The sequence below is a fragment of the Dickeya sp. NCPPB 3274 genome (genome assembly GCF_000406205.1).
In the GTDB taxonomy this organism is placed as follows: Bacteria; Pseudomonadota; Gammaproteobacteria; order Enterobacterales; family Enterobacteriaceae; genus Dickeya; species Dickeya fangzhongdai.
Window position 1 is genome coordinate 1265758 of record NZ_CM001979.1, and the last position, 217655, is coordinate 1483412.

Annotated in this window: 195 protein-coding genes, 8 tRNA genes, 3 pseudogenes and 1 riboswitch; of the genes and pseudogenes, 110 read left to right on the forward strand and 96 right to left on the reverse strand. The window is 56.4% G+C overall.

Annotated features, from left to right (window positions below; all coding sequences use genetic code 11):
- Nucleotides 1-161 precede the first annotated feature (161 nt).
- A complete protein-coding gene (locus DXX3274_RS06400; RefSeq protein ID WP_042859118.1) occupies nt 162-1355 on the forward strand; it encodes a nicotinamide mononucleotide deamidase-related protein YfaY in 1194 nt (397 codons plus the stop codon).
- A gap of 159 nt (nt 1356-1514) precedes the next feature.
- Here the strand turns inward: DXX3274_RS06400 and DXX3274_RS06405 are convergent, their stop codons facing one another.
- The 6 genes and pseudogenes from DXX3274_RS06405 to tesA all read right to left on the reverse strand — a co-directional run bounded on the left by DXX3274_RS06405 (nt 1515) and on the right by tesA (nt 5444).
- Complete coding sequence (locus tag DXX3274_RS06405) at nt 1515-2051, reverse strand: GNAT family N-acetyltransferase (protein WP_024105035.1); 537 nt, start codon at nt 2049-2051, stop codon at nt 1515-1517.
- Complete coding sequence (locus DXX3274_RS06410) at nt 2032-2343, reverse strand: DUF1778 domain-containing protein (protein ID WP_050569822.1); 312 nt, start codon at nt 2341-2343, stop codon at nt 2032-2034. The genes DXX3274_RS06405 and DXX3274_RS06410 overlap by 20 nt, the downstream gene beginning before the upstream one ends.
- Nucleotides 2344-2641: 298 nt before the next feature.
- Nucleotides 2642-2937, reverse strand: a pseudogene (locus tag DXX3274_RS22700) (IS4 family transposase); the annotation flags it as partial.
- Between the two features lie 102 nt (nt 2938-3039).
- A complete protein-coding gene (locus DXX3274_RS06415) occupies nt 3040-3900 on the reverse strand; it encodes a co-chaperone YbbN (protein WP_042859119.1) in 861 nt (286 codons plus the stop codon).
- Between the two features lie 62 nt (nt 3901-3962).
- Nucleotides 3963-4739 (reverse strand): SDR family oxidoreductase, encoded by a 777-nt coding sequence (locus DXX3274_RS06420; RefSeq protein WP_042859120.1) that lies wholly within the window; start codon nt 4737-4739, stop codon nt 3963-3965.
- A gap of 63 nt (nt 4740-4802) precedes the next feature.
- Nucleotides 4803-5444, reverse strand: coding sequence for a multifunctional acyl-CoA thioesterase I/protease I/lysophospholipase L1 (tesA, locus tag DXX3274_RS06425; RefSeq protein ID WP_084478863.1), 642 nt, complete (start codon nt 5442-5444; stop codon nt 4803-4805).
- Here tesA and ybbA point away from each other — a divergent pair.
- Nucleotides 5412-6098 (forward strand): putative ABC transporter ATP-binding protein YbbA, encoded by a 687-nt coding sequence (ybbA, locus tag DXX3274_RS06430; RefSeq protein WP_033570141.1) that lies wholly within the window; start codon nt 5412-5414, stop codon nt 6096-6098. The two genes, tesA and ybbA, sit on opposite strands and share 33 nt — an antisense overlap.
- On the forward strand, nt 6095-8527 hold the full coding sequence (ybbP, locus tag DXX3274_RS06435; RefSeq protein ID WP_042859121.1) for a putative ABC transporter permease subunit YbbP: 2433 nt from the start codon (nt 6095-6097) through the stop codon (nt 8525-8527). The genes ybbA and ybbP overlap by 4 nt, the downstream gene beginning before the upstream one ends.
- Nucleotides 8528-8776: 249 nt before the next feature.
- On the opposite strand, the gene DXX3274_RS06440 is transcribed toward ybbP, so the two are convergent.
- The 10 genes from DXX3274_RS06440 to purM all read right to left on the reverse strand — a co-directional run bounded on the left by DXX3274_RS06440 (nt 8777) and on the right by purM (nt 21234).
- The gene (locus DXX3274_RS06440; RefSeq protein ID WP_042859122.1) at nt 8777-10930 is read right to left on the reverse strand and encodes a TonB-dependent siderophore receptor; all 2154 of its coding nucleotides are present in this window, start codon (nt 10928-10930) and stop codon (nt 8777-8779) included.
- Nucleotides 10923-12032 carry an ABC transporter substrate-binding protein gene (locus DXX3274_RS06445; RefSeq protein WP_042859123.1) on the reverse strand — a complete coding sequence of 370 codons (1110 nt, stop codon included), beginning with the start codon at nt 12030-12032 and terminating at the stop codon, nt 10923-10925. Before DXX3274_RS06445 ends, DXX3274_RS06440 begins: the two co-directional genes overlap by 8 nt.
- A 178-nt stretch (nt 12033-12210) precedes the next feature.
- Nucleotides 12211-13056 (reverse strand): amino acid ABC transporter permease, encoded by an 846-nt coding sequence (locus tag DXX3274_RS06450; protein ID WP_084478715.1) that lies wholly within the window; start codon nt 13054-13056, stop codon nt 12211-12213.
- Entirely contained in the window at nt 13056-13877 is an 822-nt protein-coding gene (locus tag DXX3274_RS06455) for an ABC transporter substrate-binding protein (RefSeq protein ID WP_042859124.1), read from the reverse strand. Before DXX3274_RS06455 ends, DXX3274_RS06450 begins: the two co-directional genes overlap by 1 nt.
- A 322-nt stretch (nt 13878-14199) precedes the next feature.
- Nucleotides 14200-15210 carry a galactose/methyl galactoside ABC transporter permease MglC gene (mglC, locus tag DXX3274_RS06460; RefSeq protein WP_038661053.1) on the reverse strand — a complete coding sequence of 337 codons (1011 nt, stop codon included), beginning with the start codon at nt 15208-15210 and terminating at the stop codon, nt 14200-14202.
- 19 nt (nt 15211-15229) lie between these two features.
- Complete coding sequence (mglA, locus tag DXX3274_RS06465) at nt 15230-16750, reverse strand: galactose/methyl galactoside ABC transporter ATP-binding protein MglA (protein ID WP_038661050.1); 1521 nt, start codon at nt 16748-16750, stop codon at nt 15230-15232.
- Nucleotides 16751-16870: 120 nt separating this feature from the next.
- The gene (mglB, locus tag DXX3274_RS06470) at nt 16871-17866 is read right to left on the reverse strand and encodes a galactose/glucose ABC transporter substrate-binding protein MglB (protein ID WP_039694839.1); all 996 of its coding nucleotides are present in this window, start codon (nt 17864-17866) and stop codon (nt 16871-16873) included.
- A gap of 432 nt (nt 17867-18298) precedes the next feature.
- A complete protein-coding gene (gene galS / locus DXX3274_RS06475) occupies nt 18299-19297 on the reverse strand; it encodes an HTH-type transcriptional regulator GalS (protein WP_042859125.1) in 999 nt (332 codons plus the stop codon).
- Between the two features lie 261 nt (nt 19298-19558).
- Entirely contained in the window at nt 19559-20197 is a 639-nt protein-coding gene (gene purN / locus DXX3274_RS06480) for a phosphoribosylglycinamide formyltransferase (RefSeq protein WP_042859126.1), read from the reverse strand.
- Nucleotides 20197-21234 (reverse strand): phosphoribosylformylglycinamidine cyclo-ligase, encoded by a 1038-nt coding sequence (gene purM, locus DXX3274_RS06485; protein ID WP_042859127.1) that lies wholly within the window; start codon nt 21232-21234, stop codon nt 20197-20199. Before purM ends, purN begins: the two co-directional genes overlap by 1 nt.
- Before the next feature lie 271 nt (nt 21235-21505).
- On the opposite strand from purM, the gene upp reads away from it, so the two are divergent.
- The 3 genes from upp (at nt 21506) to hda (ending at nt 24424) form a co-directional block, all read left to right on the forward strand.
- The gene (gene upp / locus DXX3274_RS06490) at nt 21506-22132 is read left to right on the forward strand and encodes a uracil phosphoribosyltransferase (RefSeq protein WP_013316936.1); all 627 of its coding nucleotides are present in this window, start codon (nt 21506-21508) and stop codon (nt 22130-22132) included.
- Nucleotides 22133-22311: 179 nt separating this feature from the next.
- Entirely contained in the window at nt 22312-23601 is a 1290-nt protein-coding gene (gene uraA, locus DXX3274_RS06495; protein WP_042859128.1) for a uracil permease, read from the forward strand.
- 115 nt (nt 23602-23716) lie between these two features.
- A complete protein-coding gene (gene hda / locus DXX3274_RS06500) occupies nt 23717-24424 on the forward strand; it encodes a DnaA inactivator Hda (protein ID WP_042859129.1) in 708 nt (235 codons plus the stop codon).
- Between the two features lie 9 nt (nt 24425-24433).
- On the opposite strand, the gene arsC is transcribed toward hda, so the two are convergent.
- The 4 genes from arsC to DXX3274_RS06520 all read right to left on the reverse strand — a co-directional run bounded on the left by arsC (nt 24434) and on the right by DXX3274_RS06520 (nt 27501).
- A complete protein-coding gene (gene arsC / locus DXX3274_RS06505; protein WP_042859130.1) occupies nt 24434-24790 on the reverse strand; it encodes an arsenate reductase (glutaredoxin) in 357 nt (118 codons plus the stop codon).
- Between the two features lie 14 nt (nt 24791-24804).
- On the reverse strand, nt 24805-26268 hold the full coding sequence (locus DXX3274_RS06510) for a M48 family metallopeptidase (protein ID WP_042859131.1): 1464 nt from the start codon (nt 26266-26268) through the stop codon (nt 24805-24807).
- Between the two features lie 175 nt (nt 26269-26443).
- Nucleotides 26444-26911, reverse strand: coding sequence for a thioredoxin-dependent thiol peroxidase (gene bcp, locus DXX3274_RS06515; RefSeq protein ID WP_042859132.1), 468 nt, complete (start codon nt 26909-26911; stop codon nt 26444-26446).
- A 2-nt stretch (nt 26912-26913) separates the two neighbouring features.
- Entirely contained in the window at nt 26914-27501 is a 588-nt protein-coding gene (locus tag DXX3274_RS06520) for a glycine cleavage system transcriptional repressor (protein ID WP_042859133.1), read from the reverse strand.
- 147 nt (nt 27502-27648) lie between these two features.
- Between DXX3274_RS06520 and dapA the strand changes: the two genes are divergently transcribed.
- From dapA to ypfH, 6 genes are all read left to right on the forward strand, one after another.
- The gene (gene dapA / locus DXX3274_RS06525) at nt 27649-28527 is read left to right on the forward strand and encodes a 4-hydroxy-tetrahydrodipicolinate synthase (RefSeq protein ID WP_038661016.1); all 879 of its coding nucleotides are present in this window, start codon (nt 27649-27651) and stop codon (nt 28525-28527) included.
- Nucleotides 28528-28543: 16 nt separating this feature from the next.
- Nucleotides 28544-29584 (forward strand): outer membrane protein assembly factor BamC, encoded by a 1041-nt coding sequence (gene bamC, locus DXX3274_RS06530; protein WP_042859134.1) that lies wholly within the window; start codon nt 28544-28546, stop codon nt 29582-29584.
- A gap of 248 nt (nt 29585-29832) precedes the next feature.
- Nucleotides 29833-30546 (forward strand): phosphoribosylaminoimidazolesuccinocarboxamide synthase, encoded by a 714-nt coding sequence (gene purC, locus DXX3274_RS06535; RefSeq protein WP_042859135.1) that lies wholly within the window; start codon nt 29833-29835, stop codon nt 30544-30546.
- 208 nt (nt 30547-30754) lie between these two features.
- Nucleotides 30755-31207 carry a DUF441 domain-containing protein gene (locus tag DXX3274_RS06540; RefSeq protein WP_038918258.1) on the forward strand — a complete coding sequence of 151 codons (453 nt, stop codon included), beginning with the start codon at nt 30755-30757 and terminating at the stop codon, nt 31205-31207.
- Between the two features lie 19 nt (nt 31208-31226).
- Nucleotides 31227-33245 carry a tRNA(Met) cytidine acetyltransferase TmcA gene (locus DXX3274_RS06545; protein ID WP_042859136.1) on the forward strand — a complete coding sequence of 673 codons (2019 nt, stop codon included), beginning with the start codon at nt 31227-31229 and terminating at the stop codon, nt 33243-33245.
- A 364-nt stretch (nt 33246-33609) separates the two neighbouring features.
- Nucleotides 33610-34296: an esterase gene (gene ypfH / locus DXX3274_RS06550; protein WP_042859137.1), complete on the forward strand. Its 687-nt coding sequence runs from the start codon at nt 33610-33612 to the stop codon at nt 34294-34296.
- A gap of 142 nt (nt 34297-34438) precedes the next feature.
- Here ypfH and DXX3274_RS06555 read toward each other — a convergent pair whose 3' ends face one another.
- The 4 genes from DXX3274_RS06555 to DXX3274_RS06570 are packed head-to-tail and all read right to left on the reverse strand — an operon-like array spanning nt 34439 to nt 36828.
- Nucleotides 34439-34627: a YpfN family protein gene (locus tag DXX3274_RS06555; RefSeq protein ID WP_022632647.1), complete on the reverse strand. Its 189-nt coding sequence runs from the start codon at nt 34625-34627 to the stop codon at nt 34439-34441.
- Nucleotides 34628-34656: 29 nt separating this feature from the next.
- Nucleotides 34657-35340 (reverse strand): M15 family metallopeptidase, encoded by a 684-nt coding sequence (locus tag DXX3274_RS06560; RefSeq protein ID WP_042859138.1) that lies wholly within the window; start codon nt 35338-35340, stop codon nt 34657-34659.
- Nucleotides 35337-36464: a succinyl-diaminopimelate desuccinylase gene (gene dapE, locus DXX3274_RS06565; protein WP_042859139.1), complete on the reverse strand. Its 1128-nt coding sequence runs from the start codon at nt 36462-36464 to the stop codon at nt 35337-35339. Before dapE ends, DXX3274_RS06560 begins: the two co-directional genes overlap by 4 nt.
- Nucleotides 36445-36828, reverse strand: coding sequence for an ArsC family reductase (locus DXX3274_RS06570; RefSeq protein WP_042859140.1), 384 nt, complete (start codon nt 36826-36828; stop codon nt 36445-36447). Before DXX3274_RS06570 ends, dapE begins: the two co-directional genes overlap by 20 nt.
- A gap of 231 nt (nt 36829-37059) precedes the next feature.
- On the opposite strand from DXX3274_RS06570, the gene ypfM reads away from it, so the two are divergent.
- Nucleotides 37060-37119, forward strand: a complete 60-nt coding sequence (gene ypfM / locus DXX3274_RS24525; RefSeq protein ID WP_139348332.1) for a protein YpfM — start codon at nt 37060-37062, stop codon at nt 37117-37119.
- A gap of 345 nt (nt 37120-37464) precedes the next feature.
- Here the strand turns inward: ypfM and DXX3274_RS06575 are convergent, their stop codons facing one another.
- A complete protein-coding gene (locus tag DXX3274_RS06575; protein WP_042859141.1) occupies nt 37465-38163 on the reverse strand; it encodes an aspartate/glutamate racemase family protein in 699 nt (232 codons plus the stop codon).
- Between the two features lie 216 nt (nt 38164-38379).
- Here DXX3274_RS06575 and cspE point away from each other — a divergent pair, with 216 nt between their 5' ends.
- Nucleotides 38380-38589, forward strand: a complete 210-nt coding sequence (gene cspE, locus DXX3274_RS06580) for a transcription antiterminator/RNA stability regulator CspE (protein ID WP_009113827.1) — start codon at nt 38380-38382, stop codon at nt 38587-38589.
- A 67-nt stretch (nt 38590-38656) separates the two neighbouring features.
- Here cspE and crcB read toward each other — a convergent pair whose 3' ends face one another.
- Nucleotides 38657-39040, reverse strand: a complete 384-nt coding sequence (crcB, locus tag DXX3274_RS06585) for a fluoride efflux transporter CrcB (protein ID WP_042859142.1) — start codon at nt 39038-39040, stop codon at nt 38657-38659.
- A gap of 59 nt (nt 39041-39099) precedes the next feature.
- Nucleotides 39100-39161: riboswitch (Fluoride riboswitch) on the reverse strand.
- 88 nt (nt 39162-39249) lie between these two features.
- Between crcB and DXX3274_RS06590 the strand changes: the two genes are divergently transcribed.
- Entirely contained in the window at nt 39250-40038 is a 789-nt protein-coding gene (locus DXX3274_RS06590; protein WP_042859143.1) for a deaminated glutathione amidase, read from the forward strand.
- 154 nt (nt 40039-40192) lie between these two features.
- Nucleotides 40193-40402, forward strand: a complete 210-nt coding sequence (gene tatE, locus DXX3274_RS06595) for a twin-arginine translocase subunit TatE (protein ID WP_013316960.1) — start codon at nt 40193-40195, stop codon at nt 40400-40402.
- Nucleotides 40403-40507: 105 nt separating this feature from the next.
- Here tatE and lipA read toward each other — a convergent pair whose 3' ends face one another.
- The 13 genes from lipA to leuS all read right to left on the reverse strand — a co-directional run bounded on the left by lipA (nt 40508) and on the right by leuS (nt 54321).
- Nucleotides 40508-41473, reverse strand: coding sequence for a lipoyl synthase (gene lipA / locus DXX3274_RS06600; protein WP_042859145.1), 966 nt, complete (start codon nt 41471-41473; stop codon nt 40508-40510).
- 181 nt (nt 41474-41654) lie between these two features.
- Nucleotides 41655-42347, reverse strand: coding sequence for a lipoyl(octanoyl) transferase LipB (gene lipB / locus DXX3274_RS06605; RefSeq protein ID WP_042861928.1), 693 nt, complete (start codon nt 42345-42347; stop codon nt 41655-41657).
- 173 nt (nt 42348-42520) lie between these two features.
- A complete protein-coding gene (gene ybeD, locus DXX3274_RS06610) occupies nt 42521-42784 on the reverse strand; it encodes a DUF493 family protein YbeD (protein ID WP_013316963.1) in 264 nt (87 codons plus the stop codon).
- A gap of 133 nt (nt 42785-42917) precedes the next feature.
- Nucleotides 42918-44129 (reverse strand): D-alanyl-D-alanine carboxypeptidase DacA, encoded by a 1212-nt coding sequence (gene dacA / locus DXX3274_RS06615; protein WP_042859146.1) that lies wholly within the window; start codon nt 44127-44129, stop codon nt 42918-42920.
- Between the two features lie 179 nt (nt 44130-44308).
- Complete coding sequence (gene rlpA / locus DXX3274_RS06620; protein WP_042859147.1) at nt 44309-45460, reverse strand: endolytic peptidoglycan transglycosylase RlpA; 1152 nt, start codon at nt 45458-45460, stop codon at nt 44309-44311.
- 9 nt (nt 45461-45469) lie between these two features.
- On the reverse strand, nt 45470-46582 hold the full coding sequence (gene mrdB, locus DXX3274_RS06625; RefSeq protein WP_042859148.1) for a peptidoglycan glycosyltransferase MrdB: 1113 nt from the start codon (nt 46580-46582) through the stop codon (nt 45470-45472).
- Between the two features lie 7 nt (nt 46583-46589).
- Complete coding sequence (gene mrdA / locus DXX3274_RS06630; RefSeq protein ID WP_042859149.1) at nt 46590-48494, reverse strand: peptidoglycan DD-transpeptidase MrdA; 1905 nt, start codon at nt 48492-48494, stop codon at nt 46590-46592.
- Nucleotides 48495-48530: 36 nt separating this feature from the next.
- On the reverse strand, nt 48531-49001 hold the full coding sequence (gene rlmH, locus DXX3274_RS06635) for a 23S rRNA (pseudouridine(1915)-N(3))-methyltransferase RlmH (protein WP_012883860.1): 471 nt from the start codon (nt 48999-49001) through the stop codon (nt 48531-48533).
- A gap of 1 nt (nt 49002) precedes the next feature.
- Nucleotides 49003-49320 (reverse strand): ribosome silencing factor, encoded by a 318-nt coding sequence (rsfS, locus tag DXX3274_RS06640; RefSeq protein WP_013316968.1) that lies wholly within the window; start codon nt 49318-49320, stop codon nt 49003-49005.
- 157 nt (nt 49321-49477) lie between these two features.
- Nucleotides 49478-50152, reverse strand: coding sequence for a nicotinate-nucleotide adenylyltransferase (gene nadD, locus DXX3274_RS06645; protein ID WP_042859150.1), 675 nt, complete (start codon nt 50150-50152; stop codon nt 49478-49480).
- Nucleotides 50142-51173, reverse strand: a complete 1032-nt coding sequence (gene holA, locus DXX3274_RS06650) for a DNA polymerase III subunit delta (protein WP_042859151.1) — start codon at nt 51171-51173, stop codon at nt 50142-50144. The genes nadD and holA overlap by 11 nt, the downstream gene beginning before the upstream one ends.
- Entirely contained in the window at nt 51170-51724 is a 555-nt protein-coding gene (lptE, locus tag DXX3274_RS06655; protein WP_042859152.1) for an LPS assembly lipoprotein LptE, read from the reverse strand. The genes holA and lptE overlap by 4 nt, the downstream gene beginning before the upstream one ends.
- 14 nt (nt 51725-51738) lie before the next feature.
- The gene (gene leuS / locus DXX3274_RS06660) at nt 51739-54321 is read right to left on the reverse strand and encodes a leucine--tRNA ligase (RefSeq protein ID WP_042859153.1); all 2583 of its coding nucleotides are present in this window, start codon (nt 54319-54321) and stop codon (nt 51739-51741) included.
- 259 nt (nt 54322-54580) lie between these two features.
- Between leuS and DXX3274_RS06665 the strand changes: the two genes are divergently transcribed.
- Nucleotides 54581-55063 carry a zinc ribbon-containing protein gene (locus DXX3274_RS06665; RefSeq protein WP_013316973.1) on the forward strand — a complete coding sequence of 161 codons (483 nt, stop codon included), beginning with the start codon at nt 54581-54583 and terminating at the stop codon, nt 55061-55063.
- 65 nt (nt 55064-55128) lie between these two features.
- Here DXX3274_RS06665 and DXX3274_RS06670 read toward each other — a convergent pair whose 3' ends face one another.
- The 9 genes from DXX3274_RS06670 to miaB all read right to left on the reverse strand — a co-directional run bounded on the left by DXX3274_RS06670 (nt 55129) and on the right by miaB (nt 64404).
- Nucleotides 55129-55854: an amino acid ABC transporter ATP-binding protein gene (locus tag DXX3274_RS06670; protein ID WP_038660930.1), complete on the reverse strand. Its 726-nt coding sequence runs from the start codon at nt 55852-55854 to the stop codon at nt 55129-55131.
- Nucleotides 55854-56528 carry a glutamate/aspartate ABC transporter permease GltK gene (gene gltK / locus DXX3274_RS06675; protein WP_042859154.1) on the reverse strand — a complete coding sequence of 225 codons (675 nt, stop codon included), beginning with the start codon at nt 56526-56528 and terminating at the stop codon, nt 55854-55856. Before gltK ends, DXX3274_RS06670 begins: the two co-directional genes overlap by 1 nt.
- 4 nt (nt 56529-56532) lie before the next feature.
- A complete protein-coding gene (locus DXX3274_RS06680; RefSeq protein WP_042859155.1) occupies nt 56533-57273 on the reverse strand; it encodes an amino acid ABC transporter permease in 741 nt (246 codons plus the stop codon).
- Nucleotides 57274-57436: 163 nt separating this feature from the next.
- Nucleotides 57437-58360, reverse strand: coding sequence for an amino acid ABC transporter substrate-binding protein (locus tag DXX3274_RS06685; RefSeq protein ID WP_038660921.1), 924 nt, complete (start codon nt 58358-58360; stop codon nt 57437-57439).
- 355 nt (nt 58361-58715) lie between these two features.
- A complete protein-coding gene (gene lnt, locus DXX3274_RS06690; RefSeq protein ID WP_042859156.1) occupies nt 58716-60245 on the reverse strand; it encodes an apolipoprotein N-acyltransferase in 1530 nt (509 codons plus the stop codon).
- Nucleotides 60246-60252: 7 nt separating this feature from the next.
- A complete protein-coding gene (gene corC / locus DXX3274_RS06695; RefSeq protein WP_042859157.1) occupies nt 60253-61122 on the reverse strand; it encodes a CNNM family magnesium/cobalt transport protein CorC in 870 nt (289 codons plus the stop codon).
- Between the two features lie 98 nt (nt 61123-61220).
- A complete protein-coding gene (ybeY, locus tag DXX3274_RS06700; RefSeq protein WP_042859158.1) occupies nt 61221-61706 on the reverse strand; it encodes an rRNA maturation RNase YbeY in 486 nt (161 codons plus the stop codon).
- Nucleotides 61703-62755 (reverse strand): PhoH family protein, encoded by a 1053-nt coding sequence (locus DXX3274_RS06705; protein ID WP_042859159.1) that lies wholly within the window; start codon nt 62753-62755, stop codon nt 61703-61705. The genes ybeY and DXX3274_RS06705 overlap by 4 nt, the downstream gene beginning before the upstream one ends.
- Nucleotides 62756-62979: 224 nt before the next feature.
- Nucleotides 62980-64404, reverse strand: coding sequence for a tRNA (N6-isopentenyl adenosine(37)-C2)-methylthiotransferase MiaB (gene miaB / locus DXX3274_RS06710; protein ID WP_038668771.1), 1425 nt, complete (start codon nt 64402-64404; stop codon nt 62980-62982).
- A gap of 222 nt (nt 64405-64626) precedes the next feature.
- Here miaB and ubiF point away from each other — a divergent pair, with 222 nt between their 5' ends.
- On the forward strand, nt 64627-65793 hold the full coding sequence (ubiF, locus tag DXX3274_RS06715) for a 3-demethoxyubiquinol 3-hydroxylase (protein WP_042859160.1): 1167 nt from the start codon (nt 64627-64629) through the stop codon (nt 65791-65793).
- 162 nt (nt 65794-65955) lie between these two features.
- Nucleotides 65956-66285: a multidrug efflux SMR transporter gene (locus tag DXX3274_RS06720; RefSeq protein WP_038668768.1), complete on the forward strand. Its 330-nt coding sequence runs from the start codon at nt 65956-65958 to the stop codon at nt 66283-66285.
- Between the two features lie 130 nt (nt 66286-66415).
- Here the strand turns inward: DXX3274_RS06720 and DXX3274_RS06725 are convergent.
- From DXX3274_RS06725 to nagB, 10 genes are all read right to left on the reverse strand, one after another.
- A tRNA-Gln gene (locus DXX3274_RS06725) sits at nt 66416-66490 on the reverse strand.
- A gap of 9 nt (nt 66491-66499) precedes the next feature.
- A tRNA-Met gene (locus tag DXX3274_RS06730) sits at nt 66500-66576 on the reverse strand.
- A gap of 43 nt (nt 66577-66619) precedes the next feature.
- A tRNA-Gln gene (locus DXX3274_RS06735) sits at nt 66620-66694 on the reverse strand.
- 38 nt (nt 66695-66732) lie between these two features.
- Nucleotides 66733-66807: transfer RNA gene (locus tag DXX3274_RS06740), tRNA-Gln, on the reverse strand.
- Between the two features lie 56 nt (nt 66808-66863).
- A tRNA-Leu gene (locus DXX3274_RS06745) sits at nt 66864-66948 on the reverse strand.
- Between the two features lie 9 nt (nt 66949-66957).
- Nucleotides 66958-67034: transfer RNA gene (locus DXX3274_RS06750), tRNA-Met, on the reverse strand.
- 218 nt (nt 67035-67252) lie between these two features.
- Nucleotides 67253-68917, reverse strand: a complete 1665-nt coding sequence (gene asnB, locus DXX3274_RS06755) for an asparagine synthase B (RefSeq protein WP_042859161.1) — start codon at nt 68915-68917, stop codon at nt 67253-67255.
- 293 nt (nt 68918-69210) lie between these two features.
- Nucleotides 69211-70434, reverse strand: coding sequence for an ROK family protein (locus tag DXX3274_RS06760; protein ID WP_042859162.1), 1224 nt, complete (start codon nt 70432-70434; stop codon nt 69211-69213).
- A 29-nt stretch (nt 70435-70463) separates the two neighbouring features.
- A complete protein-coding gene (gene nagA, locus DXX3274_RS06765; RefSeq protein WP_042859163.1) occupies nt 70464-71615 on the reverse strand; it encodes an N-acetylglucosamine-6-phosphate deacetylase in 1152 nt (383 codons plus the stop codon).
- A gap of 22 nt (nt 71616-71637) precedes the next feature.
- Complete coding sequence (gene nagB / locus DXX3274_RS06770; protein ID WP_042859164.1) at nt 71638-72438, reverse strand: glucosamine-6-phosphate deaminase; 801 nt, start codon at nt 72436-72438, stop codon at nt 71638-71640.
- Nucleotides 72439-72775: 337 nt separating this feature from the next.
- On the opposite strand from nagB, the gene nagE reads away from it, so the two are divergent.
- Entirely contained in the window at nt 72776-74248 is a 1473-nt protein-coding gene (gene nagE / locus DXX3274_RS06775) for an N-acetylglucosamine-specific PTS transporter subunit IIBC (protein ID WP_042859165.1), read from the forward strand.
- Nucleotides 74249-74413: 165 nt separating this feature from the next.
- Nucleotides 74414-76072, forward strand: coding sequence for a glutamine--tRNA ligase (gene glnS, locus DXX3274_RS06780; protein WP_042859166.1), 1659 nt, complete (start codon nt 74414-74416; stop codon nt 76070-76072).
- A gap of 75 nt (nt 76073-76147) precedes the next feature.
- On the opposite strand, the gene fur is transcribed toward glnS, so the two are convergent.
- Both fur and fldA read right to left on the reverse strand, forming a co-directional pair.
- Nucleotides 76148-76594 (reverse strand): ferric iron uptake transcriptional regulator, encoded by a 447-nt coding sequence (gene fur / locus DXX3274_RS06785; protein WP_013316991.1) that lies wholly within the window; start codon nt 76592-76594, stop codon nt 76148-76150.
- Between the two features lie 344 nt (nt 76595-76938).
- A complete protein-coding gene (gene fldA / locus DXX3274_RS06790) occupies nt 76939-77466 on the reverse strand; it encodes a flavodoxin FldA (protein WP_042859167.1) in 528 nt (175 codons plus the stop codon).
- 418 nt (nt 77467-77884) lie between these two features.
- Here fldA and DXX3274_RS06795 point away from each other — a divergent pair, with 418 nt between their 5' ends.
- Complete coding sequence (locus tag DXX3274_RS06795) at nt 77885-79576, forward strand: methyl-accepting chemotaxis protein (RefSeq protein WP_042859168.1); 1692 nt, start codon at nt 77885-77887, stop codon at nt 79574-79576.
- 62 nt (nt 79577-79638) lie between these two features.
- On the opposite strand, the gene ybfE is transcribed toward DXX3274_RS06795, so the two are convergent.
- Both ybfE and ybfF read right to left on the reverse strand, forming a co-directional pair.
- Nucleotides 79639-79920, reverse strand: a complete 282-nt coding sequence (ybfE, locus tag DXX3274_RS06800) for a LexA regulated protein (protein ID WP_033111703.1) — start codon at nt 79918-79920, stop codon at nt 79639-79641.
- 288 nt (nt 79921-80208) lie between these two features.
- Nucleotides 80209-80979 carry an esterase gene (gene ybfF, locus DXX3274_RS06805; RefSeq protein WP_042859169.1) on the reverse strand — a complete coding sequence of 257 codons (771 nt, stop codon included), beginning with the start codon at nt 80977-80979 and terminating at the stop codon, nt 80209-80211.
- A 272-nt stretch (nt 80980-81251) separates the two neighbouring features.
- On the opposite strand from ybfF, the gene seqA reads away from it, so the two are divergent.
- Together seqA and pgm are read left to right on the forward strand one after the other, a co-directional pair.
- On the forward strand, nt 81252-81788 hold the full coding sequence (gene seqA / locus DXX3274_RS06810) for a replication initiation negative regulator SeqA (RefSeq protein ID WP_042859170.1): 537 nt from the start codon (nt 81252-81254) through the stop codon (nt 81786-81788).
- Nucleotides 81789-81813: 25 nt separating this feature from the next.
- A complete protein-coding gene (pgm, locus tag DXX3274_RS06815) occupies nt 81814-83457 on the forward strand; it encodes a phosphoglucomutase (alpha-D-glucose-1,6-bisphosphate-dependent) (RefSeq protein WP_042859171.1) in 1644 nt (547 codons plus the stop codon).
- A gap of 68 nt (nt 83458-83525) precedes the next feature.
- Here the strand turns inward: pgm and DXX3274_RS06820 are convergent, their stop codons facing one another.
- From DXX3274_RS06820 to kdpF, 7 genes are all read right to left on the reverse strand, one after another.
- A complete protein-coding gene (locus DXX3274_RS06820; RefSeq protein ID WP_042859172.1) occupies nt 83526-83954 on the reverse strand; it encodes an EamA family transporter in 429 nt (142 codons plus the stop codon).
- An 85-nt stretch (nt 83955-84039) separates the two neighbouring features.
- A complete protein-coding gene (kdpE, locus tag DXX3274_RS06825; protein ID WP_042859173.1) occupies nt 84040-84729 on the reverse strand; it encodes a two-component system response regulator KdpE in 690 nt (229 codons plus the stop codon).
- The gene (gene kdpD, locus DXX3274_RS06830; protein ID WP_042859174.1) at nt 84726-87455 is read right to left on the reverse strand and encodes a two-component system sensor histidine kinase KdpD; all 2730 of its coding nucleotides are present in this window, start codon (nt 87453-87455) and stop codon (nt 84726-84728) included. The genes kdpE and kdpD overlap by 4 nt, the downstream gene beginning before the upstream one ends.
- Nucleotides 87456-87483: 28 nt before the next feature.
- The gene (kdpC, locus tag DXX3274_RS06835) at nt 87484-88059 is read right to left on the reverse strand and encodes a potassium-transporting ATPase subunit KdpC (protein WP_042859175.1); all 576 of its coding nucleotides are present in this window, start codon (nt 88057-88059) and stop codon (nt 87484-87486) included.
- Nucleotides 88060-88074: 15 nt separating this feature from the next.
- On the reverse strand, nt 88075-90141 hold the full coding sequence (gene kdpB / locus DXX3274_RS06840; protein ID WP_042859176.1) for a potassium-transporting ATPase subunit KdpB: 2067 nt from the start codon (nt 90139-90141) through the stop codon (nt 88075-88077).
- A 14-nt stretch (nt 90142-90155) separates the two neighbouring features.
- Nucleotides 90156-91841, reverse strand: a complete 1686-nt coding sequence (gene kdpA, locus DXX3274_RS06845; RefSeq protein ID WP_042859177.1) for a potassium-transporting ATPase subunit KdpA — start codon at nt 91839-91841, stop codon at nt 90156-90158.
- Nucleotides 91841-91915: a K(+)-transporting ATPase subunit F gene (gene kdpF / locus DXX3274_RS06850; RefSeq protein WP_202428405.1), complete on the reverse strand. Its 75-nt coding sequence runs from the start codon at nt 91913-91915 to the stop codon at nt 91841-91843. Before kdpF ends, kdpA begins: the two co-directional genes overlap by 1 nt.
- Nucleotides 91916-92323: 408 nt before the next feature.
- On the opposite strand from kdpF, the gene DXX3274_RS06855 reads away from it, so the two are divergent.
- From DXX3274_RS06855 to nei, 8 genes are all read left to right on the forward strand, one after another.
- Nucleotides 92324-92530: a YbfA family protein gene (locus DXX3274_RS06855; RefSeq protein ID WP_038660849.1), complete on the forward strand. Its 207-nt coding sequence runs from the start codon at nt 92324-92326 to the stop codon at nt 92528-92530.
- Nucleotides 92531-92797: 267 nt separating this feature from the next.
- A complete protein-coding gene (locus DXX3274_RS06860) occupies nt 92798-93757 on the forward strand; it encodes a 2-thiouracil desulfurase family protein (RefSeq protein ID WP_042859178.1) in 960 nt (319 codons plus the stop codon).
- Between the two features lie 28 nt (nt 93758-93785).
- Entirely contained in the window at nt 93786-95216 is a 1431-nt protein-coding gene (gene phrB, locus DXX3274_RS06865) for a deoxyribodipyrimidine photo-lyase (protein WP_042859179.1), read from the forward strand.
- A gap of 31 nt (nt 95217-95247) precedes the next feature.
- The gene (locus tag DXX3274_RS06870) at nt 95248-95991 is read left to right on the forward strand and encodes a type 2 GTP cyclohydrolase I (RefSeq protein WP_042859180.1); all 744 of its coding nucleotides are present in this window, start codon (nt 95248-95250) and stop codon (nt 95989-95991) included.
- A 69-nt stretch (nt 95992-96060) separates the two neighbouring features.
- A complete protein-coding gene (pxpB, locus tag DXX3274_RS06875; protein ID WP_042859181.1) occupies nt 96061-96720 on the forward strand; it encodes a 5-oxoprolinase subunit PxpB in 660 nt (219 codons plus the stop codon).
- Nucleotides 96714-97643 carry a 5-oxoprolinase subunit PxpC gene (pxpC, locus tag DXX3274_RS06880; protein WP_042859182.1) on the forward strand — a complete coding sequence of 310 codons (930 nt, stop codon included), beginning with the start codon at nt 96714-96716 and terminating at the stop codon, nt 97641-97643. Before pxpB ends, pxpC begins: the two co-directional genes overlap by 7 nt.
- Nucleotides 97633-98370, forward strand: coding sequence for a 5-oxoprolinase subunit PxpA (gene pxpA, locus DXX3274_RS06885; protein ID WP_042859183.1), 738 nt, complete (start codon nt 97633-97635; stop codon nt 98368-98370). Before pxpC ends, pxpA begins: the two co-directional genes overlap by 11 nt.
- An 11-nt stretch (nt 98371-98381) precedes the next feature.
- Nucleotides 98382-99170, forward strand: a complete 789-nt coding sequence (gene nei, locus DXX3274_RS06890) for an endonuclease VIII (RefSeq protein WP_042859185.1) — start codon at nt 98382-98384, stop codon at nt 99168-99170.
- A gap of 108 nt (nt 99171-99278) precedes the next feature.
- Here the strand turns inward: nei and DXX3274_RS06895 are convergent, their stop codons facing one another.
- Nucleotides 99279-100565 (reverse strand): citrate synthase, encoded by a 1287-nt coding sequence (locus DXX3274_RS06895; RefSeq protein WP_042859186.1) that lies wholly within the window; start codon nt 100563-100565, stop codon nt 99279-99281.
- Nucleotides 100566-101211: 646 nt separating this feature from the next.
- Here DXX3274_RS06895 and sdhC point away from each other — a divergent pair.
- From sdhC to pnuC, 24 genes are all read left to right on the forward strand, one after another.
- Nucleotides 101212-101601, forward strand: coding sequence for a succinate dehydrogenase cytochrome b556 subunit (gene sdhC, locus DXX3274_RS06900; protein WP_042859188.1), 390 nt, complete (start codon nt 101212-101214; stop codon nt 101599-101601).
- Complete coding sequence (sdhD, locus tag DXX3274_RS06905; RefSeq protein WP_033570062.1) at nt 101595-101942, forward strand: succinate dehydrogenase membrane anchor subunit; 348 nt, start codon at nt 101595-101597, stop codon at nt 101940-101942. Before sdhC ends, sdhD begins: the two co-directional genes overlap by 7 nt.
- The gene (gene sdhA, locus DXX3274_RS06910; RefSeq protein ID WP_038660815.1) at nt 101942-103708 is read left to right on the forward strand and encodes a succinate dehydrogenase flavoprotein subunit; all 1767 of its coding nucleotides are present in this window, start codon (nt 101942-101944) and stop codon (nt 103706-103708) included. Before sdhD ends, sdhA begins: the two co-directional genes overlap by 1 nt.
- 18 nt (nt 103709-103726) lie before the next feature.
- Nucleotides 103727-104443: a succinate dehydrogenase iron-sulfur subunit gene (locus tag DXX3274_RS06915; protein WP_042859189.1), complete on the forward strand. Its 717-nt coding sequence runs from the start codon at nt 103727-103729 to the stop codon at nt 104441-104443.
- Nucleotides 104444-104686: 243 nt separating this feature from the next.
- Complete coding sequence (gene sucA, locus DXX3274_RS06920) at nt 104687-107494, forward strand: 2-oxoglutarate dehydrogenase E1 component (protein ID WP_042859190.1); 2808 nt, start codon at nt 104687-104689, stop codon at nt 107492-107494.
- Nucleotides 107495-107511: 17 nt separating this feature from the next.
- Nucleotides 107512-108738 carry a 2-oxoglutarate dehydrogenase complex dihydrolipoyllysine-residue succinyltransferase gene (gene odhB, locus DXX3274_RS06925; RefSeq protein ID WP_042859191.1) on the forward strand — a complete coding sequence of 409 codons (1227 nt, stop codon included), beginning with the start codon at nt 107512-107514 and terminating at the stop codon, nt 108736-108738.
- Nucleotides 108739-108876: 138 nt separating this feature from the next.
- A complete protein-coding gene (sucC, locus tag DXX3274_RS06930; protein WP_038918321.1) occupies nt 108877-110043 on the forward strand; it encodes an ADP-forming succinate--CoA ligase subunit beta in 1167 nt (388 codons plus the stop codon).
- A complete protein-coding gene (sucD, locus tag DXX3274_RS06935) occupies nt 110043-110915 on the forward strand; it encodes a succinate--CoA ligase subunit alpha (RefSeq protein WP_042859192.1) in 873 nt (290 codons plus the stop codon). The genes sucC and sucD overlap by 1 nt, the downstream gene beginning before the upstream one ends.
- A 702-nt stretch (nt 110916-111617) precedes the next feature.
- Nucleotides 111618-113183 (forward strand): cytochrome ubiquinol oxidase subunit I, encoded by a 1566-nt coding sequence (gene cydA / locus DXX3274_RS06940; RefSeq protein ID WP_042859193.1) that lies wholly within the window; start codon nt 111618-111620, stop codon nt 113181-113183.
- 12 nt (nt 113184-113195) lie between these two features.
- Nucleotides 113196-114335, forward strand: coding sequence for a cytochrome d ubiquinol oxidase subunit II (gene cydB, locus DXX3274_RS06945; RefSeq protein WP_042859194.1), 1140 nt, complete (start codon nt 113196-113198; stop codon nt 114333-114335).
- 16 nt (nt 114336-114351) lie between these two features.
- A complete protein-coding gene (gene cydX / locus DXX3274_RS22710; protein WP_012770583.1) occupies nt 114352-114468 on the forward strand; it encodes a cytochrome bd-I oxidase subunit CydX in 117 nt (38 codons plus the stop codon).
- The gene (gene ybgE / locus DXX3274_RS06950; RefSeq protein ID WP_042859195.1) at nt 114465-114758 is read left to right on the forward strand and encodes a cyd operon protein YbgE; all 294 of its coding nucleotides are present in this window, start codon (nt 114465-114467) and stop codon (nt 114756-114758) included. Before cydX ends, ybgE begins: the two co-directional genes overlap by 4 nt.
- A gap of 134 nt (nt 114759-114892) precedes the next feature.
- Nucleotides 114893-115297, forward strand: a complete 405-nt coding sequence (ybgC, locus tag DXX3274_RS06955; RefSeq protein WP_038660789.1) for a tol-pal system-associated acyl-CoA thioesterase — start codon at nt 114893-114895, stop codon at nt 115295-115297.
- Nucleotides 115294-115980, forward strand: coding sequence for a Tol-Pal system protein TolQ (tolQ, locus tag DXX3274_RS06960; protein WP_033570051.1), 687 nt, complete (start codon nt 115294-115296; stop codon nt 115978-115980). The genes ybgC and tolQ overlap by 4 nt, the downstream gene beginning before the upstream one ends.
- Nucleotides 115981-115992: 12 nt before the next feature.
- Nucleotides 115993-116418, forward strand: coding sequence for a colicin uptake protein TolR (tolR, locus tag DXX3274_RS06965; RefSeq protein ID WP_012770579.1), 426 nt, complete (start codon nt 115993-115995; stop codon nt 116416-116418).
- A gap of 110 nt (nt 116419-116528) precedes the next feature.
- Nucleotides 116529-117713 (forward strand): cell envelope integrity protein TolA, encoded by a 1185-nt coding sequence (gene tolA / locus DXX3274_RS06970; protein ID WP_042859196.1) that lies wholly within the window; start codon nt 116529-116531, stop codon nt 117711-117713.
- Between the two features lie 132 nt (nt 117714-117845).
- On the forward strand, nt 117846-119132 hold the full coding sequence (gene tolB, locus DXX3274_RS06975; protein ID WP_042859197.1) for a Tol-Pal system beta propeller repeat protein TolB: 1287 nt from the start codon (nt 117846-117848) through the stop codon (nt 119130-119132).
- Nucleotides 119133-119170: 38 nt separating this feature from the next.
- Entirely contained in the window at nt 119171-119677 is a 507-nt protein-coding gene (gene pal, locus DXX3274_RS06980) for a peptidoglycan-associated lipoprotein Pal (RefSeq protein ID WP_013317030.1), read from the forward strand.
- Nucleotides 119678-119686: 9 nt separating this feature from the next.
- Nucleotides 119687-120511 (forward strand): cell division protein CpoB, encoded by an 825-nt coding sequence (cpoB, locus tag DXX3274_RS06985; RefSeq protein WP_042859198.1) that lies wholly within the window; start codon nt 119687-119689, stop codon nt 120509-120511.
- Between the two features lie 173 nt (nt 120512-120684).
- Nucleotides 120685-120760 (forward strand) — tRNA-Lys (locus tag DXX3274_RS06990).
- Between the two features lie 35 nt (nt 120761-120795).
- Nucleotides 120796-120871 (forward strand) — tRNA-Lys (locus tag DXX3274_RS06995).
- A 272-nt stretch (nt 120872-121143) separates the two neighbouring features.
- Complete coding sequence (locus DXX3274_RS07000; protein ID WP_033569369.1) at nt 121144-121860, forward strand: DUF554 domain-containing protein; 717 nt, start codon at nt 121144-121146, stop codon at nt 121858-121860.
- A 204-nt stretch (nt 121861-122064) separates the two neighbouring features.
- The gene (gene nadA / locus DXX3274_RS07005; RefSeq protein ID WP_042859199.1) at nt 122065-123111 is read left to right on the forward strand and encodes a quinolinate synthase NadA; all 1047 of its coding nucleotides are present in this window, start codon (nt 122065-122067) and stop codon (nt 123109-123111) included.
- Between the two features lie 22 nt (nt 123112-123133).
- On the forward strand, nt 123134-123859 hold the full coding sequence (gene pnuC, locus DXX3274_RS07010) for a nicotinamide riboside transporter PnuC (RefSeq protein WP_042859200.1): 726 nt from the start codon (nt 123134-123136) through the stop codon (nt 123857-123859).
- Between the two features lie 51 nt (nt 123860-123910).
- Here pnuC and zitB read toward each other — a convergent pair whose 3' ends face one another.
- Nucleotides 123911-124846, reverse strand: a complete 936-nt coding sequence (zitB, locus tag DXX3274_RS07015) for a CDF family zinc transporter ZitB (protein ID WP_042859201.1) — start codon at nt 124844-124846, stop codon at nt 123911-123913.
- Nucleotides 124847-125118: 272 nt separating this feature from the next.
- On the opposite strand from zitB, the gene aroG reads away from it, so the two are divergent.
- A complete protein-coding gene (aroG, locus tag DXX3274_RS07020) occupies nt 125119-126171 on the forward strand; it encodes a 3-deoxy-7-phosphoheptulonate synthase AroG (protein WP_042859202.1) in 1053 nt (350 codons plus the stop codon).
- A gap of 76 nt (nt 126172-126247) precedes the next feature.
- Here the strand turns inward: aroG and gpmA are convergent, their stop codons facing one another.
- From gpmA to modE, 12 genes are all read right to left on the reverse strand, one after another.
- Nucleotides 126248-127000, reverse strand: coding sequence for a 2,3-diphosphoglycerate-dependent phosphoglycerate mutase (gene gpmA, locus DXX3274_RS07025; RefSeq protein ID WP_039694363.1), 753 nt, complete (start codon nt 126998-127000; stop codon nt 126248-126250).
- Between the two features lie 142 nt (nt 127001-127142).
- Entirely contained in the window at nt 127143-130280 is a 3138-nt protein-coding gene (locus DXX3274_RS07030; RefSeq protein WP_042859203.1) for an efflux RND transporter permease subunit, read from the reverse strand.
- Nucleotides 130277-131803 (reverse strand): efflux RND transporter periplasmic adaptor subunit, encoded by a 1527-nt coding sequence (locus tag DXX3274_RS07035; protein WP_042859204.1) that lies wholly within the window; start codon nt 131801-131803, stop codon nt 130277-130279. Before DXX3274_RS07035 ends, DXX3274_RS07030 begins: the two co-directional genes overlap by 4 nt.
- Nucleotides 131800-133059: a TolC family protein gene (locus DXX3274_RS07040; RefSeq protein ID WP_042859205.1), complete on the reverse strand. Its 1260-nt coding sequence runs from the start codon at nt 133057-133059 to the stop codon at nt 131800-131802. Before DXX3274_RS07040 ends, DXX3274_RS07035 begins: the two co-directional genes overlap by 4 nt.
- A gap of 12 nt (nt 133060-133071) precedes the next feature.
- Nucleotides 133072-133458 (reverse strand): copper-binding protein, encoded by a 387-nt coding sequence (locus DXX3274_RS07045; RefSeq protein ID WP_042859206.1) that lies wholly within the window; start codon nt 133456-133458, stop codon nt 133072-133074.
- A gap of 73 nt (nt 133459-133531) precedes the next feature.
- Nucleotides 133532-133975 (reverse strand): hypothetical protein, encoded by a 444-nt coding sequence (locus tag DXX3274_RS07050; protein WP_042859207.1) that lies wholly within the window; start codon nt 133973-133975, stop codon nt 133532-133534.
- A 112-nt stretch (nt 133976-134087) separates the two neighbouring features.
- On the reverse strand, nt 134088-135170 hold the full coding sequence (gene galM, locus DXX3274_RS07055) for a galactose-1-epimerase (protein WP_042859208.1): 1083 nt from the start codon (nt 135168-135170) through the stop codon (nt 134088-134090).
- Nucleotides 135160-136311: a galactokinase gene (gene galK / locus DXX3274_RS07060; protein WP_042859209.1), complete on the reverse strand. Its 1152-nt coding sequence runs from the start codon at nt 136309-136311 to the stop codon at nt 135160-135162. Before galK ends, galM begins: the two co-directional genes overlap by 11 nt.
- The gene (gene galT, locus DXX3274_RS07065; RefSeq protein WP_042859210.1) at nt 136308-137408 is read right to left on the reverse strand and encodes a galactose-1-phosphate uridylyltransferase; all 1101 of its coding nucleotides are present in this window, start codon (nt 137406-137408) and stop codon (nt 136308-136310) included. Before galT ends, galK begins: the two co-directional genes overlap by 4 nt.
- Nucleotides 137409-137489: 81 nt before the next feature.
- The gene (gene galE, locus DXX3274_RS07070) at nt 137490-138506 is read right to left on the reverse strand and encodes a UDP-glucose 4-epimerase GalE (protein ID WP_042859211.1); all 1017 of its coding nucleotides are present in this window, start codon (nt 138504-138506) and stop codon (nt 137490-137492) included.
- A gap of 257 nt (nt 138507-138763) precedes the next feature.
- Nucleotides 138764-140233, reverse strand: a complete 1470-nt coding sequence (modF, locus tag DXX3274_RS07075) for a molybdate ABC transporter ATP-binding protein ModF (RefSeq protein WP_042859212.1) — start codon at nt 140231-140233, stop codon at nt 138764-138766.
- Between the two features lie 84 nt (nt 140234-140317).
- The gene (gene modE, locus DXX3274_RS07080) at nt 140318-141109 is read right to left on the reverse strand and encodes a molybdenum-dependent transcriptional regulator (protein WP_042859213.1); all 792 of its coding nucleotides are present in this window, start codon (nt 141107-141109) and stop codon (nt 140318-140320) included.
- Between the two features lie 197 nt (nt 141110-141306).
- On the opposite strand from modE, the gene DXX3274_RS22715 reads away from it, so the two are divergent.
- The 4 genes and pseudogenes from DXX3274_RS22715 to modC all read left to right on the forward strand — a co-directional run bounded on the left by DXX3274_RS22715 (nt 141307) and on the right by modC (nt 144116).
- The gene (locus DXX3274_RS22715) at nt 141307-141456 is read left to right on the forward strand and encodes an AcrZ family multidrug efflux pump-associated protein (RefSeq protein ID WP_038668761.1); all 150 of its coding nucleotides are present in this window, start codon (nt 141307-141309) and stop codon (nt 141454-141456) included.
- Nucleotides 141457-141592: 136 nt separating this feature from the next.
- Nucleotides 141593-142378, forward strand: a complete 786-nt coding sequence (gene modA / locus DXX3274_RS07090) for a molybdate ABC transporter substrate-binding protein (RefSeq protein WP_042859214.1) — start codon at nt 141593-141595, stop codon at nt 142376-142378.
- Nucleotides 142365-143054, forward strand: coding sequence for a molybdate ABC transporter permease subunit (gene modB / locus DXX3274_RS07095; RefSeq protein ID WP_042859215.1), 690 nt, complete (start codon nt 142365-142367; stop codon nt 143052-143054). Before modA ends, modB begins: the two co-directional genes overlap by 14 nt.
- Nucleotides 143054-144116 (forward strand): annotated as a pseudogene (gene modC, locus DXX3274_RS07100) (molybdenum ABC transporter ATP-binding protein ModC). The gene modB and the pseudogene modC overlap by 1 nt, the downstream one beginning before the upstream one ends.
- 265 nt (nt 144117-144381) lie before the next feature.
- On the opposite strand, the gene DXX3274_RS07105 reads toward modC, so the two are convergent.
- Nucleotides 144382-145203 carry a pyridoxal phosphatase gene (locus DXX3274_RS07105; protein WP_042859216.1) on the reverse strand — a complete coding sequence of 274 codons (822 nt, stop codon included), beginning with the start codon at nt 145201-145203 and terminating at the stop codon, nt 144382-144384.
- 198 nt (nt 145204-145401) lie between these two features.
- On the opposite strand from DXX3274_RS07105, the gene pgl reads away from it, so the two are divergent.
- Nucleotides 145402-146397, forward strand: a complete 996-nt coding sequence (gene pgl, locus DXX3274_RS07110) for a 6-phosphogluconolactonase (protein ID WP_042859217.1) — start codon at nt 145402-145404, stop codon at nt 146395-146397.
- 63 nt (nt 146398-146460) lie between these two features.
- Here the strand turns inward: pgl and DXX3274_RS07115 are convergent, their stop codons facing one another.
- The 4 genes from DXX3274_RS07115 to metG form a co-directional block, all read right to left on the reverse strand.
- Nucleotides 146461-147711: an LVIVD repeat-containing protein gene (locus DXX3274_RS07115; RefSeq protein ID WP_042859218.1), complete on the reverse strand. Its 1251-nt coding sequence runs from the start codon at nt 147709-147711 to the stop codon at nt 146461-146463.
- A 24-nt stretch (nt 147712-147735) separates the two neighbouring features.
- Nucleotides 147736-148812, reverse strand: a complete 1077-nt coding sequence (locus DXX3274_RS07120; protein WP_042859219.1) for a sugar ABC transporter substrate-binding protein — start codon at nt 148810-148812, stop codon at nt 147736-147738.
- A gap of 240 nt (nt 148813-149052) precedes the next feature.
- Nucleotides 149053-149484: a VirK family protein gene (locus DXX3274_RS07125; protein ID WP_042859220.1), complete on the reverse strand. Its 432-nt coding sequence runs from the start codon at nt 149482-149484 to the stop codon at nt 149053-149055.
- A gap of 377 nt (nt 149485-149861) precedes the next feature.
- Nucleotides 149862-151895, reverse strand: coding sequence for a methionine--tRNA ligase (gene metG, locus DXX3274_RS07130; RefSeq protein WP_042859221.1), 2034 nt, complete (start codon nt 151893-151895; stop codon nt 149862-149864).
- A gap of 277 nt (nt 151896-152172) precedes the next feature.
- Between metG and apbC the strand changes: the two genes are divergently transcribed.
- The 4 genes from apbC to asmA all read left to right on the forward strand — a co-directional run bounded on the left by apbC (nt 152173) and on the right by asmA (nt 156742).
- Nucleotides 152173-153282 carry an iron-sulfur cluster carrier protein ApbC gene (apbC, locus tag DXX3274_RS07135; protein ID WP_042859222.1) on the forward strand — a complete coding sequence of 370 codons (1110 nt, stop codon included), beginning with the start codon at nt 152173-152175 and terminating at the stop codon, nt 153280-153282.
- A 287-nt stretch (nt 153283-153569) separates the two neighbouring features.
- The gene (gene udk / locus DXX3274_RS07140) at nt 153570-154211 is read left to right on the forward strand and encodes a uridine kinase (RefSeq protein ID WP_038668757.1); all 642 of its coding nucleotides are present in this window, start codon (nt 153570-153572) and stop codon (nt 154209-154211) included.
- 102 nt (nt 154212-154313) lie between these two features.
- On the forward strand, nt 154314-154895 hold the full coding sequence (gene dcd, locus DXX3274_RS07145) for a dCTP deaminase (RefSeq protein ID WP_038660695.1): 582 nt from the start codon (nt 154314-154316) through the stop codon (nt 154893-154895).
- A gap of 32 nt (nt 154896-154927) precedes the next feature.
- Entirely contained in the window at nt 154928-156742 is a 1815-nt protein-coding gene (gene asmA, locus DXX3274_RS07150; protein WP_042859223.1) for an outer membrane assembly protein AsmA, read from the forward strand.
- A 120-nt stretch (nt 156743-156862) separates the two neighbouring features.
- Here asmA and DXX3274_RS07155 read toward each other — a convergent pair whose 3' ends face one another.
- Nucleotides 156863-158452, reverse strand: a complete 1590-nt coding sequence (locus DXX3274_RS07155) for a TerC family protein (protein ID WP_042859224.1) — start codon at nt 158450-158452, stop codon at nt 156863-156865.
- Between the two features lie 1422 nt (nt 158453-159874).
- Here DXX3274_RS07155 and DXX3274_RS07165 point away from each other — a divergent pair.
- The 25 genes from DXX3274_RS07165 to DXX3274_RS07295 all read left to right on the forward strand — a co-directional run bounded on the left by DXX3274_RS07165 (nt 159875) and on the right by DXX3274_RS07295 (nt 190466).
- Nucleotides 159875-161011, forward strand: coding sequence for a polysaccharide export protein (locus DXX3274_RS07165; protein ID WP_042859226.1), 1137 nt, complete (start codon nt 159875-159877; stop codon nt 161009-161011).
- 18 nt (nt 161012-161029) lie between these two features.
- Nucleotides 161030-161464: a protein-tyrosine-phosphatase gene (locus tag DXX3274_RS07170; RefSeq protein ID WP_042859227.1), complete on the forward strand. Its 435-nt coding sequence runs from the start codon at nt 161030-161032 to the stop codon at nt 161462-161464.
- Between the two features lie 16 nt (nt 161465-161480).
- Nucleotides 161481-163661 (forward strand): tyrosine-protein kinase Wzc, encoded by a 2181-nt coding sequence (wzc, locus tag DXX3274_RS07175; RefSeq protein ID WP_042859228.1) that lies wholly within the window; start codon nt 161481-161483, stop codon nt 163659-163661.
- A gap of 691 nt (nt 163662-164352) precedes the next feature.
- Entirely contained in the window at nt 164353-165768 is a 1416-nt protein-coding gene (gene wbaP / locus DXX3274_RS07180; RefSeq protein ID WP_042859229.1) for an undecaprenyl-phosphate galactose phosphotransferase WbaP, read from the forward strand.
- 222 nt (nt 165769-165990) lie between these two features.
- The gene (locus DXX3274_RS07185; protein ID WP_042859230.1) at nt 165991-166902 is read left to right on the forward strand and encodes a glycosyltransferase family 2 protein; all 912 of its coding nucleotides are present in this window, start codon (nt 165991-165993) and stop codon (nt 166900-166902) included.
- A gap of 93 nt (nt 166903-166995) precedes the next feature.
- Nucleotides 166996-168060 (forward strand): dTDP-glucose 4,6-dehydratase, encoded by a 1065-nt coding sequence (gene rffG, locus DXX3274_RS07190; RefSeq protein WP_038660659.1) that lies wholly within the window; start codon nt 166996-166998, stop codon nt 168058-168060.
- A gap of 25 nt (nt 168061-168085) precedes the next feature.
- Nucleotides 168086-168955, forward strand: a complete 870-nt coding sequence (gene rfbA, locus DXX3274_RS07195) for a glucose-1-phosphate thymidylyltransferase RfbA (protein ID WP_042859231.1) — start codon at nt 168086-168088, stop codon at nt 168953-168955.
- A 1-nt stretch (nt 168956) separates the two neighbouring features.
- A complete protein-coding gene (gene rfbC / locus DXX3274_RS07200) occupies nt 168957-169493 on the forward strand; it encodes a dTDP-4-dehydrorhamnose 3,5-epimerase (RefSeq protein ID WP_042859232.1) in 537 nt (178 codons plus the stop codon).
- On the forward strand, nt 169490-170347 hold the full coding sequence (gene rfbD / locus DXX3274_RS07205) for a dTDP-4-dehydrorhamnose reductase (protein ID WP_042859233.1): 858 nt from the start codon (nt 169490-169492) through the stop codon (nt 170345-170347). The genes rfbC and rfbD overlap by 4 nt, the downstream gene beginning before the upstream one ends.
- 173 nt (nt 170348-170520) lie before the next feature.
- Nucleotides 170521-171441: a glycosyltransferase family 2 protein gene (locus DXX3274_RS07210; RefSeq protein WP_042859234.1), complete on the forward strand. Its 921-nt coding sequence runs from the start codon at nt 170521-170523 to the stop codon at nt 171439-171441.
- A complete protein-coding gene (locus DXX3274_RS07215) occupies nt 171438-172709 on the forward strand; it encodes an oligosaccharide flippase family protein (RefSeq protein ID WP_042859235.1) in 1272 nt (423 codons plus the stop codon). Before DXX3274_RS07210 ends, DXX3274_RS07215 begins: the two co-directional genes overlap by 4 nt.
- A 130-nt stretch (nt 172710-172839) precedes the next feature.
- On the forward strand, nt 172840-173676 hold the full coding sequence (locus DXX3274_RS07220) for a glycosyltransferase family 2 protein (RefSeq protein ID WP_042859236.1): 837 nt from the start codon (nt 172840-172842) through the stop codon (nt 173674-173676).
- Between the two features lie 80 nt (nt 173677-173756).
- Nucleotides 173757-174623 (forward strand): hypothetical protein, encoded by an 867-nt coding sequence (locus DXX3274_RS07225; protein WP_042859237.1) that lies wholly within the window; start codon nt 173757-173759, stop codon nt 174621-174623.
- 77 nt (nt 174624-174700) lie between these two features.
- A complete protein-coding gene (locus DXX3274_RS07230; protein WP_050569823.1) occupies nt 174701-175558 on the forward strand; it encodes a glycosyltransferase in 858 nt (285 codons plus the stop codon).
- A gap of 78 nt (nt 175559-175636) precedes the next feature.
- Nucleotides 175637-176542, forward strand: coding sequence for a glycosyltransferase family 2 protein (locus DXX3274_RS07235; RefSeq protein WP_042859238.1), 906 nt, complete (start codon nt 175637-175639; stop codon nt 176540-176542).
- A 90-nt stretch (nt 176543-176632) separates the two neighbouring features.
- Nucleotides 176633-178180: a hypothetical protein gene (locus DXX3274_RS23645; RefSeq protein WP_152495234.1), complete on the forward strand. Its 1548-nt coding sequence runs from the start codon at nt 176633-176635 to the stop codon at nt 178178-178180.
- Nucleotides 178181-178321: 141 nt separating this feature from the next.
- Nucleotides 178322-179545, forward strand: a complete 1224-nt coding sequence (locus DXX3274_RS07250) for an O-antigen ligase (protein WP_042859241.1) — start codon at nt 178322-178324, stop codon at nt 179543-179545.
- Between the two features lie 317 nt (nt 179546-179862).
- Complete coding sequence (locus DXX3274_RS07255) at nt 179863-180870, forward strand: NAD-dependent epimerase (RefSeq protein ID WP_038918369.1); 1008 nt, start codon at nt 179863-179865, stop codon at nt 180868-180870.
- Between the two features lie 236 nt (nt 180871-181106).
- On the forward strand, nt 181107-182273 hold the full coding sequence (locus DXX3274_RS07260) for a nucleotide sugar dehydrogenase (RefSeq protein WP_038668753.1): 1167 nt from the start codon (nt 181107-181109) through the stop codon (nt 182271-182273).
- 83 nt (nt 182274-182356) lie between these two features.
- Complete coding sequence (locus DXX3274_RS07265) at nt 182357-183256, forward strand: sugar phosphate nucleotidyltransferase (RefSeq protein WP_042859242.1); 900 nt, start codon at nt 182357-182359, stop codon at nt 183254-183256.
- 254 nt (nt 183257-183510) lie between these two features.
- Nucleotides 183511-184431 carry a glycosyltransferase gene (locus tag DXX3274_RS07270; protein ID WP_193747060.1) on the forward strand — a complete coding sequence of 307 codons (921 nt, stop codon included), beginning with the start codon at nt 183511-183513 and terminating at the stop codon, nt 184429-184431.
- A 185-nt stretch (nt 184432-184616) separates the two neighbouring features.
- Nucleotides 184617-186023 (forward strand): NADP-dependent phosphogluconate dehydrogenase, encoded by a 1407-nt coding sequence (gndA, locus tag DXX3274_RS07275; protein WP_039691418.1) that lies wholly within the window; start codon nt 184617-184619, stop codon nt 186021-186023.
- An 856-nt stretch (nt 186024-186879) separates the two neighbouring features.
- Nucleotides 186880-187500, forward strand: coding sequence for a YjbF family lipoprotein (locus DXX3274_RS07285; protein WP_338084212.1), 621 nt, complete (start codon nt 186880-186882; stop codon nt 187498-187500).
- Between the two features lie 9 nt (nt 187501-187509).
- Nucleotides 187510-188289, forward strand: coding sequence for a capsule biosynthesis GfcC D2 domain-containing protein (locus DXX3274_RS07290; RefSeq protein ID WP_042859245.1), 780 nt, complete (start codon nt 187510-187512; stop codon nt 188287-188289).
- Nucleotides 188289-190466, forward strand: coding sequence for a YjbH domain-containing protein (locus DXX3274_RS07295; protein ID WP_042859246.1), 2178 nt, complete (start codon nt 188289-188291; stop codon nt 190464-190466). Before DXX3274_RS07290 ends, DXX3274_RS07295 begins: the two co-directional genes overlap by 1 nt.
- Before the next feature lie 111 nt (nt 190467-190577).
- Here the strand turns inward: DXX3274_RS07295 and DXX3274_RS07300 are convergent, their stop codons facing one another.
- Nucleotides 190578-191696: a hypothetical protein gene (locus tag DXX3274_RS07300; RefSeq protein WP_238556091.1), complete on the reverse strand. Its 1119-nt coding sequence runs from the start codon at nt 191694-191696 to the stop codon at nt 190578-190580.
- 351 nt (nt 191697-192047) lie between these two features.
- Between DXX3274_RS07300 and DXX3274_RS07305 the strand changes: the two genes are divergently transcribed.
- The 3 genes from DXX3274_RS07305 (at nt 192048) to DXX3274_RS07310 (ending at nt 195445) form a co-directional block, all read left to right on the forward strand.
- Nucleotides 192048-193448, forward strand: a complete 1401-nt coding sequence (locus DXX3274_RS07305; RefSeq protein WP_042859247.1) for a hypothetical protein — start codon at nt 192048-192050, stop codon at nt 193446-193448.
- A gap of 151 nt (nt 193449-193599) precedes the next feature.
- Nucleotides 193600-193767 carry a hypothetical protein gene (locus DXX3274_RS23950; protein ID WP_162942913.1) on the forward strand — a complete coding sequence of 56 codons (168 nt, stop codon included), beginning with the start codon at nt 193600-193602 and terminating at the stop codon, nt 193765-193767.
- 613 nt (nt 193768-194380) lie between these two features.
- On the forward strand, nt 194381-195445 hold the full coding sequence (locus tag DXX3274_RS07310; protein ID WP_042859248.1) for a diguanylate cyclase: 1065 nt from the start codon (nt 194381-194383) through the stop codon (nt 195443-195445).
- A gap of 12 nt (nt 195446-195457) precedes the next feature.
- Here DXX3274_RS07310 and DXX3274_RS07315 read toward each other — a convergent pair whose 3' ends face one another.
- Nucleotides 195458-196354, reverse strand: coding sequence for a GntR family transcriptional regulator (locus DXX3274_RS07315; protein ID WP_038660606.1), 897 nt, complete (start codon nt 196352-196354; stop codon nt 195458-195460).
- Between the two features lie 230 nt (nt 196355-196584).
- Between DXX3274_RS07315 and DXX3274_RS07320 the strand changes: the two genes are divergently transcribed.
- Together DXX3274_RS07320 and DXX3274_RS07325 are read left to right on the forward strand one after the other, a co-directional pair.
- On the forward strand, nt 196585-197046 hold the full coding sequence (locus DXX3274_RS07320) for a hypothetical protein (protein ID WP_042859249.1): 462 nt from the start codon (nt 196585-196587) through the stop codon (nt 197044-197046).
- 213 nt (nt 197047-197259) lie between these two features.
- Nucleotides 197260-198024, forward strand: a complete 765-nt coding sequence (locus DXX3274_RS07325; protein WP_042859250.1) for an SDR family oxidoreductase — start codon at nt 197260-197262, stop codon at nt 198022-198024.
- Between the two features lie 48 nt (nt 198025-198072).
- On the opposite strand, the gene DXX3274_RS07330 is transcribed toward DXX3274_RS07325, so the two are convergent.
- Both DXX3274_RS07330 and DXX3274_RS07335 read right to left on the reverse strand, forming a co-directional pair.
- Nucleotides 198073-199023 carry a VirK/YbjX family protein gene (locus DXX3274_RS07330; RefSeq protein ID WP_042859251.1) on the reverse strand — a complete coding sequence of 317 codons (951 nt, stop codon included), beginning with the start codon at nt 199021-199023 and terminating at the stop codon, nt 198073-198075.
- A gap of 452 nt (nt 199024-199475) precedes the next feature.
- Nucleotides 199476-199736 (reverse strand): YdgH/BhsA/McbA-like domain containing protein, encoded by a 261-nt coding sequence (locus tag DXX3274_RS07335; protein WP_042859252.1) that lies wholly within the window; start codon nt 199734-199736, stop codon nt 199476-199478.
- A 704-nt stretch (nt 199737-200440) separates the two neighbouring features.
- Here DXX3274_RS07335 and DXX3274_RS07340 point away from each other — a divergent pair.
- From DXX3274_RS07340 to DXX3274_RS23655, 7 genes and pseudogenes are all read left to right on the forward strand, one after another.
- Nucleotides 200441-201472, forward strand: coding sequence for a hemin-degrading factor (locus tag DXX3274_RS07340; protein ID WP_042859253.1), 1032 nt, complete (start codon nt 200441-200443; stop codon nt 201470-201472).
- Nucleotides 201469-202284, forward strand: coding sequence for a hemin ABC transporter substrate-binding protein (locus tag DXX3274_RS07345; RefSeq protein WP_042859254.1), 816 nt, complete (start codon nt 201469-201471; stop codon nt 202282-202284). Before DXX3274_RS07340 ends, DXX3274_RS07345 begins: the two co-directional genes overlap by 4 nt.
- A 29-nt stretch (nt 202285-202313) precedes the next feature.
- Nucleotides 202314-203270, forward strand: coding sequence for an iron ABC transporter permease (locus DXX3274_RS07350; protein ID WP_050569940.1), 957 nt, complete (start codon nt 202314-202316; stop codon nt 203268-203270).
- A complete protein-coding gene (locus tag DXX3274_RS07355) occupies nt 203263-204057 on the forward strand; it encodes a heme ABC transporter ATP-binding protein (protein WP_042859256.1) in 795 nt (264 codons plus the stop codon). The genes DXX3274_RS07350 and DXX3274_RS07355 overlap by 8 nt, the downstream gene beginning before the upstream one ends.
- A gap of 197 nt (nt 204058-204254) precedes the next feature.
- Complete coding sequence (locus tag DXX3274_RS07360; protein WP_050569824.1) at nt 204255-206702, forward strand: TonB-dependent receptor domain-containing protein; 2448 nt, start codon at nt 204255-204257, stop codon at nt 206700-206702.
- 882 nt (nt 206703-207584) lie between these two features.
- Nucleotides 207585-208007: a hypothetical protein gene (locus DXX3274_RS22720; RefSeq protein ID WP_071603923.1), complete on the forward strand. Its 423-nt coding sequence runs from the start codon at nt 207585-207587 to the stop codon at nt 208005-208007.
- A gap of 195 nt (nt 208008-208202) precedes the next feature.
- Nucleotides 208203-208322: pseudogene (locus tag DXX3274_RS23655) on the forward strand (lactonase family protein); the annotation flags it as partial.
- A 93-nt stretch (nt 208323-208415) separates the two neighbouring features.
- Here the strand turns inward: DXX3274_RS23655 and DXX3274_RS07365 are convergent.
- Both DXX3274_RS07365 and DXX3274_RS07370 read right to left on the reverse strand, forming a co-directional pair.
- Nucleotides 208416-208901 (reverse strand): Dps family protein, encoded by a 486-nt coding sequence (locus DXX3274_RS07365; protein WP_038918391.1) that lies wholly within the window; start codon nt 208899-208901, stop codon nt 208416-208418.
- Nucleotides 208902-209135: 234 nt separating this feature from the next.
- Nucleotides 209136-210029 (reverse strand): proline iminopeptidase-family hydrolase, encoded by an 894-nt coding sequence (locus DXX3274_RS07370; protein WP_042859257.1) that lies wholly within the window; start codon nt 210027-210029, stop codon nt 209136-209138.
- Nucleotides 210030-210607: 578 nt separating this feature from the next.
- On the opposite strand from DXX3274_RS07370, the gene DXX3274_RS07375 reads away from it, so the two are divergent.
- On the forward strand, nt 210608-210943 hold the full coding sequence (locus DXX3274_RS07375; protein WP_042859258.1) for a hypothetical protein: 336 nt from the start codon (nt 210608-210610) through the stop codon (nt 210941-210943).
- A 21-nt stretch (nt 210944-210964) separates the two neighbouring features.
- On the opposite strand, the gene DXX3274_RS07380 is transcribed toward DXX3274_RS07375, so the two are convergent.
- Nucleotides 210965-211705, reverse strand: coding sequence for a LuxR family transcriptional regulator (locus tag DXX3274_RS07380; protein WP_042861932.1), 741 nt, complete (start codon nt 211703-211705; stop codon nt 210965-210967).
- Between the two features lie 22 nt (nt 211706-211727).
- Between DXX3274_RS07380 and DXX3274_RS23955 the strand changes: the two genes are divergently transcribed.
- The 6 genes from DXX3274_RS23955 to DXX3274_RS07405 all read left to right on the forward strand — a co-directional run bounded on the left by DXX3274_RS23955 (nt 211728) and on the right by DXX3274_RS07405 (nt 217563).
- Complete coding sequence (locus DXX3274_RS23955) at nt 211728-211970, forward strand: hypothetical protein (protein WP_193747096.1); 243 nt, start codon at nt 211728-211730, stop codon at nt 211968-211970.
- Nucleotides 211971-212216: 246 nt separating this feature from the next.
- Nucleotides 212217-213155, forward strand: a complete 939-nt coding sequence (locus DXX3274_RS07385; RefSeq protein ID WP_042859259.1) for an ABC transporter permease — start codon at nt 212217-212219, stop codon at nt 213153-213155.
- A complete protein-coding gene (locus tag DXX3274_RS07390) occupies nt 213152-214009 on the forward strand; it encodes an ABC transporter permease (protein ID WP_042859260.1) in 858 nt (285 codons plus the stop codon). The genes DXX3274_RS07385 and DXX3274_RS07390 overlap by 4 nt, the downstream gene beginning before the upstream one ends.
- Nucleotides 214006-214977 carry an ABC transporter ATP-binding protein gene (locus tag DXX3274_RS07395; RefSeq protein WP_042859261.1) on the forward strand — a complete coding sequence of 324 codons (972 nt, stop codon included), beginning with the start codon at nt 214006-214008 and terminating at the stop codon, nt 214975-214977. Before DXX3274_RS07390 ends, DXX3274_RS07395 begins: the two co-directional genes overlap by 4 nt.
- Nucleotides 214974-216062 (forward strand): ABC transporter ATP-binding protein, encoded by a 1089-nt coding sequence (locus tag DXX3274_RS07400; protein WP_084478727.1) that lies wholly within the window; start codon nt 214974-214976, stop codon nt 216060-216062. The genes DXX3274_RS07395 and DXX3274_RS07400 overlap by 4 nt, the downstream gene beginning before the upstream one ends.
- A complete protein-coding gene (locus tag DXX3274_RS07405) occupies nt 216049-217563 on the forward strand; it encodes an ABC transporter substrate-binding protein (RefSeq protein ID WP_042859262.1) in 1515 nt (504 codons plus the stop codon). Before DXX3274_RS07400 ends, DXX3274_RS07405 begins: the two co-directional genes overlap by 14 nt.
- The last annotated feature ends 92 nt before the right edge of the window (nt 217564-217655 follow it).

A 217655-nucleotide genomic window follows, 5' to 3' on the forward strand; every position in this document is an offset into this window, starting at 1 on the left:
ATCCTGTACTTAAGGACTTTGTCAGCAATCTGAAACAAAAGGCGTGTTTATCACGCCTTTTGTTTTTTTATAGATCGTTTTTTGTGCGGACGGAGCGCGTCATTGTGTTTATGGCGTCGAGTTTCTAAAGTGGTGTGAAACCATCATAAGGAGTAACGCGGATGCTTAGGGTTGAGATGTTATGTACCGGCGATGAAGTGCTGCACGGTCAAATTGTGGATACCAACGCCGCCTGGCTGGCGGATTATCTGTTTTCACAGGGCGTGCCGATGACCAGCCGCATGACGGTGGGCGATAAGCTGGAAGAACTGGTGGCCGCCTTGACCGAGCGCAGTCAGATCGCCGATGTACTGATCGTCAATGGCGGGTTGGGGCCGACCAGCGATGATCTCAGCTCGCTGGCGGCGGCCACGGCCGCCGGAGAAACGCTGGTCGAGCACGCTGAATGGATCGCCCGTATGGAAGCCTTCTTCGTTGAGCGTGGCCGGGTCATGGCCGACAGTAACCGCAAACAGGCGCAATTGCCCGCCAGCGCTGAATTGGTGGATAACCCGGTCGGCACCGCCTGTGGTTTTGCGATGCAACTGAACAAGTGCCTGATGTTTTTCACCCCCGGCGTGCCCTCTGAATTCAAAGTGATGGTGGCGCAGCAGATTCTGCCGCGCCTGCGTCAGCGTTTTGCCGTTGCCGAACCGCCGCTGTGCCTGCGGTTGACCACGTTCGGCCGCTCTGAAAGCGATCTCGCCAGCCAGCTCGACAGCCTGCCGCTGCCGCCGGACGTGGTGTTGGGGTATCGCTCCTCCATGCCGATTATCGAACTGAAGCTGACCGGCCCGGCCACACGACGTGCGGAGATGGAAGCCGTATGGGAAACGGTGCGCGACGTTGCCGGTGAAAATGCGATTTTCGAAGGTACCGACGGGCTACCGGCGCAATTGGCGCGCCGTCTTGCCGAACGCGAGTTGCGTCTGACGGTGGGTGAGGACTTCACCGCCGGTCTGCTCAACTGGCAACTGCGTGAGGCGGATGTACCGTTATCCGGCGGCGACTTGCGGGTGGAAAGCGAGGCGTTGACGCTGGCGGCCGTCGCCGACGCGACCCGAACGCTGGCGCAGCGTCAGCAAACGGAACTGGCGCTGTACGTCGGCCGTTCTGATGACGGTGTGTTGATGCTGGCGCTGTACACCCCCGCAGGAACATTCGCCCAGACGATTCAGGTGAATGTGCGGCGCTACAGCCGTAAAACCCATCAGGATGTGGTGGCGATGCTGGCGATGAACATGCTGCGCCGCTGGCTCAATGGCTGGCCGGTGTATGGCGGTCATGGCTGGATCAGCGTGCTGGAGACATTGTAAGCCGCAGCTAGAGGCGGAGAACACGGGGGCAGCGGCCCCCACCATGACATAAGACTGTTGGTCTGATGTTTTAGATATAACCTTTTATTTTCAACGTTATAGCCCAACAGCCACAATACGGTTGTTGGGGATACCTAGCGCCTAAGCAGGTTTTCTATGCTACGCAGCAAGGATATGTTGAATGGCCAAAAACATGGGCACCGCACCAAAAGCATTCGGTGGTTCATTAAGTTGAACGAAACCTAACCGGATATAGAAGTCAATTGCTGCCGGATCCGCATCCAAATACACGCCTTTAACAGGTAGCGATTCGTGGATGGTTTTAACCTGTTTAAAGAATTCTAAAAGCAGTTCTTGTCCATAGCCTTTATTCTGTTCTTTCGTGGCTACCCCCAGCATAATTAGCCGAACAACCCCTAATTCATGAGGCAATGAACCTGAAACCACCCCCGCCAACTTACTTTTTTCAAGAGAGTAAGCAGCAAAAGTACAGAAACCCAACAGCTCTTTTGTTTCATCTTTAACCAATACTTTAGCTGCACAATTCCCATCTCTGACGCTTTTCTTGAGGGAGCTACGCACAAAAGAGTTGATTACGGTATTTCCGCAATCGAAACTCTTACTCCCAGGGTATGTGGTATCTGCCTGATACGCGTATACCACTACACCATTACTTTCACTTTGAGTATCTACCATCTTGTTTCTTCCTCCGCATTAACGCCTGTAAAGCCAGCGTCGGTGCAGCAGGTTCAGACAAGAGTTGGTTTAATTGTTGCCAGCTTGCTGCTGAAAGCTGTCGGCGCCGCTGGTTATCCAGAACGCTTTCTGCTCGCTCCAGGGCGGCATTAAGAATAAACGCACTCAAATCCAAACCTGCAGCCGTAGCTGCTTCACGAAGCACATCTTTAAGGTCAGGGCTAGTTTTTAACTCCACCCGCGCGTTCTTCGTGACGCGAGTATCATTGGGAAACACTGATACATTAGACATATTTACCTCTCAAAAATTTGTATGTTGACCTCCTTAATTAACGTTATAAAAAGCATCTAAATCTATTTAAATTCAGTGCATTATCAAAGTTTCTCATGGTTGGAACTCCAGTTTTTTAGCGTGTTTCTTACGCTATTCTTTTACCGTCCTATGGACGGCACATTTTTGGTACACCTTTTATCATACGGTTATTAGCCGTATGATTAGAATATATGCAATTACTCAATTCGAGTCAAGACATACGGCTATTACCCGTACAAAAAATCATACAATTGCGGTTCTTTGCTCATCTGTTCCGTGGATAGGCACTCCAGTCAACGGCGATGACACCCCACGACAGATGTTTCGTCATCATAGAAATCATATGATTAGATATCATTATGAAGCGCTGTGTTGTTGAGAAGATGATCAACCCGTTTTATTTTATCCTTGACGCAAGCGGTGCCCGGCAGGTGACGTCACAATGCTGGTGAGGGAAAGTATCACACCGTGCATGAGTGCAACGGTGGAATCGATAATGGCGTTTTGACGATATTGGTGTGTTGAGGCTAAAGCGTGACGGAAAAAAGCTTGGCATACTTTACGGGCAGGCATAGAGGTGATCTCATTGAATTTTTTGTCGAAAATCAGTAGATCACAACACTCTATGCCTGTCTCATTTTCTGGGGATTCGTCAGCCCGTCGTGATTGCAGGCATCAGTACAGCAGCGAATACAACTGGCGGCGATAGCGGGCAGCCAGCGCATCGCCGGTGCCGAGTGCGGCCATGATATCCATCAGCGTTTTACGGGCGTTGCCGCCGGCCGCGGTCAGATCTTTCTTCAGCATTCCCATCAACAGCTCCAGCGCCTCTTCATTGCGCCCGACCTGATGCAGTTGCAGGCTGAGTTGCACCGCCAGCTCCTGATTATCCGGCGAGGCCGCCAGTTGCTGCTGCAATTGCTGAATTTCCGGCGTATCCGCCGCCTGTTTCATCAGTTCGATTTGCGCCACCAGCCCGTGGTAACGGGTGTCCTGATCCTGCAGTGGAATGCTGTCCAGTACCGTTTGCGCGTCATCGGTGCGGTTGAGCTGGATCTGCACTTCCGCCAGCAACAGCGCGATATCGCTGCGTTTGGCGTCCAGTTGCCAGGCGTCTTTCAGCAGTACGGCGGCTTCTTTTAACTGGTTTTCCTGAATCAGTTGCTGAGCCTGCGCCAGTTTCAGGTCTTCGGCTTTCGGCAGCACACGCTGCAGCAGGTCGCGGATCACCTCTTCCGGCTGCGGCCCCTGAAAACCGTCCACCGGCTGACCGTCCTTGAACAAATAGACGGTCGGGATGGCGCGCAGGCCGAACTGGGCCGCCACACGCTGCTCGGTGTCGCAATCCACTTTGGCCAGAATAAACTGGCCGGCGTATTCCGCCGCCAGTTTGTCCAGCACCGGCTCCAGTTGCTGGCAATGGGTGCTGCGTTCGGACCAGAAATAGAACAGCACCGGGGCGCTCATGGACTGTTCCAGCACCTGATGCAGGTTGGTCTCGTTGATATCAATCACGTTGGCGTGTTGTTCTAACATGTCATTCTCTCTTAGCCGTTTCAGCCATAAATGGGGGCGATGTCCGCCACTTCAACCCCGAATCAGGATTTTGTCCGCAACAGATGATCAAGCGCACGGCCCGGCAACAGGCGGCGCAGTACGGTGATGCCGTGGGCGAGCAGCGTCACCGGGTAGCGCAGTTTCGGGCGCGGGCTTTCCAGCGCGTGAATCAGTTTAGGCAGCACTGCTTCCGGCGGCAGGGTAAAGCGGCTGGCAATGCCGGGATTGGTGACCGGTCGATCCTGCTGCGCCTGATCCACATTGTGGGTGAAATTGGTGCTGATCGGGCCGGGCTCGATCAGCGATACGTACAAACCGCTACCGTGCAGTTCCATACGCAACGCGTCGGACCAGGCTTCCAGCGCGTATTTGCTGGCGGCGTAAGCGCCGCGCCCCGGAGTGGAAATCAGCCCCATCACCGAACTGGTCTGGATAATTCGCCCTTCGCCGTGAGGCAACATGGCGGGCAGCAACAGCTGAGTCAACTGGTGCGTGCCGAACAGGTTGCTGGAGAACTGTTGTTCCAGTTGCTGACGGGAAATGGTGTTGAGCGGCCCGTATAGCCCGTAACCGGCGTTGTTGAACAGGCCGTAGAGCCGGTTGCCGGTCAGGGTAATGACTACGTCGGCGGCCTGCCTGACGCTGGCGCTGCTGTCGAGATCCAGATCGATCCCCTCAAAGCCCAGCGAGTTCATGCGTGCCACATCCTGATGACGGCGGCAGGCCGCCAGTACGCGATAGCCGCGTTGTTGCAAACATTGAGCGGCAATCAGGCCAATACCGCTGGAGCAACCAGTAATCAAAACCGCTTTTTGCATAACTTTACCTAACGAAAACGCTTAAATATCAAGAGTCGTGGTTAACTGTTAGTCTTTATCGACTCAGTGCTGATTAATAACAGGGTCGAGCTGTTTTGCCATCCATCCGGCGATAAACGGCTGGGCATCGCGGTTGGGATGGATGCCATCATCCTGCATCCATTCCGGTTTGAGATAAACCTGCTCCATGAAAAACGGCAGTAGCGGAATATCAAATGTTTTGGCGAGGCGTGGATAAACGGCGCTGAACGATTCGGTATAGCGCCGCCCGTAGTTGGCTGGCAAGCGGATTTGCATCAGCAACGGTTGGGCGTTAGCCGTCTTGACCTGGGTAATGATGCTGGCGAGATCCCGCTCTACGTTCTGCGGGGGAAAACCACGCAGGCCGTCATTGCCGCCCAGCTCGATCAACACCCAGCGCGGCTGGTGCTGTTGCAGCAATGTGGACAGACGCGCCAGCCCCTGCGTTGCCGTGTCGCCGCTGATACTGGCGTTCACCACCCGGACCTTGGGCGTGGGGGAGCGAGACTGCCAGGTCGCGTCCAGCAGCGAGGGCCAGGCCTGATTCGCCGCCATACGATAGCCGGCGCTCAGGCTGTCGCCCAGCACCAGCAACGTATCCGCCGCGAAGGCGCGTAGACTGAACAGGCCCCAGAATAGAAGGACAACGATATGCCAGCGGAAAACATTCTTGAAGTTCATCATCTTAGTAAGCACGTTGGTCAGGGGGAACACCAGCTCTCCATCCTCACCGGAGTTGAGCTGGTTGTCAAACCTGCTCAGACCATTGCGCTGGTGGGCGAATCCGGTTCGGGAAAATCCACCTTGCTGGGGATTCTGGCCGGTCTGGATGACGGCAGCAGCGGACAGGTGTCGCTGCTTGGGCAGCGGCTGGATCGGCTGGATGAGGAAGGGCGGGCGGCGCTGCGGGCGCAGGACGTGGGATTCGTGTTCCAGTCCTTTATGTTGGTGCCGACGTTGACCGCGCTGGAGAACGTACAGTTACCGGCGTTGCTGCGGGGTGAAAGCGATCGCCACAGCCGCCAGCAGGCGGAGCAACTGTTGCAGCAGCTCGGTCTGGGCGCGCGATTGCAGCATCTGCCCGCGCAGCTTTCCGGCGGCGAGCAGCAGCGTGTGGCGCTGGCGCGCGCATTTAGCGGCAGGCCGCGGGTACTGTTCGCCGATGAGCCGACCGGCAATCTGGATCGGCAGACCGGTGAGCGCATCGCCAACCTGCTGTTTTCCCTCAACCGTGACTTTGCCACTACTCTGATTCTGGTGACGCATGACGAGCAACTGGCGGCGCGCTGCGAACGTTGCCTGCGGCTGCGCGACGGCAAACTGTGGGAGGATGCATGATCTGGCGTTGGTTTTGGCGGGAGTGGCGATCGCCGTCGTTGCTGATTGTATGGCTGGCGTTGACGCTGTCGGTGGCCTGCGTGCTGGCGCTCGGTTCCATCAGCGATCGCATGGAGAAAGGGCTGAGCCAGCAGAGCCGTGATTTCCTGGCCGGCGACCGCGTGCTGCGGGCCTCCCGACCGGTGGATGAAAGCTGGCTGCAACAGGCGCAGCAGCAGGGGCTGACGCAGAGCCGGCAGGTGTCGTTCATGACCATGACCTACGCGGGCGACAATGCGCAACTGGCGCAGGTTAAAGCCACTGACGAGCGTTATCCGCTGTATGGCGAGCTGAAAACCCAGCCGGCTGGGCTACGGGTAACGCCGGGTACGGTGCTGGCCGCGCCGCGTCTGCTGGCCTTGCTGGGGTTGAAGGTGGGCGACCGGCTGGATGTCGGGGATACCACCTTGGCCATCGCCGGGGAACTGGTGCAGGAGCCGGATGCCGGCTTTAACCCGTTCGAGACGGCGCCGCGGGTGCTGATGAATCTGGCGGACGTGGAAAAAACCGGCGCTATTCAGCCGGGCGGGCGTATTACCTGGCGCTATATGTTTGCCGGCACGCCGTCGCAAATCGCCCGTTTCAGCGACGTTATCAAACCGCAGTTGAAGCCGGATCAGCGCTGGTACGGCATGGAAGATTCGCAGAGCGCGCTGGGCAAATCCCTGCAACGCTCCCAGCAGTTCCTGTTGTTGTCGGCGTTGTTGACCCTGCTGCTGTCGGTAGCGGCGGTGGCGGTGTCGATGGGGCATTACTGCCGTAGCCGTTACGATCTGGTGGCGGTGCTTAAAACGCTGGGTGCCGGGCGGCAGGCGTTGCGCCGGTTGATCGTCGGGCAGTGGGTATCGGTGCTGGCGTTGTCGGCATTGTGCGGCAGTTTGCTGGGAATCGGGTTTGAGGCGCTGCTGATACGCGCCCTTTCACCGGTGCTACCCGGCGAATTGCCGGCCGCCGGGCTGTGGCCGTGGGGCTGGGCGCTGGGTACGCTGGTGCTGATTTCGCTGTTGGTGGGGATTCGTCCTTACCGGCAACTGCTGGCGACCCAACCGCTGCGGGTTTTGCGCCAGGATGTGGTGGCGAACGTCTGGCCGCTGCGCTATTACCTGCCGGTGGTGGCGGCGGTGGTGATCGGCTTGCTGGTGGTGCTGTCCGGCGGCGGCGCGTTGTTGTGGTCGTTGCTGGGCGGTATGCTGGCGCTGTCGCTGCTGTTGGGCGGCATTGGCTGGGGCGGCCTGCTGTTGCTGCGCCGGCTGACGTTGAAAACGCTGTCGCTGCGTCTTGCCATTAATCGCCTGCTGCGTCAGCCGTGGGTGACGCTGGGCCAGCTGGCTGCGTTTTCGCTGTCTTTCATGCTGCTGGCGCTGTTGCTGCTGTTGCGCGGCGATTTGCTGGATCGCTGGCAGCAGCAGTTGCCGCCCGGCAGCCCCAATTATTTCGTGCTGAATATCAGCGCCGATCAGGTGCCGCCGGTAACGGATTTTCTGGCGCAACATCAGGTGAAACCGGAAACGTTCTACCCGATCATTCGCGCCCGTCTGACGGAAATCAACGGACTGCGGGCCACCGATCTGGTGCATGAGGATGATCCCGGCGGGGAAACCGTCAACCGGGAACTGAACCTAACCTGGCTGAGCCAATTGCCGGACCATAATCCGCTGGTGGCGGGGCAGTGGCCGCCGAAAGCGGGCGAGGTGTCGATCGAACAAGGGGTAGCACAACGTCTTGGGGTGAAGATAGGCGATACGCTGACCTTCACCGGCGATACCCAGCCGTTTCAGGCCACGATCAGCAGCCTGAGGCAGGTGGACTGGGAAAGTCTGCGGCCGAACTTCTTCTTCATTTTTCCGCCCGGCTCGCTGGATAGTCAGCCGCAATCATGGCTGACCAGTTTCCGTTACGAAGGCGGCGATACGCTGATCACCCAACTGAATCGCCAGTTCCCGACGCTGACGGTGCTGGATGTCGGCGCCATTCTGAAGCAGATCGGCACCGTGTTGCAGCAGGTAGGCTTGGCGCTGGAGGTGATGGTGGTGCTGGTGCTGTTCTGCGGCGCGCTGTTGTTGCTGGCGCAAATTCAGGTCGGCATGCGTCAGCGGCGTCAGGAACTGATCGTGTACCGCACGCTGGGTGCCGGCCAGCGTTTGTTGCGCGCCACGCTGTGGTGGGAGTTTGCGGTCTTGGGGCTGTCCGCTGGCGTGGCGGCGGCGCTGGGCGCGGAAGCGGCGTTATGGCTGTTGCAGCGCAAAGTGTTCGATTTTCCGTGGCAGCCGAATATGTGGCTGTGGGGCGGGTTGCCGGTATTGGCGGCGCTGCTGTTGTCGCTGTACGGCGGCTGGCTGGGACTGCGGTTGCTGCGCGGCAATGCGTTGTTTAGGCGTTATCACGCCTGAGGTTAACCTCGGGCGTTTTTTACCGTCGCGCTGTCCCGCAGGCGCACGACTTCATCGATGTTTGATTCATGGATGTTTGGTTCATGGATGCCTGGCATAAGGTATCCGGATTGTGGGCTATGGCGTGACGTTAACCAGCTTGCCGGGGCGGGTTAATCGGTTGGTGGCGAAAGTACGGAAAGAGCGGAAGTGGGGAAAGACGCGCAGCCCTGATGCAGGCTGCGCGGTTCGGATGAGCGGTTTCGATGATTAGAAATCGACGCTGGCGCGCAACACCACTTCGCGCGGGTCGCCAATCGCCACGCGCAGGTTGTTGCCGCTCGACGGGTAGTAGGTTTTATCGAACAGGTTCTTGACGTTGAGCTGCCACTTCACCTTGTAACCGTTGATCGGCACGCTGTAAGTCACAAAGGCGTCAGCCACGGTGTAGTCGTCAAGGAAGAAGCTGTTGGCGGCATCGCCGGGGCGACGGCCGACATAACGGGCGCCGATGCCGGCGCGCAGATCGTCGCCGGCGTGCAGGCCCAGATTGCCGAAATCGTTGGTCAGGAACAGCGAGGCGGTATGGCGCGCCACGTTGGTCATTTCGTTACCCTGATTGTCCGGGTCGGCGGTGACGCGGGCATCGGTAAAGGCGTAGGAACCGATCAGACTCAGGCTGTCGGTCAGTTTGCCTGCCACATCCACTTCCACCCCTTGTGAACGAACCTTGCCGGCGGTGCGGGTGACGGTTTCTCCGTTTACCAGCTCACTCACCATTACGTTACGCTTCTGGATATCAAACAGCGCCAGATTGGCGGTAACACGGTTGGGCAAGTCCAGCTTGGCGCCCACCTCATAAGACTTGCCGGTTTCCGGCGCCATTGAGCCAATCTGGGTAGCGATCGAGGTATTGGGTTTGAACGATTCACTGTAACTGGCGTACAGCGATGACCAGGCGTTCAGGTTGTAGACCACCCCGGCGCGCGGTACCAGTCGACTGTCGGAACCGTCGGTATTGGTAACGAACGGACGTCCTTTGCCAGACATCACATCAAAATGGTCGTAACGCACGCCCCCCAACAGCATCCAGTGTTCGTTGAAACGAATGGCATCCTGCATGAAGACGCCGGTGCTATCGACATTTTCGCGCTGGTCGCTGTCCGCTGCGCTGACGGTGGTGGATGCCGGCTGCAAACCGTAGGTCGGGTTATAGACGTTGAAGCTATAGCGTCTGGTGCTGCGCAGCATATCGCCACGATAAGTGCGGTCGGCTTCGTGGTCCACGCCAAACAGCAACTGGTGGTTGATGCTGCCCCAGTCGATATCGCCATTCAGCGTCAACTGAACATTTTGCGACTGGCTACGGGCGTCGGCGGTGGCATCAGCCTGACGAGTCAGGATGCCGGTAGTGGCGTTATAGCTGGTGGCGCGCGCCTGATTATCGTTGTAGGTATTACGGCTGTAGGCGTAATTCAGCTTGGTTTTCCAGCGATCGTTGATGGCGCTTTCCATCTGGAGGGTCAGCGTGTCCTGATCGCCGCGGGTGGCGTTGTAGGCTTCGTCAAACCGGCGTTCGCGCGGGGTATTGACCGGTTTGCCGGTGCGGCTGTCGATCACGGTGCCGCGATCGAACGGCGTCAGGTATTCCATGTGCTCGTAGGACACTCGCACGGTGGTGTTTTCGCCGTACCACATCAGCGACGGTGCAATGGTGGTCTGGCGGTTGCGGCCGAAGTTGCGCCAGTAGTCGGTTTCATCGTGATCGACGATCATGCGATAAGCCAGACCGGAGGTGCCGAGCGGGCCGGTGACATCCACCTGGCCGCCGCCGCCGTTGAAACTGCTGTTCCAGCCTTCGATATGAGTTTTCTGCACCAGCTCCGGTTTTTTACTGATGATGTTGATCATGCCGCCGGGCTCGCCCCAGCCGTACAACATTGATGCCGGCCCTTTCAGCACTTCCACCCGCTCGGTGGTCGGGGTGACGTTGCGCGCCTGAATTGAACGCATGCCGTCGCGCAGGATGGAACCGTCGCGGTTATCGCCGAAACCGCGCTTCATGACCGCGTCCTGCGTCCCGCCGAGGGTGTTGGCCTGGGTGATGCCGCTGACGTTGTATAACGCTTCATCAAGATTTCTGGCCGCCTGATCCTCCAGCACCTGGTGCGGCACCACATTGACGGCTTGCGGTATGTCCAGCAGGCGGCTCTCGGTACGGGTGCCGGTGACGGCGTTGTGCGGTTGGTAGCCGGTTTCCCGTGCGCCGCTTGCAGGCGTGCTGGCGGTCACCACCATCGTGTCTTCCTGCTTTTTCGTGTTTTTTGCGGCGGTGTCGCTACCGGCCTGTGTGGTGGCGGCCTGAAGACTGAAGGGCAGCAGGGCCAGCAGCGGCCAGCCTTTTTGCCAGTGAAGGTTATTCATGTGTTAACTGACTCCAATAGGTCCCTGAAAAATCAATCGGTAAAAACTGCTGATAGAGTTGTTGTAAGGTGCGCTGCGGGTCGATATCGCCAAACAGCGTCGGATAGAGGGCTTTGGCGAACATTTCCACCATCACCACGTGATACGGGCTGAGATAAAAGTTGTGCCACATGCTCCAGGCGCGGCCGGTGCCGACGGCGCTCAGGTGCGAAAGCAGCGGCTCCTGCATCAGCAGGGTGCGGAAACTGTCGGCGGCCTGCCGGGGCGTGACGTCCGGGCCGAGCATCAGGTCGGAAAGGCGTTTGCCGTCCGGCCCGGCCATGCCGGTGGCGATGTAGACATCCGGTCTGGCGGCCAGCGCCTGTTCCGGGCTGAGTTCGCCGTATACGCCTTTCACTTTGCCGGCCGCGATGTTATCGCCGCCGGCGAAGGCCAGCAGTTCGCCGAGATTACCGTTGACCGCCGTGGTGCAGCAGGTGTCGCGGCGTCCAAGATGCAGATGCAGCATCACCGTGGTTTTGCGGCCCTGATACTGCGCCAGTCGCGCTTTTACGGTGTCCATGTGCTGCTGGTAGAAAGCGATAAACGCTTCGGCGCGCGACGACTGGTTGAGCACGTCGCCGAGCAGGCGCAGGCTGGGCACGGTGTTTTTCAGCAGATCGATGCGTAGGTCGACATAGATATACGGGATGCCTGCCTGAGTCAGCGCCTGCTGGATGCTCTGTTCGTTGTCGGTGCCTTTAGCCAGCCGCGGCAGGATCACCAGATCCGGTTTCAGCGGCAGCAGGGCTTCCGCGTTGACGCTGTTGAGATTGCCGTTACCCAACTGCGGGATGCGGGCCATGTCGGGAAATTTCGCGGTATAGCGGCCCCAGCTTTGGGCGTCATAACGCGCCATGTCGCCTGGCCAGCCCACCACGCGCTGCGCCGGGTTGCCCGGTTCCAGCAAGGCCAGCGTATACAGCATGCGACTTTCGCCCAGCACAATGCGCTGCGGGTTATCCGGCACTACCACCTGACGACCGGTAATGTCGGTGACGGTTTTGGCCTGCGTCAGCGGGCTGAACCAGAGTACGGTGAGGAAGAGAAAAACGATGCGCATGTTCTTTTCTCGTAAAAATGAGGCAGAAAAAAATAATAATAATTATTTTTATTTGCAATAAAAACGAGAGGGAACCAAGGTTAAAAAAGAAAAAGCCCTGATATTTCACAGGGCTGGCAGAGGTTATGTAAATAATTAAAGTCGCCGCGACAGGGCGGCGAGTGGGGCGAAGCGGGTATCAGGACGACTTTTTACCGTCTTGGTGCTCGTAGCCGCGGCCAAAGCGACGTTCCAGCCGGCCTTGCAGCAATTCCAGCCCAATGGACAGCACCCAGTAAATGACGGCGGCGGTTGTGAGCATTTCCATGTAGTGGTAGGTGCTGCGGCCGTAAGACTGAGCCAGAAAGTTCAGCTCCCACAGGCCCATCAGCGACACCAGCGAGGAGTCTTTGATCATCGAAATGAACTGGGAACCGGCGGGCGGAATGATGATGCGCAGCGCCTGCGGCGCCACTACGTGGGTGGTGATCACCCAGCGCGACAGCCCCAGTGCCATAGCGGCCTCCTTCTGACCGCGAGGAACCGCGAGTACGCCGCTGCGGATGGTTTCCGCCAGATAGGCGCCATAGTTTAGCGACAGCGCGATGATGCCGGAGGTAAAGGCACTCATTACGATGCCGACCTGCGGCAGCGCGAGGTAGATGATCAACACCTGCACCAGCAGCGGCGTACCGCGAAACAGCGAGACGTAAAACGTGGCGCAGCCGAAAGCGATCGCGCTGGAAGAGAGCCGGCCAGCAGCGGTGAGCACCGCCAACAGGATACAGAACAGCATTGAAATGATGGTTATGACGACGCTCAGCACCGCTCCCTGGATGAAGCCGTCCGGCGACAGATGCATCCCCAACATGGAGGGCAGTTTCTGCTTGATCAGGCCGGTATCAAGATCCATAAACGAAAACAGCCACAGCAACAGGCTGAGCAGCACCAGCCAGGTCAGGCCGGCGCGCAGACGAAAACCAAATCCGGCGCGTTCAGGCGCCGGCGGCATGTGAGACGGGGTTTCAGCGGACGAACGCGACATTACGGGTTGACCCCGGTGATGTCTTCACCAAACCACTTCATGGAGATGGTTTTCAGCGTGCCGTCGGCGCGCAGCGCGGCGATGGCATCGGCCAGCGTTTTACTCCATTCCGGGTCGCCTTTGTCGACGGCAATCCAGTTTGGCTCGGCATACAGTTCCTGCAGGATCCGCAGTTGCGGCAGCTTTTCGATGCGCGGTTTGGCGGTGATACGGTCGGAAATCACCGCATCCAGCCGTTTACCCGGGCCCAGCGCCAGATTGCGGAACGCCATTTCTTCATCGGTGGGCACCGCCTGCACATGACCAAACGGGAAGGCGATCGGTTTGCCGCCTGGGATCACCAGACTTTTGTTCAGGTAGTTCTCGTAGCTGGAGCCCAGCCCCAGCCCGACTTTCTTGTTGCTCAGGTCGGCGGCGGATTGGATGTTTTTCTCATCCTTATGGACGATCAGTACGGCGAAGGTACTGTAGTAAGGGGTGGCGAAGTCCAGCATTTTGGCGCGTTCGGCATTCGGGGTCATGGAGCAGATGCACATGTCCCAGCGGCCTTGCCACTTGCCGCCGACGATGGTTTCCCAGCCCGGCGTCGCCAGTTCCAGTTTGGCGCCCAGTTTCTGCGCCACTGCGTTGGCGACGTCGACATCGAAGCCAACCAGTTGATTCTTATCGTCGAGATAGCTAAATGGCGGATAGTCGTTGAACAGCACGTTGCGGACTACGCCGGTCTGTTTCACCCGATCCAGCGTGCTGCCGGCCTGTGCGGCGCTGAGCATGAAGCAGGCGCTCAGTCCGAGCGCCATCAGTGCGAGAAGTTTTTTCATCCATTTTCCCTACAAACTAGCGTCACAACGGGCAACGCGGGGCTGCTTGCCGCGTCCCGTCGGTGGAAATCACAAAGGCCCTATCTTATAGCAGCCGCGGGCGTGTGCAAAATAAGGTCTTCGTTAGGCGGCCGAGGGGCGGGGAATAAGCATCGGTGGCGGCGGTGTCATATACAAACGGCGGCGCCACATAAAAGGCGCCACATAAAAGGCACCACATAAAAGGCGCCACATAAAAGGCGCCACATAAAAGGCACTACATAAAAAAAGAAACCTGCCACCGGGGTGGCAGGTATGACGGTGTGATTATCCGGCGCGCGCGTTATTTTTTGCGGGCGTATTTCAGGGAGTCCAACGCCACGGCGAAGATGATGATGCCGCCTTTGATGATGTACTGCCAGTAAGGGCTGACGCCGATGTAGGTCAGGCCGTAGTTGATGAGGGTGAAGATGATAACCCCGGTCACCACGCCGGCGACCGTACCCACACCACCGGCAAAGGACACGCCGCCGACCACGCACGCCGCGATGGCGTCGAGTTCGTACATGAAGCCTAAGTTGTTGGTGGCGCTGCCGATACGGCCGGCTTCCAGCATACCGCCGAAGGCGTAGAAGATACCGGACAGCATGTACACCAGAATCAGGTTCAGCGAGACGTTCACGCCGGAGACTTTAGCCGCTTCCGGGTTGCCACCGATGGCGAAGATATTTTTGCCGAAGCGGGTCTTGTTCCACAGGATCCACACGAACACCGCCGCAATCACCGCATAGAAGGTGATATAGGACAGCTTAAAGTCGCCGAAGCGGATAAACCCCTGTGCAAAGGTGGAGAAACGATCGTCAAAGCCGGCGATTGGGGACGCGCCGACGATGTCGTAGTACAGCGAGTTGATACCGTAGACGATGATCATCGTGCCTAATGTCGTGATGAACGGCGTCACTTTCAGGTAGGCGATGATAAGACCATTGACCAGACCGATCACCGCGCCAATGGCGCAGACGATCAGGATAACCAGCGGGATCGGCATGGTTTCCAGATGCGGGAACACCTTGTTGCTGTTGTCCATCGCCTGTAACAGCGTGGCCGCAACGACTGCCGCAAGGCCGACCTGACGACCGGCAGACAGGTCGGTGCCCTGGGTAACGATAAGCCCGGCCACGCCGAGCGCGATGATCACGCGCACCGAGGACTGGGTAAGAATGTTACTCAGGTTGGTGAGACTGAGGAAGGTGGGGTCCTGGATAATAATAATCACCAGCAATACCAGCAGCACGGCATAAATGCCGCTGTCTTTCAGCCAGGTGAGCGCACTTTTTTTAGTAGTAGCTTTCATGGTAACAGCCCTTGCATCATTAAAGGTGTAACGACGCTAAACGGAGGATTTCGTTCTGCGTGGTGTTCTTGGTTTCGACAATGCCTGCGACGAGGCCATTACTCATCACCAGAATGCGGTCGGTGACGCCCAACAATTCCGGCATTTCTGATGAAATGATGATGATTCCCTTGCCCTTTTTCGCCAGCTCGGAAATAAGCTGATAAATCTCGAATTTGGCGCCCACGTCAATGCCGCGGGTCGGTTCGTCCAGCATCAGGATTTCCGGTTGAGTCAGCAGCCAGCGGCCAATGATCACCTTCTGCTGGTTACCGCCGGACAGCGAGCCGATGGCGGTATGGTGGCCGGGGGTTTTTACCCGCATCGAATCAATCACCCACTGCACATCGCTTTTCATGCGCTTGTTGTCCAGCAGGCCGAGGCTGTTTTTGTATTTGTGGATGTTGGAGATCAGCGAGTTAAACCCGACATCCAGATAGGCGTAGATACCGGTAGAGCGGCGTTCTTCGGTGACCAGTGCGAAACCGTTGTTGATTGCCTCGTTAGCGGTATGGTTGTTGATGTCTTTGCCGTGCAGTTTGATGGTACCGCTGAGTTTTTCGCGGATACCGAACAGCGTTTCGACGATGTCGGTGCGTTTGGCGCCGACCAGACCGGCAATCCCCAAAATTTCGCCCTGACGCAGATCGAACGACACATCACGGATCGACGGCTGACGCATGGATGTCAGGCCGCGTACTTCCAGCATGACGTCGCCGGGAGTGTTGGTTTTGTCCGGAAAACGCTGGTTAAGGGAGCGGCCGACCATCATGGCGATGATCTGGTCCATGTTCAGGCCATCCAGCGGCTGAGTGGCGACCCACTGACCGTCGCGCAGTATGGTGATTTCATCGCACAGCTGGAAGATTTCTTCCATTTTGTGGGAGATGTAGACGATGCCGCAGCCCCGGTCCTTCAGCTTACGGATGATGGTGAACAGGTGGTTCACCTCTTTTTCCGTCAGCGACGAGGTGGGTTCGTCCATGATGACGATTTTAGCGTTATAGGAGAAGGCCTTGGCAATTTCGATCATCTGCATTTGCGATACCGACAGCGAGGCCACTTTGTCGCGCGGATCGATATCGATATCCAGTTCATCGAAAATCGCTTTGGTATCGCGATACATTTTTTCCTGATCGACGAACAACCCTTTTTTCGGATAGCGGCCAAGCCACATGTTGTCCATGACCGAACGTTGTAAAACCAGGTTCAATTCCTGGTGCACCATGGATACACCATTCTCCAGCGCTTCTTTGGCGCTTTTGAAATCGACTTCCTGCCCCTGGAATTGAATGCTGCCTGAATCTTTCTGATAAATGCCGAACAGACATTTCAGTAGCGTCGATTTCCCTGCGCCGTTTTCGCCCATCAGGGCATGGATGGAGTGGGGGCGCACCTTCAGGTTGACATTATCCAATGCCTTTACACCGGGAAACGACTTACTGATATTGGTCATCTCCAGCAGGAATTCGCGCTGAGTGGTTAGAGTGTCACTGGTCATATTTTACCTGGTCGAAATAATTACCTGGCTGAAACGTTGCCGGGCTGAACATGACTGCCTGGCTGAGAAAATCATTCGTCCAAACAGTAGGGGCGCAACGGTTGCTGCGCCCCGACGAGATTACTTTATGAACTGCGCCAGGTTGTCTTTATCAACCGGCACGTACGGGACACGTACCACTTTGTTTTCAATCTTGAAGTTGGTGCCTTCGCCAGCCGGTTTACCCAGCGCCAGGTTTTTCGCCAGATCCAGCGTGGCTTTGGCCTGGTTTTCCGCATCGTTCAGCACGGTGCCGGCCAGTGCGCCGGATTTGATCAGCGACAGGGCTTCCGGCAGGGCGTCAACGCCGAATACCGGAATGCTGCTCTTGTTATGGGCTTTCAGCGCTTCTACCGCACCCATCGCCATAGCGTCATTGTTAGCGATGAGTACTTCAATTTTGTTGGCGTTGGGACCGGACATCCAGGCGTCGACCTTGTCTTTGGCCATCGCGGTATCCCACATTGCGGTATCCATCTGCAACTGCTGGACTTTCAGCCCTTCTTTGGTCAGGGTGTCTACCACATATTTGGTGCGGGCTTCAGCATCCGGGTGACCCGGCTCGCCTTTCAACAGGGCGTACTGGATCGTGCCGTCTTTGTTCAGATCCCATGACGGGTTGGCTTTCCAGTGTTTGGCGATCAACTGACCCTGAATGATACCGGACTCTTTGGAGTCGGTGCCGACGTAGTAGGCTTTGTCATAGCTGGCCAGTACTTTGGCGTTCGGTTCTTTGTTAAAGAACACCACCGGCACGTCGGCGGCCTTCGCTTTCTGCACCACAATCGCAGCAGCGGCCGGGTCAACCAGGTTGATAGCCAGCGCTTTTACGCCTTTGGCCAGCAGTACGTCCACCTGATCGTTCTGCTTGGACTGGTCGTTCTGCGAGTCGTTCATCAGCAGGTCGACGCCGCCGATGGCTTTGGCTTCTTTTTCAATGTCCTTGCGCACCATCGACATGAAGTTGTCGTCGTACTTGTAGATGGTGACGCCGATACGGGTATCCGCAGCGTGGGCGGCGGCTCCGAACATCATGCTGGCAACCAGGGCGGTGAGAGTGAAAACCTTCTTATTCATGATATCTCCGGGTTTATGCAGGGTAGTTCTCAGTCCGGCCGCACGACTCGGGGTAGACGTAGCGCGGCTGTCAGTTAGTAAGCGTCGGCGTGGCATGGTCATGCCGGGCTGACGATTTTGCAGGCATGGCCCGCTTAAAGCCTGACTTCCCTGTTTTCAGATGGTACCGACTCTGTTGGCTGGCGACCGTCTGGCAATGCGTCCTGAAACCGATGCGTCCTGAAACCGATGTATTCTTAAACAACAGTGTGAACGTTTCCGCCGTTGTGGTGGTTAACGGTTCAACAGACAGGATGGCCGTGTTACAAGGCGCCTGTCCTCCGCAGTACGCCCTCATCATAGAGAGCGCAATGTTAATTAACTGTGAATTTACTCACAGATTGAAAGCGGTTACATGGATGATTTGAATGAATTAGTGACCGTCTCCACATTTTACCGGGGAGCCACCGAATGCCGCCGCACCAGCGTCGGCATGAAACAGTGCCTGGCGGTGGGGTCCAGCAGCCCGGCCGCGCCTTTTAGCGCCAGTTCTGTGGCAATTTTCGCCATAGAAACAATAGGGTAGCGGATGGTCGTCAGACGCGGGTCGGTGTAGCGGGAAATCGGGATATCATCGAAACCGACTACCGAAAACCGCTCCGGCACCGGGATGCCGTTATCTTTCAGCGCCATCAGCGCGCCGGCCGCCATGCCGTCGTTGTAGGCGAATACCGCCGTCAGCTGCTGGTTGCGTCCCAGCAGTTCCACCATGGCCGCTTCGCCGCCCTGCAGGTCCGGCTCGCCGTTGGCGATCCACTCATCGGGCGGCTCGATGCCCTGTTCCTGCAACGCCTGTCGCCAGCCGGTAAGGCGTTCCGTTACGTCTTCTATCGGGTGGCTGGAGCGAAGATAACCGATGCGCTGATGCCCCTGCTGCAACAACATGCGGGTCGCCATCATCGCGCCGCTGACGTTGTCGAGACAGACGCAGCGGTGCGGGTAGTCCGGCAGCAGCCGGTTGATCAGCACCATACCGGGCACCTGCTCCATGAATTCCGCCAGTTCCTCATCGGATAAGGCTTTGGCATGCACGATCAGCGCGTTGCAGCGCTGACGGATCAGCACTTCGATGGCGTGCCGTTCCTTTTCTTCCTGATGATAGGAGTTGTTAATCAGTACATGTTTTTGCAGGCGCTGCGCCACGGTGTCCACCGCCTTGACCATAGCGCCGAAGAACGGATCCGACACGTCCATCACCACCACGCCGATGGTGTCGCTGACCTGCGAAGCCAACGCCTGCGCATTGGCGTTGGGGCGGTAGCCCAACTGCTCGACCGTCTGCAGGACCAGATCGCGCGTCTGTTGGGTGACCGCGCTGCTGTTATTGAGCACGCGGGAAACGGTGGCTATGGAAACGCCCGCCTGGCGCGCAACATCACGGATGGTAATCATCAATACTCACCACAGAGGAAAAAGTTCATGAGGGCGACCCCGACACTCAAGCTGTCCGGGCATATTCTGTCAGGCGTTATGGAGAGACTGCGTGAGTCAGGTCACAGTGATGAAAGCGGTTACATACAATTCTGTAACCTTTGTGACGAAGGTCATTATCCGGGATGAAAGACGACGGCCGGGCGTGACGACGCTCGTCGGAAAGTGTCATTTGGGAAAACGCCCCGGCAAAGCGCCAGGGCGAGTAGGGAGGGAATCGGCTTACTCGGCGGCGTAACCGCTGGCCGGAATAACGTCGCCGTCCAGCCAGGCCTGATTGTCGCGTAGCGCCAGTCGTCCGGCCAGAAACCAGCCCACCACCAGCGGGTAGATGCTGTGTTCCTGCGTTTGCACCCGTTCCTGCACGTCCTGCTCGGTGTCGCCGGGGAAAACCGGTACTCTGGCCTGCAGGATCACCGGGCCGCCGTCCAACTCTTCGGTCACGAAATGCACCGAGGTGCCGTGCTCGCTGTCGCCGTTTTCCAGCGCTTTACGATGGGTGTGCAGACCGGGGTATTTCGGCAGCAGCGACGGATGGATATTCAGCATCTTGCCGAGGAAACGCGCCACGAATCCGGCGCTGAGGATACGCATGTATCCGGCCAGCACCACTACGTCCGGCTGATATTTCTCGATTTCGGCTGCCAGCGCGTCATCGAAATCGGCGCGGCTGGCGTAATCGCCCGGCAACAGCGCGCGGGCGGCGATGCCGGCGTCACGCGCCCGCTCCAGACCGAGAGCCTCTGGATTGTTACTGAATACTGCGGTAATTCGCCCTGCGATGCGGCCGCTCTGACAGGCGTCGATCAACGCCTGCAGATTGCTTCCCTGACCTGAAATCAGGACAACGATGTTTTTCATCACTGAATAACCACTGTCTCTCCGCCATTGGTACGGGTAATCGCGCCGATGTTCCAGGCGGTTTCGCCGTTGGCGTTGAGGTGGGCGATGGCCTGCTCCGCCTGATCCGCCGGCAGGGCGATAATCATGCCGACGCCGCAGTTAAAGGTGCGGTACATTTCATGACGGCTGACGTTGCCGCTCTGCTGCAACCATTCGAACACTGCCGGCCACTGCCAGCTGGATTCGTCGATGGTCGCCTGCATGCCTTCCGGCAGCACGCGCGGGATGTTTTCCCAGAAGCCGCCGCCGGTCAGGTGGGAGATGGCGTGTACGTCTACGTTTTCGATCAACGACAGCACCGATTTAACGTAGATTTTGGTCGGGGCCAGCAGATGGTCGGCCAGCGGTTTGCCGTCCAGCTGAACCTGTTCCGGGTTGGCGCCGCTCACTTCGAGGATCTTGCGGATCAGCGAGTAGCCGTTGGAGTGCGGGCCGCTGGACGCCAGTGCGATCAGCGCGTCGCCTTCACGTACTTTGCTGCCGTCGATGATATCGGCTTTTTCCACCACGCCGACGCAGAAGCCGGCCACATCATAGTCGTCGCCGTGGTACATGCCGGGCATTTCGGCGGTTTCACCGCCAACCAGCGCGCAACCAGACTGTTTGCAGCCTTCGGCGATACCGGTGATAACACGGGCCGCGGTGTCCACATCCAGCTTGCCGGTGGCGTAATAGTCCAGGAAGAACAGCGGCTCGGCGCCCTGTACCACCAGATCGTTGACGCACATCGCCACCAGGTCGATACCAATCGTATCGTGACGCTGCAGGTCCATCGCCAGACGCAGCTTGGTGCCGACACCGTCTGTACCGGAAACCAGCACCGGTTCGCGGTATTTTTGCGGTAAGGCGCACAGGGCACCGAAACCGCCCAATCCACCCATGACTTCCGGGCGACGGGTCTGTTTCACTACACCTTTGATACGGTCTACCAATGCATTGCCAGCATCAATATCCACGCCTGCGTCTTTATAGCTGAGAGAGGTTTTATCGGTCACTGCGGAGTCCCCACGGAGGTTACGATTGGTTTAAAAAATGGAGCGCGCTAATTCTAACAGCGTAAGCAAACGTTTGCGAGCGGTGTCTTTGCGGCATGGCGGTTTCGGCAGGCCAGTATAAAGGCTACCGTCGGCCGGTGTGCGGATTGGCTGGCGATAATTTCCGTTTCGGCTTGATTTGGATCAGACTTGAATCTATGGCGCACATTCGAAAAAGCGGTATAATCCCGCGATTTTTTTGGCCGTCCACTGCCGATGGGGAGAAAGAGTAATGAAAATCGTCGAGGTGAAACACCCGCTCGTCAAACATAAACTGGGTCTGATGCGCGAGCACGATGTCAGTACCAAGCGTTTCCGTGAACTGGCGTCTGAAGTCGGCAGTTTGCTGACCTACGAAGCCACCGCCGATCTGGCGACGGAAAAGGTGACCATCGAAGGCTGGTGCGGCCCGGTCGAAGTCGACCAAATCAAAGGCAAGAAAATTACCGTGGTGCCCATCCTGCGCGCCGGTCTCGGCATGATGGAAGGGGTGCTGGAAAACGTGCCCAGCGCGCGCATCAGCGTGGTGGGGATGTACCGCGATGAACAGACACTGGAACCGGTGCCTTATTTTCAGAAACTGGCGTCCAATATCGATGAGCGTATGGCGCTGGTGGTGGACCCGATGCTGGCGACCGGCGGCTCGATGATCGCCACTATCGATCTGCTGAAAAAAGCCGGCTGCCGCAGCATCAAGGTGCTGGTGCTGGTGGCGGCGCCGGAAGGGATCGCCGCGCTGGAGAAAGCGCATCCGGATGTGGAGCTGTACACCGCCTCGATTGACAAGGGCCTCAACGAACACGGCTACATCATGCCGGGCCTGGGCGATGCGGGCGACAAACTGTTTGGTACCAAATGATATTCAGCCGACTGCAGAGTCGGCTTTTTTTTGCGTACGCTACGGCCCGCTCCTGACGTGACGGGGTGTTCTTGCGCATACCACGGATGGCGACATTTTTTCTGCGCCGGTGTGTGCCGGCGCTGAACTTTCTGCCGGGTTCCCGGTATTTTTCAGTCTGAGACACAGAGGAAAACAAGATGACTCGTCGCGCCATCGGCGTCAGTGAACGCCCCCCGCTCCTGCAAACCATACCGCTGAGTTTCCAGCATCTGTTCGCCATGTTTGGCGCCACCGTGCTGGTGCCGATTCTGTTCAAGGTCAACCCGGCGACCGTGCTGCTGTTCAACGGCATCGGCACGCTGCTTTATCTGTTTATCTGTAGAGGCAAGATTCCGGCCTATCTCGGTTCCAGCTTTGCATTTATTTCTCCGGTATTGCTGCTGTTGCCGCTGGGTTATGAAGTGGCGCTGGGCGGCTTTATTCTGTGCGGCGCGCTGTTTTGCCTGGTGGCGTTGCTGGTGAAAAAAGCCGGGACCGGCTGGCTGAACGTGATTTTCCCGCCGGCGGCGATGGGCGCGATTGTCGCGGTGATCGGTCTGGAACTGGCGGGCGTGGCGGCGAACATGGCTGGGCTGTTGCCTGCCGCCGGTACGGACGTGGACAGCAAAACCGTCACTATTTCGCTGGTGACGCTGGGGGTAACCATACTGGGGTCCGTGCTGTTTCGCGGTTTTCTGGCCATCATCCCGATTCTAATCGGTGTATTGGTGGGGTATGTGCTCTCCTTCGTCATGGGCGTGGTGGATCTGACGCCGATCGCCCAGGCTCACTGGTTCGCGCTGCCGACGTTTTACACGCCGCGTTTTGAATGGGTGGCGATGCTGACGGTGCTGCCTGCCGCGCTGGTGGTGATTGCCGAGCACATTGGTCATCTGGTGGTGACCGCCAATATCGTGAAAAAAGATCTGGTGCGCGACCCGGGTCTGCACCGCTCTCTGTTTGCCAACGGCGTGTCCACCATGCTGTCCGGTTTCTTTGGCTCCACCCCGAATACCACCTATGGTGAGAATATCGGCGTGCTGGCGATCACCAAGGTTTACAGCACCTGGGTGATTGGCGGGGCGGCGGTGCTCGCGATTCTGCTTTCCTGCGTGGGTAAACTGGCCGCTGCGATTCAGGCGGTGCCGGTGCCGGTGATGGGCGGCGTGTCGCTGTTGCTGTACGGCGTTATCGGTGCGTCCGGTATCCGGGTGCTGATCGAATCCAAAGTGGATTACAACAAGGCGCAGAATCTGATTCTGACCTCGGTGATCCTGATCATCGGCGTCAGCGGCGCGAAGATCCATCTGGGCGCCGTGGAGCTGAAAGGCATGGCGCTGGCAACCGTGGTGGGCGTGTTCCTGAGCCTGCTGTTCCGCGTCATCAGCTTGTTCCGTAAGGAAGAAGAGGTGATTGACGAGACGGACGACAAGGCTTCCGCACAGTAATCTCGCGGCCCGCCGGTGCGCCGGCGGGCTATGCGGCGAAGCGGCCGCTTGACGGTTCAATCGCAAAAGGTTTCTATGCTAAACTTGATCCGTTTTCCTGCCTGTTTGGTTTGAGGTGCTTCTGAACACTCCGGCACAGTTATCATTGCCACTCTATTTACCCGATGACGAAACTTTTGCCAGTTTCTATCCGGGAGAAAACACGTCTCTGCTGGCCGCTATCCACACGACGCTGGGTCAGGAACATGGCAGCTACATCTATTTCTGGTCGCGCGAAGGCGGCGGGCGTAGCCACCTGTTGCATGCCGCCTGTGCGGAATTATCCCGTCTCGGCCGCGCAGTCGGCTATGTGCCGCTGGATAAACGCGCCTATTTTGTCCCGGACGTGCTGGAAGGAATGGAGCAACTGGCGCTGGTCTGCATCGACAATATCGAGTCGATTGCCGGCGATGAGGCGTGGGAAATGGCGATGTTCAATCTGTATAACCGCATTCAGGAAGGCGGGCGCACCCGGCTGTTGATCACCGGCGATCGTCCGCCGCGCCAGATCAATCTGCAACTGGCGGATCTGGCGTCTCGTCTGGACTGGGGGCAGATCTATCGCTTGCAGCCGCTGTCGGATGAAGAGAAAGGCGAAGCGCTGCAGTTGCGCGCTCGGCTGCGCGGTTTTGAGCTGCCGGAAGACGTCAGCCGTTTTCTGCTTAAACGACTGGATCGGGAGATGCGCACGCTGTTCATGACGCTGGATCAGCTGGATCATGCTTCCATTACCGCCCAGCGTAAGCTGACGATTCCTTTCGTCAAAGAGATCCTCGGACTGTGACGCTTCCCGTCACAGAATATCCAGCACCTGCTCCGGCGGGCGGCCGAGCTTAGCCTTGCCGTTGGCGACAACGATCGGACGTTCAATCAGTTTGGGGTGGTCCGCCAGCGCCTGAATCAGTTGTGCTTCCGTCAGGCTGTCGTCGGCCAGGTTTAACTCACGGTACAGATCTTCTTTACGGCGCATCAGTTCGCGCGCGCTGGCAAATCCCAGTTGTTTGAGCAGCTTACCGAGCGCGGCGGTATCCGGCGGCGTATCCAGATACAGCACCACTTCCGGTTCGATGCCTTGCTGCTGCAGCAACGCCAGGGTTTCGCGGCTCTTGGAGCAGCGGGGATTATGATAAATGGTCACCGGTTTAGTCATTCAACTCACCTTTTTCAGGATTTCTCATAAGGGCGGAAACGTTGCTGCAACGCACGCAGTTGATCGATGCGGGCGTCGTAACGCGCCTGATCCATGCTGCCGAGTTTGCTTTGTGAGCTGGCGTTGCTTAACAGGCGGATAGCCTGATCCAGCTTGCCGTTCAGCGACAGACTTTCCGCCCGGGACGCCAGTTCTTCGCTGCGCATGTTTTGCGCGGCGGAAGCCTGCGCCAGTAAATCCCAGCCGTTTGGATCGTCCGGATGGGCGTATGTGTATTTGCGCAGAATGCGGATAGCGTCGGCAGATTTACGGCTTTCCACCATCGCGTTGGCCAGGTTGAGCTGCAGCACCGGGTTGTCTTGCACGTCCGGCACTTTCTGCAGGCGGGCGACCGCCTGATCGGCGCGCTGTTGGCCGATATCAATATCGGTCATCAGATCAAGAAACCAGGGGTTGGACGGCGACTTGTCCAGCAGCGGTTGCAGCGTGGCGCGCGCGTCATCGTATTTCTTGGTCTGATAGGCGCGGATCGCGCGGCCATATTGGGCGGCCTGTTGCTCGCGCGCATTGCCTTTGGCCCAGTTGTCCAGCAACGCGGCGCCATACGGGTTGTCCTGCGAGCCGTACATGCCCAACACGCGGGCTTTGGCGAACAGAAAATCCTGCGAGGAATGCACCGGGCTGGACTTCATCTGGTTGGCGCGGTTACGGGCGTCCGACAGCCGACTTTCCGGCAGCGGGTGCGTCAGCAGCATTTCCGGCGGTTTGGTGGCGTAGCGGGAGGTCTCCGCCAGCCGCTGCAGGAAATTGGGCATCGCCTGCGGGTCGAATCCGGCGCGTTGCAGCACCTGAATCCCGATGCGATCCGCTTCCTGTTCATTGGATTGGGTAAAGCTGATGACGCTTTGCTGCGCGCCGGCCAGCGTGCCGCTCAGCGCGGCGAACCCGGCCTGCGGGTTTGCCATCGCCAGCAACAGCGAACCGAAAGCGCCGGCCCAGGCTAGCGGCGCGTTGGTTTTTTGAGCTTCCATCGCGCGCGCCAGATGGCGCTGGGTCACGTGGGAAATTTCGTGCGCCAGCACCGAGGCCAGCTCGCTTTCACTTTCTACATAGCGGAACAGCCCGGAGTGCAGCACCACATTGCCGCCAAAAAAGGCAAAGGCGTTGATTTCGTCGTTATTGACCAAAAAGAAATGGAACGGCGTTCGCACGGAATCGGCCGACTTGACCAGCCGTCCGCCCAGTTGGTTGATGTACTGCAGCAGCAGCGGGTCGTTAATCAGCGGCGCGCCGGCCCGCAACTGGCGCAGGTAGAAATCCCCCATCACCAGTTCCTGATTGATGCTGAGCGTTCCGCCGGCGGTGGTGCCGATGTCCGGCAGGTTTTCCTGTGTGCCGGCCGGGAAACCCTGCGGGCTTGCGCTCAGCAACACACCTGCCAGCATGGCGATGACCGTCTGTTTGAGCCGATAGGACATAACGGATACAACCTTCTGAACAGCTTGAAAGAATTGTCATCATCTTAGCCAGCGGCAGCACACAATGAAACACGGGTGGGGGAAAAAGACGGCGTAAAAAACGGAAAATGCGGCGCGAAAACCAGTTTGCCGGCGCATCAGGCGCTGCACCGGCAATAATCGGGAAGGAAAGGGCTCAGGCGCCTTTCAGGTAATTCAGCACGATGTCGTGGTGGTTACTGGTTTTGAAATCATCGAACACTTTTTCGATGTTGCCTTCGGCGTTGATCAGGAAACTGACCCGGTGAATACCGTCATAGGTTTTCCCCATGAAGGTTTTTTCACCCCAGACGCCGAACTGTTCCGCCACCTGATGATCCTCATCGGCCAGCAGGGTAAAGTTCAGCAGCTCTTTTTCAGTAAAACGGGACAATTTTTCCGGTTTATCGGTGCTGATGCCAAGAACCTCAACGCCGAACGTTTTCAGTTCGTCCATGTTATCGCGAAGCCCACAGGCTTGCACGGTGCAACCTGGCGTCATGGCCTTGGGATAGAAATACACCAACACCCGCTGTCCCTGGAAGTCGGCCAAATTAACTTGTTCGCCATCCTGGTCGGGCAAGCTAAATTTCGGTGCAATATCACCGGCTTTCAGTGTGGTCATCACTACTCTCCATCTTTCTCTTCGTGCTGTGGATAGTTCACAACGTGTGGATAGTTCACAACGCTAATACTGCCTTGCGCGTGCAGTTCTGTACATAGCTGATGAAAGGCCGGCTCAATAATTGAACCTGCCAGCATGGCCGGGCTGTGCGCCGTAATCTGGATGTACAATTGCGGCGGCGTATCGCCGTCGGCGGGGCGGGTTTTGGACACCAGCTCAGCAATGTTCATTTGATGGGAATCGAACAGATCGGTAAAGCGTTCAATGATGTGTGGTGAGTCAGCGACATCCACCTTAACCCACACGGTGGCTGGCATCGGCGGGCGGGACTGCGATTCGGTACGTTTCATCACGATCAGCAAATCCAGCTCGGCGCCCTTGAGCGGCAGGGTGGACTCGATGAGCGTAATCGCGTTCCAACTGCCGGACAGCAACATGATAAAGGTGAATTCCGTGCCCAGCATCGCAAGTCGGCTATCTTCGATGTTGCAGCCACAACTGCTGACGTGGCGGGTAATCGTATTGACGATACCGGGACGGTCGGTCCCCAACGCGGTAATGACCAGATAGTGTTCTTGTGGGCGCGGCAAAATAGTGCTTCCTGTACAAAATGTTGGGAGTAACATGGTAAACATAAAAAAAACCACCTGCCAAGCGCTGACAACCGCGGTTGCAAGCTTGCTTTTGCATAGAAGTCAAAAGTACCATGAAGCACTTGTTTGTGGAGGGGATGGCCAATGTTTACGGGTAGTATTGTTGCTCTGGTTACGCCGATGGACGACAAAGGTGCCGTTGATCGTGCAAGCCTGAAAAAACTGATTGATTATCATGTCGCTAGCGGAACTTCCGCGATTGTGTCGGTGGGAACCACCGGCGAGTCCGCCACCTTGAGTCACGATGAGCATGGCGACGTGGTGATGCTGACGCTGGAACTGAGCGATGGCCGTATCCCGGTTATCGCCGGCACCGGCGCCAATTCGACCGCTGAGGCGATTTCCCTCACCCAGCGTTTCAACGACACGGGCGTGGCCGGGTGCCTGACCGTGACGCCGTATTACAACAAGCCGACTCAGAACGGCTTGTTCCTGCACTTCAAGGCGATTGCCGAGCACACCGACCTGCCGCAGATCCTCTACAACGTGCCGTCCCGTACCGGTTGTGACATGTTGCCGGAAACCGTCGCCCGTCTGTCGGAAGTCAAAAATATTGTCGCAATCAAGGAAGCGACCGGGAACTTAAGCCGGGTCAGTCAGATCCAAGAGCTGGTTCATGAAGATTTCATTCTGCTGAGCGGCGATGACGCCAGCTCGCTGGACTTCATGCAACTGGGTGGCGACGGCGTGATTTCCGTGACAGCCAACATCGCGGCCCGCGAAATGGCGGCGTTGTGCGAGCTGGCGGCGCAAGGGAATTTCGTTGAAGCCCGCCGTCTGAATCAGCGTCTGATGCCGCTGCATCAGAAACTGTTTGTTGAACCCAATCCGATTCCGGTGAAATGGGCCTGTAAGGCATTGGGATTGATGGCGACCGACACGCTTCGTCTGCCGATGACGCCGCTGACCGATGCCGGTCGCGACGTGATGGAGCAGGCCATGAAGCAGGCGGGTCTGCTGTAACCGTTAGGGAGATTTGATGAGTTCTTCATTGCAAAAGTCGATGGTGGCAAAAGTTGTCGGTGTTTCGCTGATCATGTTGCTGGCCGCCTGTACCAGCGATCAACGCTACAAGCGTCAGGTTAACGGCGATGAATCCTATCTGAAAACCCCCGAGCACCGGGCGCTGAATGCGCCGTCCGGTCTGATTCTGCCGGTGCAGAATGGGGATTACGAGGTTCCTCCGGTCAACCAGAATGGGCTGGTAGGCAAGGCGCTGGATATTCGTCCGCCGATGCAGCCATTGGCTTTGTTGAATGGTTCCCGCGGTCAGGTGTCCGGCAATAGCGCTACGCTGCTGCTGGAAAACAATGCGCGCAACAGCAGCCTGTGGGCGGTGCTGACGCAGGTTCTCCAGTCAAAAGGCTATACGATCGCCAGCCGTCAGGACGCCAGCCGGACGCTGACGACCGATTGGGTCAACTGGAAGCGTGAAGACGAGGATGTGGCGCATCAGGCGCGTTATCAGATAAGCCTGCAGACGCAGGGGTATCAGCTGGCGCTGACCGTGAAACTGCTGGATCTGCAGCAGAACACCAGCCCGGTGACGGAGCGCAGCGAAATTCAGCGTTATACCGCGCTGATGCTCAATACGCTGTCCGACGAACTGGACAAACGTCTGAACGATAACGATAGCGCGCAGGCCAGCCGTAACAGCCAGCAGCTGAATGTCCAGAGCGGCGCCGATGATTCCGGCCTGCCGTTGCTGGTGGTGCGCGGTTCCTACAATCAGGTATGGGACCGTCTGCCGAAGGCGCTGGAGAAGATCGGTATGACCGTCAGCGATCGCAGCCGTCCGCAAGGATCGGTGTCTGTCAGCTATAAGGCGCCGGGCAGCGGCACCTGGAATGAACTGGGCGCGCACGATCCGGAATTGTCGAACGGGGATTACAAACTGCAGGTCGGCGATTTGGGTAACCGCAGCACGCTGCAATTCATCGATTCAAAAGGGCATACGCTAAGCCAGTCGCAAAATGATGCGCTGGTCGCCGTGTTCCAGGCCGCGTTCAGCAAGTCGTAAAACGCAATAATATATACCCAAATAATTCGAGTTGCAGGAAGCGGCGACGCAGCGAATCCCCAGGAGCTTACTAAGTAAGTGACTGGGGTGAGCGAGGAAAGCCAACGCACCTGCAACTTGAAGTATGACGGGTATAAGGGTCGGGTTCTCCGGCCCTTCTTCATTTGTCATCAACGTGATGGATTTATCAACACGTTCAATTAACGGGCCCGGTGCGGGTGGCCCTTACTTGTGTGGAGTAATGAAAGATGCAAAAGCTAGCTGAGTTGTATCGCGGAAAAGCGAAAACGGTCTACACCACGGAAGATCCGGATCTGCTGGTGCTGGAGTTCCGCAATGATACGTCAGCAGGGGATGGCGCTCGCATTGAGCAGTTTGATCGTAAAGGGATGGTGAACAACAAGTTCAACCACTTCATCATGACCAAGCTGGAAGAGGCCGGGATCCCGACCCAGATGGTGAGTCTGCTGTCTGACACCGAAGTGCTGGTGAAGAAGCTGGAGATGGTGCCGGTCGAGTGCGTGGTGCGTAACCGCGCGGCAGGTTCGCTGGTTAAACGTTTGGGCATCACCGAAGGTGAAATCCTCAATCCGCCGTTGTTTGATTTGTTCCTGAAAAACGACGCCATGCACGACCCGATGGTGAATGAGTCCTACTGCAAGACCTTCGGCTGGGTAAGCGAAGAGAATCTGGCGCGGATGAAAGAACTCAGCTACAAAGCCAATGACGTGTTGAGCAAGCTGTTTGGCGACGCGGGTCTGATTCTGGTGGACTTCAAGCTGGAGTTCGGTCTGTTCAAAGGCGAAGTGGTGCTGGGTGATGAGTTCTCGCCGGATGGTAGCCGTCTGTGGGACAAAGAAACCCTGAACAAGATGGATAAAGACCGTTTCCGTCAGAGCCTGGGCGGCCTGATTGAAGCCTACGAGGAAGTCGCACACCGTCTGGGCGTTAAACTGGACTAACAGCGCAATCGTTTACGTTCTGGCAGGCGGCCTTCGTTTCCGGTTGCCAGAACGAATCTGTCGTCTGATGACGGCAGCAGACTATGAGTATCTCCCCGAATCCGCCGCCGGTTTATCCCAGGCCGCGGTGCAGCCGCTATGCTGTCCCTGTTCAATGAGTGTTATTATCTCCCGCCTACGTGTTGACTGATTTCGGCAAGGATGTTTCATGGCCTTTTTTGACCCGACTCTGCTTATTTTACTGGCGCTGGCCGCTCTCGGCATTATCAGCCAGAACATGACCGTTACGCTGGCTATTCTGTTTTTGGTGGTGGTACGCATTACGCCGCTGAATCACTATTTTCCGTGGGTGGAAAAATATGGTCTGTCGTTTGGGGTGCTGGTGCTGACCATCGGGGTGATGGCGCCGATTGCCAGCGGCAAGATTTCCGCCGGCGACGTGTTCTACTCTTTTTTGCACTGGAAATCGCTGCTGGCCGTGGCGATCGGCGTAGCCGTATCCTGGCTGGGCGGACGCGGGGTGACGTTGATGAGCAATCAGCCGTCGGTGGTGGCCGGCCTGTTGGTCGGTACCGTGATGGGCGTGGCATTGTTCCGCGGCGTGCCGGTGGGGCCGCTGATTGCTGCAGGGTTGCTGTCGCTGTTGATCGGCAAAGGCTAAGTTTTCTTCGGGGCGCGTCGTGGAGTCTTTTGTTGTCAGCCAGCAATATCAGCAGCGTTACGGCATTCGCCGTCTGCTGGTACTGAACGGCCGGTCCAACTGGTGCTGCGCTCAGGCGCAGCGCCTGAGCGCCTTGTTGCCCGGCGACTGGCTGTGGGTCAGCGCGTCGGCGCCGGAAGGGGCTACGGCGATAGCGCCCCGGAACGTGCGTGGCGTGCTGGGTCGGGAGTTTCTGCATGCGGTGTTCGATGCCCGCGATGGTCTGGATGCGGAGGCGCTGGCGATGCTGGCTGGCGCGCTCCGGGCCGGCAGCTGGCTGCTCCTGCTGGCGCCGGAGTGGCAGCGCTGGCCCGATTGCCCGGATGCGGACAGCCTGCGCTGGAGCGAGCAACCGGAGCCGATAGCCACCCCCCGATTTATTCGGCATGTGCAGCACCAGCTGTTGAGCGATGACGAGGTTGTGCTGTGGCGCCAGCAGGATGCCGAGCCGGTGATAGCGCTTCCCCGTCGCCGTTCAGACTGGCAGCCCGCCACCGGCGAAGCGACCGCCTGTCAGCAGGCTATATTACAGCGATTGCTGCACACCTCCTGCGCGGTGTCCGTGATCACCGCGCCGCGTGGACGCGGCAAGTCGACGTTGGCTGGCATGCTGGCGCGTCAGTGTCAGGGCGCCTGCTGGGTGAGCGCGCCGTCGCGCGCCGCCGGCGAGATCCTGCTGCGTCAGGCCGGAGACGCGGCAACGTTCTGGGCGCCGGATGCGCTGTTGGCGTTCTGTCGGCAACATGGCGCACCGCCGGTGGAGTGGTTGTTGATCGATGAGGCGGCGGCGATTCCTGCCCCGTTATTGCAGGCGCTGTTGCCGTTTTTCCGTCGGGTGGTGATGACGACCACGGTACAAGGGTATGAAGGGACGGGGCGTGGTTTTCTGCTGAAATTCTGCGCGTTGCTGCCGGACTGGCAGGCTATTGAACTGACGGCGCCGCTACGCTGGGCAGAGCAGGATCCGCTGGAGAACATCGTCGATCGGGTGATGCTGTTTGACGCCGAAAGACAGGTACCGGAACGGCTGCCGGGGTCACCGGCGATTCGGCTGGAGCGGCGCGATGACTGGCTGAGTCAACCTGAACGCCTTGCCGGGTGTTATGGGTTGCTCTGCAGCGCCCACTACCGCACTTCACCGCTGGATTTACGCCGCCTGCTGGATGCACCCGGCATGCATATCGCCAGCGCCTGTGTCGAAGAGCAGGTTGGCGGCGTTATCTGGCTGGTGGACGAAGGCGGGTTGCCGGAGACGCTGGCGCAGGACGTCTGGGCCGGGCGACGTCGACCGAGAGGAAATCTGGTGGCGCAGTCGCTGGCGGCGCACGGCAATCAGTGGCGGGCGCCGGTATTACGGTCACGCCGCATCAGCCGGATTGCGGTGCTGGCGGCGCAGCGCGGTCACGGGATCGGGCAGGCGCTGGTCCGGGAACAGCAACAACGGGCGCAGCAGGAACAGCTGGATTTTCTGTCGGTCAGCTTCGGTTTTCAGCCAGCATTGTGGCGGTTCTGGCAGCGTTGCGGGTTTCAACTGGCGCGTATCGGCAGCCATATTGACGCCAGCAGCGGGTGTTACAGTGCGATGGCGTTGCTTCCGCTCAGCGAAGCGGGTAACGCGCTGGCGGCGTCAGCATACCGTGAACTGAGCCGGGACTGGTTCTGGCTGCGGCGTGATATCCCATTGGCGCTGAATTTGCCGCTGGTGGAGGATCAGTCGCTCACGGCGGACGACTGGTGCAATCTGGTGGGATTCGCTATGGCCCACCGTCCGCCAGAAGCCTGTCAGGGGGCGCTATCACGCCTGATGATGCGATCGCCGATGGCATTAATCGCCTTGCGGCTATGGCTTGAGCAAGGCCGAAGCGTGGCGGAGTGCGTTCATCAGCTTCAACTGGCGGGGAGAAAGGCGCTGGTTCAGCGCTGGCGGGCGGAAGCGATTCAGGCGCTGCGCCAGTTGGACGAAGCCGAGTGGCAACGTTGGCATTATCTTGTTTTATAAAGAAAACTGTTTTATCGCGAGAATGGGAATGTTTTTATAACGAGAATGGTTTTATAGCGAGAATGGTTTTATAGCGAGAATGGTCCTATAGCGAGAATGGTCCTATAGCGAGAATAGTGTCATAGCGACAGAAGTGGTTTCCTTTTCAAAATTCATTTCAAGTGGTAGCGATCACAATTTTGTAGCTTGGACTGTGATTCAGCCAGCCGATTTCCTGCATTCATATACACTGATCCTGATACAGGATAATGGAATGACTTGTTCAATAAACCTCAATATTGACCCGCTATCGAGGGGCGTATAGTGACAACTGGAATTTTTTGAACAGACGGTTTCCCCTGAAGGTAACCGCAGGAGAGGCGATATGAAGCATGACTATTTTGTGGTGCAAAATCCACCTTCACCTAAGCAGTTGTTTTTGCTATTTCATGGCGTGGGCGACAATCCGGTTTCCATGGGGCAGATCGGCCGTTATTTTGCCGAGGCGTTCCCTATGGCGCAGGTTATCAGCGTTGGCGGTCCGGAAGCGATTGGTCTGGGCGAAGGACGCCAGTGGTTTTCGGTACAGGGCGTCACCGAGGATAATCGCGCCCGTCGCGTCAACGCCATTATGCCGCGGTTTATCGAGACCGTTCGCTACTGGCAGGAAACCACGGGAATCGATTATTCCCACACCGCGCTGATCGGTTTTTCTCAAGGGTCGATCATGATCCTTGAGGCATTGAAAGCGGAGAAAAATCTGGCCGGGCGGGCTGTGGCGTTTAGCGGTCGCTTTGCCGCGTTGCCGGAGCAACCGCTGTATGATGTCGTGGTTCACCTGATTCATGGCGAGGAGGATCCGGTGATTACGGCGGATCACGCTCGTCAGGCCGCACAGAGTCTGCGTGCCCTGGGGTCGGATTTCACGTTGGATCTGGTGCCGCATCTGGGGCATGCCATTGACGGTCGTATGATGGATAACGCGCTGGATCGGCTGCATCATTACATCCCGAAACGCTTCTGGGATGAGGCGGTGATGGGCGCGCGCGGCGAACTGGTGGCATTTCGCTAACCGGCTGGCGGTTCGTTAACCGAGTGACATTTTGTTAATCAACTGACAGTACGCTTACCGCTATAAGCAAGACGGTCGCTATAAAATAAGAAGGCCGGGTCGCCATCGGGCGACCCGGCCTCATGGTTTTCAGCGTGCGGGGTCAGGGCTTTTTCTGCGGCCAGTCGTCTTCGTCGTCCCACTGCGCATTATTGTCGCGGTGCGGCGGCAACGGCGGTTTATCATGCAGAAAACGTTTATGATCAAGGCGGCTCAGTTCCTTGATGCCGTTGACCAACATTCCCAGCAACACCAGCAGTATCACCCACCAGTAATCAGCCAGCCATCCCATGGTTGTTCCTCATATACAGATATCCCGTGTTAACGGGGTTGTTGTGCCTCAACAGACAGTATAAAGCGCTGGAACAGCATCGGCAGATTCGGCTCCAGCCAGCTCCGGCCGGCAATGTCTTCGCCTTGCCAGGCTTGCAGAATATGTTCCGGCGTTAACTGAGCCATGGCGAGACGGGCCAGCGGCGCATAGCTGAGATGCCAGGGCTCAATGGCGATGCCGCCGCTGTCCCGCGCGAACGGCCGGTAAAAGCCGAATGCGGCCATGTGTTGCGTCAGCCAGTCGCTGAGTTCGGCAAAGTAACCGCCCGGCTGATATTCCCAGGGCTCCAGTTGCAGTTTTTGGCCGGCGGGCAAGCGGTCGGGGTCATAAATATCCAGATCGCTGCCCCAATGGTGACGGCTACCGCCCGGCAGCGCCGACCAGCGCAGGATCGCCTCGCAACGCGCGCCTTCATCCAGCGCGAGCGCGTCTAGCGGCTGGCTGTGTTGATCCAGCAACGGGCGCTGACCGGTAAACTTGCCGTTCCAGATTTGCCGCTGACGCTCAAAATCCCGAAACGTACTGGCGGGTTGTAGGTTGAATCCATCTTGCCGCGCCGCCTGCTGCATGGCTGTAAACGCCGTAACCGCTTCGGGTTGCAGGCGATGCGACCCGCTTAACGTCACCAGATGACGGTCGCTTTTGCCGGTCAGACAGGCGGAAGAGATCATGCGATCAATTGCTCCATAACGCGTTGATACATGCGGCTCAGCAGTTGCAGGTCGGCGGCGCTGACGCACTCATTTACTTTATGAATGGTGGCGTTGACCGGCCCCAGTTCCACCACTTGCGCGCCCATGCGGGCAATAAAGCGGCCATCCGAGGTGCCGCCGGTCGTCAGGAGCTGTGGGGTGATTTCGCTGTAATGTTCAACGGCGTTGACCACCGCATCCACCAGTTCGCCGCGGCCGGTCAGGAATGGATGACCGGACAGTTGCCATTCCAGCGTGTAATTAAGCTGGTGACGATCAAGCAGGGCTTTGACCTGCTGTTTAATTAGCTCGTCGGTCAGCTCAGTGCTAAAGCGGAAGTTGAATTGCACGTATAGCTCGCCAGGAATGACGTTATTGCTGCCGGTGCCGGCGTTAATGTTGGCTATCTGCATGCTGGTGGGTGGGAAGAATTCGTTGCCCTGGTCCCAGACGGTCGCCACCAGTTCATTCAGCGCCGGCATGGCCCGATGCACCGGGTTATCCGCCAAATGCGGATAAGCGACATGACCCTGAACGCCGTGAATCCGCAGATTGGCGGTGATAGAGCCGCGCCGGCCGTTTTTCACTACATCGCCGACCCGATCGGTGCTGGACGGTTCGCCGACCAGGCAGTAGTCCAGCCGTTCCTGACGCGCCGTCAGGGTTTCCACGACCTTGACGGTGCCGTTGACGGCGCTGGCTTCTTCGTCGGAAGTGATAAGAAACGCCAGTCGACCCTGATGATTGGGGTGCGCGGCGACAAAACGTTCCGCCGCCACTATCATCGCCGCCAGCGAGCCTTTCATGTCCGCCGCGCCGCGACCGTACAACATGCCGTCCCGAATGGCGGGTTCAAACGGCGGCGTCTGCCACTGGCTATTGTCACCGACAGGCACTACGTCGGTGTGACCGGCGAACGCCAGCGTTTTTCCCTGACCGCGCCAGGCCCAGAAATTTTGGGTATCGCCGAAATCCAGCTTTTCGACGATGAAGCCGATGGCTTGCAGGCGTTCAATCATGAGCGCCTGGCAGCCAGCGTCATCCGGACTGAGAGACGGGCGTTTGATGAGCTGCTGGGCCAGTTCAATTACCGGGCAAGACATGTGAGGTGTTCTCCGTAAAAAATTGCTGATAGCTGTCGTCGCTGAAACCGAGCAGGGTTTTTCCGTCAGCGGTCTCCAGCAGCGGGCGTTTGATCAACGCGGGTTGCTCCAGCATAACAGTTTTTGCCGCCGCTTCATTGTCGATGGTGTTACGGTAGGCTTCTTCCAGTTTACGCCAGGTAGTGCCCCGGGTATTCAGCAGCGGTTGCCAGCCTGTGCGATCGATAAAGGATTGCAGACGTTCTTCTTCCAGCCCGTCGACCCGATAGTCATGAAAACGGTAGTCAATCTGATGGTCTTCCAGCCAGCGACGGGCCTTTTTTATGGTGTCGCAATTCTTAATGCCGTACAGGATGATGGCCATATGTTTAAAATCCGTTATTTTTCATGTCATAAGGGGAAAAAAGCATACAACATAAACGCCGGATACGGCAGAGTATTAAAATTATCTTAAGAAATCATGAGGTTGGGTTGATTGGCTATGTTGCGGAAATGCGAAAGAGAGCACATTTTTGCGCCCCAAAGTCTTTATCTTGGTCAAAAAAGAAGCGTATAATAACCCCGTAAGACAACAAATCTCTAAGGAGCTACCATCATGATCGAAGTCGAACTCAACAACTGGAAAAGCTTCATCGACGCAATGCTGCGTAAGTAATTGCTGATGTATTTAGACTAGTACAATTTTATTTACTGTCATTAGTCACCAGGTCCCTAATTGAGTACCGCCAAAGCAGCAACCCACGGGTTGCTGCTTTTTTTATGTGATAAGGACTGGCTTTAATGGACTGATTTTTAAAAATTAATTTTCGCTTAAGGTGAGTGTGTTATTCATAAACTCCCTCGTTTTACCCCGTTTTTTTCTTCTCATTTTTGTGATGAGTATCTCAATCTTTCGCTCATGTTTTTCGATCTGCTGCCGGGGATGATGGTGGCTAAATGAGGAAGCCTGAGTAAATAAAAGAGGCTATTATTTGCCGTTGCTTGCCTTCACGAGCGTGACCTATTGACCCAAAGCAAAGCGTGCCGCTGCCAGCGCGTGCAGTTGCGTGGTATCCAACTGCGGGATCATCGCATCATCCGGGCGGATCAACAGTGGTAATTCGGTACATCCTAATATTACGCCCTGCGCGCCGTTTTGCTGCAGCTCGGCAATGATACGGCAGAGAACCTGACGAGATTCATCGCGAATCTGCCCAAGGCAGAGTTCATCGAAAATGATGCGATTGATTTCATCTCGTTGTAGCGGGTCGGGTATCAGCACCTGGATGCCGAAACGCTCAGTCAGGCGGCCGCGATAGAAGCTCTGCTCCATGGTATAGCGGGTGCCCAGCAGCGCGACGGTAGCGAGTTGTTGCCGCTGTATTTCGGCCGCGGCGGCGTCAGCGATATGGATTATTGGCAACTGACAACGCTGTTCGACCTGGTCGGCGACTTTATGCATGGTGTTGGTACAGATGACGATTGCCTCTGCGCCAGCCTGTTTCAGGCCGATGGCGGCCTCTGACAAGTAATCGGCCGCGGCATCCCAGTCGCCGGAAGACTGCATTTTTTCGATGTCATAAAAATCGACGCTATGCAGCAGCAATCGGGCGGAGTGTAGCCCGCCTAATGTCTCTTTCACATATTGATTGATGATACGGTAATAAGGCAGGGTCGATTCCCAGCTCATACCGCCAAGTAACCCCAGCATTTTCTGCATAGTTGTTTAGGATGACCAAAAAAAGTGGCTAACTGCGTGTAAGATACCAAATAATGTGGTTGTGGCTTACAAATATGCGGAGTGAATGGAGTCAGTTCGCTTTTTTATCATGTTTTATCACTTTTTGGTGATGTTCGGCTGGACAAATGCGCCGCTACTTGCTGTACTGTATTTGACACAGATTTTGTGTCGTTCATTCATGTAAAGGTAAGTTTGATGTCTAAGATTAAAGGTAGCGTTAAGTGGTTTAATGAGTCCAAAGGATTCGGTTTCATTACTCCGGAAGATGGCAGCAAGGACGTATTCGTTCACTTCTCTGCTATCCAGAGCAACGGTTTCAAAACCCTGGCTGAAGGTCAGCGCGTAGAGTTTGAAATCACCAGCGGCGCTAAAGGACCTTCTGCTGCTAACGTTATCGCTATTTAATTATACCGATTTCCTGAAAAACCCGCCGAATGGCGGGTTTTTATTTTGTGCCTTCCTATCTTATCTCTCAGTGGGCGCTCAGCCAGCCCACCAGCGCAAACGCCAGCGCCGTCATGATCAGCGAACCAAACAGATTGAGCAGCAGATTGAACAGCGCTGCGGTCCACTCGCCGCTCTGCAGCAAGGCAACCGTTTCGTAGGAAAAGGTCGAGAACGTTGTCAGGCCGCCGCAAAAACCGGTTGTGAGCAACAGTTTCCAGTGTGGCGGAAGGTCGGGCTGGCGCATGAAATAGCTCATGGCCGCGCCGATAATGAAGGCGCCGATCAGGTTGGCCATCAGTGTGCCGGCGGGAATCTGGGGAAACAGGTTATTAAAGCGCACGCTGAGTTGCCAGCGCGCGACACTGCCAATCCCGCCGCCAATAAAAACAGCAAGTAACGTACTATACATAGTCACCTTTTCATCCAAGGGTAAGTTGGGCTAATCTCGAAAGGGCACGCCCGATTGAGGGACTTGCAGACATCATCAGCCGGAAGGGCGGTTATGGAGGAATGTCATCTCCGTTACTGGCTAATAAAGTTTACCTGCATGCCGATGTTTTTTGTAGCCGTGGTAGTTTTACCAAATGTATCCGCCTGTTATGTATGAAGGAGCCAGATATGAAAGTGGCGCTCGGTCAGTTTGCCGTGCAACGTCTATGGCAGGACAACGCCCAGACTTGCATAACATTAATGGCCCAGGCGGCGTCCGCCGGGGCTGATCTGCTGGTGCTGCCGGAGGCGGTGCTGGCGCGAGACAATACGGACCCAGAATGGGGCGTCGGTTGCGCCCAGCCGATCACCGGCCCGTTTGTCAGCCAGTTGCTGACCGCCAGCCAGTCGCTGGATATCAGCGTGGTGTTTACCCTGCATACTCCGGCGTCGGATGGGCGTGTGCACAATACGCTGCTGGTTATCCGGCGCGGTGAAGTGTTGGTTCATTACCACAAGCTGCATTTGTATGACGCTTTTACGGTGCAGGAGTCCCGACGGGTGACGCCGGGTACGGCGCTGCCGCCGGTGGTGGAGGTGGCGGGAATGCGCGTCGGGCTGATGGTGTGCTACGACATCCGTTTCGCCGAGATGGCGCGCCAACTGGCGGTCAACGGCGCCGATGTGCTGGTGGTGCCGGCGGCCTGGGTGAAAGGCCCACAGAAGGAAGCGCACTGGGAATTGCTGGCCCGGGCCCGGGCGCTGGAGAACACCTGTTATCTGGTGGCGACAGGGGAGTGTAGCGACAGGAATATCGGCAATAGCATGGTGGTGGATCCGATGGGCGTGGTTATCGTCCAGGCCGCCGAACAGCCTGAATTGCTGCTGGCGGAGCTGAAGTTGGAGCGTATTCAAGCCGTTCGCCGCCAGTTACCTGTGCTGCATCACAATCGCTTTAAGCCGCCTGTACTACGATAATAGCAAGGCATCACATGCCGGATAAAAAACAGCGACTGGCGATGGACGTCTTACTTTGTTACAGATGACCATTGCCTTATCCGGTGTATCGATTTAAAAAAGAGCGATGTAAAGCGCGCTGGCTTTTCCAGCTCACATCATCAGGTAGGTATGTATGGAAGGTATCAGTATTGCCAAGCTCTTAGTGATTGGCGCCTTGATTGTTCTGCTGTTCGGCACCAATAAACTGCGCAGTCTGGGCAGCGATCTGGGTGCCGCTATCAAAGGCTTCAAGAAATCCATGAGTGATGAGCAGCCGGCGGCAAAATCTTCCGCTCAGGATGAACATCCAGCCGCTATCAGCGAAAATCGTCCTAAAGAATAATTATCAGCGCTGACAGGCATCAAAATAAAAAAGCGGAGGGCTTTGCCATCCGCTTTTTGTCTTGCTTGTGTCATTTTGTAAGAGGATGTTGCGGGTAGTGGCCCGTTATTTCACCTCAATCCCTTTGGCCTGCAAGTCGGCGTGATAGGACGAACGAACGAACGGGCCGCAGGCGGCGTGGGTAAAGCCCATTGCCAGCGCTTCCGCCTTCATTTCCTCAAACTCTTCCGGCGGCACGTAACGTTGTACCGGCAGGTGGTGACGGCTCGGCTGCAGATATTGGCCCAGCGTCAGCATGGTCACGCCGTGGCGACGCAGATCGCGCATCACATCCAGAATCTCATCATTGGTCTCGCCCAGACCCACCATCAGACCGGACTTGGTCGGGATATTGGGATGCGTGGCTTTGAATTTTTCCAGCAGCTGCAACGACCATTCATAATTGGCGCCCGGACGTACCTGGCGGTAGAGACGCGGCACGTTTTCCAGGTTGTGGTTAAATACGTCCGGTGGCGTGACGGTCAGAATATCCAGCGCCCGATCCATACGACCACGGAAGTCCGGCACCAGCGTTTCGATTCTGATGCTCGGGTTTTTACGGCGAATGGCGCTGATGCAGTCGGCAAAATGCTGGGCGCCGCCGTCACGCAGGTCGTCACGGTCAACTGAGGTGATCACCACATAACGCAGCCCCATATCGTGAATGGTCTGAGCCAGTTTTTCCGGCTCGTTGGCGTCCGGGGTCAGCGGGCGGCCGTGGGCGACATCGCAGAACGGGCAGCGGCGAGTGCAGATGGCGCCGAGGATCATGAACGTGGCGGTGCCGTGATTGAAGCACTCCGCCAGGTTAGGGCAGGATGCCTCTTCGCAAACCGAGTGCAGACCATTACGGCGCATGGCGTCCTTGATGCCCTGAATTCGGCTGGAGTCCGCAGGTAATTTGATTTTCATCCATTCCGGCTTGCGGAGCATCTCCTGACGCTCGGTGACGACGGTACGTACCGGGATCAGGGCCATTTTGTCTGCATCGCGGTATTTGATGCCACGTTCGATCTGAATCGGTTTACTCATGTTTGCGTAATTTCCAGTTCTGAATCGCTGTTATGAATTTATATAAAATTCATTGGATTACGTGAGTTGTTAAACTTTTTTTTAAAAAGCTCACAAAATTATATCATCTTTGTCCGCCGACGAGCAGCCATTGAGGGACAAAATACAGAAATTATGTAAATAAAATGTAATGTAACCGCAGTCAGACTGCGTCAGATGCGCTCAGCGGGTGTGGTGCCCCTTGCTGCGACCAGTTCCACTCCAGCCATTCCTGCTGCCGGTAATCCAGCAGTTCCATAAACGCTTTCACCATCACTGTCGCGGTTTCGGCTACCGTTGCGCCGGGAACCTGCTCGCTGAGTTGAGTCATCGCCATACCGGCATAGCCGCAAGGGTTGATGCGCAGAAAAGGGGACAGATCCATAGCAATGTTCAGCGCCAGCCCGTGAAACGAGCAGCCGTGACGGATGCGTAGACCCAGTGAACAGATTTTCCGTTCGCCGACGTAGACGCCGGGGGCATCGGGGCGGGCGTGCGCGTCAACGGCATAATGCGCCAGCGTATTGACGACGGTATTTTCGATAGCGGTTACCAGCTGGCGTACGCCAACTTTGCGGCGTTTGATATCGATAAGCACATACATCACCTGCTGGCCGGGGCCGTGGTAGGTCACCTGACCGCCGCGATCGCTTTGAATCACCGGGATGTCGCCGGGCATCAGAACATGTTCGGCTTTGCCCGCCTGGCCCTGGGTAAAAACCGGCGGGTGCTGCACCAGCCACAATTCGTCAAAACTGTGGCTGTCTCGTTGTTCGGTGAAGGTGTGCATAGCCTGCGACACCGGCTCGTAAGGCTGTACGCCCAACTGGCGGACTATAATCGTGTCACTGACCATGATCGCGTCACGTACTATCATCGTGTCACGTACTGTGATCGTATCCTGTTGCAAGAGTGTCATCGTCGGGTGAAGAAGGAATGAGCGCAATTATAGCGGGGTGATGCTACAGCGAATAGCGGTTTCCTCGCTTGTCTCCGTATTAAGGAGACAAGGTCAGAGCGCGGCGGGCGTTACAGCACCACACGTACAATATCGATGTTACCCAGTTCTTCGTACAGCGTTTCTACCTGCTCGATATGGGTGGCGATGATAGTAATCGATACCGAATGGTAGTTGCCTTTGGTGCTGGGCTTGATTTGCGGGTTATAGTCGCCGGGAGCATGGCGCTGAACCACTTCCACAACCCGATCCACCAGCTCCGGTTTTGCCAGCCCCATGACTTTGTAGGTAAATGAGCATGGAAATTCAAGCAATTCGTTGAGTTTGGTTTTCATGGCGACTCCAGAGTCATTCATTAGTACAAAATTATCACTCCCGCCGAAGCGGGAGTGTTAAGTATGACCGAAATCCTGTTGTTCGATCCTTAAGTGAGCAACATGAGGGCGGTTGCTCAGGATTCAAGGGGGATCAACTGAACCAGCGGTGGAACATCAGTTTGATGTAGTCGAACAGACGTCCGAAAATCCCGCCTTCTTTGACTTCGTTCATCACCACCAGCGGGCGCTGTTCGATCACTTTGCCGTCCAGCTGGAAGTTGATGGTGCCCACCACCTGGTTTTTGGCCAGCGGCGCGTGCAGTTCCGTATTGGTCAGCACATAGCTGGCTTTCAGATCTTTCATGCGGCCGCGCGGAATGGTGATGTAGGCATCTTTATCCACGCCCAGCGATACCCGGTCATTGTCGCCGAACCACACCGGTTCGGAGGCGAATTCCTTGCCGGTTTTCAGCGGCGCCACCGTTTCAAAGAAGCGGAAGCCCCAGGTCAGCAGTTTCTTGCTTTCTGTTTCACGGCCTTTGAAAGTCCGTCCCCCCAGTACGGCGGAGATCAGGCGCATCTGACCTTCGGTCGCCGAGGCCACCAGATTGTAGCCGGCGGAGGAGGTATGGCCGGTTTTGATGCCGTCAACGGTCAGGCTGCTGTCCCACAACAGGCCGTTGCGGTTCGTCTGGCGGATATTGTTGAAGGTAAATTCTTTCTCTTTATAGGTCGCGTACTCATCCGGTACGTCGCGGATCAACGCCTGACCAATCAGCGCCATATCGCGGGCTGAGCTGTACTGACCTTCAGCATCCAGACCGTGAACCGTTTTGAAGTTGGTGTTCTGCAACCCCAGCGCCTTGACGTAACCGTTCATCAGGTTGACGAACGAATCCTGGCTGCCCGCCACGTAGTCAGCCATCGCGACGCAGGCATCGTTGCCGGACTGCAGGATAATCCCTTTGTTCAGCAAATAAACCGGCACGCGATCGCCCGGTTTGAGAAACATCAGCGACGATCCCTGAAAATCGGGGTTGCCGGTAGCCCAGGCGTCTTTACCAATAGTCACGACATCGTTCGGGCTGATCTTCCCAGCTTTAATCGCCTGGCCGATGACGTAGCTGGTCATCATTTTGGTCAGGCTGGCGGGGTTGCGACGGGTGTCGGCGTTCTTTTCCGCCAGCACTTTACCCGAGTTGTAATCAATCAGGATATACGCTTCGGCATCAATATCCGGGACGGCAGGAATCATGGTTTTCAGATTAATGTCGTCTGCGTAGGCGAAAGTGGATGCACTGATGGCGAGCAACGTGCCGAGCGCAATACGTTTGGTAAAACAAGACGTGATTACTGTTTTCATGATTGGAACAACAACATCCGTGGGTATAAGTTAAAAAACGAGCCACACTATAACAGATGAAAATCGGGGCGGCACCAGACAATACGTTACGCGATTTTGCCGATCGCCGGGGGCGATATCGTTATCGCTCGTACAGATAAAGAAAGAGGGAATTTATCCCTCTTTCGACCGTAAATAGGTTACTGCGCGCCAGACACCGTGGTGATAAATGACGGCTGTTGCGCTTCGCTGGACAGGCGCTGTTGCAGGTCGGCTGCTTGCTGACGACTCTGGAACGGCCCCAACTGGATGCGATATAAACCGTTATTCAGGGTGACTTTGCCAGGCACGCGGAAGCGCTCGTTCAGGCTTTTCAGCCAGGTTTGCGCCCGCTGCTGATCGCTCAGCGCGCCGACCTGCACCACGATGTTGCCGGAACCGGCAGGCACAGCCGGTTGCGACAGCGTGCGTGACGGCTGAACGGCGACCGGCGCCGTCGCGACCGCCGTTGCTCTGACTGGCGTGGCGGCAGGGGTTGGTTCCGGGCTTTCCAGCACCCCGCTGGGCAGCGGTTTGGGCGCACCGAGGAAACTGCCTCCGCTTGAGGCGCCGGTATTGTTGACAGACGGGTTGCCGCTAACGATATTGCCGCCGCCATTAGCTGTTGTCGGCGTCAACGTGGCGTTGCTGATCGGCCGCACCGCGGCGGCAGTAGCCGGCGCGCTTTCCATGACCGGCGTTCCCAGACCGCTGGAGCCCAGCGTCGGGCGTGACGGCAGGGCAAAACTCTGTTTGGCGACACGGGTGCCGATGGTGCCGGGGCCGGAGAGCGAGCCGTCCGGCGCTACGCTGATGAAGTCCACCTTCACTTTGGTATTGTTGGACAGATTAAGGCGGTCGGCCGCGCCTTTGGTCAGGTCGATGATTCTGCCCGGCGTATAAGGCCCGCGATCGTTGACACGTACCACCAGACGACGGCCGTTGCTGAGGTTGGTGACGCGCACATAGCTGGGAATCGGCAGCGTGGGATGGGCGGCGGCCATGGCGTTGACGTCGAATTCTTCGCCGGTCGCCGTGCGGTTACCGACCGATTCCCGATCGTGCCAGGCGGCAAACCCGCTTTCACTGAAATTCTCCGGATTTTTAACAATACGGTAGGTTTTGCCGTTCATGCTGTAATCCTGCATGTTGGCGGGTTTGTACGGTTCGTAGCGCGGCTCCGCGCCGCCGATTTCTTCCACCGGGCCATTGTATGCCGTGGCCTGCGGTGAGGGAGACTGAGGCTGTTCCGTAACCGCGCAGCCTGCCAGAGCCAGGCTGATCGCGCCAAGCCAAACCCAATCCTTACGCATTGCTCACCCCTATAAATTCTTGGATAACATTTTGCGGTGAGTGTGTATCGACATGACGATACCGAATCCCGCCATCAAGACGACCAGAGCCGAGCCGCCATAGCTGACCAACGGCAGCGGCACCCCGACCACCGGCAGGATACCACTCACCATGCCGATGTTAACAAACACATACACGAAAAAGATTAGCATCAAGCCACCGACCATCACCCGGCCGAACGAGGTTTGCGCATTGGCGGCGATCACCAGGCCGCGCATGATCAGGAACAGGTACAACCCCAGCAGAATCAGCACGCCGATCAGTCCCAGCTCTTCGGCCAGCACCGCGAAAATGAAGTCGGTATGGCGTTCCGGCAGGAACTCCAACTGAGACTGGGTGCCCTGCAGCCAGCCTTTGCCGGCCAGGCCGCCGGAGCCGATGGCGATTTTCGACTGAATAATATGATAACCGGCGCCGAGCGGATCGGTTTCCGGGTCCAGCAGCATCATTACCCTATCGCGCTGGTAATCATGCATCAGGAAAAACCACAGTACGGGAATGAACGCCGCCAGCAGAATGGCGGCAATGGCGATCAACCGCCAGCTCATGCCGGCGAGGAACAGTACGAACAGGCCGGAAGCGCAAATCAGGATGGCGGTGCCAAGGTCCGGCTGGGCGGCCACCAGCAGGGTGGGGGCGAACGTCAGCGCCAGCGCGATGGCGGTATTTTTCAACGACGGCGGGCACATATCGCGGTTGATATAGCGGGCCACCATCAGCGGCACCGCGATTTTGGCGATTTCCGACGGCTGGAAGCGCACCACGCCTAAATCGAGCCAGCGTTGCGCGCCTTTACTGATCTGGCCGAATACATCTACCATGACCAGCAGGATAAAACAGAAAATGTACAGATACGGAGCCCAGCCTTCATAGACCCGCGGCGGGATTTGCGCCATGCCGATCATGACGACTAACCCCAGCACGCATTGGGCAATTTTGCGCTCCATCATGCCCGTGTCCTGCCCGCTGGCGCTCCACATGACGAACAGGCTATAGCCCAGTAACGCCATTACACACAGAAGGAAAGGCAGATCAATGTGCATTTTGGTCCAGATTGAGCCTTTTTGTTGACTGTCTGTCATGGTGCCTCTACTCGGTTTCACTGCCCGGCGGCGACGGCGGCGCGTCCGGCAGGTTGGTATTGTTGTCGCCCAACATAATATGGTCGAGGATTTGACGTACGATGGTCCCGACGGCTGGCCCGGCGCCGCCGTTTTCCAGAATGATGGACATGGCGACTTTCGGGTTGCTGTAAGGGGCGAAAGCGACCATCAATTTGTGGTCGCGCAGCCGTTCGGCAATCCGGTTGGCGTTATAGGTTTCGTTTTCCTTCAGGCCGAATACCTGTGCCGTCCCTGACTTGGCTGCAATCTTATACGGCGCATCGGCAAAGAATTTGTGGGCGGTGCCGTTCTGACGGTTGGCGACGCCGTACATGCCGTCTTTGGCTATTTCCCAGTAACCGGAGCGGATATCGCCAATCTGCTGGTGCTCCGGCTGGCGGTAAGGCACCTGAGTATTGTTTTCCTGCATACTGCTAAGCAGATGTGGTGTTTTGACCTGGCCGTCGTTAATCAGCGTGGTGAGCGCTTTGATCATCTGGATCGGCGTGGCGGTCCAGTAGCCCTGGCCGATGCCGACCGGGATAGTATCCCCCTGATACCAGGGTTTCTTGTAGCGTTTCATCTTCCAGTCTCGGGTCGGCATGATCCCGGCCCGTTCTTCAGACAGATCGATACCGGTGAGATGGCCGTAACCGAATTTGCCCATCCACTCAGACAGGCGGTCGATCCCCATATCATAGGCGACCTGATAGAAGAAGGTATCGGCGGATTCTTCCAGCGATTTGGTGAGATTCAGGCGGCCGTGCCCCCATTTTTTCCAGTCGCGGAAGCGTTTTTCCGAGCCGGGCAACTGCCACCAGCCGGGGTCAAACAGCGAGGTGTAAGGTGTGATAACGCCAGCACTAAGAGCGGATACCGCGATGTAAGGTTTGACAGTAGAGGCGGGCGGGTACACCCCTTGTGTCGCGCGGTTGATCAGCGGCCGATTCTGATCGTTGAGTAGTTCCCGATAGGCTTTGCCTGAAATGCCGTCGACGAACGGGTTCGGGTCGTAACTGGGATTGGATACCATTGCCAGAATACCCGCGTCCCGTGGGTCGGTGACTACCACGGCGGCGCGGCTGCCGGTCAGCAGTTTCTCGATATAGAGCTGGAGGTTGAGGTCCAGCGTCAGGGTGATATCTTTGCCGGCTTGCGGCGGTTGTTCGTGCAACTGGCGAATCACGCGGCCGCGGTTATTGACTTCCACTTCCTCGTAGCCTGGTTTGCCGTGCAGCACATCTTCGTAATAGCGTTCAATACCGAGCTTGCCGATATCGTGGGTCGCCGCGTAGTCCGCCAGCTTGCCTTCCTGGTCCAGCCTTTCCAGATCTTTGTCGTTGATTTTGGAAACATAGCCAATGACGTGGGTCAGCGCGGCACCATACGGATAGTAGCGGCGCTGGTAGCCTTTGACTTCCACGCCGGGAAAACGGTACTGATTGACGGCGAAGCTCGCTACCTGTACTTCGTTCAATCCGGTTTTGACCGGGATGGACGTGAAGCGACGCGAACGTTTACGCTCTTTTCTGAAGTTATCGATGTCTTCATCGGTCAGGTCAATGATCGATTTGAGCGCCTGCAGCGTCTCTTCCAGATTGTTGACCTTTTCGGGAATCAGCTCCAGCTGGTAAATCGTGCGGTTGAGCGCCAGCGGGGTGCCGTTGCGGTCATAGATAATGCCGCGGCTCGGGGCAATCGGCACCAGCTTGATGCGGTTTTCATTCGAACGGGTACGATAATCGTCAAAACGTAAAACCTGCAGGTGGTATAGATTGGCGACAAGAATACCGCTCAGCAGCAAAATGCCCAAGAACGCGACCAGCGCCCGGCGTACAAACAGGGCTGCCTCAGCCGTATAGTCACGAAAGGGTTTACGTTCTATATTCATCCAGCGATTGCTACTTCACAGGGTTCATCGTTCGCCTTACTCCCGATGGTAAGGATGATTGGTGGTAATACTCCAGGCCCGGTACAGACTCTCCGCCACCAGCACGCGCACCAGCGGATGCGGCAGCGTTAGCGGCGACAGCGACCAGCTTTGCTCCGCGGCGGCTTTGCACTGCGGCGCCAGCCCTTCAGGGCCGCCAATCAGCAGGCTGATATCGCGCCCGTCCTGTTTCCAGCGCTCCAGTTGCTGCGCCAGCTGCGGCGTTTCCCAGCGCGAACCGGGAATATCCAGCGTTACGATGCGGTTGCCTTTGCCTACGGCGGCCAGCATTAGTTCGCCTTCCCGTTCCAGAATCCGCTTGATATCGGCATTCTTGCCGCGCTTGCCCGCCGGAATCTCCACCAGTTCAAACGGCATGTCTTTGGGAAAACGGCGGAGGTAATCGGTAAAGCCGGTCTGCACCCAGTCGGGCATTTTGGTGCCAACGGCGACCAGTTGCAGCTTCATATCAGCCCCAGAGTTTTTCCAGTTCGTACAGGTGACGGCTCTCTTCCTGCATCACATGGACGATCACGTCGCCGAGATCGACCACGACCCAGTCGGCGTCGTTTTCCCCTTCAACGCCTAACGGCATCAGCCCGGCGGCGCGGGATTCCTGCACAACGTGATCGGCGATGGAGGTGACATGACGGCTGGATGTGCCGGTACAAATAATCATGCAGTCGGTGATACTGGATTTCCCTTTTACATTGAGGGCAACAATATCCTGACCTTTCAAATCGTCAAGTTTATCAATAACGAAATCTTGGAGTGCTTGGCCTTGCAAAGGTTCCCCCTTTAATGAGTGGTTAATCTGCCGGTTATGCGGGCTGGTCTGGCGTCAGTGAAATAGCCGTTTCACCGCTGCGGCAGGTGGTTTTCCTGTAGCCGAAACCAGCGGCGGAGTATATCACGGCCTTATAATGAGTGGTATCGACGCATGACTATCGATAGAGTCCGTGTGTGTCAATATACTTCAGCACACTTTCGGGCAGCAGATCATGGCAGTCGAGGCCTTGTTGTCGGCGATGACGGATGTCGGTGGCGGAAATCGGCAGGAGCGGGGTATGGGCGAGGTAAATCAGCCCGTGACAGCGGCGGTGCAACGGGTCGACATCGTGAGTCTGGTGCGCCGTCAGCCAGGCTTCCAGCTCGGCGGTATCCAACTGCTGGTGGTAACCGGGGCGGGCGCAGACCAGCAGATGGCAGTAATCCAGTATTTCCTGCCAGCGGTGCCAGCGATGCAGCGTCAACAGCGAATCTTGCCCGATAACGAACGCCAGCGGTGCGTCGGCGCCTTTCTCGGCGCGTAGCGCTTCCAGCGTCTCAATGGTGTAGGACGGCGTGGCGCGTTGTAGCTCACGATCGTCGATCTGAAACAGCGGGTTGTCGCGTACCGCTAGCTCAACCATGGTTTTGCGCTGGCTGGCGCTGGCTTCCGGCTGCTCACGGTGCGGCGGTACGTTGTTGGGCAGCAGAATGACGCGTTGCAGACCAATTTCCTGCGCCAGCGCGGCGACCGGGCGCAGATGCCCGTAGTGAATCGGGTCAAACGTGCCGCCAAAGTAGGCGGTCAGCGGCTGGGTGGCCGGGAATGTCGACAAATCGCTATACCTCAAGCAGGCCGTCGGGCAGCGCTTTACCGCACAGAACCATCGACAACGTTTCCAGTTCCGCCCAGACCGGTTGCCCGTAATTCTGTTTCAGGGTGATCTCCAGCCGGCTCAGCAGGGTAATCGCCTGCTGTAATTGCGTCAGCGATAGACGTTGCAATGCCTGCGTCAACAGCGGACGTCGGTTTTGCCACACCTTGTGCTGGTCAAGCAGCGTGCGCAGCGGCGTGGTCGCCATGCGTCGTTTTAACTGTAGCAGCAACAGCAATTCCCGCTGCACGGTGCGCAGCAGGATAACCGGCTCGCACTCTTCCAGCCGTAACTGCTGCAAAATGTGCCACGCGCGTTTGCTTTTGCCGCCCAGCAGCGCATCCAACCAGTGGAACGGCGTGAAATGCGCGGCATCGTTGACCGCCTGCTCGACCCGCGGCAGCGTCAGCTTGCCGTCCGGATACAGCAGCGACAGCCGCTCCAGCGCTTGCACCAACGCCAGCAGATTCCCTTCATAGCAATAGCAAATCAACTGGCTGGCGGCGTCATCCAGTTCCAGCTTCATGTTTTTAGCGCGATGCGCCACCCAGCGGGGGAGTTGTTCCTGTTCAGGCGTCATGCAAGGGACGTACACGCCCTGTTGCGACAACGCTTTGAACCAGGCGCTGTTTTCCTGCGCTTTGGTGAGTTTGTTGCCCCGCACCATCAACAGAATGTCGGGATGCAACAAGGTGGAGAGCTTGACCAGTTGCTCGCTGATGGGGGCGCCGGGACCGGCGTCCGGCAGAATCAGCAGCAGGGTCTGGCGGGATGCGAACAGGCTGAGCGCCTGACAGGTGGAAAAAATAGCGTCCCAGTCGGTGTTGTTATCCAACGTGAAACTGAAGTGTTCCAGAAAATCCTGCTGACGGGCGACAGTCCGGATCTGATCCTGACTCTCCTGCAGCAATAAGGGTTCATTGCCGAACAGCAGATAACAGCCGCGCAGCCCCTCATGGAGCTGCGCGGTCAGTTGTTCGGGATAGATCCGAATCATGGGCGCGCCGGTACGGATGTAGCGGCCTGCGCCTTCTGATTGATTTTCGTGTTCTGACTTCCTTTGATCGTCAGTAGTTTTCTTACCAACTGCTGGGCCGCCTGCTCACGCATTTCACGCAACACGATATCCTGCTCGGCGTCTTTGGCCAACGCGGCAAGCGGGTTATCGAAGAAGGAGCGGAAAATCGTCACGCTGAACGGATAGATGTCATCACCCGGAATCAGCACCTGCGCTTTTACTTCCAGAACCAACTGGTACTCTGCTGTTTTCCCATCCTGGAAAATAGATACGGTGTTGCGGGTCAGATGGTCTCCCATAAAACGGAAGGACGGTAGATCCTTACGGTCGGTATTTTCCATGATGTTGACGTTGTTGAGACGCAACTGTTCACGGATAGCCCGCGTCATCGGACCGTAGGGGTCGCCGCTGTCCAGAATCAGATTATGCAACTGCTCCGGCATCTGAGTGGTGCCGCGCAGATGAAAGCCGCAGCCGGCGGTCATCAAGACCACCAGCCCCAGCACCAGCGTTAAAAACGGGTGTCGCACAGTACCTCCTTGCCTTAACCCACAACCAGGTTAAGCAGTTTGCCCGGAACGAAAATCACCTTGCGAACGGTCACGCCATCCAGATATTTGGCTACCAGCGGCTCCTGTGCCGCCCGATCGCGAACCTGTTGCTCGGTGGCATCGGCCGCCACGGTGATTTTGCCGCGAACTTTACCGTTGACCTGCACCACGACCAGACGAGAGTCTTCCACCATCGCCTGTTCGTCCGCTACCGGCCACGGCGCCTGATCGATGTCGCCTTCGCCTTTCAGCTCGCGCCACAGTACGAAGCAGGCGTGCGGAGTGAACGGGTAGAGCATCCGTACTACCGCCAGCAGCGTTTCCTGCGTCAGCGCGCGGTCCTGTTCCGACTCCTGCGGCGCTTTGGCCAGCTTGTTCATCAGCTCCATGATCGCCGCGATGGCGGTGTTGAAGGTCTGACGACGGCCGATATCATCCGTCACTTTGGCGATGGTTTTGTGCAGGTCGCGGCGCAGCGCTTTTTGGTCTTCCGTCAGCGCAGCCACATCCAACTGTTGGGTGGCGCCTTTCCCGGTGTGGTCGTAAACCTGTTTCCACACGCGTTTCAGGAAGCGGTTAGCCCCTTCCACGCCGGATTCCTGCCACTCCAGCGTCATTTCCGCCGGGGATGCAAACATCATGAACAGACGTACGGTGTCGGCGCCGTAGCGTTCCACCATGACCTGCGGGTCGATACCGTTGTTTTTCGATTTCGACATTTTGCTCATGCCGGCGTAAACCAGCTCGCGGCCTTCTTTATCGAACGCCTTGGTGATGCGCCCTTTGTCGTCGCGTTCCAGCGTCGCGTCGCTCGGCGATACCCAGATACGCTCGCCGTTGTTGCCGACATAGTAGAAGGCGTCGGCCAGAACCATCCCCTGACACAGCAGACGTTTAGCCGGCTCGTTGGAATTCACCAGACCGGCGTCGCGCATCAGTTTGTGGAAGAAACGGAAGTACATCAGGTGCATGATGGCGTGTTCGATACCGCCGACATATTGGTCTACCGGCAGCCAGTAGTTGGCGGCAGCCGGATCCAGCATGCCCTGATCGTACTGCGGGCAGGTATAACGCGCGTAATACCAGGACGACTCCATGAAGGTATCGAAGGTATCGGTTTCACGCAGCGCCGGCTGGCCGTTGACCGTGGTTTTAGCCCACTCGGGATCGGCCTTGATCGGGCTGGTGATGCCGTCCATCACCACGTCTTCCGGCAGCACTACCGGCAGTTGGTCTTCCGGCGTCGGAATTACGGTGCCGTCTTCCAGCGTCACCATCGGGATCGGCGCGCCCCAGTAACGTTGGCGGGACACGCCCCAGTCGCGCAGACGGTAATTGACTTTACGTTGACCGACGCCCTGCGACACCAGTTTGTCGGCAATGGCGTTAAAGGCGGCGTCAAAGTCCAGTCCGTCGAATTCGCCGGAGTTGAACAGGCGGCCTTTTTCAGTTTGCGCCTGAGCGGACAGATCCGGCTCGCTGCCGTCTGCCATCAGAATAACCGGTTTCACCGGCAGGTTATATTTGTGGGCGAATTCCCAGTCGCGCTGGTCGTGGCCCGGTACCGCCATGACGGCGCCGGTGCCGTATTCCATCAGCACGAAGTTGGCGGCCCACACCGGCACGTTTTCGCCGGTCAGCGGGTGGATGGCGAACAGACCGGTGGCGACGCCTTTTTTCTCCATGGTCGCCATGTCGGCTTCCGCCACTTTGGTGTTGCGGCATTCAGCGATAAAGTCCTGCAGCGCCGGGTTGTTTTCCGCCGCTTTCAGCGCCAGCGGATGACCCGCCGCCACGGCGACATAGGTCACGCCCATGAAGGTGTCCGGGCGGGTGGTGTAAACGGTCAGGGTGTCGTCGCCGTCAGCGATCCGGAAGGTGATTTCCACCCCTTCGGAACGGCCGATCCAGTTACGCTGCATGGTTTTGACCTGCTCAGGCCAGCTTTCCAGCGTATCCAGATCGTTGAGCAGTTCGTCGGCGTAAGCGGTGATTTTGATGAACCACTGCGGGATTTCCTTGCGTTCCACCTTGGTGTCGCAACGCCAACAGCACCCGTCGATCACCTGCTCGTTGGCCAGTACGGTCTGGTCGTTCGGGCACCAGTTCACCGCTGAGGTTTTTTTGTAAACCAGGCCCTTCTCATACAGTTTGGTGAAGAACCATTGTTCCCAACGGTAGTAATCCGGTTTGCAGGTCGCCACTTCGCGATCCCAGTCGTAACCAAAGCCCAGCAATTTCAGCTGGTTTTTCATGTATTCGATATTGGCGTAGGTCCAGGGCGCCGGCGCGGTATTGTTTTTCACCGCCGCGCCTTCCGCCGGCAGGCCAAAGGCGTCCCAGCCGATCGGCTGCAGAACGTTTTTGCCCAGCATACGCTGATAGCGGGAGATCACGTCGCCGATGGTGTAGTTGCGGACATGACCCATGTGTAGACGGCCAGAAGGATAAGGCAGCATGGAAAGGCAATAGTATTTTTCCTTGCCGGGTTCTTCGGTCACTTTGAAAGTCTGTTTCTCTTGCCAGTGAAGCTGGACGTGCGCTTCGATATCTTCTGGGCGGTATTGCTCTTGCATGGCTGCCAGTGGTCCTTAGTGAAAATCGCTACCTCGGTAGCATGTTCTGTTTCATTTCAAAAGATCCGCATAGCATAGCTGATAAGCGACTGGCTCAACAACCGCTTGAGGCGGTCCGGGGCCGATTTATGCGGCGCCGGTAGCGAAGACGGGGGGGTAAACCCGCGGATTGGGAAGCGGCTCCCGGTTGTGTCGGAAAAATCATCTACACTAGGCTGTGCAGGCCCGTCGATAAGCGCTTTCACGCTAAGGAGTCACGATGAGCAAAGTGGTTCAGTATTACCGGGAATTGATGTCCGCCGTTACCGAGTGGCTAAGCCGCGGCGAGCGGGACATGGATAAGCTGATGTCGGATGCCCGGCGCCAGTTACAGGAAACCAATGAACTGACGCAAAAGGAGATTGAACAGGTAATACTGGCGCTCCAGCGCGATCTGGAAGCCTTCTCCCTCAGTTACGAGGAGAGCCAGAATGCCTTTGCCGATAGCGTGTTCGTGCGCGTGATTCGCGAAAGCCTGTGGCAGAACCTGGCGGATATCACCGACAAGACGCAACTGGAATGGCGCGAAGTGTTCAAGGATGTCAGCCACCACGGCGTGTATCACAGCGGCGAGGTGGTGGGGCTGGGCAATCTGGTGTGCGAACAGTGCCATCACCACATTGCTTTTTATACCCCGGAAGTTTTGCCGTTGTGCCCGAAATGCGGCCATGACCAGTTCCATCGCCAGCCATTTTCGCCCTGACCGGGAGCGTGCGGAAAAAAACAAGGGTGCCGAAGCACCCTTGCGATATGGCGATACGCTGCGGATTAATGCAGGATTTTCGCCAGAAAATCTTTAGCGCGGTCAGACTGCGGATTACTGAAGAAGTCCTCTTTGCGGGTGTCTTCAATGATCTTGCCTTCATCCATGAAGATAACGCGGTGCGCTACCTTGCGGGCGAATCCCATCTCGTGGGTCACCACCATCATGGTCATGCCTTCCTGCGCCAGCTCCACCATTACGTCCAGCACTTCATTGATCATTTCCGGGTCGAGCGCCGAGGTCGGTTCGTCAAACAGCATCGCCACCGGGTCCATGCACAGGGCGCGGGCGATAGCCACACGCTGTTGCTGACCGCCGGATAACTGCCCGGGGAACTTGTTGGCATGCGCCGACAGGCCGACGCGCGCCAGCAGCTTCAGCCCTTTCTCGCGGGCGGCTTCTTTGTCGCGCTTGAGTACCTTGACCTGCGCCAGCGTCAGGTTGTCGACGATGGACAAATGGGGGAACAGTTCAAAATGCTGGAACACCATGCCGACTTTGGAGCGCAATTGCGCCAGATTGGTGCGTTTGTCATTGACAGTGGTGCCGTTAACTTCAATCTGACCTTGCTGGATCGGCTCCAGGCCGTTAACGGTTTTGATTAAGGTCGATTTCCCGGAGCCGGAAGGTCCGCAAACCACCACCACTTCACCTTTTTTCACTTCGGTGGAGCAGTCGGTCAGCACCTGAAATTGACCATACCATTTAGAAACATTTTTCAGGAAAATCATCAAACCGTCCTTCTCTTCAAATAATTGACCAGCATCGACGCCGAGAGGCTGATAACAAAGTACACAAACCCGGCGAACAGGATCATTTCCACCTGAGTGCCGTCACGTTCGCCGATGGTGGATGCGGTACGGAAGAAGTCCGCCAGACTAAGCACGTACACCAGCGAGGTATCCTGAAACAGCACGATACCCTGAGTCAGCAGCAAGGGAATCATGGCCCGGAACGCCTGAGGTAGAATCACCAGCCGCATGGATTGCCAGTGGGTCATCCCCAGCGCCAGCGCGGCGGAGGCCTGCCCGCGGGAAATACTCTGGATGCCGGCGCGGATAATCTCGGAATAATAGGCCGCCTCAAACAGCGAGAAGGCTACCATAGCTGATACCAGCCGAATATCGGTTTTCGGAGAAAGGCCAAGCACATTTTGTAATAAGCTCGGCACGATCAGGTAGAACCACAGCAGCACCATCACCAGCGGTACCGAGCGGAACAGGTTGACGTACAGTTTCGCAAACCAACTGATGGGCTTGATGGGCGACAGGCGCATCACCGCCAGCACGGTGCCCCAGACAATCCCCACCACGACCGCGGTCAGGGTGATTTCCAGCGTGATGCCCATCCCCTTGATCAGATAAGGCAAGCTGGGCGGAATCGAACTCCAGTCAAAATTATACATTTATTTATTTGCTCCCCAGATTGCCCGGCAGACGGGTTTTACGCTCCACAATCTGCATGATCAGCATGATGATGGCGTTGATGCCGATATAGGCCAGCGTGATCGCGCTGAAGGATTCATAGGCGTGAGCGGAGTAGTCCAGCAGTTTGCCGGCCTGAGCCGCCATGTCCACCAGGCCGATAGTGGAGGCGATGGCGGAGTTTTTCACCAGGTTGAGCATTTCCGAGGTCAGCGGCGGCACCACCACCCGGTAGGCGTTGGGCAGCAAGACATAACGGTAGGTCTGGGGAAGCGTCAGGCCGATCGCCAGACCGGCGGCCTTCTGACCACGCGGCAGCGACTGAATGCCTGCCCGCACCTGTTCGCACACGCGCGCGGCGGTGAACATGCCCAGACAGAACATGGAAGACAGGAAGAACTGGATATTGGGGTCCAGTTCGGCCTTAAACCACATGCCGATTTTGGTTGGCAGTAGCTCCGGCACAACCAGATACCAACTGAAGAACTGGACAATCAGCGGCACGTTGCGAAACAACTCGACATAACAGGTGCCGATACCGGCCAGCAGACGGTTGGGGACGGTACGCAGAATACCCAGCAGCGAGCCCAGCAGGAAGGCGATGACCCAGGCGCACAAGGAAAGTGATACGGTGACCTGCAGGCCGGAAATAATCCACCCCAAATAGGTCGTATTTCCGAACGGAGCGGATTGCAGGAAAATGCCCCAGTTCCAATCTATTGACATAACAAACTCCGGTAAAAAAAGGGTAGCGTTCGCTACCCCGAAGATTGATGAGTGGCTTGTGGATTCGCAGGGTGGGGAACGACCACCCTGCGCCTGTCTGTCTTGCCACGAATCAGCAATCGAAAGGCAGAATTACTGCCCTTTATTGTCATTATTAATACGGTTACAGCGCCTTATCGTTCGGTGCCTTGAACAGTGCCTTCATGTCGTCGGATAGGACATAGTTCAGGTTAAGATTTTTCGGCGGGATCGGTTGGGTGAACCATTGCTCGTACCATTTGGCGGCTTCGCCGGAGGTTTGTACCTGAGCGATGGTGTCGTCCACCAGTTTCTTGAATTCAGGGTCGTTCTTACGCAGCATGCAGCCATAGGCTTCGTGAGATTGCGGCGTACCGACAATGACCCATTCGTCCGGATTTTTGGCTTTGGCGCGTTCGCCTGCCAGCAGCGCGTCGTCCATCATGAAGGCCACCGCACGGCCGCTCTCCAGGGTGCGGAAGGAATCACCGTGATCCTTGGCGCTGATGATGCGCAGGTTCAGTTTCTTCTCTTCATTCATTTTGTTCAGCAGCACTTCAGATGTGGTGCCGGAAGTAACGACCACCGCCTTGCCGCTCAGATCGGTGAAATCCTTGATGCCGGAGTCTTTTTTGGTCAGCAGACGCGTGCCGATCACGAAAATGGTATTGGAGAAGGCAGCCTGCTGCTGGCGTTCCAGGTTGTTGGTGGTGGAGCCGCACTCCAGATCGAAGGTACCGTTCTGCAACAGCGGAATACGGTTCTGGGAAGTGATGGGGAGCAGTTTCACCTGCAGATTGGGCGCGCCGATCGCTTTTTTGACGGCTTCAACAATCTTGTCGGAGTAAGCCTGTGAATAGCCTACGACTTTTTGCTGATTGTCGTAGTAGGAAAACGGCACGGAAGATTCGCGGTGACCAATAACGATAACACCACTGTCTTTGACTTTTTTCAGCGTGGGGATCGGTGCGTTTTCTTTTTGGGCCGAAGCCGGCTGTTCTTCTGCATAAGCCATAGTTGCTGTTGTGCTGATCAGCATTAACGACAGTGCCAGTTTACGCAATTGCATGCTCTAACTCCTTTGCTGTTGTGGTGGTGCAAATTCTGCTGGGCTATTACCGGCCACATGTTGTGCACCGCTAAAGAGCGAATAAAACGCTGTCATGTTTAAAAATAGCGGATTGTAAACATAATGAAACGAGAATGTTTGCTTTTTGCGAGGCGCTCCGCACCAAAGTGCTGCAATAAAAAACTTATGGCACTAATTTGGTGCAGTTTGTGCCCTGGTATTGTGCTATCGCAGGGCGGGATGGCCGCAAACGTGCAACGTCAGACGTTTCATATCAATGAGTAGCAAGTTGTGTGCCAAAAATGAAACAAGACATGTCCGGACATGTCTTGTTGTGAGACGGCGAATGCGGAAATCAGCGGGAACGGAAGCGATAAACCAGCGCAGCGAAGCCCAGCAAGGCTTCCAGCAGCCACAACGGCCAGGAGCCGAAGCGGGCGTAAGGCGTGATGCCGGTTGCCGGCGTTACGCGGGTCTCCAGTACATCGCGGGTGAACTGCGGGAGACTGGCGCTGATGCTGCCGTCGGGCGCGATGACGGCCGTTACGCCGTTGTTGGTGGAACGCAGCAACGGGCGGCCCAGTTCCAGCGCCCGCATCCGGGCCATCTGGAAATGCTGCCAGGGACCAATAGAGTTGCCGAACCAGGCATCGTTGGAAATGGTCAGCAGCATATCGGTGTCGGCGCGGAAATTGTCGCGCACTTGTTGCCCCAGAACGACCTCATAACAGATGGTGGCGGTGAGGCGGTAGCCGTTAACCACCAACTGCGGCTGCAGGTAGCCGCCGCGGCTGAACGCGGACATCGGCAGATCGAAGAACGGCGCCAGCGGGCGCAACAGGGTTTCCAGCGGCACGAATTCGCCAAACGGCACCAGATGATGTTTGTTGTAGCGGTTGGTGGTCGGATAACGATAGGGCTGCTGATCGCCCAGCACGATGATGCTGTTATAGAAATCGGTGCGATTGTTTTCCCTGCGCGCATCGACAATGCCGGTGATCAGGCTGCTGTGATGCTCACGCAGGATGGCGTCCAGTTGCGTCAGGTAATCCTGCTGGCGGATTTCGACATCCGGAATGGCGGATTCCGGCCAAATCACCAGCGGCGCTTTGTCCATCGCCGGCAGCGTGTTATCGAAATAGACTTTCAGCGTGTTGAGCAGCTCGTTCGGGTCCCACTTCAACGCCTGAGGAATGTTGCCTTGTACCATCGCTACGTTGACCGCGCGCTCCGGCTGCAGTTTGTACCACTCAAGCGAGCGCAACGGCCACGGCAGCACCAACAATGCAGCGGCAACCAGCGCTGGCTGCCAGCGCCGCAGCGTCAGCCCCAGTACCAGCAACCCGCTGATAATCATCAACAGGAAGGTGAGGGTATCGACCCCCGCGATCGGCGCAATACCTTTCAGCGGGCCATCAAGCTGACTGTAGCCGAACTGCAGCCAGGGAAAGCCGGTCAACACCCAACCGCGCAGCAGTTCGGTGACCTGCCACAGCGCCGGCGCCGCCAGTGCTACGCGCCATACGCTCGTCTGCGGCCACAGGCGTGCAAGCAACCCGGCAAACAGCATCGGATAGAGCGACAGGTAGAGCGCCAGCAGCACCACCAGACCGACATTCACCGGGCCGGGCATGCCGCCAAAGTCGGCGATGCTGTAGTAGACCCAGTGGATGCCGGTGCCGAACAGACCGAATCCCCAACTGAAACCGATCGCCGCCGCCTGACGAGCCCGGCGGTTCAGCGTCAGACCCTGTAGCCCCATCAACGAAATAATGGCGGCTGGCCAGAAATCATAAGGAGAGAACGCCAGTGTGCCGCAGGCACCGAATAAAAGCGCCAGCAGGAGGCGAACCTGCTGGCGTTGCATTAATGAAGCGACTGCCATGAATGAATTAATCTTCCAGTTGCGGTTGCGGAACGTCGTCAGGGATTCTGACATGAACCTGAATAATACGGCGGCTGTCGGCCATGGCAACTTTGAACAGGTAACCGTCGATGTCGATGGTTTCCCCGCGTGCCGGCAGGTGACCGAAAGATTGCATCACCAGACCACCGATGGTATCCACTTCCTCATCGCTGAATCGGGTGGAGAAGATCTCGTTGAAGTCCTCGATAGGCGTAAGCGCGCGCACCGTGTAAGTCTGGCGATTCAGCTGGCGGATATCGCGGTCTTCCTCGTCATCGTATTCGTCTTCGATTTCGCCGACGATCAGCTCCAGAATGTCTTCAATCGTCACCAGCCCGGAGACGCCGCCAAATTCATCGATGACGATCGCCATGTGGTAGCGCAGGGAACGAAATTCGTTGAGCATGCGGTCCACCCGCTTGCTTTCCGGCACCACGACGGCAGGCCGCAGCACTTTATCCATGCTGAACGGTTCGGAGTTGCTGCGCATGAACGGCAGCAGGTCCTTGGCCATCAGGATGCCTTCGATATGGTCCTTGTCTTCGCTGATGACCGGGAAACGGGAGTGGGCCGATTCGATGATCACGTCCAGGCACTCTTCCAGCGTCTGGTTATGCTTGAGGGTAATCATCTGCGAACGCGGGATCATGATGTCGCGCACCCGCTGTTCGGCGATATCCATCACCCCTTCCAGCATGTCGCGGATTTCCGGATCAATTTGTTCCGAATCACGGATTAATGCCAGCAGATCATCGTGATCTTTGGATTCACCGTGGAAAATCTGATTGAGAAAAAGAGAGAAAAATCCCTTTTTGGGACTGGGGGTATCGCTGTTGGGAGAATGGTCGTCGCTCATGGCGTCAGTTAATATCACTCTTGTTAAGAAATGATGACCAGCGGTGAATGTCGTCGGTGGCGTATCGCCGCTGGCGTCTGATCCTTAAAATATCGGATTTAAGGCTTGTCAGTAAAATCTTCTTTTTCTGCCAGATACGGGTCGGCATAACCCATACTTTGCATGATTTCCGTTTCCAGCGCTTCCATTTCTTCGGCTTCACTGTCTTCGATATGATCATAACCTAACAGATGCAGGCTGCCATGGACAACCATGTGCGCCCAATGTTCATCCGCGCTTTTCCCCTGTTCGACCGCCTCCTGCTCGACCACCTGCCGACAGATGATGAGGTCGCCCAGCAGCGGTAGCTCCACTTCCGGCGGCGCTTCGAACGGGAACGACAGTACGTTGGTCGGTTTGTCTTTGCCGCGATAAGTCAGGTTCAGGTGATGGCTTTCTTCTTCGTCCACCACCCGGATGGTGACTTCCGCCACCTCCTGAAATTGCGGCAACACCGCTTCCAGCCAGCGCTGAAAGTCGGCTTCCGACGGCAGCCCGTTGCTATTTTCGCTGGCGATTTGCAAATCGAGAATAACCTGACTCATTTCTGCTCCTGCGCGGCGGCCTGCGCTTCGCGTTTGCGTTGTTCCGCCAGTTCGTCCCGGCGTTTCTGATCGGCGGTTTCCCACGCTTCATAAGCGTTGACGATGCGGGCGACCACCGGGTGGCGTACCACGTCTTCGCTGTGGAAGAAGTTAAAACTGATTTCCTCGACTTCCGACAGTACCTCGATGGCGTGACGCAAACCGGATTTTTGATTGCGCGGCAGGTCGATCTGGGTGACATCGCCGGTGATGACCGCTTTCGAGTTAAACCCGATACGGGTCAGGAACATCTTCATCTGCTCGATGGTGGTGTTCTGGCTTTCATCCAGAATGATGAAGGCGTCGTTCAGCGTGCGGCCGCGCATGTAGGCCAGCGGCGCGACTTCAATGACGTTACGCTCGATAAGCTTTTCCACCCGCTCGAAACCCAGCATTTCAAACAGCGCGTCATACAGCGGGCGCAGGTACGGGTCTACCTTCTGGCTCAGATCGCCGGGTAGAAAACCCAGTTTTTCACCGGCTTCCACCGCTGGACGAGTCAGCAGAATGCGGCGGATTTCCTGACGTTCCAGCGCATCCACCGCGGCTGCCACCGCCAGATAGGTTTTCCCGGTGCCGGCCGGGCCGATACCGAAGGTGATGTCGTGATCGAGGATATGGGCGATGTACTGCGCCTGATTGGGGGTACGCGGTTTGATCACGCCGCGTTTGGTGCGGATATTTACCGCTTTACCGTATTCCGGCACGCTGTCGGCGGTCTGTTCCAGTACCCGGGATTCCTTGATGGCCAGATGAATTTGTTCCGGCTCAATATCCGGAATCACGCCGCGTACCGGAGCGGTATCGACATAAAGATGACGCAGGATGTCGGCGGCGGCGTCGATGCAGAGGTCTTTCCCCATCAGCTTGAAGTTGTTGTCGCGATGATTGATCTCTATGCCGAGGCGGCGTTCCAGCTGTTTGATGTTGTCGTCAAACGGGCCGCACAGACTGAGCAGGCGTTTGTTGTCCGCGGGTTCGAGGGCAATTTCTTTTATCGTTACGTTCAAACTATTCCTCTTGGGTTTAAGCAGAATGAGCAATGACGCTGTGCCACAGGCAGTGATATCTGCCCGGATGTGGCGCAGAGATTACCCTGATTATTTATCGTGAACCCCGCAGGGCGCAAGTCACATTCGGCATAAAGGCGGCGGGGGGATGAATCTAATCCGGACGTCGCAGCAAAGAAAAAGCGGGCCGTTTGACGGCCCGCCTGAGAACGATCATCAGCGTATTACGGCTGATAGAGGCCAACGCCTAGCTCGTTCTCTTTGCGGGTACGAGCGATAACCGACGTCGGCGACTCGCTAACGCGCAGATCCATTTGATCTTCGGTGCGGATGACCACGCCACGCAGCGAGTTCGGGTAAACGTCGACAATTTCCACGTCGACGAATTTGCCGATCATATCGGGCGTTCCTTCAAAGTTGACTACGCGGTTGTTTTCAGTACGGCCGGACAGTTCCATCACGCTCTTGCGCGAGGTGCCTTCGACCAGAATGCGTTGTACTGTGCCCATCATCCGGCGGCTGTACTGCATGGCCTGCTGGTTGATGCGTTCCTGCAGAATGTACAGCCGCTGTTTTTTCTCTTCTTCGGTTACGTCGTCCACCATGTCGGCGGCCGGGGTGCCGGGGCGAGGCGAGTAGATAAAGCTGAAGCTCATGTCGAAATCGACATCGGCGATCAGTTTCATGGTCTGCTCGAAATCTTCCTGCGTTTCGCCCGGGAAGCCGACGATAAAGTCGGAACTGATCTGGATCGCCGGGCGGGCTTTGCGCAGTTTGCGGATGATGGCCTTGTATTCCAGTGCGGTGTGACGGCGCTTCATCATGGTCAGTACGCGGTCGGAGCCGCTCTGAACCGGTAGGTGCAGGAAACTCACCAGCTCCGGCGTATCTTCGTACACGCTGATGATATCGTCGGTAAATTCGATGGGGTGGCTGGTGATGAAGCGGATGCGGTCGATACCGTCAATCGTCGCCACCAGACGCAGCAGTTCGGCAAAACTGCAGATGTCGTCATCGTGCGTCGCGCCGCGGTAAGCATTCACGTTCTGGCCCAGCAGGTTGACTTCACGTACGCCCTGAGCCGCCAGTTGGGCGATTTCAAACAGGACGTCGTCAACCGGGCGGCTGACCTCTTCGCCGCGGGTATAAGGCACCACGCAGAAGGTACAGTATTTGTTACAGCCTTCCATGATGGAGACGAATGCGGTCGGCCCTTCGGCGCGCGGTTCCGGCAGACGGTCGAATTTTTCCACTTCCGGGAAGCTGATATCCACGATTGGGCTGCGGGTGCCCTGCACATGGTTAATCATTTCCGGCAGACGATGCAGGGTCTGCGGCCCGAAAATCACGTCCACGTAATGCGCACGGTCGCGAATGTGTTCACCTTCCTGCGAAGCTACGCAGCCGCCCACGCCGATAATCAGATTCGGGTTGACGTCTTTGAGCGTTTTCCAGCGGCCGAGCTGATGAAACACTTTTTCCTGCGCCTTTTCACGGATCGAACAGGTATTCAGCAGCAGAATGTCGGCTTCTTCCGCGACTTCGGTCAGCTGGTAACCGTGCGTACTTTCCAGGAGATCGGCTATCTTCGATGAATCGTATTCATTCATCTGACAGCCCCAGGTTTTGATATGCAGTTTCTTTGTCATCGTCATCGACTAGCCATTACTCAGTGCGGGTAAACACGCTTACCTTCAACGGGGCGCGTACATGCGGGCGCGTATTGTAATCTTTTGCCGTCGTTGTGACCAGAGCGAGCGGCACGTCGCTTTTCTGAAAAACGTTGCCGAAATCCAGTAAACTATCGCCATCTTTTGTCTTTCTGGCGCCTGAGTCTTCTTTATCGGCGCAATAGAAACAGTGGGGCAGGTATGCACTATGATGCGGTGATTGTTGGCGGAGGCATGGTTGGTGCCGCCGCCGCGTTGGGACTGGCGCAGAACGGTTTTCAGGTGGCGGTGCTGGAGCAGGAAACGCCGCCGCCGTTTGTCGCAGGCAGCACGCCGGACGTGCGGGTATCGGCGATTGGTCAGGCGTCGGTCAGGCTGCTGGAGCGACTGGGAGCCTGGCAGGGCGTCGGGCTGATGCGCAGCGCGCCTTACCGGCGGCTCGAAACCTGGGAATGGGACAATGCGCATGTTGTGTTCGATGCGGCCGACCTCGGGTTACCCGAGCTGGGGTTCATGGTAGAGAACCGTATTCTGCAACTGGCGTTGTGGCAGGTGCTGGAGAGGACGCCCGGCGTGACGTTATTGTGCCCGTGGCGATTACAGCGTATGCACCGTGAAGACGAGCAATGGGTGCTGACTGGCGAGCAGGGCGATAGCCTGTCTGCGTCGCTGGTGATTGGCGCTGATGGCGCCAATTCGAAAATTCGCCAGTGGGCGGGCATTGGTATCACAGGCTGGCAATATCGCCAGTCCTGTATGCTGATCAGCGCCGAATTGGCCGGTCCGCAACAGGATGCGACCTGGCAGCGCTTCACGCCGTCCGGTCCGCGCGCGTTTCTGCCGCTGTTTGACGGCTGGTGCTCGCTGGTGTGGTACGACAGCCCGCAGCGTATCCGCCAGTTGCAGGCGATGTCGCTTCCTCAACTGAACAAGGCTATCGCCGAGACGTTTCCTGCTCGGCTGGGTGAGGTCAATGCGGTAGCGGCCGGCGCGTTTCCGCTGGTGCGTCGTCATGCGCAGCAGTATGTGTCGCCGGGGCTGGCCCTGATTGGCGATGCCGCGCATACCATCAACCCGCTGGCGGGGCAGGGCGTGAATCTGGGATATCGGGACGTTTCCACGCTGCTCGATGTGGTGATTCGGGCGCGTGATGAAGGCGCTGTCTGGTACGGAGAGCCGGTGTTGCGACGCTATCAGCAGCAGCGCAAGCCTGACAATCTGCTGATGCAAAGCGGCATGGATCTGTTTTACGGCGCGTTCAGTAACCGGCTGCCGCCGCTTGAGTTTGCCCGCAACCTGGCGTTGATGGCGGCGCAGCGCGCCGGAAAACTGAAACAGCAGGCGTTGCGTTACGCGTTGGGGTTGTAAACAGCGTAGCCGCTACGCTGTTTTTTCATGATCTGTTCGCCGTCATGCCGCTTTCATGCGGCGTGATTACATTGATACCGCTATATCTGCCAAGAGGCGACCAACATAACGCGTTATCCTGACGGCTTGCGGCGAATTCCTTATTTCTGAGTAGTGAAACTGATGACCTATTTATTTCTTTGTCTGGCGATTGTGTCCGAAGTGGTGGCGACAACGGCGCTGAAATTGTCGGAGAGCTTTACCCGGCTGGTGCCGAGTGTGGTGACGGTGGTGTTCTACGCCATCGCGTTTTACTGTCTGACCGTTTCCATGCGGGTATTGCCGACCGGCGTGATCTACGCCATCTGGTCGGGCGTAGGGATTGTGTTGATCGCGGCGATAAGCTGGATTTTTTACGATCAGCGGTTGGACTGGCCGGCGGTATTGGGAATGGCGCTAATCATTGCCGGCGTGGCGGTGATTAACCTGTTTTCCAATTCGGTGGCGCATTGATGAATGAGCCGGTACTGGCGTTAAGCCGGTGCCGGTTATTGATGCAGATGGAATAGAGCTGATGAGCGGTAACCAATAAACGATAAGACCATAAAAAAAGAAAAAGCCCGTTTGCACGGGCTTTTCTGTATGGCTGGGGTACGAGGATTCGAACCTCGGGATGGCGGAATCAGAATCCGCTGCCTTACCGCTTGGCGATACCCCAATTTTAAGATGGTGGCTACGACGGGAATCGAACCTGTGACCCCAGCATTATGAGTGCTGTGCTCTAACCAGCTGAGCTACGTAGCCAAATTACTGCACGGTCAGAAGCCGTTGGCTTCATGACTGAATATGGCTGGGGTACGAGGATTCGAACCTCGGGATGGCGGAATCAGAATCCGCTGCCTTACCGCTTGGCGATACCCCAACAGGGCGCACATCGTATGACGTGTCTCACTTGATTCATGGCTGGGGTACCAGGATTCGAACCTGGGAGTGGCGGGATCAAAACCCGCTGCCTTACCGCTTGGCGATACCCCAATGAAACTATTGCATGCCTAGGCTGACGCTTTGGTTTTCTACACCGATAAAGGCAATGGTGCGGGAGGCGAGACTTGAACTCGCACACCTTGCGGCGCCAGAACCTAAATCTGGTGCGTCTACCAATTTCGCCACTCCCGCAGGAAAAAATGGTGGCTACGACGGGAATCGAACCTGTGACCCCAGCATTATGAGTGCTGTGCTCTAACCAGCTGAGCTACGTAGCCATCTTTTCCGCGTCACCTTCATCGGCGTTGCGGGGCGCATTATGCGGAGTTGGCCTTTTGGCGTCAACACATTTTTTCCCTAAAAACGGCGTATTCGCGCTGTTTGTTTGGGTTATGAACAGTATGGTGAGAAAAGCGTCAGAAAGCAGGCTTTTGGCTGTATTCCATAAGAAAAACGGGCCGCTAAGGGCCCGTTTAAAACAGTAAAATAAAGCCGATTACTGGTAGGCGGACTGGTGCACGCCGACGGCGCGACCCGACGGATCATCCATCTTTTTGAAAGATTCATCCCACTCAATCGCCTTGGCGGACGAACAGGCTACAGAAGGACCGCCAGGGACGCATTCAGCCGCACTTGGGACCGGGAACAGTTCTTCAAAAATTTCGCGGTACAGGTAGCCCTCCTTGGTAGTCGGGGTGTTGTACGGGAAACGGAAGTGCGCGGTTTCCAGTTGCTGGTCGGAAATCTGTTTGGCAGCGACTTCTTTCAGGGAGTCGATCCAACTGTAGCCCACGCCGTCAGAGAACTGCTCTTTCTGGCGCCAGGCCACGCTGTGCGGCAGATAGGATTCGAAGCACTCACGCAGGATGTGTTTTTCCATCTTGCCGTTGCCGCACATTTTGTCTTTCGGGTTGATGCGCATTGCTACGTCCAGGAATTTCTTGTCCAGGAACGGCACGCGGGCTTCGACGCCCCAGGCGGACATCGCTTTGTTGGCGCGGGCGCAGTCATACTGGTGCAACGCCAGCAGTTTGCGTACGGTTTCCTCATGAAGTTCTTTCGCGTTCGGCGCTTTGTGGAAGTAGAGATAACCGCCGAATACTTCGTCCGAACCTTCGCCGGACAGCACCATCTTGATACCCATCGCCTTGATTTTACGGGACATCAGGTACATCGGCGTTGAGGCGCGGATGGTGGTGACGTCGTAGGTTTCGATGTGGTAAATCACGTCGCGGATGGCATCCAGACCTTCCTGTACCGTGAAATGGATTTCGTGGTGCACGGTGCCCAGATGTTCTGCGACATCGCGTGCGGCTTTCAGGTCAGGCGCGCCTTCCAGGCCGACCGCGAACGAGTGAAGCTGCGGCCACCAGGCTTCGCTGCGCTCGTCGTCTTCCACGCGACGGGCGGCGAACTTCTTGGTGACGGCGGAAATGATGGAAGAGTCCAGCCCGCCGGACAGCAGCACGCCGTAAGGAACGTCGGACATCAGGTGGCTTTTCACCGATTCTTCCAACGCTTCGCGCAGTTCGTTGGCGTCGGTCACGTTGTCTTTAACGTTGTCGAAATCGAACCAGTCGCGACGATAGTATTCGCGAATCTCGCCGTCCTGGCTCCACAGGTAGCTGCCGGCCGGGAATTCTTTGATGGTGCGGCACACCGGCACCAGCGCTTTCATTTCAGACGCCACGTAGAAGTTGCCGTGTTCGTCATAGCCCATATAAAGCGGGATGATGCCCAGGTGATCGCGGCCGATCAGATAGGCGTCTTTTTCGCTGTCATACAGGGCAAAGGCGAACATGCCGCGCAGTTCGTCCAGGAATTCCGGACCTTTTTCCTGATACAGCGCCAGAATCACTTCGCAATCGGAACCGGTCTGGAACTGATAGCGGTCGCCGTATTGTTGACGCAGAGCCTGATGGTTGTAAATTTCGCCGTTCACGGCCAGAACGTGGGTGTGCGCCTGGTTGTAGAGCGGTTGAGCGCCGGTGTTGACGTCGACGATGGACAGACGCTCATGCGCCAGAATGGCTTTGTCGCTGGCGTAAACACCAGACCAGTCCGGGCCGCGGTGACGCATCAGGCGGGACAATTCCAGCGCTTTTTTGCGCAATTCAACCGGATCGGTTTTCAGATCAAGCACACCAAAAATAGAACACATACAAGAGGCTCCCTTTATCCACGCATCACAACGTGAAACAGTCAAAGTGTATGGCGGTAATCAGCGCTTTTCCTTGCCGTATCTCACCTCAGAGGGTGACTCGCCGCCGTATCGGTAACACTGATTTAGCATCAAAAGGGGATGGCAGTTCAATATCATTTAATGAAAAAAGCCATTGTGCTGGTGAATGTGTAATTTATGGTGTGATTTATTGGGTTTTGTTCAAAACGGCAGAGAGAAGGCGCCGGATTTTTAGCGATCTCATAATCCGGCCTTATAGCAGAAAACTAAACCTACTGATTTTCAAGCAGACGTTGCAGTAATACGCCATTCAGCATCGCGCGTTTCACCAGCGCAAAAGCGCCGATGGCGGATAAGTGCTGCAATTCGGAGACGACTACCGGCAGGTTTTGCCGAAAGTCTTTCAGCACCTGTGCGTTGATACAGCGTTGAATGGCGGGCAGCAGAATTTTGTCCGCGCCGGTAATTTCGCCGGCGATGACCACCCGCTGAGGATTGAAGAGGTTGACGGCAATCGAAATGGCTTTGCCCAGATGTTGCCCGGCGGCCTCGATCAGTTCACGGGCCAGAAGGTCACCCCGGTTGGCGGCTTTGCAGATAGCGGCGATCTGACAGTTATCCAGCGTCAGCTTGCTGGGAAACCCCTGCTGCAATAAATCACGCGCCCGTTGTTCCAGCGCGCCGTTCGACACCACCGTTTCCAGACAACCGAAGTTGCCGCAGTGGCAGCGGTCGCCCAACGGGTCGATCTGGATATGGCCGATTTCCCCGACATTACTGTTGCTGCCGAGAAAGATTTTGCCGTTGACCAGAATGCCGGCGCCCACGCCGCGGTGAACCCGCACCAGCAACGAATCCTGACAGTCACGTGTCGCGCCGAAGTAATGCTCGGCCAGCGCCAGACTGCGAATATCGTGGCCGACAAAGCTGTGCACCTTGAAATGCCGTTCGAGATTATCCACCAGAGGCCAGTTGTCCACGCTGATGTGCGGCATATAACGCACCACGCCGGCAATGGGGTCGACCAGTCCCGGCAGCACCACTGAAATGGCGATCAGTTCGCGGATACGACGTTGGTGACGGGCAATGAACTGATCGATAACCGTGAACAGCGCGCTTTCCAGCGTGTCCTGGGTGTTTTCCGGCAGGTTGCAGTGCTCTTCCTCCAGCCGTTTTCCCTGCAGGTCGTATAAGGCGAGGGTGGCGTCGTGGCGGCCAAGCCGCACCGCGACGGTATGAAACGGCCGCGTTTCGGAAATGATGGAAATAGCGCGGCGTCCTCCGGTCGACGCCTGCTGATCCACCTCTTTGATCAGACCGCGTTCCAGCAACTGGCGGGTAATTTTGGTGACACTGGCGGGAGCGAGCTGGCTCTGCTCTGAAATCTGAATCCGGGAAATAGGGCCCTGCTGATCGATCAGGCGGTATACAACCGCACTGTTAAGTTGTTTGACCAGATCAATGTTCCCTATCTGGGTTTGTCCGCCTGTGGTCATGACGCGTTACTCGTGTCGATGCAATACGTTTACTGTTTATGAAAGACTTCTTCACCGTTCACAAACGTATTGAGGATGTCAAAATCGCGGGTCAATACCGTCAGGTTAGCCACGTGGCCCGTCTCAATGCTTCCCAGTCGGTGGTCTTCTCCGATGGCTCTCGCCGGGTAGAGTGTCGCCATTCTTAGCGCCTCGTCCAGAGCGATACCCGCGTGTTCTACGCAATTGCGCACGGCATCGATCATGGTGAGTGCCGAACCGCTCAGGGTGCCGTGCTCATCCACGCAAATGCCGTCGCGGTAGTATATGGTTTTACCGGCAAATGTGAACCGGTCGATGTCGGAGCCGGCCGGCGCGGTGGCGTCGGTGACCAGCACCAGCTTATCGCCCTTGATGCGTTTGCTGTTGCGGATGTTGGCCCAACTGACATGGCGGCCATCGGCGATGATGCCGCAGTAGACTTCCGGCGCGTCATAGACGGCGCCTACCAGGCCGGGTTCGCGCCCGGCAACGGCCGGCATGGCGTTGAACAGGTGAGTGGCAAAGCGAATACCGGCGGCAAAGCCTTGTTTGGCTTGTTCCCAGGTGGCGTTGGAGTGACCGGCGGACACCACGATACCCGCGGTGGTCAACTGCCGGATAACCGTCGTCGATACCATTTCCGGCGCCAGCGTGATTTTGCTGATCACATCGGCGTTATCGCACAGATAATTGAGTAATGACTCGTCCGGCTGGCGGATAAAGGCGGCGTCATGGGTGCCTTTTTTTACCGGGTTAAGCCAGGGACCTTCCAGATGCAGCCCAAGCGCCTGATGGCGATGCTGGGCGAGCCAGGCGCGCATCACGCCGATGCTGTGGCGCATGAATTCGTCGGAAGAGGTGATCAACGTCGGCAAAAAGCTGGTACAGCCGGATTTTTCGTTGGCCCGCTGCATGGTTTCCAGCGTTTTGACGGAAAGGTTGTTCAGCGCGTCGTTGAACTGGACGCCGCCGCAGCCGTTCAATTGCAGATCGATAAAGCCAGGGGCCAGTAACGCGCCGGCGAGATCGCGCAGGGGCAGGTTATCAGGCAGTTCGCGTGTCGGGCAGACTGCCTCGATCAAACCGTCGGCGACGATGACCGCATGGCCGTCAAGGATCTGATGGCCGGTAAAAATACGGCCGTTGGTTAAAGCGTACATCTATAAGCTCCTGGCTCACCGATTACAGATTTTTGAGGTTTTCAGCTTCCAGCTCGCGGAAATATTTCACGGTTTTCACTTTCAGCTCCATCGTGGACGGTTCGTCACATACCATCAGCGCTTTAGCGTGCAACTGCAGACAACTGATGGTCCACATGTGGTTAACGTTGCCTTCCACTGCGGCCTGAAGCGCCAGCGCCTTATGGCGACCGCTGACCAGAATCATCACTTCTTCCGCATCCAGCAACGTACCGACACCCACCGTCAGGGCATATTTCGGCACCTGATTGACGTCGCCGCCAAAGAAACGGGAATTGGCGATGCGGGTCTCTTCCGTCAGAGTCTTGATACGTGTGCGGGACACCAGAGAAGACGCCGGTTCGTTGAAAGCGATGTGGCCATCGTTGCCGACGCCGCCCATGAACAGATGAATCTTGCCGTAAGACTTGATTTTTTCTTCATAACGCTGACACTCGGCGGCGATATCTTCCGCGTTGCCATTCAACAGGTTAATGTTTCCTTCCGGAATATCAACGTGATTGAAAAAATTCTGGTACATGAAGGTGCGGTAGCTTTCCGGATGGTTCGCCGGCAACCCGACATACTCATCCATATTAAAGGTGACGACATGTTTGAAGCTGACCTGGCCGGCATCGTACAGCGCAATCAGAGACTTGTAGGCTTCCAGCGGCGAACTGCCGGTCGGCAGGCCGAGCACGAATGGGCGTTCCGCCGTCGGGTTGAAGGCATTGATGCGCTCGGCGATATAGCGGGCGGCCCATTTGCCAACCTCGGCGGGGGTCGTTAGCGGAATCAGTCTCATGGGGCTCTCCTCAGGCAATCGGTTAGCGAAGGCAATTATTCATCGGGTAAACGCAGTCAGATAGCATGACCGTCAGGTAATATGCCCGCACAGCGTTTCTGAATTTATCTGGGGCTAGTGTAGCGCGTTTTTTTTAGTCTTAAAATAAGTTGAATTAATGTCACGTCATAAACTTTTTGTATGTGCTTTTATGGTGAGAATTATCACATAATCACCGTTATTAATTTGCGTAACAAATTATTTTTTAGCACTTTTACCAGGCCCGCATGGCTGGTGGGTGATTTTATAACAAGGCTGACAGACAATTTTTTTACCCGTAAGGGAAAGAGAGGGGAAGGTGAGTACACTCAGCTATTTACAAAAAGTAGGCCGCGCCCTGATGGTGCCGGTCGCCACGTTGCCTGCGGCCGCCATCCTGATGGGGGTGGGTTACTGGATTGATCCGGTTGGCTGGGGCAGTGAAAGCGCGTTGGCCGCGCTGCTGATCAAGTCCGGCGCCGCCATTATCGAGCACATGGCGGTGCTGTTTGCGGTCGGCGTCGCCTACGGCATGTCGAAAGATAAAGACGGCGCCGCGGCGTTGTCCGGGTTTGTCGGTTATCTGGTGCTGACTACGTTGTGTTCGCCTGCGGCGGTGTCGATGATTCAGCACATCCCGCTGGCGGAGGTGCCAAAAGCGTTCGGTAAGATTGAAAACCAGTTCATCGGTATTCTGGTCGGGATCATTTCCGCTGAACTGTACAACCGTTACAGCCAGGTCGAATTGCCCAAGGCGCTCTCTTTTTTCAGCGGTCGCCGCCTGGTGCCGATTCTGGTTTCGATGCTGATGATCGTGGTGGCGTTTGTGCTGATGTACGTCTGGCCGGTGATCTACAACGCGCTGGTTTCCTTTGGCGAGTATATTCAGCAACTGGGATCGGTCGGCGCCGGTATCTATGCCTTCTTTAACCGTCTGCTGATTCCGGTGGGGCTGCACCATGCGCTGAACTCGGTGTTCTGGTTTGATGTCGCCGGCATCAACGATATTCCTAACTTCCTCAGCGGGCAGCAGGCGATTGACGCCGGCAAAGCCGTTCCCGGCATTACCGGGCGCTATCAGGCCGGTTTCTTCCCGATCATGATGTTCGGTTTGCCTGGGGCGGCGCTGGCGATTTATCACTGCGCTCGTCCGGAAAACCGCAGTCGGGTAGCGGGGATCATGGTGGCGGCGGCGTTTGCGGCCTTCTTCACCGGTATTACCGAACCGCTGGAGTTCTCCTTCATGTTTGTGGCGCCGGTGCTGTATGTGCTGCACGCCGTGCTAACCGGGATTTCGGTATTCATCGCGGCCAGCATGCACTGGATTGCCGGTTTTGGTTTCAGCGCCGGTCTGGTGGATATGGTGTTGTCTTCGCGTAACCCGCTGGCGACGAACTGGTACATGCTGCTGCTGCAAGGCGCCGCGTTCTTTGTCATCTATTATGTGGTGTTCCGCTTCACCATTACCCGTTTTAACCTGATGACGCCGGGGCGTGAAGCCGCTACGGCGCAGTCTTCATCCGAGGGAACTACCACTCCCGCCGGCAACAGCCAGTCGGTGGCGCGAGGTTACCTGCAGGCTATCGGCGGCAAGGATAATCTGACCGGAATTGACGCCTGTATTACCCGTTTGCGCCTGAGCGTGAAGGATTCCGGCCTGGTGGATGAGTCTGTAGCTCGCCAGTTAGGTGCGGCCGGGGTCATCCGTCTCAACAAGCAAAGCGTGCAGATTGTGGTTGGCACTCAGGCGGAAAACATCGCGGCGGCGTTACGCGAGGTGTCGCAGGAATAAATCGGCGGCGCCCCATCGCTGTCAGATGTCGGGAAACGGAGCATACGGAGACGTACGCTCCGTTTTTTTATCTTAAACTTTCGTGAAACAAACGGTTGTTTCCCGGCGTGGCTTGTTGGATCATTAGTGGTTATGGGTTGTTTTTTCGCATTTGAGGAACCAAGCATGAGTGAGGCTGAAGCCCGCCCAACCAACTTTATTCGCCAGATCATTGATGAAGATCTGGCTACCGGCAAACACGACCATATTCAGACGCGTTTTCCGCCAGAACCGAACGGCTACCTGCACATCGGTCACGCCAAGTCCATTTGCCTGAACTTTGGCATTGCCGACGATTACAACGGCAAGTGCAACCTGCGCTTTGATGATACCAACCCGGTAAAAGAAGATATCGAGTACGTTGAATCCATCAAGCATGACGTTCAGTGGCTGGGTTTTTCCTGGAGCGGCAACGTTCGCTACTCGTCTGATTATTTTGATCAGCTGCACTTTTACGCGATTGAACTGATTAATAAAGGGTTGGCGTATGTCGATGAGTTGACGCCGGAGCAGATCCGCGAATACCGCGGCACCCTGACCTCGCCGGGTAAAAACAGCCCGTACCGCGACCGTAGCGTCGAAGAAAACCTGACGCTGTTCGAAAAAATGCGCAGCGGCGGTTTCGCCGAAGGCACGGCGTGCCTGCGCGCCAAAATCGATATGGCCTCGCCGTTCATCGTTATGCGCGATCCGGTGCTGTACCGCATCAAATTTGCCGAGCACCATCAGACCGGCAACAAATGGTGCATCTACCCGATGTACGATTTCACCCACTGCATTTCCGATGCGCTGGAAGGTATCACCCATTCATTGTGTACGCTGGAATTCCAGGACAACCGCCGCCTGTATGACTGGGTGCTGGATAATATCTCCATTCCTGCCCATCCGCGGCAGTATGAATTTTCCCGCCTGAATCTGGAATACGCGGTGATGTCCAAGCGTAAACTGAACCAGCTGGTGAACGAGAAAGTGGTGGAAGGCTGGAACGATCCGCGTATGCCGACTATCTCCGGTTTGCGTCGTCGCGGATACACTGCGGCGTCCATCCGTGAATTCTGTCGTCGCATCGGCGTCACCAAGCAGGACAACACCGTGGAGATGGCGGCGCTGGAATCCTGCATTCGCGACGATCTGAACGAGAACGCGCCACGTGCGATGGCGGTGCTGGATCCGGTGAAGGTAGTGATTGAGAACCTGCCGGCAGGGCATGAAGAGTGGCTCACTATGCCTAATCATCCCAATAAACCGGAAATGGGATCGCGCCAGGTGGCGTTCAGCCGCGAGGTGTATATCGATCGCGCTGATTTCCGCGAAGAAGCCAACAAGCAGTACAAACGTTTGGTGTTGGGCAAAGAAGTGCGACTGCGTAACGCCTATGTGATTAAGGCCGAGCACATCGATAAAGACGAGCAGGGCGTGATCACCACGATTTACTGCAGCTGCGATACGGAAACCCTGAGCAAAGATCCGGCTGACGGCCGTAAAGTGAAAGGCGTGATCCACTGGGTATCGGCGGCTCATGCGTTGCCGGCGCAGTTCCGTCTGTATGACCGTCTGTTCAGCGTGGCTAACCCTGGCGCGGCGGAGGATTTTCTCTCCACCATCAACCCGGATTCGCTGACTGTCGCCCAGGGCTTTGTGGAAGCCAGTCTGGGTCAGGCTGAAGTTGAAAAAGCCTATCAGTTTGAGCGTGAAGGGTATTTCTGCGCCGATCGCGTTTATTCCAGCGCGGATAATCTGGTGTTTAACCGGACGGTCGGTTTGCGGGACAGTTGGGCGGGGTAACAGCCGCCCGGCTACCGGAAAAAAGACAAAAATAAAACCGCCGCGGCGGTTTTATTTTTTCTCTGCATTGAGTGATTAGCGTTCGTTGTGCGCATTGTCGTCTTCACGGCAATCGCCGCTACTGCAATGGCCGTACAAGTACAGGCTGTGGTTGGTCAGTTTGATGCCGTGTTTCTCGGAGATCTCACGCTGGCGCGCTTCGATAGACTCGTCGCTGAATTCAATCACCCGGCCGCAATCCAGACAGATCAGATGGTCATGATGGTGCTGCTGCGTGAGTTCGAAAACCGACTTGCCGCCTTCGAAGTTATGACGGGTAACGATGCCGGCGTCGTCAAACTGGTTCAGCACGCGGTAAACGGTAGCCAGACCAATCTCTTCCCCCATATCAATCAGCTTTTTGTATAAGTCTTCCGCGCTGACGTGGTGGCATTGAGGATCCTGAAGCACTTCCAGAATTTTCAGTCGTGGAAGTGTGACTTTCAGGCCAGCCTTCTTTAATGCGGTATTGTTGTCAGTCATGCGGATTTAGTCCTGTTACTTGCTTTATCTGGGAGGCTATTAGCCTAGTATCATCGGTCGGCTTAAAAAAGGTCACTGTGTCTCAATTATAGAACCGCGCCGTCGAAATGAAAACCACGGAACTTTTACAATATGATTCTTGCTAACTCTCTGTATTCAGAGTTGTTCCCTGCGAGAGACATATTGTACGCCAGGACAGGCCATTAAACGCAACCCGGCTGACCGAGTGGGTATTGTACCCTGTCGGAATGAAAAGTTAAAAAAATGTATCACTGATTGTGATAGGTTTTATCTATCTATATAGATGTGGCTCTGAATATCTCGGTATCAGAGCCACAAGTGAATCAGGCCAGCAGTGCTTTCAGGTTCAGCTCTTCGCTGATTTGCTTGACCCAGTTGGAGACGCGTTCGCCGGTCAGCTCCGGCTGACGATCTTCATCGATGGCCAGACCGATAAAGTGGGTGTCATCCGCCAGGCCTTTTGAAGCTTCGAAGTAATAGCCTTCGGTCGGCCAGTGACCGACGATATTGGCGCCACGCGGCTCGATGATATCGCGAATGGTGCCCATGGCGTCACAGAAGTACTCCGCATAGTCTTCCTGATCGCCGCAACCGAAGATGGCGACCAGCTTGTCGGCAAAATCAATCTCTTCCAGCGTTGGGAAGAAGTCATCCCAGTCACACTGCGCTTCGCCGTAATACCAGGTTGGAATACCCAGCAGCAGGATGTCGAAACGTTCAAGATCTTCTTTGCTGCTTTTGGCAATGTCGTGCAGTTCGGCGACGTCGCTGCCCAGTTGTTGCTGGATCGTCTTGGCAATGTTTTCGGTATTGCCAGTGTCACTGCCAAAAAAAATGCCTATGAGAGCCATAGATAAAATAACCTCTTGATTCTTAAGGGTATGGTGCTTGCGTCACCCATGATCCGCTAATGATAGCAGACACTGTCTGACGGATAAACGTGTATCTGTTGCCATGTCATGAAATGGCGTGGAAGCGATTAGTTGGTTGTTTTTACATCGCTCCCTTAATGTTTTTTTAATTTATTTAAAATACGATATTCGTACAGATGACTGAAAATATGGATAATTGGCTAAATATCTAATTTTTATTAGCTTTTAAACGACATAAAACACTAAACATTCCTATAGTTTTGACGATGACAGAGCATGGTGCTTTTATTGAATGTAAATGTGCAGCAATGTTTCTTACAAAGCGAGAGACTTTCTCATCGCATAAATCAAAACAAGACTTACCTCCTCGACCAATAGCCCATTTATGGAGTCAACTATGCAATTCCTAAAAAATATTGCCATTCGCACAGCCATGCTGTGGGTGCTTGGCATCTTCTGTGTGTTATGGATTGCTGTTTCGGTCTACACCATGTATTCGTTCCGGACCATGAACGAAACCTCCAAAACCAGTGCGTTGCTGGTCAACAATATGAATTTGGTTAACACCGGCAACGACCAGTATTTCCGCATGGTGACCCGACTGGCGCGTGCGATTGACTATCGTCAGAGCGGCGATAACCAGAAAGCGGACGAACAGCAAAAATCATCACAGGCCGCGCTGGATTTACTGAAATCCAACCTGGAAGCATTTAAGAAGATTGATCATGCCGGCATGTCGCCGGAGTTGGTTGACGCGGTAATCCGCGACTGGGGCAATCTGATTACTCAGGGCGTTGAGCCCATGTTCCAGCGTGCGGCGGACAAAAAGTTCGATGATTACGACAAATTCGCCAAAGATATCGTGCCGGCCTTCAGCCGCCAGTTCAACGTCTCTTTCACCAACTTTAATAAAGCGGGTTCGACGATGTTCGTCGATGCCGGCAACCGACTGGAGACTATCACTGGCGTCGGCCAGAACATTTTGCTGGCGGGGCTGATCGCCGGTCTGGTGATGTTGTTCCTGACCGACCGCTATCTGGTGGCTTGTCTGGTGCGCCCGCTTAACGATCTGCGTGATCATTTCCAGGTGATTGCCAACGGCCGCCTGGGGAAACCGATTCTGGATTTCGGCAACAACTGCGTGGGCCGGCTGTTCCCGCTGTTGCGCGATATGCAGGGCAGTCTGGCCAATACCGTCAGCACCATTCGTACCAGTGCCGACTCTATTTATCAGGGCGTGTCGGAAATCGCGTCCGGTAACAACGACCTGGCGGCTCGTACCGAGTCACAGGCGTCAGCGCTGGAAGAAAGCGCCGCCAGCATGGAACAGCTGACATCAACGGTGAAACAGAACGCTGAAAACGCCAGCCACGCCAGTCAACTGGCTCGTCAGGCTTCCACCACCGCCAGTAAAGGCGGGGATTTGGTCGATAATGTGGTGAAAACCATGGCGGAAATCTCCGGCAGCTCGAAGAAAATCGCCGAGATCACCAGCGTTATCAACGGTATTGCCTTCCAGACCAACATTCTGGCGTTGAACGCGGCGGTGGAAGCGGCCCGCGCCGGTGAACAAGGGCGTGGTTTTGCCGTGGTGGCCGGCGAGGTGAGAAGTCTGGCGCAGCGCAGTGCGCAGGCGGCCAAAGAGATCGAACACCTGATTGCCGAGTCGGTGCGTTGTGTCGATAACGGGTCGACGCTGGTGGCCGATGCGGGCAGCACCATGAGCGAGATCGTGACCGCGGTAACCAACGTCACCGACATTATGGCGGAAATCGCCACGGCGTCGGATGAGCAGAGTAAAGGTATCGCTCAGGCCGGTCAGGCGATCACTGAAATGGATAGCGTGACTCAGCAGAACGCCGCGCTGGTACAAGAGGCCTCGGCGGCAACCCGTTCGCTGGAAGAGCAGGCGATGGTGCTGACTGAAGCGGTATCGGTATTCCGTCTGTCGGAAGAACAGTCGGCCGGTCTGCCGCCGAGACGCGATCGTCAGGCGCCGTCCAAAGCGGTGGCGTCTCGTGCCAAAGCCCTGCCAGCCGCGACGACTAGCAGCAGCAAAAAGAGCAGCGATAACTGGGAAACGTTCTGATAGTCGTGGAAATGTTCTGATGTGATAAGGACGACCGGCGTCATGGATGACGCCAGCGAGGTTTAGTTTTCTTGTTCTGCCAGCTGCGCCAGCAGTATTTGTTCGATCAGTTCACTGCGGCTGATGTTTTTCTGCTCAGCCAACGCATTCAAAATGTCTACCGCTTCACTATTGATTTTCAGCTCAACGCGACGCAGACCGCGCACCCGGTCACGCCGCAACTGATTGCGTTTATTGATCCGTAACTGCTCGTCGCGGGAGAGCGGGTTGGTTTTGGGCCGCCCCGGACGACGCTCGTTCGCGAACAGATCCAGCGTGGTGCGATCCGTTTGTTCTTTTGCCATAGATAATGGTACTGCAAGAAATTCGGCCAAAACGCCGCTTTTGATCACCGGGATTCGAACACCGGGGTAATCCGTCGCTTTCGGCAACTCAGGCCGCGTTTTGATGAAATGTGGTTAACGATGCAAGTGGCCAGACAGCCGCCCCTCGATACTGCGCGCGCCATGATACCCCAGCCGTTGCGGTGGCGACAACGGTTTACTGGAGCGCGGCGCGCAATTAAACCACGGATTGACGCAGGCTGGCGCGGATGTCCGGCAGTCGAGATTCCGACATGGCCTGATGCGCTATCAGTCAGCGGCCAGGAAACGGTGGATGGCGCGCAGCACCGCTTCCGGTTTTTCCGCGTGAACCCAGTGGCTGGCGCCGCTCACCACGTGCGCTTTGGCGGCAGGGAACTGGCGCAGCAGCGCATCGCGATAGCGATCGTCCAGATAAGGCGACTCGCTGCCGCGGATAAACAGGATCGGGCCGGGCCAGGCGGGCACCTCTTGCCAGCCAACGATGTGTTCGTACTGATCCCACAATACCGGCACGTTAAAGCGCCACTCTCCCTGCTGGAAAGACTTCAGCAAAAACTGGACGACGCCTTCTTCTCCCGGCAGGTAATCACGCATGATTTCCGCGGCTTTGGCGCGCTGCTCCACGCCGGCATCGCTAACGGCGCGAATGGCGGCGAAAACGTTGTCGTGACGACGCACCTGATAGTCCACCGGCGCGATATCAATCGCCACAATGCGCTCGATACGCCCGGCAAGCATCCCGGTCAGCGCCATCGATACCTTTCCCCCCATGGAGTGACCGACCAGAATCACACGCTCCAGCCCCAGCTCATCGATCAGTTCGCGTACATCCTGCGCCATCGCCGGGTAGTTCATTTCCGGAGAGCGGGGCGACAGCCCGTGGTTGCGCAGATCAATCTGCAACGTATCGTGGTGTTTTTGCAGGTCGCGGGCCAGAACGCCAAGATTGTCCAGATTGCCAAACAAGCCGTGAATGAGAATAACCGGTAACCGGTTCTGCGGGTGTTGCGCGTTTTGCCAGCGATAATTCAATTTCATGGTGAAGTTCATTCAGAGAGACAGTGGCTTAGGGTATCATGACTTTACCATGACGCTTCGCCGCCGGGTAAACTCTGTCGGGCGGCGCTCGTCGGGGCGGGGGCTCGCCGGGGTAGGGGATAGAAAGCCGCATTCATGTAACAGGGATGCGTGCGCAAATTCAGGATAATCCTGAATTTGGCGTCACCGGCCTCTGACGCTGTTCGCGGGTTGCGCATAGCCTGTATAATTCCTGATGATTGATTAAAGACATAAAACAGTACTGGATAAAAATGAAAACTATTGAGGTCGACGACGAGCTTTACCGTTATATCGCCAGCCACACTCAGCATATCGGCGAGAGTGCATCGGATATTTTACGGCGCATGCTGAAATTCAGCGGCGCGCAGCCAGCCGCCGCGGCAACTCCGTCGCCAGCGGCGTCGACAATCGCCCAGCCTGCGGCCGCACAGCCGTCTCGTGACCGGGTAAGAACCGTGCGCGAGTTGCTGCTGTCGGACGAATATGCCGAGCAGAACAAGGCGGTCAATCGTTTTCTGCTGGTACTGTCCACCCTGCATCGCCTGTCGCCGGAAGAGTTTGCGGCTGCTACCGAATCGCTGCATGGCCGCACCCGCGTCTATTTCGCCGCCGACGAGCAGACCCTGTTGCTGCACGGCGCTCAGACCAAACCCCGGCACATCGACGACACGCCTTACTGGGTTATCACCAACACCAATACCGGTCGCAAACGCAGCATGATCGAATACATCATGCTGGCGATGCAGTTCCCGCCGGAACTGACTGAGAAAGTTTGCGGCACTATTTAAATCACTGCGTCAGGAAGAAACGCCAATGGCTAATCACCCGAGAGCCGGACAACCTACCCGGCAAAGCGACCTGATTAATGTCGCACAGTTGACGTCCCAGTATTATGTGTTGCGCCCGGATGTAACCAATCCGGCCCAGTCGGTTAAATTCGGCACCTCCGGGCATCGCGGTTGCGCCGCCCGCCACAGTTTCAATGAAGCCCATATTCTGGCGATCGCTCAGGCGATTGCCGAAGAGCGCCGCCGTCAGGGCATCACGGGGCCGTGCTACGTGGGGAAAGATACCCATGCGTTGTCCGAGCCGGCGTTTATCTCGGTGTTGGAAGTGCTGACGGCCAACGGCGTTGACGTCATTGTTCAGCAGGATAACGGTTTTACCCCGACGCCGGCGGTATCGAACGCGATTCTGGTGCACAATCGTCAGGGCGGCGCGCTGGCGGACGGTATCGTGATTACCCCTTCCCATAATCCGCCGGAAGACGGCGGCATTAAATACAATCCGCCCAACGGCGGCCCGGCTGACACCAACCTCACCAGCGTGATTGAGAAACGCGCCAACGCGCTGCTGGCGGACAATCTGCGTGATGTGAAGCGTCAGTCGCTGGACAAGGCGCGCCAGAGCGGCCATCTGCACGAGCGCGATCTGGTTGAGCCGTATGTCGAGGCGCTGGACGAGGTGGTGGACATGGCGGCGATTCAGCGCGCCGGCCTGAAACTCGGCGTCGATCCGCTCGGCGGCTCCGGCATTGCTTACTGGCAGCGCATCGCCGAGCGCTACCAACTGGATCTGACGCTGGTCAACGACGCCGTCGATCAGACCTTCCGTTTCATGACGCTGGATCACGATGGCGTGATCCGCATGGACTGTTCGTCGGTATCGGCGATGTCTGGTCTGCTGGCGCTGCGCGACAAGTTTGACCTGGCTTTCGCCAACGATCCGGATTATGACCGTCACGGTATCGTCACCCCGGCCGGGTTGATGAACCCGAACCACTATCTGGCGGTGGCTATCAACTACCTGTTCCGTCATCGCCCGCAGTGGAGCGAGTCAGTGGCGGTCGGCAAAACGCTGGTGTCCAGCGCCATGATTGACCGGGTGGTGGCGGATCTCGGCCGTAAACTGGTGGAAGTGCCGGTCGGTTTCAAATGGTTTGTGGACGGCCTGTTCGACGGGACATTGGGCTTCGGCGGCGAAGAGAGCGCCGGCGCGTCGTTCCTGCGTTTTGACGGCAAGCCGTGGTCGACCGACAAAGACGGCATCATCCTGTGTCTGCTGGCGGCGGAAATCACCGCGGTGACCGGCAAAAACCCGCAGCAGCACTATGATGCGCTGGCCGAGCGTTTTGGCGCGCCGAGCTACAACCGTTTGCAGGCGCCGGCGACGCACGCGCAGAAAGCGGCGTTGTCTAAACTGTCGCCGGAAATGGTGTCCGCCAGCACGCTGGCAGGCGACCCGATCACCGCCCGTCTGACCGCTGCGCCCGGCAATGGCGCATCGATTGGCGGCCTGAAGGTGATGACCGACAACGGCTGGTTTGCCGCACGCCCGTCCGGCACGGAAGAGGCTTACAAGATTTACTGCGAAAGTTTCCTCGGCGCGGAGCACCGCGAGAAAATCGAGAAAGAAGCGGTTGAGATTGTCAGCGCGGTGCTGAGCAGCGCGAAGTAACGGGTCAACCCGGCTGAAAATCAGGGCGCTGTGTCAACAGCGCCTTTTTTGTGCCTACTGCCGGTCGCTTATCCCAACGCCACCAACAGCGCGCCGGCGGAAATCAGCGCGACGCCAACCCCGGCCAGCAGCGATACTTTTTCTCCCAGCAGCAGCGCCGCCAGAATCACCGCGAACACCACGCTAAGTTTGTCGATGGGCGCCACCTGCGCGACGGTGCCGCTTTTCAGCGCCATAAAATAAAACAGCCAGGACAGCGCACCCGCTACGCCGCTCAGCACAATGAACACCATCGCCTTGTGGTTGGCAAGTACGGTGCCGAACAACGATGTTTTGCCCTGCGCCACCACCACGCCGACCAGAAACAGCGCCATGACCACCGCACGAATGGCGGTGGCGGTATTGGCGTCCAGCTGTTGCAGGCCGATTTTGCCAAACAGCGCCACTAGCGCGGCGCACAACGCCGACAGCAAGGCGTAAAGTAACCAGCTACTCATTGATATTTTTCTCGCGGATAAAAATCAGGATGCTACGCCTGACGTGGGCAGGGCGCCAGCGACATGAATCATGAAAGGACGCCTGCTAGGGCATAAACCGGTAGCCGATGGCGGTTTCGGTCAGAAAATGGCGCGGGCGGGCCGGGTCGTCTTCCAGCTTTTGACGCAGATGACCCATGTAGATACGCAGATAATGACTGTGCTCCACCGCGTTAGGGCCCCAGACCTGATTGAGCAGTTGGCGCTGCGTCAGCACTTTGCCGGGGCTGGCGAGTAGGGTGGTCAGCAGCCGGAATTCGATCGGCGTCAGATGCAGTTCCTGCTGGTCGCGCATGACCTGACGATTGACCAAATCCACCGTGACGTTCGAAAAGCTAATGAGCGGGGTTTCCTGCTGGGAGGAACTGAAACGGCGCAGCGCTACCCGAACCCGCGCCAGCAACTCGCCGATGCCGAACGGTTTGGTGAGGTAGTCATCGGCGCCGGCGTCCAGCGCGTCTATCTTGTCCTGTTCGTCGGTACGGGCGGATAGCACGATAACCGGAATCGCGCTCCACTGGCGCAGATCACGGATGTAATCAATACCGTCGCCGTCGGGCAGACCCAGGTCGAGAATAATCAGATCCGGTTTGCGGGTCGCGGCTTCAATCAGTCCCCGTTGCAGCGTTTCAGCGTCGAATACGCGGCAGCCTTCGCCCTCCAGCGCGTTGCGGACAAAACGCCGGATCTCTTTTTCATCTTCTACGATCAGGATGTTGGTCTGTAACAGGGTCAGGACTCCATCTCTTCAGGTTCGAGCGCCGGCGGCGGCGCCAGCGGCAGAGTAAAGTGGAACACCGCACCGCCGTCATCCGCGTTGGTGGCCCAGATTCGCCCGCCGTGAATCTCCACAATGGCCCGGCAAATTGCCAGCCCCAGACCGACGCCGGGAATAGAGGATTCTTTGTGTCCGCGGGCGAACTTGTCAAAAATTACTTTTTCCTGACCGTTGGGGATGCCGGGGCCGTTATCCCGCACCTGCACTTCCAGCATATCGCCGGAGGTCGGGGAGGAAATCTGGCTGGCGGAAACGGTGATCGTCGCCTGCTCGCCGGCGTATTTGATGGCGTTTTCCAGCAGGTTGATCAACACCCGTTCGATCAGGCTGGCGTCGCAGTACACCAGGGTCATGTCCTGCGGCAACCGTAAATGAATAGTATTGTTTGCCAGAGAATTTTCCAACTGCCGCAACGCGCTTCCGGCGAGTTCTTCCAGCGTTTGCCACTCTTTGCGCAAATTGAAGCCGTCGGACTGGATGCGCGCCATATCCAGCAGGTTGTTGACCAGCCGGGTGGTACTGAGGATGTGCTGGCGGATCTGGCTGGCCTGCGGTGCATAGGGCGAGCCTTCGGACGCCAGGTTAAGCGTCAGGATTTCCGCCTGACCAAACAGCACCGTCAACGGGGTGCGCAAATCATGGGACAGAGCGGCCAGCAGCGAGTTGCGCAGTTGCTCGCGTTCGGCGTCCAGCCGCGCGTTTTCGGTGCTTTTAACCAGATGCAAACGCTCCAGCGCGTTGGCGATCAATACCGTGAAGGTTTCCAGCATGCGTTGCTGCTCCGGAATCATCAACTGGCGAACGTTATTCGGTTCGATGGCGATGACGCCGAAGGTCAGTTGCGGCGTCGCCAGCGGCAGAAGCTGATACGGCACGCCCGGCAGGGTCGTGGTGCCGGCTCCGGCAGGGGCGGCGTGATCGTAGCTCCAGCGGGCGATGGCCTGATCGACGATCAGTTGATCGGGTTCGTCGAGCGCGGCCTGTTGCAGCTCCGCCGTCGGGGAGGACACCGGTTCGGCCAGCAGAATGGCGATCTTGGCTTGAAAGGTGGAGCGCAGGAAATGGTGACTGGCTCTGGCGATATCCTGCACCGACAGGCTGCGGTTGAGCGCCTTGGACATTTCGTACAGATGCCGCACCCGTTGCTCACGGTAGCGGGCGACGCGGGCCTGATAACGCACGCCGGCGGTCAGGTTGCCTACCAGAATACCGATGGTCAGCATCACCGCAAACGTGACCAGATACTGAACGTCCGCTACCGCGAATGTCCCTTTGGGCACCACGAAAAATAGATCGAAACTGGCGACGTTGATGACCGCGGCGAACACCGACGGCCAGCGGCCATAAAACAGCGCGATGATCACCACCGCCAGCAGGTAGAGCATGACCAGATTGACCGGCTCCAGCATGGAGAACGGCGACCACAGCGCCAGCAGCGTAATCAATGTGCAGAGCAGGGCGGCGACGCCGCAGCCGTACAGCTGCAACCGCCATTTGTCGGTAATTCCCCGGATATCCGGGGTTTTGGGCGGAGGCGGCGCGGCGTCGTCCTGCACCGACACCACCACCAAATCGAGGTCTGGCCCTAACTTGCCGAGTTTCTCGGCGAAGCGGGTGCGGCGCCACCAGCCGAGTTTCTGTTCGGGGTGACGGCCAATCACGATCTTGCCCAGATTGTGCTCGCGGGCATAGCGCAGCACGGCGCGCTCCACCGACGGGTCGGAAAGGGTGGCGGTTTCCGCGCCCAGATCCTGCGCCAGTTTCAGCGCGCGCAGAATTGCCCGTCGTTCGCCTTCCGGCAGACGGTGCAGGCGCGGCGTTTCGACGTAAACCGCGTGCCAGATGCTGCCCAGACGGGCGGCCAGACGAGCGGCGGTGCGCACCAGCTTTTCGTTGCCCGCGCCGCGGCCGATACACAGCAGGATAGCGTCGCGGGTATGCCAGACCCGTTCGCGTCCCTGACTGGCGCGCATCGCCCGCATCTGGTCGTCCACCCGGTCGGCCATACGCCGGAGCGCCAGTTCGCGCAGAGCAAGCAGGTTGCCTTTGCGAAAGAAGTTTTCGATGGCGCGTTCCGCCTGCATCGGCAGATAAACTTTGCCTTCATTGAGGCGCTGGCGCAGGTCGTCAGGCGGCAAGTCCACCAGCACCACTTCATTGGCGTCGTCAAAAATCGGGTCCGGGACGGTTTCCCGCACCCGGATACCGGTCACGCCGCCGACGATATCGTTCAGGCTTTCCAGATGCTGCACGTTGACGGTGGTGAACACGTCGATGCCGGCGTCCAGCAGCTCCTGCACGTCCTGCCAGCGTTTGGGATGACGGGAACCACGGATGTTGCTGTGCGCCAGTTCATCGATCAGGATCAGCGCCGGGCAGCGCGCCAGCGCCGCGTCCAGATCGAACTCGTGATGATGACGGCCGTAATGGCTGATTTTCTTCATCGGCAAATGCGGCAGCCCCTCCACCAGCGCAGCGGTTTCGCTGCGCCCGTGGGTTTCCACCACCCCGACCAGCACGTCCAGCCCCTGGGCCTTCAGGCGCTGCGCTTCCAGCAACATGGCGTAGGTTTTCCCGACCCCGGCGCAGGCACCGAAGAAGATTTTCAGTTTGCCGCGCGGCTGTTCTTCAATCTGGCTCAGCAGGCTGTCCGGGTCGGGTCGACGCTGTTCCTCGTCGGTCATTTCTGTTCCTCGTAGGGTGGGCCCTTAATCAGGGAAGCGGTTTAAGCTGGTCTAACGCCATATTCAATTCTACGACATTCACCACCGGCGTTCCGATAAATGCGGGCCACGGCGTGCGCGTATAGCGATTGATCAACTGTTCTACCTGATCCTGCGTCAGGCCGCGCGCTTTGGCGACCAGTCCGGCCTGATAGTCGGCGGCAGGCACCGAAATGTGCGGGTCCAGCCCGCTGGCCGAGGCGGTAACCAGCTCCACCGGTACCGGCGCGTTGTCGCCGCGGCGCTGGTGCCAGGCCGCGACGTTCTGACTGACGGCCTTGTCCAGCGCCGGGTTGCTGACGGCGAGGTTGCTGCCGCCGGACGCCATCGTGTTGTAGGCGCTGTCCGACGTGGCGGACGGGCGGCTCTGGAAGTACCCGTCACGGCTGAACGCTTGCCCAATCAGCGACGAGCCGACCGCTTCGTCCTGCCGATACAGCAGGGAACCGTTGGCCTGCACCGGGAACAGCCATTGCCCCAGCGCGGTGACCAGCAACGGGTAGCCGACGCCGGTGATCAGGGTCATCAGCAGTAATAAAACCAGGGAAGAACGGACATAATTCATGATAATTACCTTCAGTTACGCCAGCCCGGTGACAGTCAGGAGCACGTCGATGAGTTTGATGCCGACGAACGGCACCAGCAGACCGCCCAGCCCGTAAATCCATAGGTTGCGGCTCAACAGCGCCGCGGCGCTCATGGGTTTATAACTGATCCCTTTCAGCGCCAGCGGGATCAGAAACACGATAATCAACGCGTTGAAGATTACCGCCGACAGCATCGCCGAGGCGGGGGAGTGCAGTTGCATCACGTTTAGCGCGTTCAACTGCGGATAGGTGGCGGCGAACGCGGCCGGAATGATGGCGAAATATTTGGCTACGTCGTTGGCGATACTGAACGTGGTCAGCGAACCACGGGTCATCAGCATCTGCTTGCCGATGTGCACTACCTCGATAAGCTTGGTAGGGTTGGAATCCAGATCCACCATGTTGCCGGCCTCTTTGGCCGCCTGGGTGCCGGAGTTCATCGCCACCGCCACGTCGGCCTGCGCCAGCGCCGGGGCGTCGTTGGTGCCGTCGCCGGTCATCGCTACCATACGGCCTTCCGCCTGATACTGGCGAATCAACGCCAGTTTGGCTTCCGGTGTGGCTTCCGACAGAAAATCGTCCACACCCGCTTCGGCGGCAATGGCGGCGGCGGTCAGCGGGTTATCGCCGGTAATCATGACGGTCTTGATGCCCATGCTGCGCAGTTCGGCGAAGCGCTCCTTAATACCGCCTTTGACGATATCTTTCAGCGCCACCACGCCCAGTACGCGCTTGCCTTCGGCTACCACCAGCGGGGTGCCGCCCTGACGCGCCACGCCGGCGACGGCGTCTTCCACTTCCGCCGGGAACTGGCCCTGATTGGCTTCAATGTAGCGGCGCAGCGCGTCCACCGCGCCTTTGCGGATGGTGCGCCCCTGAATATTGACGCCGCTCATGCGGGTCTGCGCCGAGAAAGGCACGAAGGTGGCGTCCAGGTCCCGCAGCGCCCGCTCGCGCAGACCAAAACGCTGTTTGGCCAACACCACGATGCTGCGTCCTTCCGGGGTTTCGTCCGCCAGCGAGGCCAACTGCGCCGCGTCGGCCAGCGCCTGTTCGCTCACGCCCGGCGCCGGCAGAAACGCGGACGCCTGACGGTTGCCCAGCGTGATGGTGCCGGTCTTGTCCAGCAGCAGCACGTCGATGTCGCCGGCGGCTTCTACCGCGCGGCCGCTGGTAGCGATGACGTTGGCGCCCAGCATGCGGCTCATGCCGGCGATGCCGATGGCCGACAGCAAGCCGCCGATGGTGGTGGGGATCAGGCACACCAGCAGCGCCACCAGTACGGTGATGCTGATCACCGAGCCGCTGTTGTTGGCCGTGACGCTGAACCAGGAGAACGGCGACAGCGTGGCGACCACCAGCAGGAAAATAATGGTCAGTTCCACCAGCAGGATGGTGAGCGCCACTTCGTTCGGGGTTTTGCGGCGTTTGGCGCTCTCCACCATGGCGATCATTCGGTCGATAAAGGTTTCGCCAGGGTTGACGGTGCACTGGATCACCAGCCAGTCGGACAGCACGCGGGTGCCGCCGGTCACCGAGGCGAAATCGCCGCCGGATTCGCGGATCACCGGCGCGGATTCGCCGGTGATGGCGCTTTCATCCACCGAGGCGCCGCCTTCCAGCACCTCGCCGTCGCAGGGGATCATCTCGCCTGCGGACACCAGTACCACGTCGCCTTTGCGCAGGCTGTCGGCCGGCACTTTCTGGGTGGCGGCGTCATGGTGCGGCGCGGCCAGCTTGTTGGCCCAACTGGTTTTTTTCACGCCTCTGAGGGTTTCCGCCTGCGCTTTGCTGCGGCCTTCCGCCAGCGCTTCGGCGAAGTTGGCGAACAGTACCGTCACCCACAGCCACAGTGAGACCGCACCGGTGAACCCGGCGCTGCCGGCGGTGTGCCCGCTGACTATCGCCAGCCAGATACCGGCGGTTAACAGGCTGCCGATATACACCACGAACATCACCGGATTGCGCCACTGGACGCGCGGATCGAGTTTTTTTACCGAATCCACCAGCGCGTTACGCAACAGAGCGGAATCAAAAAGCGTTTGCTGTTTACGAATCATCTTCTTTCTCCGGCTCAGTGAACCAGACTTGACTGTAAATGCTCGGCAACTGGACCCAGTGCCAGGGCAGGAATAAAGTTCAGCGCGCTAATCAGCAAAATGACGGCGATCAGCAGACCGATGAACAGCGGGCCACGGGTGGACAACGATCCCTTGGTTTCCGGCTGGCGTTTTTTCGCCACCAGCGAACCGGCGATCGCCAGCACCGGAATCAGCGACGAGAAGCGGCCCAGCAGCATCGCGATACCCAGCGTCAGGTTGTAGAACGGGGTGTTGACGCTAAGGCCGGCAAAGGCGCTGCCGTTGTTGTTGGCGGCCGAGGAATAGGCGTACAGCACCTCGCTAAAGCCGTGCGCGCCCGGGTTCAGGATACCGGCGCGGCCGGCTTCGGTGCCGAGCGCCAGCGCGGTGCCCAGCAATACCAGCGCCGGGGTGATCAGAATCGCCAGCGCCGCCATCTTCATTTCCCAGGCTTCGATTTTCTTACCGAGGTATTCCGGGGTGCGGCCGATCATCAGCCCGGCAATAAACACGGTCAGCATTACGAACACCAGCATGCCGTAGAAGCCGGAACCTACGCCGCCGAAGATCACTTCGCCAATCTGCATCAGCCACATTGGGATCAGGCCGCCCAGCGCGGTAAACGAGTCATGCATGGCGTTGACTGCGCCGCAGGAGGTGGCGGTGGTAATGGCGGCGAAAAAGGCCGACGTCAGAATGCCGAAACGGGATTCCTTGCCTTCCATGTTTTGCGCGCTGTCCGCTCCCAACGACAACAGGTGCGGGTTGCCGCTGACTTCGGCGTACATCACTACCGCGGTGGCGGCGATCAGCATCAGCGACATCGCCCACAGCAGGGTATGGCCTTGATGACGGTCATTCACCACCCGGCCGAAGGTAAAGCACAGCGCCGCCGGAATCAGCAGGATGGACAGCAACTGCACGAAGTTGGTCAGCGCATTCGGGTTTTCGAACGGATGAGCCGAGTTGGCGCCTAAAAAGCCGCCGCCGTTGGTGCCCAGCATTTTAATGGCTTCCTGCGAGGCCAGCGGCCCCATCGGCAGCACCTGCGATGCGCCTTCCAGCGTGGTGAGATGCTGGTAGGGCAGGAAGTTCTGAATACTGCCCTGACTAATGAAGAACAGGCTGAGCAGCAGTGAAATCGGCAGCAGCAGATACAGATTGATGCGCAGCAGATCCAGCCAGGCGTTGCCCAGGTCGTGGGTAGTGCGGCGGGCGAAGGCGCGCATCAGCACGAAAGCCACGGCGATGCCGGTGGCGGCAGACAGGAAATTCTGTACCGTCAGCCCCACCATCTGGCTGAAATAGCTCAGGGTATTTTCCCCGCTGTAAGCCTGCCAGTTGGTGTTGGTCACAAAACTTATCGCGGTGTTGAGCGCCAGATGCCAGGACAGGCCCGGCATCTGCTGCGGGTTCAGCGGCAGATGATCCTGATACGCCAGCATCAGAAACAGCAGCACGATACCCAACAGGTTGAACACCAGAATCGCGCCGGTGTAGTGTTGCCATCCCATTTCCCGGGTTGAAAAACCACACAGCCGGGCCATGCCCAGCTCGTAACGGCGTATACGGCCGGTTTCACCTTCCACCAGCCGCGCCATAAACTGGCTGAGCGGCTGTGCCAGCACCAGCAGGATCGCAAACAGGCTGACGATCAATAAAAAAGCATCGCTGGGCATCAGAATTCCTCCGCGTTGAGCAATGCATAAAAAAGATAAACCAGCAGTAGTACCACCAGCATACCGCCTGCCATCAGGCCAATATTCACAGGTCACCTCCAACGGTGTTGACTCGCTATCATCCGGTCGTTTCCCTTCTCAGTCGCGCCTGAGAAATGGGATTCTTCCTACGGCGTTCAGGCTACGCAGAGCGGAAAAAAGAAGGTGCAAATTTCCGCGAGGCGGGCGTAAAAAAAGTATAAAAATGGTGAAAGATACGTCAGTTAGGCTACCGACATGCCAGAGAAGAGCGCATGCGCCGGTGTATTCCGGCTGGCGGGTTTTTTAGCGTGGGCTAGTTATGTGTAACCATTGAGAATCAAAAAATTAACCATAATTTAACTTATTGATGTTGATGGAAAAATAGTGAATTACCGGGTTGCTATCTGGTCCGATGAGTGTAAAATTTAATCAGAAGTAAACCGTTTAATCAGGAGGCGTTAATGATGTCCTACGTTGTTTATCCCTGGTACCGGGTGGTCTTGCGCCGCATCGGCGTGGTGCTGGTGGGGATTCTGGCGCTGCCGGTGATGCTGTGCTGGCGTGGCCGTTCCCGTTTTTACAGCTACCTGCATCGCGTTTGGCTAAAGACCAGCGATAAGCCGGTGTGGCTGGAACAGTCAGAACATGCCGCCGGCTATTTTTACTGATTGACCCCGTTCGTTCAGGAAAGCCGCCTGGCGGCTGTTCTTCCTTTCTGTGCTGTCTGCGCTGTTGTTACCGCTGGTACCCTTTTTTCCTGTTTCTTTTGCTGAATATCTGACCGCTTCCCTCTGCGTAGCCGTAGCGCGCTCTGTTATGATTTTGCCAGTCAATAGCGGCGCGGATGCGCTGACTGTAGCGTTTATCTAGCGGGGAAAGCGGGATAATTCCGCTATGCTATTGAGATAGCACTCTCTTTTAATAAAGGGGACACCATGACAGCCGATCTGATTCCCGTAGGCATCAGCGCCTGCCTGCTTGGCAATCCGGTGCGTTTTGATGGCGGTCATAAACGACTGGCCTTTGCCGTTGAGCAGCTTGCTCCCTATTTTCATTTTGAACCGGTGTGCCCGGAGATGGCGATCGGCTTGCCGGTGCCGCGCCCGGCATTGCGGCTGGTTAAGTCGGATGAAGGGCGCCTGCGCCTGCTGGCCAGCAATGGCTCCGGGCTGGATGTGACGGACAACATGGCCGCTTTCTCCGCTGAAAAAGCGGCGGAACTGGCGCACCTGTGCGGTTATATCGTCTGCGCTAAATCGCCGAGCTGCGGTATGGAGCGGGTTAAAATTTATGATGCTGCTCAGAACAACGCGCGTAAAAGCGGGGTGGGGCTGTTTACCCAGCAAGTAAGGGAAACGCTGCCGTGGTTGCCGGTGGAGGAAGACGGTCGCCTGCATGATCCGGCGCTGCGTGAGAACTTTATTGCCCGGGTCTATGCGTTGCATGAGTTCAACCAGTTATGGGAAAAAGGGTTGAGCCGCGGCGCGCTGATGAGCTTCCACAGCCGCTACAAGCTGCTGTTGCTGGCGCATTCGCAGCCGGAGTACCGCGAGCTGGGGCCGTTCGTCGCCGCGATGGACCAGTGGGATTCGCTGGAGGCGTTTGCGGCGCAGTACCGGCTGCGATTTATGACGCTGTTGTCGCGCCCGGCAACCCGGCGTAATCACACCAATGTGCTGATGCATGTGCAGGGGTATTTTCGCCGTCAGTTGACCGCCGGACAGCGGCAGGAACTGACCCGGTTGATCGATCGTTATCGTCAGGGCATGCAGCCGTTGCTGGCGCCGCTCACCCTGCTGCGTCATTACATGACGGAGTACCCGGATGCCTGGCTGGCGCAGCAGCGCTATTTTGATCCTTACCCGGAGGCGCTGCGGTTACGTTATGGGCATTAATTTTTCAGCAGTACGTTAAGGATGGTTCATGACCACACATCTGGTCTGGTTTCGTCACGATTTACGCCTTACCGATAATCTGGCGTTGCACGCCGCCTGCCAGGATCCCGACGCACGGGTTGAGGCGGTGTTTATCGCCACGCCGCAACAGTGGGCCAGCCATGTAATGGCGCCGTGTCAGGCGGCGTTCCTGCTGGATAATTTGCGTGGTGTGCAACAGGCGCTGCGGGAGAAAGGCATCCCGCTGCACTACCATCAGTGCGATGATTTCGCCGCCAGTGTTCGCTGGCTGGCCGATTTCTGCCGCGAGCGTCAGGTGGCGCGTCTGTTTTACAACCGTCAGTATGAATGGAATGAACGCCAGCGCGACCAGCAACTGGAACAGACGTTGACCGGCGTGACCGAATGCCGGGGATTTGACGACAGCCTGCTGTTGCCGCCCGGCAGCGTGGTCACCGGCTCCGGCGACATGTACAAGGTGTTTACGCCATTTCGCGCCGCTTTTCTCAAACGACTGCAACAAAGCGATGTCGGTTCGGTACCCGTGCCGGCTGCCCGCCGACAGGGCGACATCACGCTGGCGTCGCTGGCGCCGTTCGACTATCCGCAAACCGACGTTGATGCCGATTTTCCGGCCGGCGAGCCGGCGGCCTTGCAGCGCCTGCGCCAGTTCTGCCGTGAGCAGGTGACGTTTTACCATGAACAGCGCGACCTGCCCGCGCTGGCCGCCACCAGTAAGCTGTCGCCGTATCTGGCGCTGGGAATACTGTCGCCGCGTCAGTGTTTCAATCGCTTAACGATGGAACACCCGGACTGGCTGGTCCGGTCGGAAAGCGGCGCGTTTACCTGGTTCAACGAGCTGGTGTGGCGCGAGTTTTACCGCCACCTGCTGGTGTTCAGCCCGGCGTTGTGCAAGCACCAGCCGTTTATCGGCTGGACGCGGCGCGTGGCGTGGCGCAACGCGCCGGACGAACTGGCGGCGTGGCAACGGGGGGAGACCGGCTACCCCATCGTTGATGCGGCGATGCGGCAGTTGAACCAGACCGGCTGGATGCACAACCGGCTACGGATGATTTGCGCCAGTTTTTTGGTGAAAGATCTGCTGATCGACTGGCGCGAAGGCGAGCGTTACTTTATGAGCCAACTGCTGGACGGCGATTTGGCCGCCAATAACGGCGGCTGGCAGTGGGCGGCATCCACCGGCACCGACGCCGCGCCTTATTTTCGTATTTTCAACCCGACGACGCAGGGCGAGCGTTTCGACCCGGAAGGCGTGTTTATCCGGCGCTGGGTACCGGAGCTGGCGCAGGTTCCGGGCAAGGCCGTTCATCAGCCTCACGACTGGGCCGTGCGCCAGCAGCGGCGCATCGACTATCCCTTGCCGATTGTCGATCACAAACAGGCGCGTACGCGCACGCTGGCGGCATTTGAAGCCGCGAAAAGCGGCGAAACGGCATGATCGCCACTGAAGACAGAAAGGAGCATAAGCTATGCGTAATACCGAACTGGAAAGCCTGATCAACGGTTTTCTCAATGTGGCGGCGTTTCAGGACTACGGGCCCAACGGGCTACAGGTGGAAGGGCGCAGCGAGGTGCGGCGCATCGTCACCGGCGTCACCGCCTGTCAGGCGTTGCTGGATGCCGCCGTGGCGCAGCAGGCCGACGCGGTGCTGGTGCATCACGGCTATTTCTGGCGCAACGAGCCGGCGGTGGTGCGCGGCATGAAACGTCAGCGCCTGAAGACCCTGCTGGCTAATGACCTCAACCTGTACGGCTACCACCTGCCGCTGGACGCTCATCCGGACGTCGGCAACAACGCCCGGCTGGCGGCGATGCTGGGGATCCGGGTGCTGGGCGAGATTGAATCGCTGCTGCCATACGGCGAACTGCCCCAGCCTTGCAGCGGCGACGACTTGCGTCAGAGGCTGGAAACGGCGCTGGAGCGGCCGGTGCTGCATAGCGGCGACAACGCGCCTGCGCAGATCCGGCGTATCGCCTGGTGTACCGGCGGCGGGCAGAGTTTTATCGATCAGGCGGCTGATTTTGGCGTTGATGCCTTCATCACCGGCGAGGTATCGGAGAAAACCATCCACACCGCCCGTGAAATGGGGCTGCATTTCTATGCCGCCGGCCATCACGCCACCGAGCGGGCCGGGATCCGCGCGCTGGGCGAATGGCTGGCGTCGCAACATGGTTTTGACGTGACATTCATTGATATCCCTAACCCGGCGTAATTGAACAGCCGGACGCCGTAGATCATGACGGCGGCGGGATAAGACGGACAACATCAGGCTGGAGGAAGGATGCAACGCGCGCGCTGTTATCTGTTGGGTGAGAAAGCGGTGGTGCTGGAACTGGAACCGCCGCTGCGACTGGAAAGCCAGCAACGAATCTGGGGACTGGCGGAGCGTCTGGCCGGGCACGACGACGTCAGTGAAGTCATCCCCGGTATGAATAACCTGACGGTGGTGCTCCGGCATCCGCGTCGGCAGGCGCTGGATGCTATCGAACGCCTGCAACGCTGGTGGGAAGAGAGCGAATCGCTTACCGACGTGCCACAGCGCGACGTGGTGATTCCGGTGATCTACGGCGGCGAACAAGGGCCGGATCTGAACGTGGTGGCGGAGCATTGCGGCATGACCGCGCAACAGGTGGTGGAACGTCATGCCGCCGGGCGCTATGTGGTCTACTTCCTCGGTTTCCAACCCGGTTTCCCGTATCTCGGCGGGTTGGATGAGGCGCTGTCCACGCCGCGACGCGCTGAACCCCGGGTGCTGGTGCCTGCCGGTTCGGTAGGGATCGGCGGCAGCCAGACCGGCGTTTATCCACTCAGTACGCCGGGCGGCTGGCAACTGATTGGCCGCACCTCGCTGGCCCTGTTCCAGCCGACGCAGACGCCGCCAACGCTGTTGAGGCCGGGCGATCGGGTACGCTTTGTTCCGCAGCGGGAGGGAATATGCTGAAGATTATCCGGGCAGGATTGCAGACCACGGTGCAGGATCTCGGACGTCCGGGGTGGCGGCAACTGGGCATCAGCCAGTGCGGCGCGCTGGATAGTCCGGCGCTGAAGCTCGCCAATTTGCTGGTGGGGAACGACACGGACACGGCGGCGCTGGAAATCACGCTGGGGCAACTGGCGGCCACCTTCACTACACCGTGCTGGATTGCGCTGACCGGGGCCGACTGTCACGCCACATTAGACGGCAAAACGCTATGGACCGGCTGGTGTTTTGCGGCGAAACCGGGGCAGACGTTGCGCCTGCGTTCGCCACGTAACGGCATGCGCAGTTATCTGGCGCTATCCGGCGGGATTGATGTGCCGGAGGTGCTGGGATCCCGCAGTACCGACCTGAAGGCGGGAATTGGCGGGCTGGAAGGACGCCCGCTGGCGGACGGTGATACGTTGCCGCTGGGAAAACCGCGGCGTTTGCCCAGCCGTTCCGTCGGGGTTAAGCAGCTGTTGTTCAGCAATCGGGTGCGTGTGTTGCCGGGGCCGGAGTATCAGGAGTTCAGTGAAGAGGCGCGCGACAATTTCTGGCGCACCGGCTGGCATCTCAGCCCACAGAGCAACCGCATGGGCTATCGCCTGCTGGGGCCGGAGCTGATACGCGAAAATCAACGGGAAATGTTGTCCCACGGCCTGCTGCCGGGGGTGATTCAGGTGCCCCACAACGGCAAGCCGATTGTGCTGATGGCCGATGCCCAGACGACCGGCGGCTATCCGCGCATCGGTTGCGTGATTGAGGCCGACCTGTACAACATGGCGCAGTTGCGCCTGGGCGAACCGGTTCATTTTATTCGCTGCTCGCCGGATGACGCGCTACGGGCATTGCAGGAGCAACATCGCTATCTGGAACAACTGGCCTGGAGGCTGCATGGTAATTGATTTGAACGCCGACCTGGGAGAGGGCGGCCAGCACGATGAGGCACTGTTACAATTGGTCAGTTCCGCCAATATCGCCTGCGGCTTTCATGCCGGCGACGCCGACCTGATGCGTCAGTCGGTATGCTGGGCCATCCAGTATGGCGTGGCGATTGGCGCGCATCCGAGCTTTCCCGATCGCGAAAACTTCGGCCGTTCGTCCATGAATTTGCCGCCGGAAACGGTTTACGCGCAGGTGGTGTACCAGATTGGCGCGCTGGCGGCGATCGTCAAGGCGGAAGGCGCACGCCTGTTTCACGTTAAACCCCACGGCATGCTCTACAATCAGGCGGCGCGCGATCCGGCGCTGGCGGATGCCATTGCCCGCGCAGTGGCGGCGGTGGATCCGTCGCTGTGTCTGGTGGGGCTGGCGGGCAGCGAGCTGATTCGTGCCGGTAAACGAGCCGGACTGAAGACTCGTCAGGAAGTGTTCGCCGATCGCAGCTATCAGGCCGATGGTTCGCTGGTGCCGCGCGATCAGCCTTCCGCCGTGATCAGCAGCGATGAACTGGCGCTGGCTCAGACGCTGGAAATGGTGCAGCGTCAGCGGGTTCGCGCCAGCAACGGCAGTTGGGTCGCGGTGCAGGCGGAAACGGTCTGTCTGCACGGCGATAACGCCCACGCGCTGATTTTCGCCCGCCGGTTGCGAGAAAGCTTCACCCAGTATGGCATACAGGTTACGGCCCGATAACGGAGGAGAGGATGCCCGAAGGCCCCGAGATTCGACGTGCCGCCGATCGGCTGGCTGCCGCAGTGGTGGGAAAAACGCTGACTGGCGTGTGGTTTGCTTTTCCTGAACTGAAACCCTACGAAGCAACGCTGATGGGGGAACAGGTTGAGCGTATCGTCACCCGTGGCAAGGCGCTGTTGACCTGGTTCTCCAATGACGTGGTCATGTACAGTCATAATCAGCTGTACGGGGTCTGGCGAGTGGGAAAACAGCCGCCCGATACCCGCCGGGAGCTGCGAGTCAGGTTGGATACCGACGATAATGCCGCTTCGCTCTACAGCGCTTCTGATATCGCTATGCTGACGCCCGAACAGCTGGCGACTCATCCTTTTTTACAGCGGATTGGGCCGGACGTGCTGGATGAGTCATTGACGGTCGACGAGGTGCGGGAACGGCTGCTGTCAGCGCGCTTTTGCCGCAGGCAACTCGGGACCCTGTTGCTGGATCAGGGTTTTTTGGCCGGGCTTGGCAATTATCTGCGGGTGGAAATTCTGTGGGCGTCAGCGCTGGCGCCAACGCGGCGGGCGGCGGATCTCAGCGAGACCGAACTGGCGATGTTAAGCCGCATGCTGCTGGAGATTCCCAGACTGTCGTACCAGACGCGCGATTCGGAAGACGATGAGAATCGTCATCATGGCGCGTTATTCCGTTTTCACGTGTTTCATCTGGATGGGAAACCCTGCGAGCGCTGTGGTCACCCTATTGTGAAAAGCCTGGTGGCGTCCCGACCGTTTTATGCCTGCCCGCACTGCCAGCAATGATTCGCGGGTGAGAGAGCCGGTGCGGCGAACGGTGTGAAAAATACAAATAAAAAAGGTCGGGCACAGCCCGACCTTTTCACTGCTAACCACCAGATAGGGCGGCTGCGTTTAGCGTTTGGTGACTGATGGCTCGAAATCGCGTTCGCCGTGGCCGGTGTACAGCTGGCGCGGACGGGCGATCTTCAACCCTTCGCCGTGCATTTCGCTCCAGTGAGCGATCCAGCCGACGGTACGCGCCATCGCGAAAATCACCGTGAACATGGTAGACGGAATGCCCATGGCTTTCAGGATGATGCCGGAGTAGAAGTCCACGTTCGGGTAGAGTTTGCGCTCGATGAAGTACGGGTCGTTCAGCGCGATGTTTTCCAGCTCCATCGCCACTTCCAGCAGGTCATCCTTGGTGCCCAGTTCTTTCAGTACTTCATGACAAGTCTGGCGCATTACGGTGGCACGCGGGTCGTAGTTCTTATACACGCGATGGCCGAAGCCCATCAGGCGGAACGAGTCGTTCTTGTCCTTGGCGCGTTTGATGAAGGCCGGAATGTGCTCGACGGAACTGATTTCTTCCAGCATACGCAGACAAGCTTCGTTGGCGCCGCCGTGTGCCGGCCCCCATAGCGAAGCGATGCCCGCGGCGATACACGCGAACGGGTTGGCGCCGGAAGAACCGGCGGTACGCACGGTGGACGTGGACGCATTCTGCTCATGATCGGCATGCAGAATCAGGATGCGGTCCATAGCGCGTTCCAGCACCGGATTCACGACGTATTCTTCGCACGGCGTAGCGAACATCATGTGCAGGAAGTTACCGGCGTAGGACAGGTCGTTACGCGGATACACGAACGGCTGGCCGATGGAGTACTTGTAGCACATGGCCGCCACGGTCGGCATTTTCGACAGCAGACGATAGGCGGCGATTTCGCGGTGACGCTCGTTGCCGATATCCAGCGAGTCATGGTAGAACGCCGCCAGCGCGCCCGTCACGCCGCAGAGCACCGCCATCGGGTGGGAGTCACGGCGAAAGCCGTGGAACAGGCGGGTGATCTGCTCGTGAATCATGGTATGGCGGGTGACGGTGGTCTTGAAGGTGTCGTACTGTTCCTGCGTCGGCGCTTCGCCAAACAGCAGGATGTAACAGACTTCCAGGTAGTTGGATTTTTCCGCCAGTTGCGCGATGGGATAGCCGCGGTGCAGCAGTACGCCCACATCGCCGTCAATATAAGTGATTTTGGATTCACAGGACGCGGTAGAGGTAAAACCGGGGTCAAACGTGAAATAACCTTTAGAACCGAGGCTACGAATATCAATCTCGTCGTTGCCAAGCGTACCAGACAGGACATTCAGCTCAATAGACTCTTTACCGTCTATAGTAAGCGTTGCTTTTTTATCAGCCATTTACAGTCTCCTTAGCGCTTTAATCTTTAATTTTAAAAATTCGTCACTGCAGAAATACCGTCATGCCCGCACGCTGGACAAAGTAAATAGACCAGGCGTCACTCTGCGGTCTGCAAGAAGACCGGGGTACAGAGTTGACCAGATGTCAGGCGGCCACAGTCAGGGTGAACACGTGCTCTCCCAGCTTGGGCATTAACCCTGTCCTGCTCTAATTGTAGCTAGTACTTATCACTTTTCCGGGGACTTTGTTTCCCACTGTTACATAACTTTGGTGAATGGGAAAGAGCTACCGATGAGCTTTAACAGGGCAAAAGGTTTCTTGGGTCCTATTTGTAATTTAAATGTTTAAGATTTGTCAAATCAGATAATTAATTTTATATAAATTGTGAAATTCGTGATCTTACTCACTGTTCAGGGCAAATGTGCCCAAACAGTTTGTAGGGTAATTGTAATAAGAATGTGAAGTGCCTATACTGCCGCCAGGTCTCCGGAATACCCTGCAGTAGGAGCACCCAGTGTGATCGGTTTGTGCGATTGAAGAAAAGGATCATGATTCAGGCGCGCATTGACAGAGACAAACATCATCTCACCGTCCACACTGTCTGACCCCACAACAGGTCCGGAGGAAGAAAATAATAAAAGCTGTGTGGGCAAACCCGTGAAAAAACAAAGACCTGTCAATCTGGATCTGCAGACGATCCGGTTCCCCGTTACCGCGATAGCATCTATTCTTCACCGTGTCTCCGGCGTTATTACGTTTGTTGCTGTGGGTATTCTGTTGTGGCTGCTCGGTCTCTCCCTCTCTTCGCAGGAAGGGTTTGTCCAGGCGGCGGCCATCATGGACAGCTTCATCGTGAAATTCATTGTCTGGGGCATTCTGACCGCGCTGGCCTATCATATTGTAGGTGGTCTGCGCCATCTGCTGATGGATTTTGGCTATATCGAAGAAAACTTCGCGGCGGGATCACGTTCTGCAAAAATCTCTTTCATTATTACTGTCGTGCTTTCATTTTTGGCTGGAGTCCTCGTATGGTAAGCAATGCCTCCGCATTGGGACGTAATGGCGTACACGATTGGTTATTACTTCGCGCTTCTGCCATCGTCATCGTGCTGTATGTCCTGTATATCGTTGGCTTTGTGGCCAGCGCCGGTAACATCACGTATGAAATCTGGCGTGGTTTTTTCGCCATGCATCTCACCAAGGTGTTCACCCTGCTGACGTTATTCGCCATTCTGGTCCATGCCTGGATCGGGATGTGGCAGGTGTTGACTGATTACATCAAACCGCTGGCCGTCCGGCTGACTTTGCAGCTGGCTATCGTGGTCGCGTTATTGGTGTACGTCATTTATGGAACTGTTGTGGTGTGGGGTGCGTAATGAATTTGCCAGTCAGAGAGTTTGATGCCGTTGTCGTCGGTGCGGGTGGTGCCGGTATGCGCGCCGCGCTGCAGATTTCCCAGATGGGCCTGTCCTGCGCCCTGTTGTCAAAAGTGTTCCCGACTCGTTCCCATACCGTGTCCGCTCAGGGCGGAATTACCGTGGCGCTGGGTAACACCCACGAGGATAACTGGGAATGGCACATGTATGACACCGTGAAAGGTTCCGACTATATCGGTGACCAGGACGCGATTGAATACATGTGTAAAACCGGTCCGGAAGCGATTCTGGAACTGGAGCACATGGGGCTGCCGTTCTCCCGTCTGGATGACGGCCGCATTTATCAGCGCCCGTTCGGCGGTCAGTCCAAGAATTTCGGCGGTGAGCAGGCTGCCCGCACCGCGGCGGCGGCGGACCGTACCGGTCATGCATTGCTGCACACGCTGTACCAGCAGAACCTGAAAAACCATACCACCATCTTTTCCGAATGGTATGCGCTGGATCTGGTGAAAAACCAGGATGGCGCGGTGGTGGGATGTACCGCCATCTGCATCGAAACCGGCGAAGTCGTTTATTTCAAAGCCCGCGCCACCGTGTTGGCGACCGGCGGCGCAGGCCGTATCTATCAGTCCACCACCAACGCCCACATCAACACCGGCGACGGCGTTGGCATGGCGCTGCGCGCCGGTGTGCCGGTGCAGGACATGGAAATGTGGCAGTTCCACCCGACGGGGATCGCCGGCGCCGGCGTGCTGGTGACCGAAGGGTGCCGTGGTGAAGGCGGTTACCTGCTGAACAAGCACGGCGAGCGTTTCATGGAGCGCTATGCGCCGAACGCCAAAGATCTGGCGGGACGCGACGTAGTGGCGCGTTCCATTATGATCGAAATCCGCGAAGGCCGGGGCTGCGATGGCCCGTGGGGGCCGCACGCCAAACTGAAGCTGGACCATTTGGGCAAAGATGTTCTCGAATCCCGTCTGCCGGGCATTCTGGAGCTGTCCCGCACCTTTGCGCACGTAGACCCGGTGAAAGAGCCGATTCCGGTTATCCCGACCTGCCACTACATGATGGGCGGTATTCCGACCAAGGTAACTGGCCAGGCGCTGACCGTGAACGAGAAGGGCGAAGACGTGGTGATTCCGGGTCTGTTCGCCGTGGGCGAAATCGCCTGCGTCTCCGTACACGGCGCCAACCGTCTGGGTGGCAACTCGCTGCTTGACCTGGTGGTGTTTGGTCGTTCCGCCGGTATGCACCTGCAGGAATCTCTGGCCGAGCAGGGCGATACCCGCGACGCCAGCGATTCCGATGTCGACGCCTCGCTGGAACGTCTCAACCGTTGGAACAATACCCGTTCCGGTGAGGACCCGGTGGAGATCCGCAAGGCGCTGCAAGCCTGTATGCAGAATAACTTCTCGGTATTCCGCGAAGGCGACGCGATGGCGAAAGGGCTGGAAGAGCTGAAAGTGATCCGCGAGCGTCTCAACAATGCCCGTCTGGACGATACTTCCAGCGAGTTCAACACCCAGCGCATCGAATGCCTGGAGCTGGACAACCTGATGGAAACCGCTTACGCCACCGCGGTGTCGGCAAACTTCCGCACCGAAAGCCGTGGTGCTCACAGCCGCTTCGACTATCCTGATCGTGATGACGAGAATTGGTTGTGTCATTCGCTGTATCAACCGCAAACCGAAAGCATGACGCGCCGTGAGGTGAACATGCAGCCTAAACTGCGCCCGGCGTTCCCGCCGAAAGTGCGTACTTATTAATTGTGCGGAGAGAAAGCGATGAAAGTTGAATTTTCCGTTTATCGTTACAACCCGGATGTCGATAGCGCGCCGCGCATGCAGGACTATACGCTGGAAGCGGAAGAAGGCCGCGACATGATGCTGCTGGATGCGTTGATCCTTCTGAAAGAGCAGGATCCGACGCTGGCGTTTCGCCGCTCCTGTCGTGAGGGCGTGTGTGGGTCTGACGGTCTGAACATGAATGGCAAGAATGGGCTGGCGTGCATTACTCCGGTGTCCACCCTGCGTAACGGCAATAGCAAAATTGTGATCCGCCCCCTGCCGGGGTTGCCGGTTGTGCGTGATTTGGTGGTGGACATGGGACAGTTCTATGCCCAATATGAGAAAATCAAACCTTACCTGTTGAATAATGGGAAAAATCCGCCGGCGCGCGAACATTTGCAAGCGCCGGAACAGCGGGAAAAACTGGATGGGCTGTACGAGTGCATCATGTGCGCTTGCTGCTCCACGTCCTGCCCGTCGTTCTGGTGGAACCCGGATAAATTTATCGGGCCTGCCGGTCTGCTGGCCGCGTACCGTTTCCTGATCGATAGCCGCGATACGGAAACCAAAGCGCGTCTGGACGACCTGAATGACGCTTTCAGCGTATTCCGCTGTCACAGCATCATGAATTGCGTCAGCGTTTGCCCGAAAGGATTGAACCCAACGCGCGCCATCGGCCATATCAAGTCGATGCTGTTGCAGCGTAGCGCCTGAGTTTCAGACGTTATGTAACAAACCGGCACCCCCGTAATAAGGCGGGGGTGCCACAGGAAACCTTTAAAAACCGGCTTATGCGCCCGAACCGTTTTTTAAAGGTTCCTTCAGGATAGGAATATCCGCAGCGTGTGTAACCAGGCACAGCAAGTGAACCGTATTTACGGCAACCCGTTTTATAACGGCAACATAAGACATGTTAACCACGGCGAAAACTGAAGCTTATTAGCTTAAGGGATCACAATGCAGAACGGCGCAATGAAGGCCTGGCTGGATTCCTCCTATCTGGCGGGCGCGAACCAGTCCTACATAGAGCAGCTCTATGAAGATTTTTTAACTGACCCGGATTCTATCGATCACAGCTGGCGTTCGATTTTTCAACAACTTCCTACCACTGGGGTTAAACCGGATCAACTTCACTCCAAAACCCGCGACTATTTCCGCCGCCTGGCGAAAGACGCTTCGCGTTATACCTCTTCCATTACCGACCCTGACAGCGACGCCAAGCAGGTTAAGGTATTGCAGCTGATTAACGCTTTTCGTTTCCGTGGTCATCAGCATGCCAATCTTGATCCGCTGGGTTTGTGGAAACAGGAACACGTACCGGATCTGGATCTTGCCTATCACAACCTGACTGACGACGATCTGAAAGAGAGCTTCAATGTCGGCTCGTTCGCCATCGGCAAGGAAACCATGCCGCTTGGCGAGCTGTACGCGGCGCTCAAGCAGACCTACTGCGGCCCGATTGGCGCAGAATACATGCACATCACCAATACCGAAGAAAAACGCTGGATTCAGCAGCGCATCGAGTCGGTGGTGGGGCTGGCGAGTTTTACTGTTGAAGAAAGAAAGCGTTTTCTGAAAGAGTTGACCGCCGCCGAAGGGTTGGAGCGTTATCTGGGCGCCAAGTTCCCGGGTGCCAAGCGCTTCTCGCTCGAAGGGGGCGATGCGCTGATCCCGATGCTGAAGGAAATTATCCGTCACGCGGGTAAAAACGGTACGCGCGAAGTGGTGATGGGGATGGCCCACCGCGGGCGTCTCAACGTGCTGGTGAACGTGATGGGTAAAAAACCCCAGGATCTGTTCGATGAGTTCTCCGGCAAGCACAAAGATCACCTCGGCACCGGCGACGTGAAATACCATCAGGGTTTCTCGTCTGACATGGAAACCGAAGGCGGCAAAGTGCATCTGGCGCTGGCGTTCAACCCGTCGCATCTGGAAATTGTCAGCCCGGTGGTGATTGGGTCAGTGCGTGCGCGTATCGATCGTCTGGACAATCCCAGCAGTGCGCTGGTGCTGCCGATCACCATTCACGGCGACGCCGCGATTGCCGGTCAGGGCGTGGTGCAGGAAACCCTGAACATGTCCAAGGCCCGTGGTTACGAAGTAGGCGGTACTATCCGTATCGTCATCAACAACCAGATCGGTTTTACTACTTCTAATCCGCGTGATGCCCGTTCCACCGAATACTGTACCGACATCGGCAAGATGGTGCAGGCGCCGATTTTCCACGTCAACGCCGACGACCCGGAAGCGGTGGCGTTCGTCACCCGTCTGGCGCTGGATTTCCGCAACACCTTCCAGCGTGATGTATTCATCGATCTGGTGTGCTACCGCCGTCACGGCCATAACGAAGCCGATGAGCCGAGTGCTACCCAGCCGGTGATGTACCAGAAAATCAAGAAACACCCGACGCCGCGTAAAATCTACGCCGACCGTCTGGAGCAACAGCAGATGGCGACGCTGGAAGACGCCACCGAGCTGGTCAATCTTTACCGCGACGCGCTGGATGCCGGCGAATGCGTGGTAGACGAGTGGCGCCCGATGGATATGCACTCCTTCACCTGGATGTCTTATCTCAACCATGATTGGGATGAGCCTTATCCGCACAAGGTTGAAACCAAACGCCTGCAGGAGCTGGCGCACCGGATCAGCGAAGTGCCGGAAGCGCTGGAAATGCAGCCGCGCGTCGCCAAGATTTATAACGACCGCGCCGAGATGGCGGCGGGCGAAAAACTGTTCGACTGGGGCGGTGCGGAAACGCTGGCTTACGCCACGCTGGTGGATGAGGGCATCCCGGTGCGTCTGTCCGGTGAGGACGCCGGACGCGGCACCTTCTTCCATCGTCATGCGGTAGTGCATAACCAGAAAGGCGGTTCCACTTACACGCCGCTGGCGTATGTGCATAACGCGCAAGGCGTGTTCAATGTCTGGGATTCGGTGCTGTCTGAAGAGGCGGTACTGGCGTTCGAATACGGTTATGCCACTGCCGAACCGCGCACGCTGACTATCTGGGAAGCCCAGTTCGGCGACTTCGCCAACGGCGCGCAGGTGGTGATTGACCAGTTCATCAGTTCCGGCGAGCAGAAGTGGGGCCGTATGTGCGGGCTGGTGATGCTGCTGCCGCACGGCTACGAAGGTCAGGGGCCGGAGCACTCCTCCGCGCGTCTGGAGCGTTATCTGCAACTGTGCGCCGAGCAGAACATGCAGGTGTGCATTCCGTCCACGCCGGCGCAGGTCTATCACATGTTGCGCCGTCAGGCGTTGCGTGGCATGCGTCGCCCGCTGGTGGTGATGTCGCCGAAATCGCTGCTGCGTCATCCGCTGGCTACCTCCACGCTGGATGAACTGGCGAATGGCCAGTTCCAGCCGGCGATTGGGGAAATCGACGAGCTGGATCCGAAAGCGGTGAAGCGCGTCGTGCTGTGTTCCGGCAAGGTCTACTATGATTTACTGGAACAACGTCGCAAGAACGAACAGAAAGATGTGGCGATAGTGCGTATCGAACAGCTGTATCCGTTCCCGCATCAGGCCGTGCAGGCCGCGCTGGAGCCGTTCGCTCACGTACATGATTTTGTCTGGTGCCAGGAAGAGCCGCTGAACCAGGGCGCGTGGTACTGCAGCCAGCACCACTTCCGTGAGGTGATTCCTTTTGGCGCCTCGTTGCGGTATGCCGGTCGTCCGGCCTCTGCTTCACCCGCCGTTGGCTATATGTCCGTACACCAGAAACAACAACAAGCTCTGGTTGATGACGCGCTGAACGTTAATTAAATGAATAAGGATAGATAATGAGTAGCGTAGATATTCTTGTCCCTGACCTGCCTGAATCGGTAGCCGATGCGACTGTGGCTACCTGGCACAAGAAACCGGGCGACAGCGTCCAGCGTGATGAAGTACTGGTTGAAATTGAAACCGACAAAGTCGTGCTGGAAGTTCCTGCGATTGAAGCCGGCGTGCTGGAAGTGGTGCTGGAAGCGGAAGGCGCCACCGTAACGTCTCGTCAGGTTCTGGGGCGTTTGCGTCCCGGCGACAATTCTGGCAAGGAAACCAGCGAAAAAGCGCAGAGCAAAGAGTCGACGCCCGCACAGCGTCATACAGCCGGGCTGGAAGATGAGAATAACGATGCCCTGAGTCCGGCTATCCGTCGTCTGATTGCCGAGCACGATCTGGACGCGGCTGCCATCAAGGGCAGCGGCGTGGGCGGCCGTATCACTCGTGAAGACGTGGAAAAGCACCTGGCTGCTCAGAAACCGGCTGGTAAAAAGGCGGATGCGCCTGCCGCAGCGCCGGCTTCATCTGCACCGTCACTGGGCAACCGCAGCGAGAAACGTGTTCCCATGACCCGTCTGCGCAAGCGCGTGGCCGAGCGTCTGCTGGAAGCCAAAAACAGCACCGCCATGCTGACCACGTTCAACGAAATCAACATGAAGCCAATCATGGATCTGCGCAAGCAGTATGGCGAGGCGTTCGAGAAACGTCACGGCATCCGCCTGGGCTTCATGTCCTTCTATATCAAGGCCGTTGTGGAAGCCTTGAAGCGCTTCCCGGAAGTGAATGCGTCCATTGATGGCGAAGATGTGGTTTACCACAACTACTTTGACGTCAGCATCGCGGTGTCGACCCCGCGTGGTCTGGTGACGCCGGTGCTGAAAGATGTCGATCTGCTGGGTATGGCCGAGATCGAGAAGAAAATCAAAGAACTGGCGGTGAAAGGCCGTGACGGTAAACTGACGGTCGAAGAGCTGACCGGCGGTAACTTCACCATCACCAACGGCGGCGTGTTCGGTTCCCTGATGTCGACCCCGATCATCAACCCGCCGCAGAGCGCGATTCTGGGGATGCACGCCATCAAGGATCGCCCGATGGCGGTGGATGGTCAGGTTGTGATTCTGCCGATGATGTACCTGGCGTTGTCCTACGATCATCGTCTGGTCGACGGCCGTGAATCGGTCGGTTTCCTGGTTACCGTTAAAGAGATGCTGGAAGACCCGGCCCGCTTGCTGCTGGATGTCTAACGCGTTGCAGTGAAAGGCGGCCGGCCTGCGCCCTGCCGCCTTTATTATGTGCTATGCAGGCCGTTGCGCACGCGCGGCGGCGTTATCCACGACAGAAAGTCTCCGGACTTATCTTCAAACTTAAATGGATAGAACATCATGAATTTACATGAGTATCAGGCAAAACAGCTCTTTGCGCGGTATGGTTTACCGGCGCCTACCGGTTACGCCTGCACAACACCGCGTGAAGCGGAAGAAGCGGCATCCAAGATTGGCGCAGGTCCGTGGGTCGTGAAGTGTCAGGTTCATGCCGGCGGCCGCGGCAAGGCCGGCGGCGTGAAGCTGGTGAACAGCAAAGAAGAGATTCGCGCCTTTGCCGAAAACTGGCTGGGTAAGCGTCTGGTGACCTACCAGACTGACGCCAACGGCCAGCCGGTTCACCAAATTCTGGTAGAAGGCGCGACGGACATTGATAAAGAACTTTACCTGGGTGCGGTCGTCGACCGCGGCACTCGTCGTGTGGTGTTCATGGCATCCACCGAGGGTGGGGTAGAGATTGAGAAAGTTGCGGAAGAAACGCCGCACCTGATCCATAAAGTCGCGCTGGATCCGTTGACCGGTCCTCAGCCGTATCAGGGACGCGAGCTGGCGTTCAAGCTGGGCCTTAGTGGCAAGCAGGTGGCGCAGTTCACCAAAATTTTCATGGGACTGGCGACCCTGTTCCTGGAGCGCGATTTGGCGCTGGTGGAAATCAACCCGCTGGTGATCACCAAACAGGGCGATCTGATCTGCCTGGACGGCAAACTGGGCGCCGACGGCAATGCCCTGTTCCGTCAGCCGGAACTGCGCGAAATGCGCGACCACTCTCAGGAAGACGCGCGTGAAGCGCATGCCGCGCAGTGGGAACTGAACTATGTGGCGCTGGATGGCAATATCGGCTGCATGGTAAACGGCGCCGGTCTGGCCATGGGTACTATGGATATCGTGAAACTGCACGGCGGTTCACCGGCCAACTTCCTTGATGTGGGCGGCGGCGCCACCAAAGAGCGTGTTACTGAAGCCTTCAAGATCATCCTGTCCGACGACAAGGTGAAAGCGGTACTGGTGAATATTTTCGGCGGTATCGTGCGTTGCGACCTGATTGCCGACGGTATTATCGGCGCGGTAGCTGAAGTGGGTGTGAACGTTCCGGTGGTGGTGCGTCTGGAAGGCAACAATGCCGAACTGGGGGCGCAAAAACTGGCGGATAGTGGTCTGAATATCATTGCTGCGACCAGCCTGACGGATGCGGCTCAGCAAGTGGTTGCTGCAGTGGAGGGTAAATAATGTCCATTCTGATCGATAAAAACACCAAAGTCATCTGTCAGGGTTTTACCGGCAGTCAGGGGTCGTTCCATTCTGAGCAGGCGATTGCTTACGGTACGCAGATGGTTGGGGGCGTGACGCCAGGCAAGGGTGGCACCGAACATCTGGGTCTGCCGGTATTTAATACCGTGCGCGAAGCGGTGGAAACCACTGGCGCGACAGCGTCGGTCATCTATGTCCCGGCGCCGTTCTGCAAGGATTCCATTCTGGAAGCCATTGATGCCGGCATCCAGTTGATCATCTGTATTACCGAAGGTATCCCGACGCTGGATATGCTGACGGTGAAAGTGAAGCTGGAGCAGAGCGGCGTTCGGATGATCGGTCCGAACTGCCCGGGGGTCATTACGCCGGGCGCCTGCAAGATCGGCATCATGCCGGGCCACATTCATCTGCCGGGCAAGGTAGGCATCGTGTCCCGTTCCGGTACGCTGACCTATGAAGCGGTGAAGCAGACTACTGATACCGGTCTGGGTCAGTCGACCTGCGTAGGTATCGGCGGCGACCCGATTCCGGGCTCCAACTTTATCGATATTCTCAAGCTGTTCGAGCAGGATCCGCAAACCGAAGCCATCGTGATGATCGGTGAAATCGGCGGTACCGCGGAAGAAGAAGCGGCAGCTTACATCAAAGAACACGTTACCAAACCGGTGGTGGGTTACATCGCCGGGGTGACGGCGCCGAAAGGCAAGCGTATGGGCCATGCCGGCGCGATTATCGCGGGCGGCAAAGGTACAGCGGATGACAAATTCGCCGCGCTGGAAGCGGCGGGCGTCAAGACCGTGCGCAGCCTGGCTGATATCGGCGATGCGGTAAAAGCCGTGCTGGGGCGTTAAACCGCAGGCTCAGCATACCGGAAGGTAGTGTGTAATATTTTCAAAGTTCGACATGTTTGGCCACCTCGGGTGGCCTTTTTTATATTTGAAGCTTGTCGCAAAAATATAGCCTAAAAGAAAAAATATTTAATCAATCCAGCAACAATAAAGTAACAATAAGCGCATAAATTAAAAAATTCCATATTTGAGATCAACTCGCGCTATTTTTAATTAAAATAAAAAATATATTATTAACGATACGCATCGGAAACCGCCCAATTACATTGGGTTAACATTTGACGAAATGTAAAATAAAAGACGCATTTTATTAACATTGGAATGGATATTTGTTTTAGATCAAAAATCCAGGCTGGATATCCATTTGAAAATAAGATTAAATTGCGGCAGGTCAATTGTGTCTTTGGCGGTATGCGGTGCAGAGGTTGACGTAGAATCAAAAAACTCAATCCGCATCACGTAAAAACCTATTTATTGTAGGGTTGTAGAGGCGTAATATACCGATACTCTTATTCGAGTATGCTATTTGTAATTCTGTAATTTCTCTTTGGCTTACTTTTCAAATGCGCCGTGGTGACGTGGTAGCGCATATTGAGGCCTGTGCTAAAGCAATTGTTGTGTTCTTTAGGTTACTAACTGCCGGGTATTTAGTGGCTTGTCCGTACAGCGAGCTAAAGACCCTCCTGCGAGGAGCAAGGAGTTAAGATGTTTGATGTAGTCGAACTGTCACGTTTACAGTTTGCCTTGACCGCGATGTATCATTTCCTGTTCGTGCCTTTAACGCTGGGGATGGCGTTTTTGCTGGCGATCATGGAAACCGTGTATGTCCTGTCCGGCAAACAAATCTACAAAGATATGACCAAGTTCTGGGGCAAGTTGTTTGCAATCAACTTTGCTCTCGGCGTTTCCACCGGTCTGACCATGGAATTCCAGTTCGGTACTAACTGGTCATATTACTCTCACTATGTCGGCGATATCTTCGGTGCACCTCTGGCAATCGAAGGATTGATGGCGTTCTTCCTGGAATCCACTTTCGTCGGGTTGTTCTTCTTTGGCTGGGATCGTCTGGGCAAGGTGCAGCACATGGCGGTCACCTGGCTGGTGGCATTGGGTTCCAACCTGTCTGCGCTGTGGATCCTGGTGGCCAACGGCTGGATGCAGAACCCGGTCGCGTCGGATTTCAACTTTGAAACCATGCGTATGGAGATGGTGAGCTTCGCCGATCTGGTGCTGAACCCGGTTGCACAGGTGAAATTCGTTCACACCGTCGCCGCAGGTTACTGTACCGGCGCGATGTTCATTCTGGGCATCAGCTCCTACTATCTGCTGAAAGGGCGTGATGTCGCTTTCGCCAAACGCTCCTTTGCGATCGCGGCCAGTTTCGGTATGGCGGCGGTGCTGTCTGTTATCGTGCTGGGCGATGAGTCCGGTTATGAGATGGGCGACGTGCAGAAAACCAAGCTGGCGGCCATCGAAGCTGAATGGGAAACCCAGCCTGCACCGGCGGCGTTCACTCTGTTCGGTATTCCGAATCAGGATACGATGGAGAACAAGTACGCGATTCAGATTCCCTATATGTTGGGCCTGATCGCCACCCGTTCTACCGACAAGACCGTTACCGGCCTGAAAGAGTTGATGGAACAGCATGAAGTGCGCGTCCGTAACGGGATGAAAGCCTACCACCTGTTGCAGCAACTGCGTTCCGGCAACACCGATCCGGCGGTTCGTGATGAATTCGTCAGGAACAAGCAGGATCTCGGTTATGGCCTGCTGCTCAAGCGCTATACCACCAATGTGGCTGATGCCAGCGATGCGCAGATCAAACAGGCGGTCAAGGATTCTATCCCGCGTGTGGCGCCGTTGTACTTCTCCTTCCGCATCATGGTGGCCTGCGGCGTGCTGATGCTGCTGATCATCGGTCTGTCTTTCTGGACGGTGCTGCGCAACAAGATTGGTCAAAAACGCTGGCTGCATCGTATCGCGCTGTATGGCATCCCGTTACCGTGGATTGCCGTTGAAGCCGGCTGGTTTGTGGCTGAATACGGCCGTCAGCCGTGGGCGATTGGTGAAGTGTTGCCGACAGCTGTCGCCAACTCCTCGCTCACCGCGGGAGACATCCTGTTCTCCATGGGACTGATTTGTGGTCTTTACACGCTGTTCCTGGTGGCTGAAATGTACCTGATGTTCAAGTACGCACGTCTGGGTCCAAGCAGCCTGAAAACGGGGGCCTATCACTTCGAACAGCCGATCGCGGCTCAGGAAGCACGGTAACAGGAGTCCACTATGTTTGATTATGAAGTATTGCGTTTTGTCTGGTGGCTGCTGATTGGTGTGCTGCTGATCGGTTTTGCGGTCACCGATGGTTTCGACATGGGCGTTGGTGTTCTGGTTCGCCTGATGGGTCGCAATGATGTAGAGCGCCGTGTGATGATTAACAGCATCGCGCCGCACTGGGACGGTAACCAGGTTTGGTTGATCACGGCGGGCGGCGCACTGTTCGCTGCCTGGCCGATGGTTTATGCCGCCGCGTTTTCCGGTTTCTACATCGCCATGATTCTGGTGCTGGCGTCTCTGTATTTCCGCCCGGTCGGCTTTGACTACCGGTCGAAAATCGAAGATCCGCGTTGGCGTAACATGTGGGACTGGGGCATTTTCATCGGTAGTTTCGTACCGCCGGTGGTCATCGGGGTGGCATTCGGCAACCTGCTGCAGGGCGTGCCGTTCCATGTGGATGAGTATCTGCGCCTGTACTACACCGGCAATTTCTTCCAGTTGCTCAATCCGTTCGGGTTGCTGGCGGGCGTTGTCAGCCTGAGCATGATCGTGGCTCAGGGTGCTACCTATCTGGTGATGCGTACCTCTGGCGATCTGCACTTCCGCGCCAAAAAGGTTGCTCAGTTTTCTTCGCTGGCGCTGACAGTAACCTTTGCTCTGGCTGGGGTCTGGGTGGTGTATGGCATCGATGGCTATGCGGTGACCTCGGTCATCAATACCGCTGGTGAATCTAACCCGCTGCATAAAGAAGTGGTGCGTCAGGCTGGCGCCTGGCTGGTCAACTTCAATCAGCACCCAGTCCTGTGGGCTATCCCGCTGCTGGGCGTAGTGCTGCCGTTGATGACTGCCGCGATGGCCCGTGTGGAAAAAGGCGCGATGGCGTTCCTGTTCTCTTCGCTCAGTATCGCCTGTGTGATTCTGACCGCCGGGATCGCCATGTTCCCGTTCATTATGCCGTCGGTAACGGTACCGAATGTTAGCCTGACTATGTGGGATGCCACATCCAGCCTGCTTACGCTCAGAGTGATGACCGTGGTAGCGATTATTTTCGTTCCCATCGTGCTGTCCTACACCATCTGGTGTTACTACAAGATGTTCGGACGCATCACCAAAGAGCATGTTGAGCAGAACTCTCATTCGTTGTACTAAGTAAGGAGCCTGACTTATGTGGTATTTTGCCTGGATATTGGGAACGCTTCTTGCTTGTTCGCTGGGCGTGATTACCGCTCTGGCATTGGAACAGAGCGAAGCAACCAAGACGAATCAAGATAAACCGCAATGATTGTTTTCATTGATCGTCTGTACCGCTGTATGGATAAGGGCCCGTTACGGGCCCTTTCCCTGATTATGGCGCTATTGCTAGCAGGTTGCGTATTCTGGGAACCGGCGCGTTTTGCCGCACGCACCAGCTCGCTGGCGGTCTGGCAGGGGATAGCGCTGATTTGGGCGGTCTGTACCGGCGTCGTTCACGGCGTGGGTTTTCGTCCTCAGCGGATGCGTTGGCGCGCTTTCTTTTCCCCCCTTCCGGCCTTTGTGATCCTGGCCGCAGGATTGTATTACTACTTCCTGTAAAGTAGCCTCTCATTCCTTTTGGTTATGGGTTGTCCGCAACCCATAATTATTTACCTTCCTGTACATACAACCCATTCCAAACCTTATCCCTCTTGCGTATAGTAGCGGGGTTTATCGCATTACCGGGATGTAGAGTGAGTAATAAAGTGTTCCGCTGGCCAGTGCGTGTCTACTATGAAGATACAGATGCAGGTGGTGTGGTTTATCACGCGCGTTATGTGGCCTTCTATGAACGGGCCAGAACCGAAATGTTGCGCGCACACGATTTTCATCAACGCGTACTCATGAATGAACATGTTGCCTTTGCTGTTCGTAAAATGACGGTTGAGTATCTTGCCCCGGCGCGTCTTGACGACTTACTGGAAGTGCAGAGCGAAATCGTTGTAATACGCGGCGCTTCCCTGACATTCGCACAGCGAATCCTTGACTCACATGGCACCCTGCTAAGCCATGCCGAGGTTTTAGTCGCATGCATCGATCCATTTCAAATGAAGCCAATTGCGCTTCCTAAGTCTATTGTCGCGGAGTTTAAGCAGTGACTGACATGAATATTCTTGATTTGTTCCTGAAGGCTAGCCTTCTGGTTAAACTTATCATGTTAATTTTAATCGGTTTTTCCATCGCTTCCTGGGCGATTATCATTCAGCGTACCCGTATTCTGAATTCTGCGACGCGTGACGCCGAAGCGTTTGAAGACAAGTTCTGGTCGGGGATTGAACTATCCCGTTTGTATCAGGAAAGCCAGACTCGCCGCGAAAGCCTGGGCGGAACCGAACAAATCTTCTATGCGGGCTTCAAAGAGTTCGCCCGTTTGCACCGCGCCAACAGCCATGCGCCTGAAGCGGTGGTGGAGGGTGCGTCTCGCGCCATGCGCATTTCCATGAACCGCGAGTTGGAAACGCTGGAAACCCACATTCCTTTCCTCGGCACCGTCGGTTCCATCAGCCCTTATATCGGCCTGTTCGGCACCGTATGGGGGATTATGCACGCATTTATCGCGCTGGGCGCAGTGAAACAGGCGACGCTGCAGATGGTTGCGCCTGGTATCGCGGAAGCGCTGATCGCCACCGCCATCGGTCTGTTCGCCGCGATTCCTGCGGTCATGGCCTATAACCGCCTGAACCAGCGCGTTAACAAGCTTGAGCAGAATTACGATAACTTTATGGAAGAGTTCATTGCTATCCTGCATCGTCAGGCTTTCTCCAGCGAAGGCAACCGTTAATCGGGAGGTGATATGGCTCGTGCGCGTGGCGGCCGTCGGTCGCTGAAATCCGAGATTAATATTGTTCCCCTGCTGGACGTGTTGCTGGTGCTGCTGCTGATTTTCATGGCGACCGCACCGATCATTACCCAGAGCGTGGAAGTGGATCTGCCGGATGCAACCGAATCCAAAACCGTATCCAGCAACGATAATCCGCCAGTGATTGTCGAGGTATCCGGTGTAGGGCAATACAGTCTGGTGGTTGATCATAATCGTATGAATCAACTGCCTGCGGAGCAGGTGGTGGCTGAAGCCCAGTCCCGCCTGACCGCGAACCCGAAAACGGTCTTTTTGATCGGGGGTGCCAAGGATGTTCCTTATGATGAGATCATCAAGGCGCTGAATTTGTTGCATCAGGCTGGTGTCAAATCTGTCGGGTTGATGACACAGCCGATTTGACCGGCGAGTCCGTGAATGATGAAGTTTGTGAATAATGGCGTTTGTACACGATGACGTTTTCACACGATGAGTAGTCATTTGTCTGGCAAAACTGTTTTTGGGAACCCCTTGTGTTAAAGGCAAACGAACGAAACGATAAGCTAAAGCGTGCCGTCATTATCTCGGTCGTTTTGCACGTTATTCTGATTACGTTGCTGATTCTGAGTTCGCTGAACCAGAAGATGGATGACGCCAGCGGCGGTGGCGGCGGGTCATCCATCGACGCGGTGATGGTCGATCCCAGCGCGGTGGTCGATCAGTACAACCGGCAACAACAACAACAGGACGATGCCCGCCGCGCCGAACAGCTGCGCAAGAAGCAGGCGGAACAGCAGGCTGAAGAGTTGCAGGCGAAACAGGCGGCTGAGCAGCAACGGCTGAAAGAACTGGAAAAAGAGCGTTTGCAGGCGCAGGAACAGGCGAAACAGCAGGCGCAGGAACAGGCCGAACAACGTAAACAGGCGGAAGAAGCCGCCCAGAAAGCGAAAGAACAGCAGAAACAGGCGGAAGCCGCCGCCGCTAAAGCCAAAGCGGAGGCCGAGCAGCAAGCTAAAGCCGCAGCCGAGGCGAAGAAGCAGGCTGAGGAAGAAGTGAAAAAGCAGGCTGCTGCCGACGCGAAGAAGAAAGCGGAAGAAGAGGCTAAAGTCAAAGCTGCCGCCGCGGCAGAAGTAAAGAAGAAAGCGGAAGAGGAAGCCAAAGCCAAAGCGGCGGCTGATGCTAAGCAGAAAGCCGAGGAAGAGGCTAAGGCCAAAGCGGCAGAAGCCGCCAAGGAAAAAGCGGCTGCCGATGCCGCCAAGAAAGCCGAGGCGGCCGCCGCAGCCAAGAAAGCGGCTGACGACAAGAAAAAAGCGGCCAAACAGGCCGGTGAGGTTGATGATCTGCTCGGCGGGTTGGCTTCATCGAAGAACGCGCCGAAAGGCGGCGGCAGTGCCGCTGGCGGCGGAGCGCCGGCCGGGGTAGGTAATAATAAGAAGAGCGGGGCATCCGGCGCGGCGCTGGACAGCTACGGCAGCCAGGTTCGCACCGCGATTCAGAGCAAGTTTTATGACTGGGAGTCCTACAAGGGGCGCACCTGTACGTTACGTATCAGACTGGCGCCGGATGGCCTGCTGGTTGATGTGAAGAGCGAGGGGGGCGATCCGGCGTTGTGTCAGGCGGCGATTGCTGCTGCCAAACAGGCGCGGATACCGAAGCCGCCCAGCTCTGATGTATATGAAGCTTTCAAGAACGCACCGATAGACTTTAAACCGCAGTGACCCGGTTGCCAGTTGGCGGAGTTTAAGACTATGACTATATCTGGTCGCCGTGCACATCGTGTTTGTTGATATGGGTTTGTTAAAACGCTGCCAGGTTATCGTAGGCTCTGGAGCCTGGATAAGGGAGATGAGATGAAGCAGGCATTAAAAATTGCATTGAGTTTTCTGATGCTGTGGACGGCTGTGTTGCATGCAGAAGTCCGTATTGAAATTACCCAGGGGGTCGACTCCGCGCGCCCAATCGGTGTGGTTCCGTTCAAGTCGGCGGGCGGCGCTGTTCCTGAAGAAATCGGCAGTATTGTTGCCGCGGATTTGCGCAATAGCGGCAAGTTCAATCCGATCGATCCGAGCCGTATGCCGCAGCAACCGGGTAGTGCCGCTGAAGTGACTCCGGCCGCCTGGACCGCTCTGGGGATCGATGCGGTAATTGTCGGCCAGGTGCAACCGACTGCGGATGGCTACCTGGTGTCCTATCAACTGGTGGATACTTCCGGCAGTGCAGGCAGCGTGCTGGCTCAGAACCAGTTCAAAGTAACTAAACAGTGGCTGCGCTATGCCGCCCACACCGCCAGTGATGAAGTGTTTGAAAAACTGACCGGCATCAAGGGCGCTTTCCGTACCCGTATCGCCTATGTGGTGCAGACCAATGGCGGGCAGTATCCGTACGAATTACGTGTAGCGGACTACGACGGTTACAACCAGTTTGTGGTACACCGTTCTCCGGAACCGCTGATGTCTCCGTCCTGGTCGGCGGATGGCAGCAAACTGGCGTATGTGACGTTTGAAAGCGGCCGTTCCGCGCTGGTTGTCCAGACGCTGGCTAATGGCGATATCAAACAAGTCGCTTCTTTCCCGCGTCACAACGGTGCGCCGGCATTCTCTCCGGACGGTTCCAAACTGGCGTTCGCGCTCTCCAAGAGCGGCAGCCTGAATCTGTATGTGATGAATCTGGGCTCCGGTCAGATTTCTCAGGTGACCGACGGTCGCAGCAATAACACTGAGCCGACCTGGTTCCCTGACAGCCAGACGCTGGCCTATACTTCTGACCAGGCCGGTCGTCCTCAGATTTATAAAATCGGTATCAATGGCGGTGCTCCCCAGCGCCTGACTTGGGAAGGTTCCCAGAATCAGGATGCTGAAATCAGCAGCGATGGTAAATTCCTGGTGATGGTCAGCTCCAACGGCGGCGCTCAGCACATCGCCAAACAGGATCTGGTAACGGGTGGCGTTCAAGTGTTAACGGACACGTTCCTGGATGAAACGCCGAGTATCGCACCCAATGGCACCATGGTAATCTACAGTTCCAAACAGGGGCTGGGTTCCGTGCTGCAACTGGTTTCGACCGACGGGCGTTTTAAAGCGCGTCTTCCGGCAACTGATGGTCAGGTGAGATTCCCTGCCTGGTCGCCGTATATGTAATCAAAATATGTACAATAACCTATTTAAAGGACATAGAAATGCAATTCAATAAAGTGCTGAAAGGCCTGATGTTGGCTCTGCCGGTGCTGGCTGTTGCCGCATGTAGCTCCAACAAACACGCTAATAACGACCAGTCTTCCCTGAACGGCGGCGCTGGCATGGAAAACGGCGGCAACATGTCTTCTGCTGAGCAGGCTCGTCTGCAGATGCAGGAACTGCAGCGCAACAACATCGTTTACTTCGATCTGGACAAATACGACATTCGTCCTGATTTCGCTCAGATGCTGGATGCGCACGCTGCTTTCCTGCGCAGCAACCCGTCCTACAAAGTGACTGTTGAAGGTCATGCGGATGAACGCGGTACGCCGGAATACAACATCGCGCTGGGCGAACGTCGTGCCAACGCTGTGCAGATGTACCTGCAGGGTAAAGGCGTGTCTGCTGATCAGATCTCCGTGGTTTCTTACGGTAAAGAGAAACCTGCCGTTCTGGGTCATGACGAAGCAGCATGGTCCAAAAACCGTCGTGCCGTTCTGGTATACTAAGAGAATCGCATGAGCAGTAACTTCAGACATCACGTGTTGAGTCTGTCGTTACTGGTTGGCGTAGCGGCCCCCTGGGCCGCTACTGCCCAGGCGCCAATCAGTAATGTCGGCTCTGGCTCGGTAGAAGATCGAGTCACTCAGCTGGAGCGTATCTCTAACGCTCACAGTCAGTTATTAACCCAACTTCAGCAACAACTCGCCGACACTCAGCGCGATATCGATGGCTTGCGCGGCCAGATCCAGGAAAACCAATATCAGTTGAATCAGGTCGTTGAGCGTCAAAAACAGATCTATCAGCAGATTGACAGCCTGGGTTCTCAAAGCGGCGGCCAGTCTTCTTCTGCCGCGTCATCGGCTGCGGGAGCGGGCAACGCGGCGGCCTCTGCGCCGGCGGCAACCAGCGATACGGGAGCGGCAAACAGCGCTAGCGCTGATTCGGCAGCGGCACCGGCCATGACCGGCGATGCCAATACCGATTACAACACGGCGGCGTCGCTGGTGTTGGAAAAAAAGCAGTATGATCAGGCAATCGTGGCGTTTCAAAATTTCGTCAAGAAATACCCTGATTCAACCTACCAGCCGAATGCCAACTACTGGTTAGGGCAATTGTTCTACAACAAGGGTAAGAAAGACGACGCGGCGTATTATTTCGCCAATGTTGTCAAAAATTACCCAAAATCTCCCAAAGCTTCGGAAGCCATGTTCAAGGTTGGCGTCATCATGCAGGAAAAAGGTCAGACTGATAAGGCCAAAGCAGTCTACCAACAGGTGGTAAAAAACTACCCCAATACCGATGGCGCCAAGCAAGCTCAGAAGCGTTTAGCCGGTTTGTAATTCCCTTTCTGGCGCAAAAATTGCGCGATATGCGTGGTTTTTGCGCCAGAATGTTCAAGGGATAAGCAGTTGAATTTTTTTTTCGGAAAATAGGTTGCACAGAAAAATTATATTAGTAATATATGCCGCCGTTGCCAAGGCGATGCTGAATCGCTAAAAGCAGCAAGGTGTTTGGGTCGTTAGCTCAGTCGGTAGAGCAGTTGACTTTTAATCAATTGGTCGCAGGTTCGAATCCTGCACGACCCACCAAAACAAAAGAATCTCTGTGTAGCATATCCCGTAGCGGGTCGTTAGCTCAGTCGGTAGAGCAGTTGACTTTTAATCAATTGGTCGCAGGTTCGAATCCTGCACGACCCACCACCGCTAAATAAATCACTCTCCTTTAATTCGCTCACCGTTATTTCAAATATCGCACAGTCGTGCAGGTGAGAAGCTGCGTTCAGGTTCGAGTCGAGCGAAGCGAGACAACAGCGCATCATCTCCTCATGTGGGTTTTGTTATATCTCTTTTTGCTTTAGGCCGGTTTAATCACACCACCGCATTTGGCGTATAGTAAGGGCTTCTTTTTTGACTGATGGTGATATTCCTTCGTAATCCGACAAGTCGAAGGGTGAGCCTAAGAGATATTGATGATGATTGGTCCGGTTATCAATGGCGCAGCCATTCTGATTGGCGGCGCATTGGGCGTGGCGTTGCACCGTTTTATTCCTCAGCGTATGCGTGATGGTTTACCACCGGCGTTCGCGATGGTGTCGATCGCTATGGGGATAACGCTGGTGGTAAAAGTTCACCAGCTTCCTGCGGTTGCGTTGGCGATTATTCTGGGGGTAGGTATCGGCGAGTTGCTGCGCCTTGAAGCCGGCGTTCAGAAAGGGGCGATACTGATTGAACGCTTGCTGAGTCGGGTTGTGCCGCCGCCGGAACACAAATTACCGCAGGATGTATACACCCAGAACTTTACCGCGCTGATTGTGTTGTTCTGCGCCAGCGGTACCGGTGTGGTCGGCGCGATGACTGAAGGGCTAACCGGCGACTATCAACTGCTAATCATCAAGTCGGCGCTCGACATTTTCACGGCGCTGATTTTTGCCATCACGTTGGGCGTTGCGGTGATGTCGATTGCCGTTCCGCAGTTTCTGGTGCAGACGCTGTTGTTTTTCTCCGCCAGGCTCATCATGCCGTTCATGAATGACATCACCATGGGGGATTTTGCGGCTTGCGGCGGCATTGTGATGATGGCCGTCGGGTTGCGTATCGCCCAGATTAAAACCTTCGCAGTGGTTAACTTCCTGCCGGCGTTAGTGCTGATTATTCCTTTCTCCCTTTACTGGCATCGCCTGTTTCCCTGACTGCCTCGCGGGCGGTCTGTTCAGGCCGCCTGGTATCCAGCGGTATCGTTTTTTTAATAAATTAAACACATTTGGCATTTCTGAAATTTAAAACTAAAGAAAAAGCAGATTTCATGACACTATTGCGATATTTTGTTTAGTGTATAAAACAAAGATCCCGGTAACGACATTGCCTTCACGCCTGCAACCGCACGGAACCCCATGATGAGCCAGTTTCCTGAACCACCTGTTATCGATTACCCTTTTCCCGCAAAGCCCAGGCGGCTGTCAGAAGGGGAAAAGCACCAGTTCCGTCACCGTATTAAAAGCCTGCTGAAAGAGCGCAATGCGGTGCTGGTGGCGCACTATTACACCGACCCGGAGATTCAGTCGCTTGCCGAAGAGACCGGTGGCTGTGTGGCGGACTCGCTGGAAATGGCGCGTTTTGGCCGCACCCATTCCGCCAGTACGCTGATCGTCGCTGGCGTTCGGTTTATGGGGGAAACGGCAAAGATATTGAGCCCGGAAAAAACCGTGCTGATGCCGACGCTGGAAGCGGAATGCTCGCTGGATTTGGGCTGCCCGGTGGAAGCGTTCAGCGCTTTTTGCGACAGCCACCCGGATCGTACCGTGGTGGTGTACGCCAACACGTCGGCGGCGGTTAAGGCGCGGGCGGACTGGGTGGTGACGTCCAGCATCGCGGTAGAGCTGATCGAACATCTGGATAGCCTGGGGGAGAAGATTATCTGGGCGCCGGATCGGCACCTCGGGCATTACGTGCAAAAACAGACCGGCGCCGATGTGCTGTGCTGGCAGGGGGCTTGCATTGTGCATGACGAATTCAAGACCCAGGCGCTGAAACGAATGAAAGCGCTGTATCCGCAGGCGGCGGTGCTGGTTCACCCGGAGTCGCCTCAAAGTATCGTGGCGATGGCGGATGCGGTGGGGTCGACCAGCCAGTTGATTCAGGCGGCGAAGCAGCTACCGCACCTAGAGCTAATTGTGGCGACCGATCGCGGTATCTTCTACAAGATGCAGCAAGCCTGCCCGGATAAAGTGTTGCTGGAGGCGCCTACCGCGGGGGAAGGGGCGACCTGCCGTAGTTGCGCGCACTGCCCGTGGATGGCGATGAACGGGCTGCAGGCGATTGCCTCAGCGCTGGAGCAGCAGGATACGCGCCGTCATGCCATTGAAGTGGATGCCGATGTTCGTGAGCGTGCGCTGGTGCCGCTCAATCGGATGCTGGATTTCGCAGCTAAACTCAGATCATAGTTAATGTCATTCAGGAGCAAAAATGGATTTTTTTAGTACCAGTAATATTCTGGTTCACATCCCGCTGGGGGACAACGGTTATGACCTATCCTGGGTCGAGGCGTTGGGGACGTTATCGGGGCTGGTGTGTATTTGGCTGGCCAGTCTGGAAAAAACTACAAATTACCTGTTTGGTCTGGTTAATGTGTCGCTGTTTGCGCTGATATTCTTCCAGATACAGCTGTATGCCAGCCTGCTGCTCCAGATTTTCTTTATTGCGGCCAATGTGTATGGCTGGTACGCCTGGAGTCGCACCACCGACGAACAGGAGGCGGAATTGCGGGTCCGCTGGCTATCGCGCCGGCAAGCGCTGTGGTGGGGCGCTGGTTGCGTGATTGCCATTGTGTTGATGTCGCGCTATATCGATCCGTTCTTTGCTCTGCTGAGCCGGATTGCGGTGATGCTGATGCAAGCTGTCGGGTTGGATGTGACGATGCCGACATTGCAGCCGGACGCTTTCCCATTCTGGGATTCGGCCATGACGGTACTGTCGGTGGCGGCGATGCTGCTGATGACCCGTAAATATGTGGAAAATTGGCTGCTGTGGGTGGTGATCGACATCATCAGCGTGGTGATTTTCGCTTATCAGGGCGTCTATGCCATGTCGTTGCAGTATATGGTGCTGACGCTGATCGCCCTTAACGGCTCCTGGCTGTGGATCAAAGGCGCCCGTGATAATCACTCGCGGCCGCTGGCGCGAGCGCTATAAGAACGTCGGTTCGCGTTGTCCTGACGAACGGGACGGCGCGAACCTGCGTGGTCAATGTGAATGGCTGTGCGGCTGACCGCCAGTCTGATACTGGATATCGCAGTGGTCGTCGTCGCACGGCTGATACTCAATCTGGATCGTGGTGTGGGCAATTTGATAATGATCCAGCAGATAGTGTTGGATACGCTGCAACAACACATCGTGGTCGTGTGGCGGAATAACCTGAACATGCAGCGTCATCAACGGCTTTTCGCCTACCTGCCATAAGTGGACATGGTGTACGTCGCGGATTTCCGGGATGTCCGCCGTCAGCTTTATTTTCAGTTGGTCGACATCAATGCGGGTCGGCGTACCCTCCAGCAATTCATGCACGCTCTCTTTCATCAGCCGCCAGGCGCTGCGCAGTACCAATACCGATACCAGTACCGACAGGATCGGGTCAATCGGGGTCCAGCCGGTAAACATGATGATCAGCGCGGCGCCGATAGCGCCCACGGAACCCAGCAAGTCGCCCATGACATGCAGCGCCGCCGCCCGCACGTTGATATTCTTTTCACCGCTGCCGCGATGTAACAGCCACAGCGCCACCAGATTGGCAATCAGGCCGCCGACGGCAATCAACAGCATCGGCGTGCTGGCGATCGGCTGCGGGGCATAGAAACGCTGGATGGCTTCCCAGACGATGAACCCGGTAATCGCCAGCAGGGCTATGGCGTTGACGAACGCGGCCAGGGTGGTCAGGCGCAAATAGCCGAATGTGTGCCGGACCGTCGGTTTTCGCTGGGCGAAACGGACGGCCAGCAGCGCCACCAGTAACGCGACCGCATCGGTTAGCATGTGGCCGGCATCCGCCAGCAACGCCAGCGATCCGGACAGCAGCCCGCCGACCGCTTCGGCAATCATGAAAGTGGCGGTAATGACGAAGGCCAGTTTCAGGCGTTTCATGCTGTCATGTTCGGCTTGGTTGGCCGGGTGTGAATGAGCCATGGCATATCCTATATCAGGTTGATTAATCCGGCATAACGCCGTCCTGTCCGGTTGAAGAACCACAGGCTAATGCCCGTGGTCAGCATCACCGAACCACTCCCAGAGCCGATGACTACAGCAGTGAAAACATATGGGTATTATTGCGCCATTTTTTAGCCGCTTGACTTATAATAGCCAGCCTGCAATATGAACGACGACGTTTTTATTTTTTCGTTTTTTACTCCGGGCAGACAGGGGATGAACGTCTGTTGCTGCGGAGACATGGACCCATTATGAATTACCAGAATGACGATTTGAGAATTAAAGAAATTAAAGAGTTGCTCCCCCCCGTTGCGCTGCTGGAAAAATTTCCGGCCACCGAACGCGCAGCACAGACAGTATTTAATGCCCGCAGCGCCATTCACAAGATCCTGAAAGGCAATGACGACCGCCTGCTGGTGGTGATTGGGCCGTGTTCCATCCATGACCCGAAAGCGGCCAAAGAGTACGCCGCGCGTCTGCTGAAACTGCGTGATGAATTGCGCGATGATCTGGAAGTGGTGATGCGCGTCTATTTTGAAAAACCGCGCACCACTGTGGGCTGGAAAGGGCTGATCAACGATCCGCACATGGATAACAGCTTCCAGATTAACGACGGCCTGCGCATTGCGCGTCAGCTGTTGCTGGAAATCAACGATACCGGTTTGCCGGCGGCAGGTGAGTTCCTGGATATGATCTCGCCGCAATACGTGGCGGATTTGATGAGCTGGGGCGCTATCGGCGCACGCACCACCGAATCTCAGGTGCATCGCGAACTGGCGTCCGGCCTGTCCTGTCCGGTCGGTTTCAAGAACGGCACCGACGGCACCATCAAGGTAGCGATTGACGCCATCAATGCCGCCCGTGCGCCGCACTGCTTCCTGTCGGTGACCAAGTGGGGCCACTCGGCGATCGTCAACACCAGCGGCAACCACGACTGCCATATCATTCTGCGCGGCGGCAAAGAGCCGAACTACAGCGCGGAACATGTGCAGGCGGTGAAAGTCGGCCTGGAAAAAGCCGGTCTGCCGACGCAGGTGATGATCGACTTCAGTCACGCCAACAGCTGCAAGCAGTTCAAAAAGCAGATGGACGTATGTGAAGACGTGTGCCGTCAGCTCAGCGGCGGCGAGCGGGCGATCATGGGCGTGATGGTGGAAAGTCATCTGGTGGAAGGCAACCAGAATCTGGAGGGCGGCGAACCGCTGGTATACGGCAAGAGCGTCACCGATGCCTGCATCGGTTGGGATGATACCGACAGCCTGCTGCGTCAGTTGGCGGCGGCGGTACGTCAGCGTCGCGGCTGATGCCTGACCCGTTCATCCATAAAAAAACCCGGTTTGAACCGGGTTTTTTCTTTTTACACTGGGTGTATAAAACGAATTACTTCGCTTTACCCTGGTTAGCTACCGCCGCTGCCTTGGCAGCGATCTCGTCGGCGTTGCCCAGATAGTAGCGTTTGATCGGTTTGAAGTTTTCGTCAAATTCGTAGACCAGCGGAACTGCAGTCGGGATATTCAGTTCCAGAATCTCTTCTTCGCTCATGTTATCCAGGTATTTCACCAGCGCGCGCAGTGAGTTGCCGTGAGCGGCGATGATTACGCGCTCACCTTTTTTCAGGCGCGGCAGAATGCTTTCGTTCCAGTACGGCACCACGCGTTCGATGGTCAGCGCCAGACTTTCGGTCAGCGGCAGCTCTTTGTCGCTCAGCGATGCGTAGCGCGGATCGTGGCCCGGGAAACGCTCGTCTTCACGGGTCAGTTCCGGCGGAGTGACCGCGAAGCCGCGACGCCACAGTTTAACCTGGTCGTCACCGTATTTTTCGGCGGTTTCCGCTTTGTTCAGACCCTGCAGCGCACCGTAGTGACGCTCGTTCAGTTTCCAGCATTTTTCCACCGGCAGCCAGGCCTGATCCAGCTCGTCCAGCACGTTCCACAGGGTGTGAATGGCACGTTTCAGCACTGAGGTGTAGGCAAAATCAAAGCTGAAACCTTCTTCTTTCAGCAATTTACCTGCCTGTTTGGCTTCGTTGACGCCCTTTTCGGACAGTTCAACGTCCATCCAGCCGGTGAAGCGGTTTTCGTTGTTCCACTGGCTCTCACCATGTCGCACCAGTACCAGCTTAGTTACAGCCATGCTTAACTCCTTCATATACTAAGATTTCTATGATAACTGCTCTCATTATAGGGCCGGAGAGCGGTTATCGGCAATCGCTAGTCGTCGGGCCGCCTGATTTATATGCCGTCATAATGGCGACAAAATAGGCGGCTTTATCGTTTCAGCTTGTGTGTTTCTCCACCTTATTGCGATGAAGCAACAAAAACAGCGCCGGAATCACCAGCATCGACAGCAGCGGCGCGCTGACCATGCCGCCCACCATCGGCGCGGCGATACGTTGCATGATTTCCGAACCGGTGCCGCCGCCCCACATAATCGGCAACAGCCCGGCCATGATGGTGGCGACGGTCATCATTTTCGGACGTACGCGCAACACCGCGCCTTCGCGGATGGCGGCCGTCAACTGATCGTCGGTCAACGGTTGTCCCGGCTGGCGATGTTTTTCCACCGCGTGATTCAGGTACAGCAACATGATCACGCCAAACTCCGCCGCCACCCCGGCCAGCGCGATAAACCCCACCGCACCGGCGACAGATAAATTATAGCCGAGCAGATACAACAGCCAGACGCCGCCGATCAGTGCAAACGGTAGTGTACCCATAATCAGCAGCGCGTCTTTGATCTGGCCGAAAGTCACGTACAGCAGGATGAAAATAATCAGCAGGGTGAAGGGCACCACCAGCTTCATGGTTTCCGTGGCCCGCTCCAGATACTCAAACTGGCCGGACCAACTCACCGATACCCCCTGCGGCAACGTGACCTGCTGCGCCACCTGACGCTGCATATCCTCCACGGCGGATTTCAGGTCGCGCCCGCGCAGGTCGACATAAATCCAGTCGGACAGGCGGCCGTTTTCGCTTTTCAGCATCGGCGGCCCTTCGCTGACGCGCACGTCGGCCAGATCGGACAGCGTCAGGCGCGCGCCGCCTTGCGTCACCACCGGCAGATTTTTCACCGCGTCTACCGAGTCGCGGATTTCCCGCGGGTAACGCACATTGATCGGATAACGCTGGCGGCCTTCCAGCGTTTCGCCGATGTTTTCCCCGCCGATCAGGGTGGCGACCATCGACTGCAATTCCTGCACCGACACGCCATAGCGGGCCGCCCGTACTCGATCGATGTCGATATCGATGTAGCGCCCGCCCGCCAGCCGTTCCGCCAGCGCCGACGTCACGCCGGGCACTCGCTTCACCACTTGCTCGATCTGCGCCGCTACCTGTTCGATGTCATGCAGGTTGTCGCCGTTGACCTTGATGCCGACCGGGCTTTTGATGCCGGTCGCCAGCATGTCGAGCCGGTTGCGAATCGGCGGCACCCACACGTTGGCGATGCCGGGAATACTGACGGTTTGGTCCAGTTCGGCGATCAGTTTGTCCATCGTCATGCCTGGTCGCCATTGTTCCCGCGGTTTCAGGCGGATGGTGGTTTCCATCATGGTCAGCGGCGCCGGATCGGTAGCGCTGTCGGCGCGGCCGGCCTTGCCGAATACACTATCCACTTCCGGCACGGTTTTGATCAGCCGGTCGGTCTGTTGCAACAGCCGTGCGGCTTCGCGCGGCGAAATACCGGGCAGGGTGGACGGCATATACAGCAGGTCGCCTTCGTCCAGCGGCGGCATGAATTCGCTGCCGAGGCGGGCGAGCGGGAACAGCGTCAGCGCCAGTAGCGCCAGTGAAACAGCCAGCGTGGTTTTGGGAAAACGCAGCACCTGCCGTAACACCGGCTGGTACAGGGCGATCAGCCAGCGGTTGAGGGGATTAGTCTGCTCGTCGGGAATACGGCCGCGCACGAAATAGCCCATCAACACCGGCACCAGCGTGATCCCCAGACCGGCGGACACCGCCATCGCGTAGGTTTTGGTGAACGCCAGCGGCGAGAACATGCGGCCTTCCTGCGCTTCCAGCGAGAACACCGGGATAAACGACAGCGTGATGATCAGCAGGCTGCAAAACAGCGCCGGCCCCACTTCCGTCGCCGCCTGGGTGGCGAGCCGCCACCAGGTGGCATTATCCGGTTCATGGTCCGGGTGCTGATGCCGCCACTGTTCCACCACCTTGTGCATGTTCTCGATCATCACAATGGCCGCGTCCACCATGGCGCCGATGGCGATGGCGATCCCGCCCAGCGACATGATGTTGGCGTTGATCCCCTGATAGCGCATGATGATAAACGCGCCCAGAATCCCCAGCGGCAAGCTGATGATCGCCACCAGCGAGGAGCGGAAGTGAAACAGGAACAGCGAGCACACCAACGCCACCACGACAAACTCTTCCAGCAGTTTGTGGCTGAGGGTAGTGATGGCGCGTTCGATCAGCGGCGAGCGATCGTAGGTAGTGACGATGTCCACTCCGGCGGGCAGGCTTTGGCGGACCTGTTGCAGGCGGGCGTGCACCGCCCGCAGCGTCTCCAGCGCGTTTTTGCCGGAGCGCATCACGATAACGCCGCCCGCCACTTCCCCTTCGCCGTTGAGTTCGGCAATGCCGCGGCGCATTTCCGGGCCTTGCCGTAAGGTGGCGACATCCTGCAACAGCACCGGAATGCCGTCGCGCCGACCCACCGCCACGTTGAGAAAGTCTTCCGTTTTCAGCAGATATCCGGAGGTTCGCACCATGTACTCGGCTTCCCCCAGTTCGATAACCGACCCGCCGCTTTCCTGATTGGCGGCCCGTAGCGCATCGATCACCTGCTGGTGCGTCACGTTGAGCGCGCGCAGCCGTTCCGGATTCAGCACCACCTGATACTGCCGCACCATGCCGCCGATGCTGGCGACTTCCGCCACGTTGGGCACGGTTTTCAGTTCATACTTCAACAGCCAGTCCTGAATGGCGCGCAAATCCGCCAGACTGTGTTGACCGGTACGGTCGACCAGCGCGTATTCGTAGATCCAGCCTACGCCGGTAGCGTCCGGCCCCAGCGAGGCTTTGGCGTCGGCGGGCAAGGTGGATTGCACCTGACTCAGGTATTCCAGTACGCGAGAACGCGCCCAGTAAGGATCGGTGCCATCCTCAAACAGCACATAGACGTAGGCGTCGCCAAACATGGAAAAACCGCGCACGGTCTTGGCACCGGGCACCGACAGCATGGTGGTGGTCAGCGGATAGGTGACCTGATTTTCCACCACCTGCGGCGCCTTGCCGGGATAGCTGACGCGGATAATGACCTGTACGTCGGAGAGGTCCGGCAGCGCATCCAGCGGCGTTTTCTGCAGCGAAATCACCCCCCAGCCGGCCATCAGCAGCGTGGCGATCAGCACCAGAAAACGGTTTTGGATCGACCAGCGAATGACGTAAGCGATCATAGATGACCTCCGTGAGCCGCCGCGACAGGCTGGATATCCAGTAATCGCGCGCCGTTGTCATCCAGCCGGAACCGAAATGTCACCGTCATGCCGGGCTGGAGCGTCGCGGGCAGCGCGTCGCCGTCGAAGGTGAAATCCATGGTCATCGGCGGCCAGTCCAGCGCCGGTACCGCGTCGTGGGCGAGGGTCACCTGCTTGCCGTTGATGGCCTTGATGACCCCTCTAGTCTGGTAGTCGCTGGCGGGAGCGGGCGAGGATGCCTGGCTCTGGTTCTGCGGTGCGTCGCTGAACGAGGTTAACGCGCTGCGCAGGCTGGCTTCGGAGTCGATCAGGAACTGGCCGGAGATCACCACATTATCGCCCTCGTTAAGACCCGAGCGGATTTCCGCCCAGCCGTCCTGAATGACGCCGACCTCAACCGGGCGCGGCGTGAAATAGCCCTGACCGTCGTTCAGCAATACCCGATTCTGCCGGCTGCTGACCAACAGCGCCTGTTGAGGAACCATCAGCGCCCGACGAGCGACGCCGGCGGCAAGTTTCACCGTCAGATACATGCCGGGTTTGAGGCGCTGTTGCCGGTTGTCCAGTACCACGCGGGCTTTCAGCGTGCGGGTGGCGCTGTCGAGTTGCGGCAGCAGTTCGGCAACGCGTCCGCGGAAGGTGTCGTCCGGCCAGCTATCGCTAACGGCGAGCATCTCATCGCCGATATGCAACGCCGCCGCCTGCGCCGCCGGATATTCCACCTCAACCCACACCGGGTCGAGACTGGCCAGCTCAAACAGCGGTTGCGCGGGCGTCAACTGGGCGCCGGTACGGACATCCAACCGGTTGATGTAGCCGTTCTCCGGTGCGGTGATGGTTAGTCGGGGCTGCGGTTTGCCGCTGCGTTCCACCTGACGGATCACGCTTTCCGGCATGAACATCAACGCCAGTTTTTGTCGTGCGGCCTGGCTTAGCTCCGCGTCCCCTAACTGGCGTACCGCCAGATACTCCTGCTGAGCGGCCGCCCAGGTTGGGTTCCACAGTACCGCCAGCATCTGGCCTTTTTGCACCGGCTGTTGTACCGCGTTGACGCCGAGTTGTTCCACCACGCCGCCGCTGGGAGCGACCAGCGTGCGTAAGGTGCGTTCATTGAGCGCCACGGTACCGTAACCGGTGGCGTGCGGTTGCAGTTCGCGTCGTTCGGCTCTGGCGGTGCGCACGCCGAGATTCTGTTGCTGACGCGGGCTGACCGTCACGCCGCCGTTATCCTGCACCTCATCGGCGTAGCGCGGCGTCAGCGGCATATCCATAAACGGCGATTTGCCGGGTTGATCGAAGCGCTTGTCCGGCACCATCGGGTCATACCAATAGAGGACCTTACGCCCGCCGTTGGCGTCAGACGTCGCGGCGGCGGTATGCGCCGCCGTACCGGTGGCGCGACTGCCGCTGTAGTCACTAACGCGGTAGTAACTAACTGAGTAACCAACTGCTGCGGACGCCAGCGCCACGGCAATCAGACTGACAGTAAAAGTTCGGTTCATTTTGCGGCGGTTCCTTGTGGCGTCAGGTAACGGAGTGCGGCCCACAGCGTCGCCATGTCACGGGCGGCGTTCTGCGCGGCGATGCGGCTGTCCAGCAGTGCGCGACGGGCTTCCAGCACGCCGGCCAAATCGCTGCCGCCGCTCTGGTACTGGCTTTGTAGCAGTCGGATGCGCTGTTGCTGTAACGGCAACACCTCGTCGCTCTGGCGACGCCAGCGCGATTGCGCCGCCTGATACTGCGCCAGCAGGGTGTCGAGTTGCGCCCGGTGCTCCCGCTGGGCAAGCGCGACCCGGTCGCGGGCTTCCATGCTGCGCGCCACGTCGGCGGCGTGATCCTTGTCCTGCCGCCTGGACTGGAACAACGGCAGATCCATGCTGATTTCGAAGCCCGCCATATCGTCGAAGCTATTGCCGCGGCGGCCGTAGTAGACCTCGACGCCGACATCCGGGATCGCCGCTACCGCTGACTGGGCGGCTCGTGCCTGCGCCAGCCGGGTTTCCTGCTCGGCCTCGGTGATTTCCGGGTGCTGGGCGATGGCGGCGTACAGCACCGCCGGATCGGCGGGCAGGCGCTCGAAACGGGGCAGCGGCCCTTGCGTGGTGACGTCGGCGACGCCGGTCAGTCGGGTCAGTCGCGTTTGCGCGATGGCCGCATCACGGGTGGCGTCCGCCAGCCGATCCTGCATGGCGGAGAGCGTCAGCCGGGCGTCCAGCACCCGGGCCGACTCGCCGCCGGCCGCCACACCGGCTTTCTGAACGGCAATCTGCCGCTGGCTTTCCTGCACCAGCGCGTTGACTTCCTGCAGTATCTGGCGGGAAAGCGCCAGTTCCAGCCAGGCCTGGGCGGTATCGCGTTGCAACTGGGCGCGCAGGGCTTCGCTGTTGCCGCGTACCGCGTCGGCTTCCGCCTGAATGGTTTGCGCCTTACGCTCGCGCTTGGTGGCGCTGACATACGTCTGCATGATGCCGATGCGTTGCATGGTCATGCCTTCGCGTGTCAGGCGCCGGGTGTTGTTGCCGCCGAGCGGCACGTTTTCGATGCCGTATTTCAGTTGAGGGTCCGGCAGTTGTGTGGCGGAATCGGCCATGTTTTGCAGCGCGTTCATCCGGTGCTGGTTGGCTGACAGGTCGGCGGAATACTGCTCCGCCGCCTGTAGCGCGCCATCCAGATCCAGTGCTGCCGCGAATGACGCGGCAGGCAGCCACAACAACATCGCCAGCCACGCGCGTGAAGCGCGGAACTTGCGTATGTGCATGGTGATCTCCGGTTAGTTCTGCTGCGGTTTGATATCCGTCAGGGTGTAGCCGTCCGCGCTTTGCACGAAGCTGAAACTGACCGCGCTGCCTTGCGACAAAGGCGTCCAGTTATTGTTCGCGGGCAGACGGAAGTTCATGGTCATGGCCGGCCAGCGCAGAGCGGGGACGGCGGCGTGCGCCAGGGTAACGCCGCTGGCGTTCCATTGTTTGACTGTGCCGGTGGTGCGGTAAACCGTGGCGGCGTCGGCGGTCATGGATGACATGTCGTGATTCATCCCGCCTGGCATGGTATGGGACATGTTGCCCATATCGCCGGTCATGGTGTGAGTCTGATTCTGTTCGGCCAGCAATGGGGCGGAAAACAGCAGGGTGGCGATAGCCACGGAAAGCATACGCATGATAATAGCTCCATAAATACGATAAATAACAAGTTATTGCGCAAAAGCGCACGACGATTGTTTATCGCGGAAGCTATTCTCTGAATCTGCAAAAACGGATTTCGGCGGGCGGGCCGGCGGGCGGCGGCGTAAACCAACTGCTGCGGCTGGCGGTGACGGGTTCCGGCGGTTGAACCGGCAACAGTTCACTGTTAACAGGCAGCGCCAGTAATGACAGTGACGGTAAATCCTGACTGGCGGAGTCGGGCAGGCAGTGTTTTTCACACAGCGGGCTGGCGTCAGCGGCGGACTGCATGGCATGCGCAGCCGGCATATCGGGCATGACGACGTCTGACTGCATACGGTGGGCGTCATGCTGAATACTCACCGGCGCCGCGGTTACGGTTAACTCGCAGCGGTGGCCGGCCACCGCCAGTTGGGCATTCAGCAGCAACCAGCATAACGCCAACATCCAACCCCATCCGCTTTTATGGCGCAGATGTCGCAGGTTGAATGAATGATGGCGCGAGGCGGTCATGGCGTGAATATCCCTATAAAAAGTGCTGCCAGTGTAAGAGGCGTAATCCGTGCCGGACAAGCAGGAATTTGCACAGATTTGTAAAGAGCCAGCCGGGCTGGCTCTCAGTTTGTCAATCTGCCGGGTTTTCGGCAGGACTGACGATAAACGCATAGCGGGTCAGCGAGCGGTAGCGCTTGCCGGGTTTCAGCCAGCAGTCGGGTTGCGGCCAGTCCGGATGATTGGGGCTGTCCGGCAGAAATTCGCTTTCCAGCGCCAGCCCGGCGTAGTTGGCATAAGGCGTGCCGTCGCGTGACGGCGTACCGGCCAGAAAGTTGCCGCTGTAGAGCTGTAACGCCGGTGCGCTGGTGTACACCTGCATCTGCACCTTGCCGTCCGCCGACCACAGGCTGGCGGCCGGGCTCTCGCCGGAGCCGCCGGTGCGGTGTAGCAGAAAAGCGTGGTCGTAACCACGAACGGCCTGCTGGTCCGCATCGGCCAGAAAATCCTGTAACAGTGTTTTGGGCTGACGAAAATCGAAACTGCCGTTCGCCACGTCCCGCAACGTATCGCCGGGAATACCGTCCTGATTCACCGGCAGATAGTAATCCGCCATCAGTTGCAGCTGGTGCTGCCGCACGTCGGTCGGCGCGCCGTCGAGGTTGAAATAGGCATGGTTGGTCAGGCACACCGGGCAGGGCTGGTCTACTTCCGCCTGATACTCGATGTCCAGCGCATTCTGGTCGGTCAGTTGGTAACTGACCTGCGCGGTCAGCGCGCCGGGAAAGCCCTGATCGCCGTCCGGCGAATGCAACTGGTAGATGACCTGATCGTCGCTCTGTTGCAGTATTTGCCAGCGCCGGGCGTGAAAGCCGTCCGGCCCGCCATGCAACTGATGTACGCCCTGATTGGCGTGCAGGCGGATGAGCGCATCGCCCTGACGCAGGGTGGCGTTGGCGATACGGTTGGCGTAGCGCCCTACCGACGCGCCCAGATAGGCGGCCTGATGCGGGTACTGTTCAGGCGCGCAGCCCAGCAGCACTTCACGCGTTGCGCCGCCGGGCAGCGGCAACTGGCAGGAGAGCCAGGTGGCTCCCCAATCCATCAACGTTACCCGCGTACCGTGGCGATTTTGCAATACAGTCAGCTGAAACGGCTGACCATCCGGGGCGAGCGCCGTTTGCGGCGCGCGCGGTTCAACAGGGTCATTCGACATAACCGGCTCCTGGCGAGGCCTGACAGACGTAACAGGTGGGTTGCAATCCGGTTTTCGCCGGATAGTCCCGCATCACGGCATTTTGCACCGCTGTCACGTGCTGTTGTGGGATCAACGCCACGATACAGCCACCAAATCCACCGCCGGTCATGCGCACGCCGCCTTCGTCGCCGATCACGGCTTTGACAATGTCCACCAGCGTGTCGATGGGCGGTACGGTGATTTCGAAATCATCTCGCATCGACGCATGGGAGGCGGCCATCAGTTCGCCCATCTGGCGCAGGTCGCCGCGCGTCAGCGCGTCGGCCGCCGCCAGGGTGCGGGCGTTCTCGGTAATGATATGGCGGGCGCGGCGGGCCACCACTTCATCCAGTCCATCGACTTTGGCGGCGAAATCCGCTTCGCTGACGTCACGCAGCGCCTTGACCTGAAAATGACGCGCCGCCGCTTCGCACTGCTGGCGGCGGGTATTGTATTCGCTGCCCACCAGACCGCGTTTGACGTTGGAGTGGATGATCACCACCGCCACGTTGTCCGGCATGGACACCGAACGCGTCTCCAGCGAACGGCAGTCAATCAGCAGCGCATGACCGCGCTTGCCCTGCGCCGAAATCATCTGGTCCATGATGCCGCAGTTGCAGCCGACGAATTGGTTTTCCGCTTCCTGACCATTGAGCGCCAGCGCCACATTGTCCAGCGGTAGCTGGTACAGCGCCTGAATCGCCTTGCCGACCGCCACTTCCAGCGATGCCGACGAACTCAGACCCGCGCCCTGCGGCACGTCGCCGCTGATCACCAGATCCGCGCCGCCAAAGGCATCGCAGCGTGTTTTCAGATGCTTGATAACGCCACGGACATAATTCGCCCACTGCCATTGCGGATGATGTTCGATCGGCGCATCCAGCGAAAACAGATCCTGCTGGTTGTCGTAGTCCACCGCGATGACGCGGATTTGCCGGTCATTGCGCGGCGCGGCGCTGATGGTGGTCGAATAGTTGATGGCGCACGGCAGCACAAAGCCATCATTGTAGTCGGTGTGTTCCCCTATCAGGTTGACCCGGCCCGGCGCCTGTACGGTAAGCGTCGCCGGGTAACCGAACTGCTGCTGGAAAACCGCCTGGGTGCGTGCTGATAAGGTCATGCCTGAACTCCTGAATCACGAGAGTGACTGTCGTCACGGTAATTGTCGTCGCGGTAATTGTTGTCGCGATAGTGAATGTCGCTGACGGCACGCAGCCGTTCCGCGGCCTGCTCGGCGGTCAAATCGCGTTGGGTTTCCGCCAGCATTTCGTAGCCCACCATGAATTTGCGCACCGTGGCGGAACGCAACAGCGGCGGATAAAAATGTGCGTGCAACTGCCAATGCTGATGATCGCCGTCGGTGAACGGCGCGCCGTGCCAGCCCATGGAGTAGGGGAACGAGGTTTGGAACAGGTTGTCGTAGCGGCTGGTGAGTTTCTTCAGCGCCAGCGCCAGATCCTGACGCTGTGCCGCGGTGACGTCCGGCAGGCGCAGGGTGTGGGCTTTGGGCAGCAGCAGCGTTTCAAACGGCCAGGCCGCCCAGTAGGGCACCACCGCCAGCCAGTGCTCGGTTTCCACCACATGACGCGCGCCGTCCTGCAATTCGCGTTGCAGATAATCCACCAGCAACGGCGAGCCGTGCTGCTGGAAATAGTCGCGTTGCAGCCGGTCTTCCCGTTCCGCTTCGTTGGGCAGAAAATCGTTGGCCCAGATCTGGCCGTGCGGGTGCGGGTTGGAGCAGCCCATCGCCGCGCCTTTGTTTTCGAACACCTGCACCCACGGGTACGTTTGCCCCAGTTCGGCGCTCTGCTGTTGCCAGGTGGCGACCACCTGTTCCAGCGCGCCGAGCGACAGTTCCGGCAGGGTTTTGCTGTGGTCCGGCGAAAAGCAGATCACCCGGCTGGTGCCGCGTGCGCTCTGGCAGCGCATCAGCGGATCGCTATTTTCCGGCGCTTCCGGGGTGTCGGTCATCAGCGCGGCGAAATCGTTGGTGAAAACGAAGGTGCCCGGATAATCGGGGTTGGCATCGCCGGTTACCCGCACGTTGCCGGGGCAAAGGAAACAGGTAGGGTCATGCGACGGCAGCGGGTCGGACGACACGCTTTCCTGCTGCCCCAGCCACGGACGTTTGGCGCGGTGCGGCGATACCAGCACCCACTGACCGGTCAGCGGGTTGTAGCGACGATGCGGATGTTCAACGGGGTCAAAATACGCCATGGGATACCTTATTTCTGTCATCGAAAAACGTTGCTATCGGAAAAACGATGCGTCCTGAAAACGGTGTCTTATCACTGCCTGTCAGTCTGAAAAGCCATTCGGATGGCGGGACTGCCAGCGCCAGGTATCGGCGGCCATTTCGTCCAGCGTCCGGCTGACGCGCCAGTTAAGTTCGCGGGCGGCTTTTTCCGCGTCGGCCCAGTAAGCGGGCAGGTCGCCGTCACGGCGGGGCGCGAAATGGTACGGCAGTTGCTTGCCGCAGGCACGGCTGAAGGCTTCCACCACCTGCAGTACGCTGTAACCCACGCCGGCGCCGAGGTTATAGGTGTGTACGCCGGGCTTGCCGTGCAGGGTATTCATGGCGGCGACATGACCATCGGCCAAATCCACCACGTGGATATAATCCCGCACGCCGGTGCCGTCAGCGGTTGGATAATCGTTGCCGAAAATCGCCAGCGAGTCGCGGCGGCCCACCGCCACCTGGGCGATGTAAGGCATCAGGTTGTTGGGTACGCCCTGCGGATCTTCGCCCATTTCGCCTGAAGGATGCGCGCCCACCGGGTTGAAGTAGCGCAGCAGCACCACGCTCCAGTCCGGTTCCGCGCGCTGCAAATCCTGCAGGATCTGCTCCACCATCAGTTTGCTGCGACCGTAGGGGCTGGCAGGGGTGCCGGTGGGGAAACTTTCCTGATACGGGATCTGCGGCTGGTCGCCATACACGGTGGCGGAGGAGCTGAAAATCAGCGTCTTGACGCCCGCCTGTTTCATGGCTTCCACCAGCGTCAGCGTGCCGTACACGTTGTTGTCGTAGTAGCTGATGGGTTCGCGGACCGATTCGCCCACCGCCTTGAGACCGGCGAAGTGGATCACGGCGCCGATGTGATGTTCGGCAAAAATGGTCTGCAGCAGTGCGCGGTCGCGGATATCGCCCTGATAGAACACCGGCGCCTGTCCGCTGACACGGGTAATGGCGTCGGCCACGCTGGATTTGCTGTTGCACAGGTTGTCGAGAATAACCGGCTGATGGCCGGCGGCGATCAGTTGCACACAGGTATGACTGCCTATGTAACCGCTACCACCTGTAACCAATACTTTCATAATGACCTCTGTCGCAGAAAACTGATTGGAAAAATAGCATGACCATAGCAGGAAAAAGGTGATCAACGCCGTAAATAGCGATAATTAAGGCTGTAGGCTCACTTTTCACCCCTTCCCTGATCGAGTGAGCGACCAGCATAGCGCGATGTGGTGCCGGGTGAAATACGTTGCATTCTTTGTGGTAGCGTTATCACTAAATCGATCGCCAAAGCGCGTGAGGCGACGGTTTCGACTGCGGCGAAACCGTCTGTGAAAGGTCAGCGGTTTTCTATCTGGTAGCGGTAGCCGTCGTCGTGTGGCACAAAAGTCAGACGATGGGTGATGCAGTCCGGCGCGTCTTCCGCGTGGTGAGAGACGAACAGCAGTTGGGTTTGTCCCTGACCGATCAGAATATCCAGCCAGCGGCGGATAAGCTGACGGTTGAGCGGGTCCAATCCCTGCAGCGGTTCATCCAGGATCAGCAGTGCCGGGTGTTTCACCAGCGCGCGTACAATTAGCGCCAGCCGTTGCTGGCCCCAGGACAATGACTGGAACGGGGCGTCGGCCACGCTGTCCGGCAGGCCGAGCAGTTCCAGCCACTGGGCGGCGAGAAAGCGCTGGCGGTCCGACACCGCCTGATAAATGCCGATGGAATCGAAGAAGCCGGAGAGGATCACGTTGCGCACGCTGGTGCTGACGCGGTACTCCAGATGCAGGCTGCTGCTGACGTAGCCGATGTGACGCTTGATATCCCAGATGGTTTCGCCGCTGCCGCGCCGACGGCCGAACAGCGTCAGGTCATTGCTGTAGCCCTGCGGGTGGTCGCCGGTGATCAGGCTAAGCAGGGTGGATTTGCCCGCGCCGTTCGGCCCGACGATTTGCCAGTGCTGGCCCGGCAGTACTTCCCAGCTCAGGTCGTCCAGAATGCGGCGATCGTTGTAGCTCACCACGCCGTGCAGCAGACGAATACGCGGTTGATCCGGCGGCAAGGTCTGGCGCTGGGTCGGGTCTTCCGCTTCCGGTAGCGCGGTATCGGCCAGGGTTTCGCTGTGCGCCAGCTGCGACACCAGCGCATCGGACAAAATCGCCTCGCGGGCGCCTTGCCGGGTCAGGGTGCAATCCGCCAGCACGCCGACCTGGCCGACAAACGCCGGAATATCCTCGAAGCGGTTGAGAATCAGCACCAGTGTTTGCCCCTGTGCCGCCAGCGACGCCAGCAGGTCGGCTAACTGCGCGCGTGAGGCGACGTCCAGCCCGTCGAACGGTTCGTCGAGAATCAGCAGGTCCGGCTGCGCCATCAGCGCCTGACACAGCATGGTCTTGCGGGTTTCGCCGGTAGAGAGGTATTTGAAACGTCGGTCGAGCAGAGGGAGGATGCCGAATTGCGTCGCCAACTGGCGGCAGCGGTCGGCGTCGTGCACGCCGTCCTGGATCACCTCGGCGGTGGTACGCCCGGTGTCGTCCTCGTCGGCGCTTAGCATATCGGTGTTGTTGCGTTGCCACTCCAGCGACACCAACTGCTGCAACTGCTCGAAAGAGAGGCGCGCCACGCGCCGGAAGTCACACCGGCGCTGTCCTGACAACAGCAGCAGCTCGCCGGAGAGCGCGCGCGCCAGCGCCGACTTCCCGCTGCCGTTGGCGCCGACGAACGCCCAGCACTGATCCTGATGCAGCGTGAGTTCATCCAGACGCATCATCCGGGTATCGCTTAACCGGAACTGCGCCTGATGGATGTGCAGCAATGACATGATGATTCCCTTTGCGAAATGACAGAACTTCTACGGGTAAAGGGAAGCGGCCGGCTTGTCAAGGTGCGTTGTGCCGTGCGCGCGTTAGCACAGGGTGGCGATAATCACCCGGTCGGCGTTAAAACTGGCGTAAACCGCCATCTCCGGCTGCAGGCCCTGGCGCGTCACGTCATCATTGGGCAGGGTGGCGCACACCACTTCGCCGCCTTCCAGCGTGGCCAGTACTTCGCTTTGCGCCGGACCGGGCTGCAGATGGCTGATTCGGCCGGGCAGGACATTGTCGTGAGCGGGCGCGGGCGCGGTTTGCGGGGTGACGGCGACCCAGGGCGCTTTAATCAGCGCCAGCACTTCTTTGCCGCTGGTCAGTTGCAGCCGATCGGCGCTCTGCTGGGTTAGTGCGGCCTGAATGCGGGTACGGCCGTCCGCCAGCAGGATCGACAGATGCTGCTGTACCTGCTGCTGGTCGCGCTCCAGTACGGTGCCGAAAAACTGATTACGGGCGCTGGTCTGCAGCGAAAAGCGGGCGATGGCCGCCAGCAGGCTGTCCAGCGGCAGGGTATCATCCTGCAGCACATCGAAGGCTTTCTGCTGGATCTGCGCCAACAGGTCATACAGTTGCAACAGGCGTTCGCCGTAGCGCGTCAGCATCGCGCCGCCGCCGCCTTTGCCGCCGGTAGTGCGCTCGACGATGGTCTGCTCCGCCAGTTGGTTCATCTCGTTAATCGCGTCCCAGGCGCTTTTGTAGCTGATGTCGGCCAGCCGGGCTCCCTGACTGATGGAGCCGGTCTGCTGCACTTGCTTGAGCAGCGCGATGCGACGCGGGTCGGCGAATAGCCGCTGCTGGAGTTTCAGGGTAAGGAGAATTTCTGCTTGCATGGTCACATCCGTATCTGGGTCGCTAATCGTTTGTATTGTCATCGTTTTGCGCGAAACAGGCAAACCGCACAAATGGCCGCTCTAATTCCGGCGATTCAGGTAAACTCATCAGCAGTCATGGGGGTTAGGATAGTCTACCCTGAATCAATGAGAGGCTGGCGGCGCGACGGCCAGCCACGATGAAAGACGAGGTCGATATGTTGGAATTGCTGAAAAGCCTGCTGTTTGCGGTGTGCATGGTGCCGGTAATGATGGCGCTGATTCTGGGAGCCATTTATGGGTTGGGCGAAGTCTTCAACCTGTTTTCCGCCATCGGTCATCGCGAGTCGGCTGCGGCGCGCAAATAATCCCTTCCCAGATTTCCCTTTCTGACGAATCCGGCATTTGCCGGATTTTTTTTGCTTAAGAACAATGACAAGGCGGTCAAGATTCGGTATTTATCGTTATGTTACTAACTACACAACGAAAACCTCGGGAGACAAAATGAAACAGCAATGGACTTACTGGCTGACCGCTGCCGCGTTAACGCTGGGTATGAGCGCGAATACGGCGCTGGCGCAGGACAAGGTAACCGTGTTTGCCGCCGCTTCGCTGACCAATGCGTTGCAGGATATCGCCGCGCAATATCAGAAGGAAAAACAGGTTTCCATCGTGGCGTCTTACGCCTCGTCGTCGACGCTGGCGCGTCAGATTGAACAAGGGGCGCCTGCCGACCTGTTCATCTCGGCGGATCAGCAGTGGATGGATTACGCCCAGGGCAAGCAACTGACCGAAAACGACACCCGTTACACCCTGCTGGGCAATGAACTGGTGGTGATTGCGCCCAAGTCTTCCGACACCAAAGGGTTCAAGATCGATGACAAAACCGACTGGAAAGGCCTGCTGAAAGGCGGACGTCTGTCGGTGGGCGACCCGGATCACGTGCCGGCCGGCATCTACGCCAAAGAGGCGTTGCAGAAACTGAATGCCTGGGACACGCTGTCGCCGCTGATGGCCCGCGCCAATGACGTGCGTGCCGCCATGGTGCTGGTAGAACGCGAAGAAGCCCCGCTGGGGATTGTTTACGGTTCGGATGCGGTCGCCAGCACCAAAGTGAAAGTGGTCGGCATTTTCCCGGCCAATACCCACAAACCGGTGGAATACCCGATGGCTATCGTCAAAGGGCACAACACCCCGGCGGTCAAAGCCTTCTTTGACTACCTGAAAACGCCTCAGGCGGCGGTGGTGTTTAAACAATACGGATTCACGCCGGTTAATGCTGCTCAGTGATTACGAATGGCAGGCGGTCTCGCTGAGCCTCAAGGTATCGCTGGTGGCGGTCAGTTGTAGTCTGCCGCTGGGCATTCTGGCCGCCTGGGTGCTGGCGCGTTGCCGCTTTGTCGGCAAGTCGCTGCTGGACAGCGTGATCCACCTGCCGCTGGTGTTGCCGCCGGTGGTGATCGGCTATTTGTTGCTGATCATCATGGGGCGCAAAGGCGTGGTAGGCAGTTGGCTCTATAGCTGGTTCGGTTTCAGCTTCAGTTTTAGCTGGCATGGCGCGGCGCTGGCCTCGGCGGTGGTGGCGTTCCCGCTGATGGTGCGTGCCATCCGGCTGGCGCTGGAAGCGGTGGATACCCGGCTGGAGCTGGCGGCGCGCACGCTTGGCGCCGGCCGCTGGCGGGTGTTTTTCACCATCACGCTGCCGTTGACGTTGCCCGGCATCATTGTCGGCACCGTACTGGCGTTCGCCCGTTCGCTGGGGGAGTTCGGCGCCACCATCACCTTTGTTTCCAACATTCCAGGTGAAACCCGCACCATCCCGAATGCCATGTATACGCTGATTGAAACGCCGGGCGCGGAAATGCAGGCCGCCCGGTTGTGTCTCATCGCCATCGCGCTGTCGCTGGTGTCGTTGTTGTTGTCGGAATGGCTCACGCGCTGGAGCCGCAAGCGGTTGGGGGGATAATGCTGCAACTGGATTTTACTCAGCAACTGGGCGACCTGACGCTCAACGTCGCCACCCAGCTTCCCGCCAGCGGGATTACCGCCGTATTCGGGGTATCCGGCGCCGGTAAAACATCGCTGATCAACGCTATTGTCGGCCTGACCCGACCGGATAAGGGACGGATTCAGCTTAACGACCGGGTACTGTCCGATCAGGATAAAGGCGTGCGTGTTCCTGCCGCCTGAAAAACGGCGCATCGGCTACGTTTTTCAGGATGCGCGGCTATTTCCGCACTACCGGGTGTTGGGGAATCTGCGTTACGGCATGGCGGCGCAGATGCAGGCGCAGTTCGACGATATCGTGCAGTTGCTCGGTATCGGGCATTTGCTCAAGCGTTACCCGCTCACCTTGTCCGGCGGCGAAAAACAGCGGGTGGCGATTGGCCGCGCGCTGCTGACCGCGCCGGAACTGTTGCTGATGGATGAGCCGCTGGCATCGCTGGATGTGCCGCGCAAGCGCGAGCTGCTGCCTTATCTGGAGCGGCTGGCGCGCGAGGTTAACACGCCGATCCTGTATGTCAGCCACAGTCTGGAAGAGGTACTGCGGCTGGCGGACAAGGTGCTGGTGCTGGACAAAGGGCAGGTTAAGGCTCAGGGTTCGCTGGAAGAGGTGTGGGCCAGTAACGCGCTGCGGGCCTGGCTGCCGCGCGAGGAACAGAGCAGTATCCTGAAGGTGACGGTGATGGAGCACCACCCGCATTACGCCATGACCGCGCTGTCGCTGGGCGAACAGCATCTGTGGGTTGGGCGCGTCGACGCGCCGCTCGCCTCGGCGCTGCGTATTCGCATCAATGCGGCGGACGTGTCGCTGGTGACGCAGCGCCCGACGGCGAGCAGTATCCGCAACGTGCTGTCCGCCAGGGTGATGGAGTGCCTTGACGTGGGCGAGCAGGTTGAAGTCAAACTGGATATCGGCGGGCAGGTTCTGTGGGCGCGCATTACTCCCTGGGCGCGGGACGAGCTGGCGTTGACCTCCGGGCAGAGCCTGTACGCTCAGATCAAGAGCGTGTCGATTACGGCTTAACATCTGACCTGACTTAGAGCCTATCCCAGTAGGCGTTATTGGCGCAGCCAGTTTGGACACGGACAGCGCGCAGACAACATGCGTTGCATGTTGAACGGACAAAGTGCTTTGTCCGGCCCAACGGGCGAGCGCAGCGAGTAAACCGGAGCGTACACGGAGTTCGTGAGGATTTCGAGCACTGCCCAGGGCCAAAATGGCAAGTGAAATAGCCCTAATGGGATAGTCTCTTAGACACGGCCCCCGTTTCGGCGGGGACCGTAGCGGTTCAGGCCAGCACCCGGCTGCGAATCACCTCGGCGATGCCGGGTTGCTCGTTATGACCAATCACCAGCCTGGCGTGCGCTTTCACTTCGTCGGCGCTGTTGCCCATCGCTACCCCCAGCCCGGCGGCCGACAGCATGCTGATGTCGTTGAAATTGTCGCCGAACGCCACCACCTCGTTCATGCTGAATCCTTGCGATTCCACCCAGCGCTGCAGCAGGCGGCCCTTGTTGTTGCCGGTCTGGGCGATATCCACCTGATCCATCCACGACCATTCGCAGGCCAGACCCAGTTCCTGCTCCACCAGATGGGCGAAGTCGTTCAGGGCGGCGGTATCGGTGTGGTGGGTGGCGAATTTCCAGATTGAACGGGTGTGGTCGGTGGCGGCCAGCAGGTCGTCCACTTGGCGAAACATCGGGCGTTGCGACTCGGGCAGATTTTCCGCCCAGGCCTGAGTGCGGGTAATGTGACCGGTAATATGCTGGTAGAGCATGGCGTCGTCCGCGTACATCAGGCCGTGGATAGCAAACTGCTGCAACCGTTGCAGGACGCTTTTGGCTTGCGCCGGCGTAAGCGGATTGGCTTCGGCGGTCTGCCCGGTCTGGTAGTCGTACAGGTAGGTGCCGTTGCAGCAGATCGCCGGAGTATCCAGCGCCAGCGCCTGATAAAACGGATGGATCGCCGAATGGTGGCGACCGGTCACGATGATGACCTTGATGCCCGCTTGTCTGGCTTGCGCCAGCGCCTGCAACGATTCCGGCAGAATGGTTTTCTTTTGCGTTAACAGCGTGCCGTCCAGATCGAGGGCAATGATGCGATAGGTCATGGTATTCTCATCGGGTTATCGGGTTCACTTCTTCCCGATGGTACACTGTCAGCCGCCCTGATCAACAGGCCCTTTTTCCGTGCTGGTTCTTATGCGAACGTCATCACCGATAAGAGTCACCACCGATAAACGAGAGCATAGCCTGAGCGTAACGAGGCGCGCGCCTGCCGCCTCATTGAGGCCAACAAGGAGAATCGAATGCAGCAAGTGGTTTATATCGCCAGTCCGGAAAGCCAGCAGATCCATGTCTGGCAACTCGCTTCCAGCGGAGAATTGAGCTTGTTACAGGTGGTTGAGGTGCCCGGACAGGTGCAGCCGATGGTGATCGCGCCGGATCAGCGCCACCTGTATGTCGGTGTGCGCCCTGAGTTTCGCGTGCTCAGCTACCGTATTGACGAACAGGGGAAACTGAGCGAAGCCGGCGTAGCGCCGCTGCCGGGCAGCCCGACGCATCTGTCCACCGATCACGCCGGGCGTTTCCTGTTCAGCGCGTCTTACAGCAACGCCTGCGTCAGCGTCAGCCCGATTGGCGAAGACGGCGTGGCGCAGGCGCCGATCCAGCAACTGGATGGGCTGGAAGGCTGCCACTCCACCAATATCGACCCGGCTAACCGCGTACTGTGGGCGCCATGCCTGAAAGAAGACCGTATCCGGCTGTACGATGTCGGCGGCGATGGCCGTCTGGCCGAGCATCAGCCTGCCGAGCAGCGTGCGGCTGCCGGCGCCGGGCCGCGTCATATGGCGTACCATCCGAATAACCGTTTTACCTATTGCATCAACGAGCTGAACAGCTCGGTGGATGTGTTCGAACTGGACGCACAGGGCGAAGGCCGCCGCATCCAGACGCTGAACGCCATGCCGGCTGATTTCACCGATACCTGCTGGGCGGCGGATATCCACATCACGCCGGACGGCCGCCACCTGTACACCACCGATCGCACCGCCAGCCTGCTGAGTATTTTCCAGGTGTCGGCGCAGGACGGCACGCTGACGCTGGTCGGTCACCAGCCGACGGAAGCCCAGCCGCGCGGCTTTAATATCGACCACCGCGGCCAGTTCCTGATCGCTGCCGGTCAGAAATCCCATCACATTGAAGTCTATCGTATCCAGCCGGATAACGGCGGCCTGACGCCGCTGGCCCGCTATCCGGTCGGTCAGGGTCCGATGTGGGTGTCGGTACTGGCGTTGGATTAATTACTGACGCAAGAGACGGCGAGAATGCGCGCTACCGGACGGCGGCGCGCATTCTCCCGGCGGTTAGCCGCGGTATTCGATAATCGACAATCCGGCGTTGTAGTCGGTGCTGTAGATAATCCCTTGCGCATCGACAAACACGTCGCAGGACTGAATCACCCGCGGCCGACCGGGGCGTTTGTCCATCATGCGCTCAGGCGCGGCAGGCACCAGCGCGCCGGTTTCTTTCGGTCGATACGGGTTGCTGATGTCGTAAGCGCGCACCCCGGCGTTTTGGTAGGTGGCGAAGATCAGTGTCGAACTAATAAAGCTGCCCGGCCGGTTTTCATGCAAATTATGCGGGCCGAAGTGCGCCCCTTTTTTCACATAATCGGTTTCGTTGGGCTGCGGGAAGGTGGCGATGCTCACCGGATTGGACGGTTCGCGGATATCGAACACCCAAATCAGTTTTTCGCCGTCTTCCTGATTATCCAGCACCGCTTCATCCAGCACGATCAGCAGGTCGCGATCCGGCAACGGCAACGCGGTATGGGTGCCGCCGCCAAACGGCGGGCTCCAGTTGCGGTGGCTGATGAGTGTCGGCTGAGTGCGGTCGCTCACGTCCAGCAGCGTCAGGCCGCCGTCACGCCAGCTACCGTAGGCGGTATCGCCGCTGACGATGGCATGATGCAGCGCGTAGCGTTTGCCTTGCGGCCAGTCCGGCGTTTCGCCGCCGGCGGTGTGCATGCCCGGCAGCCAGTAACGGCCGGCAACTTCCGGTTTACGCGGGTCGGCCAGGTCGATGGTCAGAAAAATGTAGTCGCTGTAGCCATCCAGCAGCGCGGAGACGTACGCCCAGCGGCCGCCCACGTACCAGATGCGGTGGATACCGATGCCGTCCAGCGGCAGAAAGCTGATTTCCCTCGGCTGGTCTGGGGTGGAAATATCAAAGATCCTCAGCCCCGCGCTCCAGCTTTTATCCTGTGTGCCGGTGCTGACCGTCTCCGCCACGGAGCGAGTGTAGTAGACTTTTTCTTGTGCGAAACGGGCATCGGCGAACAGATCGCGGGCGTTAACCACCAGCAATAGGTCATCGTGGGTTTGCAGATGGATGTTCCAGGTGCCCGGCGGCGCGGCGATGAAGCCGGCCGGTTTGGGATTTTTCGGGTCTCGCACGTCAACGATGGAAACGCCCTGGGACACCATGTGTCCAATATAGGCGTAACCTCGGTGAACCATGACCTGTACGCCATCAGGGCGCCCGCCCTGATCGCTGTGTCCAATCAGCCGCATATTGCGGCTGTATTCCGGCATGGGCAGGGGCGTTGATGCCATATAAGCCTCCGTTATGACAGACTTTTATTTACTTTTGGCTTCCAGTGTAGCAAACCACGGCGCAATAAAGTCAGTGGTCTGGCCCCAGCCCGGGATGATTTTCGCCAGCCCTGTTACGTTGACCGGGCCCGGCTGGCTTGCCAGCAATGCCTGCGGAATACTGGCGGCGCGGAATTCGTAGGTTGCCGGCGTCGGCTCGCCGGCGATCTTGTTGGCGACCAGACGCAGGTTGACCTTGCCGATCAGCTTCGGATCCACCGCCACGCTTACTTTCCACGGGCTGTTGGCTTCGCGCATCAGTTGCAGGTCCTGATTGGAAATATCGATGCTATACAGTTTGATTTCGGTGCGGCCGTTCTCTTTCAGCGCCTTGTACGCACCCTGACTGAAAGCATCCCAGGCGCCCCAGATGGCGTCAATCTTGCCTTTCGGGTATTTCGCCAGAATCGCGCCCACTTTATTGGCGGTATCGCCCTGCACGTCAGAGGAAACCGCGCCGATGGATTCCAGTTCTTTAATGCCCGGATTGTCTTTCAGAATTTGCTGGTAAGCCGTCTGACGACGCTCCATCGGCGGGAAACCGGCGACCCACAGTTTGATGATGTTGGCTTTACCGTTGAAATCCTTCACCAACTGGCCCAACGATTCGTTGGTCAGCGAAGCGTCGTCCTGCTGGGTAACGGTGACGCCCGGAATCGTGCGATCCACCGCGGTGTCAAACACCGCCACCTTGATGCCGCTGTCGACAATGCGCTGAATCAGTTCGGTGGAATAGGGCGCGCGGCCCTGCGACAGAATGATGCCGTCGTATTTCTGGCTGATGGCCTGATTGACGAAGTCCTGAAATTTGGCGTCGTCGCCGTTGCTCAGGAAGGTGCTTACCTTGAATCCCAGCTTCTTGCCTTCTTCCAGTACGCCGGAAACGAACTGGGTGGTGTTGTCGTCCGAACCGAGATTACGGATCACGGCGATGCGCACCGGTCCCTGATGGTTGGCGATGACGGCCGGAACGGGCGCTGCGGTAGCCGGCGTCTCCGCGGCCAGCGTGGAGAACGAGGCTGTCAGGCTCAGAGCCAGCAGTGCGACAGGGAATTTCTTCATGATCAATCCTCGGTGTTGTGAAATCAGGTTTGCCAGTTTTATGGATATCTTTATGTCTGGATGTCTATTTGAGTGATGAGGAATCATAGCGGGTAACGCCACAGCGTGCAAAGGGGGCGAGTTATGTCTTTTAGGTTTAGCTTATAACTTTTTGTTCAATGAGATACGGCGGGCCAACTGGCGGGAAACGCGCGGAAAAGAAACGCGCCCGACCAGCCGACCGGGCGCGTTTGGCAAGACTTACTGTACGAAGAAACCGATATCCTGACCCAGTTTACACAGGTAGCTCAGGGTATTGCCGCGCTGTTGCAGGCTAGGCAGGTTGTACATGTAGGTGGTGAAACGCACCGTGTTGTCCGGCTGAACCTGATAACGCATGAACTGCTGAATCGGCGTGCCGTCGTTGGCGACGGTGAAGTGCTCGTCGCTGAACGACAGCGTACCGCTATCAATCAGGCGATACGCATTGATGTGCAGGCCGCCGCGGGTCTTGCTGGCCGGGGTGCCATCCTGCGGCGTACAGGCGGACAGGTCGATGGTGACATTGACGCTGCGCCCTTTATTCAGCGAAGTAATCACCTCATCGGCGCTTTTCAGCGATTTGGACGCTATAGCCGGCGTCGCGGCGGCAAGCAGGGCTGCGCTCAACAGCAAAGGGGTAATACGGGACATTCGACATTCCTCCATGATCGATGATAGGCATGGCGTCGTGACCATCACGCACGGCGCGAAGGTGCAGGCCAACTCGCACGCAGCTAAGTGCGTGGCGTGATAATCACGACCAGGCACTGTTTATCACGACTGTGGCGAAAGCGCTATGCTGTTTATCCGAATAACGACATGGTCAGAGGTGTGAACAGCGTAAGGCGGGAAGAGAACGGCGTGGCGACGAAGCGGTGTCGTGACGAAATAGTACGTTGATAAATACAGTGTGTTGATAAATACAGTGCGTTGATAAAGATAGTGCGGTGAAAAAATAGTACTTTGAAAAAATAGTACGTTGACGAATAGCGCATCAGGCCGGGCGAACCGGCCTGATGCGAGCAGGCTTACTTGATTTGCATCCCCGGCTGGGCGCCGCTGTCGGGACTCAGCAGGAAAATGTCTTTCCCGCCGGGGCCGGCGGCCATCACCATGCCTTCGGACACCCCAAAGCGCATTTTACGCGGCGCCAGGTTGGCGACCATTACGGTCAGGCGGCCTTCCAGCGCGGACGGATCAGGGTAAGCGGCGCGGATGCCGGAGAACACCTGACGGGTCTGGCCGCCCAGATCCAACGTCAGACGCAACAGCTTGTCCGAGCCATCCACCAGTTCGGCTTTCTGGATCAAGGCGACGCGCATGTCCACTTTGTCGAAATCGGCGAAGTCGATGGTGTCCTGAATCGGGTTGTCGGCCAGCGGGCCGGATACCGGTTTGGCGGCTGCCGCGGCGGCTTCCTCTTTGGAGGCGTCGACCATACCCTGTACCTGCGCGATGTCGATACGGTTGAACAGCGCCTTGAACGCGCCAACCTGATGGTTTGTCAACGGCTGCGCCAGCGTGTCCCAGCGCAGTTCGCTCTGCAGAAACGCTTCGGCGCGTTCCGACAGCGACGGCAGTACCGGCTTCAGGTAGGTCATCAGTACGCGGAACAGGTTGATGCCCATCGAGCAAATCGCCTGCAGGTCGGCGTCGCGGCCTTCCTGTTTGGCGACTACCCACGGCGCCTGCTCGTCGACATAGCGGTTGGCGAGGTCCGCCAGCGCCATGATTTCACGGACAGCCTTGCCGGATTCACGGCTGCTGTAGGCATCGGCGATGGTCTGCGCCGCGTCGATGAAGGTTTGATACAGCGCCGGATCCGCCAGTTGGTCGGCCAGCTTGCCGTCAAAGCGTTTGTTGATGAAACCGGCGTTGCGCGAAGCCAGATTGACCACCTTGTTGACGATGTCGGCGTTCACGCGCTGCACGAAATCTTCCAGATTGAGGTCGATGTCATCAATACGGGAAGAAAGCTTGGCGGCGTAGTAGTAACGCAGGCAGTCGGCGTCCAGATGCTTCAGGTAGGTGTCGGCCTTGATGAAGGTGCCGCGCGACTTGGACATCTTGGCGCCGTTAACGGTCACATAGCCGTGCACGAACAGGTTGGTCGGCTTGCGGAAACCGCTGCCTTCCAGCATCGCCGGCCAGAACAGGCTGTGGAAGTAAACGATGTCCTTGCCGATGAAGTGGTACAGTTCGGTGCTGGAATCTTTACGCCAGAACTCATCGAAGCTGAGGTCGCCGCGCTTGTCGCACAGGTTTTTGAACGACCCCATGTAGCCGATCGGCGCGTCCAGCCAGACGTAGAAATATTTGCCCGGCGCGTCCGGCACTTCGAAACCGAAATAGGGCGCGTCGCGGGTGATATCCCACTGTTGCAGCCCGGCGTCGAACCACTCCTGCATCTTGTTGGCGACCTGCTCCTGCAACGCGCCGGAACGGGTCCAGCTTTGCAGCATGTCGCTGAACGCCGGCAGGTCGAAGAAGAAGTGCTCGGATTCGCGCATCACCGGCGTGGCGCCGGATACCGCGGATTTCGGCTCGATCAGCTCGGTCGGGCTGTAGGTGGCGCCGCACACTTCGCAGTTGTCGCCGTACTGGTCCGGCGCCTTGCATTTCGGGCAGGTGCCTTTCACAAAGCGATCCGGCAGGAACATGCTTTTTTCCGGGTCGAACAGCTGGGAAATGGTACGGTTTTTGATAAAACCGTTTTCCTTCAGCCGGCGGTAAATCAACCCGGACAACTCGCGGTTCTCCTCGCTGTGCGTGGAGTGGTAGTTGTCGTAGCTGATGTTGAACCCGGCGAAATCCTGCTGGTGTTCCTGACTCACCGTCGCAATCATCTGCTCCGGCGCTACGCCCATCTGCTGCGCTTTGAGCATGATTGGCGTGCCGTGGGCGTCGTCCGCACAAATAAAGTGGACCTGACTGCCGCGCATTCGCTGGTAACGGACCCAGATATCCGCCTGAATGTGTTCGAGCATGTGGCCAAGGTGGATCGGACCGTTAGCATAAGGCAGCGCGCACGTTACCAAAATTTTGTTTGCGACTTGAGTCATAGTGGGGAACTTGCTTGTTGGTTGGTGAATGAATTAAGAAGGAGTCCTGATGTTACCCCATCGCGCCTTGATGCGTAAACCTTGGGGCGAGGCGGGCTCCAACAAAACCCGCGCTTCCCGCGTTATATAGCGGGAAGGCAAGGTTTGAGTGGCGCCGGGCGAGGGGCGGTTCCGCCGTTTTTTCAGCGCCGGGACATTGGCGATACACCCACGCGCGGGCGTTCTGCTATGCTAGGGCGGTTTTTATAACGACTTTAATTCAACTCAAGGAGCCGGGATGAACGATAAACTCCCTGCGCAAAACCCCGAGATGTTGCGCGCCATGGTGAACGGCGTGCTGTCCTCCTTTACGCACCCGACGCTGAAAAATAACCTGACCACGCTTAATGCGCTGCACCATTGCGCGCTGCTGGACGATGTGTTGCATATCGAACTGACCATGCCGTTTGTCTGGCTGAGCGGCCTGACGGATCTGAAAGACAGCGTTAGCGAAGAATTGCTGCGCCTTTGCGGCGCTCGTGAAGTGGAATGGCGGTTGACCCATAACGTCGCCACGCTGCGCCGCGTCAACAATCAGGCGGGCGTCAAGGGCGTGAAGAACATTATCGCCGTCACTTCCGGCAAGGGCGGCGTAGGAAAGTCCAGCACCGCGGTGAACATGGCGCTGGCGCTGGCGGCCGAAGGAGCCAGCGTCGGCATTCTGGACGCGGATATCTACGGGCCGTCCATCCCGACCATGCTGGGCGCGGCCAGCGAGCGGCCGACCTCGCCGGACGGGCAGCATATGGCGCCGATCATGGCGCACGGTCTTGCCACCAACTCCATCGGCTATCTGGTTACCGACGATAACGCCATGGTGTGGCGCGGGCCGATGGCCAGCAAGGCGTTGCTGCAACTGTTGCAGGATACGCTGTGGCCGGATCTGGATTATCTGGTGCTGGACATGCCGCCGGGCACCGGCGACATCCAGCTCACGCTGGCGCAGAACGTGCCGGTCACCGGCGCGGTGGTGGTGACCACCCCGCAGGATATCGCGCTGGTGGATGCGATGAAGGGCATCGTGATGTTCGAGAAGGTGCAGGTGCCGGTGCTGGGCATCGTGGAGAACATGAGCGTGCACATCTGTAGCAACTGCGGTCATCTGGAGCCGATTTTCGGCACCGGCGGCGCGCAGAAGCTGGCGGAAAAATACCACTGCGCCTTACTGGGCCAGTTGCCGCTGCACATTTCTCTACGCGAGGACCTGGATCGCGGCGAACCGACCGTGGTCAGCCAGCCGGACAGCGAATTCACCCAGTTGTACCGCGAACTGGCGGGGCAGGTGGCGGCCCAGCTGTACTGGCAGGGCGAGGTGATCCCGACGGAGATCGCGTTCCGCGCGGTGTGATCTCGTCCGGCGGATACCGTGATTCGGCGTGGTATCCGCTGTCTTTGGCATCCGGCGGCATGTCGCGGTCGGATGCCGTTCGTACCGATAGCATAAGCCCGCGTAATACTGGCGCGAATCGTGCTAACTCCCTATAATTGCCGCGTCCAGACTCCTCAGGCTGTGTCCCGCAATGAATCATGCATGCTGCTGATGGCTATCCTTCGGCGCACAACCCGGCGCAAGCCGCGTCCGAACAGTCTGGTATGTCCCCCTCCTTATTTTTTGTTACTCAGGTCTTTATTGCCATGACTGATAAGTCTCGCCAGTGTGTCATCATCGGGATTGCCGGCGCGTCCGCATCCGGAAAAAGTCTTATTGCCAGCACCCTGTACCGCGAATTGCGCGATCAGGTGGGTGATGAACACATTGGCGTCATCCCGGAAGACAGTTACTACAAGGATCAATCCCACCTGACCATGGAAGAACGGGTCAAAACCAACTACGACCACCCCAGTTCGATGGATCACAGCCTGCTGCTGCAACATCTGCAGATGCTTAAGGCCGGTCAGCCGATCGCGTTGCCGCAGTACAGCTATGTGCAGCATACGCGTTTGCAGGAAACGCTGCATATGGCGCCGAAAAAGGTGATTATTCTTGAAGGTATTCTGCTGTTGACCGATGCCCGGCTGCGTGAAGAACTGAATTTTTCCATTTTTGTCGATACCCCGCTGGATATCTGCCTGATGCGCCGTATGCGCCGCGATGTTAATGAACGCGGCCGTTCGATGGATTCCGTGATGGAGCAATACCAGAAAACGGTGCGCCCGATGTTCCTGCAGTTCATCGAACCGTCCAAGCAATATGCGGACATCATCGTGCCGCGCGGCGGCAAGAACCGCATCGCCATTGATATTCTGAAGGCGAAAATCAGCCAGTTCTTTGAGTAGGCTGTTCGTTGAGAAAACCCTTAAAGCAGGTGGAACCGGCATGGTATTTCCGGCGCTGCTGTGGCAGTTTGATCACCTGTGAGAGTCTGACTGGAGAAGATGATGAGACTGTGTGACCGTGACATTGAAACCTGGCTGGACGACGGCCGGCTGTCGATTACGCCGCGTCCCCCGATCGAGCGGATTAACGGCGCCACGGTGGACGTGCGGCTGGGTAATCAGTTCCGGGTGTTTAGCGGTCACACCGCCGCGTTCATTGATCTGAGCGGGCCGAAGGACGAAGTCAGCGCCGCGCTGGATCGCGTGATGAGCGATGAAATCAATCTGGCGGAAGGCGACGCGTTTTTCCTTCATCCGGGAGAACTGGCGCTGGCGGTGACGCTGGAGTCGGTCACGCTGCCGGATAATCTGGTGGGCTGGCTGGACGGCCGTTCTTCGCTGGCGCGTCTGGGACTGATGGTGCATGTCACCGCCCACCGCATCGATCCGGGATGGCAGGGTCGTATCGTGCTGGAGTTTTACAACTCGGGCAAACTGCCGCTGGCGCTGCGTCCCGGCATGATTATCGGCGCGCTGAGTTTCGAACCGCTCTCCGGTCCCGCCGCGCGTCCGTATAACCGACGTGAAGACGCGAAATACAAGGACCAGCAGGGCGCGGTGGCAAGCCGGATTGACAAAGACTAGCTGGGCCAGGTACGACAGCGAACGAGGATGGCATGAGAAGACTGTTTACCACGCTGGTGATTCTGCTGGTGGTGCTGGCGGCAGGCATGACGGCGCTGGTGGTGTTGATTAACCCGAACGATTTCCGGGCCTATATGGTGCGGCAGGTCGAGGCGCGCACGGGCTACCGCTTGAGTCTGGATGGCGACTTGCGCTGGCATGTCTGGCCGCAACTGAGCATTTTGTCCGGCAGCCTGTCGGTGAGCGCGCCGGGTGCGGCCGCACCGGTGATCAGCGCTGAGAATATGCGGCTGGACGTAAAACTCTGGCCGTTATTGTCGCATCAGTTGGAAGTGAAACAGGTGATGCTCAAAGGCGCGGTGATTCGCCTGACGCCCGACAGTGCAGCGCGAGTGGCCGGTCCGGTGCCGATTGCGCCGGGCGGGACGTCGTCGCCGGAGCCGGAGAGCCAGTGGCGTTTTGATATCAACCGGGTTGAGGTGGCGGACAGCCTGCTGGTGTTCCAGCGCGGAAACGCGCCGGTGCTGAATGTTCGCGACATCAACCTGACGATGGAGAGCGACAGCGCCCGGCAGGTGCGGGTGTCGCTCTCCAGCCGTTTTAACCGCGACCAGCGTGATTTGTCGTTCTCGCTTAACGCCATGCTGGATATGCAGAACTACCCGCAGCAGATCGGCGCCGATATCGGCAGCGTCAGTTACCAGTTGCAGGGCGCGGGGCTGCCGACGGAGGGCATCAGCGGCAAAGGGACGATTCGCGGCAGTTATCAGCGTCAGCCGGAGAAACTGACCATCAGCCAGTTTGCTCTTAGCGCCAATAGCAGCCAACTGAACGGTTCGTTGTCCACTACCTTCGGCGCCAAGCCGGAGTACGTGCTGGATCTGCAGTCGGAAAAACTGGATCTGGACGCATTGCTGGGGTTGACGCACGCCGCTTCATCCAGCGACGGCGGCGACAAAACGGTAATCGCCAAGCCGGTGTTTTCACACGATCAGCCGCCGGAGCCTTATCAGGGGCTGCGCAGCTCCATTGCCAACGTGTCGGTGACCGCCAATACGCTGGTTTATCACGGCATGACGGTCAACCAGTTTACCCTGAAGGGCAGCAATCAGCGCGGCAAAGTCAGGGTCGCCGACTTCAGCGGCCAGGTGGGGGAAGGGCGCTTCTCATTACCGGGGTCGATGGATGTAGCGGCGTCGCCTGCCATCATTATTCAGCCCACCCTGAAATCAATGGAACTGTCGACGTTGCTGCCGCTGTTCGGGCTACCTGACGGTTTGCAGGGCAAACTCAGCCTGCAAGGGCGGCTGAGTGGCGACGACCTGTCGCGGCAGGCGCTGCTCTCACAATGGCGGGGAACGGCGTCGGTGCAGTTCGACCAACTGCGGCTGTCGGGGCTGAACGTCCAACAGTTGATCCAGCAGGCGGCGGCGCGTAGCAACAGCGGCATTCAGACGCCGGACGACTATGCCCGCTACACCGATATTCGGCAGATGAGCGGCGAAGCGACGCTCAACGCCGGCAAGCTGGAGTTGCAGTCATTGGCCGGGCAGTCCGAGGCATTGACGGTCAGCGGCGACGGTCAGTTCGACTTGCCCGCCCAGCGCTGCGACATCAATCTGGATGTGCGCGTAACGCAAGGGTGGAAAGGGGATAGCCAACTGGTGCAACTGCTGCAGGACACCCCCATTCCGTTCCGTCTGTACGGCGATTTCGGCAACCTGAACTACCAGTTGCAGATCGAGCAGTTGCTGCGCAAACGGCTGCAGGACGAAATGAAAAAACGGCTGAATGACTGGGCTGAGAAAAATCAGCCGGCGTCAAAAACTCCGGCGACGAACATGTGACGTGTATGCATGTAGCGCGCATGGCGTACTTGCAGTGAAAAAGCATAAGGCATTCAGTAACAATACAAAGGCGGCCGTGGCCGCCTTTGTCGTACATGCGTGCTGTGATGCCTTGTGGGGTCACACCTCATAATCCGGCTGCGGATTGGGTTCTGGGATAATCAGCACCTTCACGATGCGGTGGCTTTCCACGGTCAGCACCCGGAACAGGGTATTGTCGATACGCACTTCATCGCCCTCCTGCGGGATTTTCTGCGCATACTCCATCAGCAAGCCGGCCAGCGTGTGGTATTCGCGCTTTTCATTCAGTTGCAGCGGGATATACATCAGTAAATCCTCGACCGGCAGATAGCCGTTGGCGGTCAGGGTGCCGTCTTCGTTTTCCTGAATGTCATGACGGGCATCCAGCTCTTCTCCTTCCAGCGGCAGATTGCCGGCGATGGTTTCCATGACATCGCTCAGGGTGACAATCCCTTCGACCGAGCCGAATTCGTCGGCCACAAAGGCAAAGTGAGTGTGCGCTTCACGGAACTGCTCCAGCGCGGATAGCAGCGACAATTGCTCCGGAAACACCAGCGGCTGGCGGATCAGCGCGCGCAGATTCAGCGCTTGCCCGTGCAACTGCTGACGCAGCAAATCGATCACGTGCACCACGCCCAGCGGTTCGCTGGAGACATGGCTGTCGAACATCACCAGCCGGGTGTGCTGATTTTTCTCCATCAGTTCGTGGAAGTCCGCCGGGTCGATGTTGACGTCCACGTGCTCGATATCGTGGCGGATGGTCATGATGCTGCTGACGGAACGCTGCGACATGCCGAGCACGCGCTCGATCATGCGCTGTTCCTGCTGGTTGAACACCGGCTGGCCGATGCCGCCGGTGTTATCCGCCACCCGGTCGGCGGCCTGTTTGTCCAGCTCCGCTTCCTCATGTTCGCCGCGCAGCAATCGCAATACCGCTTCAGCCGTACGCTGGCGTAACGGGGTTGAAGACGAGAGAAAACGTCGACGGTTGAACTGCGCCAATTGGTTGAGCATCTCGATCATGACTGAGAAACCAATGGCAGCGTAGAGGTAACCTTTTGGAATCGGGTAGCCGAAAGCGTCCGCAACCAGGCTGAAGCCGATCATCAGCAGGAAGCTCAGGCACAGGATCACAATGGTGGGATGCGCGTTGACGAAGCGCGTCAGAGGCTTGCTGGCCAGCAGCATCAGGCCGATGGCGATAGTGACCGCCGCCATCATTACCGGCAGATGCTCGGTCATACCGACCGCGGTAATTACCGAGTCCAGCGAGAACACCGCGTCCAGCACCACAATCTGCGCGACTACCGGCCAGAAACGCGCGCCCTTGCGTTGGGTTTGCTGCGCCTGGTCTTTGCCTTCCAGCCGTTCATTCAGCTCCATTGTGGCTTTGAACAGCAGGAACAGGCCGCCGACCAGCATGATCAGGTCACGCGCGCTGAACGGGTGTCCGTAAACGGCAAACAACGGGTGAGTCAGCGAGACCAGCCAGGAGATGGACGACAGCAGTACAAACCGCATCAGCAAGGCCAGCAATAACCCGACAACTCGCGCCCGATCCCGGGACTTTTCCGGTAACTTCTCCGCCAGAATGGCGATAAAGACCAGGTTGTCGATACCCAATACCAGTTCCAAAACCACCAGCGTGGCCAGACCGGCCCAAATTGTTGGATCAGCGATCCATTCCATAGGCTGAATTCACCTTTTTCTTTATCAGGTTGATATGCGCATAGCGTATCAGGCGTTGCGTCGCTCAACCATAACGCGACCGATCGTGATTGACTGATATCAAATTGCTGAGTGCCGGCATCCGCTTTTTTGCGTGAGTGAGATCACAGGACTTTCAGCAAGATGGAAAGCATTGCAGTACGTTTTGAGAAATCAAAAAATCACCGGGCAGGTTAAAAAATAATCCATTTCATTAAGGCGATGCATTATATGCCAAATCCGAAAGACTGGCGGGAAAATAGTCTATTCCCTGACTATTTAATGAACTCATTAATCTGTTAACAAAATTATTATATGAAAATGAAATATTTATTAAGATGTCTCTGATATACATAACTTTTTGTTTATTAATGATAAAAATATCTTTGATCATAAGAAAAACTGCATGGAATGTTAGTATTTTTCCGAAAAAAAACACCAGGAAGATATTTGTCTTGTTATAAGCAAATATTTTTTACTACTCTCCGGTGTGGCGATATTGACACATCTTTAAAAATATTTAATTCGAAACTTTAGTGTCATTAATGTTTTTGCAAGCCATTTTTACGAGTCAGTTATGACGAGTCACAGCAATAGCTGGGTGAGTCTGAAACGAAAACGGGACAGCGAGTTGGTAGCTACGAGCCAAGGGCGGTAGCGTACCTGATGCGATTCACCCGACAGCCACGAGCTGTGTTTCAGACTATGCCCTCCAAGGACGTTGAAACCGTTCAGCCGCCGGCATTCAGGCCTTACCGCCTGTTTGACGATGAGCGAAACGGCAACGATGTCAACGGATCCACCGTGAATTCCTGACGTGTGGGCTGTCTGTTACTCACTTGACTGAAAGGCGATGGCAAAGGATGTTAAACCCGACACTGACGTTCAGACCGCTGGCGCAACCAGCGGCATTCCCCCTGACCGGCGCTTCGCCTGCGCCCGCGTCGCCTTTTTTTGCCCGCAGCAACGATTTTGCTCACAGCAACGATTTTGCCTACAGCAACGACGATGTAACCGCGCAGCCTAACGAAACGGGTCGCCATCAACCGGCCCATGCTGACGCCATTCCCCCTTTCCAAACCAAAACGCATGCCTATGGCTCGCGACGGCCTGGTTTTGTCTCCATGTGGGCGACAAACCCTGAGTCGCGTTCCGGCCGGAGACTTATCACCTGAAACAATGTCACCTAAAACAACGCTTTACTTATTTCTGTTTGAATATTTAAACGATGGTGAAGGTAATTTTGGTTATAAGTTTTTGGATTTTTGGGCGGGGTGAAAACATTTTCAAGCAAATCATTAGGGATCAACGCATTGCGGAGCGAAATCGGATCGTCCAATGCGCTATCGATCGAGCAGTACCGCTCTTTGTTTCTCACTTTACTGAAAAGCGATGGCATAAAGGATGTTAAAACCAACACTGAAAGTTATACCGCTGATGTTGTCGGCGACATTCCTGGCTGGCTGTACGCTGGTACCAGGTACGCACCTTTCTACCAGTGGAAAAGAGGTCGTAGAACAACCGGATGATGATTTCAATATCAATAAGCTGGTCAATATTTATCCTGTCACCCCGTTGCTGATAGAGAAAATGCGCCTGCGACCGGCGATTGCCCAGAATAACCCGTCGCTGGATGCGGAGCTGAAACGCTACGAATACCGTATCGGCATCGGCGACGTCTTGATGGTTACCGTCTGGGATCACCCGGAACTGACTACGCCGGCGGGGACCTACCGCACCGCCGCTGACACCGGTAACTGGGTTCACTCGGACGGCACCATTTTTTACCCCTACATCGGCAAGTTGCGCGTTGTAGATAAAACCTTGACCGAGGTGCGCGAGGAAATCATGCGCCGTCTGGCGCAGTACATCGAATCGCCGCAGGTGGAAGTGAGCATTGCCGCGTTCCGATCGCAAAAAGCCTATGTGACCGGGGAAGTGGTGCGTTCGGGCCAGCAACCGATCTCCAACGTGCCGTTGACCATTCTGGACGCGATCAACAACGCGGGCGGGCTAAGCGAGTTTGCCGACTGGCGCAATCTGGTGCTGACGCATAACGGTAAAGACGAGCGCATTTCCCTGCAGGCGCTGATGCAGAACGGCGATTTGTCCCAGAACCGCCTGTTGTATCCCGGCGACATCCTGTTCGTGCCGCGCAACGATGACCTGAAAGTGTTCGTGATGGGGGAGGTGAACAAGCAGTCCACCCTCAAGATGGACCGCAGCGGCATGACGCTGACCGAAGCGTTGGGCAGCGCCGAAGGGATGAACCAGATGGTGGCCGACGCCACCGGCGTGTTTGTTATCCGACCGCTGCGTGGTACGCAAGGGCCGAAACTGGCCAACATTTATCAGCTCAATACCAAAGACGCTACCGCGTTGGTGATGGGCTCCGAATTTCCGCTGCAACCGTATGACGTGGTGTATGTCACCTCGGCGCCGGTAGCGCGCTGGAACCGCCTGATTTCGCAACTGGTGCCGACCATCAGCGGGTTTAACGACCTGAGCGAAGGTAGCCTGCGCATCCGTAACTGGCCGTAGTCGTAGGGGGGCGTGCCGATGTTCAACAGTATTCTTGTGATTTGCGAGGGCAATATCTGTCGCTCACCGACCGGCGAACGCCTGTTACAGCAGGCATTGCCGGGGAAAACGGTGGTTTCCGCCGGCTGGCGGGCGATGGCCGGAAAACCTGCCGATGAAACGGCTAGCCTGGTGGCCGCCGAACACGGTCTGTCGCTGGACGGGCATGTCGCGCGCCAACTGACCGGATCGCTGTGTCGGCATTACGAGCTGATTCTGGTGATGGAAAAGGGACACATCGATGCCGTGTGCCGTTTCTCACCGGAAGTGCGCGGGAAAACGCTGCTGTTCGGGCACTGGCTTAACCAACAGGAGATTACCGACCCGTACCGCAAAAGCCGGGAAGCCTTTGAGTTTGTGTATACCCAACTTGAACAATCTGCCCGCAAGTGGGCGCAGGCGCTGAGCCGTTAACCAGTCAGGGATTACGATGTCAGAGAAAATTGCCGTGAAAACATCTGAAGCGAATAAGGCGGATGAAATTGACCTGGGACGTTTACTGGGAACCGTACTGGATCACCGCTGGCTGATTATCAGCATTATCACCATCTTCACCATGCTGGGCATCCTGTATACGCTGCTGGCAACGCCGATCTACCAGTCGGATGCGCTGGTGCAAGTGGAGCAGAATTCCAGTGACAACCTGCTCAAAGACATTTCCAGCGTGCTGCCGGATGCCAAGCCGGATTCCTCTGCAGAGATCGAACTGATCCAATCGCGGATGGTGATCGGTAAAACGGTGCAGGATCTGTCACTGGACACTGAAGTCGAAGAGAAGTTTTTCCCGGTGGTTGGTAAAGGGCTGGCCCGACTATTCGGTCGGACGCCTGGAAAAATCCTGGTATCTCGTCTGTCGGTGCCGGCGTCGCAGCGGGACGAGCCGATGAAGCTGGAAGTGTTGGGGAACGGCGCTTATCGTATTGAACGCAAAGACGCAGGAGCATTTGAAGGTAAAGTGGGTCAACTGGCGAGTCATGATGGCGTCGAACTGTTGGTTAGCGATATCGATGCCGTACCGGGCACAGCATTCGTCGTGACGAAAAAGAATGAGTTGAGCGCCATTAATGACGTACTCAAGAACCTAACCGTGGCGGATAAAGGCAAAGACACCGGGATACTGGATTTGACCCTGACCGGGGAAGATCCTGTTCTGATCAATAAAATCCTCAATAGCATCAGCCAGAACTACCTGGAACAGAATGTGGAGCGCAAGTCTGAAGAGGCAGGGAAAAGCCTGGTATTTTTGCAACAACAGTTGCCGGTCGTGAGAGCCTCACTGGAAGACTCGGAGAATAAACTCAATAAATTCCGTCAGCAGAATGACTCGGTGGATCTGTCGCTGGAGGCAAAATCCGTGCTGGATACTATCGTGGATGTGGAGTCCCAGCTCAATCAGCTGACTTTTCGCGAAGCCGAGATCTCCAAGTTGTATACCCGCGAGCACCCTGCCTACCGGGCATTGCTGGAAAAGCGCGTGACGCTGGAGAAAGAGCGTAACAGCCTGAACAAGCGCGTGGGCAGTATGCCGAAAACCCAGCAGGAAATTTTGCGGTTGACGCGGGATGTCAATGTTGGGCAGGAAGTCTATGTCCAGTTAATGAATAAGCAGCAGGAACTGAGCATTAGCAAGGCCAGTACCGTCGGCAACGTGCGCATCATTGATCCAGCCGAGGTACAAATAAAACCAGTGAAGCCGAAGAGAGCGTTGGTGATCCTCATGGCCGTCGTACTGGGCGGCGTGATTGCCGTAAGCTTTGTGCTGCTGAAAACGCTGTTGCACCACGGTATCGAGAGCCCGGAACAACTGGAAGAACTCGGCATCAATGTGTACGCCAGCGTACCGCTGTCGGAATGGCAACAGAAGAAAGACCGGGAGTTTGCCGGTAAGAACCGCAAACGCAATGCCCACTCGAACTCTTTGTTGGCGGTGGGAAACCCGGCTGATTTGGCAGTTGAAGCCATTCGCAGCCTGCGCACCAGTCTGCACTTCGCCATGATGGAGGCAAAAAACAATGTGCTGATGATTTCCGGCGCTAGTCCGGGGATCGGTAAGTCCTTCGTCAGCGCCAACTTAGGAGCGGTAATCGCCCAGGCCGGGCAGCGGGTGCTGATCGCCGACTGCGATATGCGCAAAGGCTATACCCATCATATGCTGGGTACTACGCCAGATAACGGGATGTCGGATATTCTTTCCGGGCAAATTGAGGTTGAAAAAGCCACGCGTAACACCGATGTAGCCAACATGTTCTTTATTCCTCGTGGGCAAATACCACCCAATCCGTCAGAGCTGTTGATGCATAAAAACTTTGTCGCTTTTGTGGAATGGGCTGCCCGGAATTTCGATATTGTGTTGCTGGATACACCACCTATTCTGGCCGTGACCGATGCGGCAATCATCAGCCGACAGGCGGGAACATCGCTGCTGGTGGCGCGATTTGAAACGAACACGCCGAAAGAGGTGGAAATCAGTATCCGACGCTTTGAGCAGAATGGTGCGCCGATAAAGGGAGTGATCCTGAATGCGGTTATCCGTCGAGCATTGAGTTACTACAGTTATGGATATGATTCATATCAATATTCTTATGATTCAGATAAAAAGAACAGTGTATAACCCGAAACTTCATTATTAAATATGTAGTGTTCGGGAAAACAGCGTGATGCTTATCGGCGCTGAAGGTAAATAATGAATTTTGATCGGTTGAGCGTTAACTAGAAAAACGCTCAATGCTTGGTAAGGTTTTTATTTATTTTAATATATACCCGTCATACTTCATATTGCCGTAGTTTGTTGTTATCAAAGAACAGTCAGTGGTTGTTGACGGGGTAAGCGATTGCAGGGAAAAGTCGCCGCGTTTTTCAACTCGTTAATATGAAAGCAACTCGTTAACATGAAAGGATGTACATCCGAGACGCTAGATATGGGTGAAGTGAGCCTTTGCTGAGTGTGCGTCTGCCTTTAACATAGTTCGATGCCCATTAATTGGTGTTCTTGCCGTGTATTTTCTTCTGTCGTCGAAAAGACGGTTTATTTTTGGCAGGATTTTTTATGGGTGTAGGCAGATTTACATTATATCTCTCAATTCGTTAAGTATATTTCTTGCTGACAATATTTTGCCGAAATAACGAGAGTAGACGATAAAAATCTTTGCCATAAGTAATATTAAAAAATAAGTATATTGGGCTATTCATTCTGAGTCAGCATCATGCTCTGTTAGCATGCTTTAATGCTCTGGGCATAAAAACTTACTTATCTCTATCTGGTAGGCTTGTAACTGTATTATCAATAATTGATAGGAGGAGATATGGCTTTTCTCGCAAGAAATTTTTGGAGCAGTGTATTACTGGCACTATCTGATTTAATGAGTTTTATGCTGTCTCTTTATTTAGCTGTGGGCTTATTGAGTCGAGAAGATCTGCGCATTCCAGATAATCAGGCCGCGGGCTGGATAGCTTTGCACTGGCTGCTGGCATTTTGCTGTGTGGGCTGGTTTTCTATGCGGTTACGACATTATTCATACCGTAAAACCTTCTTGCTAGAACTGAAGGAGATCTTGCGCATGCTGATAATCTTTGCGGTGATCGAAATTGTGGTAATCGCTTTTGCCAGGTGGTATTTCCCTCGGTATCTGTTGTTAACCTGGGTGTTTGTGTTGATTCTGGTGCCGGTAGCGAGGATGACCACGAAGCGGGTACTTAACAAACTGGGGTTCTGGCAGCTCGACACCATTATTATTGGCAGCGGCAAAAACGCTCGTGAAGCCTTTAAGGCGATTAAGAACGAACGTAACCTGGGGTTACACATCATCGGGTTTATTTCCAGCGAAGAGGGTGATAAACAAGGGGACACAATTGAGGGGGTGCCGGTGATGTTATATGACGTCACATGGTTACAGGGTAGATTGAGTAAAAAAACTCAGTTCATCGTTGCAGTGGAATCACTCCAGAGTGAGATTCGCAACGCCTGGTTACGGGAGTTTATGATCAACGGCTATCGTTATGTTTCGGTGATCCCGACTCTGCGAGGCATGCCACTTTACAGCACCGATATGTCGTTTATCTTCAGTCATGAAATGATGATTTTCCGCGTGCATCAGAACCAGGTGGAATGGTCCTCTCGTGTATTGAAACGTGTGTTTGATACCATTGGCTCTCTCACTATTATTATTCTGCTCTCTCCTTTACTGATGTATATCAGCTACAAGGTGAGGCAGGACGGTGGCCGAGCACTCTATGGTCACGAGCGTATCGGCCAAGGCGGTAAATCCTTTAAATGCCTGAAATTCCGTTCTATGGTCACCAACTCTAAAGAGGTGCTGGCCGAACTACTGGCAAGCGATCCAGAAGCTCGTTCGGAGTGGGATGCTACCTTTAAACTGAAAAACGATCCGCGCATTACCAGAATTGGTCACTTTCTGCGTAAAACCAGCCTTGATGAGTTACCCCAACTGTTTAATGTGCTGAGAGGCGAGATGAGTCTGGTGGGGCCACGTCCAATTATCGCTGCAGAGCTGGAACGTTATTCTGACGAGGTGGATTACTATCTGCTGAGTAAACCTGGCATGACCGGTCTGTGGCAGGTGAGTGGACGCAGCGATGTAGACTATGCAACCCGTGTTTATCTGGATGCCTGGTACGTGAAAAACTGGTCCATGTGGAATGATGTTGCCATCTTGTTTAAAACTGTCGGTGTGGTGCTGAAAAGAGATGGCGCGTACTAATTAGGGATGAATGAGAGCGTTGTAAAGTAATATTGTAATAAATGGTATGTTATATCGGTCTATTATTCTGAAATAAAAACAACGAAATAAATAAAATTTGGCGAAGCGGTATTATGCAAGGCTGATTTGGATTTGTTATTATTTAAATAAAAGTATAACGGCAGGGTAATAAATATTTTCCTGCCGCCGACATTAAGTGCAGTTAATTAAACGGAAATACGTATGCGACATTTTTTGTCAATACCAACCTACAATGGAAGCGCTATCTGGAAGGCGTCGGTAGAGAATATCAAAAAATATGGCGGTGACGACCTGTATGTACAAATCATCGATTCCAGCAGTCAGGATGATACAGTCGAGGTAGCGAAAAATGCCGGGTTTGAGGTGGCGGTTATTGAGAGCTACGATTTCAATCATGGTGGCACTCGTAACCTGATGTTGGAGAAGCATATCGATAACTATGATATCGCCATATTCTTAACCCAGGATGCTATCCCTGAATCTGGTTTTATCGAAAAAATTGTTGCCGCTTTTGAGGACCCGACCATCGCTTGTGCGTATGGCAGGCAACTGCCGCACCACGATGCCAACCCTATAGCCCGTCATGCTCGTTACTTTAATTATCCGGAGCGTGGTCATGTGTGCAGTATAGAAGATGCACCGCGGCTTGGTATTAAAACTGTGTTTATGTCCAATTCGTTTTCGGCTTACCGGGTTTCAGTGTTTAACGAATTAGGCGGTTTTCCGTCAGATACCATCCTGTGCGAAGACATGTATTTTACCGCCAAAGCGGTGCTGGCTGGTTATAAGGTGGCGTATGTGGCTGATGCAGCGGTGAGGCATTCCCATAATTACAGTCCAATGGAAGAGTTCAGGCGTTATTTTGATATCGGGGTTTTTCACGCGGCTGAACCCTGGATTCGAGATAAAGTGGGGGGAGCAGGCGGAGAAGGGCTGAAGTTTATCTTTTCCGAACTGCGTTACCTGTTAAAGCACTGTATTCAGTATATTCCTGTTGCCTTGTTGAATAATTTTATGAAGATTATGGGTTATAAACTTGGTCAAAAGTATAGCAAGTTGCCTAAATCAGTGATTCAGTTTTGCAGTATGCATAAGCGATTTTGGCGAGACTAAATGTCGGCTGGATGTCAAAATTATCGTTTGGGAATTTTTAAAGCGGTTACGAATCAATCCATATCTTAATTTTTTTCTGAAAGGTCACTATTCATGAATATTCTTGTAACGGGTGGGGCTGGGTTCATTGGTTCAGCCGTGGTGCGTCATATCATTCAGCACACTCAGGACCGGGTAATGGTGGTGGATTGCCTGACTTATGCCGGTAATCTGGCGTCGTTGAAAGAAGTAGCATCCGATCCCCGTTTTTTGTTTGAGAAAGTCAACATCTGCGACCGGGCTGGGCTGGATCGGGTGTTTGCGACCTTTCAGCCGGATGCGGTAATGCATCTGGCGGCGGAAAGTCATGTCGATCGTTCCATCGACGGCCCCTCCGCTTTCATTGAAACCAATATCACCGGGACTTACACCCTGCTGGAAGCGACGCGGCATTACTGGTCGGCGCTGCCGGAGGCGAGCAGGGCGGCTTTCCGCTTCCATCACATCTCCACGGATGAAGTGTACGGCGACCTGCACGGCACCGACGATCTGTTTACGGAAACCACGCCTTATGCGCCGAGCAGCCCGTACTCCGCCTCCAAAGCCGCCAGCGATCATCTGGTGCGCGCCTGGCTGCGGACTTACGGTCTGCCGACGCTGGTGACCAACTGCTCCAACAACTACGGCCCGTATCATTTCCCGGAAAAACTGATTCCGCTGATGATTCTCAACGCGCTGGAAGGAAAACCGCTGCCGGTTTACGGCAAGGGCAACCAGATCCGCGACTGGCTATACGTCGAAGATCATGCCCGGGCGCTCTACACCGTCGTGACCACCGGCGAGGTTGGGGAGACCTACAACATTGGCGGTCATAACGAACGGAAAAACATTGAGGTGGTGAAAACCATCTGCGCCCTGCTGGATGAACTGCGGCCGGAGAAGCCGGCAGGCATCCGCCATTACGACGAGCTGATCACCCATGTGACCGATCGGCCGGGGCACGATCTGCGTTATGCGATCGACGCGTCGAAAATCTACCGTGAACTGGGCTGGAAACCGCAGGAAACCTTCGAGTCCGGCATCCGCAAAACGGTGGAATGGTATCTGGCGAACGAGGCCTGGTGGCGCAGCGTTAAGGATGGCTCCTATACCGGTGAACGCTTAGGTTTAACCCTTTAATCGTATTCTAGTTAAGGAAAGTTCAATGAAAGGCATTGTACTGGCAGGCGGTTCAGGAACGCGACTCTATCCGATTACCCGCGGGGTATCGAAGCAGCTGTTGCCCATTTACGACAAACCGATGATCTATTACCCGATTTCGGTACTGATGCTGGCCGGTATCCGGGACATTCTGATTATCTCGACCCCGGATGATCTGCCCGCCTATCGTCGGCTGCTGGGCAACGGCAGCCGGTTCGGCATCAATCTGTGTTACGCCGAGCAGCCTTCGCCGGACGGCCTGGCGCAGGCGTTTCTGATCGGCGAAACCTTTATCAGCGGCGATCAGTGCGCGCTGGTGCTGGGCGACAACATCTTCTTCGGCCAGAGCTTCGGCAAGAAGCTGGAGAACGTGGCTGCCCGCACCGAAGGCGCCACCGTCTTCGGTTATCAGGTGATGGACCCCGAGCGCTTTGGCGTGGTGGAGTTTGACGACAACAATCAGGCGATTTCGCTGGAAGAAAAACCCAGCAAACCGAAGTCCAACTGGGCGGTGACCGGGCTCTATTTCTATGACCGCCACGTGGTGGAAATGGCCAAGCAGGTTAAACCCTCGGCGCGCGGCGAACTGGAAATCACCACGCTCAATGAAATGTATCTGCAACAGGGCAACCTGAATGTGGAAGTCCTGGGGCGCGGCTTTGCCTGGCTGGACACCGGCACCCATGACAGCCTGCTGGAGGCTTCTCAGTTCATCAGCACCATTGAGAAGCGTCAGGGCTTTAAGGTCGCCTGTCTGGAAGAAATCGCGTTCCGCAAAGGCTGGCTGACCCGTGAACAGGTGGCGGATGAAGCCCGCTACCTTGGTAAAACCCACTACGGTCAGTATCTGGCCCAGCTACTTACAGGGATGTGATATGCAAGTTCATGATACCGCCATTCAGGGCGTCAAAATCATCCAGCCCAAGGTTTTCGGTGATGCCAGAGGCTTTTTTCTGGAAACGTTTGAGAAAAATCGTTATCAGGAAATGCTGGATATCGACCTGGACTTTGTGCAGGACAACCATTCCCGCTCGGCCAAAGGCGTGCTGCGCGGGTTACATTTTCAGACTGCCAATCCGCAGGGGAAACTGGTGCGAGTGGTGCGCGGCGAAGTGTTCGACGTCGTCGTGGATATTCGCCCGGATTCCCCGACCTACGGCCGTTGGGAAGGCGTCGTGTTGTCGGAAGAAAACAAGACTCAGTTCTGGATCCCGCCCGGTCTGGCACACGGTTTTTTGGTGCTGTCCGAACTGGCGGATTTCGAATACAAGTGCACCGATTACTATAACCCGGCTCACGAAAACTGCCTGCTATGGAACGATGCGGATATCGCTATCGACTGGCCGATAGCCTCCCCCCTGTTGTCGGAAAAGGATAAAAAGGGCAAAGCCTTTAAGGAGTTATGGGCATGAAAGTCTTGTTAACCGGTGCTAACGGTCAGTTGGGACGTTGCTTTCAGGATCGGCTGCCGGACGGGTGGTCGGTGCTGGCGACGGACACGGACTCGCTGGATATCACCGACGAAGCGCAGGTGCAGGCTACGGTGAAATCGTGGCAGCCGGACGCCATTGTCAATGCCGCGGCCTATACCGCGGTGGACAAGGCGGAATCGGAACCCGAACTGGCGGCGCGTATCAATGTCGCCGGGCCGGAATACCTGGCTCGCGCTGCCCGTCACCTGGGCGCGCGCTTTATCCATGTCTCCACCGATTATGTGTTCGATGGTACGGCGACCCGGCCGTATAGCGAAACCGACGTTACCCACCCGCTGGGCGTGTACGGTCAGACCAAGCTGGATGGCGAGCGGGCGGTGCTGAAGGTGAACCCGGCGGCGCAGATTGTGCGTACCGCCTGGGTTTTCAGCGAGTACGGCAACAACTTTGTCAAAACCATGCTGCGGCTGGGTCGGGATCGGGATACCCTCGGCGTGGTGGCCGATCAACGCGGCTGCCCGACCTATGCCGGCGATATTGCCGACGCCATCATCAGCCTGTTGCAACAGCAGGCCGACGCCGGTCTGTATCACTTCTGCGGCGATGAAGAGGTGTCCTGGCATGATTTTGCCGGCGCCATTTTCGCCATCGCCGGCGAGCAGCAACTGCTGACCCGCACGCCGGTGGTCAACGCCATTACCACTGAGCAGTACCCAACGCCGGCAGCGCGGCCGGCTTATTCCACGCTGGATTGCGGCAAAATCGCCCGGCTTGGTATTCAGCCGTCCGCCTGGCGGGAGGCGTTGGGCGTTATCATCCCCAAATTGGTCTGATGATGTTCAGGCGCGGTAAACCCGTGGGGGCGTGATGCCCTATTCCTTTCGAGTTGCAGGCGATAACCGGGCGAATCCCTGATGCGGATTTGTACGGTCAGTGCGCCTGCAGTTCGGGAGAGGCGGGTATACCGCACATCGTTCTCGTATTTCCTTATCTTCGGTTGGCAGAGATGACAGGTCACGATCGGATCAGTATCGCGTTGGCTACCTATAACGGTGGCCGTTATGTCAGACAGCAGCTGGATTCCATCCAGCATCAGACGCATCAGGACTTTATCATCCATGTGTGCGACGACGGTTCCCGGGATAACACGCTGGAGGTAATCCGGAGCCATGAACTCTATCAGCAGGGTAAAATCCGCCTTTATCCCGGCAAAGGCGGGCTGGGCGCGATGAAAAACTTCCGCCGCGTCATTGCCTGCTGTGAAGACCGTTATATCGCTTTGTGCGATCAGGATGACTATTGGGTTCCGGAAAAGCTGGAGCGGCTGCTGAACGAAGCCAAAGCGCACGAGCAGGGAGGGGCGACGCCGGTGCTGGCGTTTTCCGATCTGGAGATCGTGGATGCGGTGCTGGGGCCGTTGCATCCTTCCTTCTATCGCGCGTCGATCAAGTCCTCGGCGGCCAGCCAACCGGAAGACTTTGTGGTCAGCAACCATATTCCTGGCTGCGCCATGCTGTTCAATCGCGCATTGAAACAGCTGATGGAACCGATGCCGGACGACATCCGCATGCATGACTGGTGGATTGCGATGATCGCCGCTCACAGCGGGAAGATTGCGTATGTGGATATGCCGCTGATCAAGTATCGCCAGCACGGCAACAATACCGTCGGCGTGCCCGGTATCCTGCGAAAACGCCTGCTGCCGGACAGCCTGCTGTGTCTCAGGGGCTACCCCACGGGGCACAAGCACAGCCGTATGATGTTGACCGCCCTGAAAAGTTTCTGCCAGCAGCATCAGTCCGACAGCACCGATTTTCTGCGGGTGATTCGCGGAGAAGCGGGGGTGCTGAGTAAGCTGTCGTTGATGCGACGCGCCCGTAACGGCGAGCGGAAACTGCTGAGTTGTGCAATCTGGTGGATGGTATGAGTGACAAAAAGACAATAAAGCGCGAGGTTATCTATCTCTATATCATCCAGATTTCCAATATGCTGCTGCCGCTGGCGACCTTTCCCTATCTCGCCAGGGTGCTGGGCGCGGAGTTTTTTGGCAAACTCAGTTACGCCCAGTCCATCAGCTTTATCGCGTTGTTTATTGTCGATTTTGGCTTTAACTTCTCGGCCGCCAGAAAAGTCAGCGCGCATGCTGGCGACATGGCGGCCATCAATGCCCTGTACTCGAATGTGCAATGCGCCAAGACATTGCTGTTCCTGGTAGTGATGGCGGCGGGGACGGTAGTCGACCTGTTGACGGCCCAGTCGAAGATAGACGGCATCTTGTTCTTCATCGGGCTGGCGTCCTCGCTGAGCTCGCTGCTGTCCGCCGCCTGGCTGTTTCAGGGATTGGGGAAGAACTCGCATCTGGCTATCCTGAACCTGGTGTTCCGTGTGCTGGCGCTGGGCCTGATTTTCCTGCTGGTCAGCGCGCCGGTGGATATTTATCTGGCGGCGGTGATTCAGCTGTTTCCACCGGTGCTGGTCGGGCTGGTGATTCAGTGTCAGTTGAAATGCCGCGAATCGGTGAGCTGGCAGCTTTCCGGCGTCAACCGGCATACGGTGGCCGACGAAATCCGGGAGAGTTTTCATAACTTTTCCGCGTCATTGTTCACGCTAGGTTTTACGTATCTGAATCCGGTGGTGATCAAGTTTATGTTCGGCGACGCCACGCTGGGCCACTACGCGGTGGCGGATCGGCTGGTATCGGTGCTGCGCCAGTTATATAACCCGATAGTGCAAGGTAATTTCAGCCACATCTGCGGCCTTTACAACCGCCTGGAGTACCCGGCGATTCGGACCCGGCTGATAAAAGTCATGATGATGTTTTCTGTGCTCACCGCCAGCGCTTTTCTGGGCAATCTGCTGGTGGGGGCGCCGATAATCCACTGGGTCTTCGGCAAGGAATATGATATCGGACATTTGCTAACGATCATGATCATTACCCAGTTTGTTATCTCGCTGTCGATTATTCTGGTTAACCTGATCATTATTCCGGCCGGGCTGAGCATCTACCTGAAACGGGTCTATTTCGTCGGCCTGCTGTGCCATTTTTCCTATCTGTTTTTCTTTGCCCAATGGTGGGGTGTATATGGGGTCGCAATTGCGGTGGGGACGACCGAGTTCATTATCACATTGGTGTTCTTTTCTATAGTAATGAAAAAGAACATCCTGGGTAATCGGATGGTAGGGATGCGTCAATAGAGTCACTGCTTCAATAAAATAGCTGCTCCAATAAAATAACCGTGCGCCAGCATGTAATAATAAAACACGGACATACCATACATCTGAATGGAATCGTCATTGCAATCCTGTTTTATCAGGAGAGAGAGTTATGATTAAAAATGCAATTCTGGTGGTGTTGTACAATAAGGGATTGGAGTTGTCTATAACCTTACAGACGCTGATTCAGCATCCGTTTAAATCGATCAAGTTGACCATTCACAATAATGGTCCTTTTCGTATTTCCGACGAAGATAGTTTTTTTTTGCGTCTGAAGACGATTTATGAACAGGTGGAACTGGTTAATTGTCTGGAAAACCAGCCATTGAGCCAGGTATACAATCGGTTTATCGCCGACAACCTGCAGGTGGAGCGATGGGTTATTCTGGATGATGATACCACCATTAATGAGTCATTTTGGTTCGCGGTGGAGCATACCCAGGCGGATATTGAATGTCCGCGGATTATTTCCAGCATTCATTACAAAACCTATTACCCGGTATCAAATGGAAAAATTGTACTGAGTTATCAGGATCTGGATTCGGCGACGGCCTTTTCCATCGGCTCCGGGCTGATTATCCACCGCCGGTTATGGGATGTCTTCGAACGGCGCGGCCTGTCGCTGTTTGATGAAAACTACGCGCTGTACGGCGTGGATGTCAGCGTGTTTCGCCGCATACATCGCCTGAGCGCGTCCGGTGAAAAATTTACGCTGAGAAGCAGTTGTTATCTGGAGCATGGGCTTTCTCGTTTGGAGAAAAAGGAATGCGAATTCAGAATAGTAGAAAATCTGATCGACCTGGCTATTTCGGCTCGCCGTTATCCCCAGTTTCACTTGTATTACCATCTTGGCTGGCGGCTGTTAAAACAATTTGTTCGATTACGCTTTAAAACCGTGATGGTTGCTATACAGGCTTTTTTTCGCGGTAAGCATCCTCGCTGTAATTAATTTCTCTTCATGTTTCTGCAATGATGAGTACCATTTTTGATGGTTTTATTTAAAGTTAAAAGAGTAACATGAGGTCAATTATGAGCCACAGAGAAATAAAGTATAATAAAAAAATATCTATTTTGGTTATATTGTTTAATAAAGAGTTAAATGAATCAAAAACACTAAATTCATTATTGCAATGTAAGTATTGTTCTGACGTCTCGCTAAAAATTTTGAATAACGGCCCTAAAGAGATAAAGACCAATGATGGTTTATTTCAGGCATTGGTTTCTTCATTTAAGGTCGTAATGCTGGAGTCCCGTCTTGAGAATGCTCCCTTAAGTAAACTTTATAATGAGTTTATCAATGGCAATATCGATTCTGATTATTTTGTTATTCTTGATGATGATTCACAACTGGATGATGATTTTATTTTTAATATCTATAAAACAGATGCTGACATTATTATCCCCAGGATATTAAGTGTTGATGATGGGCGTTTTTATTACCCAACTCAACAGGGGGTTGTGGTAGCGCATGAAGGATGGGTTGATTTATCTTCTCTTATGTCTATTTCTTCAGGTCTGACGATCAGCAAAAAATTAGTTTATAGCATGCTATCACATTATCCTGATGTATTTGATGAGCGTTTTTCTTTGTATGGAATAGATACTTCTTTTTTTTTGAGACTGAGAAGTATAGTCAAGTCTGATTCTTCTCTATTATTGGCAAAATGTATTTCTTTGATCTGCCACTCTCTTTCGAGAGTGCAGAAAGAAAATGTTTCACAATTTAGAGTTATAGAGAGATTATATGACTTTGCAATAACTGCAAGGCATTATCCTGAATATGTCAGTCGTTTTTGGTTGTTCAAAAGGATCGTGAGGTATTCCATGGTTATGAAATTTGAATATGCATGGATTCTGCTTCGGTATTACGTTAAAGGGAGGCATCCAAAATGTTGAAGTATATAAAGGATGAGGTTTTTGGACTTTGTTTTTACAAGACGAATGAATATATAAATTGATGTAAGGGCTATGCGATGATAGAGAATAATCCAAAAGTCAGTATATATATCACTACTTGCAATCGATTAGATAAACTAAAAAGAGCGGTAATGTCCGCTCAAAAACAAGATTATTCGAATGTTGAAATTCTCATTTGTGACGATGCTTCTACGGATGGAACAAAAGAATTTGTCGATAGTTTGATTTCTGAAGATGAACGAATTAGATATTTTAGAAATGATGAAAATAAAGGGGCATGTGCAACAAGAAATATTGGAATATTTAATGCTACGGGTGAGTTTATCACTGGTCTTGATGATGACGATGAATTTACCCCTGACAGGCTCTCTTTCTTTATAGCTAAATGGGATGATAAATATTCTTTTGTTTGTGCGAATTTTGAAAATAAGTATCAGGATAGTATGATCATAAATTATAGATTAAAAAAAGAAAAAGAATTCCATTGTTCTGACTTGCTATTCGCCAATGAAGCATCTAATCAAATTTTTACCAGGACTGAAAGACTGCGCGAGATAGGTGGATTTGATGTATCCGTTAAAAGATTACAAGATTGGGATACCTGGCTGAGATTATCTAATGAATTTGGGCCATTTATTCGTTTTCCTGAGTCAAAATATATTATGTATCATGACCATGTGCAAAGTGAAAATCGGGTATCAAAGAGCTATTCTTTTGTAGATGCCTTAAATGACATGGCTCAAAGGAATACGGGGATATATGGATTTAAAGAAAAGAAGATATTAAATATGATAATACTAACAATCAATGGTGATTTAAAGCCAAAACATTTCGCCCAATGGTTTTTTTGGGATGGAAATCCATTGAGAGTATTAAGGATGGTTTATCTTTATTCAAAGATGAAAATTATATAATGTATTTGCTATAAGTTAATTTCGTATTCTTTGTGTTAGGGATAATCTAATGCGATTTATGGTTTCTTAGGAGGGTAAATGTTAACTGATAAATCATCTATTTTTTCTGTCATTGTTACTTACTATCCCAAAATGGATAACGTCATCGCTCTTATTACTGAGCTGAAAAATCAAGAAGTAACTCCGGTTGTTGTGGATAATGGTTCTTTAAGTGAAGATGAATTCTCTACATTATCGATTCTATGTAAAGTTTTTCGTCTTGATAATAATGTGGGTATAGCGAAAGCACAGAATATAGGAATATTGTATGTGAAGGAAAATGCAGGGAAGGGGATATTGTTTTTTGATCAGGATAGTAAGATAAATAACTCATTCGTGAATGAGATTATGGGTGACTATAATCTTGTTTGCAGTGAAATAGGGCAGAGTAAACTAGCAGCCATCGGTCCTGTATTTACAGATTCGAGATATGGATTTTTCTATAAATTTATCAAAGTAAGCAAGCTTGGTTTTAGAAAGAAGATTAGCCCAGAGGGCATTAATAAACCTTTTGAAGTTTCTATGATAATCTCATCGGGTTCGTTATTACCTATATCGGTACTGGATGATGTTGGGCTAATGAATGAGGATTTATTTATTGATTATGTTGATACTGAGTGGTGTTTAAGAGCAATATCGAAAGGGTATAAAGTATATGTGGCGACGTCTGCAAAGATGTCTCATGCGATTGGCGATAAAATGGTTAAGTTCTTATTTTTTAATATTCCCGTTCATTCTCCTATTAGAAGATACTATAGAATAAGAAATGCTTTTTTATTTTCTGGTATGCCGCACGTTCCTTTTTTTCTAAGAATGAGGGAGAATGTTTTTAATATTATACATCAGGTGATACTGATTGTTTCGCAAAGGAAGTTATCATATTTTTCTGTAATGACTAAGGCTATTTTTGATGGTTTGAGTTTTTCAAAAAAAAACGCCGTATAAATTATTTAAAATGAATTTAATTGATTGATACATTCTCTTCTGGGAACTTGATTCTATTTTTTTCGGAAAAGTCTATAAGGGGAGGTAAGAATGGAAAGAAGAGAGTTAGCAAAAAAAATATTATATGTGGCAGGGGGGGCTTTAGCTGGGGTAACAGTATTAGAATCCCAGGCAGATGAACTTAAAAATCAGCATGTGGATATTGCATCTCTTTATCGTTCTAAGAATACATTACATGATACAGTAAATATACTCCAATTCGGCACAATGGATGATGCAAGTTCAGCTTTTTATCAGGCGTTATTATACATTAATAGACGTGGGGGAGGGAATCTATTAGTTCCCAATGGGAATTATTCATTTAATAAACGCGTGGAAATAAGGATAGGTTGTAAAATATCCATATATACATCTTCTAATGCAATTATGACTATGTATTCAGATGAGGATATGTTTAGCATTATTGGTTCTGAACATGCTGCACTACGTATATTTGGTAATGGCGAATTTATATATTCTGGTCCAAGAACGGATCATGCTTCTTGTATTCGTTTTACTTCATTTAATCATGATGGAGTATATGCGAGTAGTTCGTTCGAATGCAATGGGAGATTACGGTTTAGAAAAGGGAAGAACGAATGGAAATATGCTATCCATCTAACGGATGTTCGTGATGTTGTCCTGGTTGGTCCACAGTTTGATGGGCTAAACTTACCAGAAAGAATGAGTGAACAAATTGGTGTTTATGTTCAGGCAAAAAACAGTGCGTCGGTTTCATGGGTTATTAATGATCTGCAATTTAATGATATGAATACTGCATTTCATATAGAGTCAAATACAGTCCCAGGTGCTGAAGGGTTTAAATTTTTCAATTGTGACATGGTTGGGATTAAGTGTGGTATATATTTTAAAAATAACACTAAATATTACCCTCCGCAATTGGAGATTGTTGGGTGCCATATGAATGGATATGGAAGCCTTATTGATATTAATAAAGCCTTAAGCATCCATATCGTTGGCGGTTTATTTTATAGAAAGGGTGTTTCAGAAGGCGCATTCTTAGAGTTTGATAGTGTGCAGGATGTTTCTATCGTTGGTGCGAGTTTCTGTTTAACGGGTAAAGAAACTGATGTTCCCTGCATTCTTATAAAATCAACGGATGGTATTTCAGGTTTTTTTCGTATTTCTGATTGTCATTTTTGGGCTAACAAAAGAAGAAAACCATTTTTGAAAATATTAGGGAAAATCAATATGCTGTTGCTTTCAAATTCCAGCAAAGATTCATCAGGTAAATGGATCGATACCTCTGAGATGTCTTCTTTTAAAGATAATATCTATATAGATACAAATACAATTTCATTATCTGAGGTTGATAAAGGTGACATGTGGGGTGGGGTTGTTGACTGCTCAATGGGGATCGTTGACCTTCGCAATGCCTTGCCAGGAATTGTCTATTTAAAAAATGTTACCGCATTAAGAAAGATCATTGGTGGAAGAATAAACTCTACCTATATTTTGCGTTCAGATTCGGTTATTGAGTTGCAATATGGTATAAATATAACTAATGGTTCTGAGGTTGGGAAAGGGAAAAAAACAATTAGTGTGATATTTGATGGTGAAAATTATACTGTAATCTGAACCTTATATAGTTTATATAAACCTTGCTTTTTTATTTTGTGGTTTCTCATAATGTGGGTATAAATTTATTAATTGATTTGATTTCTCCTTGGGTTTTTTCTTTTATGAAAATTCACTAAGCAATGAAGATAAAAGGGCAAGATGAAAATGACAGATCTCTCTCAGCGTAATGCACAGGTATTAATATTAAAATTCTTCCTTTCAATATGTGTTTTATTACCAACGGGGAGTGTTTGGGGAATAAATGTCAAATTCTTGTTTCTTTTCCTATTATTAGGAGCAACCTTGCTGGGGAAAGGCGAAGGGATTGTAAAAATTGCGATAGGGTTATTACCTCCGGTGGCGTTAATATTAATCTTTAGTCTGATCACTGAATTTAATGGTCGGTATACTTTCGTGTCTATTGAACAAACTAAAGATTTTCTGGTGTTTTTTCTCATGGTGACGTTGGGGTATGCTTTAGTTACGCCGGAGAAAAGATATGAGGTTATAGTTAAAACAATCATAAGATGCTTGGTTTTACTTGGGGCCGCTAAAATTTTGATTCTTCTTTATGCCGTTCTCACCGGAAGGGGGGCGTCAGTTGTAGTACAAGGGATTTCAGCTTTTTTTAATACGTCTTTGATGACCATGGAATCCGATGATGTTGTTGTGAGTCGAATAAATTTTATGTCTGATTATTTGATTCCGACGGTCTTGTATTTATCGTTGCGGGATATCCTTATTAAAAAAGCTTCATGGAAAGAGTGGGTGGTGATTTTTATTCTTTTTTCTTCTCTAATTATTAGCATGTCCAGATTTTTATGGGCGGCGGGGTTTGTTTGCCTTTTCCTGGCATTGATCTCTAATTACAAGAAATATAAAAGTTTTTTTGTGATTTCTGCCATGGCTGCTTTGGTTGTTTTTTTATTGACTCTCCCTTCTGTACAAGATTTGATTGAATTTAGATTTTTATCTAAAGGGGTTGCTGAATCAGACCTGACGAGAACGCTTCAGTATAATGGAATTGTCAAGCACTTTATAGAGTACCCACTGCTGGGGAATGGAATTGGCTATTATATTCCAGATCTTATAAGGAGCCATTTGTCGTTGTATTCATATGAGCTTCAGATTCCCGCTCTCTATATGCAAATGGGAATTATTGGCGCTTCGTCAATAATCATGATTGTGCTCATGATCTTGTTTTCTCAGATGAAAGGATTGTCATTAAATTTGTCGGTCACTTATATTGTCTTAGTAGCGTTGTGGTTGTCTGGCGGATTTTTCAACCCTGTTATTATATCCTCAACAGGAGGCGTTTCTTTTTTGTTGATATATTCAATACCAAGTGATTTTAAATATCGACATGAAGTGAGAGAGGGTTAGTTATATGGTTGTTATGGGGGTAAATATATCCGAGGATTTGTAATCATTATTCTCATTATTGAAAGAGTGAAAAATTTTTTTCCATATATCGTTATGAATATCCGGCAGGCAACTATTAAAAGATGTGCTAATGAGACTGATGACATGGCGTATCGGATTTTATTGATAGGGAGGGAAACTACAACGGCAAAATGCCTGAGATAGCCAGAACAATTATCGGGATTGCATAAAAGCCCATTTCAGTCTGCTCGGGTGCCTAATCCCATAGATGAGTGTTATCATGGCACCTAATCGTATCACATTGAATGAGTCATTGTATGAAGTTCCTTGTTACCGGCGCGGCCGGCTTTATCGGCTTCTATGCCTGTCAGTCACTCTGCGCCGCCGGCCATACGGTGGTGGGGATCGACAACCTCAACAGCTATTACGAGGTATCGCTCAAGGAAGCGCGGCTGGCGAAACTGCGCGCGCTGCCAGGTTTTCATTTTGAGCGGATAGATATTGCGGATAGCCAGGCGATGGCGGCGTTGTTCGCGGCGGAAAAATTCGAGCGCGTTATCCACCTCGCCGCGCAGGCCGGGGTGCGTTATTCGCTGGAAAACCCGATGGTGTATGCGGAAAGCAACCTGATCGGGCATCTGAATGTGCTGGAAGGGTGTCGTCATAACGGCGTCGGTCACCTGATTTACGCCTCTTCCAGCTCGGTGTACGGGTTGAACAGCAAAACGCCGTTCGCCACCGCCGACTCGACCGACCACCCGATCTCGCTGTACGCCGCGACCAAGAAATCCAATGAACTGATGGCGCACTCTTATTCGCATCTGTATGACCTGCCGACCACCGGGCTGCGCTTTTTCACGGTGTATGGACCGTGGGGACGCCCGGACATGGCGCTGTTCAAGTTCACCCGCCGGATTCTGGCTGGCGAACCGATCGATATCTACAATCAGGGTGATATGTGGCGTGATTTCACCTATGTCACCGACATTGTGGAAGGCATGCTGCGCATGGTGGATCAGATTCCGGGACGCGACGCCGACTGGACGGTGGAAGGCGGTTCGCCGGCCACCAGTTCCGCGCCGTACCAGCTCTACAATATCGGTCACGGCAGCCCGGTGCGGCTGATGGATTTCGTAACCGCGCTGGAGTCGGCGCTGGGGCGTGAGGCAGTAAAAAACTTCATGCCGATGCAGGCTGGCGACGTTTATCAGACCTATGCCGATACCAGCGACCTGTTCGCTGTGACAGGCTATCGACCGCAGGTAGGGGTAGAAAAAGGGGTACAGGCCTTCGTGGACTGGTACCGGGATTTCTATCAGGCCTGAGCGAAATAAAGAGAAATATATACCCCAAATAATTCGAGTTGCAGGAAGGCGGCGACGCAGCGAATCCCCAGGAGCTTACATAAGTAAGTGACTGGGGTGAGCGAGGAAAGCCAACGCACCTGCGACTTGAAGTATGGCGGGTATAGACGGCATTACGCAGCGGACGTCTCTGCGGCTTTGCTATTGTTCTGTGGCGGGTACAGTGTGTTACCCCGTAGGATGAATGTGGACAGATGATGAAAATTGCAATTGCGGGTACCGGTTATGTTGGCTTGTCCAACGCCATGCTGCTGGCGCAGCATAATGAAGTGGTCGCGGTGGATATCGTTGCCGAAAAAGTGGATATGCTCAACAAAGGCATCTCCCCCATCGTGGATAAGGAAATCGAAGCCTATCTGCGCAACCCGGCGCTGAATTTCCGCGCCACGCTGGATGCCGTATCCGCCTATCAGGATGCGGAGTTCGTCATTATCGCCACGCCGACGGATTACGATCCGAAAACCAATTACTTCAACACTCGCTCGGTGGAAGCGGTGATCAGCAAGGTGCTGGAAGTGAATCCGCACGCGGTGATGATCATCAAATCCACCATCCCGGTGGGATATACCGCGCAGGTTCGCGAGCAGTTCGGCACTGAAAATATCATTTTCTCGCCGGAGTTCCTGCGTGAAGGCCGCGCGCTGTACGACAACCTGTATCCGTCCCGTATCGTGGTGGGCGAGCGTTCTGAACGCGCCGAGCGTTTTGCCCGCCTGCTGGTGGAAGGGGCCATCAAAACCAATATTCCGGTGCTGTTTACCGGTTTAACCGAAGCCGAAGCGATCAAACTGTTCGCCAATACCTATCTGGCGATGCGCGTGGCCTACTTTAACGAGCTGGATACCTACGCCCAGACGCTGGGGCTGGACAGTAAACAGATCATCGAAGGCGTCGGGCTGGACCCGCGTATCGGCCAGCACTACAACAACCCGTCGTTCGGCTATGGCGGCTACTGCCTGCCGAAAGATACCAAGCAACTGCTGGCTAACTACGAATCGGTGCCGAACAACCTGATTCGGGCGATTGTCGACGCCAACACCACCCGCAAGGATTTCATCGCCGACTCCGTGATCAGACGGAGTCCGAAAGTGGTCGGTATCTACCGGCTGGTGATGAAAACCGGCTCTGATAACTTCCGTGCTTCCGCGATTCAGGGGGTAATGAAGCGCATCAAGGCCAAAGGGATCGACGTAGTGGTGTATGAGCCGGCGTTGAAAGAGTCGGAGTTCTTCCGTTCCCGCGTGATTCACAGTCTGGATGAGTTCAAACAGATGTCTGATGTGATTCTGTCGAACCGAATGGCGCCGGAATTGTCTGATGTAATGGAAAAAGTGTATACCCGCGATCTCTTCGGCGCCGATTAGGTGTATTCTGGCGCCAGAAAAATTAATGTGGCGCGGTCTTTGTCGTCGCGGCAAACAGCAGCATGTTTTTGAGAGAACACGAAATGACAGCATTAAAAGCGATTATCCCCGTTGCCGGTTTAGGGATGAACTTGTTACCGGTTACCAAAGCGATTCCAAAAGAGATGCTTCCGTTGGTTGACCGGCCGGTAATCGAAAAGATTGTCAACGAGTGCGTCAATGCGGGAATTAAAGAGATCGTGCTGGTGACGCACGCCTCTAAAAACGCCATTGAAAACCATTTTGATACCTCTTTCGAGCTGGAATCGATGCTGGAAGAGCGCGCCAAACGTCAGTTGCTGGCGGAAGTACAGTCCATTTGCCCGCGGGGCGTGACCATCATGAACGTCCGTCAGGGGCAGACGCTGGGCCTGGGGCACGCGGTGTCCTGCGCTCACCCGATTGTCGGCAACTCGCCGTTTGTGGTGGTACTGCCGGATGTGGTAATGGACGACGCTTCCGCCGATCTGTCGAAAGACAATCTGGCGCTGCTGATTTCCCGTTTTGAACAGACCGGTCACAGCCAGGTGCTGGTAAAACACCGTCCGTACGAGGTGCTGCCGGAATATTCCATCGTGGAATGTGAGAGCGCGTTGAATCAGGCGGGCGACGCTTCGGCGATCACCTCCATGATCGAGAAGCCGGAACTGGCGCCGGTGGAAGGCTCGGATCTGTCCGCGGTCGGCCGTTATGTGCTGACTGCCGAAGCCTGGCCGATTCTGGAAAACACCCTGGCGGGCGCGTGGGGCCGTATCCAGTTGACCGATGCCATCGCCGAGCTTATCAAAACCCAGCAGGTTGATGCCGTTCAGATGGCGGGGCGTAGCTTCAACTGCGGTCGTAAGATGGGTTATGTGCAGGCATTCGTGTCCTACGGTCTGCGCAATCCGGAACTGGGCGGTGCTTTCAAAACCAAAATCAAAGCGCTGCTGGAAAAATATTAGTCAATGCGTCATGCCCGATAGCACCCTGGTGTTATCGGGTTTTTTCTGATTAAATTCCAAATCATTAGTTGAATCATTAATCACAATACAATTTATTATATTGCTGTTTTTTTTATTCGGTTTATCCGACAAAGGTTATTTTTTGTCAGCCGTTGCTAACTTTCTTACACACACATAGCATTGCAATGAAAAATATAAATAAGATTCTTATGGTCTGTCCGACAGGGTATGGGACGACCAAAAACGGACGCGATTTGGCCGAAGCGTTCATTTCTCTAGGGTATGAGGTTCATCTGGCAGACAGCGATTGCCGGCCGCTAATGCAGTCGCTGACGCCTAAGTTCATGCGCAGCAAACTGTTTTCCGAACAGTGTCGGCTCTATTTTAATGAGCGCTTGCTGAAGCAGTGCGCCACGCTGCGTCCGGACATGGTTTTCGCGGTAAAGCCGGTCAATATGTTCGCCGAGACGGTGAAAGCTATTTCCAATATGGGGATACTGACCTGCAGTTACTGGATTGACGATCCGCTGGATTTTGATCGTTCGGTAATTGCGTCGGCGCCGTTTGATATTTTCTTTACCAACGATCGCGGGTCGGTGGCCAATTATGCGCGCCACGGTATCAAGGCCCGTCATTTGCCTTCGGCCGTCAACCCGACGCTGTTTTATCCGTTAAAGAAGGCGGCGTCGCGTTATTCGCTGAGCTTTGTCGGCACCTTTGTCGAGTACCGACGTAATGTGCTTAACCAGGTTGCCGTGCCGGTACATGCGTTCGGTCCGGGCTGGAAAAAACATACCCGACCGAATGACCGGGTCATCCCGATGCCGGAAGTGTTCGGCAAAAAAACCAATCAGGTGTTCAACCAGAGCCATATTAATCTCAATGTGCACACCTGGAACGGGGTCGGCACCGCCATGAATCTGCGGTTGTTTGAAGTACCGGCGGCCGGCGGTTTTCTGTTGACTGACTGGGTGGATGAAATCGGGGAGTATTTCACCCCTGGCGTCAATATCGAAACCTGGCGCTGTGTCGATGAACTGAATGACAAAATTCGCTTTTATCAGCAAAAGCCGGCCGTTCGGGAAAAGATCACCGCGTCGTCGCGCGACCACGTGCTGAAAAATCACCTCTACCGGCAACGTTGCCAACAGATTCTGGCCGATATCGCCTGCTGAAGCCTGTCTGACGTATAACAGCGAGACGAGTTACGCCCATGCAATACGCCGTGGGCGTAGACTCCCCGCCTGTTGCACCAATAACTACCCACCCGGCGTTAGCTGGGTTACCATGTCAGCCAGCTTTTTGTTGCCTGGGGCGCAGTCAGCCGCAGGCAGGTTACCTTCAGACAGGAGTTGCTTTAATGTCCAAACAGCAAATTGGCGTTGTCGGTATGGCGGTAATGGGGCGCAATCTGGCGCTGAACATTGAAAGCCGTGGCTATACCGTTTCCGTCTTTAACCGTTCCGCAGACAAAACGGATGAGGTGATTGCAGAGAATCCGGGAAAAAAACTGGTGCCGTGCTACACCGTTGAAGAGTTTGTTGAATCTCTGGAAAAACCGCGCCGTATCCTGTTGATGGTTAAAGCGGGCGAAGCGACGGATAAAACTATCGAGTCTCTGAAACCGTATCTGGAAAAAGGCGACATCCTGATCGACGGCGGCAACACGTTCTATAAAGACACCATCCGCCGTAACCGTGAATTGTCTGCCGAAGGGTTCAACTTCATCGGTACCGGCGTGTCCGGCGGTGAAGAAGGCGCGCTGAAAGGTCCGTCCATTATGCCTGGCGGTCAGAAAGAGGCCTATGAGCTGGTCGCGCCGATTCTGGAGCAGATTGCAGCCCGTGCTGAAGGCGAGCCTTGCGTCACCTATATTGGCGCTGACGGCGCCGGTCACTACGTGAAAATGGTGCACAACGGCATCGAGTACGGCGACATGCAGCTGATCGCCGAAGCTTACGCGCTGCTGAAGCAGGCGCTCGGGCTTTCCAACGAAGAACTGGCGAGCACCTTCTCCGAGTGGAACAAGGGCGAGCTGAGCAGCTACCTGATCGAAATCACGGCCGATATCTTCACCAAGAAAGACGAAGAGGGTAAATACCTGGTCGACGTGATTCTGGATGAAGCCGCCAACAAAGGCACCGGCAAGTGGACCAGCCAGAGTTCGCTGGATCTGGGTGAACCGCTGTCCCTGATTACCGAATCGGTGTTTGCCCGTTACCTGTCCTCGCTGAAGAACCAGCGTGTGGCGGCCTCTAAAGTGCTGAGCGGCCCGGCTGCCCAGGCGTTCAGCGGCGACAAGGCCGGGTTCGTCGAAAAAGTGCGTCGCGCGCTGTATCTGGGCAAAATCGTCTCCTACGCGCAGGGTTTTTCTCAGCTGAAAGCGGCGTCTGACGAAAACAACTGGAGCCTGAACTACGGCGAAATCGCCAAGATTTTCCGTGCCGGCTGCATCATCCGCGCCCAGTTCCTGCAGAAGATCACCGACGCCTACGCCGAGAACGCCGATATCGCCAACCTGCTGCTGGCGCCGTACTTCCGACAGGTAGCCGACGAATACCAGCAGGCGCTGCGTGACGTGGTGTCCTATGCGGTACAGCAGGGGATTCCGACTCCGACCTTCTCAGCGGCGATTGCCTATTATGACAGTTACCGTTCCGCGGTATTACCGGCCAACCTGATTCAGGCTCAGCGCGATTATTTCGGCGCGCATACCTATAAGCGTATTGATAAAGAAGGCGTATTCCACACCGAATGGTTGGAATAATATTCTGAAATATTTTTCATATTCTGAAACCGGATAGAAATATCCGGTTTTTCTTTCTCAATATCTCCCCTCTAATAACTATATCCAAAATAATTCGAGTTGCAGGAAGGCAGCCAACACACCTGCAGCGTGAAGTATAACGGGTATAGGACTTTTCCGATAATATTTCATCTCATTGTAATCAATGGGAAAAATATAACACTCTTGCGACTTGTCTTATTTCCTTAACCGCTTAATTTTGTTTTTCTTATTCTTTATCTGAGTATTGGTTCGGATCCTTCCCATGCGCTGGTGATTATTTCATGAAGGATGAATTGAAATAATTGCTTCACAGGCCGTGGGGAAGATCCAACCTGGCTGATTAATTCAGCCAGTCGTGGGCCAGGGGAGAGCTTTCGGGTTGTCCCCTGCCTGATGTCCTTAAACAGGAAATAAAAGGAAATGGTAATGATGAAGAAAACGCTAGCGATCCTGGTACTGGCTCTGGCCGTACCTGTGGGCGCACTGGCGGCTGGGCCGTCAGCAGGTAACGGTCAACCCGTTTTCCAGGGGGGGGCCGCAGCTGGTTCACACGCGTTTAGCGCAGCGAGTGGCCGCGGGTCGGGTTATGGCTATGGCTATGGCCACGGGGTTGGTCGTAGCGTCATGGGGGGCATCGTTTCTGCCGCCAGCAGCACAACCAGCACCACGGCGACCAGCACCTCAACCGTGACGTCAACTCGCGGTTAATGATGGGCTAATAACCAAGGCCACTCCGGTGGCCTTTTTTCTGCTTCAGGATGTTCAGGCGAGAACCCGAACAATGAAAAAAATCCTTGATTTAGCCTTGTTCCGGATGTTGGCGGTCGTTTTCTTCATGCTAGGACTCACAGGGTGTTCTCAGCAAATCAGTCAACTGGGCCGGGACTTTCGGCTGGCGTTGTGGGGAAGGGAAGATGTCAGCATGACGCCGCAACAGGTGGAGCAGCTTCCCTATGCTTCAGCGTATCTGAAAGTGGGTAAGGCGCCGCGCGTCTTTGTGGTGCTGGCGTTTGTCGATAACCAGCAACTGAAATGGGTGACGGCGGATAAAAACGTGGTGGTGACCCGCTTTGGCCGGCTGGTGAAAACGCAGGGGCTGGGTGAAGACATCCGGCAAGTCACCCAGTTGGACACCGACCCGCTCAGCCTTGGCTTGCTGAAACCCGGCACCCCGAAACAGTGGCACACCATCGTCAGCTGGTCGCAGGTGCTGCGCGGCGGTTACGACCAGCAATCGGTATTCGAGAACAAAGGCCCGGAGACCCTGACGATACTGAACATCCCGCGGCAGACGGTGCGTTTCGACGAGCAGGTGACCGTACCGGCGCTGGGCAAACGCTATACCAACCAATACTGGCTGGACCCGACTTCCGGTCAGGTCATCCAAAGCTATCAGTATATGGGGCCAAACATGGCTCTGGTGCAGTTCACTGTTCTTAAGCCATACAATCAATAAGGTAATCTTATGTTGTCATTCAATCGATTGGCTGCCTTGTTATTGCTGGTGGCCGGAACATCAGGGGCGGCGCAGTTAACGGTAAAGTATGCGGGCGAAACGTTGCCTGCCGTGGTGCTGAAAGACGGCACCCGTCTGGATCAGTTTTACGGCCAGATGACTTTCCCGGACAAGGTCAACTGGCAGACTGCGTTACTCACCAACGAACTTGTGACGGAAAAGGTCAGAGAAAAGGGCGAAAAGCTGCAGGCTCGGCTCTATCAGTTGCAGCTGGTCTGGCAGGTCGAGGGCGATGGCGACTGGGCGATCGCCGCCTGGTATATGGCGCAGGCGCTGAAACAGGTAAATACCGTCGGCCGGATCCGCGCCAGCATCGACCCGGATATCGTGCGTCTTTCTCAGCGGGATAATCGCCCGCTGGTGGGCAACTATACCCTCTACCTGTCACCCTATCGGGATCAGTTCTTTTTGTTTGGGCTGATCAGCACCGGCATTGATATCGGCACCCCGAACGTGTTCAAGGACATCGACCTCCAGTCAGGCTGGTCTATCGAACAGTACATCGGCAGACGGCGTTTTCTGCCTGGCGGCGATAACCGCGACGGTTATCTGATTTCGAGCAACGGCCGCTGGCGCAAAGTTCCGTTGGCCATCTGGAACCGCCAGCACAATGAACCGGCGGCGGGAGAAACGCTATTCATCGGTTTTGACCCTTCCATTCTGCCCGAGGGCTTCACGTCTCTGAATGAGCAGATCGCCGACTATCTTGCCAACCGGATTCCACACTAATGGCTAACAACCGAACTTTTAAACTGAGCTGCCTGTCGCTGGCGATTGGCAGCACATTAGGGACGCCGGTCTGGGCGGCTGATGCGGATAACCAGGAAGCGGCGAACCGCAGCGGTTATTACCAGCCCGCCGGCGTATCGCAGATGGATTTTGGCGGCGTCGGGCTATGGCAGATGCCGACGGCGCGCATGGCGGATACCGGCGAGTTTAGCGCCAGCTACCGCGACAACCAGGAGTATCGCCGCTATGCCATTTCACTGCAGCCGCTCGACTGGCTGGAGGCGACACTGCGGTATACCGATATTCGTACCCGGCCTTACAGCACCACCCCAAGCTTCAGTGGCAGCCAAACCTACAAAGATAAGAGCTTCGACGTCAAGGCGCGGCTCTGGCAGGAAAGCCGCTGGCTGCCGCAGGTGTCGCTGGGGCTGCGCGATATCGCCGGTACCGGTTTGTTCGACAGTGAATATCTGGTAGCCAGCAAGCGCTGGGGGCCGTTTGATTTCACGCTGGGTATGGGCTGGGGCAACATGGCGCAGAGCGGCAACATTACCAACCCGGCCTGCCGGTTGATGTCGGGATTCTGTACCCGTTCCGCCTCAACGCAGACCGGGCAGTTCGCGGCGAAGAACTTTTTCCACGGACCGGCGGCGCTGTTTGCCGGGCTGGAATACCAGACGCCGTGGGATCCGCTGCGTATCAAGCTGGAGTACGACAGCAACGACTACAGCGTGGAGGCGGCGGACCAGACTCGCCCTGCGTCGCAGCATATCAAGCAGGACTCGCCGGTTAACGTCGGCCTGGTGTACCGCGCCACCGACTGGCTGGATACGTCGCTGTCGTGGGAGCGCGGCAACACCCTGATGTGGGGCTTCACGCTGCGCACCAACTTTAACCGGCTGCGGCCGCAGCATCCGGACGACGAGCCGCCGGTCTACTTACCGGGAAAAAATGCAACGTTACCGGGAAAAAACGCAACGGCGAAAAATGCGCAGGGCGGCACCGACTGGCAACGTGTTTCGCAGGAGCTGGATGAAAAGGCCGGCTTTACCCAACCGGATATTTATAGCGACGGCCAGCAGGTGACGGTGGTGGCGGAGCAGTATAAATATAACAGCGATGCCGAGGCCAGCCGACGGGCGGCGACGGTGCTGGCGAACAATCTACCGGACGACATCGGGCAGTATCACATCGTCACCCGTAGCGGTCCGCTGACCGCCACCAGTACCCGTGTGGATGCGTCGGCGTTCCGCCAGTTGGAATCCGGCAGTACGCCGCTGGGGCTGGACGAGCCGGATCCCTATCATGTCGAGCCGCTGCCGGAGCCGAGTGGCCGTCAGGTGCTGCATACCGAGCCGCCGCGTTTCACCTACGGCATCGACCCCTCGTTGCAGCAGTCGTTTGGCGGTCCGGAATCGTTCTACATGTATCAACTGTCGGCCAACGCCAGCGCCGATTATCGTATTACCAATAACTGGCGGCTGGGTGGCACGCTGAGCATCAACCTGCTCAATAACTATAACCAGTTCAACTTCAGATCGCCCCCGCAGGACGGCGCGGCGCTGCCGCGGGTCCGTACCCACATTCGCGAATATGTGACCGCTTCGGACGTACAACTGACCAACCTGCAGCTGTCGCGTTACGATCATCTGTCGCGCGACTGGTATACCCAGGTCTACGGCGGTTATCTGGAAACGATGTACGCCGGGGTCGGGGGCGAAGTGCTGTATCGGCCGTTTGGCAGCAACTGGGCGGTGGGGATGGACGTCAACTACGTCAAGCAGCGGGACTGGGACGATCCGCAGCGGCTGAGGGATTACAGCGTGACCACCGGTCACCTGACCACCTACTGGTCGCTGCCGTTCGTCAAAGGCGGGCTGGCGAAAATCAGCGTCGGGCGTTATCTGGCCGGCGATAAAGGCGTCACGCTGGATCTGTCGCGCCGTTTCGACAGCGGGATCGTGGCCGGCGCGTTTGCCACCGTCACCAATGTCAGCGCCAGCGAATATGGCGAAGGCAGTTTCACCAAAGGGATCTACTTCACCATCCCGTTCGATCTGCTCTTCAGTTCACCGACCACTCGTCACGGCTCCATCGGCTGGGTGCCGCTGACCCGCGACGGCGGCCAGATGCTGGATCGGCGCGACGTGCTGTACAACATGGTGGATCGGGAATAATGGTGGACCGGGAATAATGGTGGTCAGGGGATAATCAAGAGTAGTGAGGGGATAATCGAATCACCCGGTCAATATGCAGCGCCTTCCGGAAAACGGGAGGCGCTGCCAGTATCAGGATTGAGGCTGAGGCTGTAGTGACGAGGGGGAAGGCAGCGGGCGTACCGCTCCGGTCCGCTGGCGATGTAGCTTGCTGCTGACCATCATCATGGTGACAAACAGAAACAGCCCGGGTGAAAAGTAGCCATAGCCGCGCAGGAAAAACTCGACCGCGTAGGCGATCACCACCGCCATGGCGATTTTCAGCAACGTTGATTCCATATCGGTGTTATCGCGGATGCGATTGATGGTGTTGACGGCTTTTTTCAGGATCAGCATGTAGCCGATACTGATCAGCAGACCGACGGCGCCGAATTCGCTGACGATTTTCGAAGCCAGGAAGCCGCCGTCGTTACGGTTGAAGTCGCTGCCGGCGAGCGACTGGATGACATAGCCGTATTGACCGACGCCATTGGTGCCGGCCATTTGCAGCCCCAGGCCAAGGCCATGGCTTTCCAGCAGCGCGTTTTTGGCGTCATCCAGCCCTTGCAGGAATACCAGCGTCGTGAGGTTGTCGGTATCGTCGCTGATGGTCAGGCGCGACCCAAAGTAGGCGATGGCCGGCAGGTCGGAAAAGTAGGTCAGCATGAAATACACCGCCGCAACCAGCACCACGATGATCGTTAGCATCAGGGTAATGCGCCGCGCCATCCAGAAGATGAAAATCGCCATCATGCAGAACACCAGCAGCGTCAGGCTGGGGAAAATCAACGCTTGCAACAGCAGGTTCGCCAGCAGCACCACACGTTCCCGGTTTTTCATCAGAATGCCGCTGGCGCAGACAAAGATACCGACCGTCAGGGCGTAATGGCTCTCTTCGGAAAAAGGAAACACCGCCTTGGGTTTCGCAGCGTAACTGCCGATATCAATGCGATGGATGACCGAGATCCAGCCGAGCAGCAGCAGGGTATAGGTGACGGCCCGGAAAACGGAAGCAAGGGTGGCGGGCGGGACGGTCAACAGACGGTTGGAAAATAGCGTGGCGCCAAGAAAAATAATAATCAGCGTCGGTAACGTGAAGAGCGGTTTGTAATTGTTATAGAAGCCGGCGATATAACCGGACTGTGCCAGTAATATAAATACCGCTATCGAAAAAAATAAGGTTTTTCCACTGGAAAAGGCTAATTGCTTCATACAGCGTAAGCCATAAATATAGATGGCCGTGATGGCTGCCATCATGCCCGGCGCCAGCGAGGATTGCTGGAAAAATACAAGCGCAAACTGTGGTATCAGGAAAATTCAAGGCATTTCCCAATAAAGAGATTATGTTTTATGGTTGCTTTCAATTTTCAACTCCCATACTCAGTTGAAGTGTATTTCCAGTGATGATAAATCAGATTGAATTAAATCTTTAATTATTTTGCAGAAAATTTATGACATTCATCGGCGCTATTGTTTACCCTGCTTGTTATCAACGCATTATCTTCACGCTATGTGAATTTCTATTTTTAACGTATTGAATTTATTGATATCGTTGAAATTATTATGAATAGAATAGATTTCCTGGCCGGCAGTCTGGCATCGCTGGCGGTGACCTCTACGGCGTCGGCATCGCAGGAGAATAATGCGGTTGCATTTACCAATGATCTCACCCGCTACAATATTGATTTTTCCGGAAAGAAAGATTCCACCGGGCCTTTTCAGACACTTCTTAATGATATGCTGGAACAGTCACAATCTTTATCGAATATTTTTACCAAAAATGGTAATTTCGATAAATATGCGGTGGTGGTTACCGGAAACCCGGACGTGGATGCCGCCTACAGTAATATCGTGGACAGTTTTTTTTCCGGCGTGCATTTTATTTCTGAAAAGAGAACGTTAGATCTGTTTTTTGCGTATAACCCGGAGAACAATTCCAACCGCAATGCGTCCTGCCTGTTGAGCATTTATTCCTGCCGTTTTACCGGGTTCAGAAAAGTCTTTTCCAACGGCGCGGGCGGCTGGGGCTGGAACTGGTTCTCCTGCGGATTCAATAACTGCGATCGCCTGTTGTATCTGACCCGTCAGCCGGATTCCTACGAGCGCTTCACCTTCATTGGTTGTATCTGGCAAAACGGCGGGTACGCGTTTGAAATCGATAATCCGGACGGCGTGGTGTACTGGCAGGCGGGCAGCTTTGATTACTGCGAGGGGATCGCGTTGATTAACGAAGGGCATGTGGAGATCAACGGCCACTTCGAGTACGTGAGGCGAAAGCAGCCCGCGGTGGTGTTGAGGAAAAAGAACGCCAGCTTTGTGTTCAACGGCGGGGCGATTTTTGTGCGTCAGAATCCGGAGCAACCCTACCTCATTTTCGATCAGGCGTTTGATTACCAGACCACGCTGGCCAATATTCGCTTTGCCACCGACGGCATCAATGTCACTTCCTGCGTGATCTCCAACCGTCCCTGCTGGAAAAATAACCTGATCTTTACCAATCAGATGGCGGAACTGATCGCCCTGAACGACAGCGGCAGCACGCTGGTTTACCCCGGCGCAGCCGGTTGCGCCTGTCGTTACGACCCGGCGCACATTAAAGAAGATAACGGGCGGTTTGTGAAAATCGCCGAGAGCGATAACGTGCAGGTGCAGTTTCTGATACCGATCAATGGACACGATCAAATCGGGCTGACCTGGCAGGCGCAAACTTCCGTCGCCGGCAAGGTAGCGATTACCAAAAAGCTTCATGGCTACGGCGAAAACGGCCCCGGCCCGGTGATGATGGACCTGACCCGCGACGGCAAGGATTACATTCAGAGCAGCGATCGATTGCAGAAGGGCAACTCGGGCACCATCTGGAAAATTCCGCGCAGCGCCTGGCTGCTGGCGCTGTCGTTCAATCTCTCCTCCGCCAGCGTCGGCGACTATCTGGATATGCGCGAACTGAAGCTGGTCAGTTGCTGATCGCCGGGTTGAATGTAAGGAATGCGATCGTTTTACGAAAGTGGTTCGTAATCAATATAAATGACTGTAAATAAGAAGTTTTTTAGGAATAAGCGACTTGTTGCCTGTCGGCCGGTTTCTTATGATGCACCCGTTGAAACTGAGGTGAATCATGAAAAACGTAGTCAAAATGGTCGGTTTACTGGCACTGATCGCCACCCTGAGCGGCTGTATTTTCCCTCCTCCGTGGGGCGGTCCGGGCGGCGGTCATGGCGGCCCCGGCGGCGGTGGGCCGGGCGGGTTCCATTACCAGCCCGCCAACGGACCGGGTCATCCCTGATGCGTAACGCGGCCGGCCTTCCCCCTGTGGGCCGGCCGCATTGCTTTTGCTGACCGGCGTTGGTTTTTCACCTCGCCATTTTCCCATTCCCGCGTGCTTTCCCCCTGACGTTCTTTTCCTCTGAACGGTGTCCCCCAGCCGTCTGTTGTCATGCTGATAACGGCCTTTATCCGCCAGTGTTAAGCCAGAATTCAATACGATGTAGCAGGGCCATTTTGCCTGCCATGTTGGCGCCGGGCCGTGCCTGAACGGCTCGTTTGTCTGTAACGCTCTGGTTTACGCGCTGCGCCAGTTACGCCTGCTGGGATAGGTTCTTAATAAAAACCATATCTTACTGAAGTGATTTGAGCTGGAATTTGGAATAATGACTGCAAGTTCCCCGTCATAAGGATTATATACCCTGAATAATTTGGGTTGCAGGAGGCGGCGATACAGCAAATCCTCAGGCGTTTACTCAGGTGAGTGACTGGGGAGAGTGATAAACCGACGTAAGCCGATTTGAACGCTGCCGGCAGCGGTCCCGCAGAGGCGAGGACCATGAAATGGGCCGGGTAACGCAGCCAACGTACTTGCTTGCGGCTTGAAGTGTGACGGATATAAGAAGGAGAGTGGAATGTATTCAACACTCGTTGCTGCACCGGCTGACGGTGATCGTCGTCGCTCCGGTCTGGCGTTTGCCAGACGCGTCTATATCCCCCGTATGATTGGTTTGGGGCTGGGCTTTTTTTATGTCGCCGCGGTGCTGTATGACCAGACAGAACCTGTGTGGGTGTGGGGGGTATTGTTTTTCAACGGTTTTCTTTGGCCGCATCTTGCGCTGTTGCTGGCGCGGCGCGCCCGCGATCCGATGCGGTTCGAGTATGGCAATCTGCGGTTTGACGCCTGGCTGGGCGGCGTCTGGATTGGCATGATGGGGCTGAATTCACTGCCGTCGGTGCTGATCATGTCGATGATGGGCATGAACAATATCGCGGCTGGCGGTCTGCGGCTGTTTTTACAAGGGCTGGTGGTGCAACTGACCGGCGCGCTGGCTGTTGTCTGGCTGGCGGGCCGGTCGATCGCCTTTGCCACCACGCCTGTGCAGATCTATTTCTGCCTGCCGATGCTATTTATCTATCCCATATCGGTAGGGCTGGTCACCTATCGCACCGCGATCAAACTGGCGGAGCACAAGCGTCAACTACGGGAAATCAGTATCCACGACGGTATGACCCGGTTGTACAACCGGAATTACTGGGAACAGTTGCTGAAAAATGAGTTTGAGCTGTGCTTGCGCCACCAGCAGGTGGCGACGCTGGCGTTGCTGGATATCGATCATTTCAAGCGTATCAACGACAGCTTCGGGCACCACGTGGGCGATGATGTGATTCTCCTGCTGAGCGGCGGCATCAAATCAGCCTTGCGGCAATCCGACATCACCGGCCGTTTTGGCGGCGACGAATTCGGCGTGGTGCTGCCGCAGACGCCGGCTGTCGAGGCGGAGCGTATCGTCCAGCGGTTGCGCGAGTATCTGGACAGCGTGCAACTGCATCAGGCGCCGACGCTGCGGGTGGGAATCAGCGTTGGGCTGGTGCAGTTTCATCCCGGTCTGGAGGACTATCAGGTCTGGCTGAAAGCGGCGGATACCGCGTTGTATCAGGCCAAAGACAACGGTCGCGGTTGCACGGTCTGCGCCTGAACGGTTTCACCGCTAAAGCGCCATGAACAACGCCGGGTTGACCGCCTGGCGTCGCGCTGTTTCCAGATGCGTACGCATGAAATCGGCGGCGCTCAGCCGATCGCCCTGTTCCAGATAACGAATGATTTGCAGATGCTCTTCCGCCTGATGCTTTCGCTGTGGGCGGAATCTCTCCTTGCGGTACTCCACCAGCCGCCGCAGCCGGGCCAGATGGCGAACGGTTTGCAGCAGAAAACGATTGCCGGAACAGACGGCCAGCGTGTCATGGAACCCTGAGCTGGTATCAAACATCTCCATCGCCGTCATGGTCAGGTAACCGTCTTCGGCCAGGTGTTCCTGCTGTTTCCGGCAGTGCGCCAGTACCTGCGGATCAATGTGAAACGTCGCCGACAGCAGCCCGGCCGGTTCGATAATCGCGCGCAGCGCGTAGCTTTCCTCATAAGCTTCTACCGAATCGATCAGCGGCAGCGTGCGCCAGCCCTGGCCGGCCATGTGTTCCAGCCAGCCTTCCTGCTGACAGCGCAGCAATACTTTGCGCAGCACCGGGCGGGTAACGCTGAATTCGAGCATCAGCTCCATTTCTGAAAATTGTTCCGGCAACTGGCGGGTAATGCGGCGTTCCGCCAACTGGCGATAGAGCGGGTCTTCCGCCTGCTCCAGTACTTCGGCGACCAGATTGCCCAATTGCGAGGCGTGTTGCGCCAGAAAAAAACCGCGATTGCGGTCATAGGTCACCATGCCCTTGTCCATCAGGTACTGCATCGCCTGTTTTACCGGCGTGCGCGACGTGTTGAGCGCCTGCGCCAGCGCCGACTCGACCAGATGATGGCCCACCGCGAGTTGCTCGCGTCTGACATAACTGATGACATCGCGCACGATGCGCGCCTGCAAAGGGGTGAGGGTCGTCATGATTCCTTGCCAGTCAGAATAAATAACCGCTGATTATACCTGTTACCAACCGGGCTGGCAGTGCTGCCGGCCAATTGTTCTTTATTTTACTAAAAGTCACTTCGGTGTGTTAATCCGGTTGATTCGTTGGCAGCAGAAAAGGGACTGTCATTTCATGGATTGTATTTTTTAATAATAAAATGCAATATGATTGCATCCTGAACACCCAGTGAAATACGAAGAGACTGTCAGTGGCGCCATCAGCACATCCCTTACTGATTACCGGTCATCCTTTTGAGTGGCTGACGATTCCCGGCCTGGGCCGGATTGCCTGTACTTTTATTCGCCATCAGCCCTCGCTGATGCTGGTGTCGGCGGGCGCTTTGTCGCAATCCGGATTGCTGGAGGATGCGCTAAGCCAGCCCGTGTGGGAAACGGTCCGCATTTTTGGCGCAGCGGCGCTGTCGCGATACATCGGAGAAAATGCGCAGCACAGTCAACTGGTGGTGATCGACAGCCTGTCGGACGACGCCGCCTGCGCGCTGGGGTTTGCCATACTCGACCGGGAAGGGTGGCAGCGTCACGTCGCCGCATCGACCGAACGGGTTATCAGGCAGGCGGTGTTGCAGCCCGACACGATCGCCTGCGATCATCTTCCCACTAGCGTGAACGCGGCGTTTTCGTTGGTTCACCGCTATCCGCCGCACGGTTGAGCAACCAGACCGCCAGTACCGGAATTACTGTCGGTAAAAATGGAATAATCATATCCATTTATCCACCTTTATCTCATGCCGCTATCCGGGCAGGATCTGTCACGCAGGCGATGGCCGCTTCGCCGTGTTAACGTCGCGGCGAACCCGATCGTTTTCATCCCGGAACAATTTTCATTCCGGAACAATTTTCATACCGGAATAACAGGAGACCGTATGCAGCAGCTCAACACACAAGACAGCGTACAGGATGCCCGCGTGGCGATTGTCACCGGTGCGTCGCGGGGCATCGGCAGGGCGATTGCGCTGAAACTGGCGCAGCAGGGATGGCGGGTGGTGGTGAACTTCGCCCGACAACGCCAGCAGCAGGCGGACGAGGTGGTGAGCCGGATCCGCGAAGAGGGCGGAGCCGCGCTGGCGATTCAGGCGCAGGTTGACGCGCCGGAGCAGGTGGCGGCGCTGTTTCAGCAGACGAAAGCGCAATTCGGGCGTATCGACGCCGTGATCAACAGCGCCGGGGTGATGGCGAACACGCCGATTGCCGATGGCGATCTGGCGCAGTTCGACAACATGATGGCAACCAATCTGCGCGGTGCATTCATTGTGCTGGGCGAAGCGGCCCGGCAGGTGGAAAACGGCGGACGGATTATCGCGCTTTCCACCAGCGTGATCGCCCGGTCGCTGCCCGGTTATGGCCCCTATATCGCTTCCAAAGCCGGAGTCGAGGGGCTGGTGCGGGTGCTGGCGAACGAGCTGCGCGGTCGCGAGGTAACGGTAAACGCCGTAGCGCCGGGGCCGGTGGCGACCGAACTGTTTTTTAACGGTAAGACCGATGCGCAGGTGGCCGCCATTACCGCTATGACGCCGCTGGAAAGGCTGGGTGAGCCGGACGATATCGCCAGCGCGGTGGCGTTTCTGGTCGGGCCGGAAGGGGGCTGGATCAATGGTCAGGTGGTCCGCAGCAACGGCGGGTTTGCGTAATGATGATGGCGTACCGGGGAACGCGGTTTTCCCCGGTGTCGGCACATGTTAACTGGCGATGCGGTGCAGCGTGTCGGATGAGGCGCTGTGCCCCAGATTGAGCCTGATCTGAGCGTTGATGTCGTCGAGCAACTGATAACGGCGTTGGTACTGGGCTCGTTTTCGGCTTGGCAATTCATCCAGCGTTTTGCGTGTAATGGTCAGGGGGAGTTGGTACAACCCCGCCGCGTTTCTGTCTGCGTTGATTGACTGCCAGAATTCGCTGTAACTGGAAAACCGCACCTTATTTTTGCGGTAGCAGTAGCGCAGACACTGATAAACATGGTTTTCATCGCCCACCGCCAGAATGCGATGAATTCCGGTGAGGCCGGCGAGGGTCAGTAAACATTCCAGCAACAGGCGTTTGGGGAACAGCCCAAAGCAGGCTTTCGACGCGTCTTTGGTCAGCTCACGGGTCTGGTCGCGGCCTTTTCCCTGCAAACCGCCAATCATGATGGTGAGTTGATTCTGGTCGCGCATCACCGAGAATGTCAGCGACGCCAGTACTACATTGTTGAAACGGATGCGCAGCGTGGCCTCGCCCTCTTTGTCGTAGCGCGAGGTGCTGCAAATCAGGGAAAAACTTTCGCCGTTCTTGCCGGAAAAACGCGCCAGACAATAATCATCCAGGCTGAGAAACGCCTGTTTCAAAAACGGGTTAGCCAACTGATCCACGAAAGTGTAATGGGTACAGATGGCGTCGGCGCGCTCAGCGGCGTGCAGCGTGGCGGACAGATAAGGGCGGTGAATCTTGGTCGGCAGCATCGGCCGGATTTTCACCGCTTTCCGCATGGCAGGAATCTCAATAATATTTTGCAGATAGCGTAAGGTAATTGACGGCATTAATAATGAGCGCAATAAAAATTTGGCTTTTATATCCGTCTTACGCCAGATTTTTTCAGAAAAGAAATTACCCTTTACGAGTTGATAAAAAAGCGACAGTGCAGATGTTTTTTCCATTTTAATTCCCTGTGCAACAGTGCTGTAGAAATAATCACAGGGGAGCGTATGCCCGGTACTGATGTATTCCCGTAAAACGCAAGCTCGGAAACCCTGCCACGTAGAAAGACAAGGTGGTTTTTATCTTTTACCTCTCGCTCTCTGTTGCCGGGGATTATAAAGATGACAAAGAAAAGAAAAATCAGAACCTATATGCTGTTGAGCATTGATTTAGTGAAAATAACAAATACCGATTTATCGTGGGTCTGTTTGGGTTTGATTTAAACTTAATGGCTGGGAGCAACGTATAATAGGAGATCGAGCAGGGCGGGGGCTGTATTTTACCAGCCGCGGCGAAAGAGGTTAAACTGTGTGCGTCTTCGAGCCAGTCAGCAGCGTTAGTAAACAGGCCGGCAGATTCGCCCGCCGGCCCTATTGCTAATTAACCTGACTGTTTTCTTTTCAGTCAGCGATTATTTATAGACAATGGCGCTGGAGCGCACCAGATCGTCGTTATCCATAGAAATAATCACAAAATACTTTCCGCCCAGGGCATCGGCGGATTGTGATAATTCGCGGGTCGCATCCATTGGGGAATCCGTGCCATTTGAGGTGATTACCCCAATTTGCTGATAGCTATCTGCTTGTTCACGGTTTATTTCCTGCGCGGCCAACGTGCTGAATGAGGCCAGTGCAATAGCGCCTGCCGCGATGCTTTTGATCATAGTGTTCATTATAGCTAACTCCATCTTTATACCCGTCATACTTCAAGTTGCAGGTGCGTTGGCTGCATTACTCGGCCCATTCCATGAGCCTCGCCCCTTCGGGGCCGCTGCCAGCAGCGTTCAAATCGACTTACGCCAATTTGTCACTCACCCCAGTCACTTACTGATGTAAGCTCCTGGGGATTCACTCGGTTGCCGCTGTCCTGCAACTCGAATTATTTTGGGTATAGTTAAGGTATTTATATTTGTCTCAACAGAATAGGTGCCGTGGAAAAATCGAGATGACTGTTTCTCTGTTGGGTGTGCTTATCATAGACGTCCGGGAACGGGTAATTTTGTCAATTGATGCCATTTAAATTTCACCGCTGTTAATGATCAGCGGAAATAATATTTCGATGTTACCAAGTGATTTTTTAATTGATTGATTCTGATTGGTAAGTTAAATGGCAAGATAAATATGAGCGGTATTGTTCCATAATAATGAAAACTGAATTTGAAAACCGTGGCTGATTTTTTTGCACACCACGCTGATTTTCCATCCCGATGCAGCGTAACCGCGGGTTTACCCCTGGAAAGTGTAATGGTTTAGTAATGCTTTTGTTGAGAATGTGTCTTGTTTTCACTTTTACGTAATGATAATAATTATTATTAACTTTTGTGACACACATCAATACCGTAGCCAGCGGACGGCGCTGTCGAGGGAGTTTTGGCTCATGCATCACCACTACACACACTATCTGCAACTGAAAGTTGAGCATCCGCGCAAGTACGCCCGGGATTTGGCCCGCATGATGGGGCTGAGCGAAGCGGCGCTGACGTCGCTGCGCGTCGGGCATGACGCTCGCCGCCTGTCCGGCGACATGCGAGCGCTGCTGGCCGGGCTGGAATCAGTCGGCGAAACCAAGTCCATCACCCGCAATGAATACGCGGTGCATGAGCAGGTCGGGGCTTACCGCAATCAGCGCATCGGTGAACACGTCGGTCTGGTGCTCAATCCGCGCGGGCTGGACCTGCGCCTGTTTCCCGAGCAGTGGGATAGCGCGTTTGCGCTGACGGAACAGACCGCGCGCGGCGAGCGCCGCAGCATTCAGTTTTTTGATCGCTACGGCGATGCGGTGCTCAAGGTCTATGCCACCGACAACACGGAGCTGTCCGTCTGGCAGGCGCTGATCGACGGCTTCATGCTGGCGGATAACCCGCCGCTGGCGCTGCAACCCGCGCCGGTCGACGCCCCGGCCGCTGCGCCGGACGCCGCGTTACTGGAGCAGGAGTGGCGGGCGATGACCGACGTGCATCAGTTCTTCCCGCTGCTTAAGCGCCATAATGTCACGCGCCCGCAGGCGTTTCGCGCCGTCAGCGACGATTTGGCCTGCCAGGTGGACAATCAGGCGCTGGGCGCTTTGCTGCATGCCGCCCAGCAGGCGGGCAACGAAATCATGATTTTTGTCGGCAACCGCGGCTGCGTGCAGATTTTCACCGGCGTAATTGAAAAAGTGACGCCGATGGAGAACTGGCTGAATGTGTTCAACCGTGACTTCACGCTGCATCTGGTGGAAGACGCCATCGCGGAAAGCTGGGTGACGCGTAAACCGACCAAAGACGGCATTGTCACCAGCCTGGAGCTGTTCGCCGCCGACGGCACGCCGATCGCCCAGCTGTTTGGTCAGCGGTCGGAAGGGGAACCGGAGCAGGCGCGTTGGCGTGAGCAGGTGATGTCGTTGGTAACGCCGGAGGCTGCGGCATGAGAACGCTGTGTCTGATGTTGCTGTGGCTGCCGTTATCGCTGCTGGCTGCCGACCGGGTGGTGACGATTGGCGGCGATGTCACGCAGATTGTGTTTGCGCTGCAGGCGGGCGACAAGGTGGTGGCGCGCGATAGCACCAGTCTGCACCCCGAGGCGGTGACATCACTGCCGAATGTCGGCTACATGCGGCAGCTAAACGCGGAAGGCATTCTGTCGATGCAACCGACGCTGGTACTGGCGAGCGCGCTGGCGCAACCATCCACGGTGCTGGAACAGGTGGCCAGCCGGGGTGTGCGTGTGGTGACGGTGCCGGAGCCGCAAACGGTCGACGGTATCGGCGAAAAGATTCAGGCGATCGCCGGCGCGCTGGGTGTGACGCCGCGCGGCGAAGCGCTGGCGCAACAGGTGAAACAGCAACTGGCGGCGATACCGTCGCAACCGGCGTCGGCCCGCATGTTGTTTATCCTCAGTCATAGCGGCATGGGCGCGATGGCGGCCGGACAGAGCACCGCGGCGGACGCAGCGTTCCGCGCCGCCGGATTGCAGAACGCGATGCAGGGTTTCAACCGCTATCAGCCGTTGTCGCAGGAGGGGGTGGTAGCGAGCCAGCCGGACTGGGTGGTGATCACCACCGATGGCGCGAAATCGTTGGGCGGCGACGCGGCGGTGTGGAAACTGCCGGGGCTGGCGCTGACGCCGGCAGGCAAGCACAAACGGTTACTGATTGTCGATGATATGGCGCTGCTGGGCTTTAGTCTGGATACGCCCGCGGCGCTGTTGCGCCTGCGTCAGGCGGTGGATGCGGCGAAGTGAGCCTGCCTCCGCGTTTGACGCTGCTGGCGATGGCGGGCGCGCTGGCGCTGCTGGCGTTAATCGCCGCCGGTAGCGGTGCGATGCCGGTGTCATTGACGCAGTTGATGACCCGTCCGATCGACAGCATGGCGTGGCAGGTGTGGCTGTATATTCGCCTGCCGCGGGTGGTGCTGGCGTTGCTGGTGGGGATGGCGCTGGCGTTGTCCGGCGCCGGGATGCAGGGGCTGTTTCGCAATCCGCTGGCGGACCCGGTATTGCTGGGGGTCAGCAGCGGGGCGGCCGTCGGCGTGGCGCTGGCGATACTGTTTCCGCTGGCGTTGCCGACGCTGCTGGCGCTGTACCTGCCGCTGCTGGCCGCCTTTGTCGGCAGTTTGCTGATCATGCTGCTGCTGTTCTCCCTCAGCCTGACGGGGGATCGCTCCCTGTCGCGCCTGTTGCTGGTGGGCATTGCCATCAACGCCATCGGCAGCGCCGTCACCGGTCTGCTGGCGTGGATCAGCAACGATCAGCAACTGCGCCAGCTGTCGCTGTGGGGCATGGGCAGTATGGGACAGGCGCAGTGGGTGACGGTGGCGGCGGTGGCGTCGCTGGTGGTGCCGTGCGTATGGTGGCTGCAACGGCTGGCGTCGCCGCTCAACCTGCTGCAACTGGGCGACGAGGAAGCGCATTACCTTGGCGTGGATGTGCACCGCACCCGGCGCCGGGTAGTGATTCTGTGCGCGGTGCTGGTGGCGGCGGCGGTGTCGGTCAGCGGAGTCATCGCTTTTGTCGGCCTGATCACGCCGCACCTGATGCGGCTGCTGCTGGGTGCGGATCACCGCTGGCTGTTGCCGGGCTCGTCGCTGGGCGGGGCGTTGCTGCTGTTGCTGGCGGATACGCTGTCCCGCACGGTGGTGGTGCCGGCGGAAATGCCGGTAGGGTTGTTGACCTGTCTGATCGGCGGCCCGTGGTTTTTGTGGTTGATACTGAGGCGACAACATGGCTGAACCGCGTTTTGCGCTACTGGCGGCGAGTCAGTTGCGCTATCAGGTTGCCGGCGGCCGGACCCTGATTGACGATGTATCGCTGACGCTGGCTCCGGGCGAACTGGTGGCGTTGATCGGGCCTAACGGCGCGGGTAAATCCACCCTGTTGCGGCTGCTGACCGGTTATCTGACCCCGCAGCGGGGCGAGTGCCGGCTTGATGGCCGGGCGTTGACCAACTGGTCGCCGGGCGCGCTGGCGCGTCAGCGGGCGGTGATGCGTCAGGATAATACGCTGAGCGCGTCGTTCCGCGTGGAAGACGTGGTGGCGATGGGGCGAACCCCCTGGCGCGATACGCCGGAGCCGGACGTGGTGTCCGCGGTGCTGGCGCTGACCGGTTGTGGGCACCTGCGGCAGCGGTTATATCCGCAGTTGTCCGGCGGCGAGCAGCAACGTGTCCGGCTGGCGCAGGCGCTGGCCCAGCTCTGGCAGGACGACGGCCCGCAAGGCTGGCTGTTTCTGGACGAACCCACCTCGGCGCTGGATTTGTTCTATCAGCAACGGCTGTTGCGATTGCTGAAGTCGCTGACTGAAGCAGGGAAACTGGCGGTGTGCTGCGTATTGCACGATCTCAATCTGGCGTCGTTATGGGCCGACCGGGTGGTGGTGATGCAAGGCGGACGCAAGGTCGCGGAAGGCGCGCCGACGCAGGTGTTGACCGAAGCCGCGATTCAGCGCTGGTATCAGGCGGAGGTGTTGGTCAGCCCGCACGGCGACACCGGTATGCCGCAGGTGGCGTTGCGCCGTTAAGACGCGCGTGGCGCGCCGATGAAGAAAAAAGTTCGACCATTATAATAACAACGATCGTACCCGATGGGTTGCAGGCAGACGGCTGACGCGCCGGCAACGTGAAATATAACGGGTATTCCAACCGTAACTGGTTGAAATGATACTGTTTGGCAATCCCTGAGCAAGAAGATAATGACATCCACTATTGAGGTTGCAGTATGTTCTTGCACAACAAAGAAAAGCATCGCACCGGGTTAAACCGGATCCTTTTGACCGGCGTATTGACCGGTCTTGCCTGCCCAACGCTGGCGGCGGACGCGAACACAGCGACATCATCGACGACGACGCCATCGACCACCACGACGCCATCGACCACGACGGACAGTGGGACGAAAAAAGCCGTGTCGGCGGACAAAACCGCCGCTGGTGGGTCCGGCGATCAGATGACGGTGATGTCGCCGCGCGTGACCAAACCGGGCACCACCATCACGATAACCGACAGCGACATGCAAAAGAACGGCGGCAACGACTTCGGTTCTATCATGCGCTATCAGCCGCTGGTGAGCGCCACCGGCGTCAGCGGCGGTTCCGGCGCCGGTAAAAGCGGGTTCGATCGCGGCGGGTACACCGGCTACAACATCCGCGGTCTGGAGAGCAACCGGGTGGCAATCGATGTAGACGGCATCCCGTTGCCCAACGCCACCGGCCGTAGTTACGCCGGGCGTCCGGGGCTGAATACCTTCGGCATCGGCCGCGATTACATCGACCCGTACATGTACGGCCTGGTGAGCATCGACGCGGGCGCGACGCCGATCGAACGCGCCAATAACGCCATCGGCGGCGCGGTGTCGTTCCGCCCCAAATCGCCCGATCAGTATTTATCCGCGCAGAAAGACCACTATGTCGGTTATCAGAGCGACTACGACTCCGCCAGCCGCAGCTGGCACAACGGCGTCACCGTCGCCGGCGGCGATCAGACCCTGCGCGGCATTGCGGTGATCAGCCGTCGTGACGGGCAGGAAACGCGCACCAACAGCGACCAGTTGTCCGCCTATCCGCTCAACTGGCATTCAACGGCGGTGATGACTTCGGCTATCTGGCAGCCTAACGATCAGCACCGTTTCACCGGGACGCTCGACTACTACAGCAAGACCTCGCACACGCACTACGACGGCTGGAATAACTTCGGCACCAGCATCGTCGGCACCTCGCAGCAGGACAGCGACAGCGAGCGCTGGAGCGGCAGCCTGCGCCACAACTGGACCTCCGCCACCAACACCGGCTGGGTGGATGCGGTGGATTCCCGCATCTACGCCCAACGTTCCACCGCGAAAGACGACACCGACCTGCCGCTGGACGACGGCAGCATGCAGAAGGTCAACTCCGACTACAACGTCAGAACCTACGGCATCGAAACCAGCCTGTTGAAATCCGTCGGTATGCACCAGTTCACCTGGGGCTTCAACGCCCAACAGTCCGATACCGAGCGTCCGTTCCATCAGTCGCCGGCTCAGACGGGGGCCAATGTCGTCATGCAGCCGGAAGCGGATAGCCGTAGCTACAGTCTGGGCGGCTTTGTGCAGGATAAGATGGAGGTTGAACTGGCCGGCAGGACACTGGCGATCACCCCTGGGGTGCGGGTGGCGCACCAGAGCACCAAGTCACGCAACCTGTCCAGCCTGAGCGCGGGCAGCAGCGCGATCACCACGAACGATGTGCAGTCGTTGTACGGCAAGACCACCCGCGACACCGAAGTGCTGCCGTCGCTCAGTCTGCAGTATGAACTGACGCCGCGCCTGAGCACCTACCTGCAGTATCGCCGCGGCGCCCAGTTCCCGGACGCCAGCCAGCTGTACGGCTCCTGGAGTCTGGGCTCCAGCTATGCCGGCCGCGCGCAGTACGCGCTGATCGGCAACAGTAATCTGGAAACCGAAACCAGCAACAACTATGAGTGGGGTCTGAAAGGCGACATGACCGACGGGGTGACCTTCCGCACCGCCGTGTTCTACAACGACTACAAGAACTTTATCGCCAACACCCGCTATACCCGTGCGGCTAATCCGGAAAAGTTCACCAACGTACCGTCGAATATCTATACCGCTTACCAGATGGAAAACCGCGACAAGGCTTATATCTACGGCGCGGAATTCAGCAGCCGCGTGCAGTGGGGCACCTGGTTTGACGCGCTCGGCGGGTTTAGCACCACGATGGCGATCGGCTATAACGAAGGTAAATCGAAATCCCGCTATTTGGGCGACAAATACGTCGACCTCGACAGCGTAGCGCCGGTGAAAGCGGTGGTGGGGCTGGCCTGGGATGACGCGGATAACCGCTACGGCGCGGCCATCACGTCGACGTTCCAGAAAGGCAAGCGCGCCACCGCCAACAACCGTCAGACGTATAACAATACCGGCGCGGCGCTGACCGATTCGACCACCCAGTATATGCGCGTGCCGGGGTACGGACTGGTGGACTTGACCGCCTACTGGCGCGTGCTGCCGAATGTGCGGCTGAGCGGCGGCGTTTATAACCTGACCGACCGTAAATACTGGGACTACCTGAGCAGCCGTCAACTGACGCAGAGCACCGCTCAGGATGGCTACAACCGCGAACTGGCCGTGATGCCGGGACGTACCTTCCAACTGGGCGTCAATGTCGATTTCTGATCGAGGCTGTTGGCAAACAACCATGTTGTTTTGTGAACGGTGATGCCTGTCTGACCCGTTCATGATTTCGTGCGGGATAAACGGTGTCGTTGCTTTGCCATTTCATTGCACGCACCACTTAAGGAGAGACCCGAACCGTCTCTCCTTGACCTCAGGCTGGTAGCTAAATGATGAATCCTGATGGGAACGGGGCACTCTTACGAGCCAGCGTAAACGTTGTTCAAACACGCGCCTGAAGGCGCAGGATACTCAGGCCCCGATATCGGCGTTAAAGATCGCCGGATGCGAATTGAGATTCCAGAAAAAGTCATCGGGAGGACGATGGGAGCAAGGTACCTGGACTGGACTTGTTGCCACTCGTCACATCAGGTCAGAGAGCTGGAGCTGATGTTGCCGATTGTTCCCGGTGCACCCATCCATCGTTGTGTGACTTCTCGCCAGACACTGCATGAATGAGATCAGGAAGACGTAGGTCTGTACAGGTATTTTTAACTGTATGAAATACAGTGTTTTTACCAATGATTGCAAATTGAAATCAAAATAATAACTCAGTGTTATTATATAAAGTGTAAAGTTATGTCAGTGCTGTCAGACATGAACGAGATTACCGGGAGGCAGTTTTATGGTGATTTTTCTGTCGCCAGCGTTTGTGAGCAGCGCGGTTTTCGGCTGTGCTATTCAGCCATCCCGCGCAGCAGGATCAATGGATGTATACGCTTGGTGCTGCTGTGGCCGAATAAGGTCCGCATATTGTTCCTGTTTGAGGCCCATGCCACCGGATACTGACAGCAGTTAGCCAGCATTATTATGGAGTCAAATACTGTTGGGATAGTCTGTGAGGCTTGTAATATAAACTGTTTTGGAAATAAAGGTGTAATCAACATGCGAAAACTGATCACTATTTCCTGCTATTTAATATTCATGTCAATATCTGCAACTGCATTTGCGGATGTTGGGACTATCAGCTTCTATGGGAATAACGTTACTAAGCCTGGTGGGTTTATTCAGGGCTGCGGAAATGTATCCACAGTTGATCTGGCGGCAGTGGACTACAGAGTTGTAATCGTTTCAGATAGTTTGCAGGACAAGTGCGGAAAAAAATACATAATGCATTGCATTTCTACCCCCGGGAAACGTTCATGTACAGGCAATATGATTGAGGTACTGGTTGTCGGTCACTGCCCTAACGGACAATGCTCGGTCGCAGGGAAAAATGTAACAATGATGATTGCATTCATTCGTTATGGATTGCTAGTGCAATCGCGCTCTACTGCTTGGGCGAATATTGAATATGCTCAAGAATGAGGTGATGCCTCCGATTAGTCGACCATGTGCTCAGAAACAAGCTCCGATGGCGGATAACAGCATGATATTTCATGACCATCTTGTACAGGCACGGCTTCTTTCGATCCCATAACTAAATCAATTTCATACTGAAGGGACGAAAGCCTGGTATGTGCCTGACGGCTAGCGCAGTCTATGTTTCAGCGGCAGGCGACGGAGAAATCCGATCAGTTGTCGGTGTATCGCATCAATCAAACCAGCGGCGAACTGTCGCTGACCGGGCGTTTCCCGACCGGTAAAGGCGCCAACTGGATTGAGATCGTCACACTACCTTAAGTCATACAGATAGCGCCGGTGTGCGGTAAAACGCCGTCGATGCATGAACCCCGCCCTGAACGGGCGGGGTGATGATGAGGTGTCGGGCCGGGGTTATTTCAGGTAGGCGTTGAACATCCAGATCTGTTTTTCCTGCTCTTTGATGTAATCGGTCATCAGCGACGCGGTGCCTTCATCGCTGGCTTCCGCCGCCAGCGGCAGGATTTCCCGCTGCTGTTGCAGCAGCACGGCATAACCGGCCAGCAACCCTGCCAGCGTTTTTTTGCCGTCGGTAGCGTTGACGTCTTCTTTGATGTCCGCCACTTTCAGGTAGTCGCTGTAGGCATGCAGCGGTTGGGCGCCCAGCGCCAGAATACGTTCCGCCAGTTCGTCGATTTTCAACAGCAGTTCGTTGTAGATTTCCTCAAACTTGGCGTGAAGTTCGAAAAAAGCCGCACCGGAAATGTTCCAGTGATAACCGCGCACATTCATATAAAGAATCTGGTAGTTGGCCAGCAAGGTGTTCAGTTTGGCGGCAATCTTTTCAGACTGCTGCACATCCAGTCCAATCGGGCTCTTTTTCTTTTTACTGCCTGACATATAACGCTCTCCTTTCTGTCAATCGCGTGTTGGTTCGCCATGAACATCAGTCCGGCATGTGCTCGCTTGCCGGGCAACGTGACGGCCTTTTCATCATAGACCAGAAACCCCAGTCCCATCTTCGCCGGGCGGGGTGGTGAATCAGTTATAAAGCGATTCTGTGAATAAACGTTTGCGGCGTATCAACATTTCGGGTCGGTACGCCGTGCGATTAGCGGACGGCGCGAGGCGGCATCAGGGCAGGCGTTCAAGAAACTCGCCGACCACCGCCATGCAGGCGGCGCGCTCTTCTACGTGCGGCATGTGGCTGGAGTGCCGGAAGATCACCCATTCGCTGTGGCGGATGTGGTCGGCGAAGGGCTGCACCACCTCGGGGGCCGCTTCGTCGTACTCGCCGGAAATCAGCAATGTCGGCACGCTGATGGCATGCAGACGGTCGATGATGCTCCAGTCTTTCATGGAACCGATCACGTGGAACTCGGTCGGCCCGTTCATGGCGTGGTAGACGGTTGGATCGTCGTCCATCGCGTCAAAGGTGCGTTTCACCTCGTCCGGCCAGGGATCGAGCCGGCAAACATGGCGCTGGTAAAACACCTGGCTGGCGGCGCGATAGTCATCGCTGTCTAGCGTGCCGGCCTGCTCGTGAGCCAGCAACGTGGCCTGCACCGTCGGCGGTAGGGCGGCGCGCAGTCGGGCGGCGGCGGACAGCCACAATGCCATGGAGGCGGGCGAGTTTGCGATCACCAGCCCCTGCAACCCAGCCGGTTGCCGCACGGCATGTTCCGCCGCCAGCATGCCGCCCCACGATTGGCCCAGCAAGGCATAGCGCTGCGCGATGCCAAGGTGGCGCAGCAGGTTGTCGAGTTCATCCAGAAACAGCGATACCTGCCAGAACCCGGCCGGTTTGTCGCGCAAATGGGTGGAACGGCCGTTGCCTGTCTGATCGTAATGGATCACCGCCCGGCCGGTTTGGGCGAGGTCGCGAAATGCGTCCACATAATCGTGGGTGCAACCGGGGCCGCCGTGCGCCACCACCAGCGGCGTCAGCGGCGAGGCGAGATCGCCACAGACCCGGTACCAGGTCTGGTACTCGCGAAAAGGGGCATACCCCTCACAGACGTTATACATAACGCATACCTTTTTCATGATGGACAGGCACACGCTACCGCCGGCGCGTGGCGGTGAATAGCTAGCAAAAATACGAGGTTGTACCGTGACGGCAGGACGCGTCTGAATAACGAGGATTTATCGAGAGGAAATTATCGGTATTGCTCTGCTAATCGAAAATACGTTGTCTTTCATCAATGCTTTTATTATTTACCCATTGAGGGTTATAGGTTTATACCCGTCATACTTCAAGTTGCAGGTGTGTTGGCTGCGCTCATTCACCCGAATCACTTACCTGAGTAAGCTCATCGGGATTCACTCACTTGCCGCCTTCCTGCAACTCGAATTATTTTGGGTATAGTATCAATATATTTTTCCACTCTGATAGATTGTATTATTCATGCCGGTTTATTTATCCAGATATTGTCATATTTTATATTTATTCTAATGATATTAATGGTATTTTATACCTGTCATACTTCAAGTTGCAGGTGCGTTGGCTGCCCTCGCTCACCCCAGTCACTTACTTATGTAAGCTCCTGGGGATTCACTCGGTTGCCGCCTTCCTGCAACTCGAATTATTTTGGGTATAGATAATCATGCAAAATCCTTTTACGGCATCATGGAGCCGGAACGGTAATCTTTTGTGTCACGGTCACTGGATCATTCATTATCTGGGGCGTGAGTTTGAATTACCGGAGAAATACCACGAGCAGCATCTGGGAACACTGGGGATTTATTCGGTGATTGACCCGGATGATGAGCTTTACCGGGACGGGCTGGATGAAGATGACTGGATTCTGGAAAACGTCGACTGGCTGGCGGACTGTTTCGAACAGCATCAGGTACCGATTGAAGAGTGTTATTTCCGCTTTTTCTATCAGGCCGTCAATCCGCAGGACTGGCGTTGCACCAGCTGCGCCGGGTGCATGTGACGATACCGTGACGCGGCGGCGTTACAGTAGCCGGTAATGCATCGCCCGCACCACTGCCTGCACGCGGTTGCTGGCGCCGAGCTTGCGGGCGGCGTTGTTGAGGTGCAGATTGACGGTCGCCAGCGAACGGTGCAGCTTGCGGGCGATCTCCTTGGCGGTCAGTCCTTCCGCCGACCAGGCCAGACACTCCTGCTCGCGCGGGCTAAGATGCACGTGGCGGCAGAGGTACCAGGCTTGGTCAAACAGCGGGAACACCTGTTCCTGAAAGGTATGGGCCAGCAGCCCCATACGCGCCAGCACCGTCTCGATCTCGCTGTCGGTATCAAGCCCGGTATGAATAGCGGTCACGGTGACGAAGCCGCCTTTCGGCAGGTGCATCGGCACGGTGACGCCGCACAGCATATTATGGTCCTGCATATAGTGGGAAACCGGGCGGTGCCGTTCGTTCAGCACCCGGCGCAGCGAGGTGTTCTCCGGGCGACAGTAGGACCAGGTGAACGGCGCGCAGCTGTCGAGGGCGTGGATCTGTACCGGGTCGACCTGGTAGTAGCCGCTCTGGCACCATAGCGACACCATGTCATCCGGCACATTGCGGGTGCGCAGCAGGGCCGGGGTGATCAATTCGCCGTCCAGCGAACGCGGAACCGGCGTGTAGTCGTAAATCAGCGCGTCAAACCCCAGTTGCCGCACGTCGTCGTACAACCGTTCGAAGGCCGGTTCAAATGCCGCCGCTCCGCGATGGTCGCTGTCGGCCCGCTCCACGGCGGTTCCTCCTCGGGGGACGATGTCGATTTTCCTGCTCACGGCTGTTTTTTCGCTCACGGCTGTTTTTTCGCTCACGGCTGTTTTTTCGCTCACGGCTGTTTTTTCGCTCACGGCTGTTTTTTCGCTCATGGCTGTCTTCTCGCTCATGGCTGTCTTCTCGCTCATGGCTGTCTTCCCGCTCACGGCTGTCTTCTCGCTCATGGTTGCCCTCCCGCTTACGGCATTGATCACGACACAATCCGACGTTTATCTCCTAAGTTAATGCAATTTGGGTGCCAGTTGGCTACACGCAAAAACTAGCATTTTTACTAACTACCCAGCGCGGTGAGTGACCGCTAGCGTAAATGCCAGTGCCGGATTAAGGCGGTGTTAATTGAGGCTTTTATGCGCCAGTGTCACGACTATCGAGCTGTTGTTTCCCGTCGGCGTGCTTGCGCCGTTCCGGTTCCGATAACGCCGTCGCCGGGCAGACTGCACTGTTTATGTGCAGCGCCGTGGGGGAAATAACATGCACCGTTACCGATTTTTATTGCTGCGTCCGTTGCAGATGCTGCCGGTGCTGTTCGGCATCAGTCTGATCACCTTTCTGCTGGTGCGGGCCATTCCCGGCGACCCGGCGCGCCTGCTGCTGGGCATTCGCAGTACGCCGGACGCCATCGCCCGCATTCGCGCGCAGTACGGCCTGGATGAGCCGGTCTGGCTGCAGTATTTCTACTTTCTGCGCAATCTGCTGCACGGCGAAATGGGGCGCTCCATCGTCTACAAAATCGATACCCTGCCGCTGGTGGCGTCCCGGGTGGAGCCGACGCTGCTGCTGGTGCTGGGCAGTGTGCTGATTGCCCTGTCGCTGGCTGTTGTGCTGGCGACGCTGGCGGCCCGTTATCACGGTGGGCTGACGGATCAACTCATTCGATTGGTGTCCACCGCCGGGCTGGGGTTTCCCGCGTTCTGGCTGGGGATCATGCTGATTCTGTTGTTCAGCCTGCGGCTAGGCTGGTTTCCGGTGTCGGGCTATGGCAGCAGTTGGGCCGAGCGGCTGCATCACCTGTTTCTGCCGTGCCTGACGGTAGCGCTGGCGTTATCGGCGGTGCTGACCCGCAACCTGCGCGCCAGCCTGCTGGCGGAACTCAAGAGCGACTATGTGGCGGCGGCACGCGCCCGCGGACAGCCGGAGCGGCGGATTTTCTGGCGACACGTGGTGCCGAATTCGCTGGTGCCGACGCTCAATCTGCTGGCGGTGAATATCGGCTGGCTGATTGGCGGCACGGTGGTGATCGAAAGCGTGTTCGCGCTGCCCGGCATGGGGCAACTGCTGGTTCGGGCGATTTTCAGCCGCGATTACATGGTGGTGCAGGGCGTGGTGATGCTGTTTGCCGTCGCCACCGTGACGGTCAACCTGCTGGCCGACCTGCTGACGGTGGCGCTGGATCCGAGGATTCGTCTATGAGCCGGGTTTCGTCTTTCACATTCTTTCCGCGTTTTGCCGCGGCGCGTCGGCGGTTCCGCCAGCCTGCGCTGCTGGCCGGTACGCTGATTCTGCTGTGCTGGGTTTTGCTGGCGCTATTGGCGCCGTGGGTAGCCCCGTTCGACCCGATAGCGCAGGACCCGTCGGTCAGCCTGCAGCCGCCGGGCGGCGCCTACCTGTTCGGCACCGACAACTACGGCCGCGACATTTTCTCGCGCGTGGTGTGGGCCAGCCGTATCGACCTGCAAATCAGCCTGCTGGGGGTAGTGTTCCCGTTTTGTATCGGCACCCTGCTGGGCGCGCTGTCGGGTTACCTCGGCGGCCTGACCGACACCCTGGTTATGCGGGTGATCGACGTGGTGCTGGCGTTCCCGTTTCTGGTGTTGATGCTGGCGATTATCGCGGTGCTGGGGCCTGGGCTGATTAGCTTCTATATCGCTATGGCGATGGTGGGGTGGGTGTCCTACGCCCGGCTGGTGCGCTCGCAGGTGCTGACGCTCCGCCAGCGCGATTACATTCTGGCGGCCCGCAGCCTGGGCTACAGCCACTGGCGGGTGCTGTTCGTCCACCTGTTGCCGAACGCGCTGACCAGTTCGCTGGTGTTTGCGATGTCCGACTGTGTGTTGGTGCTGCTCAGCGGCGCGGCCATCAGCTATCTCGGGCTGGGGGTGCAGCCGCCGCTGGCGGAGTGGGGCGTGATGGTGGCGGAAGGGCAGAGCTTTATCACCACGGCATGGTGGATGACCACCTTTCCCGGCCTGGCGATCGTACTACTGGCGATGGGCTTTAGCCTGCTGGCGGACGGTCTGGGCGATCGACTGGGAGCACGGCCATGACGCTGCTGAATGTACGTGGGCTGACGCTGGAAAACTGTCAGGGAATCCGGCTGGTGGATACGGTCTCCTTTACCTTGCAGAAAGGGGAAATGCTGGGGCTGGTGGGTGAATCCGGTTCCGGCAAAACCCTGACCTGCCGGGCGCTGATGCGGTTGTTGCCGGGCGCGGGGCTGCGTATCGCCGCCGGCGAGGCGTGGCTCAACGGTCAGGATGTGATGCAACTGAGCGACGCGCAGATGACAACCGTGCGCGGGCGACAGCTGGGGATGATTTTTCAGAATCCGTCCAGCCATCTCAATCCGGTGATGACCATCGGCGAGCAGATCGCCGAAAGCCGGCGTCTGCATTTCGGCAGCAGTCGGCGCGCGGCGCGCGATGAGGCTGTCGCGCTGTTGCAGCAGGTCGGCATCCCCGACCCGGTACGGCGAGCCGGCAATTATCCGCACGAATTTTCCGGCGGAATGCGCCAGCGGGCGATGATCGCCGTGGCGCTGGCCTGCGAGCCGCAACTGCTGATCGCCGACGAGCCGACCACCGCGCTGGATGTCACGGTGCAGATGCAGATCCTGAGGCTGCTGGCGCAACTGCGCGAGCAACTGGGCATCGCCATCATCATGATTACCCACGATTTGGGCGTGGTGGCGCAGACCTGCGACCGCATGGCGGTGATGTACGGCGGCCGTCTGTGCGAACTGGGGGAGAAACGGGCGCTGCTGTCTTCGCCGCGCCATCCCTATACCCGCGCGCTGATTGCGTGCCAGCCGATGCAGGCGGGCGACGGCGGACCGTTGCGTACGTTGCCCGGCCAGCCGCCGTTGCCGGAACAGTTCGGCGACGGATGCCGGTTTGAACCGCGCTGTGCGCGGGCGGGCGAACGCTGCCAGCGGCAGACGCCGCCGCTGGACGGTACGGCGCGGCAACTGGCTTGCCATTACCCGCTGACGGAACATGAAGGAGAGGCCGGATGAGTGGACTGATATACCCGCTGCTGGAGGCGGAAGAGATTGACGTGACGTTCCCGGTATCGGGCCGCTTTCCGTGGCAAAAACGCGAAGTGCGGGCGGTCAACGGCGTCAGTTTGCAGATTGCCCCCGGCGAAACCCTCGGGCTGGTGGGCGAGTCCGGCAGCGGCAAGAGCACGCTGGGCCGCGCCCTGTTGCAACTGGAGACGTTAAAGCGCGGTCGGGTGCGTTTCAACGGTATCCCGGTCAGCGATGGTCTGCATAGCGACGTAGCCCGCTTACGGCAAGAGACGGCGATGATTTTTCAGGACCCGTTTTCCTCGCTCAATCCACGCCAGACGTTGTTCCAGAGCATCGCCGAGGTGCTGAAAGTCCATAAACGGTTATCTCCCGCCGTCACGGCCGAGCGCGTCGGCCAGTTGCTGTCCATGGTGGGACTGCGGCCGGAGCACGGCCGGCGCTACCCGCATGACCTGAGCGGCGGGCAGTGTCAGCGCGCCGGGATTGCCCGCGCGCTGGCGCTGGAGCCGCAGCTGGTGGTGGCGGACGAGTGCGTGTCGGCGCTGGATGTGTCGATTCAGGGGCAGATCATCAACCTGTTGATGTCGCTGCGCGAACAGATGGGGCTGGCGATGATCTTTATCGCGCACGATCTGGCGGTGGTGCGGCGGCTGTGCGATCGGGTGGCGGTCATGTATCTCGGGCGCATTGTAGAAGAAGGGCCGACCGAGGCGGTGTTCAGCCAGCCGCAGCATCCGTACACCGCCGCGTTGATCGCCGCCATTCCCGATATCGATCCTGACCGTTCACTGCCAGTCACCGGCCTGATGGGCGAACCACCCAGCCCGCTGGCGCTGCCTTCCGGCTGCGCGTTTCATCCGCGCTGCGTGCATGCCGTCGCGGCGTGCCGGCAGGAAACGCCGCCGTTGCGATCTCAGGGACGTCAGTATTCAGCCTGCCTGCGGGCCGGCGACATCGCGTTTTGCCCCACGGCGCCAGCCGACGCCGTGGGCGCTGTTTCCGCGGACCTTTCCGCTTCCACTCGCATTCCAATCGTATCAACAGGGGAGTCGTGCCATGAAAATGTATAAGCGCAATGTGGCGGCCGCCAGCGTGTTGCTGGCGCTCAGTCTGGTCAGCGAACTGGCGCAGGCGGCCGGGATTCTCACCATCGGACGGCGTGAGGACAGCACCACCTTCGACCCGATTAAATCGGCGCAGAACGCTGATAACTGGGTGTTCTCGAACGTGTTCGACGTGCTGATCCGGGTGGATAAAACCGGTACCAAACTGGAGCCGGGGCTGGCGCAGAGCTGGACGGTGTCGCCGGACGGCACGGTGTACACCTTCACGTTGCGCGAGGCGCGCTTTTCCGACGGCTCGCCGGTAACGGCGCAGGACGCCGTGTTCAGCCTGACCCGTATCCGCGACAGCAAGGAGTCGTTGTGGCGCGACTCTTACAGCATCATCGATAAGCTGGCGGCGCCGGATGCGCATACGCTGGTGGTAACGCTGAAATCGCCTTCCGCACCGTTCCTGTCGCAACTGGCGCTGCCGAACGCCTCGGTGCTGCCGGAAAAAATCGTCCACAGCCTGGGTGAGGAAACCTTTGCCGAGAAACCGATTGGTTCTGGCGCGTTTGTCGTTAAGTCCTGGGCGCGCGGCGACAGGATCGTGCTGGCGAAAAACCCCTATTACTGGCAGGCGGACCACGTCAGCCTGGACGGGGTGGAGTGGCAAACCATTCCGGACGACAACACCCGTATGCTGAAGGTGCAGGCCGGCGAGCTGGATGCCGCGCTGTCGGTGCCGTTCTCGCGCATCGTTTCGCTGCAGAAGGACCCGAATCTGAAGGTGGTGCTGGATCCATCCACCCGTGAGGACAGTCTGCTGATTAACCATTCCCACGGGTTGCTCGGCAAGGTGGAGGTCCGTCAGGCGTTGGATTACGCGATTGATAAAAGCGCTATCGTTAAGACGGTGACGTTCAACTACGGCTCGGTCGCTAATTCGTATATTCCGAAAGGGGCGCTCTATTACTACGCCGACAACCTGCAGCGCCCGTACGATCCGCAAAAAGCCAAACAGATGCTGAAAGCGGCGGGCGCGTCCGATCTAACGCTGAATTATGTGGTCAACGCCGGGGATGAAGTGGATGAACAGATCGCCGTACTGCTGCAACAGCAGCTGGCGAAAGCCGGGGTCACCGTCAATCTGCAAAAGGTCGACCCCAGCCAGAGCTGGAGCATGCTGATAGCGGGCGATTTTGACATCTCGGTCAACTATTGGACCAACGACATTCTGGACCCGGACCAGAAAACCACCTTCGTGCTCGGCCACGACAGCAACATGAACTACATGACCCGCTATCAGAATGACCAGGTCAAAGCGCTGGTGGCGGCGGCGCGGGTGGAAATGGACCCGAAAAAGCGTGAACAGATGTACATCGACCTGCAGAAGATGGCCAAGGACGACGCCAACTGGATCGATCTCTACTACAGCCCGTACCGTAACGTCACGCGCAAGAACATCAGCGGCTTCTACCAAAACCCGCTGGGACGTTTCTTCCTCGAAGATACGGTGAAGGGGTAGGTGGTAGCAGTTAGATTGCCGCATCACGTTAAGTGCAGGGTGATGGTCTTTCAGGCGTAAAAAACTGTGCTGAGGTAGGCGACTTCGCCGGG

Bases quoted from the DNA above. Each gene is read 5' to 3' on its own strand.
- pgl (WP_042859217.1), top strand. From the start codon at position 145,402: ATGCAGCAAGTGGTTTATATCGCCAGTCCGGAAAGCCAGCAGATCCAT.
- DXX3274_RS23950 (WP_162942913.1), top strand. From the start codon at position 193,600: ATGAAAAACGTAGTCAAAATGGTCGGTTTACTGGCACTGATCGCCACC.
- tolB (WP_042859197.1), top strand. From the start codon at position 117,846: ATGAAGCAGGCATTAAAAATTGCATTGAGTTTTCTGATGCTGTGGACG.
- ybgE (WP_042859195.1), top strand. From the start codon at position 114,465: ATGATTGTTTTCATTGATCGTCTGTACCGCTGTATGGATAAGGGCCCG.
- DXX3274_RS07295 (WP_042859246.1), top strand. From the start codon at position 188,289: ATGGCTAACAACCGAACTTTTAAACTGAGCTGCCTGTCGCTGGCGATT.
- bamC (WP_042859134.1), top strand. From the start codon at position 28,544: ATGAGTTCTTCATTGCAAAAGTCGATGGTGGCAAAAGTTGTCGGTGTT.
- rffG (WP_038660659.1), top strand. From the start codon at position 166,996: ATGAATATTCTTGTAACGGGTGGGGCTGGGTTCATTGGTTCAGCCGTG.
- rlmH (WP_012883860.1), bottom strand. From the start codon at position 49,001: ATGAAGCTGCAACTGGTCGCCGTTGGCACCAAAATGCCCGACTGGGTG.
- DXX3274_RS06670 (WP_038660930.1), bottom strand. From the start codon at position 55,854: ATGATTTTCCTGAAAAATGTTTCTAAATGGTATGGTCAATTTCAGGTG.
- DXX3274_RS07300 (WP_238556091.1), bottom strand. From the start codon at position 191,696: ATGAAGCAATTAGCCTTTTCCAGTGGAAAAACCTTATTTTTTTCGATA.
- apbC (WP_042859222.1), top strand. From the start codon at position 152,173: ATGAACGATAAACTCCCTGCGCAAAACCCCGAGATGTTGCGCGCCATG.
- dcd (WP_038660695.1), top strand. From the start codon at position 154,314: ATGAGACTGTGTGACCGTGACATTGAAACCTGGCTGGACGACGGCCGG.
- gltK (WP_042859154.1), bottom strand. From the start codon at position 56,528: ATGTATAATTTTGACTGGAGTTCGATTCCGCCCAGCTTGCCTTATCTG.
- DXX3274_RS06570 (WP_042859140.1), bottom strand. From the start codon at position 36,828: ATGGCCATCATCCTGTACGGCATTAAGAATTGCGACACCATAAAAAAG.
- DXX3274_RS07325 (WP_042859250.1), top strand. From the start codon at position 197,260: ATGCAGCAGCTCAACACACAAGACAGCGTACAGGATGCCCGCGTGGCG.
- gpmA (WP_039694363.1), bottom strand. From the start codon at position 127,000: ATGGCTGTAACTAAGCTGGTACTGGTGCGACATGGTGAGAGCCAGTGG.
- DXX3274_RS07350 (WP_050569940.1), top strand. From the start codon at position 202,314: ATGGCGGGCGCGCTGGCGCTGCTGGCGTTAATCGCCGCCGGTAGCGGT.
- DXX3274_RS07030 (WP_042859203.1), bottom strand. From the start codon at position 130,280: ATGATCGCTTACGTCATTCGCTGGTCGATCCAAAACCGTTTTCTGGTG.
- DXX3274_RS06860 (WP_042859178.1), top strand. From the start codon at position 92,798: ATGACAGCCGATCTGATTCCCGTAGGCATCAGCGCCTGCCTGCTTGGC.
- DXX3274_RS06590 (WP_042859143.1), top strand. From the start codon at position 39,250: ATGAAAGTGGCGCTCGGTCAGTTTGCCGTGCAACGTCTATGGCAGGAC.
- nadA (WP_042859199.1), top strand. From the start codon at position 122,065: ATGAGCCAGTTTCCTGAACCACCTGTTATCGATTACCCTTTTCCCGCA.
- DXX3274_RS07355 (WP_042859256.1), top strand. From the start codon at position 203,263: ATGGCTGAACCGCGTTTTGCGCTACTGGCGGCGAGTCAGTTGCGCTAT.
- sdhD (WP_033570062.1), top strand. From the start codon at position 101,595: ATGGTAAGCAATGCCTCCGCATTGGGACGTAATGGCGTACACGATTGG.
- odhB (WP_042859191.1), top strand. From the start codon at position 107,512: ATGAGTAGCGTAGATATTCTTGTCCCTGACCTGCCTGAATCGGTAGCC.
- DXX3274_RS07310 (WP_042859248.1), top strand. From the start codon at position 194,381: ATGTATTCAACACTCGTTGCTGCACCGGCTGACGGTGATCGTCGTCGC.
- DXX3274_RS07285 (WP_338084212.1), top strand. From the start codon at position 186,880: ATGCTAGGACTCACAGGGTGTTCTCAGCAAATCAGTCAACTGGGCCGG.
- fldA (WP_042859167.1), bottom strand. From the start codon at position 77,466: ATGGCTCTCATAGGCATTTTTTTTGGCAGTGACACTGGCAATACCGAA.
- pxpB (WP_042859181.1), top strand. From the start codon at position 96,061: ATGCAACGCGCGCGCTGTTATCTGTTGGGTGAGAAAGCGGTGGTGCTG.
- DXX3274_RS07115 (WP_042859218.1), bottom strand. From the start codon at position 147,711: ATGGCATCAACGCCCCTGCCCATGCCGGAATACAGCCGCAATATGCGG.
- ybeD (WP_013316963.1), bottom strand. From the start codon at position 42,784: ATGAAAACCAAACTCAACGAATTGCTTGAATTTCCATGCTCATTTACC.
- DXX3274_RS07125 (WP_042859220.1), bottom strand. From the start codon at position 149,484: ATGTCCCGTATTACCCCTTTGCTGTTGAGCGCAGCCCTGCTTGCCGCC.
- modE (WP_042859213.1), bottom strand. From the start codon at position 141,109: ATGCAAGCAGAAATTCTCCTTACCCTGAAACTCCAGCAGCGGCTATTC.
- DXX3274_RS23955 (WP_193747096.1), top strand. From the start codon at position 211,728: ATGTCGATTTTCCTGCTCACGGCTGTTTTTTCGCTCACGGCTGTTTTT.
- DXX3274_RS06855 (WP_038660849.1), top strand. From the start codon at position 92,324: ATGATGTCCTACGTTGTTTATCCCTGGTACCGGGTGGTCTTGCGCCGC.
- dapE (WP_042859139.1), bottom strand. From the start codon at position 36,464: ATGTCTTGCCCGGTAATTGAACTGGCCCAGCAGCTCATCAAACGCCCG.
- arsC (WP_042859130.1), bottom strand. From the start codon at position 24,790: ATGACTAAACCGGTGACCATTTATCATAATCCCCGCTGCTCCAAGAGC.
- uraA (WP_042859128.1), top strand. From the start codon at position 22,312: ATGACTCGTCGCGCCATCGGCGTCAGTGAACGCCCCCCGCTCCTGCAA.
- glnS (WP_042859166.1), top strand. From the start codon at position 74,414: ATGAGTGAGGCTGAAGCCCGCCCAACCAACTTTATTCGCCAGATCATT.
- galT (WP_042859210.1), bottom strand. From the start codon at position 137,408: ATGGCGTATTTTGACCCCGTTGAACATCCGCATCGTCGCTACAACCCG.
- aroG (WP_042859202.1), top strand. From the start codon at position 125,119: ATGAATTACCAGAATGACGATTTGAGAATTAAAGAAATTAAAGAGTTG.
- cspE (WP_009113827.1), top strand. From the start codon at position 38,380: ATGTCTAAGATTAAAGGTAGCGTTAAGTGGTTTAATGAGTCCAAAGGA.
- asmA (WP_042859223.1), top strand. From the start codon at position 154,928: ATGAGAAGACTGTTTACCACGCTGGTGATTCTGCTGGTGGTGCTGGCG.
- DXX3274_RS07260 (WP_038668753.1), top strand. From the start codon at position 181,107: ATGAAAATTGCAATTGCGGGTACCGGTTATGTTGGCTTGTCCAACGCC.
- DXX3274_RS07105 (WP_042859216.1), bottom strand. From the start codon at position 145,203: ATGACCTATCGCATCATTGCCCTCGATCTGGACGGCACGCTGTTAACG.
- DXX3274_RS06400 (WP_042859118.1), top strand. From the start codon at position 162: ATGCTTAGGGTTGAGATGTTATGTACCGGCGATGAAGTGCTGCACGGT.
- DXX3274_RS06410 (WP_050569822.1), bottom strand. From the start codon at position 2,343: ATGTCTAATGTATCAGTGTTTCCCAATGATACTCGCGTCACGAAGAAC.
- DXX3274_RS07400 (WP_084478727.1), top strand. From the start codon at position 214,974: ATGAGTGGACTGATATACCCGCTGCTGGAGGCGGAAGAGATTGACGTG.
- ybfE (WP_033111703.1), bottom strand. From the start codon at position 79,920: ATGGCAAAAGAACAAACGGATCGCACCACGCTGGATCTGTTCGCGAAC.
- DXX3274_RS06720 (WP_038668768.1), top strand. From the start codon at position 65,956: ATGACCTATTTATTTCTTTGTCTGGCGATTGTGTCCGAAGTGGTGGCG.
- mrdA (WP_042859149.1), bottom strand. From the start codon at position 48,494: ATGAATATAGAACGTAAACCCTTTCGTGACTATACGGCTGAGGCAGCC.
- DXX3274_RS07385 (WP_042859259.1), top strand. From the start codon at position 212,217: ATGCACCGTTACCGATTTTTATTGCTGCGTCCGTTGCAGATGCTGCCG.
- DXX3274_RS06870 (WP_042859180.1), top strand. From the start codon at position 95,248: ATGCGTAATACCGAACTGGAAAGCCTGATCAACGGTTTTCTCAATGTG.
- DXX3274_RS06450 (WP_084478715.1), bottom strand. From the start codon at position 13,056: ATGTCGCGTTCGTCCGCTGAAACCCCGTCTCACATGCCGCCGGCGCCT.
- nagA (WP_042859163.1), bottom strand. From the start codon at position 71,615: ATGTACGCTTTAACCAACGGCCGTATTTTTACCGGCCATCAGATCCTT.
- DXX3274_RS07390 (WP_042859260.1), top strand. From the start codon at position 213,152: ATGAGCCGGGTTTCGTCTTTCACATTCTTTCCGCGTTTTGCCGCGGCG.
- kdpC (WP_042859175.1), bottom strand. From the start codon at position 88,059: ATGAATTATGTCCGTTCTTCCCTGGTTTTATTACTGCTGATGACCCTG.
- lipA (WP_042859145.1), bottom strand. From the start codon at position 41,473: ATGAGTAAACCGATTCAGATCGAACGTGGCATCAAATACCGCGATGCA.
- upp (WP_013316936.1), top strand. From the start codon at position 21,506: ATGAAAATCGTCGAGGTGAAACACCCGCTCGTCAAACATAAACTGGGT.
- modB (WP_042859215.1), top strand. From the start codon at position 142,365: ATGCTGCTCAGTGATTACGAATGGCAGGCGGTCTCGCTGAGCCTCAAG.
- DXX3274_RS06895 (WP_042859186.1), bottom strand. From the start codon at position 100,565: ATGGCTGATAAAAAAGCAACGCTTACTATAGACGGTAAAGAGTCTATT.
- DXX3274_RS06510 (WP_042859131.1), bottom strand. From the start codon at position 26,268: ATGTCCTATCGGCTCAAACAGACGGTCATCGCCATGCTGGCAGGTGTG.
- DXX3274_RS06685 (WP_038660921.1), bottom strand. From the start codon at position 58,360: ATGCAATTGCGTAAACTGGCACTGTCGTTAATGCTGATCAGCACAACA.
- DXX3274_RS07370 (WP_042859257.1), bottom strand. From the start codon at position 210,029: ATGTATAACGTCTGTGAGGGGTATGCCCCTTTTCGCGAGTACCAGACC.
- phrB (WP_042859179.1), top strand. From the start codon at position 93,786: ATGACCACACATCTGGTCTGGTTTCGTCACGATTTACGCCTTACCGAT.
- DXX3274_RS07215 (WP_042859235.1), top strand. From the start codon at position 171,438: ATGAGTGACAAAAAGACAATAAAGCGCGAGGTTATCTATCTCTATATC.
- DXX3274_RS06440 (WP_042859122.1), bottom strand. From the start codon at position 10,930: ATGAATAACCTTCACTGGCAAAAAGGCTGGCCGCTGCTGGCCCTGCTG.
- asnB (WP_042859161.1), bottom strand. From the start codon at position 68,917: ATGTGTTCTATTTTTGGTGTGCTTGATCTGAAAACCGATCCGGTTGAA.
- DXX3274_RS07405 (WP_042859262.1), top strand. From the start codon at position 216,049: ATGAAAATGTATAAGCGCAATGTGGCGGCCGCCAGCGTGTTGCTGGCG.
- DXX3274_RS06415 (WP_042859119.1), bottom strand. From the start codon at position 3,900: ATGTTAGAACAACACGCCAACGTGATTGATATCAACGAGACCAACCTG.
- seqA (WP_042859170.1), top strand. From the start codon at position 81,252: ATGAAAACTATTGAGGTCGACGACGAGCTTTACCGTTATATCGCCAGC.
- DXX3274_RS07395 (WP_042859261.1), top strand. From the start codon at position 214,006: ATGACGCTGCTGAATGTACGTGGGCTGACGCTGGAAAACTGTCAGGGA.
- DXX3274_RS06665 (WP_013316973.1), top strand. From the start codon at position 54,581: ATGAGCAAAGTGGTTCAGTATTACCGGGAATTGATGTCCGCCGTTACC.
- DXX3274_RS06405 (WP_024105035.1), bottom strand. From the start codon at position 2,051: ATGGTAGATACTCAAAGTGAAAGTAATGGTGTAGTGGTATACGCGTAT.
- purN (WP_042859126.1), bottom strand. From the start codon at position 20,197: ATGAAAAACATCGTTGTCCTGATTTCAGGTCAGGGAAGCAATCTGCAG.
- ubiF (WP_042859160.1), top strand. From the start codon at position 64,627: ATGCACTATGATGCGGTGATTGTTGGCGGAGGCATGGTTGGTGCCGCC.
- DXX3274_RS07155 (WP_042859224.1), bottom strand. From the start codon at position 158,452: ATGGAATGGATCGCTGATCCAACAATTTGGGCCGGTCTGGCCACGCTG.
- sdhA (WP_038660815.1), top strand. From the start codon at position 101,942: ATGAATTTGCCAGTCAGAGAGTTTGATGCCGTTGTCGTCGGTGCGGGT.
- DXX3274_RS07220 (WP_042859236.1), top strand. From the start codon at position 172,840: ATGATTAAAAATGCAATTCTGGTGGTGTTGTACAATAAGGGATTGGAG.
- DXX3274_RS07045 (WP_042859206.1), bottom strand. From the start codon at position 133,458: ATGCGTATGCTTTCCGTGGCTATCGCCACCCTGCTGTTTTCCGCCCCA.
- mglA (WP_038661050.1), bottom strand. From the start codon at position 16,750: ATGACCAGTGACACTCTAACCACTCAGCGCGAATTCCTGCTGGAGATG.
- DXX3274_RS06680 (WP_042859155.1), bottom strand. From the start codon at position 57,273: ATGTCAATAGATTGGAACTGGGGCATTTTCCTGCAATCCGCTCCGTTC.
- rlpA (WP_042859147.1), bottom strand. From the start codon at position 45,460: ATGCGTAAGGATTGGGTTTGGCTTGGCGCGATCAGCCTGGCTCTGGCA.
- DXX3274_RS06575 (WP_042859141.1), bottom strand. From the start codon at position 38,163: ATGCAGAAAATGCTGGGGTTACTTGGCGGTATGAGCTGGGAATCGACC.
- DXX3274_RS07170 (WP_042859227.1), top strand. From the start codon at position 161,030: ATGTTCAACAGTATTCTTGTGATTTGCGAGGGCAATATCTGTCGCTCA.
- DXX3274_RS06760 (WP_042859162.1), bottom strand. From the start codon at position 70,434: ATGACCACAGGCGGACAAACCCAGATAGGGAACATTGATCTGGTCAAA.
- DXX3274_RS06555 (WP_022632647.1), bottom strand. From the start codon at position 34,627: ATGGGATGGCTGGCTGATTACTGGTGGGTGATACTGCTGGTGTTGCTG.
- kdpB (WP_042859176.1), bottom strand. From the start codon at position 90,141: ATGATTCGTAAACAGCAAACGCTTTTTGATTCCGCTCTGTTGCGTAAC.
- DXX3274_RS06915 (WP_042859189.1), top strand. From the start codon at position 103,727: ATGAAAGTTGAATTTTCCGTTTATCGTTACAACCCGGATGTCGATAGC.
- crcB (WP_042859142.1), bottom strand. From the start codon at position 39,040: ATGTATAGTACGTTACTTGCTGTTTTTATTGGCGGCGGGATTGGCAGT.
- DXX3274_RS07335 (WP_042859252.1), bottom strand. From the start codon at position 199,736: ATGAACACTATGATCAAAAGCATCGCGGCAGGCGCTATTGCACTGGCC.
- bcp (WP_042859132.1), bottom strand. From the start codon at position 26,911: ATGACCACACTGAAAGCCGGTGATATTGCACCGAAATTTAGCTTGCCC.
- holA (WP_042859151.1), bottom strand. From the start codon at position 51,173: ATGATTCGGATCTATCCCGAACAACTGACCGCGCAGCTCCATGAGGGG.
- gndA (WP_039691418.1), top strand. From the start codon at position 184,617: ATGTCCAAACAGCAAATTGGCGTTGTCGGTATGGCGGTAATGGGGCGC.
- tolR (WP_012770579.1), top strand. From the start codon at position 115,993: ATGGCTCGTGCGCGTGGCGGCCGTCGGTCGCTGAAATCCGAGATTAAT.
- rfbD (WP_042859233.1), top strand. From the start codon at position 169,490: ATGAAAGTCTTGTTAACCGGTGCTAACGGTCAGTTGGGACGTTGCTTT.
- pnuC (WP_042859200.1), top strand. From the start codon at position 123,134: ATGGATTTTTTTAGTACCAGTAATATTCTGGTTCACATCCCGCTGGGG.
- rfbA (WP_042859231.1), top strand. From the start codon at position 168,086: ATGAAAGGCATTGTACTGGCAGGCGGTTCAGGAACGCGACTCTATCCG.
- DXX3274_RS22720 (WP_071603923.1), top strand. From the start codon at position 207,585: ATGCGAAAACTGATCACTATTTCCTGCTATTTAATATTCATGTCAATA.
- nagB (WP_042859164.1), bottom strand. From the start codon at position 72,438: ATGAGACTGATTCCGCTAACGACCCCCGCCGAGGTTGGCAAATGGGCC.
- zitB (WP_042859201.1), bottom strand. From the start codon at position 124,846: ATGGCTCATTCACACCCGGCCAACCAAGCCGAACATGACAGCATGAAA.
- ypfH (WP_042859137.1), top strand. From the start codon at position 33,610: ATGAAGCATGACTATTTTGTGGTGCAAAATCCACCTTCACCTAAGCAG.
- DXX3274_RS06795 (WP_042859168.1), top strand. From the start codon at position 77,885: ATGCAATTCCTAAAAAATATTGCCATTCGCACAGCCATGCTGTGGGTG.
- galE (WP_042859211.1), bottom strand. From the start codon at position 138,506: ATGAAAGTATTGGTTACAGGTGGTAGCGGTTACATAGGCAGTCATACC.
- DXX3274_RS07040 (WP_042859205.1), bottom strand. From the start codon at position 133,059: ATGCACATACGCAAGTTCCGCGCTTCACGCGCGTGGCTGGCGATGTTG.
- nei (WP_042859185.1), top strand. From the start codon at position 98,382: ATGCCCGAAGGCCCCGAGATTCGACGTGCCGCCGATCGGCTGGCTGCC.
- DXX3274_RS07225 (WP_042859237.1), top strand. From the start codon at position 173,757: ATGAGCCACAGAGAAATAAAGTATAATAAAAAAATATCTATTTTGGTT.
- tesA (WP_084478863.1), bottom strand. From the start codon at position 5,444: ATGATGAACTTCAAGAATGTTTTCCGCTGGCATATCGTTGTCCTTCTA.
- pal (WP_013317030.1), top strand. From the start codon at position 119,171: ATGCAATTCAATAAAGTGCTGAAAGGCCTGATGTTGGCTCTGCCGGTG.
- DXX3274_RS06445 (WP_042859123.1), bottom strand. From the start codon at position 12,032: ATGCGCATCGTTTTTCTCTTCCTCACCGTACTCTGGTTCAGCCCGCTG.
- dacA (WP_042859146.1), bottom strand. From the start codon at position 44,129: ATGAAAACAGTAATCACGTCTTGTTTTACCAAACGTATTGCGCTCGGC.
- mglC (WP_038661053.1), bottom strand. From the start codon at position 15,210: ATGAAAGCTACTACTAAAAAAAGTGCGCTCACCTGGCTGAAAGACAGC.
- fur (WP_013316991.1), bottom strand. From the start codon at position 76,594: ATGACTGACAACAATACCGCATTAAAGAAGGCTGGCCTGAAAGTCACA.
- DXX3274_RS07365 (WP_038918391.1), bottom strand. From the start codon at position 208,901: ATGTCAGGCAGTAAAAAGAAAAAGAGCCCGATTGGACTGGATGTGCAG.
- lnt (WP_042859156.1), bottom strand. From the start codon at position 60,245: ATGGCAGTCGCTTCATTAATGCAACGCCAGCAGGTTCGCCTCCTGCTG.
- cpoB (WP_042859198.1), top strand. From the start codon at position 119,687: ATGAGCAGTAACTTCAGACATCACGTGTTGAGTCTGTCGTTACTGGTT.
- DXX3274_RS07120 (WP_042859219.1), bottom strand. From the start codon at position 148,812: ATGAAGAAATTCCCTGTCGCACTGCTGGCTCTGAGCCTGACAGCCTCG.
- galS (WP_042859125.1), bottom strand. From the start codon at position 19,297: ATGATTACCATCCGTGATGTTGCGCGCCAGGCGGGCGTTTCCATAGCC.
- modF (WP_042859212.1), bottom strand. From the start codon at position 140,233: ATGTCATTGCTGCACATCCATCAGGCGCAGTTCCGGTTAAGCGATACC.
- DXX3274_RS06540 (WP_038918258.1), top strand. From the start codon at position 30,755: ATGGCCTTTTTTGACCCGACTCTGCTTATTTTACTGGCGCTGGCCGCT.
- udk (WP_038668757.1), top strand. From the start codon at position 153,570: ATGACTGATAAGTCTCGCCAGTGTGTCATCATCGGGATTGCCGGCGCG.
- DXX3274_RS07000 (WP_033569369.1), top strand. From the start codon at position 121,144: ATGATTGGTCCGGTTATCAATGGCGCAGCCATTCTGATTGGCGGCGCA.
- DXX3274_RS06560 (WP_042859138.1), bottom strand. From the start codon at position 35,340: ATGATCTCTTCCGCCTGTCTGACCGGCAAAAGCGACCGTCATCTGGTG.
- ybfF (WP_042859169.1), bottom strand. From the start codon at position 80,979: ATGAAATTGAATTATCGCTGGCAAAACGCGCAACACCCGCAGAACCGG.
- DXX3274_RS07265 (WP_042859242.1), top strand. From the start codon at position 182,357: ATGACAGCATTAAAAGCGATTATCCCCGTTGCCGGTTTAGGGATGAAC.
- DXX3274_RS07375 (WP_042859258.1), top strand. From the start codon at position 210,608: ATGCAAAATCCTTTTACGGCATCATGGAGCCGGAACGGTAATCTTTTG.
- DXX3274_RS06420 (WP_042859120.1), bottom strand. From the start codon at position 4,739: ATGCAAAAAGCGGTTTTGATTACTGGTTGCTCCAGCGGTATTGGCCTG.
- DXX3274_RS07035 (WP_042859204.1), bottom strand. From the start codon at position 131,803: ATGAACCGAACTTTTACTGTCAGTCTGATTGCCGTGGCGCTGGCGTCC.
- DXX3274_RS07210 (WP_042859234.1), top strand. From the start codon at position 170,521: ATGACAGGTCACGATCGGATCAGTATCGCGTTGGCTACCTATAACGGT.
- DXX3274_RS07165 (WP_042859226.1), top strand. From the start codon at position 159,875: ATGTTAAAACCAACACTGAAAGTTATACCGCTGATGTTGTCGGCGACA.
- DXX3274_RS07330 (WP_042859251.1), bottom strand. From the start codon at position 199,023: ATGGAAAAAACATCTGCACTGTCGCTTTTTTATCAACTCGTAAAGGGT.
- DXX3274_RS07185 (WP_042859230.1), top strand. From the start codon at position 165,991: ATGCGACATTTTTTGTCAATACCAACCTACAATGGAAGCGCTATCTGG.
- sucC (WP_038918321.1), top strand. From the start codon at position 108,877: ATGAATTTACATGAGTATCAGGCAAAACAGCTCTTTGCGCGGTATGGT.
- tatE (WP_013316960.1), top strand. From the start codon at position 40,193: ATGGAAGGTATCAGTATTGCCAAGCTCTTAGTGATTGGCGCCTTGATT.
- kdpD (WP_042859174.1), bottom strand. From the start codon at position 87,455: ATGACCGACGAGGAACAGCGTCGACCCGACCCGGACAGCCTGCTGAGC.
- cydA (WP_042859193.1), top strand. From the start codon at position 111,618: ATGTTTGATGTAGTCGAACTGTCACGTTTACAGTTTGCCTTGACCGCG.
- sucD (WP_042859192.1), top strand. From the start codon at position 110,043: ATGTCCATTCTGATCGATAAAAACACCAAAGTCATCTGTCAGGGTTTT.
- ybbP (WP_042859121.1), top strand. From the start codon at position 6,095: ATGATCTGGCGTTGGTTTTGGCGGGAGTGGCGATCGCCGTCGTTGCTG.
- galK (WP_042859209.1), bottom strand. From the start codon at position 136,311: ATGACCTTATCAGCACGCACCCAGGCGGTTTTCCAGCAGCAGTTCGGT.
- pxpC (WP_042859182.1), top strand. From the start codon at position 96,714: ATGCTGAAGATTATCCGGGCAGGATTGCAGACCACGGTGCAGGATCTC.
- dapA (WP_038661016.1), top strand. From the start codon at position 27,649: ATGTTTACGGGTAGTATTGTTGCTCTGGTTACGCCGATGGACGACAAA.
- purC (WP_042859135.1), top strand. From the start codon at position 29,833: ATGCAAAAGCTAGCTGAGTTGTATCGCGGAAAAGCGAAAACGGTCTAC.
- DXX3274_RS07340 (WP_042859253.1), top strand. From the start codon at position 200,441: ATGCATCACCACTACACACACTATCTGCAACTGAAAGTTGAGCATCCG.
- metG (WP_042859221.1), bottom strand. From the start codon at position 151,895: ATGACTCAAGTCGCAAACAAAATTTTGGTAACGTGCGCGCTGCCTTAT.
- DXX3274_RS07235 (WP_042859238.1), top strand. From the start codon at position 175,637: ATGTTAACTGATAAATCATCTATTTTTTCTGTCATTGTTACTTACTAT.
- wzc (WP_042859228.1), top strand. From the start codon at position 161,481: ATGTCAGAGAAAATTGCCGTGAAAACATCTGAAGCGAATAAGGCGGAT.
- modA (WP_042859214.1), top strand. From the start codon at position 141,593: ATGAAACAGCAATGGACTTACTGGCTGACCGCTGCCGCGTTAACGCTG.
- mrdB (WP_042859148.1), bottom strand. From the start codon at position 46,582: ATGACAGACAGTCAACAAAAAGGCTCAATCTGGACCAAAATGCACATT.
- sucA (WP_042859190.1), top strand. From the start codon at position 104,687: ATGCAGAACGGCGCAATGAAGGCCTGGCTGGATTCCTCCTATCTGGCG.
- lipB (WP_042861928.1), bottom strand. From the start codon at position 42,347: ATGGTCAGTGACACGATTATAGTCCGCCAGTTGGGCGTACAGCCTTAC.
- cydX (WP_012770583.1), top strand. From the start codon at position 114,352: ATGTGGTATTTTGCCTGGATATTGGGAACGCTTCTTGCTTGTTCGCTG.
- miaB (WP_038668771.1), bottom strand. From the start codon at position 64,404: ATGACAAAGAAACTGCATATCAAAACCTGGGGCTGTCAGATGAATGAA.
- pgm (WP_042859171.1), top strand. From the start codon at position 81,814: ATGGCTAATCACCCGAGAGCCGGACAACCTACCCGGCAAAGCGACCTG.
- DXX3274_RS07250 (WP_042859241.1), top strand. From the start codon at position 178,322: ATGAAAATGACAGATCTCTCTCAGCGTAATGCACAGGTATTAATATTA.
- wbaP (WP_042859229.1), top strand. From the start codon at position 164,353: ATGGCTTTTCTCGCAAGAAATTTTTGGAGCAGTGTATTACTGGCACTA.
- kdpA (WP_042859177.1), bottom strand. From the start codon at position 91,841: ATGCCCAGCGATGCTTTTTTATTGATCGTCAGCCTGTTTGCGATCCTG.
- pxpA (WP_042859183.1), top strand. From the start codon at position 97,633: ATGGTAATTGATTTGAACGCCGACCTGGGAGAGGGCGGCCAGCACGAT.
- corC (WP_042859157.1), bottom strand. From the start codon at position 61,122: ATGAGCGACGACCATTCTCCCAACAGCGATACCCCCAGTCCCAAAAAG.
- DXX3274_RS07345 (WP_042859254.1), top strand. From the start codon at position 201,469: ATGAGAACGCTGTGTCTGATGTTGCTGTGGCTGCCGTTATCGCTGCTG.
- cydB (WP_042859194.1), top strand. From the start codon at position 113,196: ATGTTTGATTATGAAGTATTGCGTTTTGTCTGGTGGCTGCTGATTGGT.
- leuS (WP_042859153.1), bottom strand. From the start codon at position 54,321: ATGCAAGAGCAATACCGCCCAGAAGATATCGAAGCGCACGTCCAGCTT.
- DXX3274_RS07360 (WP_050569824.1), top strand. From the start codon at position 204,255: ATGTTCTTGCACAACAAAGAAAAGCATCGCACCGGGTTAAACCGGATC.
- DXX3274_RS07290 (WP_042859245.1), top strand. From the start codon at position 187,510: ATGTTGTCATTCAATCGATTGGCTGCCTTGTTATTGCTGGTGGCCGGA.
- DXX3274_RS07305 (WP_042859247.1), top strand. From the start codon at position 192,048: ATGAATAGAATAGATTTCCTGGCCGGCAGTCTGGCATCGCTGGCGGTG.
- DXX3274_RS07050 (WP_042859207.1), bottom strand. From the start codon at position 133,975: ATGACCGCCTCGCGCCATCATTCATTCAACCTGCGACATCTGCGCCAT.
- mglB (WP_039694839.1), bottom strand. From the start codon at position 17,866: ATGAATAAGAAGGTTTTCACTCTCACCGCCCTGGTTGCCAGCATGATG.
- ybbA (WP_033570141.1), top strand. From the start codon at position 5,412: ATGCCAGCGGAAAACATTCTTGAAGTTCATCATCTTAGTAAGCACGTT.
- rfbC (WP_042859232.1), top strand. From the start codon at position 168,957: ATGCAAGTTCATGATACCGCCATTCAGGGCGTCAAAATCATCCAGCCC.
- DXX3274_RS06820 (WP_042859172.1), bottom strand. From the start codon at position 83,954: ATGAGTAGCTGGTTACTTTACGCCTTGCTGTCGGCGTTGTGCGCCGCG.
- galM (WP_042859208.1), bottom strand. From the start codon at position 135,170: ATGTCGAATGACCCTGTTGAACCGCGCGCGCCGCAAACGGCGCTCGCC.
- DXX3274_RS22715 (WP_038668761.1), top strand. From the start codon at position 141,307: ATGTTGGAATTGCTGAAAAGCCTGCTGTTTGCGGTGTGCATGGTGCCG.
- ybeY (WP_042859158.1), bottom strand. From the start codon at position 61,706: ATGAGTCAGGTTATTCTCGATTTGCAAATCGCCAGCGAAAATAGCAAC.
- DXX3274_RS07230 (WP_050569823.1), top strand. From the start codon at position 174,701: ATGATAGAGAATAATCCAAAAGTCAGTATATATATCACTACTTGCAAT.
- DXX3274_RS06455 (WP_042859124.1), bottom strand. From the start codon at position 13,877: ATGAAAAAACTTCTCGCACTGATGGCGCTCGGACTGAGCGCCTGCTTC.
- DXX3274_RS23645 (WP_152495234.1), top strand. From the start codon at position 176,633: ATGGAAAGAAGAGAGTTAGCAAAAAAAATATTATATGTGGCAGGGGGG.
- DXX3274_RS07255 (WP_038918369.1), top strand. From the start codon at position 179,863: ATGAAGTTCCTTGTTACCGGCGCGGCCGGCTTTATCGGCTTCTATGCC.
- DXX3274_RS07315 (WP_038660606.1), bottom strand. From the start codon at position 196,354: ATGACGACCCTCACCCCTTTGCAGGCGCGCATCGTGCGCGATGTCATC.